Source organism: Novosphingobium kunmingense (assembly GCF_002813245.1).
Lineage (GTDB): Bacteria > Pseudomonadota > Alphaproteobacteria > Sphingomonadales > Sphingomonadaceae > Novosphingobium > Novosphingobium kunmingense.
This window is the reverse complement of sequence record NZ_PHUF01000002.1, coordinates 279,138-504,017: the sequence shown is the minus strand read 5'-3', so window position 1 is coordinate 504,017 and position 224,880 is coordinate 279,138. Positions and strand designations below refer to the sequence as shown.

At 65.4% G+C, this 224,880-nt stretch carries 213 protein-coding genes, 7 tRNA genes, 1 other RNA gene, 1 pseudogene and 1 riboswitch (1 of these 223 cut by a window edge); of the genes and pseudogenes, 93 read left to right on the top strand and 129 right to left on the bottom strand.

Features of this window, described 5'->3' with window-relative positions:
- Nucleotides 1–103, top strand: partial view of a DUF5818 domain-containing protein gene (locus B0I00_RS02485; RefSeq protein ID WP_100865758.1) — the final stretch only. It extends 203 nt beyond the left edge of the window; the window shows 103 of its 306 coding nt (coding positions 204–306); its start codon lies off the left edge, out of view; the stop codon is at nt 101–103.
- On the top strand, nt 103–300 hold the full coding sequence (locus B0I00_RS02480) for a DUF6961 family protein (RefSeq protein ID WP_100865757.1): 198 nt from the start codon (nt 103–105) through the stop codon (nt 298–300). Before B0I00_RS02485 ends, B0I00_RS02480 begins: the two co-directional genes overlap by 1 nt.
- A gap of 40 nt (nt 301–340) precedes the next feature.
- Here the strand turns inward: B0I00_RS02480 and B0I00_RS02475 are convergent, their stop codons facing one another.
- The 4 genes from B0I00_RS02475 to B0I00_RS02460 form a co-directional block, all read right to left on the bottom strand.
- Nucleotides 341–580 (bottom strand): hypothetical protein, encoded by a 240-nt coding sequence (locus B0I00_RS02475; protein ID WP_100865756.1) that lies wholly within the window; start codon nt 578–580, stop codon nt 341–343.
- A 79-nt stretch (nt 581–659) separates the two neighbouring features.
- A complete protein-coding gene (mobF, locus tag B0I00_RS02470) occupies nt 660–3,584 on the bottom strand; it encodes a MobF family relaxase (RefSeq protein ID WP_100865755.1) in 2,925 nt (974 codons plus the stop codon).
- A gap of 37 nt (nt 3,585–3,621) precedes the next feature.
- A complete protein-coding gene (locus B0I00_RS02465) occupies nt 3,622–5,991 on the bottom strand; it encodes a type IV secretion system DNA-binding domain-containing protein (RefSeq protein WP_100865754.1) in 2,370 nt (789 codons plus the stop codon).
- Nucleotides 5,981–6,313 carry a hypothetical protein gene (locus B0I00_RS02460; RefSeq protein WP_100865753.1) on the bottom strand — a complete coding sequence of 111 codons (333 nt, stop codon included), beginning with the start codon at nt 6,311–6,313 and terminating at the stop codon, nt 5,981–5,983. Before B0I00_RS02460 ends, B0I00_RS02465 begins: the two co-directional genes overlap by 11 nt.
- A gap of 439 nt (nt 6,314–6,752) precedes the next feature.
- On the opposite strand from B0I00_RS02460, the gene B0I00_RS02455 reads away from it, so the two are divergent.
- Nucleotides 6,753–6,947, top strand: coding sequence for a hypothetical protein (locus tag B0I00_RS02455; protein WP_100865752.1), 195 nt, complete (start codon nt 6,753–6,755; stop codon nt 6,945–6,947).
- Between the two features lie 81 nt (nt 6,948–7,028).
- On the opposite strand, the gene B0I00_RS02450 is transcribed toward B0I00_RS02455, so the two are convergent.
- Complete coding sequence (locus B0I00_RS02450) at nt 7,029–7,265, bottom strand: hypothetical protein (protein WP_100865751.1); 237 nt, start codon at nt 7,263–7,265, stop codon at nt 7,029–7,031.
- Nucleotides 7,266–7,586: 321 nt separating this feature from the next.
- Here B0I00_RS02450 and B0I00_RS02445 point away from each other — a divergent pair, with 321 nt between their 5' ends.
- Entirely contained in the window at nt 7,587–7,817 is a 231-nt protein-coding gene (locus B0I00_RS02445; protein ID WP_100865750.1) for a DUF6437 family protein, read from the top strand.
- Nucleotides 7,818–7,894: 77 nt separating this feature from the next.
- On the opposite strand, the gene B0I00_RS02440 is transcribed toward B0I00_RS02445, so the two are convergent.
- The 10 genes from B0I00_RS02440 to merC all read right to left on the bottom strand — a co-directional run bounded on the left by B0I00_RS02440 (nt 7,895) and on the right by merC (nt 15,876).
- Entirely contained in the window at nt 7,895–8,287 is a 393-nt protein-coding gene (locus B0I00_RS02440; protein ID WP_100865749.1) for a single-stranded DNA-binding protein, read from the bottom strand.
- A 300-nt stretch (nt 8,288–8,587) separates the two neighbouring features.
- Nucleotides 8,588–9,016, bottom strand: a complete 429-nt coding sequence (locus B0I00_RS02435; protein ID WP_100866452.1) for a DUF6915 family protein — start codon at nt 9,014–9,016, stop codon at nt 8,588–8,590.
- An 11-nt stretch (nt 9,017–9,027) separates the two neighbouring features.
- A complete protein-coding gene (locus B0I00_RS02430) occupies nt 9,028–9,477 on the bottom strand; it encodes a DUF6878 family protein (protein WP_100865748.1) in 450 nt (149 codons plus the stop codon).
- A 124-nt stretch (nt 9,478–9,601) separates the two neighbouring features.
- A complete protein-coding gene (locus tag B0I00_RS02425) occupies nt 9,602–10,555 on the bottom strand; it encodes a DUF2493 domain-containing protein (RefSeq protein WP_100865747.1) in 954 nt (317 codons plus the stop codon).
- A gap of 368 nt (nt 10,556–10,923) precedes the next feature.
- Nucleotides 10,924–12,273 (bottom strand): dihydrolipoyl dehydrogenase family protein, encoded by a 1,350-nt coding sequence (locus B0I00_RS02420; protein WP_100865746.1) that lies wholly within the window; start codon nt 12,271–12,273, stop codon nt 10,924–10,926.
- Nucleotides 12,255–13,037, bottom strand: a complete 783-nt coding sequence (locus tag B0I00_RS02415) for an alkylmercury lyase family protein (RefSeq protein ID WP_198519124.1) — start codon at nt 13,035–13,037, stop codon at nt 12,255–12,257. The genes B0I00_RS02420 and B0I00_RS02415 overlap by 19 nt, the downstream gene beginning before the upstream one ends.
- 36 nt (nt 13,038–13,073) lie before the next feature.
- Complete coding sequence (merA, locus tag B0I00_RS02410) at nt 13,074–14,762, bottom strand: mercury(II) reductase (protein WP_198519123.1); 1,689 nt, start codon at nt 14,760–14,762, stop codon at nt 13,074–13,076.
- A gap of 12 nt (nt 14,763–14,774) precedes the next feature.
- The gene (gene merP / locus B0I00_RS02405) at nt 14,775–15,053 is read right to left on the bottom strand and encodes a mercury resistance system periplasmic binding protein MerP (RefSeq protein ID WP_100865744.1); all 279 of its coding nucleotides are present in this window, start codon (nt 15,051–15,053) and stop codon (nt 14,775–14,777) included.
- Between the two features lie 12 nt (nt 15,054–15,065).
- On the bottom strand, nt 15,066–15,416 hold the full coding sequence (merT, locus tag B0I00_RS02400) for a mercuric ion transporter MerT (protein ID WP_100865743.1): 351 nt from the start codon (nt 15,414–15,416) through the stop codon (nt 15,066–15,068).
- A 34-nt stretch (nt 15,417–15,450) separates the two neighbouring features.
- A complete protein-coding gene (gene merC, locus B0I00_RS02395) occupies nt 15,451–15,876 on the bottom strand; it encodes an organomercurial transporter MerC (protein WP_100865742.1) in 426 nt (141 codons plus the stop codon).
- A gap of 143 nt (nt 15,877–16,019) precedes the next feature.
- Here merC and B0I00_RS02390 point away from each other — a divergent pair, with 143 nt between their 5' ends.
- Nucleotides 16,020–16,433 (top strand): MerR family transcriptional regulator, encoded by a 414-nt coding sequence (locus tag B0I00_RS02390; RefSeq protein WP_100865741.1) that lies wholly within the window; start codon nt 16,020–16,022, stop codon nt 16,431–16,433.
- A gap of 3 nt (nt 16,434–16,436) precedes the next feature.
- On the opposite strand, the gene B0I00_RS02385 is transcribed toward B0I00_RS02390, so the two are convergent.
- From B0I00_RS02385 to B0I00_RS02345, 8 genes and pseudogenes are all read right to left on the bottom strand, one after another.
- Entirely contained in the window at nt 16,437–17,303 is an 867-nt protein-coding gene (locus B0I00_RS02385; protein ID WP_100866450.1) for an ArdC family protein, read from the bottom strand.
- Between the two features lie 1,393 nt (nt 17,304–18,696).
- A pseudogene (locus B0I00_RS02375) lies at nt 18,697–18,909 on the bottom strand (ArdC-like ssDNA-binding domain-containing protein); the annotation flags it as partial.
- A 154-nt stretch (nt 18,910–19,063) separates the two neighbouring features.
- Nucleotides 19,064–21,073, bottom strand: coding sequence for a ParB/RepB/Spo0J family partition protein (locus tag B0I00_RS02370; RefSeq protein ID WP_100866449.1), 2,010 nt, complete (start codon nt 21,071–21,073; stop codon nt 19,064–19,066).
- Nucleotides 21,074–21,235: 162 nt separating this feature from the next.
- Entirely contained in the window at nt 21,236–21,517 is a 282-nt protein-coding gene (locus B0I00_RS02365; protein WP_157812453.1) for a hypothetical protein, read from the bottom strand.
- A 69-nt stretch (nt 21,518–21,586) separates the two neighbouring features.
- On the bottom strand, nt 21,587–22,315 hold the full coding sequence (locus tag B0I00_RS02360) for an RES family NAD+ phosphorylase (protein WP_100865739.1): 729 nt from the start codon (nt 22,313–22,315) through the stop codon (nt 21,587–21,589).
- Entirely contained in the window at nt 22,312–22,725 is a 414-nt protein-coding gene (locus tag B0I00_RS02355) for an MbcA/ParS/Xre antitoxin family protein (RefSeq protein WP_100865738.1), read from the bottom strand. The genes B0I00_RS02360 and B0I00_RS02355 overlap by 4 nt, the downstream gene beginning before the upstream one ends.
- Before the next feature lie 61 nt (nt 22,726–22,786).
- A complete protein-coding gene (locus B0I00_RS02350; protein WP_100865737.1) occupies nt 22,787–27,019 on the bottom strand; it encodes a strawberry notch-like NTP hydrolase domain-containing protein in 4,233 nt (1,410 codons plus the stop codon).
- Between the two features lie 76 nt (nt 27,020–27,095).
- Nucleotides 27,096–27,992 carry a DUF7146 domain-containing protein gene (locus B0I00_RS02345; protein ID WP_100865736.1) on the bottom strand — a complete coding sequence of 299 codons (897 nt, stop codon included), beginning with the start codon at nt 27,990–27,992 and terminating at the stop codon, nt 27,096–27,098.
- Between the two features lie 127 nt (nt 27,993–28,119).
- Between B0I00_RS02345 and B0I00_RS02340 the strand changes: the two genes are divergently transcribed.
- Complete coding sequence (locus B0I00_RS02340) at nt 28,120–28,770, top strand: lytic transglycosylase domain-containing protein (protein ID WP_100865735.1); 651 nt, start codon at nt 28,120–28,122, stop codon at nt 28,768–28,770.
- Nucleotides 28,673–28,993, top strand: coding sequence for a DUF5818 domain-containing protein (locus B0I00_RS17390; protein WP_332870766.1), 321 nt, complete (start codon nt 28,673–28,675; stop codon nt 28,991–28,993). Before B0I00_RS02340 ends, B0I00_RS17390 begins: the two co-directional genes overlap by 98 nt.
- Here B0I00_RS17390 and B0I00_RS02335 read toward each other — a convergent pair.
- Nucleotides 28,981–30,252: a tyrosine-type recombinase/integrase gene (locus tag B0I00_RS02335; RefSeq protein WP_100865734.1), complete on the bottom strand. Its 1,272-nt coding sequence runs from the start codon at nt 30,250–30,252 to the stop codon at nt 28,981–28,983. The two genes, B0I00_RS17390 and B0I00_RS02335, sit on opposite strands and share 13 nt — an antisense overlap.
- A 322-nt stretch (nt 30,253–30,574) precedes the next feature.
- On the opposite strand from B0I00_RS02335, the gene ribB reads away from it, so the two are divergent.
- The 3 genes from ribB (at nt 30,575) to B0I00_RS02320 (ending at nt 33,308) form a co-directional block, all read left to right on the top strand.
- On the top strand, nt 30,575–31,861 hold the full coding sequence (gene ribB, locus B0I00_RS02330; RefSeq protein WP_100865733.1) for a 3,4-dihydroxy-2-butanone-4-phosphate synthase: 1,287 nt from the start codon (nt 30,575–30,577) through the stop codon (nt 31,859–31,861).
- Nucleotides 31,862–31,877: 16 nt separating this feature from the next.
- Nucleotides 31,878–32,294 carry a 6,7-dimethyl-8-ribityllumazine synthase gene (gene ribH, locus B0I00_RS02325; RefSeq protein WP_100865732.1) on the top strand — a complete coding sequence of 139 codons (417 nt, stop codon included), beginning with the start codon at nt 31,878–31,880 and terminating at the stop codon, nt 32,292–32,294.
- 78 nt (nt 32,295–32,372) lie between these two features.
- Complete coding sequence (locus tag B0I00_RS02320; protein ID WP_100865731.1) at nt 32,373–33,308, top strand: acyltransferase family protein; 936 nt, start codon at nt 32,373–32,375, stop codon at nt 33,306–33,308.
- A gap of 14 nt (nt 33,309–33,322) precedes the next feature.
- Here the strand turns inward: B0I00_RS02320 and B0I00_RS02315 are convergent, their stop codons facing one another.
- From B0I00_RS02315 to cysD, 3 genes are read right to left on the bottom strand one after another with little or no spacing between them, the layout of a single operon-like run.
- Nucleotides 33,323–34,060 carry a 3'(2'),5'-bisphosphate nucleotidase CysQ gene (locus tag B0I00_RS02315; RefSeq protein ID WP_100866448.1) on the bottom strand — a complete coding sequence of 246 codons (738 nt, stop codon included), beginning with the start codon at nt 34,058–34,060 and terminating at the stop codon, nt 33,323–33,325.
- A gap of 16 nt (nt 34,061–34,076) precedes the next feature.
- A complete protein-coding gene (gene cysN / locus B0I00_RS02310; RefSeq protein WP_100865730.1) occupies nt 34,077–35,990 on the bottom strand; it encodes a sulfate adenylyltransferase subunit CysN in 1,914 nt (637 codons plus the stop codon).
- Complete coding sequence (gene cysD, locus B0I00_RS02305) at nt 35,990–36,910, bottom strand: sulfate adenylyltransferase subunit CysD (RefSeq protein ID WP_232730084.1); 921 nt, start codon at nt 36,908–36,910, stop codon at nt 35,990–35,992. Before cysD ends, cysN begins: the two co-directional genes overlap by 1 nt.
- 276 nt (nt 36,911–37,186) lie before the next feature.
- On the opposite strand from cysD, the gene B0I00_RS02300 reads away from it, so the two are divergent.
- On the top strand, nt 37,187–39,181 hold the full coding sequence (locus tag B0I00_RS02300; RefSeq protein ID WP_100865728.1) for a hypothetical protein: 1,995 nt from the start codon (nt 37,187–37,189) through the stop codon (nt 39,179–39,181).
- A gap of 6 nt (nt 39,182–39,187) precedes the next feature.
- Here B0I00_RS02300 and B0I00_RS02295 read toward each other — a convergent pair whose 3' ends face one another.
- The 3 genes from B0I00_RS02295 to B0I00_RS02285 are packed head-to-tail and all read right to left on the bottom strand — an operon-like array spanning nt 39,188 to nt 44,051.
- A complete protein-coding gene (locus B0I00_RS02295; protein WP_269800237.1) occupies nt 39,188–41,353 on the bottom strand; it encodes an NAD(P)-binding protein in 2,166 nt (721 codons plus the stop codon).
- Nucleotides 41,354–41,388: 35 nt separating this feature from the next.
- Complete coding sequence (locus B0I00_RS02290; protein WP_100865726.1) at nt 41,389–42,366, bottom strand: acetoacetate decarboxylase family protein; 978 nt, start codon at nt 42,364–42,366, stop codon at nt 41,389–41,391.
- 11 nt (nt 42,367–42,377) lie between these two features.
- Nucleotides 42,378–44,051 carry a hydroxysqualene dehydroxylase gene (locus B0I00_RS02285; RefSeq protein WP_100866447.1) on the bottom strand — a complete coding sequence of 558 codons (1,674 nt, stop codon included), beginning with the start codon at nt 44,049–44,051 and terminating at the stop codon, nt 42,378–42,380.
- Between the two features lie 150 nt (nt 44,052–44,201).
- On the opposite strand from B0I00_RS02285, the gene B0I00_RS02280 reads away from it, so the two are divergent.
- Entirely contained in the window at nt 44,202–47,591 is a 3,390-nt protein-coding gene (locus B0I00_RS02280; protein WP_198519120.1) for a TIR domain-containing protein, read from the top strand.
- On the opposite strand, the gene B0I00_RS02275 is transcribed toward B0I00_RS02280, so the two are convergent.
- From B0I00_RS02275 to B0I00_RS02265, 3 genes are read right to left on the bottom strand one after another with little or no spacing between them, the layout of a single operon-like run.
- Nucleotides 47,585–48,742 (bottom strand): acyl-CoA dehydrogenase family protein, encoded by a 1,158-nt coding sequence (locus B0I00_RS02275; protein WP_100865724.1) that lies wholly within the window; start codon nt 48,740–48,742, stop codon nt 47,585–47,587. The genes B0I00_RS02280 and B0I00_RS02275 overlap by 7 nt on opposite strands.
- 9 nt (nt 48,743–48,751) lie before the next feature.
- On the bottom strand, nt 48,752–49,957 hold the full coding sequence (locus tag B0I00_RS02270; protein ID WP_100865723.1) for an acyl-CoA dehydrogenase family protein: 1,206 nt from the start codon (nt 49,955–49,957) through the stop codon (nt 48,752–48,754).
- Nucleotides 49,954–51,048 (bottom strand): acyl-CoA dehydrogenase family protein, encoded by a 1,095-nt coding sequence (locus tag B0I00_RS02265; protein ID WP_100865722.1) that lies wholly within the window; start codon nt 51,046–51,048, stop codon nt 49,954–49,956. Before B0I00_RS02265 ends, B0I00_RS02270 begins: the two co-directional genes overlap by 4 nt.
- Nucleotides 51,049–51,196: 148 nt before the next feature.
- Between B0I00_RS02265 and B0I00_RS02260 the strand changes: the two genes are divergently transcribed.
- The 5 genes from B0I00_RS02260 to B0I00_RS02240 all read left to right on the top strand — a co-directional run bounded on the left by B0I00_RS02260 (nt 51,197) and on the right by B0I00_RS02240 (nt 56,385).
- Nucleotides 51,197–53,101: a DUF3604 domain-containing protein gene (locus B0I00_RS02260; RefSeq protein ID WP_100865721.1), complete on the top strand. Its 1,905-nt coding sequence runs from the start codon at nt 51,197–51,199 to the stop codon at nt 53,099–53,101.
- Nucleotides 53,098–53,931, top strand: coding sequence for a peptidyl-prolyl cis-trans isomerase (locus B0I00_RS02255; RefSeq protein ID WP_100865720.1), 834 nt, complete (start codon nt 53,098–53,100; stop codon nt 53,929–53,931). The genes B0I00_RS02260 and B0I00_RS02255 overlap by 4 nt, the downstream gene beginning before the upstream one ends.
- A complete protein-coding gene (locus B0I00_RS02250; protein WP_100865719.1) occupies nt 53,928–54,908 on the top strand; it encodes a HupE/UreJ family protein in 981 nt (326 codons plus the stop codon). Before B0I00_RS02255 ends, B0I00_RS02250 begins: the two co-directional genes overlap by 4 nt.
- 137 nt (nt 54,909–55,045) lie before the next feature.
- Nucleotides 55,046–55,465 carry a 6,7-dimethyl-8-ribityllumazine synthase gene (ribH, locus tag B0I00_RS02245; RefSeq protein WP_100865718.1) on the top strand — a complete coding sequence of 140 codons (420 nt, stop codon included), beginning with the start codon at nt 55,046–55,048 and terminating at the stop codon, nt 55,463–55,465.
- Nucleotides 55,462–56,385: an aldo/keto reductase gene (locus tag B0I00_RS02240; RefSeq protein ID WP_100865717.1), complete on the top strand. Its 924-nt coding sequence runs from the start codon at nt 55,462–55,464 to the stop codon at nt 56,383–56,385. The genes ribH (B0I00_RS02245) and B0I00_RS02240 overlap by 4 nt, the downstream gene beginning before the upstream one ends.
- A 7-nt stretch (nt 56,386–56,392) precedes the next feature.
- Here the strand turns inward: B0I00_RS02240 and B0I00_RS02235 are convergent, their stop codons facing one another.
- From B0I00_RS02235 to eno, 4 genes are all read right to left on the bottom strand, one after another.
- The gene (locus tag B0I00_RS02235) at nt 56,393–57,478 is read right to left on the bottom strand and encodes a hypothetical protein (protein ID WP_100865716.1); all 1,086 of its coding nucleotides are present in this window, start codon (nt 57,476–57,478) and stop codon (nt 56,393–56,395) included.
- Between the two features lies 1 nt (nt 57,479).
- A complete protein-coding gene (locus B0I00_RS02230) occupies nt 57,480–58,559 on the bottom strand; it encodes a phosphotransferase (protein WP_100865715.1) in 1,080 nt (359 codons plus the stop codon).
- Between the two features lie 57 nt (nt 58,560–58,616).
- A complete protein-coding gene (locus tag B0I00_RS02225) occupies nt 58,617–60,695 on the bottom strand; it encodes a M13 family metallopeptidase (RefSeq protein WP_100865714.1) in 2,079 nt (692 codons plus the stop codon).
- Between the two features lie 132 nt (nt 60,696–60,827).
- Nucleotides 60,828–62,111: a phosphopyruvate hydratase gene (eno, locus tag B0I00_RS02220; protein WP_100865713.1), complete on the bottom strand. Its 1,284-nt coding sequence runs from the start codon at nt 62,109–62,111 to the stop codon at nt 60,828–60,830.
- A 177-nt stretch (nt 62,112–62,288) separates the two neighbouring features.
- On the opposite strand from eno, the gene B0I00_RS02215 reads away from it, so the two are divergent.
- The 5 genes from B0I00_RS02215 to B0I00_RS02195 all read left to right on the top strand — a co-directional run bounded on the left by B0I00_RS02215 (nt 62,289) and on the right by B0I00_RS02195 (nt 64,523).
- Nucleotides 62,289–62,954: a hypothetical protein gene (locus B0I00_RS02215; protein WP_100865712.1), complete on the top strand. Its 666-nt coding sequence runs from the start codon at nt 62,289–62,291 to the stop codon at nt 62,952–62,954.
- A gap of 32 nt (nt 62,955–62,986) precedes the next feature.
- Nucleotides 62,987–63,376: a phage holin family protein gene (locus tag B0I00_RS02210; RefSeq protein WP_100865711.1), complete on the top strand. Its 390-nt coding sequence runs from the start codon at nt 62,987–62,989 to the stop codon at nt 63,374–63,376.
- Nucleotides 63,373–63,738, top strand: coding sequence for a hypothetical protein (locus B0I00_RS02205; protein WP_100865710.1), 366 nt, complete (start codon nt 63,373–63,375; stop codon nt 63,736–63,738). Before B0I00_RS02210 ends, B0I00_RS02205 begins: the two co-directional genes overlap by 4 nt.
- The gene (locus tag B0I00_RS02200; RefSeq protein ID WP_100865709.1) at nt 63,735–64,223 is read left to right on the top strand and encodes a hypothetical protein; all 489 of its coding nucleotides are present in this window, start codon (nt 63,735–63,737) and stop codon (nt 64,221–64,223) included. The genes B0I00_RS02205 and B0I00_RS02200 overlap by 4 nt, the downstream gene beginning before the upstream one ends.
- Nucleotides 64,224–64,295: 72 nt before the next feature.
- Nucleotides 64,296–64,523 (top strand): DUF4170 domain-containing protein, encoded by a 228-nt coding sequence (locus tag B0I00_RS02195; protein WP_100865708.1) that lies wholly within the window; start codon nt 64,296–64,298, stop codon nt 64,521–64,523.
- A 36-nt stretch (nt 64,524–64,559) separates the two neighbouring features.
- Here the strand turns inward: B0I00_RS02195 and greA are convergent, their stop codons facing one another.
- From greA to carA, 3 genes are all read right to left on the bottom strand, one after another.
- Entirely contained in the window at nt 64,560–65,036 is a 477-nt protein-coding gene (gene greA, locus B0I00_RS02190; RefSeq protein ID WP_100865707.1) for a transcription elongation factor GreA, read from the bottom strand.
- Between the two features lie 111 nt (nt 65,037–65,147).
- Nucleotides 65,148–68,471: a carbamoyl-phosphate synthase large subunit gene (gene carB / locus B0I00_RS02185; protein WP_100865706.1), complete on the bottom strand. Its 3,324-nt coding sequence runs from the start codon at nt 68,469–68,471 to the stop codon at nt 65,148–65,150.
- A complete protein-coding gene (carA, locus tag B0I00_RS02180; protein ID WP_100865705.1) occupies nt 68,471–69,637 on the bottom strand; it encodes a glutamine-hydrolyzing carbamoyl-phosphate synthase small subunit in 1,167 nt (388 codons plus the stop codon). The genes carB and carA overlap by 1 nt, the downstream gene beginning before the upstream one ends.
- Nucleotides 69,638–69,795: 158 nt before the next feature.
- Here carA and B0I00_RS02175 point away from each other — a divergent pair, with 158 nt between their 5' ends.
- Genes B0I00_RS02175 through rpoD form a run of 3 tightly spaced genes read left to right on the top strand, consistent with a single transcriptional unit; the run spans nt 69,796 to nt 74,136 of the window.
- The gene (locus B0I00_RS02175; RefSeq protein WP_100865704.1) at nt 69,796–70,248 is read left to right on the top strand and encodes a GatB/YqeY domain-containing protein; all 453 of its coding nucleotides are present in this window, start codon (nt 69,796–69,798) and stop codon (nt 70,246–70,248) included.
- Nucleotides 70,248–72,101 carry a DNA primase gene (gene dnaG / locus B0I00_RS02170; protein ID WP_100865703.1) on the top strand — a complete coding sequence of 618 codons (1,854 nt, stop codon included), beginning with the start codon at nt 70,248–70,250 and terminating at the stop codon, nt 72,099–72,101. The genes B0I00_RS02175 and dnaG overlap by 1 nt, the downstream gene beginning before the upstream one ends.
- A 16-nt stretch (nt 72,102–72,117) precedes the next feature.
- Nucleotides 72,118–74,136, top strand: coding sequence for an RNA polymerase sigma factor RpoD (rpoD, locus tag B0I00_RS02165; protein ID WP_100865702.1), 2,019 nt, complete (start codon nt 72,118–72,120; stop codon nt 74,134–74,136).
- 59 nt (nt 74,137–74,195) lie between these two features.
- On the opposite strand, the gene B0I00_RS02160 is transcribed toward rpoD, so the two are convergent.
- Nucleotides 74,196–75,779 carry an MFS transporter gene (locus B0I00_RS02160; protein WP_100865701.1) on the bottom strand — a complete coding sequence of 528 codons (1,584 nt, stop codon included), beginning with the start codon at nt 75,777–75,779 and terminating at the stop codon, nt 74,196–74,198.
- 103 nt (nt 75,780–75,882) lie between these two features.
- A riboswitch (ZMP/ZTP riboswitch) is annotated at nt 75,883–75,963 on the top strand.
- Between the two features lie 133 nt (nt 75,964–76,096).
- Between B0I00_RS02160 and rpiB the strand changes: the two genes are divergently transcribed.
- The 7 genes from rpiB to B0I00_RS02125 all read left to right on the top strand — a co-directional run bounded on the left by rpiB (nt 76,097) and on the right by B0I00_RS02125 (nt 80,813).
- Nucleotides 76,097–76,534: a ribose 5-phosphate isomerase B gene (gene rpiB, locus B0I00_RS02155; RefSeq protein ID WP_100865700.1), complete on the top strand. Its 438-nt coding sequence runs from the start codon at nt 76,097–76,099 to the stop codon at nt 76,532–76,534.
- A 21-nt stretch (nt 76,535–76,555) separates the two neighbouring features.
- Nucleotides 76,556–77,860, top strand: a complete 1,305-nt coding sequence (glyA, locus tag B0I00_RS02150) for a serine hydroxymethyltransferase (protein WP_157812479.1) — start codon at nt 76,556–76,558, stop codon at nt 77,858–77,860.
- 5 nt (nt 77,861–77,865) lie between these two features.
- On the top strand, nt 77,866–78,066 hold the full coding sequence (locus B0I00_RS02145; protein ID WP_100865698.1) for a hypothetical protein: 201 nt from the start codon (nt 77,866–77,868) through the stop codon (nt 78,064–78,066).
- A 6-nt stretch (nt 78,067–78,072) separates the two neighbouring features.
- On the top strand, nt 78,073–78,534 hold the full coding sequence (nrdR, locus tag B0I00_RS02140) for a transcriptional regulator NrdR (RefSeq protein ID WP_100865697.1): 462 nt from the start codon (nt 78,073–78,075) through the stop codon (nt 78,532–78,534).
- Nucleotides 78,518–79,252: an RNA methyltransferase gene (locus B0I00_RS02135; protein WP_100865696.1), complete on the top strand. Its 735-nt coding sequence runs from the start codon at nt 78,518–78,520 to the stop codon at nt 79,250–79,252. Before nrdR ends, B0I00_RS02135 begins: the two co-directional genes overlap by 17 nt.
- A gap of 156 nt (nt 79,253–79,408) precedes the next feature.
- Entirely contained in the window at nt 79,409–80,023 is a 615-nt protein-coding gene (rpsD, locus tag B0I00_RS02130) for a 30S ribosomal protein S4 (RefSeq protein WP_100865695.1), read from the top strand.
- 115 nt (nt 80,024–80,138) lie between these two features.
- Nucleotides 80,139–80,813: a nitroreductase gene (locus tag B0I00_RS02125; RefSeq protein WP_100865694.1), complete on the top strand. Its 675-nt coding sequence runs from the start codon at nt 80,139–80,141 to the stop codon at nt 80,811–80,813.
- A 4-nt stretch (nt 80,814–80,817) separates the two neighbouring features.
- Here the strand turns inward: B0I00_RS02125 and B0I00_RS02120 are convergent, their stop codons facing one another.
- Nucleotides 80,818–81,600 (bottom strand): class II aldolase/adducin family protein, encoded by a 783-nt coding sequence (locus B0I00_RS02120; RefSeq protein ID WP_100866446.1) that lies wholly within the window; start codon nt 81,598–81,600, stop codon nt 80,818–80,820.
- Between the two features lie 174 nt (nt 81,601–81,774).
- Here B0I00_RS02120 and B0I00_RS17135 point away from each other — a divergent pair, with 174 nt between their 5' ends.
- Nucleotides 81,775–81,942 (top strand): hypothetical protein, encoded by a 168-nt coding sequence (locus tag B0I00_RS17135; protein ID WP_198519119.1) that lies wholly within the window; start codon nt 81,775–81,777, stop codon nt 81,940–81,942.
- Here the strand turns inward: B0I00_RS17135 and tgt are convergent.
- The 5 genes from tgt to B0I00_RS02095 form a co-directional block, all read right to left on the bottom strand.
- The gene (gene tgt, locus B0I00_RS02115) at nt 81,939–83,069 is read right to left on the bottom strand and encodes a tRNA guanosine(34) transglycosylase Tgt (protein WP_100865693.1); all 1,131 of its coding nucleotides are present in this window, start codon (nt 83,067–83,069) and stop codon (nt 81,939–81,941) included. The two genes, B0I00_RS17135 and tgt, sit on opposite strands and share 4 nt — an antisense overlap.
- A 10-nt stretch (nt 83,070–83,079) precedes the next feature.
- On the bottom strand, nt 83,080–83,502 hold the full coding sequence (locus B0I00_RS02110) for a hypothetical protein (RefSeq protein ID WP_100865692.1): 423 nt from the start codon (nt 83,500–83,502) through the stop codon (nt 83,080–83,082).
- Nucleotides 83,503–83,505: 3 nt separating this feature from the next.
- On the bottom strand, nt 83,506–84,273 hold the full coding sequence (locus B0I00_RS02105; protein WP_100865691.1) for an ABC transporter permease: 768 nt from the start codon (nt 84,271–84,273) through the stop codon (nt 83,506–83,508).
- Complete coding sequence (locus B0I00_RS02100; protein ID WP_100865690.1) at nt 84,270–85,220, bottom strand: ABC transporter ATP-binding protein; 951 nt, start codon at nt 85,218–85,220, stop codon at nt 84,270–84,272. Before B0I00_RS02100 ends, B0I00_RS02105 begins: the two co-directional genes overlap by 4 nt.
- A 64-nt stretch (nt 85,221–85,284) precedes the next feature.
- Complete coding sequence (locus B0I00_RS02095; protein ID WP_100865689.1) at nt 85,285–86,721, bottom strand: 8'-apo-carotenoid 13,14-cleaving dioxygenase; 1,437 nt, start codon at nt 86,719–86,721, stop codon at nt 85,285–85,287.
- A 45-nt stretch (nt 86,722–86,766) separates the two neighbouring features.
- Here B0I00_RS02095 and B0I00_RS02090 point away from each other — a divergent pair, with 45 nt between their 5' ends.
- On the top strand, nt 86,767–87,396 hold the full coding sequence (locus tag B0I00_RS02090) for a TetR/AcrR family transcriptional regulator (protein ID WP_100865688.1): 630 nt from the start codon (nt 86,767–86,769) through the stop codon (nt 87,394–87,396).
- On the opposite strand, the gene queA is transcribed toward B0I00_RS02090, so the two are convergent.
- The 5 genes from queA to B0I00_RS02065 all read right to left on the bottom strand — a co-directional run bounded on the left by queA (nt 87,360) and on the right by B0I00_RS02065 (nt 90,885).
- Nucleotides 87,360–88,397, bottom strand: coding sequence for a tRNA preQ1(34) S-adenosylmethionine ribosyltransferase-isomerase QueA (gene queA / locus B0I00_RS02085; RefSeq protein WP_100865687.1), 1,038 nt, complete (start codon nt 88,395–88,397; stop codon nt 87,360–87,362). The two genes, B0I00_RS02090 and queA, sit on opposite strands and share 37 nt — an antisense overlap.
- A 29-nt stretch (nt 88,398–88,426) precedes the next feature.
- Nucleotides 88,427–89,128, bottom strand: coding sequence for a peptidylprolyl isomerase (locus tag B0I00_RS02080; RefSeq protein WP_100865686.1), 702 nt, complete (start codon nt 89,126–89,128; stop codon nt 88,427–88,429).
- An 88-nt stretch (nt 89,129–89,216) separates the two neighbouring features.
- Nucleotides 89,217–89,729 carry a pantetheine-phosphate adenylyltransferase gene (coaD, locus tag B0I00_RS02075; RefSeq protein ID WP_100865685.1) on the bottom strand — a complete coding sequence of 171 codons (513 nt, stop codon included), beginning with the start codon at nt 89,727–89,729 and terminating at the stop codon, nt 89,217–89,219.
- Nucleotides 89,730–90,623 (bottom strand): polyprenyl synthetase family protein, encoded by an 894-nt coding sequence (locus tag B0I00_RS02070; RefSeq protein WP_100865684.1) that lies wholly within the window; start codon nt 90,621–90,623, stop codon nt 89,730–89,732.
- Between the two features lie 4 nt (nt 90,624–90,627).
- Nucleotides 90,628–90,885, bottom strand: a complete 258-nt coding sequence (locus B0I00_RS02065) for an exodeoxyribonuclease VII small subunit (RefSeq protein ID WP_232730082.1) — start codon at nt 90,883–90,885, stop codon at nt 90,628–90,630.
- Between the two features lie 63 nt (nt 90,886–90,948).
- Here B0I00_RS02065 and B0I00_RS02060 point away from each other — a divergent pair, with 63 nt between their 5' ends.
- The 4 genes from B0I00_RS02060 to B0I00_RS02045 are packed head-to-tail and all read left to right on the top strand — an operon-like array spanning nt 90,949 to nt 94,729.
- Complete coding sequence (locus B0I00_RS02060; protein WP_100865682.1) at nt 90,949–91,350, top strand: DUF2177 family protein; 402 nt, start codon at nt 90,949–90,951, stop codon at nt 91,348–91,350.
- Complete coding sequence (locus tag B0I00_RS02055; protein ID WP_100865681.1) at nt 91,350–91,994, top strand: hypothetical protein; 645 nt, start codon at nt 91,350–91,352, stop codon at nt 91,992–91,994. Before B0I00_RS02060 ends, B0I00_RS02055 begins: the two co-directional genes overlap by 1 nt.
- A 42-nt stretch (nt 91,995–92,036) precedes the next feature.
- A complete protein-coding gene (purL, locus tag B0I00_RS02050) occupies nt 92,037–94,298 on the top strand; it encodes a phosphoribosylformylglycinamidine synthase subunit PurL (protein ID WP_100866445.1) in 2,262 nt (753 codons plus the stop codon).
- Nucleotides 94,298–94,729: a DUF3052 family protein gene (locus B0I00_RS02045; protein ID WP_100865680.1), complete on the top strand. Its 432-nt coding sequence runs from the start codon at nt 94,298–94,300 to the stop codon at nt 94,727–94,729. Before purL ends, B0I00_RS02045 begins: the two co-directional genes overlap by 1 nt.
- On the opposite strand, the gene B0I00_RS02040 is transcribed toward B0I00_RS02045, so the two are convergent.
- Nucleotides 94,713–95,561: a ubiquinone biosynthesis protein COQ4 gene (locus B0I00_RS02040; protein ID WP_232730081.1), complete on the bottom strand. Its 849-nt coding sequence runs from the start codon at nt 95,559–95,561 to the stop codon at nt 94,713–94,715. The genes B0I00_RS02045 and B0I00_RS02040 overlap by 17 nt on opposite strands.
- Nucleotides 95,562–95,679: 118 nt before the next feature.
- On the opposite strand from B0I00_RS02040, the gene B0I00_RS02035 reads away from it, so the two are divergent.
- A complete protein-coding gene (locus tag B0I00_RS02035; protein WP_100865679.1) occupies nt 95,680–96,273 on the top strand; it encodes a cytochrome b family protein in 594 nt (197 codons plus the stop codon).
- On the opposite strand, the gene serB is transcribed toward B0I00_RS02035, so the two are convergent.
- A complete protein-coding gene (gene serB / locus B0I00_RS02030) occupies nt 96,270–97,148 on the bottom strand; it encodes a phosphoserine phosphatase SerB (protein WP_232730080.1) in 879 nt (292 codons plus the stop codon). The two genes, B0I00_RS02035 and serB, sit on opposite strands and share 4 nt — an antisense overlap.
- On the opposite strand from serB, the gene miaA reads away from it, so the two are divergent.
- The 4 genes from miaA (at nt 97,141) to ilvC (ending at nt 101,593) form a co-directional block, all read left to right on the top strand.
- Nucleotides 97,141–98,097: a tRNA (adenosine(37)-N6)-dimethylallyltransferase MiaA gene (gene miaA / locus B0I00_RS02025; RefSeq protein WP_100866443.1), complete on the top strand. Its 957-nt coding sequence runs from the start codon at nt 97,141–97,143 to the stop codon at nt 98,095–98,097. The genes serB and miaA overlap by 8 nt on opposite strands.
- Nucleotides 98,098–98,248: 151 nt before the next feature.
- Entirely contained in the window at nt 98,249–99,991 is a 1,743-nt protein-coding gene (gene ilvB, locus B0I00_RS02020) for a biosynthetic-type acetolactate synthase large subunit (protein ID WP_100865677.1), read from the top strand.
- Nucleotides 99,992–99,995: 4 nt separating this feature from the next.
- The gene (ilvN, locus tag B0I00_RS02015) at nt 99,996–100,511 is read left to right on the top strand and encodes an acetolactate synthase small subunit (RefSeq protein ID WP_100865676.1); all 516 of its coding nucleotides are present in this window, start codon (nt 99,996–99,998) and stop codon (nt 100,509–100,511) included.
- Nucleotides 100,512–100,573: 62 nt separating this feature from the next.
- Nucleotides 100,574–101,593 (top strand): ketol-acid reductoisomerase, encoded by a 1,020-nt coding sequence (gene ilvC, locus B0I00_RS02010; RefSeq protein WP_100865675.1) that lies wholly within the window; start codon nt 100,574–100,576, stop codon nt 101,591–101,593.
- A 343-nt stretch (nt 101,594–101,936) separates the two neighbouring features.
- Here ilvC and B0I00_RS02005 read toward each other — a convergent pair whose 3' ends face one another.
- Nucleotides 101,937–103,325, bottom strand: coding sequence for an amino acid permease (locus B0I00_RS02005; RefSeq protein ID WP_100865674.1), 1,389 nt, complete (start codon nt 103,323–103,325; stop codon nt 101,937–101,939).
- A 79-nt stretch (nt 103,326–103,404) separates the two neighbouring features.
- On the opposite strand from B0I00_RS02005, the gene B0I00_RS02000 reads away from it, so the two are divergent.
- Nucleotides 103,405–104,049 carry a YceI family protein gene (locus B0I00_RS02000; protein ID WP_100865673.1) on the top strand — a complete coding sequence of 215 codons (645 nt, stop codon included), beginning with the start codon at nt 103,405–103,407 and terminating at the stop codon, nt 104,047–104,049.
- 8 nt (nt 104,050–104,057) lie between these two features.
- Here the strand turns inward: B0I00_RS02000 and B0I00_RS01995 are convergent, their stop codons facing one another.
- From B0I00_RS01995 to B0I00_RS01980, 4 genes are all read right to left on the bottom strand, one after another.
- Entirely contained in the window at nt 104,058–105,194 is a 1,137-nt protein-coding gene (locus B0I00_RS01995; protein WP_100865672.1) for an epoxide hydrolase family protein, read from the bottom strand.
- A gap of 5 nt (nt 105,195–105,199) precedes the next feature.
- Nucleotides 105,200–105,793 (bottom strand): HD domain-containing protein, encoded by a 594-nt coding sequence (locus B0I00_RS01990; protein ID WP_232730079.1) that lies wholly within the window; start codon nt 105,791–105,793, stop codon nt 105,200–105,202.
- Nucleotides 105,794–105,860: 67 nt separating this feature from the next.
- Nucleotides 105,861–106,277, bottom strand: a complete 417-nt coding sequence (locus B0I00_RS01985) for a PaaI family thioesterase (protein ID WP_100865671.1) — start codon at nt 106,275–106,277, stop codon at nt 105,861–105,863.
- Complete coding sequence (locus tag B0I00_RS01980; RefSeq protein ID WP_100865670.1) at nt 106,277–107,494, bottom strand: serine hydrolase domain-containing protein; 1,218 nt, start codon at nt 107,492–107,494, stop codon at nt 106,277–106,279. The genes B0I00_RS01985 and B0I00_RS01980 overlap by 1 nt, the downstream gene beginning before the upstream one ends.
- Nucleotides 107,495–107,699: 205 nt before the next feature.
- Here B0I00_RS01980 and B0I00_RS01975 point away from each other — a divergent pair, with 205 nt between their 5' ends.
- Together B0I00_RS01975 and leuA are read left to right on the top strand one after the other, a co-directional pair.
- On the top strand, nt 107,700–107,996 hold the full coding sequence (locus B0I00_RS01975) for a PilZ domain-containing protein (protein ID WP_100865669.1): 297 nt from the start codon (nt 107,700–107,702) through the stop codon (nt 107,994–107,996).
- A gap of 191 nt (nt 107,997–108,187) precedes the next feature.
- Complete coding sequence (gene leuA, locus B0I00_RS01970) at nt 108,188–109,864, top strand: 2-isopropylmalate synthase (protein ID WP_100865668.1); 1,677 nt, start codon at nt 108,188–108,190, stop codon at nt 109,862–109,864.
- A 7-nt stretch (nt 109,865–109,871) separates the two neighbouring features.
- Here leuA and B0I00_RS01965 read toward each other — a convergent pair whose 3' ends face one another.
- Genes B0I00_RS01965 through B0I00_RS01945 form a run of 5 tightly spaced genes read right to left on the bottom strand, consistent with a single transcriptional unit; the run spans nt 109,872 to nt 115,245 of the window.
- On the bottom strand, nt 109,872–110,912 hold the full coding sequence (locus tag B0I00_RS01965) for an alcohol dehydrogenase family protein (protein ID WP_100865667.1): 1,041 nt from the start codon (nt 110,910–110,912) through the stop codon (nt 109,872–109,874).
- Nucleotides 110,913–110,922: 10 nt separating this feature from the next.
- On the bottom strand, nt 110,923–112,470 hold the full coding sequence (locus B0I00_RS01960) for an acyl-CoA synthetase (protein ID WP_100865666.1): 1,548 nt from the start codon (nt 112,468–112,470) through the stop codon (nt 110,923–110,925).
- 12 nt (nt 112,471–112,482) lie between these two features.
- Nucleotides 112,483–113,262: an SDR family NAD(P)-dependent oxidoreductase gene (locus B0I00_RS01955; RefSeq protein WP_100865665.1), complete on the bottom strand. Its 780-nt coding sequence runs from the start codon at nt 113,260–113,262 to the stop codon at nt 112,483–112,485.
- 4 nt (nt 113,263–113,266) lie between these two features.
- The gene (locus tag B0I00_RS01950; protein ID WP_100865664.1) at nt 113,267–114,493 is read right to left on the bottom strand and encodes an acyl-CoA dehydrogenase family protein; all 1,227 of its coding nucleotides are present in this window, start codon (nt 114,491–114,493) and stop codon (nt 113,267–113,269) included.
- Between the two features lie 14 nt (nt 114,494–114,507).
- Nucleotides 114,508–115,245, bottom strand: coding sequence for an SDR family NAD(P)-dependent oxidoreductase (locus B0I00_RS01945; protein ID WP_100866441.1), 738 nt, complete (start codon nt 115,243–115,245; stop codon nt 114,508–114,510).
- 77 nt (nt 115,246–115,322) lie between these two features.
- Between B0I00_RS01945 and B0I00_RS01940 the strand changes: the two genes are divergently transcribed.
- From B0I00_RS01940 to B0I00_RS01930, 3 genes are read left to right on the top strand one after another with little or no spacing between them, the layout of a single operon-like run.
- Entirely contained in the window at nt 115,323–115,964 is a 642-nt protein-coding gene (locus B0I00_RS01940; protein ID WP_100865663.1) for a TetR/AcrR family transcriptional regulator, read from the top strand.
- Nucleotides 115,965–116,010: 46 nt separating this feature from the next.
- Nucleotides 116,011–117,051, top strand: a complete 1,041-nt coding sequence (locus tag B0I00_RS01935; RefSeq protein WP_100865662.1) for an amidohydrolase family protein — start codon at nt 116,011–116,013, stop codon at nt 117,049–117,051.
- 3 nt (nt 117,052–117,054) lie between these two features.
- Nucleotides 117,055–118,212, top strand: a complete 1,158-nt coding sequence (locus B0I00_RS01930; protein ID WP_100865661.1) for an iron-containing alcohol dehydrogenase — start codon at nt 117,055–117,057, stop codon at nt 118,210–118,212.
- Here B0I00_RS01930 and B0I00_RS01925 read toward each other — a convergent pair.
- Entirely contained in the window at nt 118,209–118,958 is a 750-nt protein-coding gene (locus B0I00_RS01925) for a calcium-binding protein (protein ID WP_157812451.1), read from the bottom strand. The genes B0I00_RS01930 and B0I00_RS01925 overlap by 4 nt on opposite strands.
- Before the next feature lie 278 nt (nt 118,959–119,236).
- Between B0I00_RS01925 and B0I00_RS01920 the strand changes: the two genes are divergently transcribed.
- Nucleotides 119,237–119,584, top strand: a complete 348-nt coding sequence (locus B0I00_RS01920) for a UrcA family protein (protein WP_100865659.1) — start codon at nt 119,237–119,239, stop codon at nt 119,582–119,584.
- Nucleotides 119,585–119,608: 24 nt separating this feature from the next.
- Here the strand turns inward: B0I00_RS01920 and B0I00_RS01915 are convergent, their stop codons facing one another.
- Nucleotides 119,609–120,151 carry an MOSC domain-containing protein gene (locus B0I00_RS01915; protein WP_100865658.1) on the bottom strand — a complete coding sequence of 181 codons (543 nt, stop codon included), beginning with the start codon at nt 120,149–120,151 and terminating at the stop codon, nt 119,609–119,611.
- A gap of 166 nt (nt 120,152–120,317) precedes the next feature.
- On the opposite strand from B0I00_RS01915, the gene B0I00_RS01910 reads away from it, so the two are divergent.
- Nucleotides 120,318–121,298: an NAD(P)H-dependent flavin oxidoreductase gene (locus tag B0I00_RS01910; RefSeq protein ID WP_100865657.1), complete on the top strand. Its 981-nt coding sequence runs from the start codon at nt 120,318–120,320 to the stop codon at nt 121,296–121,298.
- On the opposite strand, the gene B0I00_RS01905 is transcribed toward B0I00_RS01910, so the two are convergent.
- The 3 genes from B0I00_RS01905 to B0I00_RS01895 all read right to left on the bottom strand — a co-directional run bounded on the left by B0I00_RS01905 (nt 121,295) and on the right by B0I00_RS01895 (nt 123,219).
- Nucleotides 121,295–121,843 (bottom strand): AHH domain-containing protein, encoded by a 549-nt coding sequence (locus B0I00_RS01905; RefSeq protein WP_408635192.1) that lies wholly within the window; start codon nt 121,841–121,843, stop codon nt 121,295–121,297. The genes B0I00_RS01910 and B0I00_RS01905 overlap by 4 nt on opposite strands.
- A 33-nt stretch (nt 121,844–121,876) precedes the next feature.
- Entirely contained in the window at nt 121,877–122,656 is a 780-nt protein-coding gene (locus B0I00_RS01900; protein WP_100865656.1) for a hypothetical protein, read from the bottom strand.
- Between the two features lie 89 nt (nt 122,657–122,745).
- Complete coding sequence (locus B0I00_RS01895; protein ID WP_198519118.1) at nt 122,746–123,219, bottom strand: flavodoxin family protein; 474 nt, start codon at nt 123,217–123,219, stop codon at nt 122,746–122,748.
- 121 nt (nt 123,220–123,340) lie between these two features.
- Between B0I00_RS01895 and recJ the strand changes: the two genes are divergently transcribed.
- From recJ to B0I00_RS01875, 4 genes are all read left to right on the top strand, one after another.
- A complete protein-coding gene (gene recJ / locus B0I00_RS01890) occupies nt 123,341–125,125 on the top strand; it encodes a single-stranded-DNA-specific exonuclease RecJ (protein WP_100865655.1) in 1,785 nt (594 codons plus the stop codon).
- Nucleotides 125,126–125,203: 78 nt separating this feature from the next.
- A tRNA-Glu gene (locus B0I00_RS01885) sits at nt 125,204–125,278 on the top strand.
- Nucleotides 125,279–125,310: 32 nt separating this feature from the next.
- Nucleotides 125,311–125,385 (top strand) — tRNA-Glu (locus tag B0I00_RS01880).
- Between the two features lie 65 nt (nt 125,386–125,450).
- Entirely contained in the window at nt 125,451–126,641 is a 1,191-nt protein-coding gene (locus B0I00_RS01875) for a sensor histidine kinase (RefSeq protein ID WP_100865654.1), read from the top strand.
- A gap of 6 nt (nt 126,642–126,647) precedes the next feature.
- Here B0I00_RS01875 and B0I00_RS01870 read toward each other — a convergent pair whose 3' ends face one another.
- A complete protein-coding gene (locus tag B0I00_RS01870) occupies nt 126,648–127,316 on the bottom strand; it encodes a DUF2490 domain-containing protein (RefSeq protein ID WP_100865653.1) in 669 nt (222 codons plus the stop codon).
- Between the two features lie 207 nt (nt 127,317–127,523).
- Between B0I00_RS01870 and B0I00_RS01865 the strand changes: the two genes are divergently transcribed.
- Genes B0I00_RS01865 through phoB form a run of 6 tightly spaced genes read left to right on the top strand, consistent with a single transcriptional unit; the run spans nt 127,524 to nt 133,405 of the window.
- Nucleotides 127,524–128,567 (top strand): substrate-binding domain-containing protein, encoded by a 1,044-nt coding sequence (locus tag B0I00_RS01865; RefSeq protein ID WP_100865652.1) that lies wholly within the window; start codon nt 127,524–127,526, stop codon nt 128,565–128,567.
- Between the two features lie 39 nt (nt 128,568–128,606).
- Nucleotides 128,607–129,998, top strand: a complete 1,392-nt coding sequence (pstC, locus tag B0I00_RS01860) for a phosphate ABC transporter permease subunit PstC (RefSeq protein WP_100865651.1) — start codon at nt 128,607–128,609, stop codon at nt 129,996–129,998.
- Nucleotides 129,991–131,241 carry a phosphate ABC transporter permease PstA gene (pstA, locus tag B0I00_RS01855; RefSeq protein ID WP_100865650.1) on the top strand — a complete coding sequence of 417 codons (1,251 nt, stop codon included), beginning with the start codon at nt 129,991–129,993 and terminating at the stop codon, nt 131,239–131,241. Before pstC ends, pstA begins: the two co-directional genes overlap by 8 nt.
- Nucleotides 131,241–132,026, top strand: coding sequence for a phosphate ABC transporter ATP-binding protein PstB (pstB, locus tag B0I00_RS01850; protein ID WP_100865649.1), 786 nt, complete (start codon nt 131,241–131,243; stop codon nt 132,024–132,026). Before pstA ends, pstB begins: the two co-directional genes overlap by 1 nt.
- 1 nt (nt 132,027) lies before the next feature.
- Nucleotides 132,028–132,711, top strand: coding sequence for a phosphate signaling complex protein PhoU (gene phoU / locus B0I00_RS01845; protein WP_100865648.1), 684 nt, complete (start codon nt 132,028–132,030; stop codon nt 132,709–132,711).
- 4 nt (nt 132,712–132,715) lie between these two features.
- Complete coding sequence (phoB, locus tag B0I00_RS01840; protein WP_100865647.1) at nt 132,716–133,405, top strand: phosphate regulon transcriptional regulator PhoB; 690 nt, start codon at nt 132,716–132,718, stop codon at nt 133,403–133,405.
- 3 nt (nt 133,406–133,408) lie between these two features.
- On the opposite strand, the gene B0I00_RS01835 is transcribed toward phoB, so the two are convergent.
- The 5 genes from B0I00_RS01835 to B0I00_RS01815 are packed head-to-tail and all read right to left on the bottom strand — an operon-like array spanning nt 133,409 to nt 141,220.
- Entirely contained in the window at nt 133,409–134,293 is an 885-nt protein-coding gene (locus B0I00_RS01835; RefSeq protein WP_100865646.1) for an alpha/beta hydrolase family protein, read from the bottom strand.
- 56 nt (nt 134,294–134,349) lie between these two features.
- Complete coding sequence (locus B0I00_RS01830) at nt 134,350–135,066, bottom strand: extensin-like domain-containing protein (RefSeq protein WP_232730077.1); 717 nt, start codon at nt 135,064–135,066, stop codon at nt 134,350–134,352.
- Between the two features lie 2 nt (nt 135,067–135,068).
- Nucleotides 135,069–138,524 carry an error-prone DNA polymerase gene (locus tag B0I00_RS01825; RefSeq protein WP_100865645.1) on the bottom strand — a complete coding sequence of 1,152 codons (3,456 nt, stop codon included), beginning with the start codon at nt 138,522–138,524 and terminating at the stop codon, nt 135,069–135,071.
- A gap of 3 nt (nt 138,525–138,527) precedes the next feature.
- Nucleotides 138,528–139,976 (bottom strand): UdgX family uracil-DNA binding protein, encoded by a 1,449-nt coding sequence (locus B0I00_RS01820; protein ID WP_100865644.1) that lies wholly within the window; start codon nt 139,974–139,976, stop codon nt 138,528–138,530.
- Complete coding sequence (locus tag B0I00_RS01815) at nt 139,973–141,220, bottom strand: putative DNA modification/repair radical SAM protein (protein ID WP_100865643.1); 1,248 nt, start codon at nt 141,218–141,220, stop codon at nt 139,973–139,975. The genes B0I00_RS01820 and B0I00_RS01815 overlap by 4 nt, the downstream gene beginning before the upstream one ends.
- A gap of 141 nt (nt 141,221–141,361) precedes the next feature.
- Between B0I00_RS01815 and B0I00_RS01810 the strand changes: the two genes are divergently transcribed.
- Nucleotides 141,362–142,255 carry an alpha/beta fold hydrolase gene (locus tag B0I00_RS01810; protein ID WP_100865642.1) on the top strand — a complete coding sequence of 298 codons (894 nt, stop codon included), beginning with the start codon at nt 141,362–141,364 and terminating at the stop codon, nt 142,253–142,255.
- Between the two features lie 2 nt (nt 142,256–142,257).
- Here B0I00_RS01810 and B0I00_RS01805 read toward each other — a convergent pair whose 3' ends face one another.
- Together B0I00_RS01805 and B0I00_RS01800 are read right to left on the bottom strand one after the other, a co-directional pair.
- Nucleotides 142,258–143,790, bottom strand: a complete 1,533-nt coding sequence (locus B0I00_RS01805; RefSeq protein WP_232730076.1) for a DUF6504 family protein — start codon at nt 143,788–143,790, stop codon at nt 142,258–142,260.
- A gap of 2 nt (nt 143,791–143,792) precedes the next feature.
- The gene (locus B0I00_RS01800) at nt 143,793–144,530 is read right to left on the bottom strand and encodes a hypothetical protein (protein ID WP_232730075.1); all 738 of its coding nucleotides are present in this window, start codon (nt 144,528–144,530) and stop codon (nt 143,793–143,795) included.
- 137 nt (nt 144,531–144,667) lie between these two features.
- Here B0I00_RS01800 and B0I00_RS01795 point away from each other — a divergent pair, with 137 nt between their 5' ends.
- Complete coding sequence (locus B0I00_RS01795; protein ID WP_100865641.1) at nt 144,668–145,144, top strand: pyridoxamine 5'-phosphate oxidase family protein; 477 nt, start codon at nt 144,668–144,670, stop codon at nt 145,142–145,144.
- A 63-nt stretch (nt 145,145–145,207) separates the two neighbouring features.
- On the opposite strand, the gene B0I00_RS01790 is transcribed toward B0I00_RS01795, so the two are convergent.
- On the bottom strand, nt 145,208–146,731 hold the full coding sequence (locus B0I00_RS01790; protein WP_100865640.1) for an amino acid permease: 1,524 nt from the start codon (nt 146,729–146,731) through the stop codon (nt 145,208–145,210).
- Between the two features lie 154 nt (nt 146,732–146,885).
- On the opposite strand from B0I00_RS01790, the gene panB reads away from it, so the two are divergent.
- Entirely contained in the window at nt 146,886–147,755 is an 870-nt protein-coding gene (panB, locus tag B0I00_RS01785; RefSeq protein WP_100865639.1) for a 3-methyl-2-oxobutanoate hydroxymethyltransferase, read from the top strand.
- 50 nt (nt 147,756–147,805) lie between these two features.
- Nucleotides 147,806–148,876 (top strand): DUF475 domain-containing protein, encoded by a 1,071-nt coding sequence (locus B0I00_RS01780; RefSeq protein WP_198519117.1) that lies wholly within the window; start codon nt 147,806–147,808, stop codon nt 148,874–148,876.
- Here B0I00_RS01780 and B0I00_RS01775 read toward each other — a convergent pair.
- The 10 genes from B0I00_RS01775 to efp form a co-directional block, all read right to left on the bottom strand.
- Nucleotides 148,863–149,816: a bile acid:sodium symporter family protein gene (locus B0I00_RS01775; protein ID WP_100865638.1), complete on the bottom strand. Its 954-nt coding sequence runs from the start codon at nt 149,814–149,816 to the stop codon at nt 148,863–148,865. The genes B0I00_RS01780 and B0I00_RS01775 overlap by 14 nt on opposite strands.
- A 44-nt stretch (nt 149,817–149,860) precedes the next feature.
- Nucleotides 149,861–150,919, bottom strand: coding sequence for a CaiB/BaiF CoA transferase family protein (locus B0I00_RS01770; protein WP_100865637.1), 1,059 nt, complete (start codon nt 150,917–150,919; stop codon nt 149,861–149,863).
- Nucleotides 150,920–150,987: 68 nt separating this feature from the next.
- Nucleotides 150,988–152,460, bottom strand: a complete 1,473-nt coding sequence (locus B0I00_RS01765) for a tetratricopeptide repeat protein (protein WP_100865636.1) — start codon at nt 152,458–152,460, stop codon at nt 150,988–150,990.
- Nucleotides 152,461–152,466: 6 nt separating this feature from the next.
- On the bottom strand, nt 152,467–153,831 hold the full coding sequence (gene prsR / locus B0I00_RS01760) for a PEP-CTERM-box response regulator transcription factor (RefSeq protein WP_100865635.1): 1,365 nt from the start codon (nt 153,829–153,831) through the stop codon (nt 152,467–152,469).
- A complete protein-coding gene (gene prsK, locus B0I00_RS01755; RefSeq protein WP_100865634.1) occupies nt 153,831–155,954 on the bottom strand; it encodes an XrtA/PEP-CTERM system histidine kinase PrsK in 2,124 nt (707 codons plus the stop codon). The genes prsR and prsK overlap by 1 nt, the downstream gene beginning before the upstream one ends.
- A complete protein-coding gene (locus tag B0I00_RS01750) occupies nt 155,951–157,336 on the bottom strand; it encodes a TIGR03013 family XrtA/PEP-CTERM system glycosyltransferase (protein WP_100865633.1) in 1,386 nt (461 codons plus the stop codon). Before B0I00_RS01750 ends, prsK begins: the two co-directional genes overlap by 4 nt.
- A gap of 135 nt (nt 157,337–157,471) precedes the next feature.
- Nucleotides 157,472–157,555: transfer RNA gene (locus B0I00_RS01745), tRNA-Leu, on the bottom strand.
- 51 nt (nt 157,556–157,606) lie between these two features.
- On the bottom strand, nt 157,607–157,918 hold the full coding sequence (locus B0I00_RS01740; protein WP_100865632.1) for a hypothetical protein: 312 nt from the start codon (nt 157,916–157,918) through the stop codon (nt 157,607–157,609).
- A gap of 102 nt (nt 157,919–158,020) precedes the next feature.
- Complete coding sequence (locus B0I00_RS01735; protein ID WP_100865631.1) at nt 158,021–158,842, bottom strand: inositol monophosphatase family protein; 822 nt, start codon at nt 158,840–158,842, stop codon at nt 158,021–158,023.
- Between the two features lie 9 nt (nt 158,843–158,851).
- Nucleotides 158,852–159,418 carry an elongation factor P gene (gene efp, locus B0I00_RS01730; protein ID WP_100865630.1) on the bottom strand — a complete coding sequence of 189 codons (567 nt, stop codon included), beginning with the start codon at nt 159,416–159,418 and terminating at the stop codon, nt 158,852–158,854.
- A gap of 152 nt (nt 159,419–159,570) precedes the next feature.
- On the opposite strand from efp, the gene B0I00_RS01725 reads away from it, so the two are divergent.
- Nucleotides 159,571–159,933 carry a hypothetical protein gene (locus B0I00_RS01725; RefSeq protein WP_232730074.1) on the top strand — a complete coding sequence of 121 codons (363 nt, stop codon included), beginning with the start codon at nt 159,571–159,573 and terminating at the stop codon, nt 159,931–159,933.
- On the opposite strand, the gene B0I00_RS01720 is transcribed toward B0I00_RS01725, so the two are convergent.
- A complete protein-coding gene (locus B0I00_RS01720) occupies nt 159,930–161,876 on the bottom strand; it encodes an OPT family oligopeptide transporter (protein WP_100865629.1) in 1,947 nt (648 codons plus the stop codon). The genes B0I00_RS01725 and B0I00_RS01720 overlap by 4 nt on opposite strands.
- Before the next feature lie 260 nt (nt 161,877–162,136).
- Nucleotides 162,137–162,751 (bottom strand): thiamine phosphate synthase, encoded by a 615-nt coding sequence (gene thiE / locus B0I00_RS01715; RefSeq protein ID WP_100865628.1) that lies wholly within the window; start codon nt 162,749–162,751, stop codon nt 162,137–162,139.
- Between the two features lie 78 nt (nt 162,752–162,829).
- Here thiE and B0I00_RS01710 point away from each other — a divergent pair, with 78 nt between their 5' ends.
- A complete protein-coding gene (locus B0I00_RS01710; protein WP_100865627.1) occupies nt 162,830–163,213 on the top strand; it encodes a hypothetical protein in 384 nt (127 codons plus the stop codon).
- Between the two features lie 4 nt (nt 163,214–163,217).
- Here B0I00_RS01710 and B0I00_RS01705 read toward each other — a convergent pair whose 3' ends face one another.
- The 5 genes from B0I00_RS01705 to tkt form a co-directional block, all read right to left on the bottom strand.
- A complete protein-coding gene (locus B0I00_RS01705; RefSeq protein WP_100865626.1) occupies nt 163,218–164,114 on the bottom strand; it encodes a fructose bisphosphate aldolase in 897 nt (298 codons plus the stop codon).
- Between the two features lie 75 nt (nt 164,115–164,189).
- Nucleotides 164,190–165,392, bottom strand: coding sequence for a phosphoglycerate kinase (locus tag B0I00_RS01700; RefSeq protein ID WP_100865625.1), 1,203 nt, complete (start codon nt 165,390–165,392; stop codon nt 164,190–164,192).
- A complete protein-coding gene (locus tag B0I00_RS01695) occupies nt 165,389–165,862 on the bottom strand; it encodes an MOSC domain-containing protein (RefSeq protein WP_232730073.1) in 474 nt (157 codons plus the stop codon). The genes B0I00_RS01700 and B0I00_RS01695 overlap by 4 nt, the downstream gene beginning before the upstream one ends.
- Nucleotides 165,862–166,869: a type I glyceraldehyde-3-phosphate dehydrogenase gene (gene gap, locus B0I00_RS01690; RefSeq protein ID WP_100865624.1), complete on the bottom strand. Its 1,008-nt coding sequence runs from the start codon at nt 166,867–166,869 to the stop codon at nt 165,862–165,864. Before gap ends, B0I00_RS01695 begins: the two co-directional genes overlap by 1 nt.
- A 14-nt stretch (nt 166,870–166,883) precedes the next feature.
- Nucleotides 166,884–168,875: a transketolase gene (gene tkt / locus B0I00_RS01685; RefSeq protein ID WP_100865623.1), complete on the bottom strand. Its 1,992-nt coding sequence runs from the start codon at nt 168,873–168,875 to the stop codon at nt 166,884–166,886.
- 170 nt (nt 168,876–169,045) lie between these two features.
- Between tkt and B0I00_RS01680 the strand changes: the two genes are divergently transcribed.
- From B0I00_RS01680 to B0I00_RS01665, 4 genes are all read left to right on the top strand, one after another.
- Nucleotides 169,046–169,246 (top strand): hypothetical protein, encoded by a 201-nt coding sequence (locus B0I00_RS01680; RefSeq protein ID WP_100865622.1) that lies wholly within the window; start codon nt 169,046–169,048, stop codon nt 169,244–169,246.
- 7 nt (nt 169,247–169,253) lie between these two features.
- Nucleotides 169,254–169,562: a cell division protein ZapA gene (locus B0I00_RS01675; RefSeq protein WP_100865621.1), complete on the top strand. Its 309-nt coding sequence runs from the start codon at nt 169,254–169,256 to the stop codon at nt 169,560–169,562.
- Between the two features lie 225 nt (nt 169,563–169,787).
- On the top strand, nt 169,788–170,360 hold the full coding sequence (locus B0I00_RS01670) for a 5-formyltetrahydrofolate cyclo-ligase (RefSeq protein ID WP_232730071.1): 573 nt from the start codon (nt 169,788–169,790) through the stop codon (nt 170,358–170,360).
- 4 nt (nt 170,361–170,364) lie between these two features.
- Nucleotides 170,365–170,580 carry a DUF2842 domain-containing protein gene (locus B0I00_RS01665; protein ID WP_100865620.1) on the top strand — a complete coding sequence of 72 codons (216 nt, stop codon included), beginning with the start codon at nt 170,365–170,367 and terminating at the stop codon, nt 170,578–170,580.
- Here B0I00_RS01665 and B0I00_RS01660 read toward each other — a convergent pair.
- Nucleotides 170,537–171,025: a hypothetical protein gene (locus B0I00_RS01660; RefSeq protein ID WP_100865619.1), complete on the bottom strand. Its 489-nt coding sequence runs from the start codon at nt 171,023–171,025 to the stop codon at nt 170,537–170,539. The genes B0I00_RS01665 and B0I00_RS01660 overlap by 44 nt on opposite strands.
- A 62-nt stretch (nt 171,026–171,087) precedes the next feature.
- Here B0I00_RS01660 and B0I00_RS01655 point away from each other — a divergent pair, with 62 nt between their 5' ends.
- A complete protein-coding gene (locus B0I00_RS01655) occupies nt 171,088–172,161 on the top strand; it encodes an MBL fold metallo-hydrolase (protein WP_100865618.1) in 1,074 nt (357 codons plus the stop codon).
- Nucleotides 172,162–172,181: 20 nt separating this feature from the next.
- On the opposite strand, the gene B0I00_RS01650 is transcribed toward B0I00_RS01655, so the two are convergent.
- Nucleotides 172,182–172,258, bottom strand: a tRNA-Asp gene (locus tag B0I00_RS01650).
- 218 nt (nt 172,259–172,476) lie between these two features.
- On the opposite strand from B0I00_RS01650, the gene B0I00_RS01645 reads away from it, so the two are divergent.
- A complete protein-coding gene (locus B0I00_RS01645) occupies nt 172,477–172,908 on the top strand; it encodes a hypothetical protein (protein WP_232730070.1) in 432 nt (143 codons plus the stop codon).
- A 1-nt stretch (nt 172,909) separates the two neighbouring features.
- Here the strand turns inward: B0I00_RS01645 and B0I00_RS01640 are convergent, their stop codons facing one another.
- The 6 genes from B0I00_RS01640 to thyA all read right to left on the bottom strand — a co-directional run bounded on the left by B0I00_RS01640 (nt 172,910) and on the right by thyA (nt 178,610).
- Complete coding sequence (locus tag B0I00_RS01640) at nt 172,910–173,488, bottom strand: YdeI/OmpD-associated family protein (RefSeq protein WP_100865617.1); 579 nt, start codon at nt 173,486–173,488, stop codon at nt 172,910–172,912.
- Nucleotides 173,489–173,499: 11 nt separating this feature from the next.
- On the bottom strand, nt 173,500–174,810 hold the full coding sequence (locus B0I00_RS01635) for a dihydrolipoamide acetyltransferase family protein (protein WP_100865616.1): 1,311 nt from the start codon (nt 174,808–174,810) through the stop codon (nt 173,500–173,502).
- A gap of 4 nt (nt 174,811–174,814) precedes the next feature.
- Complete coding sequence (locus tag B0I00_RS01630) at nt 174,815–175,870, bottom strand: alpha-ketoacid dehydrogenase subunit beta (RefSeq protein ID WP_100865615.1); 1,056 nt, start codon at nt 175,868–175,870, stop codon at nt 174,815–174,817.
- Entirely contained in the window at nt 175,870–177,174 is a 1,305-nt protein-coding gene (locus tag B0I00_RS01625) for a 3-methyl-2-oxobutanoate dehydrogenase (2-methylpropanoyl-transferring) subunit alpha (RefSeq protein WP_100865614.1), read from the bottom strand. The genes B0I00_RS01630 and B0I00_RS01625 overlap by 1 nt, the downstream gene beginning before the upstream one ends.
- A 209-nt stretch (nt 177,175–177,383) precedes the next feature.
- Nucleotides 177,384–177,575, bottom strand: coding sequence for a hypothetical protein (locus B0I00_RS01620; RefSeq protein WP_100865613.1), 192 nt, complete (start codon nt 177,573–177,575; stop codon nt 177,384–177,386).
- A 78-nt stretch (nt 177,576–177,653) separates the two neighbouring features.
- Nucleotides 177,654–178,610, bottom strand: a complete 957-nt coding sequence (thyA, locus tag B0I00_RS01615) for a thymidylate synthase (protein WP_100865612.1) — start codon at nt 178,608–178,610, stop codon at nt 177,654–177,656.
- Between the two features lie 105 nt (nt 178,611–178,715).
- On the opposite strand from thyA, the gene B0I00_RS01610 reads away from it, so the two are divergent.
- Nucleotides 178,716–178,792: transfer RNA gene (locus B0I00_RS01610), tRNA-Pro, on the top strand.
- Between the two features lie 12 nt (nt 178,793–178,804).
- Here B0I00_RS01610 and B0I00_RS01605 read toward each other — a convergent pair.
- Both B0I00_RS01605 and recG read right to left on the bottom strand, forming a co-directional pair.
- Entirely contained in the window at nt 178,805–179,620 is an 816-nt protein-coding gene (locus B0I00_RS01605; protein WP_232730069.1) for a Cof-type HAD-IIB family hydrolase, read from the bottom strand.
- A 4-nt stretch (nt 179,621–179,624) separates the two neighbouring features.
- Nucleotides 179,625–181,682 (bottom strand): ATP-dependent DNA helicase RecG, encoded by a 2,058-nt coding sequence (recG, locus tag B0I00_RS01600; protein ID WP_100865611.1) that lies wholly within the window; start codon nt 181,680–181,682, stop codon nt 179,625–179,627.
- 132 nt (nt 181,683–181,814) lie between these two features.
- On the opposite strand from recG, the gene B0I00_RS01595 reads away from it, so the two are divergent.
- From B0I00_RS01595 to mfd, 3 genes are all read left to right on the top strand, one after another.
- Complete coding sequence (locus B0I00_RS01595) at nt 181,815–182,219, top strand: baeRF12 domain-containing protein (protein WP_100865610.1); 405 nt, start codon at nt 181,815–181,817, stop codon at nt 182,217–182,219.
- Nucleotides 182,220–182,277: 58 nt separating this feature from the next.
- Nucleotides 182,278–182,544, top strand: a complete 267-nt coding sequence (locus B0I00_RS01590) for an FAD assembly factor SdhE (RefSeq protein ID WP_100865609.1) — start codon at nt 182,278–182,280, stop codon at nt 182,542–182,544.
- A 91-nt stretch (nt 182,545–182,635) separates the two neighbouring features.
- Nucleotides 182,636–186,112, top strand: coding sequence for a transcription-repair coupling factor (mfd, locus tag B0I00_RS01585; protein ID WP_100865608.1), 3,477 nt, complete (start codon nt 182,636–182,638; stop codon nt 186,110–186,112).
- Nucleotides 186,113–186,118: 6 nt separating this feature from the next.
- On the opposite strand, the gene B0I00_RS01580 is transcribed toward mfd, so the two are convergent.
- On the bottom strand, nt 186,119–187,429 hold the full coding sequence (locus tag B0I00_RS01580; protein WP_100865607.1) for a GGDEF domain-containing phosphodiesterase: 1,311 nt from the start codon (nt 187,427–187,429) through the stop codon (nt 186,119–186,121).
- Nucleotides 187,430–187,494: 65 nt separating this feature from the next.
- Here B0I00_RS01580 and B0I00_RS01575 point away from each other — a divergent pair, with 65 nt between their 5' ends.
- Together B0I00_RS01575 and B0I00_RS01570 are read left to right on the top strand one after the other, a co-directional pair.
- On the top strand, nt 187,495–188,274 hold the full coding sequence (locus B0I00_RS01575) for an NAD kinase (RefSeq protein ID WP_100865606.1): 780 nt from the start codon (nt 187,495–187,497) through the stop codon (nt 188,272–188,274).
- 81 nt (nt 188,275–188,355) lie between these two features.
- Nucleotides 188,356–188,430 (top strand) — tRNA-Asn (locus B0I00_RS01570).
- A gap of 47 nt (nt 188,431–188,477) precedes the next feature.
- Here the strand turns inward: B0I00_RS01570 and B0I00_RS01565 are convergent.
- The 5 genes from B0I00_RS01565 to lon all read right to left on the bottom strand — a co-directional run bounded on the left by B0I00_RS01565 (nt 188,478) and on the right by lon (nt 195,435).
- The gene (locus B0I00_RS01565; RefSeq protein WP_100865605.1) at nt 188,478–189,215 is read right to left on the bottom strand and encodes a sulfite exporter TauE/SafE family protein; all 738 of its coding nucleotides are present in this window, start codon (nt 189,213–189,215) and stop codon (nt 188,478–188,480) included.
- Nucleotides 189,216–189,247: 32 nt separating this feature from the next.
- Nucleotides 189,248–191,986: a preprotein translocase subunit SecA gene (gene secA / locus B0I00_RS01560; protein WP_100865604.1), complete on the bottom strand. Its 2,739-nt coding sequence runs from the start codon at nt 191,984–191,986 to the stop codon at nt 189,248–189,250.
- A 93-nt stretch (nt 191,987–192,079) separates the two neighbouring features.
- Nucleotides 192,080–192,358, bottom strand: coding sequence for a hypothetical protein (locus B0I00_RS01555; protein WP_100865603.1), 279 nt, complete (start codon nt 192,356–192,358; stop codon nt 192,080–192,082).
- Between the two features lie 143 nt (nt 192,359–192,501).
- Nucleotides 192,502–192,816: an HU family DNA-binding protein gene (locus tag B0I00_RS01550; RefSeq protein ID WP_269800236.1), complete on the bottom strand. Its 315-nt coding sequence runs from the start codon at nt 192,814–192,816 to the stop codon at nt 192,502–192,504.
- A gap of 201 nt (nt 192,817–193,017) precedes the next feature.
- Nucleotides 193,018–195,435, bottom strand: coding sequence for an endopeptidase La (lon, locus tag B0I00_RS01545; RefSeq protein ID WP_100865601.1), 2,418 nt, complete (start codon nt 195,433–195,435; stop codon nt 193,018–193,020).
- Nucleotides 195,436–195,615: 180 nt separating this feature from the next.
- Here lon and B0I00_RS01540 point away from each other — a divergent pair, with 180 nt between their 5' ends.
- On the top strand, nt 195,616–196,902 hold the full coding sequence (locus B0I00_RS01540; RefSeq protein WP_100865600.1) for a Xaa-Pro dipeptidase: 1,287 nt from the start codon (nt 195,616–195,618) through the stop codon (nt 196,900–196,902).
- A gap of 18 nt (nt 196,903–196,920) precedes the next feature.
- Here the strand turns inward: B0I00_RS01540 and B0I00_RS01535 are convergent, their stop codons facing one another.
- The 5 genes from B0I00_RS01535 to hrpB all read right to left on the bottom strand — a co-directional run bounded on the left by B0I00_RS01535 (nt 196,921) and on the right by hrpB (nt 202,138).
- The gene (locus B0I00_RS01535) at nt 196,921–197,259 is read right to left on the bottom strand and encodes a YbaB/EbfC family nucleoid-associated protein (RefSeq protein WP_100865599.1); all 339 of its coding nucleotides are present in this window, start codon (nt 197,257–197,259) and stop codon (nt 196,921–196,923) included.
- 1 nt (nt 197,260) lies between these two features.
- The gene (locus B0I00_RS01530) at nt 197,261–199,045 is read right to left on the bottom strand and encodes a DNA polymerase III subunit gamma/tau (RefSeq protein ID WP_100865598.1); all 1,785 of its coding nucleotides are present in this window, start codon (nt 199,043–199,045) and stop codon (nt 197,261–197,263) included.
- Between the two features lie 50 nt (nt 199,046–199,095).
- An RNA gene (ffs, locus tag B0I00_RS01525) (signal recognition particle sRNA small type) lies at nt 199,096–199,190 on the bottom strand.
- 183 nt (nt 199,191–199,373) lie between these two features.
- Nucleotides 199,374–199,652, bottom strand: coding sequence for an ETC complex I subunit (locus B0I00_RS01520; RefSeq protein ID WP_100865597.1), 279 nt, complete (start codon nt 199,650–199,652; stop codon nt 199,374–199,376).
- A gap of 44 nt (nt 199,653–199,696) precedes the next feature.
- Nucleotides 199,697–202,138, bottom strand: a complete 2,442-nt coding sequence (gene hrpB / locus B0I00_RS01515; protein ID WP_100866429.1) for an ATP-dependent helicase HrpB — start codon at nt 202,136–202,138, stop codon at nt 199,697–199,699.
- A gap of 70 nt (nt 202,139–202,208) precedes the next feature.
- Between hrpB and B0I00_RS01510 the strand changes: the two genes are divergently transcribed.
- Complete coding sequence (locus B0I00_RS01510; protein ID WP_157812448.1) at nt 202,209–202,466, top strand: hypothetical protein; 258 nt, start codon at nt 202,209–202,211, stop codon at nt 202,464–202,466.
- A gap of 4 nt (nt 202,467–202,470) precedes the next feature.
- On the opposite strand, the gene B0I00_RS01505 is transcribed toward B0I00_RS01510, so the two are convergent.
- The 3 genes from B0I00_RS01505 to B0I00_RS01495 form a co-directional block, all read right to left on the bottom strand.
- Complete coding sequence (locus tag B0I00_RS01505; RefSeq protein WP_100865595.1) at nt 202,471–203,487, bottom strand: aldo/keto reductase; 1,017 nt, start codon at nt 203,485–203,487, stop codon at nt 202,471–202,473.
- A gap of 196 nt (nt 203,488–203,683) precedes the next feature.
- On the bottom strand, nt 203,684–204,025 hold the full coding sequence (gene sciP, locus B0I00_RS01500) for a CtrA inhibitor SciP (protein ID WP_100865594.1): 342 nt from the start codon (nt 204,023–204,025) through the stop codon (nt 203,684–203,686).
- A gap of 175 nt (nt 204,026–204,200) precedes the next feature.
- Nucleotides 204,201–205,217, bottom strand: coding sequence for a polyprenyl synthetase family protein (locus tag B0I00_RS01495; RefSeq protein WP_100865593.1), 1,017 nt, complete (start codon nt 205,215–205,217; stop codon nt 204,201–204,203).
- A gap of 90 nt (nt 205,218–205,307) precedes the next feature.
- Here B0I00_RS01495 and B0I00_RS01490 point away from each other — a divergent pair, with 90 nt between their 5' ends.
- Nucleotides 205,308–205,613 (top strand): chorismate mutase, encoded by a 306-nt coding sequence (locus tag B0I00_RS01490; protein WP_100865592.1) that lies wholly within the window; start codon nt 205,308–205,310, stop codon nt 205,611–205,613.
- Here the strand turns inward: B0I00_RS01490 and B0I00_RS01485 are convergent.
- The 5 genes from B0I00_RS01485 to B0I00_RS01465 all read right to left on the bottom strand — a co-directional run bounded on the left by B0I00_RS01485 (nt 205,610) and on the right by B0I00_RS01465 (nt 209,764).
- Nucleotides 205,610–206,932: a sensor histidine kinase gene (locus tag B0I00_RS01485; protein WP_100865591.1), complete on the bottom strand. Its 1,323-nt coding sequence runs from the start codon at nt 206,930–206,932 to the stop codon at nt 205,610–205,612. The genes B0I00_RS01490 and B0I00_RS01485 overlap by 4 nt on opposite strands.
- Before the next feature lie 89 nt (nt 206,933–207,021).
- The gene (locus B0I00_RS01480; protein WP_100865590.1) at nt 207,022–207,696 is read right to left on the bottom strand and encodes a response regulator transcription factor; all 675 of its coding nucleotides are present in this window, start codon (nt 207,694–207,696) and stop codon (nt 207,022–207,024) included.
- Nucleotides 207,697–207,762: 66 nt separating this feature from the next.
- Complete coding sequence (locus B0I00_RS01475; RefSeq protein WP_100865589.1) at nt 207,763–208,056, bottom strand: PepSY domain-containing protein; 294 nt, start codon at nt 208,054–208,056, stop codon at nt 207,763–207,765.
- Nucleotides 208,057–208,128: 72 nt separating this feature from the next.
- Entirely contained in the window at nt 208,129–208,851 is a 723-nt protein-coding gene (locus tag B0I00_RS01470; RefSeq protein WP_157812447.1) for an SIMPL domain-containing protein, read from the bottom strand.
- A 70-nt stretch (nt 208,852–208,921) separates the two neighbouring features.
- Nucleotides 208,922–209,764: an aminotransferase class IV gene (locus tag B0I00_RS01465; protein ID WP_100865587.1), complete on the bottom strand. Its 843-nt coding sequence runs from the start codon at nt 209,762–209,764 to the stop codon at nt 208,922–208,924.
- 156 nt (nt 209,765–209,920) lie between these two features.
- On the opposite strand from B0I00_RS01465, the gene B0I00_RS01460 reads away from it, so the two are divergent.
- The 3 genes from B0I00_RS01460 (at nt 209,921) to B0I00_RS01450 (ending at nt 213,534) form a co-directional block, all read left to right on the top strand.
- Nucleotides 209,921–211,711, top strand: a complete 1,791-nt coding sequence (locus tag B0I00_RS01460; protein WP_100865586.1) for an ABC-F family ATP-binding cassette domain-containing protein — start codon at nt 209,921–209,923, stop codon at nt 211,709–211,711.
- A gap of 72 nt (nt 211,712–211,783) precedes the next feature.
- Nucleotides 211,784–212,356, top strand: coding sequence for a helix-turn-helix domain-containing protein (locus B0I00_RS01455; RefSeq protein ID WP_100865585.1), 573 nt, complete (start codon nt 211,784–211,786; stop codon nt 212,354–212,356).
- A complete protein-coding gene (locus B0I00_RS01450) occupies nt 212,353–213,534 on the top strand; it encodes a glycosyltransferase (RefSeq protein ID WP_232730068.1) in 1,182 nt (393 codons plus the stop codon). The genes B0I00_RS01455 and B0I00_RS01450 overlap by 4 nt, the downstream gene beginning before the upstream one ends.
- Here B0I00_RS01450 and secF read toward each other — a convergent pair.
- From secF to yajC, 3 genes are read right to left on the bottom strand one after another with little or no spacing between them, the layout of a single operon-like run.
- On the bottom strand, nt 213,531–214,508 hold the full coding sequence (gene secF, locus B0I00_RS01445; protein ID WP_100865584.1) for a protein translocase subunit SecF: 978 nt from the start codon (nt 214,506–214,508) through the stop codon (nt 213,531–213,533). The genes B0I00_RS01450 and secF overlap by 4 nt on opposite strands.
- Before the next feature lie 12 nt (nt 214,509–214,520).
- Nucleotides 214,521–216,125 carry a protein translocase subunit SecD gene (gene secD / locus B0I00_RS01440; RefSeq protein ID WP_100865583.1) on the bottom strand — a complete coding sequence of 535 codons (1,605 nt, stop codon included), beginning with the start codon at nt 216,123–216,125 and terminating at the stop codon, nt 214,521–214,523.
- A 31-nt stretch (nt 216,126–216,156) separates the two neighbouring features.
- Nucleotides 216,157–216,492: a preprotein translocase subunit YajC gene (gene yajC / locus B0I00_RS01435; protein ID WP_100865582.1), complete on the bottom strand. Its 336-nt coding sequence runs from the start codon at nt 216,490–216,492 to the stop codon at nt 216,157–216,159.
- A gap of 258 nt (nt 216,493–216,750) precedes the next feature.
- On the opposite strand from yajC, the gene B0I00_RS01430 reads away from it, so the two are divergent.
- Nucleotides 216,751–216,827 (top strand) — tRNA-Pro (locus B0I00_RS01430).
- Nucleotides 216,828–216,890: 63 nt separating this feature from the next.
- Here B0I00_RS01430 and purU read toward each other — a convergent pair.
- A complete protein-coding gene (gene purU / locus B0I00_RS01425; RefSeq protein WP_100865581.1) occupies nt 216,891–217,748 on the bottom strand; it encodes a formyltetrahydrofolate deformylase in 858 nt (285 codons plus the stop codon).
- A gap of 213 nt (nt 217,749–217,961) precedes the next feature.
- Here purU and B0I00_RS01420 point away from each other — a divergent pair, with 213 nt between their 5' ends.
- From B0I00_RS01420 to accC, 5 genes are all read left to right on the top strand, one after another.
- Nucleotides 217,962–218,375, top strand: a complete 414-nt coding sequence (locus B0I00_RS01420) for a holin family protein (protein ID WP_100865580.1) — start codon at nt 217,962–217,964, stop codon at nt 218,373–218,375.
- A gap of 85 nt (nt 218,376–218,460) precedes the next feature.
- Nucleotides 218,461–218,781, top strand: coding sequence for a hypothetical protein (locus B0I00_RS01415; RefSeq protein ID WP_100865579.1), 321 nt, complete (start codon nt 218,461–218,463; stop codon nt 218,779–218,781).
- Between the two features lie 72 nt (nt 218,782–218,853).
- Nucleotides 218,854–219,291: a type II 3-dehydroquinate dehydratase gene (locus B0I00_RS01410; protein ID WP_100865578.1), complete on the top strand. Its 438-nt coding sequence runs from the start codon at nt 218,854–218,856 to the stop codon at nt 219,289–219,291.
- A gap of 131 nt (nt 219,292–219,422) precedes the next feature.
- On the top strand, nt 219,423–219,884 hold the full coding sequence (gene accB / locus B0I00_RS01405; protein ID WP_100866427.1) for an acetyl-CoA carboxylase biotin carboxyl carrier protein: 462 nt from the start codon (nt 219,423–219,425) through the stop codon (nt 219,882–219,884).
- Between the two features lie 9 nt (nt 219,885–219,893).
- The gene (gene accC, locus B0I00_RS01400) at nt 219,894–221,243 is read left to right on the top strand and encodes an acetyl-CoA carboxylase biotin carboxylase subunit (protein ID WP_100865577.1); all 1,350 of its coding nucleotides are present in this window, start codon (nt 219,894–219,896) and stop codon (nt 221,241–221,243) included.
- A gap of 82 nt (nt 221,244–221,325) precedes the next feature.
- Here the strand turns inward: accC and B0I00_RS01395 are convergent, their stop codons facing one another.
- A complete protein-coding gene (locus tag B0I00_RS01395; protein WP_100865576.1) occupies nt 221,326–221,790 on the bottom strand; it encodes an Lrp/AsnC family transcriptional regulator in 465 nt (154 codons plus the stop codon).
- Between the two features lie 238 nt (nt 221,791–222,028).
- Between B0I00_RS01395 and B0I00_RS01390 the strand changes: the two genes are divergently transcribed.
- Together B0I00_RS01390 and B0I00_RS01385 are read left to right on the top strand one after the other, a co-directional pair.
- The gene (locus B0I00_RS01390) at nt 222,029–223,819 is read left to right on the top strand and encodes a histidine kinase dimerization/phospho-acceptor domain-containing protein (protein WP_100865575.1); all 1,791 of its coding nucleotides are present in this window, start codon (nt 222,029–222,031) and stop codon (nt 223,817–223,819) included.
- A gap of 19 nt (nt 223,820–223,838) precedes the next feature.
- Nucleotides 223,839–224,843: a polysaccharide deacetylase family protein gene (locus B0I00_RS01385; RefSeq protein WP_100865574.1), complete on the top strand. Its 1,005-nt coding sequence runs from the start codon at nt 223,839–223,841 to the stop codon at nt 224,841–224,843.
- Nucleotides 224,844–224,880: the final 37 nt, after the last annotated feature.

Sequence of the window (224,880 nt, the reverse complement as noted above, 5' to 3'; positions counted from 1 at the left end):
CCCGCGTGCATTCAGGCTGCGGCTCGAACTCCTGATCGCGGCAGCCTTCGTCGCCTATGGCATCTATGCCTCCGTTGCCGGCCTAGTCAGCAGGCTTGGCTGATGCTGAGCGACTGGGAGCTCTGGGCCTGCGCCAACCAGGTGCTCAAGGCACAGGGTGATAAGGCAGCGCTTTATGTTGCCGAACAGATCGGCGCGCTGGCGCTTGCCGGCGACGACGATGGCATCAAGACCTGGCAGGCAATCGCACGTCGGATTACTGAACTCTCGGACGAACATGGGCCAGTCACGAGGCAATGATCGCTCTCGCTGAAGCGCAAGACATCTCAGTCACAGGCATTCAACCGATGGGCGACAAGTCGCCGGGGAACAGGCATGGCTGACCTGTGCCCGACGGGTAGACCTCGCCTTCAATCACGAAGCCGCGCATCCGTTCGACAAGATGACGTGCGAGATCAACGCGAGCACTGCGTTGTGCTCGCGGATCGACCGCATTCAGCCCAGCCAGGGTCGGCTCCGGCGCCACGGCGAGGGCAACCTCGAGATGGGTCAGCAGAATATCGTCAGCGATTCGGTCCATGCCGCCTTGAGAACAAATATAGAACTTTGTGTCAATCGGGGAGCCACCAAACTGCCTGGACCTGAGACGAACATCAGAGTTAAATGCCGATCTCGAATGGCTTGACGAGCGCGCGGTCGAGTTCGGGCGGCTCGCGCGACGGGATGGCTTCCCTGCCCTTTGCCTGCCCCTTCGCGGCTGCGTCCCGTAGCAGATCGACGGTTTCGAGCGCAGACCTCTTCATGCCGGGATTGCGTTCGACCGCCACCCCCAGTTTGGCGGCATTATCGACGTAGAGGGTCAGCCCATCCCGAAGGCGCGTGATCGTCACCAGAAATGTCTGTTGGTTCGACAGGTTGCGCTCACGGCTATCCATGACAGCAATACCGCGGTCTGAGGTGAGGCCCTGGGCCATGTGGGCATTGAGCGCATAAGCCAGATCGAGGCGCTCGAGCATTGGGTCGCCATGCTGGAGCTGATGCTCTGCACCGAGCGACGTCTTCACGGTCACCTGCTTTGCATCGATCGCAACGATACTGGCCTGGTCAGCATTGAGCAGTCCGCGCTTATGGTCTGTCTCGGTCCAGCGAATGCGATCGCCTGCATAGAGGTCGAGCGGCTTCACCTCGAACAACCTTAGGGGATCCATCTCCCCTTGCGGCCGCAGTTGCCCCGGCCGGAACTCGAAGCGGCGCCCCCTTTCGTTTTCGAGGGTCACGCGCTCACGCGCAATGTCGGTTTCCGCGATGCGATATTGCCCCGCAAGCAGTCCCTGCCCGCGCTGGCGACGCTCGACACTCACGACCATCCCCGGCGCATAGGTGCGTGCGTAACGCAACTCCTCGCGCGTCACGTTAACCCGGGAAAGCGTGTTCACGCGCAGCGAGGCAGTGCCCAGTTCGCCATTCGCCTTGAGACCGGTCTGCACCGCTTCGTTGACCTGGCTGCGCAGTTCCCGGCCGGAGGCATAGATCGAGGTCTTCTCGCGCTCGTCCGGCGAACGACCGAGCCAATCGGCAGCGGCCGCGATGGCAGCGCCATTGGCAACCTCGACCACTTGCGGACCGAGGTGGCGCAGTGCTTCCTCGATATGGCCGCCTTGCGCAGCAAATTGTGCGTCGCGCAGTGCCTTGTCCCGCGCACGAACATTCACGTTCATGATCGCGGTTTCAACGCCGGCCTGCTGCATGACATCGAAGGGTTTGCCCGCATCGACTGCGCCAAGCTGCTTCTTGTCGCCGATGCTCGCAAAGCGACCGAGCTCGAGGACATTGGCAAGCCGAACGAGTTTCTCCTTGTCGGCGTTGCCGACCATCGACGCCTCATCGAGCAGCACGACGGTGCCGCGCAATGCCGCCCGTGCCTCGGCTAGTTTGGCCGGTTTTCCGCCTTCGAGCAGTTCGCTGTGCTGACGCAGGAAGCGCGATACAGTCATCGAAGGAATGCCGGTATCGCGTTCCAGCATCTGGACGAGAGTGTTCTGGACAGCGAGGCCGAGCACGGCCCTGCCCTGTTCCGCCAGGATGTCGGCAACCGGCTTCAGAACGGTAGTCTTGCCCGCGCCTGCGACACCCTGGATGGCGACGATGCGGTTGTGCGAACCAAGCAGGAGGCGTCCTGCCGCTTCCTGCCCGGGGTTCAAGGTCATGCCGTATTTGAGCTGGGAGAGCGCCTGGAGCCGGTCTCCGGCAACATCCGCAGGCATGATCGGCGGTGCAGCCCCGCGCCCGCTCTCCACCGCCGTGATGATGCGCTGTTCGAGCCCGATGGCATCGCGGGTGGTCACCAGTGCGCGATCGGCACCCTTGCCTTTGAGCAGTTGCCCCTGTCGCAGCAATTGGTCGACCCGGTGCTCGATCTCGGCGATCGACGTCGGCAGTGCGAACCCGAGCGCCGTGCGATAAATCTCGGTACGCGAAAAGGCGGCTTCACGCTCGCCCAAATGCCGGATGGCCGACGCGACGGCATGGACTGCGGCCACCTGTTCGGCGTCGCGATTGCCCATGTTGGTCGGAACAAGGGGATCGCCCTGGCGCAGTCCCAGACGTTCGGCAAAGGCAGACGCAAGGGCGCGTCCGTGATCGACCAGGTCGCGGACCGCCCCTGAAAATCCCGGTACATTGCCGATGTCCTTCGCGGCGCGCGCGTTGGATCTTTCGATGACTGCCTTCGCGTCGAACCCGAGTTGGGACGCCGTTTCGCCCCATTGCCGGGTCAGGGCGCTGCGATCTTCGATCCTGGCCTTGTCGGCCCGCGTCATGAGCGTTGCAGTGTCGGTAGCATGTGGTCCGCGATGGTCCATTTGCGCGATGGCCGCGAGTATCTCGGCGCGCCGGGTGCTGAACGCCTCGCGGATCGTTTTGGGAACGCCGACCGCCTCGAAATTGCCGTGCTTGCCGTACTCGCCGACCTCGTAGCCGAGCTTCTCGACGGACAGGCGAAAGCGCGCCATCGTTATCGCATTGAGGAGCGTATTATGCTCCCACAGCTTGTCGTTACGCAGCGCGCGCCACTTGCCGTCAGGACCCTCGGTTACATTGGCAACGACGGCGTGGAAGTGCGCATTGGGTTCCTGGTTGCGGTTCGTGTCGTGCTGGAAGAGGCCAATAACGAGGTTTCCGGTGGATACCACGCGCTCCTTGCCCTTCACCTCCATCCGGGTTTCGGCCAGGTTCTTCTCCGCCCAGTTGAGGGTCTCCCTGACCGCAGCGGCATAAGCATCGAGGATTCGCTTGTCTCCGCCCACCAATGCAAGGATCGACCAGCTCTTGGGCATCGAGAATGTGAGATCGGTTCCCGCCCGGTGAACACGGTTATCGCTGCCAACCCGGCTGCCGTCGGGTAAAAACCCCTTCAGCACCGCCTCGAACTCTTTGGCCTCAACCCTTCCGCCAAGCCCCAGCTTCTCAGCGCCCTTGCCCAGCCATTCGCCCGACCGCTCGGCGTCGGCACGCGTGTAATAATTGTCAGCGGCAAAGTAGTTGGCGGCGCCGCCGGCGGTGCGGACATTGGCTACCGAGAGCATGTCTCACCTGATCTGTTGGAGGCGCCGCCAACCATCGTCACATCTCCAGATCGCCAAGATCAGGCCCATCGTGAGGAGGCGTATCCTGCTCGGGCACGCCGTCTTCGAGCATCAGCTTGCGGGCCTCTGCAATGCTTTGACGGGCGACCGATTTGTCGGGCTTCTGCGTCTGGTTCGCCTGATCCCTGGCCGCAGGTGCATCAGGCCGACGCGCTTCCTGTTTGCCCTTCGCGGGATTGCCCTCGGCAGGCTTCTCACCGGTACGCAGGACGGCGTCCTTGGGTAGTGTGACGGCAGCCCGCCCTCGTCCCGACGGCGACTTTGCACCCATCGCTTGCTGATCCGCCGTTCCGATCACCGATGGTTTGTCCGCACCCTCGCGAAGATGCGCGCCAGCCTCCGGTTTCGCCCGCTCGCGCAAGCTGGAATTGTCTTCAGGCCCGCGCGGCGTGAGCGACAGTTCTCCCTGCTTGGGGACGACCGGCTTGCCCGCTCCGTCATCATTGGCCGACGGATGAGGGGCCGTGTCGCTGGCCGCCGATGCCGGTGCCGGGCGTTCGGCGACTACCTGGACCTCAAGCCTCTTCGATGGCCGATCCTTGGCGCGGCTGATGAAGGTTTCCGCGATCTTTGGCCGTGTCACCGGCTTCAACTTGACCGGTGCGGCAGGGAACCCGTCGGGGAATTTGATGTAGCCTGAAAGCCGCGGCAGGTTCATCAACTGGTCGGGCAAGAGCAGTGGTTCTATGTGCTTGCGCGGGGTCAGGCTGACGGCATCGCGGGCATTGTTGTAACCATAGGTATAGCCTTCTTCCATGTCGCGAACCTGGCGATGGCCGATGAAGTCCGAGCACCAGGTTGCCGTCTCGCGATCGGCCGTGCCGAGGATCAGCTTGGTCCGGGCGAGCGATGACAGGGTCATCGCCATGTTCTCGCCGTAGACCTCCTTGAGCTTGGCATAAGCATGAATGCCGGTGACTATCGCACCGCCAAAATTGCGGGCGGTTTGAAGTCCCTTTTCGAGGGCTGGCAATCGGTGCAGCGCGCCTAGTTCGTCGATGAAAAACCAGAACCGCAAGTCCTGGGTTCGGGGCCTCGTCATGAGCGTATTCATCGCTGTATCGAGCCAGAGCGTGAGCAGCTGCGCGCACACGCTCATGTCGACATAGCGCGCCGATATGAACACGGCAGAGCCTTTGCCCTGATCCCGATCGTCGTCGTCTTCGATCCATTGCCGGACCGAGAAAGGCTTGCCCGAGGCTGGCAGGAGCTTCAGGGCTTTTGCGTTCACGTTGAACACGGCGCGGATCGATTCCGCCATGCGGGCGGCTTCTGGCGCGGTCAGCGGGTCCGCGATCGTGCCGCGCATCATGGCATGGACCTGCGACAAATCGGCAGTCATCAACTGCTGGGCGAGCGCTTCGTTTGTCCCGATGCCATCGGCGACGAGCTTGAGGCAGAATTCCACGAAGAGCGCGCGCGCAGCGATTACCCAGAACTGGGCCTCGCCGCCCCCGTCATGGGGCACAAGCGCTTCAGCGGCTGCCCAGAATTCGCCCTCGCTGCGGCATTCGTCGAACAGGCTCCACCGGGGGCAGCGAGCATCAAGCGGATTTAGGATGACGTCGCGGCCGCTGTCGTAGAAGTGCTCGATGAAGGCGCCGGTGAGATCGAAGATGACGATGCGCTGCCGTCTCGCCCGCGCCTCGGCGATCATGTCCGACATGGCGACAGTCTTGCCCATGCCGGTCGTACCGATGAGCATCGCGTGGCTTTGCTCGAGCCGCCAGGGATAGGTCACCGTGGCGAGATGTGAGGGCTTGTAAGGGAACGCGCGGGCCAGTTCGCTTGGGGTACACAGCCGCCATTTCCATCCCAAGGAATCCGACAATTCGCTTGCCCGCTCGCGCCGGTTGTGAGTGCTCAGTTCATCGACCAGTTCGGGAAGCGTGACGAGCATCGCGCCGCGCTCATGCTTGCGCTCCTTCGAGCGGCTGCCGAAGCGCGCCGCGAACCAGTAGAAGAGCGCAAAGGCTGGTACGAGCAACAGCGCCGACCGCATGATCGCATCGCCCAGCAGGCCAAGCATATGGCCCCACGCACGAACAACGGGAGGGAAGCTTTCAAGCAGACGGATGGGGAACTGAACCGTACCGCCGAACGCCGTCTTGAGCGCGACCTGCTTGGCTGGATCGAATTCCATGAAGCCGTAGATCGCTGCGTAAATTCGCATCCAGACGAGATAGACTTCATGGTCGCTGAGGCCGGCCGAGAGCGTCCACCAGGACGTCCACGAAATAACCAGCAGCGCGACGATGAGCGGTCCCTTGAGACCGGCGGCAAACATGAAGCTGAAATGGCCAAGGAGCTGGCTGCCGCGCGTAAAATTGACGAGGTTACGCTTCATTTGAGCCTCCCTCGTCGGTGCCGGGAACCAGTCCAAGCTCCTTGCACTTGCGGGCGTAAGCCTGATGGGCTCGCTCACGCAGGCGATTGTCCGAATGCCCTGCCAGGAGGGCATCGACGCCCACCATCATGAACACCGATTGGCGTGAGATTCGTTCGATCGAAGTGCTCAGCCGGGAGGCGAGGTCTTCCTCTGCGCAGGCATTTGCCAGGAGCGCGCGAACCCATTCGCTCATGCTGATCCGCTTGGCCTTTGCCGCCTTGCGGATGAGCGCCGACAGTTCGCTTGAGATGTAAACCTGAAGACAGATTGGCCGTGTCATGCACGGACTCCTTTTGATCGAGGAGCCCGGAACGCACTGCGAAAGGCAACGACAGGTCTAAGTCAAATACAAGAACATGTCAAGAACAAGGATGATGACGCAAATCCGCGATTTTCCACCTGTGTTTGGTCAAATCCCCGTCATCGGATGGGATCAAGTCAGTTTTGACGGAGAAGCTACCACTGGCCATTTTTGGACCTATCAAATTGTAATATCTCACTATTTCTATGCGACCCGTCGCGTAGGGTGTGCCCCCTGTTCCCCGCTTTTGGAGTAGGACCAGCAAGCTGATCCGACCTATCCCGCATCCCCAAGGAACGATCTTCCGGCGGAATGGAAGCGCCATCCTGCACGTGAAGGATTGGCCTGATCGACCCTGGGCGCGATGCGAAATCCGGGGTATGATCGCGGACAACTTCCACCGTCATGGAGAGCGACAATGGCCAGCGTGACCTTGTCCGCGACACCCAAGGGCAACGGCTTTCAGGCGACCGTCAGCTATGACAGCTGGGTCTCGATCAGCTCCGCCGAAACCTATCCGACGATGGCCGAGGCGATCTCGGCGGCGGCGATCAAGATGCTCGACATGCCCGAGAGACTCGAGGCAATGGACCGCGAGGACCAGACGGTCTGATCATCGCCTGGCGCCGCGATCCGGTCGCCGAGCATAAGAAAAGGAGGAAGCCCGGTGCGGACTTCCTCCTTTCGAATGTGCTCAAGCTTCGTCGCTCAGCTTGCTCGGCACGGTGTCGATAACCCGGTCCAGCATCCCGGCCGGAAGTGCGCCGTAATCGCCCTCGTCGACCGCGATGAAGCCAGCCTCGTCATCGGTGAGGACGTACTGCGTGAAGTAGCTGTGATAGGACCGGGCATGGGCCTGATCCAGTGCGGCAACGAAGGCCGCCTGATCGGCCTGAAAACCACCGTGGGCAATGTTCATCGAAACGTACATGTCTAACCTCCTGATGTTCGATGCGTCGCATCAGGAGCTGCGAGGATGTGGGCGACGGGCCGGGTCAGGGACCGCGCGGCACGCGCGGCCGCGAAGCGGCGATGGGGGTCACGATTTTTTCGGGCTTGCCCGGAAAAATGGTGGGGCCCCGTCGTCCTTGACGCGGCCCCAAAGCCTACATCACGATCGGACTTCTGCGAGAGAGACCTCTCCAACCTCTCCGCCCAGGCGCACGATCAGCGTAAAAACCGATTTCCTACAGCGCGGACGACTGACATTGTCGGCGGCGGAGGGAACCCACGGCCACCGAAAGGAACACTGATGGCCAGGTCCAAACCGAGTGCTCGGGATGCACTCAAGAAACTGCGCGAACAGCGTCTCGAACTCGACGCGCAGGAGGTCAGGCTCCGCGATGAAGCCGCGACCGAACTGGGCAAGCTGCTCGTCGAATGCGGCGCCGAGACGATCGAACCGGCGCAACTCAAGCGGGTCGTTCAGGCGTCGATGGCGCTTGGTATCGACGAAACTCTGAAGCGCCTGGCGGCGAAGTAGTCGGTCACCCGCGGCGGCGCGCACAAAAAAGGCCCCGATGGCGTGTGCCACCGGGGCCTTGTCGTCGGGCATGACGATCAGTCCTCGTCGATGTCGGGCGCGCCTTCATTGCTGCTCGAGCGGCCGCCTTTGGTGAGGAAGTCGACCTTGTCGGCGATGATCTCGCAGCCGTAGCGCTTGGTGCCGCTCTGATCCTCCCACTGCGTGTAGTGGATGCGGCCCTCGATCGTCACCAGCTGGCCCTTGGTGCAGTATTTGGCGACGTTCTGGCCGAGCCCGTTGAAGCAGGTGACGCGGTGGAATTCGCTGTCCTTGACGGTGTAGCCGTTCTCGTCCTTGTAGGTCTTGCCGTCCTTGCGGGCGGGCCGATCGGTCACCACCGAGATCGACGTGATGCTGGTTCCGCCCTGGGTGGTGCGGGCTTCGGGGTCGCGGGCGATGCGGCCGACGAGGATAACGAGATTGGTCATGGGTCTTCTCCTGATCGAGCACTCCGGGTCCATCCCGGCTGCAAACCCGACGAAGAAGCGGCCCACGGCGAAGCGCACCGAAGGGGAACCCGGATCCGGTTCGGGTGGTGCGGGCAGCCGGGCGCAGCCCGGCAACTCGGCCGGACCTGATCCGGGTTGCGCGTCTCGACGGGGCTGCTTCAGGACAGGTTTGCCCCAGAGCCGGATTGGTCCCGGACACCTTGATGGGAACCTGACCCAGCCCTTGTTTAATCCCGCGTGGTCAAAGCCGAAGCGGCCCGTTCCACCCCCAGCGGGAGCTCATATTTCGACGCGGACCGATCGCCTCGTCTTGGTCGGACTGCCTGACGGGACCGCGCCGTCATCGGCAAGATCTTCGCCGATCACCGAATCCGGTTCGTCCAGTCGATGCCCGCGCAGCATCCAACCCTGCGGGGTGATGAGCCGAGCCCAGTCGGCAAAGGAAGGGATCGAGCCCAGATCCTCGCGCACGTGCTGTTCACCGATAAGACGCACCGGAACGACCCGGCCGTCGGTATTGACGATCGTTGCCCCGAAGAGGGTTTCGAGCATGAAGATGCCCTCGGCATGGTGCCGAAGCGCACGGTGCCGGGGATCAGCGAAGATGGCCTTGGACTGATCGAACCACTGGTGAAGCGCGAGGTAGTCTTCGACCGCGCCGCCCCACTTCCGGACTGAGGACAGGGCATGGTAATAGCAATGTGCCATGACGGCCTCCTTCACAGCTCGGTGTAGTGGTCGTCGTACGCCGTGTAGCGCAGCTTGCAGTCGAGCATGAACGTCTCGGCCGTCACGTCGATCTCGAGCGTACCCCCGGCACCGTCGTTGATTTCCCAGCCTGGGTGATGGAGTTCAAGCGCGGCGTAGGCAAGGTCCTCGAGCGCTTGCTTGAGGGTCGTCTGAACCGGCTCGGCCCCGTCTTCCTCGACGCAAACCGAGAACTCTTCGGGTAGGTCGACGGCGATGTCGCTGGCGTCCCGACAAGCGATGTCCTCGATAGCGCCGCTGTCGCCGCATCCGTCGAAAGCGACTTCCACTGAGGCAATGCCATGGTGACGCAGCGGTGCGATCACCGCGCGCTTGAGGCGGTCGATTTCGCTGGTGGCGCGGGCGCGATTGGCGGCCTGCTGCTCGGTAAATTCGGCAAGCGCCATGCTGGGGCTGATCATGAAATCCTCCTGTGCTGTACGGTCGTGCGGCCCTCCGCATGATCCACCAGCACAAGGGCTCACCTCCCCTCTTCAACAGCTACGCCAGCGCCGCCGGGGCGCTGGCGCAAAGGCCAATCGGCCTTCAATTGGGCGAATGGGCTCCCGACTTGGGGCTGGTGCCGAGCGGACCGCGGCGATCGACGACGGTGATGCGGCGCGTCTTGGCTTCGATGACCAGGCGTTCGAGGACGCCATTGCCCGGAAAGGCGACGACGTACCTCGGATCGAGCGAAAGCATGCGCTCATTGCGCTTGAAGCCCGCGCGGGCGCCAAGCCGCATGTCGAGCGAGAAGGTTACCTGCGGGATGTCTCGCCGCTCGGCCCAGCTCGACGCTAGGCGATCGACACCCTTGGTGTCGCCGCCATGGATCAGCACCATGTCGGGAACGCGATCGCGAACCTTGTCGAGGGTCGCCCAGACATTGTTGGCGAAGGTGAGTGCGTCGGCTTCGCTGGGATGACGGGTGCGTCCACCGGCAAACACGACCGGCGTGCCCTCGGGCATCGCCGCGCGGCGCTTGGCCTCGGCCCGGGCGCGCAGGAAGTCACGCCCCTCGACCAGCGCCGAGGTCAGCATCGCGCCGTGGTTGAAGCGCGAACTCGACACTGGCTTCCAGGACGAGCCGAACTCGTTGAGATAAAGGCTTGCTGCGATCTCTCGCATCTCTTCGAGCGCCAGCATGGCGGCTTCGGCGCATTGCGCACGCTCGACCTGGGTTTCGAGTTCGTGGGTGTGGATTTCGGAGCCATCGGCGGTTGCGACAAGCGCCCGAACTTCGTCGGTGGCGCGGTCGAGCGCGGTCGATTTGCGCTCGGCGGAGCGGTGGAACAAGTTGACGAAGGCCCAGCCAAGATCCTCGGCGTCGGCCTCGAGCGCGGTCCCGGAAACGAGCGCGAAGAGATCGGACCAGACCGCTTCAAGCGTCTGAACGATGGCTTCGCGAACCGGAAAATCGTTGCTCGAAACCGGAGCGGGACCGATCGAAAATCCGGCGAGATCGAGACCGGCGAGCTGGTCGGCAAAACTGGCATGCATGGGCGTGTCCTCCTGACTGGCGTGAGGCTGACGCAGGCCGCTCTTGGCTGCGCCAGCGAGAGCCCGTTAGGGCCAGCTTTGGGCGGACACGCGCACCGAAGGGAAACCCGCTTGGACAGGCTGGCGCGGGCAGGCCGTGTCCCGCAGGGACCGGTCAACACGGGCCTGGCCAAGCCGGGTTGCGCGGGCGCCGCCGGCTGGCCCAGGGCCTCTCTCGCATGGTGCGAGCCATGAGCTGCGCTGTCCCGCCAGGATCGGAAGGCGCAGCGCAAACGCTGGTGCGACCGGCTCGGTCTCAGGCGGCACGCTTGCGGTATCGGCCTCGCGCCCGTCGCGGTGCTTGCGGTAACCGCGGATGGCTTTGTGCGTTAAGCGAGCATGTAGCCGACGTCGGAGGCGCTGGTTGGATAGGCGAACATGGTGGAGCGAAGGTCGGCCGCGGTGAGGCCGTGGCGGACCGCCAAGCCGAAGAGGTTGATCACCTCGTCGGCGTTCGGTCCGACGAGATGGGCGCCGAGGATAAGGTCCGTGTCCTCGTCGATCAGTACCTTATGGCCGTAGATCGGCTCGGCAAGGCGGCGGGCGGTGAACCAGTCCGGCGTCGAGGCGGCGTTGATGCGGAACTTACGGCCCTGGCGGCGGGCCTGCTCCTCGGAGAGCCCGACGGTGGCGATCGGTGGCACGGTGAAGACCACGCTCGGCACGCCGCGATAGTCCGGCCGGTGCGAAGCGCCATCCAGCAGATTGGCGGCCACCACCTTGGCGTCGTGGCTGGAGACTGGCGTCAGGGGCGGCCCGACCCCTGCAGCGTCACCGGCGGCATAGACGCGTGGATTGGAGAGACTCCGCAGGTGGTCGTCGAGCTGTAGGCGTCCGTCCCGCACCGCCACCTCACCGGCGGCTAGGTCCAGGGCCTCGAGGTCGGGACCACGCCCGGCAGCATGCACCACGAGATCAGCCGCGACGCTGAACTCCGGCGCGCCCTGGCGGGTAGCATGAACCACCAGGCCGTCTTCGGTCCGCTCGACCCGGGAGACCGTGGCGCTGGTCTCGATAGCAATGCCGAGCTCACGGAAGCGCGGCGTGAGCCAGCCGACTAGGTCCGGATCGAATTGCGGTAAGAGTTGCGCGGCCCGCTGCAGGATGGTGACCTCAGCGCCGGCACGCGCCGCCAGGTGAGAGAACTCCGCGGCGACGTAGCCGCCGCCGATCAGCACGATGCGGCGTGGGAGGTTCTCAAGCTCCAGGAAGTCCTCGCTCGTGACGACCAATTCCTCGCCCGGGATGCCGAGTGCGATCGGCCGCGCCCCGGTGGCGATCAGGACATGGCGGGCTTGCAAGGTGCGGCCGTCCACCTCGATCGTGTCCGGGCCCAGGAAGCGGGCGAGCCCGTGGAAGGCGTCGACGCCGAGATCGGCATAGCGGCGCTCCTGCTTGGCCGGGATCGGATCGGTGAAGGTCCGCTTGAACGCCATCAGAGCCGGCCAATCGATCGCCAGGGCGCCTTCGACGCCATGCCCGGCCATGCGCCTGGCCGCGTCGATGGCTTCCTCGCCGCTGACCAGCATCTTCTTGGGATCGCAGCCCCGGAGCGCGCAGGTCCCGCCAAATGGCCGGTGATCGATCACGGCGACAGACCAGCCGGCGGCGTGGACCTTCGCAACGGCAACCTGGGCCGCCGTGCCGCTTCCGATGACGATCAGGTCGTATGAAGCCATGGCAGCATCTCCATCCGCATTGGCGCGAAGATCGCCCGGCCGACCTCCAGCGCTTCGGCAAGGCTCAGGCGCACCCCGTCCTGGCTGGCGGCCGGGCTGTTCGCGCGCCAGGTCGCCAGGTGAGCGTCATAGCAGAAGAAGGCCTGCAAGGTGCAGAGCGAAGACGCCGCACAGCCGGCGGCGTAGCGATGGCCGGACCAGACGACAATCCCCGACGGCTCGACCCGATCCAATTCGTGGCCGCGGCTCCGCGTGTGGATGACGAGCGGACGCGCGCACTGTCGGCACGCCGAGCGGACGGTGATATCGCGCTCCAGCATCGCCCCAACACCAAGCGCATCGATGGCGCACATGGTGCCCACGGCAAACCCGCCGGCCTCCACGTGATGCTCGGTCGGACCATCGGTGAACGGATAAGCCCCGCTTATCCGGCCGGCAGCGTCGAGAATGAGCAGATCGCGCCCGGCCAGGCGCCGCAGCACGCTGTTGGCCTCATCGATGGCGAGCCCGGCCGCTGCGGCGACATCCATGGTCTCTGGAGCGTGCCCACTCAAGGCGTAGCCGCTCAGGACGATGCCATGGATCCGGCTCTCGGTCTCATCTAGCCCATCCCATTTGGGGCCGATGAAGGCCTCGACGACGGCGCGCAGGGCGTTTTGGGCCTGTGGCGTCGTGACCGCCCCCCAGTCTGGGATGATCACGCTGCCGGGAAACTCGACGGCGGGCCATTCGGCGGTTTCAGCGTGTGAAGTAGAAGTCACCATCAGGCGCGTGTTCCGTTCGCCGTCCAAAGTGGACCTTCAACCGGCGCAGCAGGAGAGCTGCGTCACATCCTTGGAGAAGGTCTGGGCTGCGAGCTTCAGGCCTTCCACCATCGTCAGGTAGGGAAACAACTGGTCGCCCAGCTCGACGACGGTCATGCGCGCCCGGATGGCGAGCACCGCCGTCTGGATGATCTCGCCCGCCTCCGGCGTCACCGCCTGGACGCCGATGAGCCGGCCGCTACCGGCTTCCGCGACCAGCTTGATGAAGCCGCGGGTGTCGAAGTTGGCGAGTGCGCGCGGGACGTTGTCCAAGGTCAGGAGCCGGCTGTCGGTCTCGATCCCGGCGCGGTGGGCCTCCGCCTCGCTGAGCCCGACCGTGGCGACCTGCGGATCGCTGAACACGACCGCCGGCATCGTGGCCAGGTCCAAGGCGGCCTCGCCGCCCGTCATGTTGATAGCCGCCCGGGTTCCCGCCGCCGCCGCGACATAGACGAACTGCGGCTGGTCGGTGCAGTCGCCGGCGGCGTAGATGTGCGGCGTGCTGGTGCGCATCGCCGCGTCGATCACGACGCCGCCCTGCGTGTTGACGGCGACGCCGGCCGCTTCCAGGGCGAGCGCTCGGGTGTTGGGCGCCCGGCCCGTCGCGACGAGCAGCTTGTCCACGCGCAGTTCGCCCTGGCCGGTGGCGAGCACGAATTCGCCGTCAGCGTAGGCGACCTTGCTCGCCTGGGTGTGCTCCAACACCTGGATGCCCTCGGCGCGGAAGGCGGCCGTGACCGCCTCGCCGATGGCCGGGTCCTCACGGAAGAACAGGGTGCTGCGCGCCAGGATCGTCACCTTGCTGCCGAGCCGGGCGAAGGCCTGGGCGAGTTCGACGGCGACGACCGATGAGCCAATCACCGCCAGGCGCGGCGGGAGGGTCTCGCTCTCAAGGGCCTCCGTCGAGGTCCAATACGGCGTATCCGACAACCCCGGAATGGGCGGCTCGGCCGGACTGGCGCCGGTAGCGATCAGGCAGCGGTCGAAGGTCACATGCTGCTCGACCCCGTCGGCCTGGCGCACGAGCAGGCTGTGGGCATCCCGGAAGCGGGCCTCGCCGCGCAACACCGTGATGGACGGTTTGTCGGCCAGGATGGTCTCGTATTTCGCCTGCCGCAGCTCATCGACGCGCGCCTGCTGCTGGGCCAGCAGCCGCTCGCGCAGGATCGCGGGCGTGCAGGCCCCGATCCCGTCATCGAACGGGCTTTTGCGGCGCAGATGGGCGATATGCGCCGCACGGATCATGATCTTGGACGGCACGCAGCCGACGTTGACGCAGGTTCCGCCGATGACGCCGCGCTCGACAAGGGTGACCTTAGCGCCCTGCTCGACGGCCTTCAGCGCCGCCGCCATCGCCGCGCCGCCGCTGCCGATGACGGCGATGTGCAGCTGAAGGCCGCCGGCGTCGCGTTGCGCGCCGCTCGCCAGGAAGCCCAGCGTCTTGTCGAGGACACCCACGGGCGGTGAACCCGCGTCGGCGACCGAAGCGCGATAGCCGAGCTTCGCGACGGTGGTCGCCAGCGCTTCGAAGCTCACCCCAGCATCGGCCGCGACCTCCGCTCGGGCTTTCGGATAGGAGACGGCGGCCGAGCGCACGCCTGGGACGCGCTCCAGCGCCTCCCTCACGTGCGTGGCGCATGAATCGCAGGTCATTCCGTCAATGCGCAGGGCGATCGCAGCGGTCACGGGACGGACTCCTCAGCGCTTCACGGTGGACGGGTAGCCCGCGTCCGCCGTCGCCCTGGTCATGGCGGCGACCGTGGTCTTGGCGTCATCGTAGGTGACGACGGCCTCGCGTTTTTCGAAGCTGACGTCGGTTCTCTCGACGCCGGCGACCTTGGCGAGCGCCGTCTTGACGGTGATCGGGCAGGCCGCGCAGGTCATGCCGGGCACCGCCAGCGTGACCGTCTTTGTCGCGGCCCACGCGGGCGAGCTGAGCGCGCCCATCAGGGCGATCAGGGAAACGAGCTTCTTCATGGGGACTTCCTCTCAGTAAAACACGGGCAGGACATAGGGGAACGCCAGCGCGACAAGGACGAGCGCCGCCACAGCCCAGAAGATGACCCTGCAGGTGGTCCCGACCTTGGGCACGGCGCAGATGTCGCCAGGCTCGCAGGCGCGGGTCGGGCGGAAGATGCGGCGGTAGGCGAAGACCATGGCGACCAGCGCCGCGCCGATGAACAGCGGACGATACGGTTCAAGGATGGTCAGGTTGCCGATCCAGGCGCCGCTGAATCCGAGGGCGACCAGGATGAGAGGCCCGAGGCAACAGGTCGAGGCTAGGATGGCAGCCAAGCCTCCGAGCGCCAACACGCCGCGGCCGTCTTTGGATTCCGACAAGAGGATTCTCCTTCCGATAAACTCCGCCATGACGCTAAGGAGCAGCCCCTTCGCGGGGGATAGCGGGCGCATTGCAAGGCGGCGCAATAAGATCCCAGATCGCGACGACCACCATCAAGGTTAGTCCGGGATAGAGGAGCCACTCCGTCGGCCAGCCGCGGGTGGCCATGAGCACAGCCGCCGCAAGCACCAATATCGGCCCGACGATGCTCAGCGCCATTCGCGCCCACCGGCGATGACGAAGCCCGCCGACCGTGTTGGCGATGAGGGCGATCACGGCAAACAGCGGTAGCAGGTAACGTATGAAGACGCCTTCGTACTGGCTCAGAAAACCGAGACCCAGCGCGGCGCCAAGACTCGCAAGCGCCGGGAAGCACGCCACACATCCCATCGCGGTGACAATCGAGCCGATGACGCCCACCTTGTCGGCCGCGCGTGTGAGGGGATTCTGGATGGGCATAGGAACGGCCTCGGCTGCTTCGGTGGGCCCGTCAGAGCGACGCTGCAATCATGACCGCAGCTTGCCAATTAGGGCTGAGAATCGCTATATACGATCTGTAGCGACTACAGACTCAAGCCCAAAATTGAGAGGCGCAGAGCAGCATGGCGGATTCCGCGATCCAAATTGGCGAACTGTCCCGGCGCACGGGCTGCAACATCGAGACGATCCGCTACTACGAGCGGATCGGCCTGATGCCGGCGCCGCCTCGGCGAGGCCGCTACCGGAGCTATGGCGCGGACGATGTGGGCCGCCTCGGGTTCGTGCGCCGGGCTCGCGAGCTGGGCTTCACGCTGGACGAGGTGCGCGCCCTGCTTGGCCTCGCGGTCGGCGGGAACGCGTCCTGCGCCGAGGTGCGTAACCTCGCCGCATCGCATCTGAAAGACGTGCGAGCGCGCATCGCCGACCTCAAGCGGATGGAGCGGGTGCTGGCAGACTCGGTGCGAGACTGCGATGCCGGTCAGGATCCGGGTTGTCCGCTGCTCGACGCGCTTGGTGCCGCGGCGCGGGTCGCGTGAGCATCACGGTTGCTGGGCGTGCATCCAGTCTGCCGCCGCCTGGGCCTTGCTGGACGCGGTGAAGACCGCCCGAGGCTCGTCCTTGAGGAGTTGCAGCCACGAGGCGATGTAGGCCGCGTGGTCGGGTCGCGGTTCATGCGCGATCCCGAGATCGGCGAGCAGGAACGACGCGGTCAGCTCGGCGGTCGCTTCCTCCATCGCGAGCGCGTGCTTGGTCCAGCGTTCGCTGAAATCCCGGTCGAGCCGATGCGCCGCGCCGCTGGCATGGGCCGCCTCGTGAATATGGGTGGCGTAGAACCCATGCGCATCGCGAAAGGCTGCAAAATCCGGCATGTGGATGCGGTCTTCGCCGATATGGTAATAGGCGCTGGTCGATCCGTAGACCGCATCGACGCCGAGCGCGGCAATGAACTGTTCGGCGGTCGCGAGGCGTTCGCTCTCGGGTAGGAACGGGCCGGGCTCGGGCGCATAGCCCTCGACCTGATCAGCGTTGAACAGGCTGAATGCCCGAGCGAAAAGCCGCCGCCGATCGTCCCCGTCGTCGTGATCCTGCTCGTCGCGCCGGCTGACCTCCTTCCAGAGGACGCCGAGACTGGCATGCTCGCCCTTGCGAACCTGGGCGCCGCGCTCCTGCCACTGGCGATAGGTGCCCCAGACCCCGCTCGCATAGCCGCTGTTATAGGCCGCCGCCCAGAGCGACACGGTGTTTATGCCTCGGTACGGCTTGCCGCTGGCGATGTTGGTGGGGCGGGTGACATCGGCGCCGCTATGGTGCCAGGGCATGCGCCAGGTGCCCGCGCCGGCCTCGATCGCGGCGATGATCGCCTCGGTGACCCGAGCGTAGACATCGGCATGTGCAGGTGATGACATGATCTGAACTCCGCTTGCCCGCTGGGGACCATCCCCGGCGGCGGAGTTCGACCAGCGCCGGGCACAGGCGCGGTTGCGCACCCGGAGGGCCGCAGCGGAGCGGAGGACGGCAACGCCGTTGCGCCAGCGCGTCGACCGGCGCAGAGCCTCCGCCGTCAGCCGGAGGTAGTTCCCGGCCGCGCGGGGTCGATGGCGTCGATCAATGTAGTGAGCCGATTGAGCTCGGAGGTGAGTGCGATGCGCTGAAGATCCGAAAGGTGCCGCTCTCTCAGCAGGATCCTGGCATCGTCGGCCGCCCGCCTCCACGCCGGCCTGTGGCGGTCGGTCATGCAGGCGTTGGGGCAGCGGGTTGGCTCGCACAGGTCGTTGAGCGACTGTCTGGGATGGGGGCGTTACGAGCTTGAGGCAGAGCGCGGTGGCCGGATCGAAGAAGCAATGGGCGAGCGAACGGACATGAAGGCTACGCGCGACGCTGGTGAGCATGACACGCAGCCGGGCCCGATCGGCGATCATGGCTGGCCAAGGCCCGAGGTGAACGGCCGCATCGTCGAGCGTCGGTGCGATGCGCGGTCCCGCCGGACCCGCAAGCGAGGCGCCGCCCTGCCGTCGGTCGAAATAGTCCAGCAGAGGTTCGAGCTGGCCGATCCGGCGCTGCGCCTCGACCTCCGCGCGGAACCCCGATGCGCTGGTGCCGGCATAGCCTTCGAATGCGGCGACCGAGGCATGCTTGTACCGGATCATGCCGGCGATGGTGCCGAACGGGCGGTTGGCGGTATGCCACGCGATGGTGCGGCGGAACTGCCGCGCCGTGATGCGCCAGGGTTTGCCGTCGGGTCCGGGCGGAATGACCGGCGTATCGGGGCTGACGAAGGCGGCGCCCAGATGATCGCGGAAGGCGTTGAGCTGGCGCACCACCTCGCTCGACAGATGCGTCTTGCTGACAGCGCTGCGCCGTAGCAGCGGCCAGAGCGTATCGCTTCCGGTCTTCCGCGCTGCGCGTTCCGACAGGCGCCCGAGCACCGTGATCGCCTCGGCCACCGGCTCGATCGTCACCCAACTCACCCCCTCACCCGTGGTAGACCGGCCCTTGTAAAGGGTGGAACGAACAGGATGCCGCTCCACAAGGCCATCCTCGCTGCGCACGTCCGACAGGCAGCTCCGCCGCATCGCCTGCACCTCGCAGTCGCGCATGCCGGTCAAATAGGCGCACACGATATAGGCGGCCGCCTGCAGCATGCTCTACTCTTGGGCGAGCGTCTTGACGTCGAAGCGGAACCGCCAGAATCGACCGCTCTCGGGATCGATCGAAATCGGCGTGTCCATGCCGCCCACCTCAACGCCCAGATCGGTCGCGGCGGCTTCGATTAGGGCAGACGCGCCCTTGGCAAGCCTGAGATGCATAGCCGCATATGTCGACGACCATCCACAGCCAGAATACGTTCATGCCGCGATAGGGAATGCCGCAAACGCGCAAGAGCCGCGAGACGGGCAGGCCGCGCCAGAGCTGCACCCACGGCTTTGTCCCCGCCTCGAGCCGGGCAATGATTTCGTGAGTGATGCGGGTAGCGGGCGACAGCGCGCTGCCAGAAGCCTTGCGATAGGCCATGTCGGGTCTCCTGATCCGGCCTTCCGGCACGTTCGCCAGTCAGGTCCAATCGCTTCGCAGCTTGCTCCGCTCTCTTCCCAAAGAGGAAGCGGCCCCTCGGGCAGAGCCAAGGGACCGCTTCAGGGGGACGAGTGGTCTGCCTGTCAGGAGGAGGTCAGGCAGCCAGCTCGCGGGGGGTCTGATTGTCGTCGTTGGCGCCTTCGGCGCTCGCGACGGCTTCGCCGGTCGGCTCGGGGATCTGCTCATCGTCCGCTTCGACCTCGATGGTCGCGACGCCCGCAAAGCGCATAACCTCCGGCACCCAGGCGAGCGCGCGTTCGCGCACCTCGACTTCGGTGATGTAGGTCCCGGCGAAGACGCGCTCGGCGCTCATCGCGAGATCACCCTTCTTGACCGAGGCGAACCGGCCCGACAGGTCCGGACCACCTACCGCAGCCAGCGCGTCGAGGATCACCGCCTTCGACACCCGGTCGAAGTAGTTCGCCGCGGTCGGGCGCCACCAGGCGGCCATGTCGATGCCGATGAGGGTGGCCAGATGATCGTGGAAGTCGATCCTGCGCTCGCCTGCCATGTTGAGACTTGCTTCCAGGGTGCGGCCGACGACGTGACCGAGCCAGGCGGCACGGGCTTCATCGGAAAGCGCCCGGAACCGGTCGAACCGCTCCGACACGTTCGCGCCGCCACGCCAGTTCTCGTCGAGGCCTGACTTGAACTCGGCGAGCGAGGCGCTTGCCGCGGCATCCTTTGCCTCAAACCCGATGATCGGGCCGGCAGGTGTGCCGCCCCGCAGTGTCGTTGCCGAACGCGCCCGGTAGTCGAGCGTGTCGGCGTCGGCGAGCGTGAAGACCATCAGGTCGAGCGCGAGACCGGGATCGGACGCGACATGGAGCGCAAGGACGTCTCGGCGCTGCATCGCGAGTTCATCGACAAGGCGCTTCGACAGCGCCGCGCGGCGTCTGCCCTCGCCGGCTTCGCCCGACACGATCTCGACCGCGTCATCGTTTCCGCCGTCGACCTCCCGTTCGCCGTAGAACACCGGCTGGAGCACCGGCGTGCCATCGCGCGACAGTACGAGGATCATCCCTGCCTCGGACTTGAGTTCGGGCGCGATCACCGGCGGACGAGCCCGGATATCCTGACACTCGCGTTCGATCTCCTCGATCGCCGCTTCGGCCGCGGCCACGGCTTCCTCGGCACTGTCCTCATCTTCGAGGATCGCGGCATGTTCGTCATAGGAGTTGTCGAGTTCATCGAGCCGAGCGAGTTCGGCTTCGGTGAGTGGCGCAGGTTCGGCGGGGAGCCGGACCAAGCCCTCGATGAGGTCATGACTGGCGTAGGGATCGAGCGTCGGCTTGATCCACGCGAGGCCCTGTTCTTCGGCGAGGACCTTGGCCTGTTCCTCCATCTTCGCCGCGGCGAGGGTCTCCAGCAACGCAACATCGGCCCAGGCTTCGCTGTCCTCGTCATCGAACAGCTCGCGCTCGATCAGGCCACCGGCGGCGATGTAGGCATCGCGCCCAACGAGCCGAGCACGGGGATCGCTGCCACGGACCGTGCCCGAGAGCACCATGCGGCGGATCGAGTCCGGGTTCGGGGCATAGTAGCCGGTCGAGACCTGTTCGAAGACCCGGGCCTGGATCGCCTGGTCCGAAGTGGCGCCGTATGCCTTGGCGAGGTCGAGCGTGATTTCGCCCGAAGCCAGCGCCTCGAACACGACCGGCGCGAGCTTGGCAAGTCGCAGGCGACCTTCGACGAAACGGACTGTCAGGCCGAAGCGGCGCGCCACATCCTCGATCGAGGCGCCCGCCTCGATCAGCGATGCGAAGGCCTGGGCCTCGTCGGCCGGATTCATCGCCAGGCGATGGAAGTTCTCCGCGAGGCTGGTCTCGATGGCGCCTTCGGCGGTGTCTTCGAGCACGAGGCAGGTCACTTCGTGGTCCTTGGGCAGGACCTTGGCGTCCGCCAGCGCCAGCATCGCCTTACGGCGGCGCTCGCCGGCCTCGACCTCGAACTTGCCCTTGGCGCCCGGGCGCACGATGAGATTCTGCAGCAGCCCGCGGGCAGCAATGCTGGCCTTAAGCTCGGCGTCGGCCGCCGGGTCGTTATGGCGGCGGACATTGCGCGGCGAGGGAACCAGCTTGTTCAGCGGGATTGTCTTGATCATGGCACATACTCCTGATTGCGAGCCCAGCGCATCGACCATCGACGCCCAACTGACTCAATCAGGGCAAAGCCTCCTCCCCTCTGCTCAATTTAGCTGAAGGGCTCATTCTCGTCGCGACGGGTTCACGCTTGAGGACACCAAGCCAGGCCGCGCAGCAGTACGCTACATCCGCTCGCGGACGTCCAGAAAGACATCAAACTCGCCGGGTTCGGCATCAGGCTCCATGCACGGTGTCAGAACGGCATCCGCATCAAAGACGATGCGGTGCTCGACGGGCGATGTGACTGGCCAAACGGCGACCACGGCCGAACGAATGCGGCCGTTCGAGTTCTCAAAGATGTCTTTGAAGTAGCTGGTCGCAGCATCTTGAGGCGAAGCGCAGCGGGAAACATGGGAGGGATCGGCCCCAACATTCTCGTCGAAAATGTTGGCGAAGAAGTCCACATGCGTTCCCACTATCGCGAGATTCCGCTTTCCCATCCGTCGCAACTCCATGCTGCGATCATCGGACCGCTACTCATCCGCCGGTAGATCGATCACACGAAAGACCGCGCCCGTCCCCGCGTCACGCACCAGATCGACGCGCGTCCCATCCCAATGATAGTCGAGATGGCGCCCCTGAACGGGTTCTGATGCGCAGTCAGGGTAGAACAGTCCGACACATTCCCCTCCGGGATGCCGGATGCTCGGATAGACCATGCCATCGGCCCCACCCGCTTTAAGGGCTGCTGCAAGCCTCTGGGACGCCACATAGCTGTCGGGATCAAGGGCTGGATTGGCGGGCTCAGTTCCCCTCAGGTCGTGCAGATCGGCACTGACCGAAAGAACGATCTCCCGGAATTGAGAGGTCCAACCGGGCTCTTCGGTGGTGCGGGCCATGAACCGGGCATGGTGATGGATGGTTTCGAAGAGAGCGGTTTCGAAGGCATTTCCGACATAGAGAACGCCATAGCTGCCATCGGTGAAGCGGCTTGGCCGATCCGTGCTGACATGGGTGAACGGCGCCATCAGATAAGACGCACCGTTTCCGCCTACCCGCCGGTCCGCTGGCACAAGGTCCAGATTGCCGATGGTCGCCATGATCCGGGGATTGGTCTTTTGCTCTGCCGAGATCAGCAGCGGCCAGTCGGCGGGGTCGGCGATGTCCTCGAACAGGTCGATCGGCGGAAAGGCGCTGCGGAGGATCCGGACAGCGCCTTTCCACTCAACATGGGAAACAGGGCCTTGCTCTTGATCCGTCACCAGCCACCGCGCTCGGCGTCGAGGTAGCGGCGCACGCGCATGATGTCGGTGAGTTCACCGCCGAGCATGACATCAAGTGCGCTCGATCCGGCGAAGGCGCTATTTCCTGCCTTGATCCAGGCATAACCGCGCTGGGCGTCCGAAAAGACAATCCGTAGCGCCTTGTGAATGCCCATCAGGTTGGAAAGGCGAGCCGCGCCATCACGCGAGACCCGGCCGGGCCCTTCAGCCTTCCAGCGCCGATAGGAGCGCACTGGCATATCAAGCAGCGTCGCCGCCTGTTCGTCGGTAAGTTCCCACTTGCCAAAGAGGTTGAGAACCGCCCTGAACATAGCGGCAGCTTCGTCCTGGGTAATCGGATCCGGACGAAACGCCGGAGCAGTAGTATCAACGGGTTGCAAAGCCAGCATGGCAAGTCTCCATATGGCACTATATATTCCATTGGTTGCCATTTGGCAATATGTTTCGCAGCTACTGGCCAAGCCGCGCGAGGATACCCGCAGCGCCTGTCGTCGGCACGAACAACCGCGTCTGATAGCGGATGATCTCGGTAAAACAGCCTTGCGCCTTGTACCAGTCAAGCCGCGCCGCCGACCAGCCGGCAAGCTCGAGCCGCTGAGTCCCGTTGACCAGGCTGCGCTTGAGGGTGAGCGCCTCGCGGCCCTTGACCTGCATCGGCCGGCCACCGGTGAGCACAGCGTCGACGATCTGCTCGGCCGAGAACGCATGTTCGTCCTCCAGACCCAGGGCCTGGCAGATTTCGGGAACGCAGTGGGGTGGCACTTCGCGACCCAGTAGCGAGCGCCCGTCGCGAGCGGAGATCCGACTGACCCGAACATAGTCGGAAGGGAGCTTGTCCCAGACCGGAAGCAGCAGCCCAGTCGCGAGATGCAGTCGTTCGCGCTTGTGGCTCGCAGCGGCTTCACCGACCTCAGCTTGCCAGAGGCGGCGAAACTCGGCGAAATCGACTGGCTCCCAGTTGCTTTCCTCAAGCTGCTCGGCGGTTAGGTGGCCGTGCTTCAAGGGCCGGACCAGTTCGAAACGGGCAACCCGCGTGCCGTCGTCGGCAAGCAGGCTGCGTGCCGGAACCAACAGCCCGATCCGGCCCGAACGGGCATTGCGCAGCAACTGCTGGCGCTCGCCCGAGAGACCATAGAGCTCCTCAAGCCGTGCGAGGCCCAAGGGCTTCAGCGCGCGGGCGATCTCGAGTTCGAGGAGGTGCGTGGTCGCACCCGAGAGCGCATCGGTGCGCAGCAGGGTGTCGGAGAGCACCTCGAAATGCTCGACCGCGATGGTCTCGACCCCGAGTTCGAGCGTGCCCGCCTGCCGCGCGGCATCGATCCGCGCTTCGACCAACCCGAGGAACTCGTCGAAGATGCCGTTCTGCAGAGCGATCGGCAGCGCGAGTATGCGGTTGAGCCAGCGCTGGATCGTCGGCAGGTCGTCGACCATCGATCCGTCGGGGCCTTCGATCCTGAGTCCGGTCAGTTCCTCAAACCGCGCGAGGCTCACGGCGTCGAGCTTTCCGATGAACAGCAAGCCGAACCAGCGGTGAAGCGCCTCCTTGGCATAGGAGCTTTCAAGATTGTCGGCGGGATCGAACAGGTTCTGCCCGCCGGTCTGGCGCTGACCGCGGGTTAGCGCGCCGAGACTGTCGAGCCGTCGCGCTATGGTCGAGATAAACCGCCGCTCGCCGCGCACATCGGTGGTGACAGGACGGAACAGCGGGGCCGAGGCCTGGTTGGTGCGGTTGGTCCGCCCGAGTCCCTGGATGGCGGCATCGGCGCGCCAGCCCGGTTCAAGCAGGAAATGGACGCGGCGCGCCTGGTTCTTTGCCGCAAGGTCGGCATGATAGCTGCGGCCCGTACCGCCGGCGTCAGAGAAGACCAGAACCTTCTTCGAGCCGTCCATGAACGCCTGTGTCTCGGCAACATTGGCACGGGGGCTACGGGATTGAAGCTGTTGGCGCCCATCGCGTCCGACGATCAGCCGACGGGTTCGCCCGGTGACCTCGGCTACCTGGTCGGTCCCGAACCGCTCGATGATCGCATCGAGCGCGGTGGCGATCGGCGGCAACGCGCAGAGTTGCTCGATCATTCCGTCGCGCGCGTCGAGCGCCGAGCGGCACAGCACCGGGGCGCCAGCATCGTCGACCATCGGCTCGGAGCGCGGATTGCCGTTCTCGTCCTTGAATACCGCCATCAACCGCACCGGAAAGCTCTTGGTGAGGTAGTCGATCACGTATTCGCGGGGAGAAAGGTCGATCTCAAGCGCTTCACGTTCGGCATCGGTAAGGTCGGCGAGGCGGCGATCAAGCATGGCCTCCGCAGTCGAGACGAGCTGCACCACCACGGCATTGCCTTCGGCAAGTGTCGTATCGATTGCCGGCAGCAGGCTCGGCAATTTCATCGAGAGCAGCAATTGCGCAAAGAACCGCTGCTTGGTGCCCTCGAAGATCGACAGCGCCGCCGCCTTGGCCCCGGAGTTCAGGGTATCTCCGCTGTCGGCATCGATAATCCGGGTCGCCTCCAGAGCATCGCGCAGGTTGCCATGGATGATCGCCCAGGCTTCGGCATAGGCGTCGTAGACCGCGATCTGGTCGACGGAGAGGCAATGTTCGAGGATCTCGTATTCGACCCCGGCGAATGACAGCGCTCGCGCGGTGTAGAGCCCTAACGATTTGAGATCGCGGGCGACCAGTTCCATTGCGGCAATACCGCCATCGCGGATGTCGGCGACGAAGGCCTCGCGGTTGGCGAAGGCGGTTTCCGGTCCCCAGAGGCCAAGCCGGGTCGCATAGGCGAGATTGTTGACGTCTGACGCCCCGGTTGCCGAGGCATAGAGCACGCGGGCGCGCGGCAGCAGGTTCTGCAGCCGCACCCCGGCAACGCCTTGCTCCGATCCCTTGACCTTACCGCGTGAGCCTTCACCGCCCGCAGCGTTGGCCATGGCGTGGGCCTCGTCGAAGACGATCACCCCATCGAAGTCGTCACCCGCCCATTTGAGGATCTGCTCGAGCCGGGTCGCATCGCTGCGGCCTGAGCGAAGGGTCGGATAGGTGACGAAGAGGATACCCTCGCGCATTCCGACCGGGATCCCGAGCTTCCATTGCCCGAGCGGCTGAACGTCGATCGGCAGGCCCCCAAGTGCGCTCCAGTCGCGGCGCGCGTCTTCGAGCAGCGCTTCGTTCTTTGAAATCCAGATATGGCGGCGCTCGCCCCTCACCCAGCGATCGAGGATGACCGAGGCGACCTGCCGGCCCTTGCCCGCCCCGGTCCCGTCGCCAAGGAAGTAGCCCATCCGGTAGGTCCGGCCCTCGGCGCTCGCCTTCAGCACGCAGCCCTTGTCGTCGGGCTCGAACCTGCCCGAAAGATCGCGGGCATGGGCGTTTGCGGCATAGATCAGGGTCTCGGTCTGCGCGGCGGAGAGAACGCCTTTGGCGATAAGATCGGAAGGCAGCTGCGGCACCGCTTCGGGCACCGGCGCGGTGATCGAGCCCATCGCGACCGATTCCACCAGTGGCGTCGGATGTTCGACTGCGCCCGTAATCGCGATGCGGCTCGGCCGGTAGGGCAGATAATGCCCGACCTGCTCGGCGATCGGTGCGGGCGCATCGAGCGGTTGGTAAGCCAGCGGCTGGATCGACGGCGCGGCCGCGATGGGCCGAACCGCGAGCGGGACCGGTTTGCTCGGCTGTGCGACGAGCCGCAGCGGGAGCGCCGGTCTTTGGGCGATGATCGGCTCAGCGACCTGCCCCGTGCGATGTGGCAAAAGGTCGACCAGGAAGCAGAGCTCGGCAAAGTTCACGGGCTTGGCGATGGCCGGACTATCGCCGCCATCGACCTTGTCGAGCACCAAGAGCCGGGTGGTGATCGAGGTTCCCTGCTTGACGAAACCGCGCTCAATCGCGGCGTTGAGCCGCAGCGCCACCGGGCCGGTGATCCCGGCAAGGAAGCGAGGCAGGTCGAACCATTCGGGCATCACCGCGACGAGGCGACCGCCGGGGAGCAGCCGCTTCCAGGCCGAACGCAGGTGCCGCGCACCGGTGCGTCCATCGTGGCCGCGCTCAATCCCGTGCGAATAGGGAGGGTTCATCAACACCACGCTCGGCGCGATATTGGGCGAGAGCAGCTCGTCGATCAGCTCGCCATCGTATCCCGTCACCGTGGCTTCGGGGAACAGTGCTCCAAGGCATTCACGACGGAGCGGTGAGATCTCGTTGAGCGCGAGGCGCGCGCCTGCCTTCGCCGCCCAAATGCCCAGCATCCCAGTCCCGGCCGAGGGTTCGAGCACCAGTTCGCCCGCAAAGATCGCGCAGGCCCGGGCAGAGAGCCAGGCGATGCGGGGCGGCGTTGCGAACTGCTGCCATTCGATCTGCTCGTCGCTGCGAGTGGTCTGGCTCGGCACCAGCGCTTCCAAGCGAGAAAAGGTCCGATCGGCCAATTCAGGCGACACAGCGGTGACGAGCTCGGACTCGTCAGCCAAGAATAGCACCTGGGCCAATTCGAGCGCGGCATGGGCATCTCGCACCGACCAGCGGCCTTCGGCATCGCTGCCGCCGAAATGCTCGCGCATTGTGGCGTTCAGCACGGCGCGGGAGATAGCCTGATCGGCACCGATCCGGGCCACAAGCGACCTTGCCGCGGCCAGAACCTGCGGTTCGGCGGGGATGGTAAAGGCGAGAGCGGGAGAAGCATGGGACATTGGAAACCTCCTGACGAGGCCCAAGTCCGTCTGGGGGCCTCAAAAGGCCCCAAGCCCCCTCTCCTCTCTGCTTGGCTCAAGCCGCCGCGCGAATCCGGCGCATCAGCACGTCGTTCCAGTCGTCGCCGGGTCGCTCGGGCCGCCGGGTGACGATCCGGCGCCCCTTGCAGGCATAGGCTTCACGCGCGCGCTCCTCGGCGAGGAGACCACCGGCGTCGTTGTCAACGAAGAGATGCAGCTCGCGCACCGATTCCGGGATCGTGACCAGGCCGAACCGCTCGTTGCCCAGCGTCGCCCAGCAGGAAATGTCGAACATCTGCATCGCCGAAAGCGCAGACTCGTTGCCCTCGGCGAGTCCGAGCCTGCCATCGCGCGGATATGCCAGACGTACGGCTCCCGAGCCCGGACTGCCGAGTGAGCGCTTGGGCTGCTCAAATGAGGCGAGGCGGTCACTGTCGGGATCGAGGAACGTCCGGTTCAGCGCCAGGATACCGGCGTCGTTGCGTACCGCTGCCACCAAGGCCGGTAGGAACCGCACCGCGCCCTTCGGCCCCAGCGGCATGTGCGGATGAAAGCGCAGGTCGGACGATGAGATCGTAATGCCTCGCGCGGCAAGGTAGCGCTCGGCCGGGCTGCCTGCGAGTAGCGAGGCCTCGCGCCACAGTCTCAGCGCGTTGCGGTCAGCGATTTCGTGACGCGGCGCGGATGCGACCGGGCCGCCCGTCCCGTCGAACAGGCCCGAGATTCGCACCCCAAGCTTGGCCATGCCCTGCATGACTGCCTCGTTGGTGCAGCCGGCGAAGCAATGGACCAGGATCGCGCGCTTGCCGAGCGTGATGCTGAGCGAGGGGGTGCGGTCAGCGTGGGCCGGGCAGCAACACATACCGCGCGAGCGCGACCAGGTCCCGCTCAGCGCCTCGACGATCTTACGAGCGCGGGCTTCGAGCGTTTCGCGACCTTGAATCTGGGACATGGGGCATCTCCATCATGACATGCCTCCACCCGCGCAGCCTCCGCTCTGCGCTGCTGCCAATGCGTTTTCCTACATGAGATGTTCTATATATGTTCTCACTCGATTCGGCCATAGAAGGAATCGAGATATGAGACTGAGATGGGCAACGATCACAGCCGCGCTGGCGGGATTGGCGTTCGTCGTCCCGGCTCAGGCGCAGGAGGAAATGGCTGCTGCTGCACCTGAGCTGCGACCTGACGGCTTCCGAATTGCCGAGGGGGCGAACGGTTTCCAGCTGGTGGAGCATGGGATTTGGCGCCAGCCCCTAGCCGCTTCGTCAGGGGCTCCGGTTCTCGAAGAAGGCCGGACCTACCTTCCCTATCGTTATGCAAAGCCCGAAGCTGGCGGACCCTCAGGCTTTCGACGGGCAAGCTACCTTCCCCATGTTTATGCTGCCGAGGCTCAATATTCGCTGCCGAGTGGTCTTCTCGACGCGCTGCTATGGACGGAATCGCGGTATAATCCTCTGTCGATCAGCAAGGCTGGCGCCGCCGGCCTGGGTCAGCTGATGCCGGGGACCGCCCGCGACCTTGGCGTTTCAAATCGCTTCGATCCAATGGCCAACATCTTCGGTGCGGCGCGGTATCTCCGCCAGATGCTCGACAAGTTCGGGGTAGTGCATCTGGCCCTCGCTGCCTACAATGCAGGCCCTGGCGCCGTCGAGCGAGCCGGCGGTATCCCACGCAATGGCGAGACACCGGCCTATGTGCGCGATGTGCTGCGTCATTGGCGCTTTTGAGCAGGGGGTAGTTGTGAGTTCCGGTCGAATACGCGTGTCGGGAATGCTGAGCCGCGGACGACGCGGAATGATCCTGACCACGAAATCGGACGAGGTTTGGATCGTCGAAAGCGAGGAAGTTACCGACGATCTCATCGGTTCCAACGTGACTGTTGAAGGCGTCGTTGCAGGCATGGATCGCCTACGCGCCGACTGGATTGGTGCGGACAGTCATCCTTCCTGATTCTGCGGCGGATATTTCGCGACGAGTTGGAGAAGCTCCCTGCCCCACAGTGCGAGAGCTTCGCGCTTCTCATTGGTGTACTGATGCCGATGATAAACTCCGGCGACACCGGCCATTGCCGAGCCCGACTGATGATTGAGAACAGCTTCAGAAACGACCAGCGGTATTCCAAGCCTCTGCAGCCCGGTTGCCACTGTCCGGCGAATGTCATGCATGGTGAAATGACCGGCGTCATAGCCAAGCTTCTCGTCCACGCTTGCCCTAATCCGCTTCCAGGCCTTTGACAGCCCACTGACACTGTTTGTGTTGGTGACCTTGGATGCCAATAGAATTTGGGACTGCTTGTGGGCGTCGTCAGGAGCGATCCCCGCGGCCGCGAAGATGTCGGTGACGACTGTGAGTGCCTGGGCGGACAGCGGCACGACATTCGCCTTGCCGTTTTTCGCTCTGTCTCCTGGGACGGTCCAAACCTTCGCCTTGAAATCGAACTCGTCGCAAGTGGCGTCGAGCACCTCTCCCCGGCGCTGGGCTGTGAGAACAAGCATTTGCACGAGATGACCGAACGGATAGCCATCCTCGACAGCGGCTTGCCACAATGCGGCGAGCTCTCGATCGCTGAGTACGCGGTCGCGAGGCTCACTTCGCTTCGGACGCCATGCATCCCGGCAAGGATTGGCTGGCAAATGCTCGAGCCTGGTGAGGGCCCAAGTGTAGAAAGTTGAAAGATGGCGATACACGATGCGCGCCATCGTCAGGGTTTCCTTGCCCCGCTCGAAGGCGATCTTCTCGACAAAGCGGCTCACGTCGCTTCGAGTGATGGAATCCGCGAGACGGTCACCCAGCTCGGGTTCGATGTACTTCCGGAAAACCCGGTCGAACTCCTTCGCGCTCCGTTTTTTGCCCTCGATCTGCTGAGACAAATAAATCTCGTAGAGCTCAGCGACCGTCCCGACGCCCTTCGATCCCTTCCTTTTCGCGCCTGGCTTTCTGGCGATGTTCTTGCCCTGCTCAACATCGACCAGAAGGTCTCGCGCCTTCCGCCGAGCATTGGCAAGAGTGAAGCTCGGGCCATGTCGGCCGATCGTGACATTCAACCATTTGCCTTGAACGCGCTTGCGCAAGATGTACGTCTTGATGCCGCTTGCACCCATCCGAAGCCGGAGCCCGGTCACGATGCCATCAGCAAGCTCAATTTGCCCGGTGGCAGGAGCCTTCAAGCCTGCGATCCGAGCATCCGTCAAACCAACTTTGTTCGCCATATGTACCTGCTACCTTAGGTAGCTTTTGGTACTGGATACTGGCGAACATTTCAAGAACAATACGGACTATGAATCGCAGATTTCCGCCATTTTTGGACCCATGCGGATGCGCTAGGACCCTCTGATTGCAGCTCTTAATCAGCGGGTCCTAGGTTCGAGCCCTAGTGCGTCCACCAAACCCTCCAAAATCATTCGATAGCTGTGGCATCGCCCGTCGGCCTTGGCGTTTGGCATGCGCCCCGAGAGTCAGGTCATATGGGTAATCTCACATCGCAATGTGATTGCGCCTTGCCCTTAACATTGCAATGTGGCACGGCGGGATATGGCAAACGAACTCATCGATCGAATCGCGCTCCTCATCGAAGACGGCAAAATGACTCGCTCCGGCCTGGCGCGGGCCGCAGGGCTTCACGCCAACACGCTGCGCGATTGCGGGCAGCCGCACTGGAACCCGACCGCCGAGACGCTTGGCAAGCTGGAACGCTTCATGCTGGCGAACGACGATCGGCCGATGCTGGCGCCGATCGAGGAAATCATCGACGAGGCCCGCAACGGACGCATGTTCATCCTTGTCGATGACGAGGACCGTGAAAACGAGGGCGATCTGATCATCCCGGCGCAGATGGCGACGCCCGATGCGGTGAACTTCATGGCGATGAACGGGCGCGGCCTGATCTGCCTGTGCCTGACCCGCGAACGCTGCGAGCAGCTGGATCTGCCCCCGATGGCACCGCGCAACGAAACGCCGTTGGGAACGGCCTTTACCGTTTCCATCGAAGCCCGTGAGGGCATCACCACCGGCATTTCCGCCGCGGACCGCGCCCGGACGATCTCGGTCGCGATCGACGGCACCAAGGGCAAGGCCGATATCGCCTCTCCCGGGCACGTCTTCCCGCTCCAAGCCAGGGATGGCGGCGTGCTGGTACGCACCGGTCATACCGAGGCCGGAGTCGACATTTCGCGGCTTGCCGGGCTCAACCCGTCGGCGGTGATCTGCGAGATCATGCGGGACGACGGCGAGATGGCCCGTCTTGACGACCTTGTCCAGTTCGCCCGGCTTCACGATCTCAAGGTCGGCACCATTCGCGACCTCATCGCCTATCGTCGCAAGCACGACCGCATGGTCGAGCGGCGCGCGGAATTCGATTTCAGCAGCCGCTGGGGCGGCCAGTGGAAGGCGATCACCTTCTACAACAAGGCGACCGGCGACGAGACCATGGCCCTGGTCAAGGGTCACGTCGATCCCGACAAGCCGACCCTGGTGCGGATGCACGCGCTGTCGCTGTTCGCCGACGTGTTCGGCGAGGAAGGCGAGCGCGCCTCGCTGCTCAACCGGTCGATGGAGATGATCGCGGAGGAAGGCAGCGGGGTGATCGTCGTGATCAACCGCCCGATGCAGCGGCTTATGTCGCGCACGATCGAAATCAAGAAGAGCCTGCGCGATGGCGGCGAGGCGCCGGTCGAGGAACTGCGCGACTACGGCGTGGGCGCACAGATCCTTGCTGAACTCGGCATTCACGACATGGTCCTTTTGACCAACACGCATCATTCGCTGGTGGCGCTGGAAGGCTATGGCCTGAACATCGTTGGCGAGCGCGCGATCGTCTGAGGCGGAGAGACCGACCATGGCGCGTTTTCTGATCGTCGAGGCACGGTTCTACGACCATCTCAACGACATGCTCGTGGCGGGCGCAAAAGCCGCGCTGAAGGCGGCCGGGCATGATGTCGATGTCGTCACGGTGCCCGGCGCGCTCGAAATTCCCGGAGCGATTGCGGTTCTGGACGAGACCGGCCGCTACGATGGTTATGTCGCAATCGGCGTCGTCATCCGAGGCGAAACCCACCACTTCGAGATCGTGGCCGGAGAGAGCGCGCGCGGCATCATGGCCCTGACGATGGACGGCCTGGCGATCGGCAACGGCATCCTCACCGTCGAGAACGAGGAACAGGCTTTGGTCCGCGCGGATCCCGGCCAGAAGAACAAGGGCGGAGAAGCCGCAAAGGCGGCCATGGCGCTGCTTGGCCTGCGCGAAGGCGGGTAAAGGCCTTCCCGCGCCTCCACCACTTTTCAACCATTCTGCGACTAGCCTGACAGGATCCTATCCTGGCGAGGGCAACGCATGCAGAATGCCGCAAAACGGTTGCCCGGACTGGATGCGCTGCGCGGCTTGGCGGCGCTGCTGGTCGTCGTCGGTCACTGCTTCCTCGCCCGCGATGGGGCCGAGCAGGGCCGGCCGTGGATTGCCGTCGACGTCTTCTTCGCGCTGTCGGGCTACGTCATGGCGCGGACCTACGAGGGCCGCCTTGCCGAAGGGATGTCGGGCCTTGCATTCCTGCGGGCACGGATCCGGCGGCTCTGGCCGGTCCTCGCCATCGGTGCGACGCTGGGCTATCTGCTGCTGGCCCCGACAACCGGTCTGTCCCGCTATTTCATGATGCTGTTGTGGTTGCCGGTGCCGGTACTGGCGCTGGCGCCCTTTCCTCTCAACGGTCCGCAATGGTCGGTCGTGATAGAGCTTGCCGTCAACGCGCTGCACGTCATCGTCCGCCGCCTTGGCGTTATTGGACTGCTGGCACTCTCGTTCGCCGCCTATGTCGCGATGCTGGCATGGGCGCCGCACTGGCATAGCGGCACGCTGACCGGTGACTTCCTCTGGGCCGTCCCGCGGGCGCTGTGCACCTATTGCCTTGGCATCGTCCTTTATCGCCACTTTCGCGACGCTCCGGCCCTGCCGTTCTGGCCCGTCCTTCTGCTGCCGGCGCTCCTTCTCGTTTCGCCGCCCGACTGGCTGATCGCCCCCCTTGCTATGACGATCCTGGTCTGCGCGCTGAGCAATCCGCCCGCGATGCTGCTGCGTCCGCTGGTCTGGCTTGGCGACCTATCTTTTCCGCTCTACGCGATCCACTCCCCGATCGTCCTCGCCATCCACAAGGCTGCCTTGCCCGTCTGGCTCGCGATCCCGGTCAGCGTGGCGGCGGCCCATCTGATGGTCGCCTTTGGCGGCTCGCGGCTGACCATCCGTAACCTGAGGCCCCTCTTCCCCAAGACCGTCTGATCGCCAGTCCGCGCTCAACCTCGAGACAGCCGGGCAATCTCCACCAGCACCCGGTCGGCGTGTTCCTTCCGGCAGATGAGGAGATCGGGCATGAAGGTGTCGGCCTGGTTGTAGGCAAGCGCGCTGCCGTCGATCCGGCTGCAATGGAGGCCGTGGGCGCGGGCGACGGCCACCGGCGCGCAATTGTCCCATTCGTACTGCCCGCCGGAATGAAGGTAGATGTCCGCCTCGCCGCGGATCACTGCCATCGCCTTGGCACCGGCGCTGCCCATCGGCACAAGCTCGGCGCAGAGGGCTTCGGCGAGCCCCACGGCCTGTTCGGCAGGGCGGGTGCGGCTGATCACGATGCGCAATTGCCTTGGTGCGGGCGGGACGTCGACGGGACGATCGCTGCGCAGCACCACGCCGGCGTCTGGCAGAGCGACGGCACCGGCTGCGGCTTCACCGTTGATCGCCAAGCCGACATGGACTGCCCAGTCGGGCCGCGCCTCGCCGTATTCACGGGTGCCATCGACCGGATCGACAATCCACACCCGCGAGGCGGACAGGCGGGACAGGTCGTCATTTTCCTCTTCGGAGAGCACGGCATCTTCGGGGCGCTGCTGGCGCAGCGCATGGCAGAGGAACTGGTTGGCGGTGGCATCGCCCGCTATGCCGAGCGCCTTGCCGCTGATAACTCCGCTCTCGCGCACGGTCAGCAGCAGCTTTCCTGCGACGGTCGCCAGATGCGCGGCCAGTTCGGCGTCGGTCATGCCCATTGCGCCGCCCTTACTTCAACGGCATGAGCTGGCGGATGATGTGCTCGGCCGCTTCGTCGACCGTCATGTCCGCGGTGTTGACCCGGATTTCTGGCGCTTCTGGCGCCTCGTAGGGGCTGTCGATCCCGGTGAAGTTCTTGAGCTCGCCCGATCGCGCCTTCTTGTAGAGGCCCTTCACGTCGCGCGCCTCGGCCACTTCGAGCGGCGTATCGACGAAGATCTCGACGAATTCGCCCTCGGGCAGCATGTTGCGGACCATTTCGCGCTCGGCCCGGAACGGGCTGATGAAGGCGGTCAGCACGATCAGCCCGGCATCGGCCATCAACCGCGCCACCTCGCCGACCCGGCGGATGTTCTCGATGCGGTCGGCCTCGGTGAAGCCGAGATCCTTGTTGAGGCCGTGCCGGACATTGTCGCCATCGAGCAGGAAGGTGTGGCGGTTCATCAGGTTGAGCCGCATTTCGACCGCGTTGGCGATGGTCGACTTGCCGGCCCCCGACAGCCCGGTGAACCACAGCACGCGGGGCGCCTGGTTCTTCATCCGGGCGTGGTCTTCGCGGGTCAGGTCGGTCGGCTGCCAGTGGACGTTCTGCGCACGGCGCAGGCTGAAATGGATCATGCCCGCCGCGACCGTCGCATTGGTCAGCTTGTCGATCAGGATGAACCCGCCCAAGGCCCGATTGTCGGCATAGGGTTCGAACACGATCGGCTTGTCGGTGAAGATCTCGGCCACGCCGATAGCGTTGAGTTCGAGCGTCTTGACCGCAACGTGTTCCATCGTGTTGACGTTGATCGCGTACTTGGGCTGCTGGACCGTGACCGAAACCGTCTGGGTCCCCAGTTTGAGCCAGTAGGCGCGCCCGACGTGCATCGCATCGTCGTTCATCCACACCAGCGTCGCCTCGAACTGATCGGCCGCCTGCGGCGGCGCATCGGCCAAGGCGATGACATTCCCGCGCGAGCAGTCGATCTCGTCCGCAAAACACAGCGTGACCGACTGGCCCGCGCTGGCCTGATCGAGGTCGCCGTCCAAAGTGACGATGCGCGAGACCGTGCTGGTCTTTCCCGAAGGCAGCACCCGCACTTCATCGCCCGGCTTGACCGTGCCCGTCGAGATCAGGCCGGAAAAGCCCCGAAAATCAAGGTTCGGGCGGTTGACCCACTGCACCGGCAGGCGGAATGGCTTGTCGGCATCGACCGACGACAGCACTTCAACCGTCTCGAGATGGTCGATCAGTGTCGCCCCCCGATACCACGGCGTGTTGGCCGAGCGGGAGGTGATGTTGTCGCCTCTGAAGCCCGAAATCGGCATCGCAGTAAAGCTGTCTATGCCGATCGACTTCGCAAACCCGGCATAGTCGGCGACGATGGCATCGTAGGTCGCCTGGTCGTAATCGACCAGGTCCATCTTGTTCACCGCGAGCACGATGTTGCGGATGCCGATCAGGTGGCAGAGGTAGCTGTGCCGCCGGGTCTGGACCAGCACGCCCTTGCGCGCGTCGACCAGGATGACAGCCAAATCGGCAGTCGAGGCGCCGGTCACCATGTTGCGGGTATATTGCTCGTGCCCCGGGCAATCGGCGACGATGAACTTGCGCTTTTCGGTGTTGAAGAATCGGTAGGCGACGTCGATCGTGATGCCCTGTTCGCGCTCGGCAGCAAGCCCGTCGACCAGCAGCGCGAAGTCGATCTCCTGTCCCTGCGTGCCAACCTTGCGGCTGTCGCTTTCCAGCGCGGCCAGCTGGTCCTCGAAGATCATCTTCGAATCGTAGAGCAGCCGCCCGATCAGCGTCGATTTGCCGTCATCCACCGATCCGCAGGTGATGAAGCGCAGCATGGTCTTGTGCTGGTGCGCATCGAGATAGGCGTCGATATCCTCGGCGATGAGGGCATCGGTCCGGTAGATCGCGTCGGCATCCGCCATCAGAAGTACCCCTGCTGCTTCTTGACTTCCATGCCGGCACCACCCGCGTCCTTGTCGATGGCGCGGCCCTGGCGCTCGCTGGTGGTCGTCAGAAGCGTTTCCTGGATCACTTCGGACAGGGTCGCAGCCTCGCTCTCGACCGCGCCGGTCAGGGGATAGCAACCCAGGGTGCGGAAGCGGATCGAGCGATCGACGGGAACCTCGCCGGGCTTCAGCGGAAAGCGCTCGTCATCGACCATCAGCAGCATGCCGTCGCGCTCCACAGTCGGGCGCTTGGCCGCGAAATAGAGCGGGACGATCGGCACATCGTTGAGCTGGATATACTGCCACACGTCAAGCTCGGTCCAGTTGCTGATCGGGAACACGCGGATCGATTCGCCCTTGTGCTTGCGCGCGTTGTAGAGGTTCCACAGCTCGGGCCGCTGGTTCTTCGGGTCCCATCCGTGGCTGGCTGTGCGGAACGAGAAGATTCGCTCCTTGGCGCGGCTCTTTTCCTCGTCGCGGCGCGCGCCGCCGAAGGCTGCGTCGAAGCCGTAACGGTCGAGCGCCTGCTTCAGCCCTTCGGTTTTCCACATGTCGGTGTGCAGCGCGCCGTGATCGAACGGGTTGATGCCGCGTTCCTTGGCTTCGGGGTTCTGGTAGACCAGCAGCTCCATCCCGCTGTCGCGCGCCATCCTGTCGCGCAGGTCGTACATGGCCTTGAACTTCCAGGTGGTGTCGACGTGCAGCAGCGGGAACGGCGGCGGACTGGGATAGAACGCCTTGCGCGCCAGGTGCAGCATGACCGCGCTATCCTTGCCCACCGAATAGAGCATCACCGGCCTTTCGGCCTCCGCCACCACCTCGCGCATGATGTGGATCGCTTCGGATTCCAGACGCTGAAGATGCGTCAGGGTCATCGTGTCGGCACGTGGTGGCATTGTACTCCTTTACCCACCGGACTTGAACGGCGGATCGGCGAATCGCAAGCTTGCCGATAGCCGCGACGCATTCCGCTTGCGCCGTTCGATTTCTTTTCCTGCCAGCAGCGCCGGTTTAGTAGGCGAATGGCTCGGCATGCAATCGCCAGCGCTCGCGCTGCTGCCACTTGCTGGTCCAAGCCGCAGCGACAGGGGCAAACGGAAACCGATGTTTCCGGTTATGGCGCGAATCTCAACGGTTGCGGGCGCCTGTGAACTCCTGCACACTCGGCCCGCATGCGTGATACCGACGTGACCGTACCGCCGCCGCCACGGGTGCGGCTTGCGCTGGGGGCGACAGGCCACCGTGCAGGCCACCGAAGCTTTGCGGCGAACGAACCGGCGATTGCCGCGACCATGCGCGAGATTCTCGACATCATCGAAGCGGCGGCGGTTTCGGCGCCCAGTCACGCGGCGGTCGGCCCATTCGCTCCGACGCGCCTCCATACGTTGCTGGCCGACGGGACCGACCGCATGGCGACCCGCTTCGGGCTGGAGCGCGGCTACGAGATCGTCGCCCCCCTGCCCTTCGGACGACGGCTCAATCGCGCGATCAATTCGCTGACCACCGATCCTGCCGAAGCCCGGCGACTGCTTGCCGGCGACGATGCCCTTGATCCGCTGACCCAGTCGCACGCCGCCGAGATCCGCGACCTGTCCGACAAGGCCCATGTCTTTTCGCTGGCCGATGCCGACGAGGAGATCGCCCGCTTGTTCCTCGCCAAGCTCGACAAGCCCGAAGACGCGACGCTGGCCTCGCTGTTTGCGGCGGAAACGTCTCGCAGGGTCGCGCTGGCCGGACGGATCCTGATCGAACAGTCGGACCTTGTCATCGGCGTATGGGATGGTGCCACGACTGCCCACGTCGGCGGCACCGGGCACACCATCGCTGTCGCGCTCGAACTGGGTTCGCCGGTCATCTGGATAGACCCGTCGCGTCCCGATCGGTGGCGCATCCTGCTGGCGCCAGAAGCGCTCACCACGGTAGCCATCGATCCCCCGACGGACGATCGCGTTGCCGTCCTCACCGGACTGGTCCATGCCGCGCTCGATCCCGGGTCCGATGAAGCCCAGCCCGGGTTTACCGCCCTGCTGCGCGAACGCTGGCATGGCACCAGCAATCCGCTCGCCCACGGCTACAGGCGGGTCGAAGCGCTGTTCGGCGGCGATACCATGCGTCAGCGGCTGCGGTCGCTGCGCCAGCGATACGAACGGCCGGAGCAGATCCAGACCGGCAGCGGCAGCGCCTTTCTGTGCGAAGCAGCAGCGCTGCCCGGCGCCGACACGGGCCTGGTCGAACGGATCGGCGCCGAGGTGATGCGGCGCGCGGCGTGGAGCGACGGGATCTCGGCGCACCTGTCCGACGCCTACCGCGGCGGCATGACCTTCAACTTCGTCCTGTCGAGCCTGTCGATCGTCGCGGGCATCATGTACCTTCCCTTCGTCGGCGTGGAAGACAAATGGATGTTCGCGCTGGCCGAACTCGTCCTGCTGAGCGGCATCCTCATCATCACCATCGTCGGACAGCGCCGGCGATACCACACGCGCTGGTTCGAAACGCGCCGCGTTGCCGAATATTTCCGCCACGCACCCTTGATGATGATCCTGGGCGTCTCGCGGCCGCCGGGGCGCTGGCCACACGGCGCCGACGCCAGCTGGCCCGAATTCTACGTGCGCCAGGTGCTGCGCGAGGTCGGCCTGCCGCGCATGGCGATGAGCGCACAATATGTCCGCGATGTCCTGCTCGGCCCCCTGGCGAGCCATGTCCGCGGCCAGCGCGACTACCATTTCGGCAAGGCCAAGCGCCTCGCGACTGTGCACCACCGGCTCGACGTGCTGTCCGAAGGGCTGTTCCAGCTCGCCGTCGGCGCGGTCACGCTCTACCTCGTGTTGCGCAGCTTTGAATCGGCCGGCGCGATTTCACCCTATGTCTTCGAGAAGTTGTCGAAAGTCTTCACTGTCCTTGGCGTCGCCTTCCCGACCTTTGGCGCGGGCGTCGCCGGGGTGCGCTATTTCGGTGATTTCGAACGGTTCGGCGAGATTTCGGAAGTCACAGCCGAAAAGCTCGATGGCATTTCCAAGCGCATCGACATCCTCGCCAGTGCGCCGCCCTCGGCGGTGGGCTATGGCGAGGTCACCGAACTGGCGCACGCGGCCGACGATATCGTCGTGGCCGAACTCGAAAGCTGGCAGGCGGTCTTCGGCGGCAAGCAGATCGCCGTGCCGGTCTGAGCAGGGTTACGGCAGCGGGTAATTTTCGCCAAAGATGATCTTGGGCGCGCCGCAGATCGCGCGCGATGCTTCCATGCCCGACATGACCGCCGCCTCGACGCAGCCGTAATTGAGGCCGGTACGCGTCCAGTCGCCGGCGAACACAAGGTTGATATAGCCCGTATCCCCCGAATGGAGCCTGTATTGCGTGGTCTTGCGGCAGGACAGGACATAGAGCTCCGACGGATCGACGTTGGCACGCCAGAACTGGTCGTCGAAATTGCCGCTGGCAGGGATCTGCTGCCAGTTGCGGCTGTAGAGCATGCTGAAATCGAGCGTAACGGGAAAGCTCGCCGGATAGCCGGGGAACATCGACCCCGGAAGCAGGAACTGCAGGTTGCTACGCATCCATTCCGCCGCGCGAACCCCGGCGGCGCTGCCCTGGTCCTGCGGATAGGACGTGTCGGATCGGGGCGGAAGCTCGGGCTTCAGCGCCAGGGGGCCGCAGAAATAGTAGATCGCCCCGGGAGGATCGTCGCTCGGCCAGTTCTCCCGCTCGAGCAGGTGCGACATGTCGGCCACGGTGTTGTGCGGCTGGGCAAAGCCGCCGTAGATCGGCTGCACGCCGGTCTTCTCGACTTCTTCGCCGTTGTGGGCGCGGCGCAGTGCCGCATCGTCGGGCCGGGTCCACATCTGGAAGGCCTGGGTACCGATCGCCTCGACCTGATCGACCATGGCCCTGATCGGCGGCTTCTGATCCATCAGCGCCTTGCCGAAGGTCGGGATCGGACCGATCGAAGTGCCGAGGATCACCGTGTCGAAGTGCTCGCCGCAGAGCAGCCGGTCGGTCCGCCGGTCGGGCCACTGGCACCAATGCGATTCCAGGCCGGGCTTGAGCTTGGCGATCTCGTCGCCCTGTTCGAGCTTGTCGAAGAAGGGTGCGCTGGGCCAGCAGCGCAGGCCTTTCACCTCGTAAAGCGGATCGTAGGCCTCACCCTTCTTGACCAGCGCCTGGCGGCCGATCACCAGCTGCTCGATACGGGTGCCGTCGGCTGAAGGCACTATTTCGCGCAAGGCGCTGAAAAACTGGAAGTCCACTCCGCGGGCCGCAAGAACGTCGTAAAACGGGCCGAAGATCGTGTCGCCCATGCCGGCCTGCATCTTGTAGGCAAAGGCCTCCTTGTAGGTCCCGCTAAGACGCAGCAACCCGCGCAGTCCCGTGCCGGCAGCCAGGTCGGGCAGCTGGTAAGAGCCGCGGCTGAAGGCAAAGATGCTTTCGTAGGCAACGCGCAGCGCATCGGAATCGAGCGCCGCCGACCCGGCGCCGTGGCTGCTCAGCCATTCGCGCAGGTCCATGCCGTCGAGCTGGTCGAACCCCTTGCGAGCCACATCGTCGACGACGATGCCCTTGAACATGTAGAAGCCGAGTTCGAGCAGCGATAGCGCGCGTCGAAGGATCGGGATCGCCTCGACGTCGCGTTCGATCATCGCGGCAAAGCGGGCGTGTACCGTCTCGGCAATCCGCGCAACGAAATGTTCGAGCGCGGCCACCGCGTCGTGCAGCAGCGCATGCGCGCCATCGTCTTGCGGGTTGGCGGCGACGCGCTGCACCGCCTCTCGCGCGGCGCGGAAGTCGATCGCCTCGACGCCGCGGACCAGCTCGACCCCCAGCTTTTCCAGCGCCCAGATCGCCCAGGCCTTGAGCCCGTGATGTTCGTGAAGGGCGTCGTGCATGTCTCCGGGCATGGTGGTCTGGACATGGATGTGCAGCAGTTCGAGCAGGCGATCGACCGCGTGCCAGAATGGCGGGACCTCTCCGTCCCCCGGGACTCCGGGCATCTGCGGGGGCGAGAGGTGCCATTCGGACCACTTCGCCTCGTAGAACTGCATCAGGATGAACAGGCTGTGCGGCTTGAACGCGTCCCGCCAGGTGGCCAGCGGCGCACCCGCATGCCGGTCGAGCGCGGCATAGACGCGCTGGATCAGGTTGAAGGCGTTCTCGTAGTAACCGAACCAGAAGTGCAGGCCGTGCTCTTCGATGCGGTCGTTGCGCGCCTGGTTTCGCCCGCTGGCCCCCTTGCCGCCGAGGCGCCAGCCAAGCTGGTAGACGGTGATCTCGTACCGCTGCTGCCAACCGGGCTGTTCGGTCAGCTCGAAAACGGCAGTCATTGCGCCCACACCGCCGCCAATCACGGCGATCTTCTTCCGGCGCTGTGGCGATGCCTCGGTCACTGCCCCGCTGTCCACAGTTCGCTGCCCTGCCCGATGGTGAAGTCCATATTGACCCAGAAGGGAAACTCCAGCCGCTGCGCACCGGGCGCGAGGCCGAGGTCGCGTGCGATGGGATGGCTGTCGAAATCGGCGATGGTGGCCTCGAAAGTGCCGGTCAGCAGCCCCCCGCCATTGAACCGGTCGACGAAAGAGCCGGCCGCGACGATGGCCTGGTAGCAGGCCCTGCTTCCGTCCGCGACGTCGCGGAACTGCTTGAGGAACACACCCGGCACCTCTTCCTCGCGTGCCAGGCGCGCCAGGTCGTGCGCAAAGTTGAGACCGGGCAGCGTCAGGTGCGCACCCGATCCGGTCAGGAGGTGGGCGATGGCTCCGACCGCGTCCTCGATGTCCTGCCAGACTGCCCCGGCGGCAGTGCCTGCTTCGGTCTGCGTCACCTCGATCACGGGACGAACCTGACCCTCGCTATCGGGGCCATAGCGCTCCATCACCAGGGTCGAGGCGGCAAAGCGCAGGCCGTGCTGGCCCTGCAAAGGAAGTTCGACGGGGCCGTAGCCTTTGGGAAAGCCATAGATCTCGCGCCCCGCAGCGACCGACCAGCTGTTGTCGACCGTGATATAGGCGGGATAGAAATAGAGGCTCTGGGCGACTTCAATTCCCAGTTCGCGTTTGACCGTGACAACCGGCACCCACAGCGTCCACGATCCTTCGGGGACCCAACCGAACCGGCTGTCGGGGGCGAGCGTCGAAGTGCAGCGGTTGGCCATGGCGAAACTCAACAGGACAAGGTCCGAGATGGCCCGGAACGTGATGCCCCCGTCGGTCGGCGTGTTGAGCACGGGGTCGACCAGCCGCTGCTGGATCGCCGCCTTGTCGCCGCGCAGGTAGAAACCGTACATCTGGGTGTTGGCGCACTGGAACGGCTGCAGGTGGACCGCCTCGCCGGGGCGGGTCACGTAAGATGGAAGATCGCTCATCGCAGGGCCTTTCACAGGATGTGCCCATCCCAGGGCAGGCCCTGGTCGAAGCGGCGCTGGTCATGCCAGCGAAATGGCGCCAGCAGCGCCGGTTCGTGAAGCGGCCACAGCTCGCAAGGATCGGCGGTCGAACCGAACAGCGCCAGAACGCCGTTGACCGCCCGGCGGGCGGCTTCGTTGGCCGCCTCCATGCAGGCGACATCGGTATAGGTCTGCACATAGTCCGACGCCAGCATCAGGTTGCGTGTCGGAAGTACGGCAGGGGGCCGCTGCGCCCAGCTGCCGATGAAATTGACGAACAGCGGCTCGGCATCGGTCAGGCTGACCTCGGCATCGGGATGGCTGGCAAGGTCGGGATCGAGGAAGTGGCTGTGGACGTTGGAGTCTTCCAGCAATACCTTGCCGCCGACGTTGATCGCGGCCTTGGCCTGGGCCCAGACTTCTTCGGCGATCTGCTGGCGGGTGCAATGCTTCGCCGGCTTGCCATAGAGCGGACCCGGCGCGTCCCAGTCCGAAATGCACAATGAAAGGATGCCGCCAACCGTGCCATCGCCGCAGGCCGGCAGGTGCTCGTCCGACCAGAACTGCGCCTCGGAGATGCCGGTCAGCGCCCACGGCGTGTCGGCGAACAGCAGGTGGCCGTGCGTGATCGGCACGTCGCGATACAGGAAGAACTGGATACCGTTCATCCAGCGCACGTTGCCGCACACCTCCATTACGCCGTTGAGAATGGCGTCGGCCTTGAGCGGCGCATCGGGGCGCGCTTCGCTTTGCTTGAGGACTTTTGCCATCCGTTCGACCGGCAGGGCGAAGACATAGGCATCGGCCACAACCGTCTGGTGGGTGACGCCCTCTATGACCTCCACCCCGGTGCAGGCGCCGTTCTCGATCCCGAACGACAGCGCGGCGGTATCGAGATGGAACTGGACGCCCAGCCCTTCCAGATGCCGGCGCCACGGCTCGATCCACACCTTGCTTGTCGGGCCGTTGAGCAGCCGGTCGGTGGGCCGCGCGGGTGAAACCATGCCGAGGATCAGCTGGATGTTGGTATCGCCGACGGTGCGCACGCTGGCGTACATGGGATCGTTGGCCAGCAAGGACCGCGACAAGCCGCTGACCAGCAGGTTCTGGTACGCTTTCGACCGTTGCCCGGCGCCAAGGAAATCCCACCACGTGATCTTCTCGTATTCGGCGAGGCGCCGGTCCTGACACGATGTAAGGACCTGCCAAAGCCGTTCGGCGAAGAACCGCGCCTCGCCAAGGTGCAGGCCCGAGTCGGCGAACAGGGCCTCGAAATCGATGCGAAGGTCGTCGAGTGAATGGGGAAACCTCGCCGAAATCACGATCGGTTCGGCACCGGTCCGAGCGATTTCCATCCGATCGGCCACGACGAGACAGTCTGACACCGTGGTTCCCTCGCTCGGGATGCGGGTCATGGTGTCGGGCAGGTGGCGGTAGAAGCCCGGAAAGAAGCGAAAGCCGTGTTCGCCCGGCAGTGGATCGCGTCCATCCCGGGCTGAGTGGGGTACCGCAATCGAGCGAGCCTTGCCGCCCAGTTGATGTGACCGCTTTTCATAGACATGGATGGAAAAATCGACGCCATGCCCGCTGCGTTCGGCCAATTCGTGCGCGGCGCTCAGTCCCGCAACGCCGCCGCCGAAGATCGCAATGGTCCTGGTCGCCACGCCCTGCCCCCCGCTCCGCCCCGGCCAGATCCCGCTGCATGGGTTTCCTGTCGGCGGTACTGTGCGACCCGATCCGCAAAATCCCGGAACAAAGGTTTGCGCAGATTGCGCGGCAATGCAAGTATCGGGCGAATAGGGAGATCGCGGGGCGTGCCGGAAGTCTTCATTTCCTACAACCGCCAGGACCAGGCGCACGCCCGCCTGTTTGCGGAAGGGTTGGCGTCCGAAGGCTTCGACGTCTGGTGGGACGCCACGCTGCGCACCGGCGACAACTGGGACGCGATCACCGAGCAATCGCTGAACGAGGCCGAGGCCGTGGTGGTGCTGTGGTCGCCGCGCTCGGTCAGTTCACGGTGGGTCCGCTCGGAAGCGGCGGTCGCCCTGCGCAACGGCACGCTCATCCCCCTGATGATCGAGGACTGTCTGCGCCCGGTCATGTTCGAACTGACGCAAAGCGCCAATCTGATCGGCTGGCGGGGTGACCGCCGCGACCGTGTCTGGCGCGATCTGGTGGAAGACATTCGCCGTCACCTGACGCAGCGGCGCGGCACGCCGGCTTCTGCGGCTCCGGTAGCGATAGCGCCCCTGCGCAGTGCGTCGGAACGTCGACAGGTGACCGTCCTTAACGCGGCACTCGCCCTCGAGGGGGATGTCTATGACCTCGATCCCGAGGATTGGGACAAGGCAGTGCGCGACCTTCAAGCCAAGGCGTCGTCATTGGCCGCGCCCTATGAACCGCACGTCATTTCCGGCAGCAGTGGGGCCACGCTGCTGTTCGGGCTCGATCAGCAGAACGAGCGCGACGCGCTGCACGCGGTGCAGACCGCCCTGGCATTGATCGAACAGTCCGGTGAGGTCGACTTGCCGCAGGGCCTGTCTGCCAGGGTCCGCTGCGGGCTCGACAGCGGGCCGGTGATTGCAAGTGCCGGTGCGTCGGCCCCGGCGGGCCTGGCGCTCGACAGCGCGGCGCAACTGCAGATGCTGGCAGCGCCCGGATCGGTCGTGATCGGAAGCGCCGTGGCCAAGGTGGCGGGCGGCTATCTCCGGCTCGAACAGATCAGCCCCCGCGCTTTTCGAGTGGCGGGCGAGGCCGAAACCCACACCCGCTTCGAACTCTCGCGCGCGCGGGGTCTTACACGCTTCGTCGGACGCGGCGAGGAATTCGAACTGCTGATGCAGGGCCTCGAAATGTCGGCCGGGGGCACCGGGCAGGTCATCGGCATCATGGCCGAAGCGGGTACCGGCAAGAGCCGCCTGTGTTTCGAATTCGCTGAACTTTGTCGCAGCCACGCCATTCCCGTCTACACCGGCAGTGCCGATCAGTCGGGCCAGCAGGCCCCGCTGCTGGCGATCATGGACCTGGCGCGCAGTTTCTTCGGCATCGTCGCCAAGGATGAGCCGGCCAACGCCCGCGCCAAGATCGAACGACGCCTGGTGGCGATCGATACCGGCCTCACGCAATCGGCCGCGCTGATCAGCGACCTCATCGGCTATCCGGTCCCGAACGCGCCGCCTGTCAGCCTCGACCCCGAGGCACGGCAACGCCAGCTCGTCGGCATGCTGCGCCACCTTATCCGGCTCGACAGCCTGGACCGCCCGACGGTGATCATCGTCGAGGACCTGCACTGGATCGACGAAGCCAGCGCCAGCGTGCTCGAGCAACTGGTCGAGGCGCGTGACGGCGTCCAGAACCTGATGCTGCTGAATTACCGGCCAGAGTTCCGGGTCGACTGGATGCAGAACAGCAATTGCCGGCAGGTGTCCCTCGCCCCGCTTGGCGATGCGGAAATCGGCGGGCTGCTCGACGATCTTCTGGGCGACGATCCCAGCCTCGGTGTTCTCGCCGCGCCCATCGCCGACTTGTCGAAGGGCAACCCCTATTTCGTCGAAGAGATCGTCCACACCCTTGTCGAAACCGGCAAGATCGAAGGTGAGCGCGGCAAGCACCGTCTTTCCGCAAGCTATACCGGGCTTGAGGTTCCACCGACGGTCAAGGCTGTCATCGCCGCCCGCATCGACCGGCTGCCACCGGCGGTGCGGCGTGTGCTGCAGATCGCAGCGACGATCGGCATGGCCTTTCCCGAGCCGCTGGTCGCTGAAGTGGCTGCACTTACCGGTGCCGAAATGGCCGATGTGCTGGGCCAGCTTCGCCGCAACGCCTTCATTGTCGAACAGGCAGCCTTTCCCGCCGCAATCTATGCCTTCAAGCATCCGCTGACCCGTGAAATGGCGCACGAAAGCCTGGTTAAGGACGATCGTCGCGACATGCACGCCCGTGTTGCCCAAGCGCTGGAGCGGCAGGAGCCGCACCTGATCGAGGAAAACGCCGCCACCCTTGCCATGCACTGGGAGGAGGCCGGCGAAGCGATGAACGCCGCGCGCCGCCATCGAGATGCCGCGCTGCGCGTGGTGCGCACCGACTTCCAGGCTTCGCTACGCCACTGGGAGAAGGTGCGCGAGCTTTCTCGCGGCAGGCTCGAGACGCCCGAAGACTTCGCCATGGCGTTCGATGCCTACATCAACCTGCTCAATTTCAACTACCGCGCCGGCAAGCCCGACATTGCCAAGGCCGATGCGGTGCTGGCCGAAGGCGATGCCTTGGCAGCCGCAATCGGCCAGGACCAGATGCGGCTGGTGCTGGCACTGTGCCACTCGCGCAATCTCTGCGCGGCGGGCGATGCCACCGGCTATGCGGCGCTGGCCGAACGCAACCTTGAGGCGGCATTCCGTCCGGGAATGGAAGATTTGCGCGCGTTGGCCATGGTGCTGTTCCTCGATTCCCTGAGCCACACCGGACAGGACGAACGCGGCCTTGCCGAATGCAGGCGGGCACTTGAATTGTGGCCTGATCCCCTGCCCCGCGAATACTGGCAAAGTGGAATCGATCCCCACGCCTTCTTCCTCTTCATGAGCGGGATATTCCTGAGCTGGGCGGGAATGCTCGAGGAATCGATGACGAAATTCCAGTCCGCCATCGACCTTGCGGAACAGGAAGGCACGCCCGAACTGACCGGGTGGGCACTGTACGGCATGACCCAGTGTGCCGAATGGCGCGGCGACGGGGCGGCGGCGCGCGACTATGCCCGGCGGCTGCGTGAAATCGCCGAAACGCTGGGGTCGCAGCTTCTGGTACTCTATGACAGTTTCTCGCACGCAATTGCGCACCGGATGGCCGGCGACGGAGAGGCCGCTGTCCGCGCAGCACAGCAGGCCGTTGCCATGACCCAGCGGACCGAAATGCAGTGGACCGGCGCGGCTCAGGCGCAGCTTGCCTGGTGCCTAGTGGTGGCGCGGCGGCTCGACGAGGCCGAAGCCCTGGCCCGGCAGGCTATTGCGAGCTGCTCGGTCTCGGGCACCAACCAGTTCAAGGCCGGAGCTCATGCCGCACTCGCTGTCATTCTCGACGAGCGTCACGGCGCTCCGGCCCGTGAACGGGTTGCGGCCGAACTGGACGCGGTGGACGCGCTGATGGACGGCGGATCTGCGATGATCCTGCGTCAATACATGCCGGGCTGGCGAGCGCGGCTGATCGATCAGTAGCTGCGCGGCAGGCCCAGCACGTGCTCGGCCAGATAGGACAGGATCAGGTTCGTGCTGATTGGCGCCACGGTATAGAGCCGCGCCTCGCGGAACTTCCTTTCCACGTCGTATTCCTCGGCAAAGCCGAAGCCGCCGTGGGTCTGGACGCACATGTCGGCCGCGGCCCAGCTGGCCTCGCTGGCCAAGAGCTTGGCCATGTTGGCCTCTTCGCCCGGGTTGCCGCCCTGGTCGTAAACCTGTGCGGCATGGTGGACCATCAGTTCGGCCGCGCACATCTGGGCATAGCAGCGCGCGATCGGGAACTGCACGCCCTGGTTCTGGCCGATCGGCCGCGCGAAAACCGACCGGTCCTTGGCATAATCGGTCGCCTTCCGGATGAACCACTTGGCATCGCCGACGCACTCGGCCGCGATCAAAATGCGCTCCGCGTTCATGCCCGACAGGATGTAGCGAAAGCCCTTGCCTTCCTCGCCGATCAGGCTGGAAGCGGGAATGCGCATGTCGTCGAAGAACACCTCGGTGGTCGAGTGGTTCATCATCGTGCGGATCGGCTTGATCGTCAGCCCGCTCCCAACGACCTCTCGCATGTCGACCAGGAAGATCGACAGGCCCTCGGTCTTGGACTTCACCTGATCGCGCGGCGTGGTCCGCGCCAGAAGCAGCATGAGGTCGGAATATTCCGCGCGGCTGGTCCAGATCTTCTGGCCGTTCACCACGTAATGATCGCCGTCACGCACCGCCACGGTGCGCAAGGACAGCGTGTCGGTCCCGCTGGTCGGCTCGGACACGCCGAAGGCCTGCAGGCGCAGCGATCCGTCGGCAATGCCCGGAAGGTAGGCCGCCTTCTGCTCCTCGCTGCCATACCGCAGCAGCGTGTTCATGATGTACATCTGCGCGTGCGCGCTCGCCCCGTTGCAGCCGGCGGCCTGGATTTCCTCCATGATGACCGCCGCTGCATCGAGCTTCAGGCCCGATCCGCCGTATGCTTCCGGAATCAGCGCGGCGAGAAAGCCGGCGCGGGTCAGCGCATCGACGAACTCACCCGGATAGGCTCGCTCGCGGTCCTTCTCGCGCCAGTAATCGCCTGGAAACTCCGCGCAGAGCGCCTGCACTGCGCGGCGGATTTCCGCAATATCTTCGCTTTCGGTCATCCGGTCGGCTCAGGCCGGGATCTGATTGAAAGGAACACCCTTGTCCGGACGGTGATCCTGCGGCAGGCCGAGGATCTTCTCGGCGATAGTGTTGAGCAACACTTCGTCCGAACCGCCGGCGATGCGTCCGGTCGGCGCGTTGAGCCAGCTCGCCCCCCAGTCGGTCTTGACGTAGGCGTGGGGATCGAAGGCGAAGCTCTCGTTGCCCTTGAGGTCCATCGCCATTTCCGACAGCTTCTGCCGGCTCCGCACCGCGACCAGCTTTTGCAGGCTGCCTTCGGGTCCCGGCTGCATGCCCGCCTGCATCATCAGGAAGGCGCGCTTGGTGATCGAATCGAGCCCGGCGCGCATGGCGTGGTTGCGGGCGATCGCCGACCGCACCCGGCCGTCCTCGATCGCCGGCTTGCCGTTGATCTCGGTTCCTTGGGCCAGCTTGACGAACTCGTCGAGGTGCGGGCCGAATCCGGCGCTGTCGGTTGCGATGTAGCGTTCGATCATCAACGTGTGGAGCGCGACGCCAAAGCCCCCGCCAACCGGACCGAGGCGCTGTTCGTCCTCAAGCCGGACGTCATCGAAGAACACCTCGTTCACATGGCTGTCGCCGCCGGCCAGCTTGATCGGCCGCACGTCGACGCCCGGTGCCTTCATGTCGAGCCAGAAGTAGGTCAGCCCCTTGTGCTTCTCGACGGTCGGATCGCTGCGCGTGACGATCACGCCGTAGTCGCAATATTGCGCCCAGCTGGTCCAGATCTTCTGGCCGTTCATCCGCCAGCCGTTGCCGTCCGGTTCGACCCGCGTACGAAGCGCGGCAAGGTCCGAGCCGCCCGACGGTTCGGAGAAAAGCTGACACCAGATCTCCTCGCCGCGCAGCGCCTTGAGGACCCGTTCCTTCACGAAGGCCTTGTCCTGGCAATAGGCCATCAGGATCGGCACCGGCATGCCCAGCGAAATGCCGAAGAACTGCACCGGCATGCCGTACTGCATTTCTTCGGCGTCGTAGGCGATCTTGTGCATGTTCGAGAGACCCTGCCCGCCGACATCGGGCGACCAGTTGATGCCGCCGAAGCCAGCGTCATAGCGCGCGGCCATGTATTCACGGCCCAGCGCCAGGTCCTGCTCCATCGTATTGCCCTCGCGCGCGGCGCGGCCGTACTTCGGCGCCATCGTCTCGAGGAAGGCACGCGCCTTCTGGCGGAAGTCTTCGATCTCGATCATGCCGCTTCTCCGGTCAGTTGGTTCACAAGGACGTCTTCCCAGAACAGGAGGTTGCCCTGTTCCGCCGCCAGGCTGCGCGCGCGGCGCATGTGAAGGTGGAGGCCGAGCTCCCACGTAACCCCGATCCCACCGTGAATCTGCATGCAGTCGCGGGCGTTGGTGTCATAGGCCTCGGTTGCCGAAATCCGCGCATCGGCGGCGGCGATCAGGAAATTGGACTGCCCTTCGCTGGCAGCCGCATGGATGCAATTGGCCCGGGCGATCTCCACCAGGCCGTACATTTCGGAAATCCGGTGCTTGATCGACTGGAAGGCGCCGATGAGCTGGCCGAAGGCCTTGCGCGTCACGGCATAGTCGCGCGCGATGGTCAGCAGTGCCTCGGCGCCGCCAACCTGTTCGTGCGCGGTGACGACCGCCATGCGCGCCAGCGCGTCGAGCGCCAGGGCCTGCGCCGCAGCGCCTTCCGCCACCAGCGTCGCCGGCGTTCCCGAAAAGGCCAGATCGGCATGGAGGCGCGTGTTGTCGTAGCTGCTGAGCGGGTTGCGCGCGGCCCCGGCCAATTCCGCCACGGCCAGCACCGGACCGTTCGGACCCTTTGCCCAAACCAGCGCAACGTCGGCCTTGGCGCCGCCGACCACGGCGGGCTTGGTGCCGGTGAGCTTGCCGTCGACGTAGGTAACCGACGGGCTTGCCGGCAGGATCGCGTTGCCTTCGGCAAAAGCGATCGCGGCCGTGACCTCGCCAGCGGCAAGGCGCGGCAGCCAGGCGGACTTTAGGTCATCCGATCCGCCCTGGAGCAGAGCCGAGGACAGGCCATAACCCGCGGTCAGGAATGGCGCGCCCGAGGTGGCGGCACCGGCAGCCTGAGCAACCAGGCCCAGTTCAACCAGACCAAGCCCAAGGCCGCCGAACTCTTCGGGGATTGCCAGCGCGGTCCATCCCTGTTCCACCGCAGTGTCCCAGAACGGTTGGTCGTGGCTGCCCGTTTCCTCGAGCAGCTTGAGCAGGCGGGCCTTGTCCATCCGCGCGTCGAGGACGCGGCGGGATTCGGTGGCTATGGCCTGCTGGCCTTCGTCGTACAATATCGACATGGGTGATTCTCTCCCGGTTATGCCGTAGGTTTAACCGACCGGTTAAGATTGGCAATCGTGCATCTTAGTTCAGGCGGTTGATCTTCGCTGCGGGCATGGCAAGATCGCATTGCCAATCGCAACCGATCGGCGCGGGAGGGGACGAGGCATGAAGGCACCTTTGCTGGGCGCAGCGGCGGCGCTGCTGGCGGGATTTTCGCTGGCCGGATGCGAAAAGGTCAGCCAGGCGATGACCGGCACGGCGCCGGCAGCGCAGATCCCCGAAACTGCCTATCCCGAGCGGGTGCTGTGGGGGGACTTGCATCTCCACACCGCCAATTCGGTCGACGCCTTCGGGTTCGGCAACCGGCTCGGCCCGGAAGAAGCTCTGCGCTTTGCCAGGGGCGAAGAGGTCACCAGTTCCACCGGAATCAAGGCCAGGCTGGCGCGGCCGCTCGACTTCGTGGTGATCACCGACCATGCCGAGGGCATGGGATCGACCATGGCGCTCTACAACGCGCCGCGCATCATGATCCGCGACCCACAGGTGCTGCGGTGGTACGACATGATGCACGAAGGGCCACGGCAATCGGTCGCCGCCATGGCCGAGATCCTGGCCGCGCGAGCGAACAACACCCTTCCCCCGATGTTCCGCGATCCCAAGGCTTCGGCCGAGCGCACGCACAACGTCTGGAATACTCACCTGGGCGTGGTCGAACGTTACAACGAACCGGGCAAATTCACGGCGATGATGGGCTTCGAATACACCCTCATGCAGGGCGGCAACAATCTGCACCGCAACGTCATTTTCCGCGATGGCAAGGATCTGGTCAGCCAGGTCGATCCGCTCGACCCCACAAACGAGGCGACCCCAGACAAGCTGTGGGACTACATGGACGCCTATCAGGCGAAGACCGGCGGCAAGGTGCTGGCGATCCCGCACAATTCCAACGTGTCCAACGGCCTGATGTTCATGATGACCGACGGCGCGGGCCAACCCATGACCGCTGCCTGGGCCCGGCGCCGGGCCGAGAAGGAGCCGGTGGTCGAGATCACGCAGATCAAGGGCGACAGCGAGGCCCATCCCTTCCTGTCCCCCAACGACGAATTCGCCGGCTATGGCACCGCAGGATGGGACATCGGCAACCTTATGCTGAACGAAGCCAAGAAGCCCGAAATGTTCGCCGCCGAATATGTCCGCGAAGCGCTGAAACGCGGTCTGGCCCTGGAAGCAAAGCTGGGCGCCAACCCCTACAAGTTCGGCCTGATCGGATCGACCGACAGCCACACCTCGCTCTCAACCGGGGACGAGAACAACTTTTTCGGCAAGCACAGCGGCAACGAACCCGGCCCCACCCGCGCCATGGGATCGCAGAGCCTCGGCACACGGCTCGGCCGTTTCGGCTGGCAGTATCTCGCCGGCGGCTATGCCGGGGTCTGGGCCAAGGCGAATACGCGCGCGGCGATCTGGGACGCGCTTGCCCGGCGCGAAGTCTATGCCACCACCGGTCCGCGCATGACGGTGCGGTTCTTCGGCGGCGCTGGCTTTACCGCTGCGGACCTCAAGAGCGATTGGGTCAAGGCCGGCTATGCCCGCGGGGTGCCGATGGGCGGGTCGCTGGCGCTAGGTGCCGGGGGCAGGCCCAGCTTCATCGTGTCCGCGCTGAAGGACCCGGACGGCGCCAATCTCGACCGCGTGCAGGTGGTCAAGGGTTGGGTCGACGCTGCGGGCAAGCTTCACGAAAAGATCTTCGACGTGGTGTGGAGCGATATGGAAAGGCGCCAGGCCAGCGGCGGGAAGGTCCCTGCCGTGGGCGACACTGTCGACCTGGCGCGGGCCAGCTATACCAATTCCATCGGCGCGCCGGCGCTGTCTACGGTATGGGCCGATCCCGAGTTCGACCCGCGCTTCCGCGCGTTCTATTACCTGCGCGTGCTGGAGATCCCGACGCCGACCTGGCCGGCCTACGATGCGCTTCGCTTCAAGCTCAAGCTGGGGCCAGAGGTGATCCAGAAGGCCCAGGAACGCGCCTACAGCTCGCCGATCTGGTATTCGCCGGCCGGCCCGGCATGAAAATATGGAGCCGCGCGGGCCAAGTGCTGCGCGAACCGTTAGTCCACTTCCTCGTGGCGGGGGCCATTCTCTATGTCTTGCTGGCGGGCCGCCCGCCCGATGCCGGCGATCGGCGCATCGTCGTAGATGAGGCCGCTGTCGGCCAGCTTGCCGCGCGTTTCGCGCAGTCGTTCCGCCGGCCTCCAAGTCCAAGCGAACTGGACGGCATGATCGCCGATCACGTCCGCGACCAGGCCTACTACCGCGAAGCGCTGCGCCTCGGGCTCGACAAGGACGACGAAGTCGTGGTCCGGCGGATGCGCAACAAGATGCTCGCCCTTGCCGCCAGCGAGGCGCAAGTCGCAACGCCGACCGACGCCCAGCTGCAGGCGCTGATCGACGAGAGCCCGGCCCGCTTCGCTCCCGGAGCGAGCTACACCCTCGACCAGGCCTATCTGGGCGCAGACGACGCAGCAGGCCGAAAACGTGCCGTGCAGGCGCTGGCACAATTGAGGGCGGGTGCCGAGCCGACCGACGTTGCCCTGCCGGCGCCCCTCCCCGCGCATTTCACCGACCAGCCGGCCAGCGTGCTGGCATCCACCCTTGGCGACGGGTTCGTCGCCGCGCTCGAAACCGCGTCCCTGCAGCAATGGTCGGGACCGATCGCATCCGGGGTGGGATTGCACGCGGTCAGGGTGATGCGGCGCACGAGTCCGGGCGCGCCGCGCCTTGCCGATGTGCGCCAGGCGGCGGAAAACGCCTGGCGGGCCCGCGCCGCACAGCAGGCGCAGGACGCCGCCTACAAGCGCATCGTCGCTGGCTACGATGTCGTGATCGAGATGCCCGAATGAGGTCTCTTGCGGTATTCGTAGTCCTGATCGTGTTCCTGGGGTGTGCGAAGCCGACGCGCGCGGACGAGTTGCGCCCCGGCTATCTGGAACTGACACAGGTCGATGGGCACACCTGGACCGTGCTGTGGAAGGCGCCTGTCCTGGGGGGCCTTGCGACGCGCACGCGACCCGCGCTGCCGAGCTTCTGCACCCTCGGACCGGCCCAGTCCCGGCTCGACGGCGGCGCGGTTGTGGCGGCCATGACAGCGACCTGCACGCGTGATCTTGCGGGAGAGCGGGTCGGTCTTGCCGGGATGGACTCCGCCTATACCGACGCGCTGCTGCGCATCGCGCCGCTGGGGCGGCCGGTGCAGGCCGAACGGCTCACCCCGGTGCGCGCCATGGTGACGGTTGCGACGGTGCCGGATCGCTGGCAGGTGGCGCGCACCTATCTGGCGCTCGGCATCGACCACATCCTGGCGGGCTACGACCATCTGCTGTTCGTCATCGCTCTGGTCCTGCTGCTGCGCCGGCCCTGGACCATCGCGGGCGCGGCCACCGCGTTCACCGCCGCGCATTCGCTGACCCTGGCCGGAACGACCCTCGGTTTCATCGGCCTCGCCCAGGCCCCGGTCGAGGCGTTGATCGCCGTGTCGATCGTCTTTCTCGCGGTCGAAATCGTCAAGCAGGAGCCGGACGCACCGCGTTTTGCCGAACGCGCGCCCTGGCTCGTCGCTTTCGCTTTCGGCTTGATACACGGTTTCGGCTTTGCCGGCGCGCTGCGCGAGATCGGCCTGCCCGAGGGCGAAGTGCCTATGGCGCTCGTCGCCTTCAACCTTGGTGTCGAGGCGGGTCAGCTGGTCATCGTCGCTGCCGTTCTTGCCGTCCTAGCCATCCTGCGGCGTGCGGCACCCTTCGCCACCCGGCCCGCCGTACTGGCGGCGACCTACGTGATTGGCACGACGGCCAGCTTCTGGCTAATCGAACGCCTGCTCTGAAATGCGCGTGCTTGGCTATGGCCTTGGCGGGCCGATGCTGGCAGACAGGGCCCAGCGGCTCGGTCCACGGCGACCGTTTCATAAAGGCCACGGCCTCAACATCCCGGGCGAATGCCCCCATTACGGAGGCTTGATCGATGGCCGATTTCCTGATTGTCGAAGCGCGTTTCTACGATCACCTCAACGACATGCTCGTTGAAGGCGCGCGCGCCGCGCTGAAGGCCGCGGGCCACAAGGTCGACGTGCTTACCGTGCCCGGCGCACTCGAGATCCCCGGCGCGATCGCCCTTGCCGACGAAGCCCAGCGCTATGACGGCTATGTCGCGATCGGCGTCGTCATCCGGGGCGAAACCTACCACTTCGAGATCGTCGCCGGCGAAAGCGCGCGCGGCATCATGGCGCTGACCATGGACGGCATGGCCATCGGCAACGGCATCCTGACCGTCGAGAACGAGGAACAGGCCCTCGTCCGCGCCGATCCGAAGCAGAAGGACAAGGGCGGCGAGGCGGCCAAGGCAGCCATGGCCCTCCTCAAGCTGCGGGAGAAGTTCGCATGAGCACGAATCCGGCCATCGCTGGCATCCCGCTGGTCCTCGGCGGCAACGTCTTCGGCTTCACCGCCGATGAGGACGCAAGCTTTGCCGTTCTCGACGCGTTTCACGCCGCCGGCGGGCGGATGATCGACACGGCGGACGTCTATTCGGCCTGGGTACCGGGTCACAAGGGCGGCGAAAGCGAAACGGTTCTCGGCAAGTGGTTTGCGCAAGGCGGCAAGCGCGCCGACATGCGGCTTCACACCAAGACCGGTATGCTCGGTGGGCAGGAATTGTACGAGCCGGCGCGCGTGGTGGCCTCGCTCGCCGCCTCGCTCGACCGGCTGCAGACCGACTACGTCGATCTCTACTACGCCCACCGCGATTACGAGGAACTGCCCATCGGGGATATCGTCGCGGCGTTCGACCGCGCGGTACGAACGGGCCAGGTGCGGGCGCTCGGAGCCTCGAATTTCACCGCCGCGCGGCTCGGCGCCGCGCTCCAGGCGGCTTCCGATCAGGGCGCGACGCCGTTCAGCGTGCTCCAGAACGAATACAACCTCGTCTCGCGCGAGGCCTATGGTGCCGACCTGCAGGCGCTGTGCACCACGCGCGGCATTCCGATGCTGCCGTTCTTCGGGCTCGCCTCGGGCTTTCTCACCGGCAAGTACCGGACCGAGGCCGATCTCGGCAAGTCGGTGCGCGGGCAGCGGATGGGCAAGCTGATCGAAAGCGGCAAGCCGATGCTCGCCGCCATGGACGATATCGTGCGCGAAACCGGGGCGACCCACGCGCAGGTTGCCCTTGCCTGGCTACGGATGCAGCCCGGGATCGGCGCGCCGATTGCCAGCGCCACCTCGGTCGAACAGGTCCGCGACCTGTGCGAGGCAGCAACGCTGGAGCTTTCGGCCGACCAGCTTGCCCGGCTGACCGCAGCTCTCTGACAGTCGGTCAGGCCATGTCCATGAAGCCCGTCAGCCCCATCGGCTGATAGGGGCCGAGGATGAGCTGTTCGAACACGCCGAAGCCTTCTCCGTGGCGGTCGCTGACGACCTTGCTGAACAGCTGGACGTGGAAATTGTCCATGGCCTGGGGATCGCACTGGGCAAGTCCGAAATCCTCGCGTTCCACCGCCAGCGCGCCGTGATAGAGGCCATGATTCCACTTGGGCGAGGTATAGCCGATGCCGCGCATCTGGAACCGGCCGATCGGCGTGAAGGTCAGCGTTTCCGGCCCGTCCGGCCCTTCGATGACCAGCGTGCCATCCTTGGGCCAGCGCGTGCCGGCGTCGAGGCCCGCCGTCATTTCGCCTTCGGTCTCGACCAGGTCCCCGGCCTTACCCCCGTCGGGGGCGATGACCGCCCGGGTGTTCCACTTGTGCCCGCCGGCGTCGGCATTGACGTGGAAGAACACGCTGCGATCGGCGAAGTTTAGCGGGGTCCATTGCCAGAAGAAGCCCGGCACGACGCCGTGGCCGTGGGGCTGTTCGTCACGCGCGCCGACGGGCCGGACGCCCCAGCTGCGGTCGCGGGTCCCAGCGGTGCCGGGCGCGACGTCCTGGCGTTCGCCGTCAACCTCGATCCACCCGGTGTAGTGGCCGTTCTGGGTCAGGCGCGTGTAGTCCATGAAGGTGCGCGGGCCGATGCGGTGGACGAAGCGCGGCTCCTCGATCGGGAAGGCGCGGCCGGTGAACGTAAGGTCCGCCTTCAGCCCCTCGCCATCAACGACCACGCGCAGCTTGTGCAGCGGCTCGAGAATTTCGATGCGGATCGGCCCGACTTCGATGTCGAACCGCTCCATGCCCAGTTCGCGGCTGGCGTGGAGGCAGTGCTGCACGCCGTCGCGAATGGTCGAGAAATGCGCATCGGCGACGTTGAGGTGCGGGTAGATGCCGAGCGCCACGGCGAAGAATCCCGAACCGTCAGGGGCGTAGCCGTTGAAGAAATAGCGGTCGTAGAAATTGCGATCCGTGCCGGCGTAGGCAATCGGCTCGGGCGTCTGGTGGAGCGGATAGTCGTCACCCTTGGTCAGTACCATGTCAGCAAGCCTTTCGCAGCGCGCCGAGCGAATCGTGCTCCAGCGCAAGATCACAGGCCCCGCGGGCCATCGACAGGAAGTTCTCGTCGCCGCGCGGCGTGCGCTCGACGTAGGCGGCGCTGAACACGGCGGTCGAAATGCCGTGCAGCGCGCCAAGGCGGTAATCGTCCCACACGCCGTCACGCGTCATGGCAACGCCGCGGGCCGTCATTTCGCCGCAGTACAGGTCGAGCAGTTCGGCCTCATGCGCGCGGCGCAGCTCGGCGCCGATCCCGCAGCCGAGGAAGTAGCCGATGTCGGTCAGGCCGTTGCCGAGCGCCACCGTCTGCCAGTCGAGAATGGCGATCGGCTCCGCCCCGCCCTTGATGTCGAACAGCATGTTGTCGAGCCGGAAATCGCCGTGGATCAAGCATTTGGGCTCAGCGGTCCGGATGAAATACGAACCGGCCAGGTCGTTCAGCTCTTCGCAGATCGCCATGTATTCCGGTTCGAGTTGGTCGGCATAGCGTTCACGCCAGATTGCCTGCGCGTTGGGATAGAGCGCCCTCACCTGTTCGGCCTGGCCTGGAGCCGATTGGAGCCACGGCGTGCCCAGGATCGCCGCATTGCCCCATGACGGCGCGTGAAGCGAAGCGGCCTGGACGACTGCGGCGCGGGCATCCTCCAGCGAGCAACTCGCAAGCTGGTTGCCGCCTCGCGCTGGCCCGAGGTCTTCGAAGATCAGGACGAAGTCGACGCCGTCCTCGGCGATCTGTGCGATGTGCGGCACGGCGACGCGGACGCCAACCTGCTGGCGCAGCTCCCGATAGAAGCCCACTTCCTTCGCATAGAGGCCGAATGCTGCCGCCGTTCCGCGACTGACCTGATCGGCTGCGGGAAACTTGCCCGCGACGGTTGCCGGACCAGCGGCCTCCTGATCGTAAGCCAGGGTGAAGCGTGCGCTGTCTCCGACCTGGCCGGTGCCGATGGCCTCCCAGTCGACCGAGCGGATCCGCGCCGGACCGATTGCTCCGCTCGTTCGCAACCCGGCCTCCAGCCATTCGGCCGTCACCGCTTCGGGCTGCGTCGGAAAGTCCGCCATGCCTTGTCCATCCTCTCGTTTAAGCGAACGGTTAAACGAGAGGATGGACGATGGCAACTACCAGACTTTGACGCGCTTTTCGGGCAGCAGGTATAGCTTGTCGCCTGCCTTGACGTCGAAGGCCTTGTACCAGGCGTCGAGGTTGCGCACGGTCAACGCGCGATACATCCCCGGGGCGTGCCCGTCGGTCGCAATCCGGCCGCGCAGCGCCTCGTCGCGCATCTTGGTCGCCCAGGTCTGGGCAAAGGCGATGAAGAAACGCTGGTCGCCGGTAAAACCGTCGATCACCGGCGCTTCCTTGCCGCCAAGCGAGGCGTGATAGGCGTCATAGGATGCGGCAAGGCCCGCCACGTCGGCGATGTTCTCGCCCAGCGTCAGCTTGCCGTTGACCTTGACGCCGGGGAACGGCTCGTAGGTGTCGTATTGCGCGGCAAGGGCACTGCCCGCCTTGTCGAACTGCGTCATGTCCGCCGCCGTCCACCAGTTGCGCATCCGGCCCGTGCTGTCGAAGGCGGCGCCATTGTTGTCGAAGCTGTGGCTGATCTCGTGCCCGATGACCGCCCCGATCGCGCCATAGTTGTAGGCGGGATCGGCCTTGGGATCGAAGAACGGACGCTGCAGGATCGCCGCCGGAAAGTTGAGCGCGTTCTGCACCGGCAGGTTGACCGCGTTGACCAGCTGGGCATTCATCCACCACTCGCGCTTGTCGAGCGGCTTGCCGATCTTGGCAAGCTGCTGCTGGTAGGCGACCTTCGACGCCGCCTGGACATCGGCGAAGGCGCTGCCTTTGGCCAGGGCCAGCGCACCATAGTCCTTCCAGGTTTCGGGATAGCCGACAGCGACCTCGATGGTGCGGACCTTCTCCAGCGCTTCCTTGCGCGTGGCGGGCGCCATCCAGTCGAGCGCTTCGACCCGCTTGGCAAAGGCGTTCTTGATGTTGGTCACCATGCCCTCGACCTCGGTCTTGGCCGATGCCGGGAAGTACTTTTCAACGTAAAGCTTGCCCAGTGCATCGCCGAGATAGAGATTGACGAGGGCCAGCGCGCGCTTTTCGCGCGGACGCTGTTCTGTAACGCCCTGCAAGGCCTGCCCATAGAAGGCGAAGCGCACAGCATCGAGCTTCTGGGGCAGGACTTCGGTGTTCTGGTTGATGCGGTGGAACGCCAGCCAGTCCTTCCATGCTTCCAGCGGCTGGCTGGCAACAAGTGCCGACAGGCGCGGAATCGCCTGGGCGTGATAGGCGGAGAACTTCTGCTGGCTGCCCAGTTGCGCCGCAGCGAACAGCGCTTCCCAGTCGATGCCCGGTGCCTTGGCGGCGAAGTCTGCGCGGGTCCATTCGGTCGCGCTCTTCTGGAAGTTCTCGCTCTCTTCGCGGCTGGCGTGAGCCTGGGCGATCTTCATTTCAAGGTCGTAGATGCGCTTCGCCCTGGCGGCAGCATCGGACATTCCGGCTTGGGTCAGAAGCTGGGCGATATAGGCCTGATACTTGGTCCGCAGATCGATCATCTTGGCGTCGTTCGACAGATAGTATTCGCGCTCGGGCATGCCGAGCCCGCCCTGCATCAGGTAGGGCAGCACCTCGCCCCCGGCGAGCGCCTGGGTCACGAACACGCCGAACAGGTTTTCGGTCTGGAAGTCCGTCGCGTTGAGCGGATCGACATCGGCGCGGACCGTCTCACCGATGGCAGCGGACAGCGCCTTGACGTCGCCGATCGCGGCAATGCGGTCGAGTTCGGGCTGGATAGGCGCCATGCCGGCGGCATCGATTGCCGCCGTGTCCATGACCGCGTTGTAGAAATCGCGGATCCGGCCTTCATCGGTGTTGGCCGCGGCATCCGACTTGCTGATCGCCTGGATCAGTTCGCCCAGCTGCTTGTCGGTCGTCTCGCTGGCGATGTAGAAACCACCGACGCTCGACCGGTCGGCCGGGATCTCGGTCGTCTTCTGCCAGTTGCCGTTGGCGTAAGCGTAGAAATCGTCGCCCGGCTTGACCGCCTTGTCCATCATTGCCGGGTCGATTCCCAGGCTGGTTCCGGCCGCGGTCTGGGTGGTTTCGGGCATCTTGCAGGCCGCAAGGCCAAGCGATGCCGTGGCGACGCCCAGAAACAGGGCGACGGTCAGTTTGGTGGTGCGCATGCGTTCAGGATTCCTTCCGGGCTTCCGCCGCACGAAAGCGGCAGGCCTCCCCCGCGATGGGCGGGGTTTAAGCCCGGAACGTCGTCTTTGGCAATTGCGCCCGTCGATCCGCCTCGACGGTTGACCGAGCCGTCAGCCGAGACGCCCGAAAGCCCCGGCCCCGGCGTAGACCGCCGCGTCGCCCAGTTCTTCCTCGATCCGGATGAGCTGGTTGTACTTGGCAAGCCGGTCGGACCGCGCGAGCGAACCGGTCTTGATCTGGCCGCAATTGGTCGCGACGGCGAGGTCGGCAATGGTCGCGTCCTCGGTCTCGCCCGAGCGGTGCGACATGACGGCGGTGTAGCCGTTGCGGTTGGCGATGCTGACCGCGTCCAGGGTTTCCGAAAGCGAGCCGATCTGGTTGACCTTGACCAGCAGCGAGTTGGCCAGGCCCTGCTCGATGCCCATGGTCAGGCGCTTGGGATTGGTCACGAAGAGGTCGTCGCCGACAAGCTGAACCGACTTGCCAACCAGGTCGGTGATCGCCTTCCAGCCTTCGAAATCGTCTTCGCCCATGCCGTCCTCGATCGAAATGATCGGATAGGCGCGCGTCAGGTCGGCGAGGTATTCGGCCATCTGCACCGGGCTGAGCGACAGCCCTTCGCCGCTGATCTCGTAATTGCCGTTCTTGAAGAACTCGGTCGCAGCGCAGTCGAGCGCGAGCTTGATGTCGGTGCCAGCCTTGAAGCCCGCCTTGTCGATCGATTCCATGATGAAATCGAGCGCGGCGCGCGTGCTCGACAGGTTGGGCGCAAATCCACCCTCGTCGCCGACCGCGGTGGCAAGGCCTTTGTCGTGGAGACCCTTCTTCAGCGTGTGGAAGATCTCGGCGCCCCAACGCACCGCCTCGGCCAGGCTGTCCGCGCCGACCGGCATGATCATGAATTCCTGGAAGTCGATCGGGTTGTCGGCGTGCTCGCCGCCGTTGATGATGTTCATCATCGGCACCGGCAGGACATGGGCCGATACACCGCCGACATAGGAATAGAGCGGCAGGCCGCGCGCGTTGGCGGCAGCCTTGGCCACGGCGAGCGAGGTGCCGAGGATCGCGTTGGCGCCAAGGCGGCTCTTGTTGTCGGTCCCGTCGAGATCGATCATCACCGCATCGACATCGCGCTGGTCTTCGGCATCGAGGCCGATCAGTTCCTCGCGAATCTCTTCGTTGACGGCGTTGACGGCCTTCAGCACGCCCTTGCCCAGATAGCGCCCCTTGTCGCCGTCGCGCAGTTCGACCGCTTCGTGCGCGCCGGTCGAGGCGCCCGAGGGTACCGCGGCACGGCCGAAGCTGCCGTCATCGAGCAACACGTCGACTTCGACGGTCGGATTTCCGCGGCTGTCGAGAATCTCGCGGGCGTGAATGTCGATGATCGCGGTCATGGCTCAAATCCTCGCTGCTGATGGCCTTTGCGGCCGTTGCGATGCCGCTTAGCAGGCAATTGTTGGCAGGCAAGTTGCAATGCAGCATTATGTGGGAACTTGTAGACGCAGGCACGCGTTACCATTTCCATTATCCGCCCGGATCTTCCGGGCCCGCTGCACAGAAAGGTCCCGTCGATGGCTAGCAACCCTCCCGCCGATTCCACCGCCCAGCCTGCCGAGAGCAAGCCTGCCGCCGCGAAGCCCGCAGCCAAGAAGGCGACCCCGAAGAAGGCCGCGACCAAGTCCACCGCGCGCAAGGCTGCGACGCCGAAGCCGGCAACCGCGCGCAAGTCCGCCGCGCGCAAGAGCGCAAACGCCAACACCAGTGACGCCAAGGCCAAGTTTGCCCGGGCGATCGAGGAAGCCCGCGCCGGTGCTCAGGCCCTCGGCAAGGAAGCGCAGGCCAAGGCCGGCGTCTACCGCGACCAGTTTTCCAACCGCAGCAGCGACTGGGTCGATGAAGCCAAGGACATGGCCGGCCAGGCCAAGGTCCGTGCCGGCGAGCTGGCCAACGAAGGCAAGGCCAAGACCAGCGATGCGATCGCCAGCCTCGGCAAGATCGTGGCCGACAACGCCAAGGTGATCGATGAGAAGCTGGGCGCGCGCTACGGTGACTATGCCCGCACCGCGGCCCGCACCATGCAGGAAACCGCCGCCAAGATCGAGGCCAAGGAGCTCAACGAGCTGGCCGACGATACCAAGGAGTTCGTCCGCAAGAGCCCGGGCCTAGCCCTCGGCATCGCCGCGGTTGCCGGGTTCATGCTGTCGCGCGTTTTCAAGGGTAGCTCCGCCAGCGATTGACCTGACGCGCCGGACAGGCTTTGGCAGGGCCGATGGCCGACGAAACGAACCGAGAATCGCTTCCCTCCACCAGCGACGCCGCCGAGCGTTCGCTGGTGGATGACGTTCGGGCACTGGTCGAAGACGGCAAGACGCTCGTCGAAGCCGAACTGGCCTACCAGAAGAGCCGGGCCGCCGTCGCCGGTGCGGGGGCAAAAGGAGTGGCAAGCTGGGGCGCGCTGGCGCTCGCCCTGGTCTTTTTTGCGCTGATGGCGGTGGTCATAGGCACGTTGCTCGGTCTCAGCACCGTGATCGGCCCATGGGCGGCGACCGCTGCGGTGACGGCCGCGCTGGCCCTTGCCGCAGCGTTTTGCGCGATGATCGCTGCGCGTCGCTGGAAGCACACGGCGCGGCTGCTGTCCGATGCGGAGGACGCCGCGTGACCGAAGCCGAACGTCGCCTTGCCGAGGACCGCGCCACGCGCCAGGCCGCCAAGGCGAACTACGACGCAGGCGTCAACCAGGTGAAGCGCGATCTGTCAGCCCGCAGCGTGCCCGGCCGCGTCGTCGACACGATCAAGACCGAAACGACCGAAGCGATCGCGACGGGCCTCGATGTCGCGGCCGACAACAAGCGCATCGTCGCTGCCGTCGCCGGCGGGATCGGGCTTTGGCTGTTTCGCGGCAGGATTGCGCGCCTTTTCGGTATGGGCCGGCAAGACAGCGTTAACGCAGACGGGTGCATGTTCGCTGCCGATGACGCGGACGAAGACTGCGCCGCCGAACTGGAGCAAGACCCGTCGTGACCGAAATCGACGCCAGGCGCGAACGCATCAGGCAAAAGGTTGCCGCCTCGCAGGAGCGACTCAAGCGGGATGGCGACACAGCCCCTGCGGCGCAGCGCATGCCCAACCTGCCCGATGCCTATCCACCCGAAAACTACCGGACCCTGGCCAGCGAATACCCGCTCCTGACGGTCGGACTGGGGCTAGGCCTTGGCCTGTTGGCCGGAGCGCTGCTGCCCAAGCGAAAGCCCGGACTGCTGGGCAAGCGCGCAATCGCTTTGGCGACCGCCGCGACCGAGCTCGCGCTGGCTCTGGGGAAGCAGGCGCGCGATGAGGTGATCGAGGCTGAGCGGGATGCCCCGACCAGACTGATCGATGCTGCCGAACCTGCCCGGCGGCAGGCGACACGGCTTGTGCGGAGCGCGCGAAATCATGCGGTTGACGTAGCGTCAGGCGCTCTTCGCGAGGGGGCGCGCTTGGTCGCGCAGGTCCGCAGCCGGAATTAGATCGCCCGACCCTTGCGCCAAGCGCACGAATCGCTAAAGGGCCGCTGTCCCCCTCCCTCCCCAAGGTCAGCAATGAGCGATCAGAAACTTCATCTCGTCATGGGCGGCCGCATTCGCGATCCGCAGCATCTTGAATTCGTCGACCTGAATGCGCTCGATATCGTCGGCGTGTTTCCGGACTATGCCAGCGCTGAAGACGCCTGGCGATCGGCTGCGCAGCGCACGGTCGACGATGCCGAGATGAAATATGTGGTGGTGCATCTCCACCGCCTGCTCGAACCCGACATGCTCAAGCGCTGAGACAAGAAGGCCCCGGATTTCCGGGGCCTTCTCGTTTCATACGAATTCGATCTTGTCGACGACGTAGAACCGGTCGCCGGCCGGAACCGAGACTTCGATCTCGTCTTCCACGCGGCGGCCGATCAGGGCCTTGCCAAGCGGCGAATTATAGCTGATCCGCCCAACCTTGGCATCCGCCTCGTACGGGCCGACGATCTGGTACCGTACCGGTTTGTCGTCATCGTCAAGCAAGGTGACGGTCGCCCCGAAAATGATCTTGTCGCCGGACAGCGCTCTCGGATCGACGATCTGGGCGCGGCTGACCTTGTCCTCGAGGTCCGCGATCGACATCTCGACCTGGCCTTGGCGCTCCTTGGCAGCGTGGTATTCGGCGTTTTCTGACAGGTCGCCATGGGCGCGCGCTTCCTCGATCGCGTCGACGATCTTCGGCCGTTCCTCGCGCAACGCCTTCAATTCGGCGATCAGCCGTTCATAGCCTTCGGCCAGCATGGGCAGCTTTTCAACGCTTGCCATGTCCCTGTTTGTCCTCCTGTGCCGCTATCGGCAGAGTGACTAAGCCGCTGTCCCGTGCCGCCTGTGGCACGGGGGATGGCCTGTCGCTGCTGTCGGAAAGCGCGTCTCGTTTCAGCTATAATAGGCTTGCAGTGATTTTACTTCAAGGTTTGCGCCGGAAACGGCGGCAATTGCCTCAACCGCAGCCAGCGACGCCGCCGCCGTGGTGAAGTAGGGCACCTTGCCGGTCAGCGCCGAAGCGCGGATGGATTGCGAATCCTTGAGGCTCTGCCAGCCTTCGGTCGTGTTGATGATCAGCGCCACTTCACCGTCGATGATCCGATCGACGATGTGCGGGCGACCCTCGGCGACCTTGTTGACCCGTTCCACCGGCACTCCGGCATCGGCGAGGTACCGCGCCGTGCCGCCGGTCGCTATCAGGCTGAATCCCTGCTCGACCAGGCTGCGCGCCGCCGGCAGGATCACCGGCTTGTCGCTTTCCTTGACCGAGACGAAGACGACCCCCCCGGTCGGCAGACGCATCCCGGCGCCAAGCTGGGCCTTGGCAAAGGCCTGGGCAAAGGTCGCGTCGATTCCCATCACCTCGCCAGTCGACTTCATTTCCGGCGACAGCACCGGATCGACGCCGGGGAAGCGTGCGAAGGGGAAGACCGCTTCCTTGACCGCCATGTAGGGCAGGTCGCGCTTGAACGGCGGAAAATCGGCCAGCTTTTCGCCCGCCATGACGCGGCTAGCGATCTTGGCCACCGGCTGACCGATCGCCTTGGCGACGAAGGGCACGGTGCGGCTTGCGCGCGGATTGACCTCGATCAGGTAGACCGTCTCGTTCTTGACCGCGAACTGCACGTTCATCAGGCCCTTGACGCCGAGGCCCTTGGCCAGAAGCTCGGCCTGGCGCTCCATCTCGGCGATGACCGCAGGCGAAAGGCTGTAGGGCGGCAGGGTGCAGGCGCTGTCGCCCGAATGGATCCCGGCCTCCTCGATGTGCTGCATGACGCCGGCGACCACGACCTGTTCGCCGTCGCACAGGGCGTCGACATCGCATTCCACCGCGTCGCGCAGGTATTGGTCGATCAGAACCGGGCTGTCGCCGCTGACCTGGACGGCAGTGGCGATATAGTCATCGAGCTGGGCTTCGCTGTCGACGATTTCCATTGCGCGACCGCCAAGGACATAGCTGGGCCGCATCAGCACCGGATAGCCGATGCGGTTGGCCACCGCGATCGCTTCGTCGCGGCTGCGGGCGATGCCGTTTTCGGGCTGGCGCAGGCCCAGGTCATTGACCAGCTTGGCAAAGCGTTCGCGGTCTTCGGCCAGGTCGATCGCGTCGGGGCTGGTGCCGAGGATCGGGATGCCCGCATCCTCCAGCGCCTGCGCCAGTTTCAAGGGGGTCTGCCCGCCAAACTGGACGATCACGCCGACCAGCTCGCCCTTCGACTGTTCGACGCGCAGGATTTCGAGCACGTCCTCCGCGGTCAGCGGCTCGAAATAAAGGCGGTCCGAGGTGTCGTAGTCGGTCGAAACCGTTTCCGGGTTGCAGTTGACCATGATCGTTTCATAGCCCGCCTCGGCCAGCGCGAAGCAGGCGTGGACGCAGCAGTAGTCGAACTCGATCCCCTGCCCGATCCGGTTCGGCCCGCCGCCCAGGATCACGATCTTGCGCCGGTCGGACGGCATCGCCTCGTTCTCGGGCTCGCCAAAGCTGGGCGCTTCGTAGGTCGAATACATGTAGGGCGTGATCGCCTCGAACTCGGCGGCACAGCTGTCGATGCGCTTGAACACGGGGTGGACACCCAGCTTGTGGCGCAGCTGGCACACTTCCTTCTCGCTCGTCGCGCCTGCCATGGCCTTCAGCGCATCGTGGAGCAGACCCGAACGCTTGGCCCGCGTTTCGGCGAGACCGCCGGCGACCCCGATGCCGCGCACCGCCAGCGTCGCCAGCCGCTTGTCGGAAAAGCCCATGGCTTTGAGCCGCCGCAAGCCCGCCGCGTCGTTGGGCAGGCCGACTTCCATGATCGCGGTTTCTTCCGCGATGATTTCGTCGATGTGGCGCAGGAACCACTTGTCGTAATGAGTGATCGCGTGGACCTCGTCGACGGTGAAGCCTTCGCGGAAAGCCTGCCCGACGTGAAGCAGGCGGTCGGGCGTCTGCTGCGACAGCGCGGCGGTGATCGCATCGCGCCCCGCCCCTTCGAGATGCAGCACGCGGTTGAACCCGTCGAGCCCGGTTTCCAGGCCGCGCAGCGCCTTCTGCAGCGATTCCTTGAAATTGCGGCCGATCGCCATGACCTCGCCGACCGACTTCATCGCGGTCGACAGCAGCGGCTCGGCGCCCTTGAACTTTTCGAAGGCGAAGCGCGGGATCTTGGTGACGACGTAGTCGATGCTGGGCTCGAAGCTCGCCGGGGTCGCGCCGGTGATCTCGTTGGTCAGCTCGTCCAGCGTGTAGCCGACCGCAAGCTTCGCCGCGACGCGTGCGATGGGAAAGCCGGTGGCCTTGGATGCCAGCGCCGAGGAGCGCGACACGCGCGGGTTCATCTCGATCACGATCAGGCGCCCGTCATCCGGGTTGACCGCAAACTGCACGTTCGATCCGCCGGTTTCCACGCCGATTTCGCGCAGCACCGCGATGCTGGCCGAGCGCATGATCTGGTATTCCTTGTCGGTCAGCGTCAGCGCCGGGGCGACGGTGATCGAATCGCCGGTGTGGACGCCCATCGGATCGACGTTTTCGATCGAGCAGATGATGATGGCGTTGTCGTTGCGGTCACGCACGACTTCCATCTCGTACTCTTTCCAACCGAGCAGCGATTCCTCGATCAGGACTTCGGTGGTCGGGCTGGCATCGAGGCCGGAGCGCACGATCGCTTCGAACTCCGCCTTGTTATAGGCCACACCGCCGCCGGTGCCGCCAAGGGTAAAGCTCGGCCGGATGATCGAGGGCAGGCCGGTGCGTTCCAGCACGGCAAACGCCTCGTCCACCGTATGCGCCACGCCGCTGCGCGCGGATTCCAGGCCAATCTTGTCCATCGCCTCGCGGAAGCGCTGGCGATCCTCGGCCTTGTCGATCGCGTCGGCATCGGCGCCGATCATCTGCACGCCGAACTTCTCCAGCGTGCCGTCGTTGAACAGCGCCAGCGCGGTGTTCAGCGCGGTCTGCCCGCCCATCGTCGGCAGCAGCGCGTCGGGACGCTCCTTCTCGATGATCTTGGCGACGACGTCGGGGGTGATCGGCTCGATATAGGTCGCGTCGGCGAACTCGGGATCGGTCATGATCGTCGCCGGGTTGGAGTTGACGAGGACCACGCGGTAGCCCTCCTCCTTCAGCGCCTTGATCGCTTGCGTGCCCGAATAGTCGAACTCGCACGCCTGGCCGATAATGATCGGCCCGGCGCCGATGACGAGGATCGAGGAGATGTCAGTGCGTTTGGGCATTAGCCGAGCGATCCAATGAACTTTTCGAAGAGGTAGAAACTGTCCTGCGGCCCGGGGCTTGCCTCGGGATGGTACTGCACCCCGAAGGCATTCTTGCCGGTGATGGCGATGCCGCAGTTGCTGCCGTCGAACAGGCTGACGTGGGTCTCCTCGACCCCGGCGGGCAGTGCGGCGTTATCGACCGCGAAGCCGTGGTTCATCGAGGTGATTTCGACCACCCCGTCTTCCAGCCGCTTGACCGGATGGTTGGCGCCGCGGTGGCCCTGGTGCATCTTGGTCGTCGTGGCCCCGGCGGCGAGGCCGAGCATCTGGTGGCCAAGGCAGATGCCGAACAGCGGAATGTCGCGTTCGAGCAGCCCCTGGATCACCGGCACGGCGTATTCGCCGGTCGCCGCCGGATCGCCCGGGCCGTTGGAGAGGAACACCCCGTCAGGCTTCAGCGCGAGCACCGCGTCAAGCGGCGTCTGCGCGGGTACCACGGTGACCTGCGCCCCGGCCTTCACCAGGCTTCTAAAGATATTGTCCTTCGCGCCGTAATCGATCGCGACGACGTGGGGGCGTGCGGCGCCGGTCTCGGCGGCGTAGCCCTTGCCCAGAGTCCAGACGCCGCCTTCCCAGTCCTCGCTGGCGGTGCGGCTGACCACGCGGGCAAGGTCCATGCCTTCCAGTCCCGGCCAGTCGGCGGCGCGCTTGACCAGCGCGGGAATGTCGAACGCTCCGTCCTCGCTGTGCGCGATCACCGCGTTGGGCGCGCCCGACAGGCGGATGCGGCGGGTCAGCGCGCGGGTGTCCACCCCCGACAGGCCGATCTTGCCCTTGGCCGCCAGCCAGTCCCCGAACGAGCCTTCGGAGCGGAAGTTGCTGGGCGCAGTCACGTCTTCGCGCACCACGCAGCCCACGGCGCCATCGACATGGGCCTCAAGGTCTTCCTCGTTCACCCCGACGTTGCCGATGTGCGGGAAAGTGAAGGTCACGATCTGGGCGGCGTAGGAGGGATCGGTCATCACCTCCTGGTATCCGGTCATGGCGGTGTTGAAGCACACTTCGCCCACCGCGCTGCCTTCGGCGCCGAAGCCACGGCCCCACAGGACCGTCCCGTCGGCGAGCACAAGGACTCCCGTCGCACCCTGCGGTTGGGGTGCGTGCGAAGAGGCGGCGTCGGCCATTGTGGGGCGCTCCGTTGGCTTGGTTTTGGCGATGTTGCTAAGGCTCGGCGGCTAGACGCCTTGGGGGGCAGGGTCAACCTAGGAAAACCAGAATCTTTGGGCTAGTGTCCGCCTTTCCCCATTCTCGCATACGCATTCACGCAGGAAACCACACAGACATGCTTCGCGACTCGATCAAGGCCGCGCAGGTCGCCGCCATGAAGGCCGGCGACAAGCCCCGCCTCAACGCCGTTCGCCTGATCCTGGCCAAGCTCAAGGACAAGGACATCGAACTGCGCACCGCCACGACCACGCCCGATGACGATGCCCTGGTGGTCGACGTCCTGCAGAAAATGGCCAAGCAGCGCCGCGAATCGATCACGCTCTACGAACAGGGTGGCCGCCAGGAACTCGCCGATGCCGAAAAGGTCGAACTGACGGTTATCGAGGAGTTCCTTCCCCAGCAGATGGGCGAGGACGAAGTAAACGCCGCCATCGCCGCGATCATCGTCGATACCGGCGCGGCGGGCATGAAGGACATGGGCAAGGTGATTGCCGAACTGAAGGCCCGCCACGGCACCCAGATCGACATGGGCAAGGCGAGCGGCCTGGTCAAAGCCGCCCTGGCCTGATGGCGCTGTCGCCCCAATGGCTTGACGAACTGCGCGCCCGGATCACGCTTTCGGCGGTGATCGGGCGGACCACGCGGCTGATCAAGGCGGGGCACGAGTTCAAGGCCTGCTGCCCGTTCCACAACGAGAAATCGCCCAGCTTCTACGTCAACGACGCAAAGGGATTTTACCACTGCTTCGGTTGCGGGGCGCATGGCGACGCGATCCGCTGGCTGACCGACCAGCGCGGCATGGCCTTCATGGATGCAGTCAAGGACCTGGCCGCCGAGGCTGGGCTCGAGGTCCCCGCCCCCGATCCGCGCGCGGCGCAGCGGGCCGAGCAGGCCGCCGGGCTACACGATGTGCTCAGCGCGGCGCAGGACTGGTATCGCGCCCAGCTCGACACACCTGAAGGCGCCAAGGCGCGCCAGTATCTGGCCTCGCGCCGGTTCGATGCGCACACGATGGAGCGGTTCGGCTTCGGCTTCGCGCCTTCGGGGCGGCAGGCGCTGAAGACCGCGCTGGCCAGGTTTCCGGAAGCGATGCTGATAGAGGCCGGCCTGCGCATTGCGGTGGACGACAAGGAACCCTACGACCGGTTCCGCGACCGGCTGACCATGCCGATCCACGACGCACGCGGGCGGGTTATCGGCTTTGCCGCGCGCATTCTGGACGCCGACAAGAAGGACGCGCCCAAGTATATCAATTCGCCAGACACCCCGCTGTTCGACAAGGGGCGCACCCTGTTCAACATGCACCGCGCCGGTCCCGCCTCGCGCAGCGCCGGGCGGATCGTGGTGGTCGAAGGGCAGATGGACGTGATCGCGCTGGCCGCCGCCGGCATTGCCGAGGCGGTAGCGCCAATGGGCACCGCGCTGACCGAACGGCAACTGGAAATGCTGTGGCGCCTGGTCGCAACCCCCATCCTCTGTTTCGACGGCGACGCCGCCGGCCAGCGCGCGGCGATGCGCGCCGCCACCCGCGCGCTGCCGATGCTGCGCCCCGCCCATTCGCTGCGCATCGTGCGCCTGCCAGCGGGCATGGACCCCGACGACCTGATCAAGCGCGACGGGGTGGCGTCGCTCGAGGCACTGCTGGCCAAGCCCATCGGCCTCATCGACCTCATTTGGGAGCACGAGCGCGACGCGCACACCCTCGCCACGCCCGAAGACAAGGCCGGCCTCAAGGCACGGCTGATGGCCCATGTCGACACCATTGCCGACCGCGACATCCAGGCACTGTATCGCCGCGAATTGACCGAGCGGTTCTCCGCCTTTGCCTTCCCCCGGCGCGAGCAGCGCGAATGGCAGCCCGGCCGGCGGTCGGGGGCGCCGGTTCCGCAGCGCGACGCCGGACAGACGCGCCGGCTGCGCGCCGCAGTGGGCGGCGGCGCGCGCGACGCGCTAGCGCTTGCGATCATAGCCGGGTTGCTGCGCTTTCCGGGCGAGCTTTCTCGCCACGCCGATACGCTTTCGCAGTCGGGACTGACCGATCCACGCCTTGCCGTGCTGCTCGATGCGGTGGACAGCGGCGAAGCGCTTGAAACCGCGCACCTTGTTACCATATTGGCAAGCCGGGGCATGGCACCCCCGACCCCTGAGGATTACGGCGCACTCCGATTCGGTTTTCTGCTCGATGGCCAGTCACCCGACCAGGCACGCGGCGAACTGGCACAGGCAATCGGCCTGCTGGTCGAACGCCCGGCCCTTGACGCAGCCCTTGCGGACGCGACGGCACGGCTGGAACGCGACTTTTCCGAAGGGGCCTATGCCGAACAGCAGAGGCTGTTGAAGAGAAAGCTGGCTTTCGATGCCCGTCTGCGGCAAATGGCCAGCGCGCGCGCCGCCGCTTCGGATGAAGCGGCCCCGAAATGATTAGTATGGCGGACTGATGGACGAAGATTTCACCGGCAACGAAAAGGACGGCGGCGACGCTCCCCTGATCGACCTCAACGAAGCATCGATCAAGAAGCTGATCGCCCGCGCCAAGCGCCGCGGCGTGATCACGGTCGACGAGCTGAACGAGGCCCTGCCGCAAGACCAGATGACCAGCGAACAGATCGAGGACATCATGTCCGCGATCAGCGAAATGGGCGTAAACATCGTCGAAAGCGACGAGGACGCGGTCGATCCGGAAGAGAAGGACGTCGACGAGATCGACGAGCAGCCCGACGGCATGGCCGAGCGGCCGGACATCGTCAAAAAGAAGGAAACGGTCGAGCGCACCGACGATCCGGTGCGCATGTACCTGCGCGAAATGGGCGCGGTCGAACTGCTCAGCCGCGAGGGCGAAATCGCCATCGCCAAGCGGATCGAGGCCGGTCGCGACACGATGATCCTGGGCCTGTGCGAAAGCCCGATCACCTTCCACGCCATCATCCAGTGGTCCGAAGCCCTCAACAACGAGGAAATGCAGCTTCGCGAGATTCTCGATCTCGACGCCATGCTGTCGAAGGAGCCGCAGCCCGAGAACCTGACCGAGGACGGTGAGGAAGAAGGCGACGGCGAAATCAGCGAAGCGACCGCCGGCCCCTCCTACAAGGAGGAAGAGGACGTCGAGGAAGAGGCTTCGGACGAGGACGAGGACGAGGACGGCATCGAACGCCGCGCCCGCCGTCCGGCCGAGGACGACGAGGAAGACAACACGCTCAGCCTGGCGCAGATGGAAGCCCAGCTGAAGCCGGAGGCGCTGGAAAAGTTCGCGCTGATCACCTCGCTGTTCCGCAAGTTCGAGAAGATCCAGAACGAGCGGCTCGAGGCGATGAGCCTGGGCAGCGATTTCTCGGCCGCCAAGGAACGCTCGTACCAGCAGCTGCGCGAAGACCTGACCGCGCAGGTCGAAAGCGTGCAGTTCCACGCGACCAAGATCGAATACCTGGTCGACAACCTCTACGCCTTCAATCGCCGCCTGACCGCGCTCGGCGGCCAGATGCTGCGCTTGGCCGAACGCCACAAGGTCAGCCGCAAGGACTTTCTCGACAGCTATGTCGGGCACGAACTCGACGACGGCTGGCTGCAGAACCAGGCCGGCAAGGACAAGAAGTGGGCGGCTTTCGCCGCCAACGAGGCGGATGCCGTCGAGCGTATCCGCGCCGAGATCGCCGATATTGCTGCTGCGACCGGCATGGCGCTGGGCGAGTTCCGCCGCATCGTCAACATGGTCCAGAAGGGCGAACGCGAAGCGCGCATCGCCAAGAAGGAAATGGTCGAGGCGAACCTGCGGCTGGTGATCTCGATCGCCAAGAAGTACACGAACCGCGGCCTGCAGTTCCTCGATCTCATTCAGGAAGGCAACATCGGCCTGATGAAGGCCGTCGACAAGTTCGAGTATCGCCGCGGCTACAAGTTCAGCACCTATGCGACGTGGTGGATCCGCCAGGCGATCACCCGCTCGATCGCCGACCAGGCGCGCACCATCCGCATCCCGGTCCACATGATCGAGACGATCAACAAGCTGGTGCGCACCAGCCGTCAGTTCCTCCACGAGACCGGCCGCGAGCCGACCCCTGAGGAAATGGCCGAGCGGCTGTCGATGCCGCTCGAAAAGGTTCGCAAGGTGATGAAGATCGCCAAGGAACCGATCAGCCTCGAGACGCCGATCGGCGACGAGGAAGACAGCCACCTGGGCGATTTCATCCAGGATCCCAACGCGGTCATCCCGGTCGATGCGGCGATCCAGTCGAACCTCAAGGAAACGGTCACCCGCGTCCTTGCCAGCCTCACCCCGCGCGAGGAACGCGTGCTGCGCATGCGCTTCGGCATCGGGATGAATACCGATCACACGCTGGAAGAGGTCGGGCAGCAGTTCTCGGTCACACGTGAACGCATCCGCCAGATCGAGGCCAAGGCGCTGCGCAAGCTCAAGCACCCGAGCCGCAGCCGCAAGATGCGCTCGTTCCTCGACCAGTAAGCGGTCGGAACCGGAGAACACGAAGGACGGCGGGACTGCGGTTCCGCCGTCTTTCGTTACTAGCCGCCGGCCGCGCGGTCGACGTCGCGCAGGTCGATGCCCTTGGTTTCGCGGCAATAGCGCCAGGTGAGGACGATCGCGGCCAGGACCGGCAGTCCGACGACGATCGCCGCCATGCCCAGTTCGGGCACCAGCGCTGTGATCCCCAGCGCCTGCGCGATCAGGCCGCCGGCCTTGGTGCAGGCCGCAACCCAGCCGGTCGCGCGGCCTCGGATGCTCAGGGGATAGTTCTCGGCTGCATAGGGCAGGACAATCGCCAGCATCCCGTTGGTCCCGACGATCAGCAGGGTCACGAACAGCAACGGCGGCAGCGCCGCGTCGGCCTTCAGGGCGACGATCCCGGCAAGTCCCAGTGCGGTGATCGCGGTCATCGCGATCAGTGAGTACTTCGTGCTCCACCGGCTGTAGAGTACCGCTACGACCAGCACGGTGGGGACCGAGATCAGCGCCGACTTGGCGATCAGCCCCGCTGCGACCGCCTTGGGCACGCCACTTTCGACCAAGTCCGATGGCAGCCACAGCAGGATGCCGAAGTTGATGAAGCCCCAGCTCAACGCGAGCATGGTCAACGCCAGCGAGGTTCCCGCCATGTCTCGCGACCAGATGCCGGCCACCGGCGCATTTTCGGCGGCGTGGACCGGAGCGAAGTCGACGTCCTCCTCTTCCTTGCCGTGGGTGTGGCTGACCGTGCCGAATCGCGCCATCACCGCCTGGGCTTCGGCCCGGCGGCCGCGGGCCAGCAGGAACTTGGCCGATTCGGGGATGAACACGCCCAGCCCCAGCAACAGAAGCCCGGTCGGCAGGTTGAGCAGCCACAGGATGCGCCAGGAATAGATCGGCTCGAGCCAGGCAGAAAAGCCGCTCGCCGCGAAATAGCCCCCGGCCGCTCCCATTCCGCCGACCAGCACCAGGGACCAACCACGGTGGCGGCTGGGCATGGCTTCGGCCAGCAGGGCGTAGGTCACCGGCAACATTCCGCCCGCCGCCGCCCCCATCAGGAAGCACATGGCGATGTTCCACTCGAGGCTGGGCATGGCGCCGCAAATCGAGGTGCCGACGAACATGATCGCCGACAGGAGGATCGTTGCCTTGCGCCCGTAGAGGTCGGCGGCGATGCCCCACAGGACCGATCCGATCACCGTCCCGGTCAACGCGGCGAAGGGCACCAGTGCGCCTTCGGAGCGCGGAATGCCATATTCCTCGCTCAACCCCGGCATGACGAAGCCCAGCGAGGCGGGCTTCATCACGTCGATCACAAGGGCGACGACCAGGACCACCATCAGGCGGAAATGCGCAGGCGATAGCGGCGCATCTTCGGGCGCTGCGACGCTGATGTGGCGGGAGGCGTGGATCTGCTCGCCGACGTTACGGGGCAAGAGGCCATAGGCGGCCATGGCAATGCCCAGCACGATCAGCCCCATGCCGACGATCATGCCCTGGTCCATCGGCATCCCGACCAGGCGGAAGCCATCCATCCGGCCCATCCAGAACATCGGCAGGTGGAGAATGACGCCGACGGTAACGGCCAGCGCGCCAGCAAGGAAAACCAGAGTGCTCGATCTGTCGCGTAGCGTCATCGTCATGGCGGCATGGGCTAGCACGGCCGGACAAATGTGCAATCGGCCCGATGGGGCGGTCCACAGCGCGGTGGGCGGCTTTACATCCCGCCCGCGCGCCCTTATTGAGCGCGCGTCACGTGACTGACGAGGCAGGCGGAGCACCGCCGTGGAGCGTGACCCTCGAAAGCCGCTCGTCTGGGCACTCCCGATCGAACCATTCGAGGTGCGCCGTGCCCTGCGTCCGCTGCAATCATCCTGCTGCCTTTCCTCTCGTGGCTGGCCTTGGCGCGCCCATGCGCCTAATGGCAGGCCCGACTCTCCATTCAGCAGGATCCTGATCCATGCGCATCGCTATCGCTTCCGATCACGCCGCCGTCGACCTCAAGGCCGCCCTGCGCGAATACCTGATCGAACAGGGGCACGAGGTCGCCGACCTTGGCCCGGACACGGCTGACCGGGTCGACTATCCGGATTTCGGATACAAGCTGGCCTCGGTCGTGGCCGAGGGTATCGCCGAATTCGGCGTGGCGCTGTGCGGATCGGGCATCGGCATTTCGATTGCCGTCAACCGCAACCCCGCTTGCCGCTGCGCGCTGGTCTGCGAACCCTATTCCGCCACGCTGGCGCGCGAACACAACGATGCCAACGTCATCGCCATGGGCGCGCGCCTGACCGGTGAAGACATGGCCAAGGCCTGTCTCGACGCCTTTCTTGCCGGCCAGTTCGCCGGGGGTCGCCATGGCCCCCGCGTCGACAAGCTGTCCCACCCGTCCTGCTGAGGAGTTTCACCCGTGAGTGCCATCCTTGACGCCAAGCCCGCGATCCGCAGCGCCGGCTTCTTCACCGCCCCGCTGCGCGAGGCAGACCCCGAAGTCTTCGCCGCAATCCAGGGCGAACTGGGCCGCCAGCAGCACAAGATCGAACTGATCGCGAGCGAGAACATTGCCAGCCTCGCGACGCTCCAGGCGACCGGCTCGGTCTTCACCAACAAGTACGCCGAAGGCTATCCCGGCAAGCGCTACTATGGCGGCTGCGAATACGCCGACGTGGTCGAAACCCTGGCGATCGAGCGCGCCAAAGCCTTGTTCGGCTGCCAGTTCGCCAACGTCCAGCCCAATTCGGGCAGCCAGATGAACCAGGCGGTGTTCTTCGCCCTGCTCCAACCCGGCGATACCTTCATGGGCCTCGACCTCAATTCGGGCGGGCATCTGACCCACGGCAGCCCCGTCAACATGAGCGGCAAATGGTTCAATCCGGTCGCCTACGGGGTGCGCAAGGATGACGAACAGCTCGACATGGAGCAGGTCGAGCGGCTCGCCCGGGAGCACAAGCCCAAGATCATCATCGCCGGCGGCACCGCCTATTCCCGCGTATGGGATTTCAAGCGCTTCCGTGAGATCGCCGACGAGGTCGGCGCCTGGCTCATGGTCGACATGAGCCACTTCTCCGGCCTCGTCGCCGGCGGCGCGCACCCCTCGCCCTTTCCCCACGCCCACGTCGTCACCACGACCACCCACAAGAGCCTGCGCGGCCCGCGCTCGGGCGTGATCCTGACCAATGACGAGGATCTGGCCAAGAAGTTCAACTCGGCCGTCTTCCCGGGGCTTCAGGGTGGACCGCTGGTCCACGTCATCGCCGCCAAGGCGGTCGCCTTCGGTGAAGCCCTCCAGCCCGAATTCAAGGCCTATGCCGCGCAGATCGTCGCCAACGCCCGCGCGCTCGCCAAAAGCCTCGGCGACAACGGGCTGCGCATCGTCTCGGGCGGGACCGACAACCACCTTATGCTGGTCGACCTTACGGCCAAGAACGTGACCGGCAAGGCCGCCGAAAAGGGCCTCGATCGCGCCTGGCTGACCTGCAACAAGAACGGCATTCCCTTCGACACCCGTTCGCCCTTCGTTACTTCCGGCGTCCGCCTTGGCACGCCGGCCGGCACGACCCGCGGCTTCGCCGAGGCCGAGTTCACCGAAATCGGACAGCTGATCGCGCAAGTGGTGGACGGCATGGCCCGAAACGGCGATGATGGCGACGGTCAGGTCGAGCAGCGTGTGCGCGGCCAGGTGGAAGCGCTTTGCGCGCGTTTCCCTATCTATCCGGAGGTTTGAGGAACATGAGCGACAACCTGCTCCAGGACGCCAAGGAAGAAGTCACCGGCATGGCCAAGCAGGGCATGCATCATCCGTCGACCAAGCCGGTGCTGACCGGCGCCGCAGTCGGTGCGGTGGCCGGCGCGGTCCTTCCCGTCGTCAGCTGGCCGATCGGTCTGCTCGCCGGTGCGGGCTTTATGCTTTACAAGAGGCTTCGCCCCTAAACCCTTATGCGTTGCCCTTTTTGTGCCCATGACGACAGCCAGGTGAAGGATTCGCGTCCCACCGAGGACAACACCGCGATTCGGCGCCGCCGCCAGTGCGAAAGCTGCGGCGCGCGCTTCACCACGTTCGAGCGCGTCCAGTTGCGCGACATCACCGTGGTGAAAAGCAACGACGCGCGCGAACCCTTCGACCGGGCCAAGATCGAACAGTCGGTCACACTCGCCTGCCGCAAGCGCGGGGTGACCCCCGAACAGATCGGGCAGCTCGTGTCCGGCGTCCAGCGCCAGGTCGAGACGTCCGGCGAAGGCGAGATCGCCAGCCGGGCGATCGGCGAAATGGTGATGGACGGCCTGCGCCAGCTGGACGCGGTGGCCTATATCCGCTTCGCCAGCGTCTACCGCGATTTCACCGAGGCCAGGGACTTCGAGGAATTCGCCAGTTCGGTGCGCGATGCCGTCAAGCACTGATCGCCAGCCCGTCATCGTGCTGGTACGCCCGCAACTGGGCGAGAACATCGGCAAAGCGGCGCGGGCCATGCTCAATTTCGGGTTGACCGAAATGCGCCTTGTCGCGCCGAGAGATGGCTGGCCCAACCCCTCGGCCGGACCTGCCGCGGCAGGTGCGGACCAGGTTCTGGCCGGCGCTACCGTTTTCGGAACACTGGCCGAAGCTGTGGCCGATTGCGCCAATGTCTATGCCACCACCGTCCGCAAGCGGGGGGTGACGAAACCCGTCCTCACGCCCGAAGAAGCCGCGCGCGAAGTCCACACGGCACCGGGCCGTTCGGCCTTCGTGTTCGGGCCGGAGCGCTCGGGCCTGGAAACCGACGACGTGGCGCTGGCCCGCGCGATCATCACTGTGCCGATCAATCCCGAGTTCGGTTCGCTGAACCTCGCCCAGGCGGTCATACTCTGCGCGTATGAATGGTCGAAGGGCGCGGATCTCCAGCAGCCGACGCAAGAGGAACTGCTGCCCCCTGCCCCGCAGGACGAACTGGAAGGACTGATCGGGCACTTCGAGGCGCTGCTCGAACCCAAGGACTATTTCTTTCCCGCGGCCCGCGCCGAGGCGACGCGGCGGACACTGCGGAACCTGCTGACCAAGCCGGGCTGGAACCACCTTGAGGTGCGCACCCTGCGCGGCGTTCTCTCCGCGCTCGAGCGGACGGGGTCGCGCCGGGGTTGACCTTTGGGGCACGCGCCGCTAAGCGCGCGCCTTCGCAATTGAGCGGGCACTCCGGTGAAGCCTGGCTCGCATCCCGCAACTGGCGGGATGGTGCGGTTCCGGACTAGAAGCTGGGCACAGTGCCCGGCACATGCAAATTGAAGGACACGACGCGCCATGTCGAAGCGCAATTCGTCGAAGTACAAAATCGATCGCCGTATGGGCGAAAACATCTGGGGCCGTCCCAAGAGCTCGGTCAACCGTCGCTCCTATGGCCCCGGCCAGCACGGCCAGCGCCGCAAGGGCAAGCTGTCGGACTTCGGTATCCAGCTGCGCGCCAAGCAGAAGCTCAAGGGCTACTACGGCGACGTCACCGAGAAGCAGTTCAAGCGCACCTATCAGGAAGCGTCGAAGATGAAGGGCGATACCGGTCAGAACCTGATCGGCCTGCTCGAACAGCGCCTCGACATGGTCGTGTACCGCTCCAAGTTCGCCCCGACGATCTTCTCGGCCCGTCAGGTCGTTTCGCACGGTCACATCTACGTGAACGGCGTGAAGTGCAACATCGCCAGCCGCCGCGTGCGTCCGGGCGACGTGATCAGCCTGGGCAAGAAGGCCAAGGAAATGGCTCTCATCGCCGAAGCGCAGAGCCTGCCCGAGCGTGAGATCCCCGACTACGTGTCGCAGGACGGCACCGACAAGGCGACCTTCGTCCGCGTCCCCACGCTCGACGAAGTGCCCTACCCGGTAAAGATGGAACCGAATCTGGTCGTCGAGTTCTACTCGCGCTGATCCGGTCCTCCGATCGAATTACGAAAGGGCGGTCCTGCGGGGCCGCCCTTTTTGTTTGCGCCTTTTAATCGCGCGGTTAACATTACGCACAAACGAGACGCGAAGGGAGAGCGCAATGCAATTCGACGACGTGATCATGGGCCGCAAATCGACCCGCGGTTATCTGGACAAACCTGTGCCGCGCGAACTGATCGAGGAGGTTCTGAAGCTGGCCATGCGCGCTCCCTCGTCGATGAACACCCAGCCCTGGCACTTCCACGTCATTACCGGCGAACCGCTGGACCGCATCCGCGCCGGCAACACCGAACGCAACCTGGCCGGCGTGCCGCACAGCCGCGAGTTTCGCACCGGCCGCCCCTTCGAAGGCGTGCACCGCGAACGCCAGGTCGGGGTCGCCAAGCAGCTGTTCGCCGCACAGGGCATCGCCCGCGACGACAAGGACGCGCGGCTCGACTGGGTAATGCGCGGGTTTCGCCAGTTCGATGCCCCCGTCTGCGTGATCATCACCTATGACAAGGAACTGGCCGACAGCGACGATACAGCCTTCGATTGCGGCGCGGTCACCACCATGCTGGTCAACGCCGCCTGGTCGCGGGGCCTGGGCTGCGTGATCAACAGCCAGGGCATCATGCAGAGCCCCGTCGTGCGCGAACACGCCGGCATTCCCGACGATCAGGTCATCATGAAGGCGGTCGCGCTCGGCTGGCCCGATGACACCTTCCCCGCCAACGCGGTGGTATCGGAGCGCAAGGACGTGGGCGAAGCCGCGCGGTTCGTCGGCTTCGACTAGGCCCTCAATCGCGGAACGAGGAATCGATCCGGTCGAGCTTGCGCAACAGCGCCGGCCAGGCCAACGACCGTGCCACCATCGCCATGCCGCCTGCCGGTGTCTGCGTCTCGACCTTTTCGGGCGTGCCTTGCGGCGGGTTGTAGAGATGGTCGTACCCGGCGCTCAGCATCTTCACCTGGGCGTCGCATGCCCGCTCGAGGAAATAGAGCCGCAGGAAGCAGTCGCCCACGCTTTCGCCCACGGCGAGAGTGCCATGGTTGCGCAGGATCATCGCGTGCTTTTCGCCGAGGTCCTCGACCAGACGCTCACGCTCCTCGAGGTCGGTCGCGATGCCTTCGTAGTCGTGATAGGCGACGTTGTGCTGAGCGATCATCGCGGTCTGGGTATGCGGCAGAAGGCCGAACTCCATGGCGCTGACGGCCTGCCCAGAAGGCGTATGCAGGTGCATCACCGCATGGGCGTCTTCGCGTGCCATGTGGATCGCCGAATGGATGGTGAAGCCCGCCGGGTTGACCGGGTGGCTGGTCGGCACGACCGGATTGCCCTCGACATCGATTTTGACCAGCGAGGAAGCAGTGATCTCTTCGAACATCATGTCGTAGGGGTTGATCAGGAAGTGGTGTTCCGGCCCGGGCACGCGCGCCGAAAGGTGAGTGAAGATGAGATCGTCCCAGCCATAAAGCGCGACGAGGCGATAGGCGGCGGCCAGATCGACGCGGATCGCCCATTCCTCGTCGCTGACAGCGCCGCGGATGTGTTCGTCGTTCGCGGCGGTTGCCGTGCTCATCGTCGCCATTGCCCGTGCTCCTTCGTCCCGATTGTCCGTTGCTTTGTGCAACTTTGCGCGCGAAGCCTCGCGCGGTCAACCGTCAGCAGGGACGCGCGCAACATGTCTGAACGGGCAAGAAAAAAGCGTCTGCGGCCTTGCAACCAGGCGACCTCTGCCGTGTTCTGCACAGCGATGACAAAGTTTCGCTTCGTGACCCCTCACCGCATCGGCAAATGGTATACCGATCTCGCCCTGGCGCACCGCCAGGCTATGCAGATCGGCGCGGGATTTCTCGACCATCGAACCGGCCAGTTCGTGGCCTATTGCACGACCCGGATGGAAACCCGGCAGGAAGCCTAATTCCTGACGTAGTCGCGGCGAAAGGCAGTGGCAAAGTCGGCAAAGGTTCCGGCGGCAATCGCGGTTCGCATCGCCCCCATCAACTGCTGGTAGAACGTCAGGTTGTGCTCGGTCAGCAGCATGGCGCCGAGGATCTCCCCGCTCTTGTGGAGGTGGTGGAGGTAGGCACGGCTGTACTTGGTGCAGCAATCGCCGGGGCAGGTCTCGTCGAGCGGCGCTGCATCTTCTGCATGGCGCGCGTTGCGCAGGTTGACGGGCCCGTTCCAGGTAAACCCCTGACCGTTGCGGCCCGATCGGCTCGGCAGGACGCAGTCGAACATATCTACCCCCCGTTCTACCGCGCCGACGAGGTCGTCGGGCTTGCCCACCCCCATCAAGTAGCGCGGCCGGTCGGCGGGAAGCATGTCGGGCGCGAAATCGAGCGTGGCGAACATCGCCTCCTGCCCTTCACCGACGGCCAGCCCGCCAATGGCATAGCCGTCGAAGCCTATCGCCTGCAGCGCCTCGGCGCTTTCACGGCGCAGCCCCTCGTCGAGCGCGCCCTGCTGGATTCCGAACAGGGCCGAACGGCCAGCGTGCTCGTCCCCGCTGTTGAAGCCGGCGCGGCTGCGCGCGGCCCAGCGCATCGACATCTGCATCGACTTCTCGATTACGTCGCGCGGGGCGTCGGCGCGGGGGCATTCGTCGAAGGCCATGACGATGTCGCTGCCGAGCAGGCGCTGGATCTCCATCGAGCGTTCGGGCGTGAGCAGGTGCTTGCTGCCGTCAAGGTGGCTCTTGAAGGTCACCCCTTCCTCGGTGATCTTGCGCAGGTCGGACAGGCTCATCACCTGGTAGCCGCCGCTGTCGGTCAGGATCGGGCGATCCCAGTTCATGAACCGGTGCAACCCGCCAAGCCGCGCGACGCGCTCCGCCCCGGGACGGAGCATCAGGTGATAGGTGTTACCCAGCAAGATGTCGGCGCCGGTTGCACGCACCGTCTCGGGCTTCATCGCCTTGACCGTGGCGGCGGTTCCGACCGGCATGAAGGCGGGTGTGCGGATATTGCCGCGCCGCATGCGGATCGTGCCGGTCCGGGCCTTGCCGCAGGTTGAGTGAACGTCGAAGGCGAAGCGCGGGGCAGTCATGCCCGCTGCGCTAGACGAACCGGTTGCGCTCGACCAGCCCCACCAGGGCTTCCCTTACTTCGGCCCAGGCCGCTGCCTCGGCGGCGCCTTCGGCCGGAACCGCCGCCTCGATCTCGTCCAGGGTGACTTCGATGAACGCGCGGTACCAGTCGGGCGGCACGTCCAGCGCGACGCGGTGCTGCGGCACCGAGGTATCGAAATAGATCCGCGCTTCGACCGGGCTGTCGAACCAGGTCATCACGTAATAGAGCGTGTTGCCGACCATCTCGGTCTCGAGCTTTTCGGGATTGCCTGGCGAATGGCGGGCAAAGTTGGCGCGCGCCTCGGGGTAGCGGGCGAAAAACCGGTCGAGCACGGCTGCCGCGGGATCGCCCCGCTCCGCCACATAGCGTTCGAGCCGGGCTTGGATCAGGGCGCTACGCGGGTCGGCCATGGATCAGCTCCTCAAACGCCATCCGGTCTTGAACATCCATGCAATCACCCCGGCGCACAAGCCGAGGAATGCGAGAGTGAGGCCTAGGCTGATCCAGATGTTGACGTCGCTCTTGCCGGTGAACGTCCAGCGCAGGCCGTTGACAAGGTAAACGATCGGATTGACCAGCGCGATCTGCCGCCACGGTTCGGGCAGCATGGTGATCGAATAGAACGTGCCGCCAAGGAACGTCAGCGGCTGCAGGATCAGCATCGGCACGATGCCCAGTTTCTCGAACCCGTCGGCCCAGACGCCCAGGGCAAAGCCGAACAGCGCGAAGGCGGCCGCGACGAGCACGATGTAGAGCAGCGCCAGCACCGGATGGGCGATGTGATAATCGACGAAGAAGCTCGCGGTGACGAGAATGATCGCGGCAAGGATCAGCGACTTGGCCGCCGCCGCCCCGACAAACCCGATCAGCGTTTCCGCCACGCCCACGGGTGCCGAGAGCAGTTCGTAGATCGTTCCGGTGAAGCGCGGCATGTAAATGCCGAAGCTCGCGTTGCTGGTCGTCTCGCCCAGCAGGGTCAGCAGCAGCAGCCCCGGAATGATGTAGGCGCCATAGGACACCCCGTCGATCTCGGTCATTCGCCCGCCGATCGCCGCGCCGAAGACGATGAAATAGAGCGATGTCGTCAGCACCGGGGCGAAGATCGACTGAAAGAAAGTGCGGAAGGCCCGCATCAGTTCGAAGGTGAAGATAGCGAAGGCGCCGCGCGCGTTGAAGGTCATGCCCGGGCTCCCTTCTGCGCAGAGTGCTCCACCAGATCGACGAAGATGTCTTCGAGGCTCGACTGGTGCGTGTCGATTGCGGTGAAGCCGATGCCTGCGCGGACCAGCGCTTCGACGAGATGGGCAACCTCGGCGCGCGCTTCGTCGGCGCCGCCATGACCGCGGTAGGTCAGGGTCGCGCCATCTTCAGACAGGCTTAGCGGAAAGTCCGCGAGAGCCGCCGGCACGCGCGGTTGCGGGACAGCCAGCGTGAAGCTTGCCTCAATGCTGCCCATTCGCGCCATCAACGCGCGTTTTTCCTCTACCAGCAGGAGATTTCCCTTGTCGATGATGCCGACCCGGTCGGCCATCTCCTCGGCTTCTTCGATGTAGTGCGTCGTCAGCACGATGGTAGTGCCGTTCGCGCGCATCGCGCCGATCTGGCGCCACATGTCGCGGCGCAGTTCGACGTCGACGCCGGCGGTCGGCTCGTCGAGGAAAAGCAGTTCGGGGTCGTGCGCCAGCGCCTTGGCGATCAGCACCCGGCGCTTCATCCCGCCCGACAGGTGGCGGATCTGGTTGTCGCGTTTGTCCCACAGGGTGAGCGACGTGAGTATTTCCTCGATCCGCGCCGGATCGCGCTTCAGCCCGAACAGTCCGCGTGAATAGGTCACCGCATCGACCACCTTGGTGAACATGTCGGTCGCCATTTCCTGCGGCACCAGGCCGATGCGCGCGCGGGCCGAGCGCCAGTCCTTCGCCAGGTCCATGCCAAAGGCGCGGATTGTCCCGCCGCTTGGCCGCACCAGCCCGCAAACCGCGCCGATCAGCGTGGTCTTGCCGGCGCCATTGGGGCCCAGCAGGGCGAAGATCTCGCCCTTGTTGATGGTCAGATCGACGGTGTCGAGCGCGGTCGGGCCGTCGGCGTAACGCTTGGACAGGCCCACAATTTCCAGAATCGGCTGCATGGTCGGCGCGACTGTTGAGCCACGCCGATCGATTTGCCAAGCAATTTAAGTTGCCGTTCGAAACCTAGCCCGCATCGGGCAACCAGTTGCCGTGGAAACCCGGCGGAATCCGGTGCGGAATATGAACGCGGGCAAGCGGCTCCCGCGTGATGTCGGCAGCGTCAAGGATGACGAGATCGGTCGTATCGCTCACCGTGTCGATCACATAGCCCATGATCCACCCGTCGCCTTCGGGCGCATCGGCGCTGCGTGGGACGAAGACGAATTCGCCCGCGACCTTGCCGGGACCGAAATCGTGGACCTGCCGTTCGCCGGTCTGCATGTCGTAGCGATAGATCGGCGCTTCGCCCAGGAACCCGTTGCTGTCCTGTGGCAGGCCCAGCGACCAGGCGTAACGGTAGGGCTGGCCGAAATAGCGCTCGTCCGGGCGATGGAATTCCTGCGGTGCGGCATCGACCGTGGTGCGCTCGACCTTGCGCGTGCGCGGATCGATGAGCCAGCGCTCCATGCCGAGCGGCGTGCCGTTCGGGCCATCGGCGCCGCCGGCGAACATCGTTTCGTGAACCGACATGTCGCAGACCACAACGCCGTCCTCGCGCTCGAAGCTGTTGGAGACGTGAAAGACGTAACACGGATCGACATCGCACCAGACGATCTCGTCGGCGCGCCCGGTGCGCGGGAGCAGACCGACGCGCGCCTGATGACGCGGGTTCCAGGCAAAGGGGAACTGCTGCCCCGCGACCAGCGCCCCCATCGAGAAGGTAACCGGCAGATCGAAGACCAGGACGTAGCTCTGCGTGATCGAGCATTCGTGGATCGATGGGCCGTCCTGAACCGGGATCGGTTCCTGCCGGGTCACCTTGCCCTCGGGCGAGACAACCACGTGCCAGACGGTGTCCTGCGTCATTCCGTCATAGACGATGGCGTTGAGTTCTCCGGTGTTCGGGTCCTCATGCGGATGAGCGCTGAACGGCACGGTCAGCGTGCCGCCGAAATCGGTGTAGGCCAGGGTTTCGAGATTGCCGTCGAGCCGCGCGGGGAACGACCCGGCCTCGACGATGGCAAGGATCTCGCCGTTGTGCTGGATGACGTTGGTGTTGACCAGGTCGCGCCGGCCGCGGCGCGGACCGGGCGCGGCCTTGGGCCCGCCCCTGTGCTCAAGGTCGAGCGAGCGGATGTAGCGGTTGCGATACCACAGTGCCTTGCCGTCCTTGATCCGCACGCCGTGGACCATGCCGTCGCCGATGAACCAGTGGTGGCCGCGCGGATCGGGGTTGAACGGGTTCGGCCCGTTGCGGACGTAGCGACCGTCGAGTTCCGGCGGGATCGTGCCGGTGACGGCGAGGTTCTCGATCGTCCGCTCGTCGTGGAGCGGCGCGTGGATGCCGGTCAGGAAGGGATGCTCGCGCCCCTTGTCCTGTCGCGCACGGTTGATGCCGGCAACGGCAGTGACGCCCTTGGTGACGACGGACCGGATTGCGGTTTCGACCATGCTTGCCATGACGCGACTCTCCACCTAAATGTTGATGCCGTAAACATAGAGGCAATGCTAACAGTGTCAACATCGAAGGTGGCCGCCAACGACGTCCAGCGCGCCTATCACCACGGCGATCTGCGGTCGGCCCTGCTCGACGCCGGGCTAAAGGCGCTGGAAACAACTGACATTGCAGACATTTCATTGCGACAGCTGGCCCGCGATGTTGGCGTATCGGCCACCGCGGTCTACCGGCACTTTCCTGACAAGCAGGCGCTGATGCAGGCGCTGGCACAGGCGGGCATCGACCAGCTTGGCGCTTATCAGCAGCGAGCCGCTACTAAGGCGCATGGCAGCGCGGAGGCCTTTGCCGCGACGGGCCGCGCCTATGTCCGGTTCGCACTGGCCAACCCGTCGCTGTTTCGCCTGACCTTCGGCCAGTGCGACCGGGCCGGGCATTCCCTGTTCGGCGAAAACCTTGCCGCCAAGATGCTGCGCGAACGGGCGGCACGGGCATCGCGCGGCGATGCCGAGGCCGAACAGACCCTGATGATCCAGGCCTGGGCCGTGGTTCACGGCCTCGCCATGCTGATGCTCGACCGCCAGCTTCCCGCGGACGATGCGTTGATCGACAGGGTGATCGATGCGCGAACCCTGTTCGGCGGTTATGCGCTCGGCAGCAACAGCGACGAATCGCCATAGGAATAGAAGCGGTACCCGCCTGCAATGGCGTGAGCATAGATTTCGTGCATGCGCTCCAGCCCCATCAGCGCCGATACCAGCATGAACAGCGTCGACTTGGGCAGGTGGAAATTGGTCATCAATCCGTCGATCGCCCTGAAGCGATAGCCCGGGGTGATGAAGATCGCGGTGTCACCGCTGAACGAACGGATCAGGCCGTCCTCGCCGGTCGCGCTTTCGAGCAGGCGCAGGCTGGTCGTGCCGACCGCGATCACCCTGCCCCCGGCGGCGCGCGCGGCGTTGAGGCGCTCGGCGGTGGCCGCGTCGATCGTGCCCCATTCGGCATGCATCCGATGGTCGGTGGTGTCATCGACCTTGACCGGCAGGAAGGTTCCGGCCCCGACGTGCAGCGTCAGGGTTTCGCGCGCCACGCCGGCCACGTCCAGCGCGGCGATCAGGTCCGGTGTGAAGTGAAGCGCTGCCGTCGGTGCGGCGACAGCGCCATCCTGCGCTGCAAACATGGTCTGGTAATCGGCGCGGTCCTGTTCGTCGGTGGCGCGCTTGCCGGCGATATAGGGGGGCAAGGGCATCTGCCCGGCGCGCTCGAGCAGCACTTCGACCGGTTCGTCACCCAGGAAATGCAGCGTCCAGCTGCCATCGTCGCCGCGTTCTTCGGCGACAGCCCCGACCCCGGCGGGAAAGGCGATCACATCGCCGTCGCGCAGTCGCTTGGCGTTGCGCACGAAGGCCTGCCAGCGCCGCAGGTCGATCCGCTTGTGCAGCGTCGCGCCGATCCGCGCCTCGCCGCGCAGGCCCTCGAGTTGGGCGGGGATGACGCGGGTGTCGTTGAAGACCAGCACGTCTCCCTTGCGCAGCAGGCCGGGAAGATCGCGCACGACGTGGTCTTCCAGCGGCGCGGATCGTCCCTTGGCCAGCAACAGGCGCGCCGCATCGCGCGGCCGCGCCGGACGCAGGGCTATGCTTTCGGGCGGAAGGTCGAAGTCGAACAGGTCAACGCGCATGGCGCGCCGTCCCTAGACGATAACCGGGCTCAGTTCGAATTAGAGTTGTTGAGCATCTCGGCCGAGATCGCCGGGGTGGCAACGGGTGCCGCGAGGACCGGTGGAGCCTTGCCTTCGCTGAGCAGCGAGGCCTGGACGATCCGGGTCGGGTTCGCCGGCGGTTCGCCGCGTTCGATGGCATCGACCTGGGCCATACCGGCAATGACGCGGCCGAAATTGGTGTAGCGGTGATCGAGCGCGAAACGCGGATAGAACACGATGAAGAACTGGCTGTTGGCCGAATCGGGCTCATTGGTGCGGGCCATCGAAACCGTGCCGCGCACGTGCGGCATGTAATTGAACTCGGCCTTGAGGTCGGGAAGCTTCGAACCGCCCTGCCCGGTACCGGTCGGATCGCCGGTCTGGGCCATGAAGCCGTCGATCACGCGGTGAAAGACGACGCCGTTGTAGAACCCTTCACGGGTCAGCGTCTTGACGCGGTCGACATGGCCGGGCGCCCAGCTTGGCATCAGCCGGATGAGGACCCGCCCGCCGTTCGACAGGTCGAGCGCCAGGACGTTATCGGGATCGACTGCCGGGTCCATGTTGACCACCGCGCTCATCGCAGGAGCAGGAGCAGGCGCTGCCGTCGCTGGAGCGGCGGCTTCGGCAGGCTTTGCGTCCTGCGCCAGGACGGGTGCGGACAGCAGGGCCAGGCCGAATGCCAGGACAGTAACGGAACGACGGATCATATGAGATTGTCTCGACAAACAGGGGGCAATTGGATGGCCAGATAGCCGTGCCGGGCTGTCGTGGCAATGAACGGAAAAGGCGCCTTCGCTAAGAACTGCCGGCGCCGCGGTGCGCCGCGATCCGCGACTCCACGTCGGTCCTTACCGCCGGACTGACGAACTTGTGGATCGAGCCGCCATAGACCGCGATTTCCTTTACCAGGCGCGAAGCGATCGGCTGCAGCGAGACATCGGCCATCAGGAACACCGTTTCGACATGGTCGTTCAATTGCCGGTTCATGCCGGTAAGCTGGTACTCGTATTCGAAGTCGGTAACCCCGCGAATGCCGCGGATCACGACCGAGGCGTTCATGGCGTCGGCAAAGTCCATCAGCAGCGAATTGAATCCGACCACGCGGATCGAACAGTCGCCGATTGTGGCCACTTCGCGCTCGACCATGGCGATGCGCTCGTCGTCATTGAACATCGGCGACTTCGCGATGTTGGTGGTCACCCCGATGATCAGCTCGTCGACCAGGCGCGCGCCGCGCTTGATGATGTCCATGTGGCCCAGCGTGATGGGATCGAAGGTCCCCGGATAGACGCCAATCCGCTTAGCCATTCAGCGATCCCTTTCGACGATGTAGCGCGCAATGCTGCGCAGCAGGTCGGCCTCCTGGCCGTAAGAGGTGAGGTGCGCGAGGGCCTGGTCGACCAGCATGCGCGCTTGCCCGCGTGCGCGCTCCTCTCCCAGAAGCGCAACGAAGGTCTGCTTTCCGGCCCCGGCGTCCTTGCGCAGCGCCTTGCCCGCCTTGGCCTCGTCGCCCGCATGATCGAGAAGATCGTCGGCGATCTGGAACGCAAGGCCGATATCGCGGGCGTAGCCCTTGAGATGCGTGCGTCCCTCGGGTGGCAAGCGGCCGAGCACCGCCCCCATCTCGACCGAGGCCGACAACAGTGCGCCGGTCTTCTGCTGCTGCATTCGGGTGATCGCGGGCAGATCGAGCGCCTGCCCTTCCCCTTCGATATCGAGCACCTGGCCGCCGACCATGCCCGCCGGACCCGATGCGGTAGCCAGGATCTGGACCAGTTCGGACCGGACGAAGGGATCGCCGCTGGTGGCCGGATCGGCCAGCACTTCGAATGCGAACGCGTGAAGGGCATCGCCCACCAGCACGGCCATGGCCTCGCCGAAGGCCTTGTGGGTCGACGGCTTGCCGTGGCGCATGGCGTCATCGTCCATGCAGGGCAGGTCGTCATGAACCAGCGAATAGGCATGGATCGATTCGAGCGCGATCGCCGCGCGCAGCGCCTGGGTGCGGTCGGCGCCGTGCAGCGCGGCCGTGGCGGTGAGGAGCAGCGGACGCAGGCGCTTGCCCCCGCCGATCGTGGCGTAGCGCATCGCCTCGGCAAGGCGCCCCTCACCGGGGAGCAGGGCGTCGAACATGCTGTCGACGTCCCGCGCAATCGCGGGCAGCGCCCTGGCCAGCAGCGAATCGCCGGTCAGCGTGACCATGGCCCTACCGTCCGGTTTCAGGATCGAACGGTTGAAGAGCGGCGGGCTGACCGTCAGGTCCCGCGACGATCTTTTCGATCCGCGCCTGGGCTGCGTCGAGCCGCGCCTGGCAATGCTTGCGCAGCGCTTCACCACGTTCGTACAGCGTAATCGTGGCGTCGAGCGGCACCTCTCCGCTTTCCAGCTTGCGCACGACATCTTCCAGCGCGCGCAGGGCATCCTCGAAGCTGAGGGAGGCGATATCGGCAGCGGTGTCTTCCATCGCTGCCAGCATTGACCTTGCAGCAAGCCATGGTCAAGCTGCCTTCCCGAGGGAGACGCGGCGATGAAGTGGATAGTTGCCTATGTTGCGGCCGCCGTGTCGTTCGGTGCGCTTGACGCGATGTGGCTGCGCTGGGCCGGGCCGAACCTGTACCGGCCTGCTTTGGGCGAGCTTCTCGCCCCGGCCTTCCGGCCCGCACCGGCGCTGGTCTTCTATGCGTTATACATTGCAGGCATGGTCTGGTTCGCGGTTCGTCCGGGCATCGACGAGGGCGTTCCTCAGGCCGTGCTCAACGGCGCCCTTTTGGGCGCGCTGTGCTATGCCACCTACGATCTGACCAATCAGGCGACGATGAAGGTCTGGCCGGCCTCGATCACCGGCATCGACATTGCCTGGGGCGCGGCGGCAACGGCGCTGGCCAGCGGGATCGCCGCCCTTGCCGTGCGCAAACTGGGCCTTGCCTGATGTTCATCGGACACTGGGCCCCCGCCCTCGCCGTTGCGGCCAAGCGTCCGGCACCGACACTCGGCGTGCTGATGATTGCAGGCCAGTTGATCGACTGGGCGTTCTTCTCGTTTCACCTCGCCGGGATCGAACACATGCGCTTCACCCCAGGGATCAGCGCGATGAACCCGATGGACCTCTACCACATGCCCTACAGCCACAGCCTGGCCGGCGCGGCCGGGTTCGGGCTGGCGCTGGCAGCCTGTGTCTGGCTGGCCATTCGCGACCGCACCGCCGCGCTTCTGGCGGCAGCGGTCGTCGTATCGCACTGGTTCATCGATCTCCTGGTCCACGTGCCCGACCTGACCCTTGCCGGAAGCCCGCCCAAGCTGGGCCTTGGGCTGTGGAACCATCCGGCGATCGAAATGCCGCTGGAATTGGGGATCACCTTCGGTGCGCTGTGGCTTTATGCCCGCCATCGCAGGCCCATGCCCGTACGGCTGTGGACCTTTGCCGCGCTTCTGCTCGCGCTTCAGGCCTTCAACTGGTTCGTCCCGCCCCCGCCCGAAGCGACGCCGTCGAACAGCGTCATGGCTATCGCCGCCTATGGCCTTGTCACGCTGGTCGCGGTGTGGATGGGGAAAAGCGCGCGCGCGCCGGCCTGATTGCTCTAGCCTCGCCCGCCCGCGGACGCTATGCGCCCGCGCATGTCCGAGATCACCGCAGACGTCGTCGCCCAGCACGGGCTGTCCGAGGATGAATACCAGCGCGTGCTGCACGCCCTGGGCCGCGAACCCAACCTGGTCGAGCTGGGCATTTTCTCGGTCATGTGGTCCGAGCATTGTTCGTACAAGAGCTCGCGCCTGCACCTCAAGAAGCTGCCGACCGAAGCGCCGTGGGTGATCTGCGGCCCCGGCGAAAATGCCGGCGTGATCGACATCGGCGACGGACAGGCCGCCATCTTCAAGATGGAGAGCCACAATCACCCGAGCTACATCGAACCCTACCAGGGCGCGGCGACGGGCGTTGGCGGCATCCTGCGCGACGTGTTCACCATGGGCGCGCGTCCCGTCGCGAACATGAATGCGCTGCGCTTCGGGCGGCCCGACCATCCCAAGATGAAGTCGCTGGTCAAGGGCGTGGTCGCCGGCATCGGCGGTTACGGCAACTGCGTGGGCGTGCCGACCGTGGGCGGCGAAACCAACTTTCACGCCGCCTATGACGGCAACATCCTGGTCAACGCGATGACCGTTGGCGTCGCCGATGCCGACAAGATCTTCTATTCGGCCGCCACCGGGCTCGGCAATCCGATCGTCTATGTCGGCTCGAAGACCGGGCGCGACGGCATCCACGGGGCGACGATGGCCAGCGCCGATTTCGGCGAGGATTCGGAAGAAAAGCGCCCCACCGTCCAGGTCGGTGATCCCTTTACCGAAAAGCTGCTGATCGAGGCCTGCCTCGAACTGATGGCAACCGATGCGATCGTCGCGATTCAGGACATGGGCGCCGCCGGCCTGACCAGCTCGAGCGTCGAGATGGCGACCAACGGCAAGGCCGGCATCGTGCTCGACATGGACAAGGTGCCCTGCCGCGAAGAAGGCATGACCCCTTACGAAATGATGCTGAGCGAAAGCCAGGAGCGCATGCTCATGGTGCTGAAGCCCGGCAAGGAAGCCATGGCCGAGGCGATCTTCAGGAAGTGGGAGCTCGATTTCTCGGTCATCGGCGAAGTGACCGATACCGGACACATGGTCCTGACCTGGAAGGGCGAGACCGTCTGCGACATTCCATTGGGCCCGCTGGCCGAAGACGCGCCGCTCTATGATCGCCCGCACCTCAGCCTTGAGGATTACAAGGCCTGGGCCAAGGTCAAGCCGCTCGGCCACGTGCCGGCCAGCGCCGACCCCGGCGCGGACCTTGTCAGGCTGATGGGCTGCGCGGACCTCGCCAACCGCCGCTGGATCTTCGAGCAGTACGATAGCCAGGTAGGCGCCGACACCCTGCAGAAAAGCGGCGGCGATGCAGCCGTGGTGCGGATCCACGGCACCCGCAAGGCGCTGGCGATCAGCACCGATTGCACCCCGCGCTATTGCTATGCCGATCCCTACGAAGGCGGCAAGCAGGCGGTCGCCGAAACCTGGCGCAACATCTCTGCGGTTGGCGCGAAGCCGCTTGCCATTACCAACTGCCTCAACTTCGCCAATCCCCAGCGGCCCGAGATCATGGCCCAGATCGTCGAGGCGCTGCGCGGCATGGGCGATGCCTGCCGCGCGCTCGACTATCCGATCGTGTCGGGCAACGTCAGCCTCTACAACGAAAGCAAGGCCACCGGCGGCGGCTCGGCAATCCTGCCGACGCCGGCGATCGGCGGCGTCGGTCTGATGCAGGACTACGCCGCTATGGCGACGATCCGTTTCAAGAATGGCGCGCAAAGGATCCTGCTGGTCGGCGCCGATCCCAAGGCGGCGCCCGAACTCGGCCAGTCGCTTTGGCTGCGCGAAGTGCATGGCCGGGAAGACGGCGCGCCGCCGCGCGTCGACCTGGCGCGCGAACGCGCCAACGGCGATTTCGTCCGTCAGCTTATCGCCGACGGCCGCGTGACCGCCGTCCACGACGTGTCCGATGGCGGCATCCTTGTCGCGGTGGCGGAAATGGCGCTTGCTTCGGGAATCGGCGCGCGGCTGGACATGGCGGCCTTCGAAAACCAGGTCGACCGCGAGAAGGTCAACCACGCCTGGTCGCTGTTCGGAGAGAATCAGGGGCGCTACCTCGTCACCGAGCCATTCGACAGCCACGTCGTCGAGACGCTCGCCAGGCAAGCCGGCATCGGCTGCTGCTTCGTCGGCTGGACTGGCGGCGAGACCATCGCTCTGGTGCGCGGCAGCGAAGAGGCCATCTATCCCGAAGTGCCGCTGGACGCGCTGCGCGAAGCGAACGACGCCTTCTTCCGCGACTGGATGGAGGCCTGATGGCCACCGGCTATTCCGGCACGCCGCTGGCCAAGAAGCTCAGCTTGCGGGACGGAATGCGGGTCTGGTTCGATGCCATGCCCGAGCATGTGTTCGAGGAAATCGCCGAATATGCGCTCGACCTGACGATCGTTGCCCTGCCCGGGCACGGGATCGATGGCGCGCACATCTTCGTGACCGAGCGCGATGTGCTGGCTACGCGGCTTCAAACCCTGCGCAGCCAGATCGCGCCCGACGGTCAGGTCTGGGTAAGCTGGCCGAAGAAGGCCGCCAACGTGCCGACCGACATCATCGAGGATACGATTCGTGAACTTGCGCTGCCGCTGGGCTTTGTCGACACCAAGGTCTGCGCGATCGACGAGACCTGGTCCGGCCTCAAGCTGGTGATCCGCAAGGACCTGCGTCAGGCGGCGATCACGCCGCCTGCTTGACGGGTGCCATGAGATCGTAGGGATCGACCCCGGCCGCGCGCCAAGTGGCGTGCGCCGCCCAGTAATTGCGCGGACGATCGATGTTGAGCTTGCGGCGCACTTCATCCAGTGACAGCGGCAGCAGGTCGGTAATCGCCATTTCGACCAGGCGCGGGCACGCCTTGCCCATCTTCTGCGCTTCCCGGACCGAGCGGAACACCGGCACCTTGACCGGGTGCTTGCGGATCTCGAGGCCGCCGGCATAGCCGAGGAACAGATGGGCCAGGCTCGGCTGCTGGCTGTAGGTGAAGGCCAGCACGCACTGCTCGCCCAGCGCATCGCGGCCGAACCCGGTGATGATGTGCATAAGGTCGTGCGTGTCGCGCATCCGGTTGAAGTACCAGCTGACCTGGTCGTCCCAGTACATGTCGAGCGGCCGGTTCTTGTCGAGTTCGTCGACCAGCCCTTCGGCCGAGAGTCCTTCGCGCTCCATGAAATCGCAATAGGCATGGGCAAGGCTGCCCTCGGGCATTTTGCGCAGCGCTTCGTGATCGTCGAGGATCCGCATCAGCGAGGGCTCCTTGCGGCGGATTTCCTGCCCGCGCTCGGTTGCCAGGAAGCCAAGCGCCGCGTCGTAGATCCCGCGCCAGGGCAAGGCTTCGAAGATCGGTGCAACCTGCGAGGTGTCTTCCTTGTCCTTGACCAGTTCCTTGAAGTGCCGCCACGCCTTGGGCAGGTCATAGCGCATCTTCGGACGACCGGGCAGCATCATCGGCAGGTCGGGGGATGCGAAATCGACGTGAGCCTGGCGCTGCGACGGCCGGACTTCGGGAGGCGCTGACATCATGTTCATGGCGGGGCCTGCTAGATCAATTTACTTACAAAACTGTCAATACATCACCCCCACCACCAAGACAAGTTGCAAATCGCCTACCTATCGTGGCATCTTCGCCTTACGGGAAGGACGAACGATGACGGCACGGCAATGGCCCCTGGGACTGGGCCTCGCGCTTGGACTGGCGGCACTCGCATCGGGACTGTTCAGCGGAGACGATACCATCGAGCAATGGCGGCTTGCCGCCCGGTGGACGGCACGCGTCGGCTTCCCGCTCTTCATTGTCGCCTACAGCGCCAGCGCCGTGGGCCGGCTGTGGCGCAACGACGTCACCCGGGCCGTGTGGCGCGACCGGCGCTGGTGGGGCCTTGGTTTTGCTGCGGCCCATACGGTGCATCTCGGCGCGCTGGTCACGTTCCTGCAGGTCAGCGGCGAGACCCGCCCGCCGCTGGTCTGGTTCGTTGCCGGCACCGGCTATGCGCTGATGTTCGTCATGGTGGCGACCAGCAATGACGCCGCGATGCGCGCACTGGGCACCAATTGGCGGCGCCTGCACGCTCTGGGCATCCACTGGCTGTGGTTCGTGTTCCTGGCGAGCTATGCGGGCCGCATCATGCAACCCGGAACGATGTCGATCGGCCTGTCCGGAACGATTACGGCGCTCGCCGCGCTGACCTTGCGCATCGCCGTCCGGTTCCAGGGGCGAACCCGGCGGCCCGCCGCCGCCTAGGCGCCTGCCCAGTCGGTCTGCGGAATGCCCAGCAGCTTGAGGACGCTGGTCAGGTCGCCGCGATCGATCGCACCGTTGGCCGCCGCGCGCGCCTTGGGCTTGGCGTGATAGGCAAAGCCATAGTCGGCTGCGACCAGCATCGGAATATCGTTGGCTCCGTCCCCGGTGGCGAGACTGGCCGCGGCGTCGTGGCGGATCACAGCCTCGCGCAGCACGCGTTCCTTGACCGAGCTGTCGACTATGTCGCCGACCAGGCCGCCGGTCAGATGTCCCTGCCCCGTCGCCAGGCGGTTTCCGACGACATCCTCGAATCCGAGCCACTCGGCCACCGGATCGGCAAACTGGTGAAAGCCGCCGGTAACCAGCACCGTCGCGCAGCCGTGCGCTTTCAGCGTCTCGACCAGCACCCGTGCGCCGGGCATCGGCCGGATGCGTTCGGCAAGACACTGCTCGATTGCATCCACGGATAGTCCGTCGAGCAGTCGCACGCGCTCGCTCAGCGCCTCGGCAAAGTCGAGCTCGCCCTGCATGGCCCGCTCGGTAATCGCGGCGATACGGTCCTTGAGGCCGGCAAAGTCGGCCAGCTCGTCGATGCATTCCTGCCCGATCATTGTCGAATCCATGTCCGATACGAAGACGCCGGGCACGACCGGCGCACCACGGCTGAGCAGGAGGTCAGAAGGGTGCAGCGCACTATCGATCGCGGCACGGGCAGCGGCGGCCTCGCCCTCGATCGCCAGTTCGACCACGTCGTCGAACCCGGCAAGAGCATCCATGGTGCGCACGATCAGGCCCGCCGCCTCGAGCGCCTGCACAGCCTTGTCGCCAGAGGCAGACAGCGCCGAAGGTTCTGCTATCACGCGGGCAATGAGCACGTCCGGATCTCCTGAATCGGCCCCAAAGCCGCCGCTGGCGCTCATTGCAGGGCCGACCGCCAGCGGCAAGAGCGATCTGGCGGTCCGGCTGGCGGAGGCGCTGGAGGCGCGTGGGCGTGGCGCCGTGGTGGTCAACGCCGACAGTGCGCAGGTCTATGCCGACCTTGCCGTGCTCAGCGCCCGTCCGACGGCCGAGGACATGCGCGGCATCGAGCACCGCCTTTTCGGCACCTGGGATGGAGCGACCGCCTGCTCTGCCGCCGACTGGGCCGCTGCGGCCCGCGCAGAGATCGCAAGTATCCACGAGGCAGGCGGCGTGCCGATCCTGGTCGGCGGGACGGGCCTGTACATCCGCACGCTGCTCGACGGGATCGCGCCGGTACCGCCGATCGATCCTGCGATCCGCAGCGCGGTCCGCGCGCTTCCCGTGGCCGACGCCTATTGCGCGTTGCAGGCAGAAGATCCCGAGCGGGCGGCAAGCCTTGCCCCGGCCGACACCACCCGCATCGCTCGCGCGCTCGAGATCGTCCGCTCGACCGGAAGACCCATGGCCTCCTGGCAAGACGAGTTGGTCGGCGGCATCGGCGGCAAGGTCACCCTTCACCCCGCCCTGCTGCTGCCCCCGCGCGACTGGCTTTACGAGCGCTGCGACCGGCGCTTCACCGAGATGCTCGACGGCGGCGGCCTGGCAGAGGTGCAGACCTTGCTCGCCCGTCAGATCGATCCCGCAATGCCGGTGATGCGCGCGATCGGCGTATCGGAGATGGCGGCACTGCTGTCCGGAGAAATAGACCGTATCGCTTGCCTGAAGCGCGGGGCGCAAGCGACCCGCAACTATGCCAAAAGACAATATACGTGGTTCCGCCAGCAGCCACCCGGCGATTGGCCGCGCCTCGACGATATTAATTACGATATCAGCGCCTCATTCGCACAATTATTGCGCACTTAGCGCTTGACATGATACAAACTGTCTCATAGGGCACCCGACAAGCCGGTTTTCCGGCACGTTCCAGAGTTGGAGAGGTGGCCCGGCGCAGCAACCCTGCGCCGGGTCGGTCTTTTAGTGGGAACGCAGGTCGCAAGGTGAAAGGTCTGAAGACGTGAGTGAAGAGCGCAGCGGCGCGTCGATCCTGGTCGAAAGCCTGGCCCGCCAGGGCGTCGAATTCGTGTTCGGCTACCCCGGCGGCGCGGTGCTGCCGATCTATGATGCGTTGTTCGATGATGCCCGGATCCGGCATATCCTGGTCCGCCACGAAGCCGGCGCGGCCCATGCCGCCGAAGGCTATGCCCGGTCCACCGGAAAACCCGGCGTCGTGCTCGTTACCTCGGGCCCCGGCGCGACCAATGCCGTTACCGGCATTGCCGATGCCTTCATGGATTCGATTCCGCTGGTCGTCATAACCGGACAGGTCTCGTCGGCGCTGATCGGATCGGACGCGTTCCAGGAAGCCGACACCATCGGCATCACCCGCCACTGCACCAAGCACAACTACCTGGTTAAGGACCCTTCCGAACTCGCCGCGATAATCGACGAGGCATTCGAGATCGCCACCACCGGTCGCCCCGGCCCGGTGGTTATCGACATTCCCAAGGACGTGCAGGTCGCGTCGGCCACGTGGAGCGATGCGCCGCCGCAGCGTCCGAAGCGTTACAACCCGCCGTCGACCGGTGGGGAGCGGGACATTGCCCGCGCGATCGAATTGCTCGCCAATGCCAAGGCGCCGGTCTTCTATACCGGCGGTGGGGTGATCAATTCGGGACCCAACGCGACCGAGCGGCTGCGCGAGTTGCAGCGCCTCACTGGCGCGCCGGTCACCTCGACGCTGATGGGGCTCGGCGCTTTCCCGGCCGATCATCCCGAATGGCTAGGCATGCTGGGGATGCACGGCACCTTCGAAGCCAACATGGCGATGAACCGGGCCGACCTGATCGTCTGCATCGGCGCGCGCTTCGATGACCGGGTTACCGGACGGCTCGACGCATTCTCACCCAATTCGACCAAGATCCACATCGATATCGACCGTGCCTCGATCAACAAGACGGTTCAGGTCGACCTGCCGATCCTGGGCGACTGCGGCAAGGTGCTTGACCAGCTGATCACCGCCTGGGGCAGCCGCAAGCCCCAAGACCTTGCGCCGTGGAAGGCCCAGATCGATGGCTGGCGCTCGCGCGACAGTCTCGCCTATCCGGCCGACGCAAAGGCAATCATGCCGCAGCTTGCGGTCGAACGCCTGTTCGCGCTGACCCGCGACAAAGACCCGATCATCGCCACCGAAGTCGGTCAGCACCAGATGTGGGCGGCGCAGTACTTCCACTTCTTCTCGCCCAACAAGTGGCTGACCTCGGGTGGCCTCGGCACCATGGGATATGGCCTGCCCGCCGCGATCGGCGCGCAGCTCGGCAACCCCGACAGCCTGGTCATCGACATCGCGGGCGACGCCTCGATCCAGATGAATATCCAGGAACTGGGCACGGCCACGCAGTTCCGCCTGCCGGTCAAGATCTTCGTGCTCAACAACGAATGGATGGGCATGGTCCGCCAATGGCAGGAACTGACCTACGAAAGCCGCTATTCGAACTCCTATTCGGACAGCCTGCCCGATTTCGTGAAGCTAGCCGAGGCCTATGGCTGGAAGGGCATCCGCATCGAGAACGAGAGCCAGCTCGACGCCGGCATCCAGGCCATGATCGACCATGACGGGCCGGTGATCGTCGATTGCCTGGTGGCCAAGGAAGCCAACTGCTTCCCGATGATCCCGTCGGGCGCGGCCCATACCGAGATGATCCTCTATGGCGACAAGGTTGCCGGATCGATGGACGACGAAGCCAAGGCGCTGGTGTAACCCCATGAAAATCAAGCATGAGGCGTCGGAACGCCACGTCCTGACCATCACGGTCGACAACGAAGCCGGGATCCTTGCCAAGATCGCCGGCCTGTTCACTGCGCGCGGCTACAACATCGACAGCCTCACCGTGGCCGACATCACCGAAAACCATGCGGTCAGCCGGATCACGATCGTCACCCACGGACCTCCTGCGGTGATCGACCAGATCCATGCGCAGCTGGACCGGCTGGTGCCGGTCCACAAGGTCGTCGACCTCACCGAAATGGGTGACCACGTCGAACGCGAGCTGGCACTGGTAAAGGTTGCCGGCACGGGCGAGCATCGGGTCGAGGCGCTGCGCCTGGCTGACGTGTTTCGCGCCAAGGTGATCGACACCACGACCAGCAGCTTCATCTTCGAACTGACCGGATCGCCCGACAAGATCGACCGCTTCGTCGCCCTGATGCGCGAGCTCGGCCTGGTCGAGGTCGGACGCACCGGCGTCGTAGGCATGATGCGCGGGGCCGAAGCGGTCTGAACCAGTTTCAATACCACCTATCCGTCATCGCGCGATGACGACTGCAAAAGAACGGGAAAGTCATGAAGGTTTATTACGACTCCGACGCCGACCTGAACCTGGTCACGGGCAAGAAGATCGCAATCCTTGGTTACGGATCGCAGGGCCACGCCCACGCTCAAAACCTGCGCGACAGCGGGGTCAAGGACGTGGCCATCGCGCTGCGCCCGGGATCGGCCAGCGCCAGGAAGGCGGAAGCAGCCGGCTTCAAGGTGCTGTCGAACAGCGACGCGGCCAGCTGGGCCGACATCCTGATGATCCTCGCGCCCGACGAGCACCAGGCCGCGATCTGGGAAAACGACCTCAAGGGCAACATGAAGCCGGGCGCTGCGCTGGCCTTCGCCCACGGCCTCAACATCCACTTCGGGCTGATCGAGGTTCCCGCCGACATCGACGTCATCATGATTGCGCCCAAGGGTCCCGGCCACACCGTGCGCAGCGAATACCAGCGTGGCGGTGGCGTGCCCTGCCTGATCGCGATCCATCAGGACGCGACCGGCAATGCCCATGACGTGGCGCTGGCCTATGCTTCGGGCGTCGGCGGCGGCCGCTCGGGCATCATCGAGACCAACTTCAAGGAAGAGTGCGAGACCGACCTGTTCGGTGAACAGGCCGTGCTTTGCGGCGGGATCACGCACCTGATCCAGGCCGGGTTCGAAACGCTGGTCGAGGCCGGCTACGCCCCCGAAATGGCCTATTTCGAGTGCCTCCACGAAACCAAGCTGATCGTCGACCTGCTCTACGAGGGTGGTATCGCCAACATGCGCTATTCCATCAGCAACACCGCCGAGTACGGCGACATCACCACTGGCCCGCGGATCATCACCGACGAGACCAAGGCCGAGATGAAGCGCGTGCTGGCCGACATCCAGTCGGGCCGCTTCGTCAAGAACTTCGTCCTCGACAACCGCGCCGGCCAGCCCGAACTGAAGGCAGCCCGCAAGGCCGCCGAAGCCCACCCGATCGAACAGACCGGATCTCAGCTCCGCGCGATGATGCCGTGGATCGGCAAGAACAAGCTGGTCGATCAGGAAAAGAACTGATCCAGCAAAGGCAGGTGCCGAGGCGGGCGCGATAGTCCGCCCCGGCACTTTCTATTCGATGCGATAGGCCCTGCTCATCGTCAGTTTGCCTCGACTTAACCCCCTCCCCCCGGGACGTTAGACGAGCTTACGGAACACCCCTTCATTGGCCATACAAGCCACCTACAGCGTCTTCGCGAGGCAGGCGCCAATTGGCGTTTTCGCGATGTGGTCAATTCGTGGCAGGCCGTATTCGGATTTGTTGACCGGGTAATGCGGAGCGCAATTCGGCTGATCGAGCAGCAGTTTCGCAGGATCGAAAGTGCAGCGCACAAGGCGACGCTCAAGGCTTCTGGCAACGGCGTCAGCGCCGACTGAGGCTCATCGCGGCAAAGCCCAGCAGGAACAGCGCCGCGACCGCCAGACTCGCCCAGAACTGGCTGGCCAGCGCGGGATCGATCGCCATGAACAGCACCACCGCCAGCATCGCCGCGATCGCGAACAAGGTGGCGAAGGGGTGGAACCACATCTTCAGCTCAAGCGATGCCGGATCCTGCTGCTCGACGCGGGTGCGTGTGCGCAATTGAGCAACGGCAACCATCAGGTAGAGCAGCAGCATCGTCACGCCCGACGAGTTGAGCAGGAAGCTGAACACGGTGTCCGGGCTGATCCGCTCCATCGCCAGCGCGCCATAGGAAAACAGGCTGGCGACAAGGATCGAGCGCGCCGGCACCTTGCGCTTGTTGACCGCGACCAGCCACTGCGGCGCATCGCCGTGGCTGGCAAGGCCGAACAGCGTGCGCGAGGTGACATAGAGCCCGGAATTGAGGCACGACAGCACCGCCACCAGCACGACCAGGTTCATGATCGTCTCGCCTCCGCTCATGTTCATCGCCGCCAGAGTGGAGGCGAAAGGCGAATAGCCCGGCACGATCTGCGTCCACGGCACCACCGCGACGATCATCAGGATTGCAAGGATGTAGAACACCACGATGCGGACGGTCACGGTAAGCGACAGGCGGGCGACCGCCTTGGCCGGCTCGGCGCTTTCGGCAGCGGCAATGGTTGAAATCTCGGCGCCGCAGAGCGCAAAGATCGTCGATGTCACGGCGGCCAACACCACGCCCCAGCCATTGGGCGCAAATCCGCCGTGGGCGCTCAGGTTGGCGAAAGTCGATCCCGAGGGGCTGCTGATCCCGAAGGCCCAGGCGCCGGCCACAAAGATGAAGGCAACGATCGCGACCACCTTCATCAACGAAAACCAGAACTCGAACTCGCCATAGGAGCGCGTGGACAACAGGTTTACCCCGGTGAGCAGCGCCATCAGCATTACGCCGATCTGCCAGGTCGGGAATTGCGGGAACCAATCTGCCAGGATCTTGGCCCCGGCAATCGCCTCGATGGCGACGACCACGACCCAGAAATACCAATAGAGCCAGCCGGACAGGAACCCGGCCCAATGGCCGATCCCGGCGCGCGCAAAATCGGGGAAGGCCTGAACCCCGCGCATCGCCATGGCCATTTCCGAGATCATCCGCATGACCAGCATGATGATGAGACCGGCCAGGGCATAGGTAACGACGGCCGCGGGGCCGACCTGCGAGATGGTAGTGGACGAACCGACGAACAATCCCGCACCGATGATTCCGCCGATGGCGATCATAGAGATATGGCGGTTCTGCAAGCTCTGGCTGAGACCGGGCGCGCCATAGGCCCCAGCGGCAACATCCTCGGCAGGCACGGCATTCGGCATGGCGCAACCCCCTGTTCGGCCTTGTCAGGCAAACGATGTCCTCTAGACAGGTGGGCCTGTCCAGACCGGAGCTAAAACCATGCACAAGCGATTGCTGTCCGTCGTTTTTCTGACTGCCGCCCTCATCGCTCCGCTGGGTGCTCAGCCGGCACTGCAAAAGCCGGGAAGCAAGTCCGTCACCGGGATCACCGGCGGGACTTACAGCGTCGACCCGGCCCACACGCTTGTCAGTTGGACCGTCGACCACTTCGGTTTTTCACCCTACACCGGCATATTCGGCAACGTGACCGGAACCCTGGTCCTCGACCCGAAGAACCCGGCTGCAGCCAGGGTCGACGTCAGCATCCCGGTGGCGGAGGTAACAACGGCCAACAAGGACCTGACCGGACACCTGTTGCGCGCTGCCAAGGAAGCCGGTGCCAAGCCTGATTTCTTCGGCCCCAACCCGGCCCCGGCCAGGTTCGTGTCGACCGGCGTCAAGGTGCTGGGTAATCAGCGCGCCATGATCAGCGGCAACCTGATGCTCAACGGCGTCACCAAACCGGTCGTGCTTGCGGCCAGTTTCTATGGTGCGGGTAAAGCGCCGGCGATGATGGGCGGGGCGGAAAACGTCGGCTTTACCGCGCGCGCCACGATCAAGCGCAGCGATTTCGGCCTGACGTTCATCATCCCGCTGGTGTCCGACGAGGTCACGCTCGACATCGCGGCAGCCTTCAAGAAATAGCGGCCACGTCAGCGCATCAGCGCAAAAGCCGTGCGCAATTCGCCGACAAAGGCCTCCGGCTGCTCCCAGGCGGCGAAATGACCGCCCTTCTCCAACGTGCCCCAGTGGACGAGACGCTTGTAGTTGCGCTCCGCCCACTTGCGCGGGGTCGGCAGGATTTCCTTGGGAAAGGCGCTGACGCCGACCGGAACCGCGATCTCCTGGGGAACGAAACTGCCGAAGCTTTCCCAATAGAGCCGCGCCGAAGACGCGCCTGTCGCCGGCAGCCAGTAGAGCATGATGTTGTCGAGGATCTGATCGCGGCTGAGCGCGTCGTACGGCGAACCCTCGTTGTCGGTCCAGGCCCACATCTTCTCGAATATCCAGGCGGCAAGACCGGCCGGCGAATCGACCAATCCATAACCTACGGTCTGCGGCCGGGTGCGCTGCTGGGTCGAATAGCCCGAATCCCAGTCCTGATAATGCTTGAGCGCGGTCAGTGCCTTCAGTTCGGCAGGCGTCGGATTGGCAAGGTCCGCTTCGGTCGGGCGGCCGATCGGCATGTTGATGTGGATGCCGATGCACCCGGCGACATTCTGCACCCCGATCGCAGTCGTAACCGCGCTGCCCCAGTCGCCGCCCTGCGCGACCCACCGGGTGTAGCCGAGCCGTGCCATGAGCTGGCCCCAGGCGCGGCCGATCTGTTCGACGCCCCAGCCCTTGGTGGCCGGCTTGCCCGAAAAGCCGAAACCGGGGAGCGACGGCGCAACGACGTGAAACGCGTCTTCGGCCCGGCCGCCGAAACGGACCGGGTCGGCCAGCTGTTCGATCACGCCCATGAACTCGATCACCGATCCGGGCCAGCCATGGGTAATGACCAGCGGCATGGCTTCGGGATAGGGCGACCGGACATGGAGGAAGTGGATGTCGAGCCCGTCGATCTCGGTGACGAACTGTCCCAGCGCATTGAGCCGCGCCTCGCACCGTCGCCAGTCATAGTCGCGCCGCCAATAGCCGACGAGGTCCTTGACCGCCTCGAGCGGCGCGCCCTGCGACCAGTCGTCGACGGTCTCCCTTTCGGGCCACCGGGTCTGCGCAAGCCGGGCCTTGAGGTCGTCGAGATGCGGCTGGGCTACGTCCAGCGTGAAGGGCCGGATCGCGGTCACGCGTCCTATTCCATCGATCGCTTGTAGACGCTGGTCAGGGGCCGCTCGAACAGCTTCATCACCATCGGCTCGAAGAACGACAGCGGCGCTGTGTCGTAGTCCGGATCGAAGGCCGGGCAATCGTATTTCTCGATGAATTCGGCGGTCGCCTGATAGTGTTCGTGGCCGCGGAACTGGTCGCGCATGTTGCGATCGAGCCCGATGTAGTGGAAGAAGTTGTAGCCCTGGAAGATGCCGTGGTGCTGGGTGATCCAGTGCAGTTCGTCCGAGACGAAGGGCTTGACGATCGCGGCGGCGATATCGGGGTGGTTGAACGCCCCCAGCGTGTCGCCGATATCGTGCAGCAGCGCCATGACCACGTAGTCCTCGCTCCGCCCGTCGCGGTGCGCGCGAGTGGCGGTCTGCAGGCAGTGGGTCAGCCGGTCTACCGCGAAGCCACCGCAATCGCCGTCGAGCAGCTTGAGATGATCGAGCACCCGTGCCCCGCCGTTCTGGGCGAAGGGCTTCATGTGGGTCATGATGATGTCCCAGTCTTCCTGGGTGCCTTCGGCCATCGTGTGAAACTGCGCGGTGGCGTCCATCAGGTCGTGATCGGCCATTGCCATCTCCCTCGTCCGTTTGGCGGCAGACTATGCCTAATCGGGCGATTAAACCAACCGAAAATCGTCAGGACGGCGCCTGTGCGGCGCGCGATGCCGCCTCGATCCGGGCGCGGTCGGCAAGGAGGATCGTCGATGTTCCCTTGGCCAGCACCGTCCCCGCGCTGTCCTTGAGGCAGCCTTCATAGAAACAGGTGCGTCGGCCGTGCCGTTCGACCCAGCCTTCGGCGATGACCGGTCCTGGCCGTGCGGGCGCGAAAAAGCTGACTTTCAGTTCAAGCGTCATCGGCGTGACGCTGTCGCCGTTTTTCGCGATGGCCGCGTGGGCCATGGCCGCGTCGATCCATCCGGTAACGAATCCGCCCTGCACCACCCCGCCCGAATGGCACATGCCCGGCCGCGCCTCATAGACCAGCACGGCGCGCCCGGCCGGATCCATCTCGCGGACCTCGACCAGGCCCATGGTCGTGTAGAGATCGTCCATCAGGCCAGCGCCGAATAGATCAGCGTGCGCAACTCGCGCCGGACCGGCCACGTCGAACTGGGGGCAAGCTGGGTCATGAAAACCATGGTCATCCGCTCGGCCGGATCGACGAAGAAAGCGGTCGAATAGAGCCCGCCCCAGTAGTATTCGCCGACACTCCCGGGGATCATCAGCTTCGCCACGTTCTGCGTGACAGCGAATCCAAGACCGAAACCAACGCCCGCGTTCGAGGCTTCGCTGAACATCGATTTGGACCACGACGCCAGATCCCCACCATCGGGCAGGTGGTTCTGGGTCATCAGGTCGATCGTCTTGCGCCCGACGATCCGCGCGCCGTCGTACGAGCCGCCGTTAAGAAGCATCTGGCAGAAGCGGTTGTAGTCGAGTGCGGTGGAGACCAGCCCGCCGCCACCCGATACGAGCCGCGGCGGCCGGCTCCATGCGCTGTCGGCACCGCGATCGGTCAACACGCGGCCCTTGCCCGGCACCATCGAATAGCAGTCGGTCAATCGGTCGATCTTGTCCGCCGGAACGGTGAAGAACGTATCGTCCATCTTGAGTGGCGCGAAGATCCGCGTCGCCAGGAATTCGTCCAGCGGCACGCCCGACAGCCGCTGCACGACGGCGCCGAGCACGTCGGTCGACACCGAATAGTTCCAGCTCTCCCCGGGCGAGAACTCAAGCGGGATCTTGCCGAGCGCGGCGACGAATTCATCAAGCGTCAGATTGTCGTGCCAGTTCTCGATCTTGCCGTCGCGGTAGGCGGCATCGACGTTACCCCGGTTCTGGAAGCCGTAGGTGAACCCGGATGTGTGGCGCAGCAGATCGACCATCAGCAGCGGCCGGGCCAGCGGCTTCGTCTGGAAGGCGACGCCGCCTCCGCCGCCGTTGTAGACTGCAAGGCCGGCCAGTTCGGGCAGGACCTTCGCCACCGGCGTATCAAGGGCGACCTTGCCCTCCTCCACCAGCATCATGAAGGCGATCGAGGTGACCGGCTTGGTCATCGACGCGATGCGGAACAAGGCATCGTCGCGCAGAGCTGCGCCGCCCTCGCGGGCCGGCCCCTGCGACGAAAAGTGGGCGATGGCGCCTTCGCGGGAAATCAGCAACTGCGCGTTGGCAAGGCGACCGGTGTCGAGATACCGTTCCTTCAGGAAAGCGTCGATCAGGGCCAGGCGATCCGTGTCAAACCCCGTCGTATTGATCGAAATCGCCATTCCCGCTCCCATCTTTGTTCCTGCAGTTTCCTTTGTATTGCCCCTGCGCGTCGCCGCCGCAAGCGCGTTTCGCCGACGTCGAAACATCCCTTCACGATCGCTAACCACACCTGTTTGCCGCGCATTGCCCAGACCTCGAAGGCAATTGCCAAGGCCGTTCTGCAATAGGGAATCCATCACGAACCCCGGCTCAGAGGCACGACCCATGGAAACCGAAGAGACCATTGCCGTCCGCCCGTCGATCCGCGCCAAATGCCGCATGAAATCGGGCATGGTGGCGGAAGTCGACGTTCTCGATCTGTCGATCGCGGGCTGCATGGTGGAACGCAAGGCCATCTCGTTCGAGGAGGGCGCGCGGGTGCTGGTCCGCCTGCCAGGGCTCGAGTTCATGCCATCGAAGGTGCTGTGGATCGAGAACGGCCTCGTCGGGATTGAATTCGAACGCGATCTCCACGACGCCGTGTTCGAAAACCTGATCGGGCAACTGCGCCCACGGCGCTAAGCAGGCTTTCGCCCTTTACATCACGATCTGCCGAAGCCATAGGCTGCGGCCATGACTCTCGCTCTTGGTCTTACCCTGCGACTTATCCGCCCTTGGGCGTAGGCTGGCGTGCGACCTGAACGGCACGCAGCGCCGCTCAAGGGATATCTAACCGCACCCGATAGTCGCATTTAGCCGAGCCGAGGCCCGACATGACCATGCTGAAGACCCCCGGGGACAAGTACCGTCCCTTCCCGCTCATCAACCTGCCCGACCGGCAGTGGCCGAGCCGCGCGATCACGCAGGCGCCGCGCTGGCTGTCGACAGACCTTCGCGACGGCAACCAGGCGCTGATCGATCCGATGGGCGCGGAGAAGAAAAGTCGTTTCTTCGACCTGCTACTCAAGGTCGGTGTCAAGGAGATCGAGGTCGGGTTCCCGGCTTCGGGCGCCACCGACTTCGATTTCATCTCGGGCCTCGTTCGTTCGGGCCGCATTCCCGACGACGTCACCGTCCAGATCCTGACGCAGTCCAGACGCGACCTGATCGAGACCAGCTTTGCCAGCCTCGAGGGCGCGAAGACGGCGATCGTCCACTTCTACAACGCGGTGTCGCCGGTCTGGCGCAAGGTCGTGTTCGGCATGGACATGGCCGAGATCAAGCAGATCGCGGTCGATGGAGCCAAGGTCGTCCGCGACCAGGCGGCGCGCTATTCCGGCACCGACTGGCGCTTCGAATACAGCCCCGAGACCTTTTCGACGGCCGAAGTCGAGTATTCGGTCGAGGTCTGCGCCGCAGTGATGGACGTGTTGCAGCCGACACCCGACAAGCCGATCATTTTCAACCTGCCGGCAACGGTCGAATGCGCCACCCCCAATATCTATGCCGACCAGATCGAACTGTTCGGACGCCTGATCCCCAACCGTGACAGCGTGGTGATCAGCCTGCACACCCATAACGATCGCGGCACGGGTATCGCGGCCGCCGAACTGGGCCTGATGGCCGGCGCGGACCGGGTTGAAGGCTGCCTGTTCGGCAATGGCGAGCGCACCGGCAACTGCGACATCGTTACCGTCGCGCTCAACATGTATACGCAGGGCGTCGATCCCGAACTCGACTTCTCGGACATCGACGCGATCGCCAAGACGGTCGAATACTGCAATCAGCTGCCGATCCACCCACGCCATCCCTATGTCGGCGAACTGGTCTACACCTCGTTCTCGGGGAGCCACCAGGACGCGATCAAGAAGGGCTTCACCGCAATGGAGGCGAAGAACGATCCGGTCTGGGAAATGCCCTATCTCCCGATCGATCCGGCAGACCTCGGGCGCAGCTACGAAGCGGTGATCCGGGTCAATTCGCAGTCCGGCAAGGGCGGGTTTGCCTGGGTTCTCGAACAGGACCAGGGCCTGAAGCTACCCAAGAAGATGCAGGCGCACTTTTCCAACCGCGTGCAGAGCCTGGCTGACGATCTGGGCCGTGAGCTGTTCGCAGAGGATATCTGGGCGGTGTTCCAGAAGACCTACAAGCTCAACACCCCGCAGCATTTCCAGCTGGTCGACTACGAGGAATCCAAGGCCACTGACGGTACCCGGCTGTTCGCCGGCAAGATCGAGCTCGACGGCAGGGAACGCTCGGTCTCGGGCCGCGGCAACGGACTGATCAGTTCGGTGGTCGGCACGCTCAACGACGCCTTCGGCGTATCGCTCGAGGTAAAGGACTATTCCGAACACGCGATGACCGCAGGGTCGGATGCGCGCGCGGCGGCCTATGTCGAATGCGTAACGCCGCAGGGCAAGACGATCTGGGGTGTCGGGATCGACGAGGACGTGGCCACGGCCAGCGTCCGCGCCGTGCTTAGCGCCGCGAACGCCGCGACCGAGGGGTAAGCGCCGGTCAGTCCGGCGTCAGCACCATCTTGAGCGCGCCGGCCTCGCGCGCCTCGAACAACCGATAGGCTTCCGCTCCGTCGCTCAGCGGCATGCGGTGGCTGATGTAGCGCTCGGGGCGCAGACGGCCCGACTGGACCAGCGGGAACAGCGCGGGGAGTTCCTCCGGCACCGAACAGGTCCCGGCGCGGAAGGTCAGCCCTCCGGCGAAGGCACGTTCGAGCGGGAACGGGAAGCGTCGCGATTGCTGCACGCCGATCACCGAAACGGTGCCGCGCTTGCGCACCAGACGCAGCGCGAAATCGACCGTGGCGTCGCTGCCGACGACTTCGACCGCGCAGTCGAGCTTCATGCCCTTGGTATCGTCCTTGATCCGCTCCATCGCCTCATCGGGATGGAGCGCGATTGCGCCCGATTCCTCGGCCAGCTTGCGCCGTTCGGCGATCGGGTCAATTGCGTAGACCACGTGCGCGCCCATCACGAAGGCGCTGTCGACCGCCATGAGGCCAATCGGACCGAGCCCGACGATCGCCACGCTCGACCCCGGCTTGATATCGGCATTGCGAGCACCGAACCAGGCGGTGGCGAGCGCGTCGGTCATCATCAGGGCCTGTTCGGTGCTGACCCCGTCGGGGATCGGCACCGCGTTCATGTCGGCGGCGGGCACGCGCACCGCGTCGGCCTGCGAGCCTTGCAGCTTCGCCGAGAGGCCATAGCAGGACCCGGCACTGAACTCGCAGGTGTTGACCACACCGGCAAGGCACGACCGGCATTGGCCGCAACCCACCGCTGCGGGAAGCATGACCTTCTGGCCAACCTTGAGCCGGTGAACGCCGCTGCCCACTTCCATGACCTCGCCCACGGCCTCATGGCCGACACAGAAGCCCACATCCTCGGAAAAGCCGTGGCCGTGGTAGATGTGCAGGTCCGACCCGCAGATCGAGCAGGCGTCGACCTTGACCACGGCATCACGCACCGATTGAGGATCGGGATCGTCCATCGTCTCGTAGCGGACGTCGCGTTCGCCGTAGTATCGCAGAGCTTTCATTATCGTCCTCTCAGATGCGCCGCTCGCGCCCTTCCCAGAAGGGTTCGCGCAACTTGCGCTTGAAGATCTTGCCCGAATCCTCGCGCGGCAGGGCATCGGCAAACTCGATCCGCCGCGGCACCTTGTAGCTGGTCAGCACCTTGCGCAGATCGGCGCGCAGGTCATCGGCGTGCAGCGTGACGCCCGGCATCGGCTGCACTACGGCCATTACCTCTTCGCCGAACTCTTCGTTGGGAATGCCGAACACCGCGCAGTCGGCAACGCCGGGCAACTTGTGCAGCTCGGCCTCGATCTCGGCGGGGTAGATGTTGGCCCCGCCCGAGATGATCATGTCGTTGATCCGGTCGCACAGATAGAGGAACCCGTCGGCGTCAAAGTAGCCCATGTCGCCCGGGGTCACGAGGCCATAACGTTCCATCTGGCGGCGCTTTTCTGGCGCGTTCTGGTAGGTGAAATCGATGCCGTAACTGTTGCGGCCCATGACCTCGCCGATCTCGCCGGGGGCGACATCGTTGCCCGCTTCGTCCACGACCCGCACGGTGGCGCCCGGCATGACCTTGCCGACCGATCCCGGATGGGCCAGCCACTCCTCAGACGACAAGCCGGTGACGTTGCCCATCTCTGTCGAGCCGTAATATTCCCAGATCACCGGCCCCCACCATTCGATCATCGCGCGCTTGACCGGCGGCGGGCACGGCGCGGCGGCGTGGGTGACGTATTCGAGGCTGGACAGATCGTACTTGCCTTTCACCTCCTCTGGCAGGCGCAGCAGGCGGTTGAACATGATCGGCACCATGTTGAGGTGCGTGATCCGCTCCTTCTCGATGAGGGCGAGCAGTCCCTCAGCATCGAAGCGCGGACAGATCACCACGTTGGTGCCCGCGCGGATCGAGAAACCCGAATGGGCGTTGGGCGCCGCGTGATAGACCGGGCCGATCACCGCCGTGGTGATGGTCGCCGGATCGCGGGTGCCGGCCAGAACATCGCCATAGCCGTAGGACCAGGCAAGCATGGCGCTGACCGCCGCGTTCTGCTCCTCGCTGAAAGCGGGGCGCTTCACGCCCTTGGGACGTCCGGTCGTGCCGCCGGTGTAGATAATCGACCCGGGCGCAATTCCGGCCTCGCCCTGCCACGGCTCGGCGGCTGCAACCAGATCGTTCCACAGCGGCAAGCCCAGCGGATTTGGCACCTCGCCAAGATTGTAGGCGGTGCGGATTTCCGGCGGGGTTTCGACGATCACCACCGGCAGGCCGTCCGGGATGGCATGGCTGACGGGACCGTAAAGATCGGCGTGGATGACCAGCAGCTTCACCGCGCTGTCGTTCAACAGGTAGTTCGCCTCGTCCGGCGTGTAGTGCCAGTTGACCGGCACCGGATAGACGCCGAGCAGCCCCGCCCCGAACACCGCTTCGAAATAGGCCAGATCGTTGCGCAGGTAGAGCGCTACGCCGTCTCCCGCCGCGACGCCCAAGGCCGCCATTGCACTGGCGGCGCGGCGAGCGCGGTCATCGAACTGCTCCGCCGTCAGTGTCTGGTCGCCGCTCTTGATCCAGCCCATGCGCGCGCTCCGTCAGTAGATGGTGTAGCCGCCGTCGATGACGATCGTATCGCCGGTATGGTTGCGGGATCCGCGGCTGGCGAAGTAGACCGCGATAGCTGCGAAGTCCGACCCGTCGAGCCAGTCGCCGCGCGGCACCCGGCCGATCACGGCTTCGGTGAACTTGTCCCAGCCTTGCAGGCCCTCGGTCATCCCGGAACGGGTCCAGCCCGGCAGGATCGAGTTGGCGGTGATGCCGTAGCGGGCCAGTTCGACCGCCATCGCCCGGATCATCGTCACCACCGCGCCCTTGGTGGCCGCGTAATGTTCGTTTCGCGCCGCGCCGTGGATCGCGGAGGTCGAGGAGATGCCGATCAGCGAACCGCCGCTGTCGCCGGTCTCGTGCCGCGCGATCATGTGCTTCGCCGCTTCGCGCAGCGTGAACAGCACGCCGTGGACATTCACCGCCTCGATCCGGCGGAAGTCGTCCTCGGTGATCTCGAAAACGCTCTTGCGCGAGATCGAGATAGCGGCGTTGGCGATTGCCTGGTCGATCCGCCCGAACTCGTCGACGATGGCCTGAACGCCGGACGCCACCGCCGCTTCGTCTGACACATCTACCTGCGCGTGCCGCACTTCTCCGCCATGCTTGCGCAGAGTCTCGGCCGCGGCGGCGTTGCGTTCGGCGTTGGTGCCCCAGATCACGACGGTGGCGCCGTGCTGGGCAAGGCCTTCCGCCATGCCCAGCCCGATGCCGTTGTTGCCGCCGGTAACCAGAGCCACCTTGCCGGTCAGATCGAACAGCGAGGCCATGGCCTTACCGCTCGTTCATCGAGACGTATTCCTTGATCTTCGACTTCCCGAGCTGGCTCATGTGCACTTCGTCCGGGCCGTCGGCGATGCGCACGAAGCGGTTCAGCGTGAAGAACCGGGCGACCGGCGTGTCGTCGGAAACACCCATGCCGCCATGGGCCTGGATCGCGCGGTCGCAGACGGTCTGCGCCATCTGCGGGGCGACGACCTTGATCGCGGCGATCAGGTCCTTCGCCACCTTGTTGCCATAGCGATCCATCGCATCGGCCGCCTTCAGCGTCAGCAGGCGCGACATCTCGATTTCGCAAAAGCTCTTGGCCACTTCCTGGCGGATGCTCGACTGGTCGGCCAGCTTCTTGCCGAAGGCGACGCGGCTGTCGACCCGTCGGGCCATGATCTCGAGCGCACGCTGGGCCTGCCCGATCGAGCGCATGCAGTGGTGGATGCGGCCCGGGCCAAGGCGCCCTTGCGCGATCTCGAAGCCGCGTCCCTCGCCAAGGATCAGGTTTTCCTTGGGCACGCGCACGTTGTCGAAGCGCAGTTCGCATTCGCCGCCGGGCGAATTGTGCGATCCGAACACGGTCAGGTGGCGCACGATGGTAATGCCGGGAGTGTCCGGTTCGACCAGGATCTGCGAATGCTGCGCGTGGCGCGGGGCGTTGAAATCGGTTTTGCCCATCACGATCCAGATGTCGCACCGCGGATGCATCGCGTTCGAGATCCACCACTTGCGCCCGTTGAGGACATAGTCATCGCCGTCGGGCGTGATCGACAGTTCAAGATTGGTCGCGTCGGACGAGGCGACCTGCGGTTCGGTCATCACATAGGCCGAACGGATCGTTCCATCGAGCAACGGCCTCAGCCACTTTTCCTGCTGCTGGGGGCTGCCGTACTTGGCCAGCACTTCCATGTTGCCGGTATCAGGGGCCGAGCAGTTGAGGACCTGACTCGACCACGGCACGCGGCCAAGCAGTTCGGCAATCGGCGCGTATTCCAGGTTGGTCAGCCCCGGCGAGAACGCGCCGTACTCATGCGGAAGGAACAGGTTCCACAGCCCCTGCGCCTTGGCCTTGGCCTTGAGGTCTTCCATCCCCGGCCATTCCTTCCAGATGTTGGCCGGATCGGTGACGAAATCGTGGTAGGACTGCTCGTTGGGATAGATATGCTCGTCCATGAAGGCGCTGACCTTGGCCAGCAGGTCCTTCACCTTGTCGCTGTGTTCGAAATCCATGGAAAATGCCTTTCTTAAAGGGACAGGCCGCCATCCACGATCACCGTGTGGCCGGTGACATAGGAGGCGAGCGGGGAAGCGAGGAAGATGGCCGTACCGGCCATGTCGGCCGGCGTGCCCATGCGGCCCTGCGGGATATGGGCCAGTGCGCCGGCGAGGCGATCGGGATGCTGGGTGGTCACCTTGGTGAGCTTGGTATCGACCAGGCCGGGGGCCAAGCCGTTGACGCGGATGCCCAGCGGCGCCCAGGCCTGGCCCAGTGTCTTGGTCAGGCTGATCGCGCCGGCCTTCGACGCGGCATAGGCGGGGTTGCCGATGTTGGCCTTGAGCCCCGAAATCGAGCTGACGATAATCATGCTGCCCCTGGCCTCGGCCAGGTCGTCGCGAAACTTCATCCCGCAGTGCATCAGGCTGTCGAGGTTGACGCCGATGACCCGGTCCCAGCCCTCGCGCTGGAACTCGCCGCGCTTGTAGACCACCGTGCCCTGGCACAGCACCAGCACGTCCAGCCCGTCAAAGGGCAAGGGCGCTGCCGCAATCGCGTCGGGATCACCGACATCGACGCAGGCGTAGCCCAGCCCCGTCAGGTCCGATCCGTCCGCCGCGTCGTATTCGTCCGCCGAACCGCGGGTGCCCCACACGTGGACATCGGCGCCGCGCATCCGAAAGCCATGGGCAATGCCGTTGCCGATCCCGCTCGATCCGCCGACGACAAGCACGCGCTTGCCGGTGAAGTCAGTGTCGCTTTGCACTCCTCTCTCCATTCGATCGTTTATCCATTTGGATAATGCAATTGACGTAACCGGGAGTCAAACTACAATTTGTCCCCATGGCAACCGTGCCTTCATCGCCTCGCCCCGAAGCGGCCGAACACCTGAAGTCGGTCGCCCTGCGGCTGTTCGCCCAGCGCGGGGTCGACGGGGTGACCGTGCGTCAGATCGCCGAGGCCGCCGGACAGAAGAACCACGCGGCGGTCGGCTATTATTTCGGATCGAAGGAGGAACTGGTCCGCGCAATCATCGTCGACGGCGCGCGCCGGATCGACGACCAACGCAACGCCTGGCTCGATTCGGTCGAGGCGCGCGGCGGCCCCCGGACCGTGCGCGAAGTGGTCGAGGGTCTGGTCCGCACGTCGATCGACCACGACCCGCCCGAAGGCGGCGAATGCTACAACCGCTTTGTCGTCGGATTGGCGCTGGCCCATCGCCAGACCTTCATGGACGCGCTCGAGGGACGCTGGAACTCGGGCTACCTGCGTTGCTTCGCGCACGTCCGCCGTCTGATGCCGCAGATTCCGGCCAAGGAAATAAACCAGCGGCTGCTGTTCATGGGCTCCGCGCTGGGATCGATCCTGGCGGCGCGCGAAGGCGAGCTGGCCGACCGTTCGCGCCCCCACCCGACCTGGAGCGCCGATGCCACCTTGGGCAGGATCGCCCGCTCGTTGACTGCGATGATTGAACTCGACGACTGAAGACCGCACACTGCCCAGAACGAAAGAACGACGAGAGAGGACGCCCATGACCGAAGCGATTCTGGAACCTGACCTGCCGATCATCGATCCGCATCACCACCTGTGGGACCTGCGACCGGTGCTGGGCGCCTTTCCCGAACCGCTGCACAGCTTTCTCGCCTCGATCGCGCTGACGCCCTACTACACCTTCAACGAACTGCTTGCCGATGCGACCAGCGGACACAACGTGATCGGCACGGTGTTCATGGAATGCGGCGCCTTTTACCGCGCCGGGGCCGGCGACGCCGAAAAGGTCATCGGCGAGATCGAATACGTGAACGGCGTCGCCGCGCAGAGCGCCAGCGGCCTTTATGGCTCGATCCGCCTGTGCGATGCGATCATCGGTCATGCCGACCTAAGCCTGGGCGACGATGCCCGCCGCGTGCTGGAAATGCTGATGGACGCAACCCCGCGCTTCAAGGGCATTCGCCACGCTGCCGCCTGGGATGCTGATCCCGACGTCCTGGGTCCGCCGTTCCACCATCCCGCAGGCCTGTACCGCGATGCCACCTTTCGCGAAGGGTTCCGGCATCTCGGCGCGCTGGACCTTACTTTCGATGCCTGGCTGCTCGAACCTCAGCTCGACGATCTGCTCGATCTGGCGCGCGCCTTCCCCGATCAGCCGATCTGCCTCGACCATTGCGGCACGCCGGTCGGATCGGCCAGTTATCGCGGCAAGCTGCCTGAGCGGTTCGACACCTGGGCGACGAAGATGCGCGAAATCGGCAAGTGCGAGAACGTCTCGGTTAAGCTGGGCGGCCTTGCCATGTCGTTCCCCGGAATGCCCGAACAGGGCCCCGCCGCCGGGCTAGGCTCGGAAGAACTGGCTGCGATGTGGAAGCCCTATATCGAAACCTGCATCGAAGCCTTCGGTCCGCGCCGCGCGATGTTCGAAAGCAACTACCCGGTCGACAAGTGGGGGGCGAGCTACCCGGTGCTGTGGAACGCCTTCAAACGGCTGACCGCCGGCGCCTCGGCCGATGAGAAGCGCGAACTCTATGCCGGATCCGCCGCGCGGTTCTATGGCATGGAACACCTGCTGGCCTGATCGATGGCGGCGATCCACCTGCCCCGCGCCATGCGCATCGGCGGCGGAACGCTGGCCGAACTGCCCGAGGTACTCGCGCAGTTCGGCCTATCGCGTCCCTTGGTCCTGACCGATGGCTGGCTTGCCGGCTCGGGCGTGCTCGAGCGGGTGGAAAACCTATTGGAAACGGCCGGGTTCGCGGTCCGCAGCTTCAGCGGTGTGGTCACCGATCCCACCGTCGCATCTGTCGAGGCGGCACTGGCCTTCCTGCGCGAAGCGACGCACGATTGCGTGATAGGCCTTGGTGGAGGCAGCCCGATCGACACGGCCAAGATCGTCGCGGTCAAGGCCTTGCGCGATGCTCCGGTCAGCGCGTTCAAGGCCCCGCACCAGCAGGACGAGCCCGGACTGCCAATCATTGCCGTGCCGACCACGGCCGGAACGGGATCGGAAGCGACCCGCTTCACCGTCATCACCGACGAGGCCAGCGACGAGAAGATGCTCTGTGCGGGGCTGGCCTATCTCCCCACGGTGGCGATAGTCGATTACGAACTGACCCTGACAAAGCCCGCGCGGCTGACGGCAGACACCGGCATCGACAGCCTGGTCCACGCGATCGAGGCTTACGTATCGAAGCGCGCCAATCCGTTTTCCGATGCCGCCGCGCTGACCGCCATGCGGCTGATCTGGCCGAACCTGCCGCTGGCCTGCGCCGATCCGGGCAATCGCACCGCGCGCGAAGCACTGATGATGGGCGCGCTTCAGGGCGGAATCGCGTTTTCCAACAGCTCGGTCGCACTGGTCCACGGGATGAGCCGTCCGATCGGGGCGCACTTCCATGTGAGCCACGGCCTGTCGAACGCCATGCTGATGCCGGTCGTCACCCAGTGGAGCGCGCCGTCGGCCCTCTGCCGCTACGCCGACTGCGCCCGCGCGATGGGCCTGTCCGACGATGGAGTGAGCGACCAGGGCGCGGTCGGCCGTCTGGTCGAAGCGCTGCAGCAGGTCAATGCCGACCTCAAGGTGCCGACGCCTGCCGCCTATGGCATAGACAAGGAACGCTGGGATGCCCTTCTCCCGCTGATGGCCGAGCAGGCCCTCGCCAGCGGGTCGCCGGGCAACAACCCGCGCGTTCCCGAAGCCGGGGAAATCATCGAGCTGTACCGCCGGGCCTGGGCCTAGAGGATGAAGTCGCTTGCCGTCAGTTGAACACTTTGGGCGTTGAAACTTACGTAGATCGTCAGATCGGCCGCGCCGTCGCCGTCGACGTCGCCTTCGACCACCGAACGACCCGAAAGGGGGTCAGCGCTGAAGCGAAGCTCTCCGGACTGACCCGTGAACGCGGCTTGTCCAATCCAGGAGAAAGCGTTGAGGCTCCCCGCGCCATCGGCATCGATCAACGAAAGGTCGATCCGGTCGAGGCCTTGTTGGAAGTCCTGGATAAGGTCGACCCCATAGGGATTGAGCGGGTCAGTCGACGTCGCCAGCGAGGATGAACTGACCGTGCCGATGTCAAAGATGTCTGCTCCGGCGCCACCATTGAGAGTATCTTCCCCCGTGAAACCCCGCAGCCAGTCCGCTCCGTCACCGCCTGCCAGGAAATCATTGCCCATGTCGCCCCAAAGCTTGTCATTGCCGGTTCCGCCGAACAGTTGATCATCGCCGAAGCCGCCGCCGAGATCATCGTTGCCGGCTCCGCCATCGAGATGGTCGCCAAGTGATTCCGCGATTGCCGTATCGCCATGATCGCCTCTCAGGATGTCGTTCCCATCTCCGCCAGACAGATAGTCGGCGCCGCCACCACCAAATATCAGATCATCACCGCCCAAGCCGTAGATCCAGTCATCGCCGCCGTAGCCGTAAATTGTATCCTTCCTGCTGGTACCGTTGATGAAGTCCGATCCCGCCTTCCCCTCGATCAACGCCATGTCTGCCTCCCATTGGCTTGCGCGCTGGCCGAGATTTCCGCCGAAAAAATCGCAGAGCGACTCGTCCGTGATGTGTGTGTTTACCACGAAATCGCGCGGATGGGCGGGGTCGTTGCCGCCATGACGCTACGGCATAGCCGGGTTTGGCGGTTGCTGTGCCCGATCCCCGATTGACCTGGATCAAGGCGTACCGGACGAACTGCGGCTATCACGGCGATCATGGCCGACGTGCGGTCGCCAAAGTGGCGCCGGCCGTCGGACAAGGGAGAGGATCGACCATGGCCCAGCTTCGCCACCTTGCCTTCATTCTGGCAGGCCTTGCCGCCCCACTGCCGCTCGCGGCCCAGGCGCCCTTGCCGGACATAATCGTCACGGCCCCGCGCAAGCTGCCGCAGGGAATGGAGCCGGTGCGCACGACTGTGGCAATCAGCGACCTCAACCTCAAGACCGTCGCCGGTGTCGACACGATGGAGCGCCGGGTGACCGCCGCCATCAAGACGATGTGCGCACCGCCGGCGCGCGCGGCGCACTGGCAGGTCAAGGACAGCAAGGCCTGCACCAGCCACGCCTGGGAAAATGCACGCCCGCAGATGGACGGTGCCATAGGCAGGGCCAACAGCAACTGATCGGACCGCCCTTTCGCCAGACCGTCAGACCACGTCGAGCGGTTGGTGTTCCAGCGGCAAAGAGGCGAGGCTAACCCGGTCACCCGTGTGAACGTCGCCGGCCGCGATGACGATGGCCATGACCCCGCACTTGCGGATCGGCCGTCCATCGTCGGCCCTGTCCACCACGGCAGCCATCAGCCCCTTCGCCAGGCCGTCGATCTGCCGGCACGGATTGCGCAGGCCCGTAACCTCGATCAGCGCGTCCTGCCCAAGGCGCAAGCGCGCCCCGCGCGGCAGGCCGAGCAGGTCGATCCCCCGGGTCGTCACGTTTTCGCCCAATTGCCCAGGCGCGATTGCGAAGCCCTTTTCCGCCAGTTCGTCGAACAATTCGGCATGGATCAGGTGCACTTGACGGAGGTTCGGGACGGTCGGGTCCTTCGCAATCCGCGACAGGTGCTGGACCGTCCGACCCACATGGGCGTCACCCTCGACGCCCAGCCCGGCCAGCAGCGTCAGCGTCTCGCACGGCTGCTTCGAAAAGCGGTGCACCCTGTCGCGGGCAAGTCCGATGACGGTTGGAAGCATGGCCTTCAGGCTAGGCCCCCAACCCTCCACGGACAAGACTTGCGAGCTATCGCGCAGATGTCCTCCCAATCATCAGGTGCTTTCGGGACCGCGCTTCCACCACTCGACAGGGGCAATTAAGTCTCATAGGAAAACCCAAACTCACGAGAACAGGAACCCCAGAGAGATGCCGCTACCCGCTCCGTTCGATCGCCTCCGCCTGCCCGTCATCGGTTCGCCGCTGTTCATCATTTCCGGGCCCGAACTGGTGATCGCCCAGTGCAAGGCGGGAATCGTCGGCAGCTTTCCGGCGCTCAACGCGCGGCCGTCGGGCGTGCTCGACGAATGGCTGCACCGCATCACCGAGGAGCTTTCCGCGCACAACCGCGACAATCCCGATCGCCCTGCCGCGCCCTATGCGGTGAACCAGATCGTCCACAAATCGAACAACCGCCTGGAAGAGGACATGGAGGTCTGCGCCAAGTGGCAGGTGCCGATGACGATCACCTCGCTGGGCGCGCGCGAGGACATCAACCAGGCGGTCCACGCGTGGGGCGGGATCGTGCTGCACGACGTGATCAACGACCGCTTCGCCCGCAAGGCGATCGAAAAGGGCGCCGACGGGCTGATCCCGGTCGCGGCCGGCGCCGGCGGCCATGCCGGCGTCCTCTCGCCCTTCGCCCTGATGCAGGAAATCCGCCAGTGGTTCGGCGGCCTCGTCGCTTTGTCGGGTTCGATCGCCTGCGGCCGTTCGATCCTGGCCGCGCAGGCCATGGGCGCCGACTTTGCCTATATCGGCACGCCATGGATCGCGACGAAGGAAGCCAACGCGATCGAAGGCTACAAGACCGCCATCGTCGAAGGGCGCGCAGACGACATCGTCTATTCGAACCTTTTTACCGGCGTCCACGGCAACTACCTGCGCCCCTCGATCGTCGCGGCCGGGCTCGATCCCGACAACCTGCCCGAAAGCGATCCTAGCAAGATGAATTTCGGATCGGGCGGCAATACCGAAGCCAAGGCCTGGAAGGACATCTGGGGTTCGGGCCAGGGCATCGGTGCGGTCGACGCCGTGGACAGCGTGGCCGACCGGGTCGAGCGGCTGTCGCGCGAATACGACGAGGCGCGCAGCGAACTCGCGGCCAAGGCGCGCATGGCGCTGGCCTAATCCTCTGGCGGGGCGGTGGCGGGCCACAGCACGTCCGCCATCGCGTCAAGCTCTGCAAAGTCGATTCCTGCGCCAAGCGGATCGCGGCGATTGAGCACAATCCGCTTGCGCTGGTCGAGCAGCCGCCGGCGCAGCGCACGCTGCAACAGGGCGAGCCGCTCGTAAGCATCGCGCAAGGCACCATCCGGATAGCGCGAGATACTGGACGCCCACGTTCGTTCGATCTGGCCGACCCGTTCGATGACCATTGCGTTGTAGTTGCGATGCGGCCCGCGGTGCAGCGGCAGTCCATGCCGGATCGCGGCATCGTCGTTGGCGGGAAGCAACACGCCGTTGGCGCGGAAATCGTCGAAGCACAGCCGGTCGGGGCCCAGGGCTGCAAACAGCGGACGAAAGCTGGGCATGCGCAGGACCTGCAAGGGCAGGATATGGTGCCGGTGCAGACTTGGATCGAAACCGGGGGTTGTGCGGCAATTGACCGTTCGGAAGGCTATACGCTTCCGAGCTTTCGGATGGCCGGAACCGCGGTCGCCGGGTTCAGGCAACCAGCGTCCTCGGCCGAGCGGCGGCGGCGGCGATCACCGGCTGACCATGACCCGAAGTTGCCGCCCGCCCCTCACCGGCACGGCAACCAATACCTCGCCGTCCGGACCCGCGAACTCCTGCGCTGATACGAGCGGTCCATTAACGACCAGCTCGTTGATCAACCGCACCGAGATCCGCGCCACCGCGCTCGCCGAGAGGGTGCGATCCGGCTCGAAACGCAGTTCCTGCCCGATCAGCAGATCGAGACCGAGCGAAACCATCGCCCCGTTGCTTTCGCGCCGCAGCGAGGTGAGCCCAAGCGCGGGGAAGGCTCCACCGCCCAACCAGTCATCCACCACGCGGCAGAAATATCCAGCTTCCATCCAGCTCCCCGCAGGCAGCCAGCATACGGCGCTGAGGTGCGGCAGGTCGGCGAGACGCCGCCCAACTCCGGCAAGAACCCGGACCACGGGAAGGAGGCCGCGTCCCTGCGCGATGTGCGGACCCGGCGCCAGTGTGACCACTTCTCCCTCGGGAATACTGTCGAGGCCAAGAAGCGCTCCAGCAGGCGGCGTCGGGATCGGTTCGGCGGGCGCAAGCCCGCGGCAATCGAAAGTCAGGCCACTGGCCAGCAGCTCCAGCCAGCCGTCCTCGGCCGGTGGGCGATGGCTGACCGAGAACGCGCCAGCCCTGCCCTGCGGCGCGCCGACCCCGGCCACGCCTTCGGCGTCCGGTCGCGCTCCCTTGGCGAAAAGCAGCGAAAGGACTGCCTCGGCTGCAAGGTCGCCAGTGTCGCCCAGGTCAGTAATGTTCGCCCCCCAGTCACGCGCCATCAAGGGCCCTTCTCTGGCATTATTACAGAAGCTTAGTCGAGTCCTGTTGGGCCGAGCTGATCCGATTTGGTGACAATTGTGTCAGTTGCTCAGAAGAGCCCCATATCGAGCCCTTCGGCCATCGCTGCGCCCAGTTCAAAGCAGGGCTGCAGCATGGCTTCGGTCAAAAACTTGTCGGCCAGGATCGCCTCGGGCGTCTGCGCCCCGAGATTGACAATTATGGGATCGGCCACCCGCCGCAGCCGCCAGCCCGTAACGATCCGGTCGATCTGGGTCTGGGCCCCGCGCCCGTCGGACCCGGCTGCGATGGCCGTAGCATAGGCGCGCCCCTCGATCTGACCGAGCAGCGGGTAATAGGAGCGGTCGAACATCTCCTTCATCATGCCTGTCATGCTGCCGAGGTTTTCCGGGCAGACGAACAGGTAGCCCCCGCTGTCGAGAAGGTCTTCCGGCCGTACATCCCCTGCGTAAAGCAGGCGGCCCCTTGCGCCCGCCCCGCGGGCCGCGCTTTGCGCCATGGCGCGAGCAGCGCCGGTTCGGCTGTGCCAGACGATGGTCAGCATCGCTCCCTCCTTGGCGGCATCGACCTTTCTGCGATGAACCGCCGTCCCCGCGCCCGTCAACTGTCGATGGGCGAACGCGGCCCTCTTTGCCTTGGCCGCGCAATCGGATAGCGCAAGGATCATGTCCGCGCAGCACAACTCCGTCCTAGGCATTGACCGATCCCTGTCCGGTCGGCTGTGGCGCTGGCGTGGCGGAAACATGGACCTGGGCGGGACCGCAACGCTGGACCATGACCTGGTGACCCAGTTGTTGCTGTCGCGCGGGGTCGCCCCCGACGATGTCGAACGGCACCGCAACCCTTCGCTGCGCGCCTTTCTGCCCGACCCTTCCCATTTCCGAGACATGGACCAGGCGGCCGAACGTCTGGCCCAGGCCGTGCTGACCCACGAGCGGGTGACGGTCTACGGCGACTACGACGTCGATGGTGCGACCAGTGCGGCCTTGTTGATCCGGTTGCTGCGCGAACTGGGTCTGGAGGCTGGTTACTACATCCCCGATCGCCTCCTTGAAGGCTATGGCCCCTCGGGCAAGGCGCTGGTTCGCCTGGCAGAGGAAGGGTCGAGCCTGATCGTCACGGTCGATTGCGGCGCCATGGCACACGAGGCGCTGGCCATGGCGCACGAGGCCGGGGTCGACGTAATCGTGGTCGATCATCACAAGTGTTCGGCCGAATTGCCCCGTGCCGCCGCGCTGGTGAACCCGAACCGGCTGGACGAGAGCGAGATCGGGGCGGCCCACGGGCACCTCGCGGCGGTCGGCGTCGCCTTCCTTCTCGGCATCGCACTGGTCCGCGCGCTCCGCCAGCGCGGGTACTTCGAAAGTCGAACCGAACCCGATCTCTTTGCCCTGCTCGATATCGTGGCGCTGGGCACCGTCGCCGATGTCGCTGCTTTGCACGGCATCAATCGTGCGCTGGTCGCCCAGGGACTCAAGGTCATGGCCCGGCGCGACAACGTCGGCATGGCCGCACTGATCGACGCCAGCCGCCTGAATCGCGCGCCAACCTGCAGCGACCTGGGCTTTGCCCTGGGACCAAGGATCAACGCCGGTGGACGCGTGGGCGAATCGACGCTCGGCGTGCGCCTGCTGACCACACAGGACCCAGAGGAGGCCCGGGCAATCGCCGCGCAACTGTCGGTGCTCAACGAGGAGCGCCGCGCGATCGAGGCCGAGGTCCAGCAAGCGGCGGAGGCGCAGATAGATGCCCAGCACAACCGGGCCGTCCTGACCCTGGCCGGGCGCGGCTGGCACCCGGGGGTAATCGGTATCGTCGCGGGCCGGATCAAGGAAAAGACAGGCAAGCCGACGCTGGTTGTCGCGCTCGACGCCGACGAACACGGCAATGGCAAGGGCTCTGGCCGTTCGATCGCCGGAGTGGATCTCGGCGCCGCCATCATTGCGGCGCGAGAGCACGGGCTGCTCGTGGCTGGAGGCGGACACGCTATGGCAGCGGGGCTGACCGTGGCCGAAGGCCGGATCGACGCGCTGGGCGAGTGGCTCGACCGGCAACTGGGGCACGCCGTATCGGCGGCCATGGCCAATCAGGCCTTGCTGCTCGACATGGCGGTGGCACCGGGCGGCCTTGTGCCATCGCTGGTCGAGGCGATGGAAAGCGCCGGGCCCTATGGCGTGGGCTGGCCCGGTCCGCGCGTGGCGGTCGGGCCGGTGCGGCTGGTCAAGGCGGACGTGGTCGGCGCCGAACATCTGCGCCTGATAGTGCGCGGCGACGACGGCGCCAGTTTCAAGGCCATCGCCTTCCGCGCGGCAGGCAGCGAAATGGGCCAGGTCCTGCTTCACGCCACGCACCAGCGCCGGCTCTGGCTCGCCGGTCGCGCCAAGATCGACGACTGGGGCAGCCGTCCCGCCGCCGAACTGCATCTTGAAGACGCCGCTTTTGCCGACTGAAACATTATTGCTCGCGGGGGCTTGACCGTTTTTGCACGCGACCCTAAAGGCGCGGCCTGCCCACGGCACACCCGGTGAGGCCCCTTCGTCTAGCGGTTAGGACGCGGCCCTTTCACGGCTGAAACACGGGTTCGATTCCCGTAGGGGTCACCAACCGGACGCAGCCGTGGGCATTTTGATTCGACGGCCCCTTCGTCTAGCGGTCAGGACGCGGCCCTCTCACGGCTGAAACACGGGTTCGATTCCCGTAGGGGTCACCAAATCGCAGCAAAGCCCATCTAATTGCCTCTGGCACGATGGACCTGCCCTTTCTAAAGCACCCGAGATGAGCGTCGCCCGCACTTTCTCCTGGCCCAGCGCCGCAATCGCCGTGGTCGCCTCGATCGCCGTGGTCTTTGCCGGTGCCAGCCCCTGGATCGCGCTGGTTGTGGCGCTCCTGTGGCTCGGCTCGCTGTGGCTGGCCGCACCCGAGCCCGAAATCGCAACGGCACGAATCGACGCGGGCGAGGTGTCGCGCGACGCAGCGCGCGAAACGATCGAACCGCTGGGCCAGCCCCTGCTGATCCTAGATGGGCGGCGCATCCTCGTAGCCAACGCAGCCGCTCGCGCCGCGCTGGGCGCCCATATCGTCGGCCAGGACGCGCGCATCGCGCTGCGCCATCCCGAAGCGATGCGCCTTCTCGATATGGAAAACGGCGCCAGCGTCAGCATAGCCGGGTTCACCGGCGGACGCAGCCTGTGGCAATTGACCCGCCGCCGGGTCGATCGCGATCGCTGGATGATCGAGATGATTGACCGCACCGCCGAAGCGGACGTCAGCCGCGCTCATACCGACTTCGTCGCAAACGCCAGCCACGAGCTGCGCACCCCGCTTGCCGCGATCATCGGCTATGTCGAGACGCTGGCCGACGGCGGCCCCGCCGTGGACGAGGCTGCGACCAAGCGCTTCCTCAGCGTGACCGAGCGCGAGGCCAAGCGCATGCTGACCCTGGTCGAGGACCTGATGACGCTGAGCCATGTCGAGGCTGAAAAGCATGATCGTCCTGCCGAACTGGTCGATCTGTCGAGCCTGGTGCGGCGCGTTGCGTCGGAAGTGAACGCACTGACCGGCAAGGAACGCGTGGTCCTGGCCGACGTAAGGTCCGGCGCAATGATCGCCGGCGATTCGGGACAGCTCGAGCAGGTTCTGCGCAACCTCATCGACAACGCGATGAAATATGGTGCACCGGACGAGCCGGTCACGGTGTCCCTGGTCGAGCACGACGACGCGCGGTTGGTGGTCACCGTCGCCGATCGCGGGCCCGGCATCGCGCCCGAGCACCTCCCCCACCTGACACGGCGCTTCTACCGCACCGATCCCGGCCGCAGCCGGGCATCCGGCGGGACCGGCCTTGGCCTTGCGATCGTCAAGCACATCGTCGAACGCCACGATGGCCAACTGGAAATAGCCAGCCGCCTTGGCGAAGGCACGCGGGTCAGCGTCAGCCTGCCCGCGATCGCGCAGGCCGACGCCTGAACCGGATCAGAAGTTGGCGCTGATCGCCACCGTCGCGGCATGGTCCATGTTGTCCGGCCCGCGGCGAACAACGCCAAGCTGGTTGAGATAGCCGACCTCGATGCCGATTTGCTTGTTGAGCGGCACGGCAATGCTGACCGCGTTGCGCATACGATCGTAGCCCTCGACGCGCTGGAACGCAGTCGTGTTGAGGTTGACGAAGCTTTCGTGGCTGACGTTGAGCGTCGACTTGCCGACGAAGGGTGCGCTGGCCTTCACATAGGGACGGAGGCGCCAGCCTGTCCCGACCGCGTTGTCGCGCCAACGCTGTTCCATGCGCAGCCTCGCGCTCAACTTCACTGGACCAAGCTTGGCAATATTGTCGAACGTGACCTGTTCGCGGGCGCGGTGTTCCATCGCGGAGAAATCGCCGTGCGAGTAGGTCGGATTGTGGACATAGCCGGCAGCCAGGGTGACCTGCTTGGACACCTTGTAGTTGAGCATGGTCGAGTTCTCGAGCTCGTAGAATCCGCGTGCATCGCTAACCCGTGCAACAAGTTCGTTTGTCAGTTTCAGATCTGGCGTGAGGCCGACGCCGACGCTTAGAGTCTGCCAGAATTGTTCGTCCTCTGCCGCCTGGGCACTCGAAGCGACGAACACGGCTGAAGCGGCTGCGGCGACTAGTATCTTGCGCATCAAATTGGTTTCCCGGAGGTTGGTCTTGCGGCGGCCATTAAGTCTTTTTTGTGACACTTACGTGACGCTATACCTCAGATTTTCGACACGATTGCGACAGAGCCCCTGTCATGTCACCACACTGTCAGCTAGCTGACAGTCATTGTCACGAAGTTGTCACGAAAGCGCACCAGAGGGGCGGCAATACCCGCGAACGAGAGAATCGCCATGACCAACAAACTGCTGACCTTCGCTACCGTCATTTCCGCCTCCGCCTTGCTGGCCGCCTGCGGCGGCGCGCAAAACTCATCGCGCGACCAGATCCGCGCGGTCGGTTCGTCCACTGTCTACCCCTTTGCCAAGGCTGTCGCCGATTCGCTTGCGAAGTCGAACACCGCGATCAAGTCGCCGATCATCGAATCGACTGGCACCGGCGCCGGCATGAAGCTGTTCTGCAGCGGCGTCGGCGTCGCGTTCCCCGACATCGAAAACGCCTCGCGCCGCATGAAGAAGTCGGAATACGAGGACTGCGCCAAGAACGGCGTGGACAAGATTGCCGAGATCCAGATCGGCCTCGATGGCGTGGCCTTCGCCGAAGCCAAGGGCGGTCTCGGCATCAAGCTGACCCCGGAAGACGTCTACAAGGCGCTGGCCGCCAACCCCTATGGCAAGCCCAACACGGCCAAGACCTGGAAGGATGTCAACGCTGCCCTCCCGGCCGAACCTATCCTCGTCTATGGCCCGCCCAGCACTTCGGGCACCCGCGACGCGCTCAAGGAACTGATCCTCACAGTCGGCTGCAACGCCAACGCCGAGACCAAAGCGCTGAAGGACAGCGACAAGGACAAGTACGAGAAGATCTGCACCGAAGTGCGCAGCGATGGCGCCTATGTCGATGCCGGCGAAAACGACAATCTGATCGTGCAGAAGCTTGAAGCCAACCCCAAGGCCATCGGCATCTTCGGCTTCTCCTATCTCGAAGAAAACGCCGACAAGCTGATGGGCCTGACCATGGGCGGCATCGAGCCGACCTATGCGACGATCTCGGACTTCAGCTATCCTGGCGCCCGCCCGCTCTACATCTACGTCAAGGTCGCACACCTCGACGCAATCAAGGGCCTGCGCGAATACGTCGCCGAATGGGCCAAGAGCTGGAGCAAGGACGGCCTGCTCGCCAAGCAGGGCATGGTCGTGGCTCCCGATGCGGTGCTTGCCAACAGCGGTCGCATTGCCAGCGAGTTCACGCTGCTGGATCCGGCCGAACTGAAGTAAGAAGCCGGCGAATCACCGCCTAAAGGGTCAATGCCAACGATGTCGCCTGCCATTCCGATTCTGCTTGCCCTTGCCTTGGGGCTCATCGGGTGGCTGGCGGCACGTTCGCGTGCCTGGGCGATGCGCAAGGCCGTTCGGGCCGAAGGCGGCGAGCTTCATTCGCTTCCCAATTACCATGGCTGGTACGTCGGACTTTGGGCGGTAGTTCCCGCCCTGGCCTTCGCAGCGGTTTGGAGCTCGCTGAGCCCCAACCTGGTGCTCCAGCAAGTCCTTTCGGACCCGGCCGCGCAGGGCCTGCCCGCTTTCGGCATCCAGCGCGACGCGATCCTGGCCGAGGCCCAGGCCCTTGCCGGAGGCGGCGGGGCGACCGGCTTCCAGAAGGGCAGCGCCGCGCTCGTCGAACCGTTCCGCGCTGCGATGCACACCTATGCCGTCATCGGCCTGATCGTCACGCTGGTGCTGGGCTTTGCCGGCGGTGCCTTTGCCTATCTGCGGCTCCGCCCGCACTTCACCGCGCGCACGCGCGTCGAGCGCGCAGTAATGGTCGGCCTTCTGGCTGCCTCGCTTGTAGCGATCCTGACGACCTTCGGGATCCTCGCCTCTTTGCTGTTCGAGACGGCACGTTTCTTCAGCGTGGTCAGCCCCGTCGACTTCCTGTTCGGCACCCACTGGGGTCCCGATCCGATGTCGGAGCCATCCTCCGTCAGTGGCGACCGATATGGCGCGGTTCCACTGTTCTGGGGCACGATCTTCATCGGCGCGATAATCGCCATGGCAGTGGCGATTCCGCTGGGCCTGATGAGCGCGATCTTCCTCACACAGTACGCCACACCGCTGTTGCGCAAGTGGATGAAGCCGCTGCTCGAGATTCTCGCCGGGGTGCCGACCGTCGTCTACGGCTATTTCGCGGCCTTGACGGTGGCGCCGCTGGTCCGCGATTTCGGCCACATGATCGGCGTGGCGAGCGCGTCAAGCGAGAGCGCGCTTGCAGCAGGTCTCGTCATGGGCATCATGATCATACCCTTCGTCTCCTCGATGGCCGACGATTCGATCGCCGCCGTTCCCCAGGCGATGCGCGACGGCAGCCTGGCCATGGGTGCAACCAAGTCGGAAACGATCAAGAAGGTGCTGATCCCGGCCGCGCTTCCCGGCATCGTCGCCGGGGTTATGCTGGCGGTCAGCCGCGCGATCGGCGAAACGATGATCGTCGTGATGGCCGCTGGGGCCACCGCGCGCCTCACCGCCAACCCGTTCGAATCGATGACCACCGTTACCTTCCAAATCGTCGCCATGCTGACCGGCGAAGGCAGCTTCGATCATCCTGCCACGCTCTCGGCCTTTGCGCTGGGCATGGTCCTGTTCCTTGTCACCCTCGCGCTGAACTTCATTGCGCTGCGCGTCGTAAAGCACTTCCGCGAAGCCTATGAGTGATCCTGCCACCCTCTCGCGCGATGCGCGCATCGCCGCGCGCCTGAACCGGCGCTATGCCGCCGAGCGCCGGTTCAAGGCGCTGGGCTTCGTCGCCGTGCTGTTCTCGGCGCTTGTCCTCGCCTTCCTGCTGGTCACCATGACGGCCAATGCGCTGGGCGGTTTCCAGCGTGCCGAGCTGCGCTTCCCGATCGATTTCGCCAGCGGCGCGATGACCGTCGATCCGGCCCAGCTCGAGGGGGCGAACGCGATGCAGGTGCTCGAAGGTGCCGGTCTCAAGGACGTGGTCGCCTTTGCCGCATCCCAGTCACTGGGCGATGCCGGAGCGGCTGAGCTGCCCGACGGCGCCTGGCGCGAAGTCGGCGAGGCGCTGATCGACGATCCAAGCCGCCTCGGCGGGACCTTCCAGGCCGCCCTTCCCGCCAGCGACGACCTTGCCGCGGCGCTTCGCAAGGACGGGCAACCGCAGCTGCGCGGCCTCGCCGATCAGCTGGCCGCGCAGGGCAAACTCGTGACCGCCTTCGACTGGGGATTCCTCAGCCGGGGCGATGCCACCGGTCCGCAGGACGTCGGCATCTGGGGGGCGCTCAAGGGTTCGATGCTGACCATGCTCGTCACGCTCCTCCTGGCTTTTCCGATCGGTGTTCTGGCGGCTGTCTATCTCGAGGAATATGCACCCAAGAACCGCTGGACCGACATCATCGAGGTGTCGATCAACAACCTGGCGGCCGTTCCCTCGATCATCTTCGGCCTTCTCGGTCTTGCCGTGTTCCTCGCGATCTTCCCCAACTACCGTTCGGCGCCGCTGATCGGCGGCATGACGCTGGCGCTGATGACAATGCCGGTCATCGTGATTTCTGGGCGCAACGCGATCAAGGCGGTCCCGCCCTCGATCCGCGACGCCGCGCTGGCCGTGGGAGCGAGCCGGGTTCAGACTGTGTTCCACCACGTGTTGCCGCTCGCCCTGCCCGGCATCCTCACCGGCACCATCATCGGGATGGCCCGCGCGCTGGGCGAAACCGCACCCCTGCTGATGATCGGCATGCGCGCCTTCGTTGCAAGTCCGCCCGACGGCTTCACCTCGCCGGCCACCGTCCTGCCGGTGCAGATCTTCCTCTGGTCGGACGAAATCGACCGCGGCTTCGTCGAACGCACCTCGGCGGCGATCATCGTCCTTCTTCTCTTCCTGCTGGTGATGAATGGCCTCGCCATCTACCTTCGCAACCGCTTCGAGAAACGCTGGTAATGAACACCCTTCACACCCTTGATTCGATCGATCCCAAGATCACCGCGCGCAACGTTTCCGTCTATTACGGCGAAAAGCGTGCCATCGACGACGTATCGATCGACATCAGCCCCAAGTACGTCACTGCCTTCATCGGCCCGTCGGGTTGTGGCAAATCGACGTTCCTGCGCACGCTCAACCGGATGAACGACACCATCGCCGGGGCCCGTGTCGAAGGCGACATCGCGCTCGACGGCGTCGACATCTACAAGTCCGGCATGGACGTGGTGCAGTTGCGCGCCCGCGTCGGCATGGTCTTCCAGAAGCCCAACCCGTTTCCCAAGTCGATCTTCGAGAACATCGCCTACGGCCCGCGCATCCACGGACTCGCCGCCAGCAAGACCGAGCTCGAAGAAATCGTCGAACGCTCGCTCAAGCGAGCCGGCTTGTGGGACGAAGTCAAGGATCGCCTGACCGACAGCGGAACGGCATTGTCGGGCGGCCAGCAGCAGCGCCTCTGCATCGCCCGTGCGATCGCGGTCGAGCCCGAGGTGATCCTTATGGACGAACCCTGCTCGGCGCTCGACCCCATCGCCACGGCCCGCATCGAGGAACTGATCGACGAACTGCGCGGCAACTATGCCATCGTCATCGTCACCCACTCGATGCAGCAGGCCGCCCGCGTGTCGCAGCGCACCGCATTCTTCCACCTCGGCAAGATGGTCGAATACGGCAAGACATCCGACATCTTCACCAATCCGCGCGAAGAACGGACCAAGGACTACATCACCGGAAGGTACGGTTGAGATGGCACAGGAACACACCGTCAAGGCCTTCGACGAGGACATTACCCGCCTGCGCGGCCTGATCGCCGAAATGGGTGGCCTCGCCGAAGTCTCGATCGGCGAAGCGATGGAAGCTCTCACCAAGGGCAACCAGGACCTGGCGAACGGGGTCATCGCCCGCGACAAGCGGATCGACGCGCTGGAAGCCGAAATCGATCGCCTGGCGATCCGCATCATCGCCCTGCGCGCGCCGATGGCAGACGACCTGCGCGAGGTGATCGCGGCGCTCAAGATCGCGGGTGTCGTCGAACGCATCGGCGACTATGCCAAGAACATCGCCAAGACATCGGGCAAGATCGAGGGCCGCCGCCAGTTCGAGCCACTGACCCTGATCCCGGCCATGGCCGAGATAGCCACCTCGATGGTCCATGACGTGCTGACCGCCTATGCCGCGCGCGACGCGAAGATGGCGGCAGAGATCGTGGCCCGCGACGACAAGGTCGATGCTTTCTACGAAAGCATATTCCGTAATTTTGTCAGTCACATGATGGAAAATCCTGCGACCATTTCAAGCGGCGCGCAGCTTCTTTTTGTGGCCCGCAACATCGAACGTATCGGCGATCACGCCACCAACGTTGCCGAAATGGTCTACTATGCTGCCACCGGCGGCTATTTGACCGACAAGGAAGACAGGGCGGGAGCTTGACGTTATGAGCGCACCGCGCCTGCTGCTGGTCGAGGACGATCCCGCGCTCGCCGAACTGCTGGAATTCCGCTTCAGCGCGGAAGGCTATGCTGTCACTGCCACTCCCGATGGGGACGAGGCGCTGCTGCTGGCGGTCGAGGAAAGCCCCGATCTCGTCGTACTCGACTGGATGATCGAAGGCACAAGCGGGATCGAGGTCTGCCGCCGACTGCGCCGCGAAAAGGCCACGGCACACGTGCCGATCGTCATGCTGACCGCTCGCGGGGCCGAGGACGACAAGATCCGCGGACTCGACACCGGTGCCGACGATTACGTCACCAAGCCGTTTTCTCCGCGCGAACTGATCGCCCGGGTCAACGCCATCATGCGCCGCATCCGTCCGGCCCTGGCCGGCGAGACGCTGTCGGTCGGCGATCTGTCGCTCGACGCAACCGCGCACAAGGTAACCCGCAAGGGCCAGGTCGTCGCCCTCGGCCCGACCGAGTTCCGGCTCCTGAAGTTCTTCATGGAGCATCCCGGCCGGGTCTTCAGCCGCGGGCAACTCCTGGACGCGGTCTGGGGCACCGACAGCGACATCGAATTGCGCACGGTCGACGTCCACATCCGGCGCCTGCGCAAGGGCATCGAACTGGCCGGCAGCGCCGATCCGGTCCGCACCGTCCGCTCTGCCGGCTACGCGCTGGAAGCGGTCTGACGGCTACTTCACCGGTGGGCTGAGTGTCTTCAGCCAGTGGATCACGCGCGCCTGGAGCTCGATCCGCCGGTCCGACCAGCTGTGATCGGTCGCCGCGTGGTAGGCGGTGATCCTCCTGCCGCCCGCGGCACGGACCGCCTGCACAAGCCCGTCGGTCTGCGGGCGAAGGCCGTCGTCGCTGCTCAGCACCAGTAGGGACTTCGCGGTCAGGCCCGGTGCGGCCTTCAGAAAGTCGAACGCCGCCGCGTTGGCCTGAAGCTCGTCGGCCATCCGCTCGGGCGAGGTATCGGCCAGCGTTTCCGCATTGCCCGCCGCCATCTTGACGATCCCTTCACGGTCCATGCCGCGCACGAAGCCCATGTTGGCCGCCGAGATCAGGCCGGCACCGAGCAGGCCGGCGTCCTGCCCGGCAACCATGGCCGCGACCCATCCACCCATCGAATGGCCCACGATCGCAAGGCGCCTCGGATCGACGCGGAGCCGCCGCGCAGTGACGGGATCGCGCAGGAAAGCCAGAACGGCGCGGGCATCCTCCGGGTTCTGGGCGAAACGGAAACTGCCCGGGCTGCCCCATGACCCCCGGTAGTTGAAGGTGACCGCATTCCATCCCGCGCGGCGCACGGCCTGGGCCAGGTCGAGGTTCTTCTCGTTGCCCGGCCAACCGTGGCAGATGATCACGGTCGGATGCGGGCCCTTCCCTGCGGCGAGATAGGCCACGCCGTTGATCTCTACCCCGCCGCTCGGCACGTGCAACACCTCCATCCGCGCCGGGAAATCCTTGTCCGGCGCGGGATCGGTGAAGACAGCGGCGGGAATGCGAGGTTCGGGCCTTGCCGCACTGGCTGCGGGAACAGCCAGAGCAAGCGCGATGAGAATGGAACGAAACATCGTCGAATCCCCCTTCGAAATGCGAACTTAACGCCAGTCGCCGCCGCGACAACGGTTCACCGGCAGAATGTGCCCCAACCGCGCAAAGCCTGGTCGAGATGGAAGTGGTCGCGGTGCGCCGTGTTGTATTCGGGGCCGAGCACGGTTCCGAAATCGCGGCACGCCGCCGCGTGCGCCGCCCGCAAAAATGCGCGGCGCTCACGATCCTGGCCCGACCAGTCGTCCAGCACGCTGATCCGCCGCCCGTCGGCCAGACGGAAAGCAGCGATATCGATGGCGTTGCCCATGGCATGCTCGCTCCACGTTCCCGTCTCGCCGCCGCCGATCCGCCGGCACGAGCCCGTCCCCAGATGCTCGAGCGAGGTAACGCGGCTCCCGAGTATCCGGATGGCCACCGGCTGGACCCGCTGCTGAAGCCAGCGGACGGTGCCTGCCTTCACCGCGCAGGTCGCGTCCGCACCGCGGGGGCGCAGCGGCAGGCCGTCGTCCAGGGTCATCCGGTCGGCCCGCCGGCACGTGCCTTCGCCGATCGGATTCAGTTTCGTGAACGAAACGCCGCTGCGGACCAGGACGGCGCGGCAAACCGCCGGATCGCTGCGCAGCGCCGTCAGTTTGCGGTCGGTCGCCCAGCCGTCGCGTTGGGTCAGCGTGAATGGGGCTGCCGGATCGTGTTCGGGATGATCGGCCAGCCAGGCCTTGCCGAACGCCCACAGCGCCCCAGCAGTGATCAGCAGCAGGGCAATCAGGCTGAAATTGCGGGCGAGCGAAGACACGGTCAGTGAAAATCGCGAGACGGCGGAATGATCCGCGTATCGCGCGGATGCCCGCCGTGCCACCCGCAATCGCGGTTGCCCGGCCCCGGTTTCTCGAAATCCGGAGCCTGGAAGCGCGATGGCAACGGGTTGTTGACGTGATCGGCGCGGGCCACGGGTGCGCTCAGGAGGTCGTCCGACAGCGCGTGGAGCCTGGTCGTCGCATCGGTCAGGTGCTGGGCAATGACGTGGATCACCTCGTCGTCATATTCCACGCGCCCGCGCACTTCCATCAGCCGCGCGCCCATGATCACCTTGCGCTGCTTTTCCATGAGGTCGGGCCAGATCACCAGATTGACCACCCCCGTCTCGTCCTCGAGCGTGATGAAGCACACCCCCTTGGCGCTGCCGGGGCGCTGGCGGATCAACACGACACCGGCGACATGGACCAGGCTACGGTATTTCCTGTCACGCAGATCGCCGGCCTTCACGAAGCCGCGTTCGGCCAGGCTGGCGCGCAGGAAGGCCACGGGATGGGCCTTCAGGCTGAGGCGCTGGGTCTGGTAATCGGCGACGACCTCTTCGCTCAGCGGCATTTGCGGCAGGCGCGTGACAGCCCGTTCGGCGCCTTCGTCGCGCGTGGCAGCAGCGGCGAACAGCGGAAGGTCGGGCGCGGCAATCAGGCTGCGCGCGTCCCACAGCGCCTGGCGGCGGCTGAGACCAAGCGAACCGAGACAGTCGGCACTGGCGAGCCGTTCGATCAGAGCGGGCGACTGCGCCGCCCGTTCCTTGAGATCGCGCACGTCGCGAAACCCGCCTCCCTCCGCGCGCGCGGCGACGACGCGCGCGGCGGCGGCCTCGGGAAAGCCGTCGACCTGGCGCAGCCCGAGCCTGAGGGCAATGCGCTCGCCCGCGCCTTCCAGCGTGTTGTCCCAGTCGCTGTGGTTGACGTCGACCGGCAGCACCATGACGCCATGCTCGCGCGCGTCGCGCACGATCTGCGCCGGGGCGTAGAAGCCCATCGGCTGCGAATTGAGCAGGGCGGCGGCGAAGGCGGCCGGAAAATGGCACTTCAGCCACGACGAGACATAGACCAGCAGGGCAAAGCTGGCGGCATGGCTTTCGGGAAAGCCGTATTCGCCGAAGCCCTTGATCTGGTTGAAGCAGCGTTCGGCAAAGACGGGATCGTAGCCGCGCGCGATCATTCGACCGACCATCATGTCCTGCAATTCGTCGACCATGCCGCGGCTGCGGAAGGTGGCCATGGCCTTGCGCAGGCGGTTGGCCTCGGCGCTGGAAAACCGCGCTGCATCCAGCGCGATCTTCATCGCCTGCTCCTGGAAGATCGGCACGCCCAGCGTCCGCCCGAGAATCGAGGTCAGTTCGTCCGGCGGGCCGTGTTCGGAGCCGGGCGCCGGGATTTCAACAGCTTCCGCCCCGCGCCGCCGCTTGAGATAGGGGTGGACCATGTCGCCCTGGATCGGCCCGGGGCGAACGATCGCCACTTCGATCACCAGGTCGTAGAACTCGCGCGGGCGCAGGCGCGGCAGCATGTTCATCTGCGCCCGGCTCTCGACCTGGAACACGCCGAGCGAATCGCCCCGGCACAACATGTCGTAGACCGCCGGGTCCTCTCGCGGGATCGTGGCCAGCGTCAGGTCCTGCGCGTGATGTGCCCCCAGCAGGTCGAGGCACTTGCGGATGCAGGTCAGCATGCCGAGCGCCAGGACATCGACCTTGAGGATGCCCAGCGCGTCGATATCGTCCTTGTCCCATTCGATGAAGGTACGATCGGGCATCGCCCCGTTGCCGATCGGAACCGTCTCGGTCAGCAGACCCTGGGTGAGGATGAACCCGCCGACGTGCTGGGACAAATGACGCGGCATGCCAATCATTTGTTCGGTAAGTGTGAGAACCCGCTTGAGGTGTGGGTCGGACAGGTCCATGCCCGCTTCCTGCTCGACATGGGCCTCCTTGATCGAGCGGCCGTGCCCGCCCCAGACCGTGCGGGCCAGCGAGGCCGTGACGTCCTCCGACAGGCCCATGGCCTTGCCCACCTCGCGGATCGCCATGCGCGGGCGGTAGTGGATCACTGTCGCGCAGAGTCCCGCGCGATGCCGGCCATAGCGGTGGTAGATGTACTGGATCACCTCCTCGCGCCGCTCGTGCTCGAAATCGACGTCGATATCCGGCGGCTCGCGGCGCTCCTCGGATATGAAGCGATCGAACAACAAGGCGTGGCGGGCCGGATCGACCGCGGTGATCTCGAGGCAATAACAGACCGCCGAATTGGCCGCCGACCCACGTCCTTGGCAGAGGATGGGTGGATTCTGTTTTCTCGCAAAATCAATGATATCCTTGATCGTCAGAAAGTAACGTGCGAGGTCGAGCTTGCCGATCAGATCGAGTTCGCGGCGCAGCGTATCGGCGACACTGGCCGGCACGCCCGAGGGATAGCGCCGTGCCGCCCCTTCCCATGTCAGGTTGGCCAGGTGCTGCTGCGGTTCGAGCCCGTCGGGGCAGCTTTCCTCCGGATATTCGTAGCGCAGTTCCTCCAGACTGAACGCGCAGGCATCGGTCAGGTCGCGCGCGGACTGCAGAGCGTGGGGCCAGCGCGCGAACAGGCGGGCCATTTCCTCCGGCCCCTTGAGGTGCCGCTCGGCATTGGCTTCGAGAAGGTGTCCGGCAGCGACAACGGTGGTCTTGTGGCGGATCGCGGTCATCACGTCGTGCAGGGGGCGGCGATGGGCCTGCGCATAGAGCACCCGGTTGGTGGCGAGTATCGCCATGCCATTGCCCCGCGCCAGGGCATCTAGCCGGGCGATGCGGGCAAGGTCGTCGCCCGTGTAGAGGTGCGCGGCAGCCAGATGGCGCAAGGTCGGCAACCGGGCCGCAAGGTGGGGCACAAGATCCGGGAACGGCACCCTGAGCACCGCCGTTGCGCCCTGCCCCTCACCTCCGCGCAAGATGATCACGTTGCTTTGGACCTCGATCGCCAGCTCGGCATCCAGGTCGTCGGGCGGCAGCAGGACGAGATGCACGCCTTCCGAATGATCGGCGAGCATGGCCAGCGTGATGTCGCAGGCGCCCTTGTCCTGCCATTGTCCATCGGGCGTGGCCATGCGGCCCGCAGAAATCAGGCGGCAGAGACGGCCGTAGGCCTGCCGGTCGGCCGGATAGGCAAGGAACGCCAGCCCCTCCACGGTCTCGATCTGGCAACCGATGACCGGGCGCAGGCCCAGCGCGAGCGCCTCGCTATGGAGGCGCACGACGCCGGCCATTGTGTTGGCATCGGCGATCCCGATGGCGTCGTAGCCCAGCGCGCGCGCCGTGGTCGCAAGGTCGACCGCGTCGGACGCCCCGCGCAGGAACGAAAAACAGCTGGCCAGCCCCAGTTCGACGAAGGGCGCGCGCGCCTCGGGCGGCGGCAGGCTCTGCTCGACCCGGCGGCGTTCAGGGGTGAGAGCGGGTTCCGGCATCGATCATGCCAGGTCGCGCAGCCGCGCGCCGGCGGCCGCGAGATCGGCGGCAAAGCGCGCTTCCTCGCCCGCGCGGGCGCCCTCATCAAGGCGCAACAGGTAGGACGGATGGGTGGTAATCCACAGCTCTGCCCCGTCATCCAGCCGCTGCGGAAGCCCTCGCACCTTCTGCACGCTCACGGTCTTGCCCAGCACCGATCGCGCCGCGCTGGCGCCCAAGGCCAGGACCATCTTCGGGCGCACCAGCAGGCGTTCGCTTTCCACCCACCAGCGACAGGTGTCGATCTCCCTGGCCGAAGGGTTCTGGTGCAGCCGCCGCTTGGAGGGTGCACGCAGCACGAACTTGAAGTGCTTGACCGCGTTGGTCAGCCAGGCTTGCCCCGGATCGATCCCGGCCCCGGCCAGGTGGCTGCGCAGGACCTGACCCGCCGGGCCAACGAAGGGGCGGCCCTGTTGCTCCTCGCTGTCGCCGGGTTGTTCGCCGACGATCATCAGCGCGGCGTCGGCGCGGCCCTCGCCCGCCACCGCTCGGGTACCGTTGCAGCCGATCGGGCAGCGCGTGCAGGCGGAAATGCCCGCGGCGATGGCCTCCAGACTGTCGGGCCGGCTTTCGGTGAACAGCGCGGCCCCGGTTTCCACCATCCGCGCCTCGCGGGCCTGGGCGCCAGCGACCAGTTCGGGGATCAGCGCCGCCTCGGGCATGTTCTTCCAGTAGCGCCTGGGCATTTCCTTGAGCATCGCCCCGATCTTCAGCCGTGCCGGATTGAAGATCGAGCCGTAGTAGGTCTTCCACAGGTCCTCGGCCGCGTCCTGCGCCGGGGCATCGCCGCGCGCGGCGGGCGGGCCTTCGCGCAGCGTCTGGCCATCCCAGTCGAGCGAGCCCTGCGGGGTCAGGATCGTCCACTTCATCTGGGTGAAGCGGTTGACGAAAAAGGCGGCGTTGGCGCGCAGGATGTGATGCTCCGGCTCGAACCAGGCGACGTAGCGTTCGCCGTCTTCGTCCTCGATCACGCGGAAACGCACGAAGGCGCGCATCTTGTGGATGTCGCGGCGCACGGTACGGGCCAGCATGGCAAGGCGGCGCACGTCATCGTCGGCGCCGTCCTCCATCAGGCCGGGCCGGGTCTGCAGGCGCCACAACAGGCGGTAGAGCAGGCTGAAGCGTTGCGGATCGGAATGGAGCGCGGCCTTTCCGGCAAGGTCGAGAAAGGCGCGCGGCACCCGCGGCTGCGGCGCGTCGTCGCGCGGCGCGGGCAGGCGCATGGCCTTGCCCGCCCCGGCAAAGAGGTCCTCGCCGCCCTCGCCCGGGACCTGCCAGGCCACGCGATCGGGCGGCACGTCGGCGCTGACCAGCCGCCGCGCCTGTTCGCGCCAGCCGGCAAAATCGTCGGGCGCGGCAAGCGGAGCGGCAAAGGCCTCTCCGCTGCGCGCATCGCGAAACAGCTGGGTCATGCCGCGAACAGTTCGAGCTGCTCGGTTCTCTTCGGAGCGACCAGAGCTTTGAGATCGGCCCGGTCGGTCAGGAGGATCGGGCGCCAGTCGGCCGCAACGATGAACGGCCGGATCTTCGCAACCGAGACGGTCAGTTTGGCCACGTCTTCGAGCCGCAGGCGCCGCTGCCGCCGCGCCGCGAGGATCGCGCCGACCGCCCGGGTGCCCAGTCCCGGCACCCGCAGCAACGCTTCCTTCGGGGCGCGGTTGACGTCGACCGGGAAACGGTCGCGGAACTTGAGCGCCCAGGCCAGCTTGGGATCGATGTCGAGCGGCAGCATCCCGGCATCGTCGGCTGCCTGCTGCACTTCGCCCGGCGCAAAGCCGTAGAACCGCATCAGCCAGTCGGACTGGTAGAGCCGGTGTTCGCGGATCAGGGGCGGGCGCTGCAGCGGCAGGACGGCGCTGGCATCGGGGATCGGGCTGAAGGCCGAATAATAGACGCGGCGCAGGCGGAACCGATCGTAAAGCGCGCTGGCCTTGCCGACGATCGTGGCATCGCTGGCATCGTCGGCGCCGACGATCATCTGGGTCGATTGCCCGGCCGGGGCAAAGCGCGGCGCGGACTTGAAGCGCTTCCTCGCGTCCTTCGCCTCGATAATCGCGCTTTTGAGATCGCCCATCGCGCCTTCGATCACACCGACGTCCTTGTCAGGCGCAAGGCGGGTCAGGCCGGCGACAGTCGGCAGTTCGACATTGATCGAGACGCGATCGGCATAGAGTCCGGCGCGCCGGACCATTTCGGCCTCCGCTTCGGGAATGGTCTTCAAATGGATATAGCCGCGGAAATCGTGCTCCTCGCGCAGGATCCGCGCGGTTTCGATCAGCTGCTCCATCGTGTGGCTGGAATTCTTGACGATGCCCGAGGAGAGGAACAGACCCTCGACGTAGTTGCGCTTGTAAAAGGCGATCGTCAGGTCGGCGACTTCCTGGGGCGTGAACTTTGCCCGCCGCACGTTCGAGCTCTTGCGGTTGATGCAATAGTGGCAATCGAACACGCAGTGGTTGGTCAGCAGGATCTTGAGCAGCGAAATGCAGCGCCCATCCGGCGCATAGGCGTGGCAGATGCCCATGCCCTCGGTCGAGCCGATCCCCTTGCCGCCCTTGCTGGTGCGCTTGGCCGTGCCCGACGAGGCGCAGGAGGCGTCGTACTTGGCGGCATCGGCCAGAATGGCGAGACGGTCCATAAGGCTGGGTTGCGACATTTGTTCCTTATATGTTCTCCCATCGCCCTTGGCGAGTCCCATTCAAGCCTCTGGCTGCACTTTTCGTCGCAAAGTGTCGCAAATACGGAACTTTCCCAAGCGGCGGCGCATTTGAACAGACCAGACAAGGAACTCCCCACAATGCACATTATCGAGACCGCTGACGGCACCCACCTCTACTCCAAGGTCTGGGGCGAAGGCCGCCCGGTGATCTTGATCCACGGCTGGCCGCTGTCGGGCGACAGCTGGGATCCGATCAGCCACGCCCTGGCCGACGCCGGCTTAAAGGCCATCGCCTATGACCGGCGCGGCTTCGGCCGTTCGAGCCAGCCCTCGGGAGGCTACGACTACGACACCTTCGCCGACGATCTGGCCGCCGTGATGAAGCATTACGGCGTGACCGAGAACGCCGCGCTGGTCGGCTTCTCCATGGGCGGCGGCGAGATCGCGCGCTACATGTCGCGGCACGGCGGCAAGGGCGTAAGCCAGGCGGTGCTGATATCGTCGGTGGTGCCCTACATGCTGAAAGAGGACAACAATCCCGATGGCGTGCCGCAGGCGACCTTCGACCAGATGACGCAGGGTATGCTGGAAGACCGGGCGAAGTTCTTTACCGGCTTCTTCAAGGACTTCTTCGGGATGGGGATGCTGGCGCACCCGGTCAGCGACGAGGTTCTCCACCTGGCCTGGGCGACCGCGATGCAGGCAGGGCTGCGCCCGACGCTTGGCGCGGCAAAGGCTTTTGCTACCACCGACTTCCGTCCCGATCTGCCGCACTTCAGGGTGCCTACGCTGGTCATCCACGGCACGGCGGACAAAACGGTGCCGATCGCCGCAACGGGCCACGAAGTGGCGCGGCGGGTCGATAGTGCGCGGCTGATCGAATATGATGGCGAACCGCACGGCCTGTTTGCCACGCAGACCGAGCGGCTGAAGAGCGACCTGCTGGCCTTCCTGCTGGGCGAGGAAGCCCCCCGCAGCCAGGAAGCGCTGGACGAAATGACGCGCGAGGCATTGGTCCTGCCGCAGCTGTAAGGTCAGCCGAACAGCCCCTGCAGATACCAGTCCGGAGTACCGCCGCGGCCGTCGCCCGACAGGCCGTGGCGGTAGATCCAGTATCGCCTCCCCTCCCCGTCCTCGACCCGGTAGTAATCGCGCAGCCGGACGGTCGAGCGTTCGCGCCACCATTCGGGCGCGATCCGTTCCGGGCCTTCGGCGCGCATCACCTCGTGCACGTCGCCGCGCCAGCGAAACCGTCGTGGCAGTCCATCGGGGCTGGCATAGAGCACGGCGATCGGCTCAGCCCGGTCGAGCAGTTTGAGCGGCCTGGCGTGAAAGGCGAGACTTTCCTGCCGCACAGCCGCCGGATCGAGCGGCGCAACCCAGCGCTGGGCGCGTTCGGGAACGTGGCTGGCGTGGAGCACCGGGCGGCGGATCGCCCCTTCGCCCAGACGCACGCTGAGACGGTCGATGCAGGCGGCAAGGCTGGTGCCCTGCCGCTCGGCGCTGGCCTCGAAATCCTTCTGCGCCAGTGGCAGCGGTTCGATCCAGGCGGCGCGCAAGCGGGCCAGCTCGATCCCGAAGCCGGCGTCGACATCGTCCAGCTTGCGGGCGAACAGGCCGGCCAGGTGCGCAGCATCGCGGCTGGCGGCAGAGACCTCCAGCCGGCGGGCGACAACTTCGCCGTCCACTTTCCACAGCGCCAGTTCGAGCCGCCGCGCGCCCAGCGCCCGCCCTTCGAGTATGCGCGCCATGTCGGCGCACAGATCCTCGAGGACCTTGTCGAGCAGAACGCGGTGGCGGATCGGCTCCATCAGCCGGCGCTGCACCAGCGGCGATTCGAGGGAGACCACCGGCAGCAGCGGCTCGGGCACGCGGCCGGCCAGCTGGTCCATGCGGATCAGCGGATTGGCCGCCGGAGCGTGAGCGCTGCGGAACCGCCGCGCCAGGGCATCGCGCGCCACGCCGGTCAGATCGCCGATCCGCTTGAGCCCGAGACGGCGCAGCACGGTGAGCACCGCGGGATCGAGCCGCAGCGCCGCCACCGGCAAGGGGTCGAGACTGTCGCCCGGCTGCACGGTGGCGCCGTCCGCTCCGTAATGGGCCAGCGCCCATGCCGCGCCGGCGGTGGGGGCGATGGCCAGGCGCGTGGACAGCCCCCGCGCGGCCAGTCGTCGCCGCGCATCGGCCAGCAGCGCGTCCTCTCCGCCGAACAGATGTGCGGCGCCGCTGACGTCGACCACCAGCCCGTCGGGCGGATCGAGCGCCGACCACGGCCCCCAGCGCTGTGCCCACAGGGCGAGCTGTTCGAGCAGCCCCAGATCGCCCGACGGATCGGCCGGGGCGACGGCGATCTGCGGGCACAGCGCGCGGACATCGGCCAGCATCATGCCCGGCCGCGCGCCCGCTTCCAGCCCGGCCCGGGTCGCGGCCGTCACTCGCGGGCCATGGGCGGTATCGCTGATCAGGACCAGCGGGGAACCATCACCGGATTGATCATCGCCCTGGCCCAGCAGCCAGCGCTCGATCGCCAGGCGCGGCAACCAGATCGCCAGAATGCGGCGCGCCACGGTCAGGACAACGTCTGAAGGGCCGGTTCCGGCGCATCGCGGTGGGCAAGGCGCCCGTCCGCGGCGTGGTGCAGCAGCCATTCGCCGGGCGGATGATTGCGCGCGCGAAACAGTTCGGCCTGCCAGGCAGGAGCGCCCGGGGCCTGTGCGTTCCAGCGCGGCGGCAGGCTGGGCACGGCCCGGGCCTGCCAGCGCTGGCGGGCCGCGGACAGGTCGGGCCGGGCGTCGAGCCGCACCAGCCACAGGGGAACCCCATGGCGCTGCGCGGCAAGACTCAATCGGCGCGAGGCGGTGAAATCAAGCGCGCGGGGATTGCCCGCCACTTCGCCGATGACAAAGGCCAGATCGCGGCAGCGCAGCCCCTCTTCCAGCGCGAACAGCGCCTCTTCCGGGGTTTTCGCGGCAACATGGACCAGGCGGTGGCGCAAGGCCGGCGGCAGGCCCGGACGGTAGGGGCGCCCCGTCAGCCGCAGCGCCTGCGCATCCTGGACCCATAGCCAGGCACGCTGATCAGGCACGTCGACCACCGGATCGGGCGCAAGGGCGGCCATGCGGTCAAGCACCAACGCCAGCGCCAGCGCGGCCCCGCCCCCTTCGCTGGAGGCGGCGAACACTTCCCCGTGCAGGGTGCCGTCGTCCTGGCCGGGTTGCCAGCCCGCGGCCTGCGCACCGGCAAGGCCGCGCGCGGGCAGCAAGGGACGCCGCGCAAAGGCGGAAAGAGGGGTCGGGGTCGGTACCATGCGAATCTATGTTCTTATTATGTTCTTATGCACGGTGATTCGCAAGGGCGCCGCGAACGCTCTGCCGCATGGCCCAAGGGGCAGTGGAACCCTGCCCGTGCCCCACGGTTATCGAGATACCCAAGCAGGAGACAGCCATGAAGTACGACCAGGGCAACCCCACCGAGCTCAAGGACAAGTTCTGGAAGGAACTGGCCAATTCGCCTTACGTGATGCTGCAGCTCGATGCCGATCCCGACAGCGCTGCGCCCATGACCGCGCAGCTCGACAAGGACGCGCACCACATGATCTGGTTCTTTACCTCGCCCGACAACCGCTTTGCCGCGATGGGTCCGGCGACCGCGACCTACACCAGCAAGGGCCACGACCTTCACGCCCGTTTTGCCGGCACCCTGACCGAGGAAACCAGCCAGGAGCGCAAGGACGCGCTGTGGAACAACTTCGTCGAAGCCTGGTTTCCCGAAGGCAAGGCGAGCGCGCTGCTGCTTCGCATGGACTTGGGCGATGCTTCGATCTGGTCGGGTGAAACGGGCATACTCAACACAGCCAAGATGGCGCTGGGCATGAACGTGCGCGACGACATCAAGGGCGGCTACGCCGAGGTCGCGCTGTAGACCCAAAAAAGGGGCCGCTTCCACCAGGGAAGCGGCCCTTCAAGGGGTGAACTCTTGCGTGCCTCAGTCCTCGATCGGCGGGACCGGCTGCGGAGGGGCGTCGGCATCGCGCTCGTGCACCTCGACCAGACCGCGGCCGACATGGCTGCGGCTGCGGCTGTAGCCGAAGTACACCAGCAGGCCGACGACAGCCCAGATCACGAACAGCATCTGGCTCTTCGGATCGAGCTTGTAAAACAGATAGAGGCAGCCCAGCAACGCCAGTGGCGAGGTGATCCAGATCGCAGGAGTGCGAAACGGACGGTGGCGGCCCGGATCGGTCCGACGAATAACCAGCACAGCGATCGAAACCGCGGCGAAGGCGAACAACGTGCCCGAGTTGGAAATGTTGGCCAGAAGACCGACCGGGAAGAAGGCGGCGAACAGCGCCACAGCGGCCCCGGTGATGATCGTGATCGTCGAAGGGGTGTTGTACTTGGGGTGGATCTTCGAGAACGTCGCCGGAAGCAGGCCATCGCGGCTCATCACGAAGAAGATGCGGGTCTGGCCGAACATCATCATCAGGATGACCGAGGGCAGCGCCAGACCTGCGGCAAGCCCGATCAGGTTGCCGATCTGTGGCCAGCCGATTTCGCGCAGCGTCCAGGCCAGTGCCTCCTTCGAGCAGACGACTGCCTGATCGGCAATCGCGCTGCACTGCGCGGCCAGTTCGCGGCTACCGGGTTCCAGCACTTCGCCGCCCGCGCCCATCACGGGCTGCGCGCCGACCGATCCGATCACGCCGGCGGCGACCAGCAGGTAGAAGACGGTGCAGATGCCGAGGCTGCCGATCAGGCCAATCGGCATGTTGCGCTGCGGGTTCTTGGTCTCCTCGGCCGCTGTAGAGACCGCGTCGAAGCCGACATAGGCGAAGAAGATCGAAGCCGCAGCAGCCCCTATGCCGCCAAAACCGAGCGGAGAGAACGGCTCGAAATTGGCCATGTTCATCACCGGCACGGCCAGGATGACGAAAATCGTCAGCGCCGACACCTTGATAGCCACCAGGACCGCATTGACCGTCGCGCTTTCCTTGGTGCCGATCACCAGCAGCCAGGTGACGAGACCCGCGATCAGCATGGCCGGGAGATTGACCATGCCGCCGTCATAGGGCCCGCGCACCAGCGTGTCGGGAATATCGATCGATAGCGCGTTCTCTATGAGGCCGACCACATAGCCAGACCAGCCCACGCTGACCGCACCCGCCGCAACCGCATATTCGAGGATCAGCGCCCACCCGACCATCCAGGCGATCAGTTCCCCCATGACGGCGTAGCTGTAGGTGTAGGCCGATCCCGAAACCGGAACCATGGCCGCCATTTCGGCGTAGCACAGCGCCGCCACGGCACAGACGAAGCCGGCAATCATGAAGCTGACCATCATGCCCGGACCGGCCTTCTGGGCTGCTTCGGCGGTCAGCACGAAGATACCCGTACCGATGACCGCGCCGATCCCCAACATGGTCAACTGGAACGCGCCAAGCGATCGGTGAAGTGATTTCTTTTCGGCGGTCGCCAAGATGGCGTCCAGCGGTTTGACGCGCCCGAACATGCATGTCCCCTAGACTGGCGGCGGTCTGCGCAACATTCCAAGCACAGCGCCGCATGTTATTTCCTGCGCGGGAAGCTAACGGCAAAGGGGCCAATGGCAAGCGCTAAACAGCAAGCCTTCCCCAGCTTTACCGGCTCGGCTATGGGGCTCCCCCATGTCCACGACCTATCAACTCGATACGGCGACCAGCCGCGCGCATCCGACACCCGCCCCGCTACGCCGACTGTCCATCCCGGCGATCCGCCAGCGCAAGGAAGATGGCGCGACGGCCGAACCGGTCGTGATGCTGACGGCTTATACCGCGCGCCAGGCTCAGCTGCTCGACGCGCACTGCGACCTCCTGCTGTGCGGCGATTCGCTGGGCCAGGTCATCTACGGCCTCCCCAGCAGCCTGCAGGTGACGCTGGACATGATGATCGCGCACGGCGCGGCGGTCGTGCGCGGATCCTATCATGCGGCGGTGGTGGTCGACCTGCCGTTCGGCACCTACGAGCGGTCGCCCGACCAAGCGTTGGAAAGCGCGGCCCGGATCCTGGCCGAAACCGGCTGCTCGGCAGTCAAGCTCGAGGGCGGCGCGGTCATGGCCGATACGGTGGCCTTTCTCTCGCAGCGCGGCGTGCCGGTGATGGGCCATGTCGGCTTGACGCCGCAGGCGGTCAACACGCTCGGCGGCTACAACGCGCGCGGCCGTAGCGCCGCCGAGGCCGCAAAGATCGTCTCCGACGCGGTTGCGCTCGATCAGGCCGGGGCCTTTGCCATCGTCATCGAGGGCGTGGTCGAACCGATCGCGATCGAGGCGACCAAGGCGACCGGATGCCCGATCATCGGCATCGGGGCGTCGAACCAGTGCGACGGGCAGGTCTTGGTCACCGAAGACATGCTGGGCATGTTCGAACGCGTGCCCCGGTTCGTGAAGCGTTACGAGAACATCGCCGACACCATTTCCGCCGCCGCCGAGCGCTATGCATCCGAAGTGCGCACTCGCGCTTTTCCGGGCGTCGAGCAGACCTACCAACCCAAGTGATTGCGCTCTTCACGGTCGCAAAATAATCAATTGATAAACAGGGCATTTCCATGTTGATGCGTTTCTACAAGGGCTCAATCTTCTTCACGATCGCCTGCTTTCTGCTCGGCGCGTGGTACGGCTGGTCGCAAAGCGGCAGCATGGCCGCGACGGCATCGATGTTGTGGATCATCTTCGTTCTGGCGATCCTCGAAGTATCGCTGTCGTTCGACAACGCGGTGGTCAACGCCGCGGTTCTGAAAGACATGGACGAAGTCTGGCAGAAACGCTTCCTGACCTGGGGCATGGTTATCGCGGTGTTCGGCATGCGCATCGTCTTCCCGCTGGCCATCGTCGCGATCGCGGCGGGCCTTGGCCCCGTCGATGCGCTGCGCCTGTCGCTGAACAACCCGGACGAATACGAACAGATCGTCAGCAGCGCCCACGTCGGCATAGCCGGGTTCGGCGGTGCGTTCCTCGCCATGGTCGGCCTGTCGTTCTTTTTCGACGGCGAGAAGGAAATCCACTGGCTTCGCTGGATCGAACAGAAACTGGCGCTGGTCTCGAACATCAAGGCCGCAGAGATCGCTTTGCTCCTCGTCGTGCTCTACCTCATCTCGCGAATGCTGCCGCCGGACGAGGCACTGACCTTCATGGTCGCGGGCACACTCGGCCTGGTCAGTTTCATCGCGGTGGAAGCGATCAGCACGATCCTCGAGATGCGCGACCAGGCCATGACCGTGAACGGCCAGATCGTCCGCTCGGGGCTCGGCGGGTTCCTCTACCTCAACGTCCTCGACGCCTCGTTCAGCTTTGACGGCGTGATCGGCGCCTTCGCCTTGTCGAACAACATGGTCGTCATCGCGCTGGGCCTGTCGATCGGCGCCATGTTCGTGCGTTCGATGACCATCCACCTGGTCAAGCAGGGTACGCTGGCCGAATACCGCTATCTCGAACATGGGGCCTTCTGGGCGATCATCGTGCTCGGCGCGATCATGCTGCTGTCGGCGCGTTTCCACATTCCCGAAACGATCACCGGCCTGATCGGCGCGGTGCTGATCGGTCTGTCGCTGTGGTGGTCGGTGCGGCACAAGCGCCGCCACCCCGAAGCCGAGCTTGAAGCCGCGGTCAGGGCCGACTGAGCCGCGCGGCGAGCGGCGCTGCCAGCACCAGCTGCGCCAGATGATAGAGCAGGATCGGCATCAGGATGGCCCCGGCCGCTGCCGGCGCAAACAGCACAGTCGCCAGCGGCGCGCCCATCGCGATGCTCTTTTGCGCGCCGGCGAAAAGCATGGTGCGGCGGTTGGCCGGATCGAGGCCGACCGCCCCGCCCAGCAGCCAGGCCCCCCCGTGACCGATCGCCAGCATCAGCGCGGTGCCGCCTGCCAGCCATAGCCAGCCCGAAGCATCGATCTGGGTCCAGAACCGGGTCGCCACCGCGCCCGAGAAAGCGACATAGACAGCGATCGCGATCGAGCCCCGGTCCATGGCGGACACCAGAGGGCGGTTATCCCTGACCAAGTTGCCGAGGCGCCCCTGCAGCGCCTGGCCGAGAACGAACGGGACGAGTAGGATGACCACGACCTTGACCAGCCCGTCGGCGTGAAAGCCGACGCCCGCGTTGCCCGCCAATAACGAGAACAGCGGCGCGGTGACGAAAACGCCGAGGATGTTGAGCAGCGCCGCGGCGACGACCGAGCTCGCAACATTGCCGCCTGCAAGCGACGAATAGGCCGTCGCGGACTGGACCGTTGACGGCAGGCAGCCGAGATAGAGGAACCCCAGCGCGATAAGCGGCGGCATCCATCCCTGCCCCGCCTGCCAGACCAAGCAGCCTGCAAGGGCCATCGCGCCGAAGACCCAGGCGACGAGGGGCCAGAGCAGCCGGTGGTTGCCAAGGCCCTCCCAGACCTCGTGCCGCGGCAGCCGCAGGCCGTTAAGGAAGAACAGCAGGAACACCGCGGCGTTGGCGACGAACTGCGCAGCCTCGCGCGCCGCACCGTGAACCGGCAGGACGAACGCCAGGGCGATGGCCACGACCAGCAGCCGAACCATCGGATCGATACGGGACAGAACGCTCATCGTAGCGCTCTATTCCTGCGTCCCGTCATCAACGCAACCGGACCCTAGCGCCCCTTCAGGCTGGGAGCCGGTGCAGGCGTTGCCGAAAAGCGCGGCGCCGGGGCCGGCTGGACCATGCCGCCATCCTCGACGAATGTGCGCCGCGCCACGTTGTGCGGATGCTTCGGCGCTTCGCGCAGGCTCAGTACCGGGGCGAAACAGATGTCGGTGCCGTCCATGATCTCGCACCATTCATCGCGCGTCCTGGTCAGGATCAGGTCTGTCATGCGCTGCTTGAGGTCGTCCCACTTGGCCGGGTTCATCTGCTGGGCAAAATCGGCATCGCCGGCAAGGCCGGTCTTTTCCATCAGCAGGGCATAGAACTGAGGCTCGATCGAGCCGAGCGAGATGTATTTCCCGTCGCTCGTCTCGTAGGTGTCATAGAAGTGCGTGCCGCTGTCGAGCATGTTGACGCCGCGCTCGTCCTGCCATTGGCCGTTGCCGAGGAAGGTGTAGGTCATGGCCGACAGAATAGCCGCACCGTCGACCATCGCGCAGTCCACGACCTGACCGGTCCCGCCGCTGCGAACGTGAAGCAGCGCGGCCACCACCCCGAAGGCCAGCATCATGCCGCCGCCGCCGAAATCGCCGACAGCATTGACCGGGAAGGTCGGCTTCTGGCCCTTGCGGCCATAGGTGTGCAGAGCGCCCGACAGCGCGATATAATTGATGTCGTGACCGGCCAGCGGGGCCATCGGTCCGTCCTGGCCCCATCCGGTCATGCGTCCGATCACCAGGTTGGGATTGATGCCCAGCAGCACGTCGGGGCCGATGCCCATGCGCTCGATCACGCCGGGACGATAACCCTCGATCAGCGCGTCGGCGGTCTTCACCATGTCTTTCAATTTTGCGATCGCGGCTGGATCCTTGAGGTCGAGTTCGACCCGTTCGCGGTTGCGGTTGAGGATGTCGCGGTTGCCGCCGTCACCGAACCGGCCGCTGGTTCCCGGCCGTTCGACCCGGATCACCCGCGCGCCATGATCGGCCAGCATCATGCCGGCAAAGGGGCCGGGTCCGATCCCGGCCAGTTCGATAACGGTTACCCCAGAAAGTACGCCTGCCATCCTCATCCTCGAAATTTAATCGATCGATGAAATTGGCTTTAGGCGAAGTTTCCCGCTTGTCGAGGGGGCTAATTGCCGACCCGGTCCAAGGCCTCGGCAAGACGCGGGCTGTCACCCTCGATGCACCGAACCTTCCGCAGCAACTGGCGGGCAAGATCGGGCTGCTCGCCGAGTTCGCTGAGAGCCAGCCCCCAGGCCAAGGCGGGGAATCCGCTGTTGGGCAAAAGCTGCGCCGCGCGCTCCGCCGAGACCAGCGCCGCCCCTGCGTCCCCAGTCTGGAGTTGCGCCAAGGCCAGGTCCGCCATCACGCGACCATCGCGGGTTCCGGTTCGCGCGACCAGATCTTCCAGATCGGACCGGCTGCGCGCCCAGTCCCCGGACAGGGCAGCATGGCCGGCAGCAAGCCGGCTGGCCAGCAGGCTGCCGGGAAAGGCTGCATGATATCCGGTGACCAGCGCCGGCGTGCTTCGCCCCTGCCCCGTTTGCTCCAGCGCCTCGGTGGTGCGCAGTAGCAGGCGCTCGGGAAACCGCACCAGCATGGCCTTGCGGAACCGGTCGAGCGCGATCGGTGCCTTGCCATTTGCCAAGGCTGCATCACCGGCCAGGGCTTGGGCTTCAAACATGCCGGGACGCCGCTCGGCAAGAGTTGCAGCCTGTGTATCGGCACCCGTGAGATCGCCGGCCAGCAAGCGCGCGCGCACTGCTCCGGCGGCATCGTTCGCTGGCTGGTAGAGCATCGGCATGACCGGCAGCGGCTTTGCCGCCGCAAGCCGGTCGAGATAGGGCGCCGCCGCCGCGCGGTCGCCCGCCTCCTCGAGCGCGCGTCCCATCACGGCAAGCAGATAGGGCGATGCATCGGGGCGTTGCGCCGCGCCGGTGAACCGCCCGATCAGCCCGCGCAGGTCGCCGGCTTCGTAGAGCGCGCGCGCCAGCAGCAATTGCGCTGTCGTGTTCGCAGGTTGCCTTTGGACCAGCGGGTCGAGGATAGTCGCCGCGACATTGGCATTTCCTGCCTCCAGTTCCAGCGCGCCGCGCAGCAATGATGCCGCCGGCATGGCGTCCAGTCGTCGTCCCGTCCGCGCAATCAGGTTGCGGGCAAGGCTGGTCTTGCCCGCCCTTGCCGCCAGCACGGCCTGAAAGAACCAGGATCGCGGATCCTTCGCGTCGATCTCGATCATGCGACGGGTCACGGTCAGCATGTCGCGCACGCGCCCGGCCTCCCCCAGCGTCCCGGCGTATCCGGCCAGCAGATCGAGATCCCGGGGGTCACCGAGCAAGGCACGTTCGTATAGCGGGAGCGCCGCCACCCAGCCCGCCTGCTCGCGCAGCATCTGGGCGCGCAGTTCGAGCGCGCGGACGTTGTCGGGATCGATCAGCAGCGCCCGGTTCGCCGCGTCGATCGCGGCAAGCTGGTCCCCTTGGGAATAGAGCCGTCGCCCATTCTCGACCCAGGCCAGCGGATCGTTCGCCGCAGGTGCGGCGGCCCTGCCCGGCGCGGTCAGCACCACAAGTGCCGCGGCAAGGCACAGGGCGGGCTTCACCGCCGCTCAGACCTGCATGTCATACTGCTTGAGCAGGTCGTAGAGCGTCGGCCGGCTGATCCCGAGCATCTTGGCCGTACTCGAGATGTTGCCTTCGCTGCGCGCCAGAGCGTGGCGGATCACCCGCCGGTCCGCCGCCTCGCGCGCCACCTTGATGTTGAGCAAATGGCTGTCGTCAGCCTCGTCCGCGGCGAGATCAAGATCATGGGCGTGGACCAGCCTGGCATCGGACATGATCACGGCGCGTTTCACCCGGTTTTCCAGCTCGCGCACGTTGCCCGGCCAGTGCCAGGCGTCGATCGCGGCCAGCGCATCGGCGGAGAAACCCTTGACCTGCGGGTTCATCTCGCGCGCGAAGCGGGCGAGGAAGGCCTTGGCAAGAAGTCCCGCGTCGCCCGGCCGCTCGGCCAGGCTGGGGATCTTCACGACGATTTCGGCAAGCCGGTAGAACAGGTCCTCGCGAAACCGGCCGTCGCCGATCATCGCCTCGAGGTCCTGGTGCGTCGCGCAGACGATGCGGGTATCGACCGCGATCGACTTGCGCGAGCCGATCCGTTCGATCACCCGTTCCTGAAGGAAGCGGAGAAGCTTGACCTGCAGCGGAAGCGGAATGTCGCCGACTTCGTCGAGGAACAGCGTGCCGCCATGGGCCTGCTCGATCTTGCCCTCGGTTGTCTTTACTGCGCCGGTGAAAGCGCCCTTCTCGTGTCCGAACAGCTCGCTTTCGAGGAGATTTTCGGGGATCGCCGCGCAGTTGATCGCGACGAAGGCACCATCGGCGCGGTCGCTCGCCTCGTGCAGCCCGCGCGCCAGCAGTTCCTTGCCGGTGCCGCTGGCCCCCAGCAGCATGACCGAAACGTTGGTGTTGGCGACTCGCTCGATCGTGCGCGCGACCTTGACCATTTCCGGCGCCCCGGTGATCATCCGCCCGAGCACGCGGTTGTCGTCGTCCGAGCGCACGGCAAGGCGTCGGTTCTCGCCCTCGATATGGTGAAGCTGCAGCGCGCGGCGCACGATCAGGCCCAGGGCCTCGATATCGACCGGCTTCTGATAGAAATCGTAGGCCCCCTTGGCGATCGCCTGGAGCGCGCTTTCGCGCGCGCCATGACCCGAGGCGACGATGACCTTGGTGTCGGGCTTCAGCGCGATGATCTCGTCGAGGACGGCAAAGCCTTCGCTGGTCCCGTCGGGATCGGGCGGCAGGCCGAGGTCGAGCGTGACCACGGCCGGCTCCTCGGCGCGAAGGGCGGTGATCGCGGCGGCGCGATCGCCGGCGATGATCACGTCGAAGTCGGGATAGGCCCACTTGAGCTGCGCCTGCAGCCCGGGATCATCCTCGACGATGAGCAGCTTGGGTTTGGTCTGGGACATCAGGCGACTTTCTTGCCGGCGTGTTCAAGGGACTTGCGAAGCGCCGCCGAACTGGCGAGCGGCAGATGAATGGCAAAGCGCGAGCCGAGGCCCTCGCGGCTCTCGACCTCGAGGCGGCCGCCCATGGCGCGAACCAGCTCGCGCGCCTCGTAGGCGCCGATGCCGAAGCCGCCGGACTTGGTCGAATCGAACGGCTTAAACAGGCGGTTGCGGATGAACTCGGCGCTCATTCCGTAGCCGGAATCGACGATCTCGATCCCGCCATTGAGGTTGTCGCAGGTTACCCGCAGCATGACCTCGCTGTCCGCAGCACTGGCATCGACCGCGTTCTGGACAAGGTGGAGGATCACCTGTTCGAGCGATTCCGGTTCGCCGGATACCTCGCAGCCCTCGCTCTCGATCAGAAGGACCGGGTGGATCCCCGCGAATTGCTGGACCACACGGGCGGCAATCTCATCGACGCGGACAGGCGCAAGGCTCTGTACCGACATCGAACCATAGCGTGACAGCCGCGCCAGCAGCGCGTTGAGCTTGTCCGCCGAATTGCGCAGCGTCAGCAGCATGTCGGCACGGAAATCGGGATTCTCGGAATGCAGTTCGGCGTTGCGGGCAAGCAGGCTGAGCTGGCTCGCCAGGTTCTTGATATCGTGCATGACGAAGGCGATGCGGCGGTGGAAGTCGTCGAACCGACTGGCTTCGGCCAGCGCCTCCTGCCCCTTGCTCTCGGCGAGGTAGGAGGCAAGCTGGCGCCCGGCGACGCGCAGCAGGTCGAAGTCTTCCCAGTCGAGCGCGCGGGTATAGGCAGGCCGCGCCAGGACGACGAGGCCGACCAGGCGATCGAAATGGAGCAGCGGCACAGCACTCCACGCGCGCGGTTCCGCCATCAGCCAATCGGGCAGCGGCGGGCAGCGCTCGGGCATCGATCCGCCGTTCCGCAGCGCGTCGATATCGGCGACGAAGGCGGTCTGCTCGAAAGCGCCGACCGTCTCGGCGTCGAGCGCGACGCTCGGCACGTCGGCAGTCGGCCATTGCCAGCGCGCGGCCAGTTCGAACAGGCCGTCCTCACCGCGGGTGAGAAGCAGTCCAGCGGGGCTTTCGGTAATATCGGCCAGCGCACGGATCGCACGCTCTTCCAGCGATGCGGCATCGCCGCCGGCCTGTCCGATCGTGCGGGTGAAGCGCAACCATTCGGCGCGATAGTCGAAGCGGTGCGCGAACAGGTGCTTGGTCAGCGAGACGCGAAGCCACCCGCGCAGCCGCCTGGAAGGCAAGACGGCCAGCCCGGCCAGCATGACCACGGCGACGAAGCCGATCTGCATCTGCGCCGAAAAGTCGGTCCCCGAGAAGGCCAGCCACTGCGCGATGGCGACGAGGACGACCAGATATCCGCCTATCAGGAGCAGCGACAGGCTCTGGAACGTGGCGGCGTGCGAGGGACGGAACCGGATCTGCACGCTGTCGTCGCGCGCGCCCAGCACGACCAGGCCGGCAAAGACCAGGCCCATCGCGCCGCGCAGCCCGTCGAGCACGACCGGGCTCGAACCGGAAAGATAGGCGATGACGTAATAGGTCAGGTCGAACCCCCACAACAGCGCCAGCGCCAGCGCCGGCCAGCGCAGCAGGAGACGGGCCTGGGCCGAAGCGCCGCCGTAGAGGTTGTGGGCCAGCACGAGCCCGCCGATCGACACGAGCAGGCCGAGCGAGACGAAGGTGTGGAAGCCGACCGGCTCGACTGCACCGGGAGCGGTGCGCAGGAGGGCCATGACGCCGCCGATCTTGAGCACTTCGACGAAGGCGACCGCAAGAAGGATCGGCCGGATCGGGGCCATCGAAGTGTGACGCCCGTCGATCGAGAACAGACGGTAGAGCGCGAACAGCCAGGCCAGGTTGCGCACGCAGTCGAGCATCGTCGTGGCCGGATCGTGCAGCCCGTTGAACGCGCCCGACAGCGCCCAGACCGCGGTCAGCGCCAGCGCGATGCCGAGCGGCCGGCTGGCCGGTCCGTAGCGCCGTGGCATGGCGAGAAGCCAGCCGCCCGCGATCACGCAGGCCAGCGCCCCTGCTTCCCACGCCAGGGTTGCGACATTGGGCCACAGGCCGTCGCTGCCGAAGGCCGCGCTCATCGCGCGCCCTCGCGCCACAGGACCACGCGCAGGGTCTGCAGCAGGATCAGCAGGTCGAGAAACGGGGTGTAGTTCTTGGCATAGTACAAATCGTATTCGAGCTTGTGCCGCGAATCCGCGATGGACGCGCCATAGGGAAAGTTGATCTGCGCCCAGCCGGTAATACCCGGCTTAACCATGTGGCGTTCGGCGTAATAGGGCAGCTGCTGTTCCAGTTCGCCGACGAATTCGGGCCGTTCGGGGCGCGGACCGACGAAGCTCATCTTGCCGTTGAGAACCGTCCAGGTCTGCGGCAATTCGTCTATGCGGGTCTTGCGAATGAACTGGCCCAGCCGGGTCACGCGCGGATCGTTGGCCTGGGCCCACTGCGCGCCGTTTGCTTCGGCGTCGGTGTGCATAGAGCGCAGCTTGATGACGTCGAATCCTTCGCCATAAAGCCCGACTCGGCGCTGGCGGAAGAATGCCGGGCCTCGGCTGTCGAGCTTCACCAGCGCGGCGAACACCGCAATGAGTGGCGCGCTGAGCACCAGCAGCAGCGAGCTTGCGGCAATGTCGAACATGCGCTTGAGTGCGCCCGACACGGCTCGTCCGGACGAAAAGCCGTCCGAGAAGATCAGCCAGCTCGGGTTTACCGAATCGAGATCGACCCGGCCGGTCTCGCGCTCCATGAAGCTGGCGAACTCGTTGACGTGGACCCCGGTTGTCTTGATCCGCAGCAGGTCCGTCAGGGGCAGCGCGTTGCGCCGCTCCTCGAGCGCAAGAACGACCTCGGCCGCGGCAAGGGTCTGTACGTGCTTCGTCAGATTGGCAATCGCGCCGCGGCTGATTGCGCTTTCCACGACCGGCGGCGCATCCGTCATGGCGATAAACCCGACGATGACAAAACCGCTGCCTGGCCTTTCGGACAGCCTGCGCAGACGCTCGGCCCGCTTGCCGGCGCCGAGTACCAGCACCCGCCGACGAAAGGCCTCGGCTCCTAGCACGCGATCAGCGAACATCCGGTTGATCATGGTGAAGGTGATCGACAGGGCCATCGAATAGGCAAGGGTCGAGCGCCAGAAAGCCTGTGCGCCGAAAACGAAGTTCAGGAACGCGAGGCCGATGATGCCGAGCGCGACAGCCACCAGCAGCCGCGCGACCGCCTGGCGCATCGAACGCAGCGCCAGCGGCCCATAGACGCCAACCGCGATCATCGCGGTCTGGAGAGTGAGCGCGAAGCCGAGCGAGGGCCAGAAGCGGTCCGAGAAGCCGCCCACACTGACGCCGATCTGCATGGCACGCACCTGCCAGGCGAAGTCCGATGCCAGGAACAGCAACGCGAAATCGACCAGGCCGAGCAGCAGCACGGCGTGCGGAACATAGTGTTTGAACAGCCGGATCATCGAACCCTGGCAGCCTTCCTTTGCAAGTCAGGCCCGGGACTAACGTCCGAAAGTGAAATGTCGGTAAACTTTACAGCTTTTGGTTAAAGCCGCGAAAGCACGATGACGGCGCAAAGGTCGTCGGCGGCCAAGTCGTGGTGCCCCTGGCCCGACTCGAACGGGCACGCCTTGCGACAAACGATTTTGAGTCGTTCGCGTCTACCATTCCGCCACAGGGGCACGACAGACCGCGCGCTTAGCCGCCCCTGTCCAAGGGTTCAAGCGATCGAATCAAAATTGCCAGTCGAGCGATACATGCGCCAGGTCGGGGCCGCGCACGCGCTTTCCGCCAAGCGTGCCGATCTCCAGGACCGGGCCGCTCGCCTGATCGCCCCATGACTTGGCCGGCGGCTCCCAACGGTCGCCGCTGGGAAAGCCGCGCAAGGCGACCGAACCGATCCGTTCGTCACGGGTGCGTGCGCGCTGTGACATCGGCGCGGCTTGCCGCGGCTCGCTGACGGCGACAGTGTGCGTCGTCGCGACCGGCCCGCCGGCTGCCGCCAGAGCAAGCCCCAGGCTCTCGAAAACAAGAAGTCCCGTCATACTGCCACCCCATCCGCAAGTGTCCCTATGGGGCGAGTATTGGCAAGCGTGCCTAAGAAGGGATTAAAACCTCCCTTCACCGGCGCGTTAAGGACAAATAGTTCAGGCCTTGATGGCGGCAGCCAGGGCCTTGTGAAGGCGCGAGTGGAGCGCGTCGTTGCCCGCGAGAATCTGACGGTCGCAGATCGGCTGCGAAATACCGCGCCAATCGGTCACGAAACCGCCGGCCTCGCGCACCAGAAGGCAACCCGCCGCGCTGTCCCAAGGCGACAGTCCGCTTTCCCAGAACCCTTCGTAGCGACCCGCGGCAACCCAGGCGAGATCCAGCGCGGCCGAACCGAAGCGGCGAATGCCCGCCACCTGCGGCGCGATCGCGTTGAAGATCTTGGTCCATTCGGTGGCATCGCCGCGACCGGCAAAGGGCGTTCCCGTGGCGATCAGGCTTTCGTCCATGTGCCGGCGGGCCGAGACTCGCAGGCGTCGGTCGTGGAGCCAGGCACCGCGCGCCTTTTCCGCCCAGAAGCTTTCATCGGTGATCGGCTGATAGACCAGAGCCGCCGTTATTTCACCCCAGCCCGACCCGTCGAGCTTGGGTTCCTGCACCGCGATCGACACCGAAAAGTGCGGAATGCCGTGGAGGAAGTTGCTCGTCCCGTCGAGTGGGTCGATGATGAAGCGCGGCTTGCCGTCGGCGCCGTGGATCTCGCCGCCTTCTTCCATCAGGAAGCCCCAGTCCGGGCGGGCGGCGAGCAGCTCGTCATAGATGATGCGTTCGGCGCGCTGGTCGGCCTTGGAGACGAAATCCGCCGGACCCTTGCGGCTGACCTGCAGGTGTTCGACCTCGCCGAAGTCGCGGCGCAGGCGGCCACCCGCCTTGCGGGCGGCCTTTTCCATGACGCGGATGATGCCGGAAATGACGGCCATGACCTGTCCTTAGTCCGCCTTGCCGACGTAGGTGCGCTCGTAAACGTCGACGACGATGCGCGTACCGCTCGAAATGTGCGGCGGCACCATCACGCGCACGCCGTTGTCGAGGATCGCGGGCTTGTAGCTCGACGAGGCCGTCTGTCCCTTCACCACGGCGTCGGCTTCGACGATGGTGGCTTCGATCTGCGCGGGCAATTCGACGCTGACCGGGCGTTCTTCCCACAGTTCGAGCACGACATCCATGCCGTCCTGCAGGAAATCGGCCGCATCGCCAAGGAGGTCGCGCGGCAGGGTGATCTGTTCGAAGTTGTCCTTGTCCATGAAGACCAGGTCATCGCCTTCGGCGTAGAGGTACTGGAAATCCTTGGTGTCGAGGCGGACCTTCTCGACCGTGTCTGCGCTGCGAAAGCGGACGTTGGTCTTGCGGCCGTCGATCAGGTTCTTCATTTCGACCTGCATGAAGGCGCCGCCCTTGCCCGGCTGGGTGTGCTGGGTCTTGGCGACCTTCCAGATGCCCTTTTCATATTCAAGGATATTGCCGGGACGAATGTCCACGCCGCTGATCTTCGCCATGGGATGCCTTCAGAAGTTGAGAAAGACGCCCCGGTCTGCACCGGGAAAGGCGCGCCCTTAGCGCGAGGCGCGCCATCCGGCAAGGTGGCATACGTCAAGGTGGCGGCGTCGTTCATCGCCTGCTAAGCGGCGCTCGTCCAACGGAGCGCGCCATGATCCGCACCCTCGCCATCGCCGCCATCGTGTTCGCCGCAGCGCCCGCCTCTGCCGTTCCGGGAGGAAAGCTGGGCACTCTCGAGGCGGGAAGCTATGCCTGCGAACTGCCCGGCGACGCCGCTGGTCCGGCCGGCATCCGCCAGCCCGACGAAGCTTTCGAGATCGTCAACGCCAACACCTATCGCACCGCGGCCGGGCGCGGCACCTACCTTCTCACCGGCGAAACCGTGACGATGACCAGCGGCCCCAAGAAGGGCACCCGCTATCACCGAATTTCCGGCCGGTTCCTGCGGATGATCGGACCCGACGGCAAGGACAGCGCGCTGCGCTGCGTGCGCCGCGTCGTCAACAACGGCTAGTCTGCGGCCTGGGCCCGGGTCTCGGTGCGGCGATAGGTCAGAACCAGCAACGCGACGATCACGACAACTGCGACCCATTCCGATGCGGGGGCAAAGCTGTCGCCCACGATCGCCAGCTTCGCCGGATCGCCGGTCGCGCCCACGGCCCCTGCAAAGGCGAGGCCGAACAGGCTGTCACCGACGATCAGGCCGGTCGCCAGCAACACGCCGAGCCGTTCGGTGAACTCGGGCCGCGACGTGCGCGCCGCCATCACGTTCCAGAAATGCCCGATCACGGCGCCGATAACCGCCGGAAAGACCAGCGTCGCGGGAAGGTAGATGCCCATGGCGACGGCGAGGGGAGGCAGTTTGCCCTTGCCCGCCTTGCGCAGCCCTTCGTCGATCGCGATCAGCACCGCGCCGATACCGACGCCTAGCCAGATCAGGTCCCAGCGCAGCGAGCCGCCCAGCACGCCCTGTGCAATCGCGGCAAAAAGCGACGCCTGCGGCGCGGCCAGTGCGTTCTCTCCCGCCCCCGGCGCGCCCGCGAATCCGAAGCTGGTGGCCAGTAGTTGCAGCACCGGCGGCAGGATCAGCGATCCCGCGACCACGCCGATGATCAGCGCGACCTGCTGCTTCCACGGAGTCGATCCGACCAGTTGCCCTGTTTTCAGGTCCTGGAGATTGTCGTTGGCGACGATCGCGATGCCGAAAACGAACGCCACCAGGAACAGCGCGAAGGCAATCAGCGGAGCACGCTCGCCCTCGCCCACTCCGCCGCCGAAGATCGCCGCCACCACCACGGCGGCGATCAGGATCGACAGGATGCCGACGCCCGAGACCGGGCTGTTCGACGTGCCGACCAGACCTGCCATGTAGCCGGTAACGACCGCAGTAAAGACGCCGATGACGGCAACGAAAAGCAGGGTCAACAGCAGCACGGCGGGGATCGATCCGGCCAGCGGTCCGCCCTGGACGAATTGCCAGACAAGCACGAAGATCGGCACGAACATCGCGGCAGACAGCCCGACGACCCACCCGGCGGACAGGTCTCGTTCGGTGAGGTCGATCGCAGCCCCGGCCTTGCGCGCGCGGGACGTCGCGGCGATGCCGGCCAACCCGCGCACGATCGCCCCGGTGATGCGCAGCAGGGCCCACAGCGCGGCCACGGCCATGGCGCCTGCGCCAACCATCCGCACCTGCTGGCCGAAGACCGTGCCGACGACCTCCTCGGCAGGGCCCGGCATTCCCGCGCTTAGCCAGGGCAGGAGGATCAGCTTGCCGATGACGAGGCCGGCCAGCATGGAAAGCCCGGTCGCCAGCCCGATCAGGTGTCCGACCGCGACGAGGCCCAACGACATCGTCGATCCGATGGTCGCATAGCCGGCGCCGATCTTGAACACCTTCGCAACTTCGCCCGCGGCCAGCCGCAGCATGGTCAGCACGCCGAACCCGGCCCCGGCCAGCGCGCCAAGCAGGATCGTTGCCAGGCCGACGCGGTTTTCGCTTTGCCCTTCGGCATCGCCCATGCCGACCCTCAGGATTTCGGCCCCGGCAACGCCTTCGGGATAGGGCAGATCGCTGTCGACAACGAGCGCGCGGCGCATCGGCACCGAGAGCATGACCCCCAGGATCCCGCCCGTCGCACAGACCAGCATTGTTTCCCAGTACGGAATCGCCTGCCACCATCCGACGATAACCAGCGCGGGCAGGATGAACACCATCGTCGCCACGGCGCCCGCCGCGCTGCCGATGGTCTGGACGATGTTGTTCTCCACAATCGTCGCCCCGCCCATGGTCCTCAGCACCGCCATCGAAATGACGGCGGCGGGAATGGCGGTCGAGAAGGTCAGGCCGACCCGCAATCCGAAATAGACGTTGGCGGCCGTGAACAGGAAGGTCAGCGCCCCGCCCAGAATGATCGACCGAAGGGTAAGTTCGCGCGGCGTCGGCTCGGCAGTCATTCAGCCCCCTCAATCATTCTAGCAGCCATCAATCTGAAATGGTTCACACACTTCGAACCGATTGGCGAGAGAAATAGAAGTCCGCCGTGCGCTCACCGAGCCGCCAGGCCCTATGTTGCAGGATTCGGCGCAGCAGGAAATGATCGCGGTCGGATCGCCGGGCCACGGCCGGATCGGCGGTCGGCTAGACCTCGGCAGCTTTACCGAAACACGCTTGAACAGGATCGCGACGCAGCCAGCGCAATTTCCGATCTGACGCCCTATCCCTTGAGGATCGCCGCAAAGGCCTTGACGGCAGCGGCCTCGTCACCGCCCCAGACGGCATGGCTGACGGCCAGGAAGTCCGCGCCGGCCTCAACCAGAGGCGCGGCGTTTTCGGGGGTGATCCCCCCGATCGCGACGCAGGGAATCTCGAACAGTTCCTGCCACCAGGTCAGCAGATCTGGCGTCGCGACGTGTTCGGTCTGCTTGGTCGTGGTGGGATAGAAGACCCCGAAAGCGACGTAGTCGGCCCCCGCCTCGCCCGCTTCCATGGCAAGATGGCGGCTGTCGTGGCACGTGACGCCGATCTGCGCGTCGCGACCGAGACGCTGGCGCGCTTCGCCAACGTCGCCATCGCCCTGCCCCAGGTGCACGCCATCGGCGCCAAGGCGCTTCGCGAGCGAAATCGAATCGTTCACGATAAAGGCCACATCGCGATCGGCGCAGATCCGTTGGAGCGGATCGGCAAGGCGCGCGGCCTCGTGCTCGTCGAAGCCCTTCACGCGGAACTGGAAGGCCGCCACCGGCCCTGCATCAAGTGCGCGGGTCAGCCGGTCGGGATAGGCACCCGCCACGTCGAGCGGCGAGATCAGGTAAAGCTGGCAATCGGACATGGCCCCTGCCCTAGACGCGCCACGGCCCTTCGCCAAGCGTTCCGGAACCGTTCAGGCGTGCCTTGCGTTATGCGCACTATGAGACACGCCATCGCGATTCCGCTCGCCGTCGCCCTCGTCCTGCCGGGGTGCATCACCTATCGCAACAGCAGCGACGGCATCACCCGGTTGCGCATCGGGGAAACGGGCGTGGTCGGCGGGCCATCCGTCACGCCGCTGACCGTGCTGGAGGACAGCCGCTGCGCGCGGGACGTCCAGTGCGTCTGGGCCGGCCGGGTCAAGGTTACCGTCCGGATCGACCTTGGCACCGGATCGCAAAGCCGCGACTTGGTTCTGGGCGAACCGCAGCAGGTCGCCGACGGTTCGCTGACGCTGGTCGAAGTGCTCCCGGAAAAGCGCGCCGACCAGACGATCTACCCCGACGAATACCGTTTCGGCTTCAAGTTCGCCGGGGGGCTTTGATCGCTCAGGCGGTCTTGACGGTCGATCCGGTGTAGATCTCGTCGATCGCACTGCCCAGCGCGGCGTCGAATTCGGAATCGCTCATCTGGAAGCGCAGGTCTTCGAGCAGAGCGCGGCTGAAGCTGGCGATGATGCCGCGGTTCTTGGCTAGCTCGACGCAGGCTTGGGGCCGTGCATAGCCACCCGACAACGCCACGACGCGTAGCACCTTCGGATGGTCGACCAAGGCATCGAACGTGCCGGGGACGACCGGCAGCGACAGCTTGAGCATGACCTGCTGGCCCTCGGCAAGCGCATCCAGCTGCTTCAGGATTTCGTCCTTCAGGATGGTGTCGCATTCCGCGCGGGTCGCGCTCTTGATGTTCACTTCTGGCTCGATGATCGGCATCATGCCGTGCGAGAGAACCTGGTTGCCGACCTCGAACTGCTGCTTGACGACAGCGGCGATGCCTGCCGCGTTTGCCGAATTGATGACCGAGCGTTCCTTGGTCCCGAACACGCCCAGCGCCTTGCTCTTGGTCAGCAGTGCGTCGAGTTCGGGCATAGGCTTCATCAGCTGCACGCCCTCGGCCTCGTCTTCGAGCCCCTTGTCGATCTTGATGAAGGGAACGATCCCCTTCGCGATCAGCGCAGAGGGGACAGACTGACCATCCACCGAACCGTCCATCGTGCGCTCGAACAGGATCGCGCCGATCACCTTGCTGCCGTCGAAAGCGCTGGAACGGATGATACGGCTGCGCATGTCATGGATCAGGCCGAACATTTCCTCGTCGTTCGACCAGGCGCCTTCTTCCACGCCATAGCCCTTGAGCGCCTTCGGGGTTGACCCGCCCGACTGGTCCAGCGCGGCGATAAAGCCGTTCCCGGCGGCCATCTTGGCAGTCATCTCGGCAGTGTTCATGCGATTTCAGCCCCTGTTGCATACGTATGTGAACGCGGCCCATAACGAGCCGCCGGCCAAGCTGCAAGAGCGCCTTCAGGCGTTTTCGAGCGCAACCACCCCCGGCAGTTCCTTGCCTTCCATCCATTCGAGGAAGGCGCCGCCGGCGGTGGAGATGTAGGAGAAATCCTCGGCCACGCCGGCGTGATTCAAGGCGGCAACGGTGTCCCCGCCGCCGGCGACCGATACGAGCGCGCCTTCGGCGGTCAACGCCGCCGCGCTGCGCGCCAAGGCCACTGTCGCGGCATCGAACGGCGGCATTTCAAACGCGCCCATCGGACCGTTCCAGACCAGCGTTCGGCAGGTCTTGAGCACATCGGCCAGCGCCTCGACCGCCTGGGGGCCGACATCGAGGATCATTTCGTCGGCGGCCACTTCGTGGACGTTGCAGGTGCGCAAGCTCGCCGGGTTTGCGGCAAACTCCTTCGACACGACCACGTCATAGGGCAGATGGACGGTGCAGCCCGCCGCGTCAGCCGCATCGAGGATCGCTTCGGCCGTACCGGTCAGGTCATGTTCGCACAGCGACTTGCCGACATTGACCCCGCGCGCGGCAAGGAAGGTGTTGGCCATGCCGCCGCCGATGATCAGGTGATCGACCTGGGTGACGAGGTGCTTGAGCACATCGAGCTTGGAGGAAACCTTGGCCCCGCCAACGACGGCGGCGACCGGCTTGACCGGATTGCCCAATGCAGCGTCGAGCGCTTTCAGTTCGGCTTCCATCGATCGCCCGGCATAGGCCGGTAGCAGGCGGGCCAGCCCTTCGGTGCTGGCGTGGGCGCGATGCGCGGCGGAGAAGGCGTCGTTGACGTAGATATCGCCATTGGCGGCAATTGCTGCGGCAAAATCCGGATCGTTGGCTTCCTCGCCCTTCCAGAAACGCGTGTTCTCCAGCATCGCGATATCGCCTGGCTGAAGAATGCCGACTGCCTGTTCGACCACCGGGCCGGTGATTTCGGGAATGAACATCACTTCTTCGCCGAGGACGGCCTGCACCGCGTCGAGGGTCATCGACACCGACATGGTCGAAACGCGCTCGCCCTTGGGGCGGCCGAAGTGGGCGAGCAGCAGGACCTTGGCGCCCTTGCCCGCCAGTTCCAGGATCGTGGGGGCCGAGGCGCGCACCCGGGTGTCATCGGTAACGGCGCCGTCATGCATCGGCAGGTTGAGATCGACCCGCACCAGTGCGACCTTGCCGGCAATGTCGCCGAGATCGTCAAGCGTCTTGAACCGCGTCATTCGATTATCCTTATCTCGTCGCCCAGGGCGATTTCGCCGTCGGCGATGACCCGGCCAAGCGCGCCACCGCGCCAATCGGGCAAGAGTACGGCCTTGAGGCCGGGCGCGATCTCTTCCATGCGGCTGCACGGATCGCATTCGGTGGTGACTTCGATGCGCAGGCTGTCGCCGATTGCGATGATCGCTCCGGCCTGGCGCGGCAGGCGAATTCCCTGCGTCAGCAGATTGGCCCGACGTTTCCACCACTGAAGGTCGTCGTCACCGGCGCGGCCCAGATCGGCCAGCGCGGCCTCCCAGCTTTCCGCTTCGATCAACGAAATCTGGCGGCGTGGCTTGCGCCCCGGCCGCACGGCACCGCGAAAATCGCCCTGCACGCCGCCTGCTGCGGAAACCGATACATGGTCGAGCACCTCCATCGGTCCACGCGGGCGATCGTGCCGCGCGATGCCGAGGAGGCGCCCGGCAGCCATCAGATGAGTTTGCCCATCGTGCCGGCCGTGTCGACCATACGGTTGGAGAAGCCCCATTCGTTGTCGTACCAGCTCAGCACACGAACCAGCTTGCCGTCGATCACCGCCGTTTCGAGGCTGTCGATGGTGCTGGAATTGGCGCAGCCATTGTAGTCGATCGAGACCAGCGGTTCGTCGGAGAAGCCCAGTACGCCCTTCAAAGCGCCATTGGCGGCATCCTTGAGCAGCTGGTTGACTTCATCCTTTGTCGTGTCGCGCTTGGGCTGGAAGGTCAGGTCGACGACCGAAACGTTGGGGGTCGGCACGCGGATGGCCGAACCGTCGAGCTTGCCCTTCAGTTCAGGCAGGACTTCGCCCACGGCACGGGCAGCGCCGGTGGTGGTCGGGATCATCGACATGCCGGCAGCGCGGGCGCGGCGCGGATCTTCGTGGATCTGGTCGAGGATCTTCTGGTCGTTGGTATAGGCGTGGACCGTGGTCATCAGCCCGCGTTCGATGCCGATGGCGTCGTTCAGGACCTTGGCGAAGGGCGCGAGGCAGTTGGTGGTGCACGATGCGTTCGAGACGATGGTGTGCGCGGCTTCCAGCTTGTCATGGTTGACACCGAACACGACCGTCAGGTCGACATTCTTGCCGGGGGCCGAGATCAGGACCTTCTTCGCGCCGGCAGCCAGATGCTTTTCGCAAGAGGCGCGGTCGGTGAAGAAACCGGTGCATTCCAGCGCGATGTCGACGCCGTTGGCCTTGTGCGGCAGGTTCGCCGGATCGCGTTCGGCGGTAACCTGGATGCGCTTGCCGTTGATGATCAGATCGTTGCCATCGACTTCGACCGTGCCCGAAAAGGCGCCGTGGACGCTGTCGCGCTGGAACAGCATGGCGTTGGCCTTGGCCGAGGCGAGATCGTTGATCGAAACCAGTTCGAGATCGTGGTCGTCCCGCTCCAGGATCGCGCGCGCGACATTGCGCCCGATGCGCCCGAAACCGTTGATCGCAACCTTGATTGCCATGAACTCAACTCCTCTTAAAGGCCAAGCTTGGCCTTGATCTGCGGAACAATCGCCTCTGCGGTGAGGCCGAAATAGGGGAACAGCGCTTCGGCCGGGGCCGAGGCACCAAAGCGGTCGATGCCGATGGCCAGACCGTCGCGGCCGGTCCACTTGTGCCAGCCGAAGGTTGTGCCGGCTTCGATCGACACGGCCAGCGCGCCTTCGGGGATCAAGCTGTCCTGGTACGACTTGTCCTGTGCCTCGAACAACTCCCAGCACGGCATGGAAACGACATCGGCGCCAATGCCGGCTTCCTCGAGCGCCTTGGCCGCTTCTACCGCGATCTGCACTTCCGAGCCCGTCGCGAGCAGCACGACCCGGCGTGCCGCCTTGGCCGCGACCAGACGATAGGCACCCTTGGCACTGCGGTTCTCGTCGGCATCGTCGCGCAGCGCGGGCAGGTTCTGGCGGGTCAGCGCCAGCGCGCTCGGACCGTCCTTGCGTCGAAGCGCCAGTTCCCAGCACTCGGCGGTCTCCATCGCGTCGGCCGGGCGCATCACCCACAGATCGGGGATCGCGCGCAGCGAAGCGACGTGCTCGATCGGCTGGTGGGTCGGACCATCTTCGCCCAGACCGATCGAATCGTGGGTCAGCACGAAGATCGAGCGAGTCTGCTGCAGCGCCGCCAGACGGATCGCGTTGCGGCAATAGTCGGAGAACACCAGGAAGGTGCCGCCGTAGGGCACGATGCCGCCATGCAGCGCCATGCCGTTCATCGCCGCCGCCATGCCGAACTCGCGGATGCCGTAATAGAGATAGCGGCCCGAGTAATCATCAGCCGTGAACGGGCCGGTCGACTTGGTCTTGGTGTTGTTGGAACCGGTGAGGTCGGCCGATCCGCCGATCATCGCGGGAACGGCGGCGGTGAGGACCGTCAGCGCGTCCTCGCTCGACTTGCGGGTTGCCAGCTTGGGCTTATCGGCGGCCAGTTTGGCGCGGTACTCGTGCCAACCGTTCAGCGTCGGCAATTCGCCCGCCATGCGGGCGGAAAACTCGCCGCCGCGCGCCTCGGCGTTCAGGCGCTTCTCCCATTCGGCGCGGGTTTCGGCACCCCTGGCGCCCAGGCTGCGCCAATCGGCCATCACATCATCGGGCACGACGAAAGGCTCGGCTGTCCAGCCCAGCACCGCGCGGGTCGCGGCGATCTCTTCGGCGCCAAGCGGACTGCCATGAACGTTGTGGGTGCCCTGCTTGTTGGGCGCGCCCTTGCCGATGACGGTATGACAGGCGACCAGCGACGGGCGCGGGTCGGCCTCCGCCTCGGCCAGGGCACGGGCAATATCGGCGAAGTCATGGCCGTCGCATTCGGCGGTATGCCAGCCGGTCGCGCGGTAGCGTGCAAGGATATCCTCGCAGGTCGACAGCGAGGTGTCACCGTCGATGGTGATGTGATTCGAATCCCACAGCACGTTGAGCTGGCCAAGCTGGAGATTGCCGGCAAGGCCGATCGCCTCGTGGTTGATGCCTTCCATCAGGCAGCCGTCGCCGGCGATCACCCAGGTCTTGTGATCGACCAGATCGCTGCCGAACTCGGTGTTGAGGTGGCGTTCGGCAATCGCCATGCCCACGGCCATGGCCAGACCCTGGCCCAAGGGGCCGGTGGTGCATTCGATCGCTTCCAGCTCGATATTCTCCGGGTGGCCGGCACATGGGCTGTGCAGCTGGCGAAACTTGCGGATGTCATCGATGGTCGGCGCGTCATAGCCGGTCAGGTAGAGCAGCGAATAGATCAGCATCGAACCGTGGCCGGCCGAAAGTACGAAACGGTCGCGGTCGGGCCACTTGGGCGCTGCGGGATCGAACTTGAGGAACTGGCTGAACAGCACCGTGGCGACATCGGCCATGCCCATCGGCATGCCGGGATGGCCCGAGTTCGCCGCCTGAACGGCGTCCATCGAAAGGGCACGAATGGCGTTTGCCATGGGGGCAAGGCGGGAAGGAGCCAGGTTCGCGGCAGAGGGGCTCATTCGACAAGGCTCCCGGAAAGATCGCTGAAACTGCGCCGAGTCGGCGCGGGGCCTCCTTTAGGGTGGCTCCGCCCCCCGTCAACCCGGCCCTTCCCGGCCGCTTTGTCAAAGCGTGGGAAAAGCAGGGCCCATCCCTTTGCAGCGTGACGCTTTTGGGTTAGCCAGCTGTCATGGATGGGGATCGCACCGCCCGCGCCAAGGCGCGCATCGACGCGGCGCTCGCCCGGATCGAGGCGGGGGTACGCGCCAGCAAGGGTCCGGCAGATGGCGCCGACCTGGCCAACCTGCAGAGGCGGCACGATCGCCTGTGCACCGTGGTCCAGCAATCACTCGACCAGCTCGACCTGCTGATCGACAACGCGGAAAGGTAGCCTTGCTATGAGCAACGTAACCTTGCAGATCGGCGGACGGTCTTACACGGTAGCCTGCGCCGACGGCGAAGAAGAGCACATCGCGGCGCTGGGCCGCAAGATCGGCGAAAAGGTCGAACAGCTCGGCCCCGGGCACAGCGAAGTACGCCAACTGCTGTTCGCCGCGCTGCTGCTGTCCGACGAACTGCACGAAGCGCGTGGACGCCCGGATGGAACGAGTGGCCCGGTTCCCGCGACGGGCACCGACGATTCCGCCGATCTGCTCGAATCGATTGCCGACCGGCTGGAAAAAGTCGCGCTTTCACTTGAGGCTTAGGGCGCTCGGCCCTACATGGGGCGCGACGGGTACTGCCCGGTGCGAACCGACAGAATATCCCTGAGGCTATAAGCAATCCATGGGGGCTGTCCCTGGTCGGGCCGCTGTTTCGCGCAGAGGTCCGGCACACATGGTCCCCACCTGACGTTTGAGGCGTCAGAGGATTTCCCCGGCAACGGCCCATGGCGGTCCCGTCACCCGATCTTTTGAGCAAGGCCGCCCCTCGTGATCGACAAGCAAGCGCTGCGAACCCGGATGCGCGCAGCGCGACGCGAACACGAGGCCGCAATTCCCGCTGCCATGCGCGCATTGCTGTTCCTGCGCCCGCCTGCTCCGCTGCTCGGCCTGATTGCACCGGGCGCGACGATCGGCCTCTATCACCCCGTCGGAAGCGAGGCTTCGCCCCTCGGCTACGCCCGCTGGTTCTATGAAGCCGGGCATCCGGTCGCCCTGCCCTGGTTTGCGGACCGCTCCAGCCCGATGCGGTTCCGCCTGTGGAGCAACCCCTTCGTCGAGGACGAGCTTGAGCCAAGCCCCTGGGACGGCATGCAGCCTGACGGTTCGGCCGATCCGGTCGATCCCGACGTGCTTGTCGTCCCCCTGCTTGCCTTTACCGACCTGGGCCTTCGACTCGGCCAGGGCGGCGGGCACTACGACCGCTACCTGGCGGACAACCAGGACGCTCTGACCATCGGCCTTGCCTGGGATTGCCAGCGCGTTGACAGCCTGCCACTGGAGCCGCACGACATGCCGCTGCGCGCGGTGGTGACGCCCACACGCTTTTACGGACCGTTCTGAACCGATGCGCGAACAACCGACCTTGCGCATACCCTTTGGCGTCCTGGCGCTGCTGGTGGCCTTGCTGATCTATGGCGTACTCGTCGCGCGTTACGTAGCACCGGTGATGGAAGGCTGGCACGCCCTCCTGCAGACCCCGGTTTATATCCTGCTCGGCGTCATCTGGCTGCTGCCGCTCAAGCGCTTCCTGATCTGGATGGAAACGGGTCGCTGGGGTTGAGCAGCGCGGCGCGGGCAATATCCTTGTCCCGCCCGAAGCGCAGCAGCATTGCGTGAAGGTCCGCTCGCGACGGCACCCAGATAATGCTGTCGCCGACCGAGATCGGTTCTCGGCTGGTTGGGATCACGCCGCGCCAAGTGGCGCCGTCAAAAACGTCGAAGCCCGCAAACAGTTCGATGGGCAGTGCGGCGCTCGTCCAGGTAACGAACAGGTCCGAGCGGAATCGGCCATCGCTCCGTCCGACAGCCGGCTTCAGCCCAAGCGGGTCGAGCACGGCAGCGGCATCGCGCGGATCAATCAGCACGTCCACATCGCGCACGTCGCCTACTTCTACGCCGTGGAGGGCGAGGGCCGCGCTGGCCACGATCCACCAATCGTGCCGCGCAGGCGCCATCACATCGGCCACGGCAAGCAGGGTGGAACGGAGCGGTGCGGCAAGGGTCATGCGACGCCCCTTGCTCGTTTCGTGCACACACGGCAACCTTCGGCCAAAGAGGGGATTGCGGCATGAAACGCAGGTTCGGTCTGGCGCTGGGCGGCCTGGTCCTGGGTCTCGGACTCAGCCTGTTCCTCGCCCGCATCTGGGTTGCAGAGCGGCTTTTCCATGCGGCGATCGACCGGACGGTCGGGATCGACCAGTCGGGCGCCCTGCCCGACGGTCTACATGCCTATGTCTGCGGCAGCGGCTCGCCCATGCCGGATGCCGCCCGAGCAGGTCCGTGCATCGCCATCCTGGCGGGACAACAGGCGTTCGTCTTCGATTCCGGAGCTGGCTCGATCCGCAAGCTTGGCCGGATGGGCTTTCCGATGGAAAAGCTGCAGGGCGCGTTCCTGACCCACCTGCATTCCGATCACATCGACGGCCTTGGCGAATTGATGCTGCAGGCCTGGATCGCTGGCCGCCGTTCGGCGCCGCTGCCGGTCCATGGCCCCGAAGGAACCGGCGCGGTAGTGGCCGGCTTCACGCAGGCTTACCGGCCGGACAGGGGTTTTCGCATCGCCCACCACGGACCACTTATCGCCAGGCCGGACGGGTTCGGTGCCGTGCCGGTTGAGATTACGATACCGCCGGGTGCTTCGAAGGTTCCGGTCTATGCCAAGGACGGCGTGCAGATCACCGCGATAAGGGTCAACCACAGCCCGATCTCACCGGCCTTCGGATACCGAATCGATTACCGGGAGCGCTCGATCGTGATCAGCGGCGACACGGTTAACGATACCAATCTGGTTGCGGCGTCGAAAGGCACCGATCTTCTGTTCCACGAGGCGCTGAACCGTTCGATGGTCGAAGCGCTTGGCGCAAAGCTGAAGGAGCGCGGCCACGCCGATACCGCGCAGATCATGTCCGATATCAGGGACTATCACGCCACCCCAGAGGACGCCGCCCGCGCTGCCAAGCAGGCCGGCGCGAAGGCTCTGGTTCTCTACCACCTCGTCCCGGCGCCTCCGTCCCGGTTGATCGAGCCACTGTTCCTTGGCAACGCCCCGGAAATCTATCCGGACGTGAAGCTGGCGCACGACGGCATGATCGTCACCCTGCCGGCGGGCAGCAAGGATGTTCGCTTCGGCGAAGGGTTCTGATTTGTAAGGAAAGTCCCAAGTGGCGCGAGTGACGGGGCTCGAACCCGCGACCTTCGGCGTGACAGGCCGACACTCTAACCAACTGAGCTACACCCGCGCAGCCACTTGGGAGCCGCGCCACTAGGCCAGCAGCACAGGCCTGTCAACAGCTTCGCGCGACGATTTTTTCATCCGTGCGACAGGCCGCGCCGCCACGGCAAACGCCCTGTTAACCATATCTTTGCCCTTGCCGGCGACAACGGCACCACAGGCCCGGAAACGGGTGCATTCGGGGGCAAATCGTTCGTGCCAAAGTTCCGCATCAGCGCCGCGCGCATGGTACATCTCCTGCTCGCCACTATGGCAGTCGCCTTGCCCAATTTCGCCCAGGCGCGCGTGTCCGTGGCACTCGACAGCGCGGTCTTCGTCGAACGCGGCGGACGGGCGAACGGGCGCATGCTCGAACCTGCCCGGCGGCTCAGCCGCGGCGACCGCGTCGTCTATATCGTGACCTGGACGCGCCAGGCCGGAGATGGCGGCTTCGTGGTCACCAATCCCCTCCCGCGCACGGTCTATTACCAGGCCAGCGCCGACGACAGCGAACAGGTTTCCATCGACGGAGGCCGAACCTGGGGCCGCCTCGACGACCTGCGCATCGGCACTCGGCTTGCCACGCCCGAAGATGTCACTCACGTGCGCTGGCGCATTCCGGCCCCTGTCGCCGCGCGCGGATCGGGACAGATTGCCTACAGCGCGATCGTGCGCTGAATCAGCACCCTTCGTACTTCCAGTTGCGTTTCTTTCCCTCGGCCAACCACTCCACGGCCTGGGCGATCCGCTTGTCGCGGGTTTCGGGCCGCTTGGCCTCGCTGATCCATTCGACGTACTCGCGTCGATGTGACGGAGCGAACTGCTCGAGCACGGCCTTGGCCGCCGGGTTGCCATCCAGCGCCGCCTGAAACTCTGCCGGGACTGGCAGATCGGGCTTGGCCCGGCGCGGCGCAGTTTCCTTCTTCGTTCCGCTTTCGATATCCGCTCTTGCTGCGCGCAATTTCCGGGCGAGCGCGGCATCGGCGGGCAAGTCCGACAGGCTGGCGATCTTGCCGTATTGCCCCATGGCATCGCCCTGACGCCCCTGTCCGTGGATCACGAACGCGCAGTGCGCCTTGAACGCGGCCATGCCGGCCAGGTTCTTTCCGCCCACCATGAAGTGCGGCATGCCCCACTTGATGGTTTCCTCCACATCCGGAAACGTCGCGTGGACGAGGGCGCGCAGATGCGTCAGTACCGGCTGGGCGAAGGGTGCGGCATCTGCGATCTTGGCATCGATCCGCGGGTCCTTCGCCATGCCGTTCTCCGTCAGTTCGCCAGCAGCAGCGCCGGATTTTCGATCAGGCGCCTTACCGACTGAATGAAGCTGGCAGCATCCCAGCCGTCAACCACCCGGTGATCGCAGCTGATCGAAACGTTCATCAGCTTGCGCTTGGCGATCCGTTCTCCGCCCATGCCGTCAGGCACGAACATCGGCCGTTCGACAATACGGTTGGGGCCGATGATCGCCACTTCGGGCCGGTTGATCACCGGCGTCGTCGCGACCCCGCCGAGCGGACCGAGGGACGTTATCGTGATCGTCGAACCCGACAGTTCCTCGCTCTTGGCGCTGCCGTTGCGGGCGGCATCGGCCAGGCGGCGGATCTCGTTGGCCAGCTGCCAGAGGTTCTTGTCCTGCGCATCGCGGATGACCGGGACCATCAGGCCCGCGTCGGTCTGGGTCGCCATGCCGAGATGAACCGCACCGTGGCGCGTCACCACGCCGGCTTCGTCGTCATAGCGCGCGTTGAGCATCGGGAAATCCGGCAGCGTCTTGCAGATCGCGGCGATCAGAAGCGGCAGCATGGTCAGTTTCGGCCGGTCTGCCCCGAACCCTGTGTTCAGCTGCGCGCGCAGGTCCTCAAGCGCGGTGACGTCGCATTCCTCGACATAGGAGAAGTGCGGGATGTTGCGCTTTGACGCCGCCATGTTCTCGGCGATGCGGCGGCGCATTCCGATGACCCTGACCTGCTGGTCTGGCACCGTGCCGCCGGCGCCGCGGTAGGCGCCGTTATAGGCGAGGAACGCGTCGAGGTCGGCGTGGCGCAGGCGCCCGTCCTCGGCCGGACGGACCTGGGCAAGATCGATGCCCAGTTCCTTCGCGCGCGAGCGGACCGCAGGGCTTGCCAGCACCTTGGCACCGGCGCTGGCAGCAGACTGGGGCACCGATGCTGGTTCCGGCGCCGGTGCCGGAGCAGGCTTTGGCGCGGGCGGCGGCGGGGGTGCGGCAGGTTCGTCCGCCACCGCCGCTTCGACGCGCGCAACGTCGCCCGCATCCGGCGTTTCAGCGTCGATGCGCTCGGCAACAGCGGCTTCCTCGCCTTCGCTCGCGTCATCACCCTCGGTCTGGATGATCACCAGCGGCGATCCGATGGCGATCATGTCGCCTTCTGCGCCGGCCACTTCCAGCACGACGCCCGCCACCGGGCTCTCCATCTCGACCGTGGCCTTGTCGGTCATCACGTCGGCCAGTTTGCCGTCTTCCTCAACCCGGTCACCCGGTTTGACATGCCAGGCGACGATCTCGGCCTCGGCGATGCCTTCGCCGATGTCGGGGAGCTTGAAGGTGAACTTGCCCATTGTCTTATGCCTTCAAAAGCCGGTCGACGGCCTCGCCGATGCGGACCGGTCCGGGGAAATAGGCCCATTCGAGGCTATGCGGATAGGGGGTGTCGAACCCTGTCACGCGCTCGATTGGCGCTTCGAGGTGGTAGAAGCAGCGCTCCTGCACCAGCGCGGACAGTTCCGCGCCATAGCCGCAGGTCCGGGTCGCCTCGTGAACGATCAGGCATTTGCCGGTTTTTTCCACCGATTTTTGCACAGTGTCGATGTCGATCGGAACCAGCGTGCGCAGGTCGATGATTTCGGCATCGACGCCTTTTTCGGCCAGGACCGCCTCGGCCACATGGATCATCGTGCCATAGGCCAGCACGGTCATCGCCTCGCCCTCGCGCACCACGCGGGCCTTGCCCAGCGGAATGCGGTAATAGCCTTCGGGCACCTCGCTATCCTTGTGCCGCGCCCAGGGCTCGACCGGCTTGTCGTAATAGCCGTTGAAGGGCCCGTTATAGATGCGCTTGGGCTCGAAGAAGATCACCGGATCGTTGTCTTCGATCGCCGCGATCAACAGGCCCTTGGCATCGTGCGGGGTCGAAGGGATCACGGTCTTGATCCCGGCCACGTGCGTGAACAGCGCCTCGGGGCTCTGGCTGTGGGTCTGGCCGCCGAAGATGCCCCCGCCAAAGGGACTGCGCACGGTGATCGGCGAGGTGAACTCTCCCGCCGAACGGTAACGCAGCCGCGCCGCTTCGGAGATCAGTTGGTCGAGGCCCGGATAGATGTAATCGGCGAACTGGATTTCCGGCACGGGGCGCAGGCCATAGGCCCCCATTCCGACGGCCGCGCCGATAATACCGCATTCGTTGATCGGGGTGTCGAACACGCGGGTCTTGCCGTATTTCTTTTGCAGGCCGGCCGTGGCGCGGAACACCCCCCCGAAATAGCCGACGTCCTCACCGAACACGACAACATTGGGATCGCGCTCCATCATGATGTCGAGCGCATCGTTGATCGCCTCGATCATGTTGAGCCGCTTGGTCGGCGCGTTGGCCAGCGACAGTGGAGCTTCCTCAAGGCCCATCATTCGTACTCCTTCCAGGTGGGCCACTTGATCCGGCGCTCGCGGATGGCCTGCTCGGCCTGTTCCTTGAGGTGCCACGGCAGGTCCTCGAACACGTCCTCGAACATGGTGTGGAACGGGTGATGCAGCCCATGGCCGAGGATACCGTTCTTCTCGGCCTCCTTGGTGGCCGCCTTGACCTGGTCGACGTGCTCCTTGTCCATCGCCTCGTGCTGATCTTCGCTCCATTCGCCCAGGGCTATGAGGTGCTGCTTCAGCCGCGTGATCGGATCGCCCAGCGGCCACTCGCCGCGCTCCTGCGCGGAACGATAGGCGCTCGGATCGTCGGACGTCGAATGGCCTTCGGCGCGGTAGGTGAAGTGTTCGATCAGGGTCGGGCCCTTGTTCGCCCGCGCACGATTCGCCGCCCATCGCATCGCGGCATAGACCGCCAGCGCGTCGTTACCATCGACGCGGAGGCCGGCGATGCCATAGCCCACGGCCTTGGCTGCAAAGGTGGCGCGCTCTCCGCCGGCGAAGCCCGAGAAGCTCGAGATCGCCCACTGGTTGTTGACCACGTTGAACACCACCGGCGCGTTGAACACCGTCGCGAAGGTGAAGGCGGCGTGCGCATCGCCCTCGGCGCTCGATCCCTCGCCGATCCAGGTTGCGGCAATGCGGCTGTCGCCCTTGATCGCGCTGGCCATGGCCCAGCCCGCGGCCTGCGGATACTGCGTCGCCAGGTTGCCGCTGATCGTGAAGAAGCTGTGCTCGCGGCTGGAATACATGATCGGCAGCTGGCGGCCCTTCAGCTTGTCCGCGCGGTTCGAGTAGATCTGGTTGATCATCTCGGTCAACGGATAGCCGCGCGCGATCAGGATGCCCTGCTGGCGATAGCTGGGGAACACCATGTCGTCGTCAGCCAGGGCGAATGCCGAAGCGACACTCGTCGCCTCTTCCCCGGTGCACTTCATGTAGAAGCTGGTCTTGCCCTGCCGCTGGCCGCGATACATCCGGTCGTCGAAGGCGCGGGTCAGTGCCATGGTGCGCAGCATCCGGCGCAGGGTTTCGGGATCGAGCTTGGGGTCCCAGGGTCCGACCGCGCGGCCGTCATCGTCCAGAACGCGAATCAGGTCGTGGCACAGCGGATGGGTTTCGGCCGCCTCGCAGGCTTCATCCGGGCGCGGCTGGGCACCCGCTGCAGGGATGTCCAGGAAGGAATAATCGACCGGATCGCCAGGGCGAAACGGCGGCTCGGGAACATGGAGCGACAGGGGCGGCAGGTTGCCGCGGTTGTGATCTTTGAAGGGCGGCCGGCTGGCCATATCGCGCTCTCCCGCTCCACCGGACGCAAAACGCGTCAGTGGAAGCATATTTTATACAGGCGATATAATATTTCAAAGCTATTTCGCCGTCAACACGTCCCGAGGACCGAACGAACGAGCCATTTCGTGGATTGACGTACCTCCCGGAAACGCAAACGGGGCAGACCTTTCGGTCCGCCCCGTCCGAAAACGGCATTGCTGCCGAAATCTTACATTGCAGCTTCGGTAGCCGCTTCCGTGGCGCCGGCAGCGTCGGTGGCAGCATCGGTGGCAGCGTCGGCCGCCGGAGCTTCCACAGCGGCTTCGGTGGTGGCTTCGGCAACCGGAGCTTCGGCTTCACCGCAAGCGGCAACAGCGAGCGAGGCGGCAACGAGAACAGCAGCGGTAGTGAACTTGCGCATTGATAAACCCTCCAGAGTAGGAGGCGCAAATATGGCGAAGGATCGCGGGAAAGCAATAGTGTGCAGATTTTGTCGTTATCAGACGGCCACAGGAGCTTTGAGCGCGCCCTGCGGCACATAGCCACTCACCTCGAAATCCTCGATCGCGTAGTCGAAGATGCTGGCAGGCCGGCGTGCGATCTCGAGCCGCGGAGTGCCCGATGGATGACGCGACAGCTGCGTTTCGACCAGGTCGGCGTGGTTGAGGTAGAGGTGGGTATCTCCGCCCATCCACACCAGTTCGCCGGGCTCGAATCCGGCCTGCTGGGCCACCATGCGGGTGAACAGCGCCCCGCCCCACAAGTTGAACGGAAGGCCAAGGGCCAGGTCGCAACTGCGCTGGTACAGCAGGCAGTTGAGCTTGTTGCCGGCGACATGGAACTGGTACGTCTTGTGGCACGGAGGCAAAGCCATTCGGTCGAGTTCGGCGACATTCCAGCCTTCGACGATGTGGCGACGGCTACCCGGATTGGCGCGCAGGCTTTCAACCACCTGCTCGACCTGGTTGACGCCTGGCCCCTTCGCGAACAGGCCATCGCCCGTTGGAACGTAGGTTGCCCAGTCGACCCATTGCTTGCCGTAGACCGGCCCGAGATCGCCCCAGGCCTCGGCAAACGCAGCATCGGCGACGATGCGCTGCGAAAACCCTTCGCGGCTGATGTCGTCACCGGTTTCGCGGCGATAGCGATCGAGCGGCCAGTCGGTCCAGATCTCGACCCCCTGGGCACACAGGGCGCGGATGTTCGTATCGCCGGACAGGAACCACAGGAACTCGCGCGTTGCGGTTTTCCAATAGACCCGCTTGGTAGTCACCAGCGGCATGACTCCGCCGCCCAGGTCGCAACGAATCTGCGTGCCGAAGATCGACCGGGTGCCGATCCCGGTGCGATCAACCCGCTCGTCACCGTGATCCCAGATGCGGCGCATCAGGTCGAGATACTGCCATTCCCAGTGGTCGGATGCTTGGGAATCGTCGGGAATCGCTGCGCTGGCCATGAAATGACCCTAGCCGCGACATTGCCCGCTTGCCACCGTCCAAATGCCTGACTATAGGCGCGCTCCTGCCTCGCCCTCGCGGCTTCGGGGGGGTGAACGATCGGTCGGGGAATAGCTCAGCCTGGTAGAGCACTGTCTTCGGGAGGCAGGGGCCGGAGGTTCGAATCCTCTTTCCCCGACCACATCGTTTCCAACTATCGCAGCGTCGGAAGAATGAAGCGCGCGATGGCGTCGGCCACGCCCGCGTCCTCGTTGCTGGCCGCCACCCGATGCGCCGCATCCCTGACCACAGGCCGCGCCTGGCCGACCGCGATCGCCAGCCCGGCCTTCCTGAACATGGCGATATCGTTGGCCTGATCTCCGATGACGGCTACTGCGCCCAGATCGACCCCGAAGTGTCCGGCTAGCGCGGTGACGCCCGCTCCCTTGTTCGCGCCCGGCGCCGTCGCATCGAGATAATAATCCTGCGAGCGGACAAGGGTGATCGTCTGGCCGGCAATTTCGCGCGCAGCCTGTTCGATCCGGTCCATCTGCGCATCCTCATCGCAAACCGCCACGACCTTGTGTGCCGCCTCGATAAGCGCATCGGCGGCATCCCACGGTTCGGGCTGAAGGCCCGATGACTGGATTTCCCGTCCGGTATGCGGATTGTCCAGGTCGGTCGTCAGCCAGCGGTCGGCGGTGAAGAGCCAGCAGGTGATTCCCTCGGCGGCATAAAGGTCGAGCAAGCGCATCGTAGTCGGAGAGGGAAGGACGCAATCGGACAGTACCGTGCCGTCCCGTTCGAACACTGTCCCGCCGTTGAAGGCACCAAACGGGCCTTCCAGGCCAAGCGCCGCCGCGATCGGCAGGATACCCGCCGCAGGGCGCGCCGAAATCAGTGTGACCGGAACTCCCCGCGCCACCAGATCGCGAACGGCGACAATGTTCGCCTCGGGCAGCGACTTGTCATGGCGCACCATGGTCCCGTCGATGTCGCTGACCAGCAGGCGAATCGGAGTTGTGATCAAACCGCTAGCCTCCACGCAGCAACTGGACGCCCCAGTCGCGCTCGAACAGATAGAGCAGAAGTCGCGCCGCCTCGCCGCGTTCTCCGGTCAGGCCGCCGTCGCGTTCGATCAGCAGGCGGGCATCGTCATGCGCGAGTGGCAGCAGCTTCTGGATCTGCTCCAGGCTGGCGACGCGAAAGGCGGTCTCCCCAGATTGCCGCGTGCCGAGCAGTTCGCCGCCGCCGCGCAGTTCGAGGTCCTCCTCGGCGATGCGGAAACCGTCCTGCGTCTCGCGCATCAGGGCGAGGCGCCGCTTGGCCGTTTCCGACAATGCGTTCGAGCGCAGCAGCAAGCACGTGCTGGCGGCAGAGCCCCGCCCCACCCGGCCGCGCAACTGGTGCAACTGCGCAAGACCGAAGCGTTCGGCCTGTTCGATCACCATCAGCGTAGCATTGGGCACATCGACCCCGACCTCGATCACGGTGGTCGCGACGAGGAGCTTCGCCCCGCCCGCCGCGAAGCGTTCCATGGCCGCGTCCTTGATCTCGGGCCGAAGCTGGCCATGGACCAGCACGACATCCTGGCCGAAATGCTCCTTCAGTTCCGCAAACCGCGCCTCGGCGGCGGCAAGATCCTCGCTTTCGAGTTCGCGGACCATCGGGCAGACCCAGTAGGCCTGCTGTCCGGTGCCGAGATGGCGCGACAGGCTGGCAATGACGTCCGCCATGCGCTCGATCGCGACAACCCGCGTGTCGATCGGCTGGCGACCCGGCGGCATCTCGTCGAGCTTGGAGACGTCCATCTCGCCATACTGCGCCAGCGTCAGGGTGCGCGGAATCGGCGTCGCGGTCATGGCCAGACAGTGCGGCGTGCGCTTGCCCTTCTGCGCCAGCATCAGCCTCTGGCCGACGCCAAAGCGGTGCTGTTCGTCAATCACGACCAGGGCGAGGTTGCGGTATTGCACCGCATCCTGGAATATTGCGTGGGTGCCGACCACGATCGGGATCGAGCCGTCGTGAAGTCCCATCAAGGTCGCCTCGCGTGCGCGGCCCTTGTCGCGGCCGGTCAACAAGGCGATCTCGATGCCGGTGCCCTGCGCCATGCGGGTCAGTGTTTCGAAGTGCTGGCGCGCAAGGATCTCGGTTGGGGCAAGCAAGGCGGCCTGGGCCCCGGCCTCGACCGCGATTAGCATCGATTCGAGCGCGACCACAGTCTTTCCCGATCCGACATCGCCTTGCAGCAGGCGCAGCATCGGCGCCTCCTGCGCAATGTCGGCCTCGATCTCGGCGATCGAGCGCCGCTGCGCGCCAGTCAGGGCAAACGGCAGGTTCACCCGCGCCCGAAGCCGTCCGTCCCCGGCCAGCGGCGTCCCGCGCCGGGCCCGGTTGGCGGTCTTGACCAGGAGCAGCGCCAGGCTGTTGGCCAGCAACTCGTCATAGGCCAGCCGATCGCGCGCCTCGCGGTGTTCGCCCTTGTGCACCAAGTCCAGCGCATCGCGCCAAGAGGGCCATTTCATCCGGTCGAACAGCCCGGGCTCGATCCATTCGGGAAGATCGTCGATGCCGACCAAGGCTTGCTGGATCAGCGCGGTCAGCCTGCCCTGGGTCAGGCCCTCGCACAAGGCATAGACTGGCTCGACCAACTGGCCGAGCGCCACTGCGCTTTCCTCGCTGACATGATCGGGATGGACGACCTGCAGCATCTGCCCGAACTGGTCGAGCCGCCCGGCGATCCACCGCGTTTCGCCGAGCGGGAGCGATTTCTTCGCCCAGCCCGCGTTGCGCCCGAAATAGGTGATCGCGCAGACATTGCCCGGCGCATCGGTCGCCAGCACACGGAACGGGCCGCGCCCCGCCGAACTGCGGTATTCGATCGGGGTCAGCGCCACGACGATATTTTCCCCGACGCTCGCCTGGTCGAGATCGGTTACTGCGCGCCGCTCGACGAAGCGGTCCGGCAGGTGGTAAAGAAAGTCGCGCACCCGGGTCAGGCCCAGCCGTTCAAGCGGACGGGCCAGCCCTGGTCCCACCCCCTTCAGGCTGTCGGCCGAAACGAACAGGGGATTGAGCCGGTCGGGACGCATTCTCCTCCCATAGCCGGCTGCGCGTCGCAGAGCAGCGGATTTTTGCCGCAATTTGATGCAGCGCATGGATGGGTGTAGACCTGCGCGCGTAGCCGGACTCCAGACTGACGCGAAATTGCAGAGGAGACGTCTATGCTTTTGCCCCACGGAGCCGTAATTGCGTTGATCGACGGCGCGCGGTTCGAACTCTATCGCAATGCCGGAACCGAAGCGGCACCCGAACTGGCCGCCTTGGACGCGCCCCGGCTCGATAGCCGCAATCACTCCGGCGGAAGCCACCGATCGAGCACCGGCAATCACGCAGACTCGCTGGTCCGCGAAGATGCGCACGCGCTCGCCGCGGCGGACTGGCTTAACAGCAAAGTGCTCGATCACACGATCAAGGACCTCGTCCTGATCGCCCCGCCCCGCACGCTCGGCGAACTGCGCAAGCATGTCCACAAGCTGACTGCCCAGGTGATCGGCAAGGAGATCGCCAAGGATCTGGTCGGGCGCCCGGTCGCCGAGGTCGTGGCCGCCCTGCGCGAGGTCCACTGACCTGCCGGAAGCGGGCAACCGGGTTGCGCCGCTGCGTGGCGCAACCTAATCGCGCGCAATGATCGACGAAACCCGAATCAAGCGGCTCAAGTTCCGTGCCTGGCACCGCGGCACGCGCGAAGCCGACTATATGATCGGCTGCTTCTTCGATCGCTACGGAGCGGAATGGGGCGAAGCCGAAGTTACCTGGTTCGAACGTCTGCTCGACGAAGAGGACGTCGACATCATCGGCTGGGCGCTGGGCAGCCTTGCGGTGCCCCCGGAATACCAGGGCGCACAGATGGACGCACTGCGCAAACTCGATTTCGTCGACATACCCCGCTGACAACTTGGAACCGGGGCGCTAGGGCCTCGTTCTCCTGATACCCCGCTTGCCGCAAAACGGCCCGCGGGGCGATTGCTGTTGCACCAGAGCCATGCCTGACCTGTCCCGATTGCTATCCGCCACCACACCGCTGACCCTCGCCGCCCTGCCCCGCGGCGCGCAGCCGCTGGTCCTCGCCGACCTCGCCCGCGCCGCGAAAGGCCGTGCCGTCTTCGTCGCCCCGGACGAAGCGGCGATGCAGGCGATTGCCGACAGCTCCGCGTTCTTCGCTCCCGAACTAGAAGTGCTGACCTTTCCGGCCTGGGACTGCCTGCCTTACGACCGCGCCAGTCCGGCCCTGTCGATCAGCGCGCGGCGTCTGGCAACGCTGCACCGGCTGCAGGGCAAGGCCGATGGCCCGCAATTGCTGGTCACGACGATCAACGCCCTGCTGCAACGCGTCCTCAGCCCCTTCCGCGTGCGCGAGAACGTGCGCCTGCTCAAGCCTGGCACGGAGATCGGGCGCGAAAGCCTGATCGGCCTGTTGCAGCGCCAGGGCTATTCGCGGACCGACACCGTGGTCGATGCGGGCGAATATGCGGTTCGCGGATCGCTGTTCGATATCTCTCCCTCGGGTCTGGAAAGCGGGCTCCGGCTCGACTTCTTCGGGGACGAGCTGGAAACGCTGCGGCTGTTCGATCCGGCCACCCAGCGCTCGACCGGGCCGGTCGACAAGCATCTGTTGCTCCCCGCGAGCGAGACCCTGCTCGACGACGAATCGGTCAAGCGTTTCCGCACCCGCTACCGCGAACTGTTCGGCGCCAACGCCACCGGCGATCCGCTCTACCAGGCGGTCAGCGACGGGCGGCGGCTCGCCGGCATGGAACACTGGCTGCCCCTGTTCGAGGACAGGCTCGTTACCTTGTTCGACCATCTCGATGCCAGCGACCTCGTCCTGATCGACAACGCAGCGTTTGGCGCGGCGGACGAGCGGCTCGACGATATCGCGGACTATTTCAAGGCCCGGACCGACACCGCCGGCAAGGCGGCGGGCAACTATCGTCCCTTGCAGCCCGATGCGCTCTACCTGACCAAAGAAGAACTTGGCGCCGCGTCGGTGGGACGCCCCCTCCATCGCACCGATATCTTTGCTCAGCCGGAGGGAAGCAGCGTTATCGACTGCGGCTTTTCCGGAAGTCGCGATTTTGCCCCCGAACGCGCACGCGGCGACAATGTCTATGAAGCGGCCGCGACTTATCTGACCGGACAAGCGAAACGCGGCAAAAAGGCGCTGATCGCTGCCTATTCGACCGGCAGTCGCTCCCGGATAGCAGCGATCCTCGGCGAGGCGGTCAAGCCCGAGCCGGTGATGGCCGACACTTGGCAGGAAGCGCTGGGCCTTGCCGCCAAGGGCGTACCGGTCGCCATGGTCCTGCCGCTCGAGACCGGTTTCGCCAACGACCAGATCGAACTGGTCACCGAACAGGACATCCTTGGCGACCGGCTGGTTCGCCGAAAGAAGAAGCGCAAGGGCGCCGACGCCTTCATGGCCGAGCTGGCCGCACTGACGCCGGGTGACCTGGTGGTCCACATGGATCACGGCATCGGCCGCTACGGCGGTCTGCAATCGATCCCCGTCGGCGACAGCCCGCACGATTGCGTGATGCTGGAGTATCACGGGGGTGACAAACTCTACGTCCCGGTCGAGAACATCGACGTACTCAGCCGCTATGGTTCGGACACCGAGTTCGTCGCGCTCGACCGGCTCGGCGGAGAAGCCTGGCAGAAGCGCAAGAGCCGCCTCAAGGAGCGCATCCGCGCGATCGCTCACGAATTGCTGAGGACCGCTGCCCAGCGCGCGCTAAAGCAGGCGCCGGTGGTCGTGCCCGACCAGGGCGGTTACGACAAGTTCGTCGAAGGCTTCCCGTGGCAGGAAACCGAGGACCAGGAAGCCGCCATCGACGACGTGCTGGGCGACCTGTCCGAAGGCATGCCGATGGACCGGCTGGTCTGCGGCGACGTCGGCTTCGGCAAGACCGAGGTCGCCCTGCGCGCCGCATTCGTTGCAGCCATGGGCGGCCAGCAGGTAGCGGTGATCGCGCCCACCACGCTGCTCGCCCGCCAGCACTTCGCCAATTTCACCGAACGATTCGCAGGTTTCCCGCTGAACGTTGGGCGCCTGTCGCGACTGGTCGGCGAAAGGGAAGCTCGCGCCACCAAGTCGGGGCTCGAGGATGGCACGATCGACATCGTCATCGGCACCCATGCGCTGCTCGCCAAGAGCCTGAAGTTCAAGCGCCTTGGCCTCGTCATCGTCGACGAGGAACAGCGTTTTGGCGTGAATCACAAGGAAGCGCTCAAGCAGCTGCGCAACAATGTTCATGTGCTGACGCTGACCGCCACCCCGATCCCGCGCACGCTGCAGATGGCGATGAGCGGGCTTCGCGACCTGTCCACGATCCAGACCCCGCCGGTCGACCGCCTGGCGGTGCGCACCTACGTCATGGAATGGGACGACATGGTGATGCGCGAGGCCTTGCTGCGCGAGCATCACCGCGGCGGGCAGAGCTTCATAGTCGTGCCGCGCATCTCCGACATGGAGGGCGTGGAAAGGTGGCTGCGCGAAACCGTGCCGGAAATACGCGCCGTCACCGCCCACGGTCAGATGGCGGCGAGCGAAGTCGAGGAACGGATGAGCGCGTTCTACGAGAAGAAGTACGAGGTGCTTCTGTCGACCACCATCGTTGAATCCGGCCTCGACATACCCAGCGCCAACACGATCATCATCCACCGCGCCGATCGCTTCGGCCTTGCCCAGCTGTACCAGCTGCGCGGCCGGGTTGGACGCTCGAAGTTGCGCGCCTATGCCTATCTCACCACGCCGGTCGACACACAGTTGTCCGAAGTGGCCGAAAAGCGCCTCAAGGTGCTGGGCGATCTCGACAGCCTTGGCGCGGGTTTCCAGCTTGCCAGCCACGACCTCGATATTCGCGGCGCGGGCAACCTCCTGGGCGACGAGCAGTCGGGCCACATCCGCGAGGTCGGCTTCGAACTCTACCAGTCGATGCTGGAGGACGCGATCCTGGCGGCCAAGGCCGGCGACCTGGGCCTCGCCAGGGAGCGCAGCGCGCTCAGCCCGCAGATCACGGTCGACGCGCCGATCATGATTCCCGAAGACTACGTTCCCGATCTTGCGGTGCGCATGGCACTCTATCGCCGCCTCAACGATGCCGACGACCAAGCAGAGATCGAGGCCATGTCGGCCGAGATGATCGACCGCTTCGGCCCGCTCCCCGCGCCGACCGCGAACCTGATCAAGCTGATCCAGATCAAGCGCCAGGCGATCGAGGCGAATGTCGCCAAGATCGACGTCGGTCCCAAGGGCACGCTCGTCGCCTTCCACAACGACGAATTTCCCGATCCGGCAGGTCTTCTCGCCTATGCCCAGCGGCTCGAAGGCACGATCAAGTTGCGCCCTGACAGCAAGATCGTCGTGCAACGCGCCTGGGGCGATCCCCTGGCGCGTCTCAACGGGCTGTTCCAGCTCACCAAGGGTCTCAGCGCCATCGCACGCAAGGCGGTCAAATAGACGGGTTCATGCCCCCGTCGCGAGGGCAAGGAACGCATCGCCCGACAGCGGCGGCGCGCGCAGGAAGCCCTGGTAGGCACTGCACCCCTCGGCCGCGACCATGACTCGCTGGGCCTCGCTCTCGATTCCCTCGGCGATCACCTCGAGATCGAGTGCCCGTGCCATGGCGACAATGCCGCGCAGCACCGCAAGATCGCGCGGATCGGTCACGATGCCATCGACCATGCTGCGATCGAGCTTGAGCTTGTGCAGCGGCAAAAGCTTCAGATAACGGAAGTTGCAGAATCCCGCGCCGAAATCGTCGAGCGCAATCCGCGCGCCGCGTGCCGACAACGCCGCGAGAGAGCGGGCGGCATGGCCGATGTCGGCGACCAGCACCTGCTCGGTCACCTCCAGCGTCAGGCGCCACAGCGGAAAGCTGCATTCGCCGGCCAGTGCGGCAAAGCGGTCGGCAAAGTCGGCCGCCGCGAGATCGTTCGGCGTCACGTTTAGCGACAGGCGCAGATCCATCGGCCAGGCCCGCGCCTGCTGCATCGCAAGCCGCGCGATATGGCGCGACAGAGGCGCAACATGATCGGCCCGTTCGGCGATGGCGAACAGCGCACCAGCACCGATCCGCCCCACCTTCGAGTGGTTCCACCGGGCAAGCGCCTCAGCTCCGAGAAGGCGATCGTCGGCGCAGGCGAACTGCGGCTGGAAGACCAGCTCGATCGAGTTATCGTCGATTGCGCGAAGTAGGTCGGCCTCGAACTGCGCGGCGCTGTGTCCCGCAGCCGATCCCTCGCCATCGCCCCAGCCCAGCAGCAGCCCCCCGGGCCGGTCCATCACGCGTGACAGGGCCTGGGCCAGCCGATCGAGCATCGAATCGGCATCTTCACCGACTAGCCCCCTCAGCAAGGCCGCGCGCGGCGACAGCCGCAGGGTGGTCGCCTGCACCGCGAAAGAACGTCCCAACGTGCCAAGCAACTGCTCTGCAGCAACTTGCCAGCTTTCGCGGCTGCACGGTTCCGCCGAGGCGATCAGGAACTGGCCCCCGCCGGTTCTTGCCACCAGCCACAGACCGTCCATCTCGCTTGCGGCGAAGGACTTTAGGCGCTGCGCCACCTCGGCAAGCGCGGCGTCACCGACACCCTTGCCATAGGCCAGATTGATCGCATCGAATCGTCTTAGGCCGATGAGCATCGCCTGCACCGGCCGGCCATCGTCCAGCCACCTGGTCAACCGGACGCGGGCCGCGTCGCGGGTTGCCAGGCCCGTCACGACGTCATGCGGGCTGTCCTCCGCTATGGCCAGGCTGCCTTTCATCGCCGCAGCCATAGGCCCAAACCCTTTGCCAAATTGTTGCGTTGCCAAGCGCAGCGGCGGGCCATATCACCCGCCCCATGCCACCGAGCCACCGCCTGGCCATCATGCCGTCCGACACCGATCGCGCTCGAGAGGCTGCGGAAATCCTGCGCCAGTCGACCGATTTCGTGCCTTTGGCCGAGGCCGACGCTCTGGTCGTGCTGGGCGGCGACGGCCATATGCTGCACTGCCTTCACCACATGCTCGATCAAGGCCGGGTCATCCCCGCTTATGGCCTGAATTACGGTACGGTCGGGTTCATGATGAACAAGCCCAAGTCGAGCCGCCCGCTTGAAGAACGGATATCGCGGGCCAAGCCGCTGGCCGTGACGCCGCTCGAAATGGTGGCGACCACCGGAAGCGGAGTGGAAGAACGTTTCTGCGCAATCAACGAGGTGTCGCTGCTGCGCGAAACGCGCCAGACCGCGAAGCTCGAAATTTCGGTCAATGGCAAGGTGCGTTTGCCCGAGCTGTTCTGCGACGGCATCCTGGTGGCGACGCCAGCCGGCTCAACCGCCTACAACCTGTCGGCCAACGGCCCGATCCTGCCGATGGGTTCGAACATGCTGGCCCTTACCCCGATCAGCCCGTTTCGCCCCCGTCGCTGGCGCGGGGCGATCATTCCCGACCATTACGAGATGCAGTTCAGGGTTATCGAACCGGTCAAGCGCCCGGTCGCGGTGGTTGCCGACCAGAAGGAGCTGCGCGACGTCCACGCTGTCCAGGTGCGGGTCGCCCACGAGATGAAGCTGCAATTGCTGTTCGATCCGGGGCTAACGCTCGAGGAGCGCATCTTTGCCGAGCAGTTCCATTTCTGACGAAATTTTCCATCGGTCCCGCTTGCCAAAGATCGAAGCGCTGCTATAGGCGCACCCCTGTCTTGAAGGCGGGCCGAGCATTCCCCGATAGCTCAGCGGTAGAGTAGGTGACTGTTAATCACTTGGTCGTAGGTTCGAATCCTACTCGGGGAGCCACCTTCCGACTGCAAAGCAGCCCTGCCAAACGGCGGGGCTTTTTCGTTTCAACCCAGCAGCAGCCGGCTTCCGGCCCAGATCGTCAAGGCTGCGGTCAGCCAGCGGATGACGCGTTCAGGCAGGAAGCGCAGCGCAAGCAGGCTGCCAAGCTGGCCCCCGATCACCACCGCAATGAGCAGCGGTAGTACGCCGCCCATGGCTTCGGCGAGGCGCTCGGGTCCGTTCTTGGCGAGTTGCCCGACAATCCCCGCGGCCGAGTTGATCAGGATGAACAGACTGGTCGTCGCTGCGATTTCGCGCGCCTTGGCCCAGCGCGTAAGGTGCAGCAGCGGGGCAAGAAAGATCCCGCCTCCGATGCCCACGAGACCAGCAAGGTAGCCGAGCGGCGCGGCGGCGAAGGCCATGTAGCGGGCGGCAGGGTGAGGTTGCGCCTCGGCCTCAGGCGCGCGGGGCAAAAGCAGCGCCAGCCCCGCCGCGACGAGGCTGAGACCAAGAATGAACAAGAACGTCGCCTGCTTGATCGGCGTCAGACCGCCAAGGAAGGCGAGCGGCGCCGCCACCAGCGACACGATCAGCGCACGCCGCCACGGGATCACCCCACTGCGCGCGAACCGCACCGTGCTGCCCGTCACGACCACGATGTTGCAGGCCAGGCTGACCAACGGCAGCAGCCGGTAGTCGAATCCGACCAAGGCCAGCAGCGCACTGTAGGTCGAGCCGCCGCCAAACCCGACCGAGGCATATGAAAGTGCGGTCAGGAAGAAGCCGAGCGGAAGCCAGATCATCGCCGACCCACTCGGGCCCTAGGACATGACGCTCAGGCAGCCGCGCCGTGGCAGTGCTTGTACTTCTCGCCCGATCCGCACGGACAGGGCGCGTTGCGCGACAGACCCATGCCGGCATAGGGATCGCCTTCGCCCGGACGCGGCGGCACGGCGCTCGCGGCCGAAGCCTCCGCCGCTCCCAGCGCGCTCATCATCGTCGCCGCACCAGGGGTCGGTCGCGCAGCGTCGTTCTCGCCGGTGAATGGATCGATGTGGCTGGTCAGGAAGTCCGGCAGGTCGGGCAGTTCGACCGGCTCGGGCATGCGCAGTTCACTGTTCATCAGGATGCGCGTCACGTCCTCGCGGATCGCTTCTAGCATGCGTTCGAACAGGCCGAAGGCTTCCTGCTTGTACTCGTTGATCGGCGTCTTCTGCGCATAGGCGCGCAGGAATACTACCTGACGCAGCGCGTCGAGCGTGGCGAGATGCTCCTTCCAGTAGAAATCGAGGCGTTCGAGCAGGACCTGCTTTTCGACCTGGCGCCACATCGCCCCGTCTTCACCGACCTTGGCCTCCATCTTGGCATCGGCGGCTTCGCGCACGCGGTTCTCGATGTCTTCGGGCTCGAGGCCGTCTTCGTTCATCCACTGATCGATCGGCACGTCGAGGCCGAGTGTTTCCGCCACGCGCTGCTTGAGGCCGTCGATGTTCCACTGTTCCGGGTAGGATCCTGGCGGGCAGGCATCGCCGACCAGCGCGTTGATGGTATCGTGGCGCATGTCGACGACGACATCGTCGACGGTCTCGGAATCCATGATATCCGAGCGCTGTTCGTAGATGACCTTGCGCTGGTCGTTCATCACGTCGTCGTATTCGACGACCTGCTTGCGGATGTCGTAGTTGCGCGCCTCGACCTTCTTCTGGGCGGTCTCGATCGCCTTCGACAGCCAACGCGAACCGATTGCCTCGCCATCGGCCAGGTTGGAGTTCATCATCTTGGAAAACAGTGTGTCCGGGCCGAAGATGCGAAGCAGATCGTCCTCGAGACACAGGTAGAACTTCGACAGGCCCGGATCGCCCTGACGTCCCGAACGGCCGCGCAGCTGGTTGTCGATGCGGCGGCTTTCGTGGCGTTCGGTGCCGATCACGCAGAGGCCGCCGGCGGCAAGAACCTGGGCCTTTTCCGCCGCAATTTCGGCCTCGATCGCGGCGATAGCGGCCTCACGCTCCGGCCCTTCGGGCATTTCGGCCAGTTCGTCCTCGACGCGGAACTCGGCATTGCCGCCCAGCTTGATGTCGGTGCCGCGGCCGGCCATGTTGGTGGCGATGGTCACCGCGCCAAGACGGCCCGCCTGGGCGACGATGTGCGCTTCCATCTCATGAAAGCGGGCATTGAGCACGTTGTGCTTCACGCCCAGCGCCTTGAGGTATTCGGACAGCATTTCGGACTTTTCGATCGACACCGTTCCGACCAGGACCGGCTGGCCCGCTACCGACTTTTCCTCGATCAGCTTGGCGATCGCCTGGAACTTGTCGGTCGTGTTCTTGTAGAACTCGTCCTCTTCGTCGACGCGCTGGACGGGAACGTTGGTCGGGATGGTGACGACGTTCATCTTGTAGATGTCGTAGAATTCGGCCGCTTCGGTCGCCGCTGTGCCGGTCATGCCGCCGATTTTGGGATACATGCGGAAATAGTTCTGGAAAGTGATCGAGGCCATCGTCTGGTTCTCGGGCTCGATGTTCACGCCTTCCTTGGCTTCGACCGCCTGGTGCAGACCATTGGACCAGCGACGGCCGTCCATCATGCGGCCCGTGAACTCGTCGATGATGACGATCTTGTCGTCCTTGACGATGTAATCGATGTCACGCTTGAACATGACGTTGGCCTTGAGGCTCTGGTCGAGGTGGTGGACCACCTGCGTGTTCTCGACGTCATATAGGTTAGAGCCGACAAGCAGACCGGCCGCTTCGAGCTGGCGTTCCGCCCACTCGACCCCGTCCTCGGTCAGGCTGATGTTCTTGGTCTTCTCGTCCTTCTCGTACAGGTCCTCCGGCAGCTGCTTCACGATGGCATCGACCGCGACGTAGAGGTCGGTCTTGTCCTCGGTCGGACCGGAAATGATAAGCGGGGTGCGCGCTTCGTCGATCAGCACGGAGTCCACTTCATCGACAACAGCGAAGTTGAAGGGACGGTGCACCATCTGGCTGCGCTCGTGCTTCATGTTGTCGCGCAGGTAGTCGAAGCCAAGCTCGTTGTTGGTGGCGTAGGTGATGTCCGAATTGTAGGCTTCGCGGCGTTCGAACTCGTTGAGGTTGGGCACGATCACACCGACCGTCAGACCGAGGAACGTGTAGATCTGCCCCATCCATTCGGCGTCGCGGCGAGCAAGGTAGTCGTTGACCGTCACGACATGGACGCCCTTGCCTTCGAGCGCGTTGAGGTAGACCGCCAGCGTCGCGACCAGGGTCTTGCCCTCACCGGTGCGCATTTCGGCGATTTCACCGCGATGGAGAACGATGCCGCCGACCATCTGGACGTCGAAGTGACGCATCCCGAGCACGCGGCGTGCGGCTTCGCGAACCGTGGCGAAGGCTTCCGGAAGGATATCGTCGAGCGTGCGACCATCGGCCAGCTGGCCGCGGAACTTGTCGGTCTGGGCCTTCAGTTCCTCATCCGAAAGCGCCTCGAGAACGGGTTCGAATGCGGCGATCTGGCGGACAATCTTGTCCAGCGATTTGACGTAGCGGTCGTTGGACGAGCCGAACACGGCCTTGGCGAGCGAGCCGAACATGGCGCAATTCCTGTATTGTCTGTTGGATAGCGGTGCGCCCCGCGCCGGCAAGCGAAGCCAGCGCGAGGATAGGTATGGGGGTTCGGACCGGCGCTATTCTAAAGCGCGGTCAGGTCCAAAAAGTACTGAAGGAATGTAGACGCGCGTGCGCACGCCGCGCGGCTTGCTGACCGTCCGCTCGCGCCGCGATACCCGGCATCCTCCCTGATCGGCAACCGAAGGCGAGGCCGCACAAGGGCGAGCCGCGCTTTCTATCCGTTCGAGAGCATTGATTTCCGTGTTGCCATTGCCGCTCATCCGCGCCTGGGTCGGCGCGGCTTGCGCGACGATCCCGGCGAAGAGGGCAAGCAGGGCAAGAACAATGCGGTTCATCGCCGAGCGGTATAGGACATGGAGGTTAACGCGTCCAGTACGGCGACAGGGACCGGGCTCCGGAATCAAGCACCGCGCCTGCCCAGGGGCAGGCGCGGCGAAAGATTGTGCGGGACGGCGAGGCGGTGCGTCCCGCCGCCGTCTTAGTTGACGGCGTCCTTCAGGCCCTTGCCAGCCTTGAACTTGGGCTGGGTCGAGGCCTTGATCTTCATGGGTTCGCCGGTGCGCGGGTTGCGACCGGTCGACGCCTTGCGCTTGGCGACCGAGAAGGTGCCGAAGCCGACCAGGCGGACTTCATCACCGGACTTCAGCGCGCCCGAGATGGCATCGAATACGCCTTCGACGGCCTTGGTGGCATCACCCTTAGACAGGCCGCTCGAATCCGCGACGGCGCTGATGAGATCATTCTTGTTCATTCGTGAACCCCCTAATGGTCTGGGATAGCGGTGTTTGTTGATTCGCCTCGAAAGGTGGCCGGACTTGAACCGCTTTTCACAAAGCTGTCAAAGCCAATCCTGCGTTTTAACGCCCCGGTAGGCACGTTTTTCCGCCATTTTCGACGAAACGAGTGCCCGCGCCGCCGCTTCGCGGCGATGGTGCGACGCAGCGAATCGGGACGACCCGGGAATGCCGCAATGCAGCATGACCGGGCCGCCGAATCAGTGGGCGGTCGGGGCGGGCCCGGAAGTGTCCGTCGCGCCGTTTACGGGCTGGCTCGACAGGTCGTCCGCATCGCTCCATTCAATCGCTTCGAGCGGTTCGATCAGTGCGCGTTCGAGTACTTCATCGACGTGGCTGACAGGGATGATTTCCAGCCCCTCGATGACGTTGGCCGGGATCTCGGCAAGGTCCTTGTGGTTCTCCTTGGGGATCAGTACGGTCTTGATTCCTCCTCGCCGCGCCGCGAGCAGCTTTTCCTTCAAGCCGCCGATCGCCAGGACACGCCCGCGCAGCGTGACCTCGCCCGTCATGGCGATATCCTTGCGCACGGGAACGCCCGACAGCGTCGAAACGATCGAGGTTACCATCCCGATGCCGGCCGAGGGACCATCCTTGGGCACCGCGCCTTCGGGCAGGTGGATGTGGATGTCCTTGCGCGCGATCAGGCTGGGCTTGATCCCGTAGGCCGGACTGCGCGCCCTGACGAAGCTGAAGGCCGCCTGGACGCTCTCGTTCATCACCTCGCCAAGCTTCCCGGTGGTCTTGACCGTGCCCTTGCCCGGCGTGGTGACGCTTTCGATGGTCAGCAATTCGCCGCCAACCTCGGTCCAGGCCAGGCCCGTAACGGCGCCAACCTGGTGGTCCTCCTCGGCGACGCCATAGCGGTACTTGCGCACCCCGGCGAAGTCACCGAGGTTTTCCGGCGTGACCGTGACTGCCGCGTCCTTGCCTTCGAGGATCCGGCGCAGCGACTTGCGCGCCAGCCGCGCGATCTCGCGTTCCAGCGTACGGACGCCGGCTTCGCGGGTGTAATAGCGGATCAGATCGCGTAGCGCCTCGGTGGTCAGGGTGAACTCACCATCCTTGAGCCCATGCGCCTCGACCTGCTTGGCGATCAGGTGCCGTTCGGCGATCTCGACCTTCTCGTCCTCGGTATAGCCCTCGAGCCGGATGATCTCCATGCGGTCGAGCAGCGGCTGTGGCAGGTTGAGGCTGTTGGCCGTGCAGACGAACATCACGTCGGACAGGTCGTAGTCGAGCTCCAGATAGTGATCCTGGAACTTGGCGTTCTGTTCCGGATCGAGCACCTCGAGCAGGGCCGAGGCCGGATCGCCGCGGAAGTCCTGGCCAAGCTTGTCGATCTCGTCGAGCAGGAAAAGCGGATTGCTGGTCCCTGCCTTCTTGAGGTTTGTCACGATCTTGCCCGGCAGCGAGCCGATATAGGTGCGCCGGTGGCCGCGGATTTCGGCCTCGTCGCGCACACCGCCCAGCGACTGGCGGATGAACTCGCGCCCCGTCGCCTTGGCGATCGACTTGCCGAGCGACGTCTTGCCCACGCCCGGAGGGCCGACGAGGCACAGGATCGGCCCCTTCAGCTTGTTGGTGCGGGCCTGGACCGCGAGGTATTCGACGATCCGGTCCTTGACCTTGTCGAGCGCATAATGATCGGCATCGAGGATCGCCTGCGCGGCCCCGATGTCCTTCTTGAGCTTCGAACGCTTGCCCCAGGGCAAGCCAAGGAGCACGTCGAGGTAATTGCGGATCACGGTCGCCTCGGCGCTCATCGGCTGCATGCCCTTGAGCTTCTTCAGTTCGGCATTGGCCTTGGTGCGCGCTTCCTTGGACAGCTTGAGCTTGTCGATCTTGGTCTGGAGTTCGGCAATTTCGTCGGCTTCGCCCTCATCGCCGCCGCCCAGTTCCGACTGGATCGCCTTCAACTGCTCGTTGAGGTAGTATTCGCGCTGGGTCTTCTCCATCTGGCGCTTCACACGCCCGCGGATCCGGCGTTCCACCTGGAGCACGCCCAGTTCGCCTTCCATGAAGGCATAGGCCATTTCGAGCCGCTTCAGGGGATCGGCCTCGCTCAGCATAGCCTGCTTGTCCGAAACCTTGGCCTGGATATGGCTGGCGACCGTATCGGCAAGCGCCGACGCGTCGACGATTTCGCCGAGGTTCTCGCCCGCCTCGCTCGGCAGCTTCTTGTTGAGCTTGGCGTATTCGCCGAAGGCCTCGACCACCGAGCGCATCATGCCCGCGACTTCGTTGCCCGAAACCGACACCGGATCGACCAGGTCGATGCTCGACGCGACATATTCGCCATTGGCTCCCGCGGCGATGGAAAGACCGCTGAGCGTTGCGCGCTGCTTGGCTTCGACCAGCACGCGCACCGTACCGTCAGGCAATTTGAGTAGTTGCAGGACCGTGGCGATCACGCCGACGTCGTAAAGATCTTCATCGTCCGGATCGTCGCAACCCGGGTCGAGCTGGGCGAGCAGGAAGATGTCCTTGTCCTCGGCCGAGGCCATGGCGGTTTCCAGTGCCGCGACCGATTTGTCGCGGCCCACGAACAGCGGGACGACCATGCCGGGAAAGACGACGATGTCGCGCAGGGGCAGCAGGGGCAGTGTCTTGGTCATAGCTTATCCAATCCGGCGCCGAACCGCGCCGCGCGGGTGAATCCCGCCTTTGTCCCGAGATATGGGGTCGGCTGCGGCACGGCGCAATGCCGGCAGGCGATCAGGCTGTGGATGCCGGCCGCTTGCCAATTGCCGGCCATGGGTTAGGCATGCGGCAACAATGCAACTTCGGGGAGCCCCATGCGCCGCCTTCTCACCTCCGCACTTTCGCTCGTCGTCGCCACTCCGGCACTGGCCGGCCCGACCGTGATCACGGCCGATCGCTTCCTTGACGTCGCCAAGGGCACCTATGTCGAGCATCCGGCGATCTTCGTGGGCGACGACGGGCGCATCACCTCGATCGCCGATGCCAGGACAGTGCGTTGGGGATCGGACGTCACCCATATCGACCTCGGCGGAAAAACCCTGGTGCCGGGGCTGATCGACATGCACGTGCATCTCGACAGTCCGGCCGACATCGGCGGCCATCGCGGGCTGGAGTTCACCGACAGCTTCTTTGCCATGACCGCGGTTGCGAACGGCCGGGCGATGCTGGATGCCGGCTTCACCACGGTGCGCAATGTCGGATCGGGCAACTGGAACGACGTCGGCCTGCAGGAAGCGGTCGACGGCGGCTATGTAATCGGGCCGCGCGTGATCGGCGCCGGTCACGCCCTGAGTGCGACCGGCGGGCACTGCGACCGGACCGGAATGCCGCCCAGCATGGACCCGGGAAAGAAGCTCGAAGGCGTTGGCGATAGCCCCGAGGAGTTGCGCTACCAGGTTCGCCGCCAGCGCAAGTACGGCGCCCAGGTGATCAAGGTCTGTGCCACCGGCGGGGTCTTTTCCCACAACACAGAACCCGGCCAGCAGCAGCTAAGCGAAGGCGAGCTGCGCGCGATCGCCGACGAGGCGCACCAATGGGGCCTGCGCGTCGCTGCCCACGCCCATGGGGCCGAAGGCATCAAGGCTGCGATCCGCGCCGGTATCGACACGATCGAACACGCCAGCCTGGTCGATGACGAGGGCATTCGCCTTGCCGCCGCGCGCAAGCAGCCGGTGTGGTTCTCGATGGATATCTACAACACCGACTACACCCAGGCCGAGGGTCGCAAGAACGGCGTTCTCGAAGACAACCTCCGCAAGGACCGCGAAATCGGCCAGATCCAGCGCGACAACTTCCGCAAGGCGTTCAAAGCTGGGGTGAAGATGGTCTTCGGCAGCGATGCCGGCGTCATGCCGCACGGGCTTGCCGGGCGCCAGCTCAACACCATGGTGACCTATGGCATGACCCCGCTCGACGCGATCCGCGCGGCGACGATCAACTCCGCGCAGGCGCTGGGCCGCGAAGGCGACGTCGGACAGATCGCCACCGGCCGTTATGCCGACATGGTCGCGGTCGACGGCGATCCCCTGCGGGACGTGCGCGTGCTCGAAAAAGTCGCCGGTGTGGTCAAGGGCGGGAAACGCATCGAGCCGGCACGCTAGGCCAGGCTCGCACGCCAGTTACATCCCGGGCAGCTTGAATCCCGGAGGCAGGCCCATGCCTTGCTGCATCGAGGCCATCTCGCGCGCCGCGACCTCGTCCGCCTTGTTCCGCGCATCGTTGAACGCGGCGGCGATAAGGTCTTCCAGGATGCCCTTTTCGCTGGGCTGAAGCAGGCTGTCGTCGATCGAGACGCCGATGATCCGGCCCTTGGCCGTGGCGCGCACCGATACGAGGCCGCCTCCCGCCTTGCCTTCGACCTCGATCCCGTCGAGCTTGACCTGGCTTTCTTCCATCTGCTTGCTGATGGTCTCGGCCGCTTGCTGGGCCGCCTTGATCATCTCTTCCATCGACTTCACGTCACCTGCTCCATCTGTTGCCGCCCTGCGCAACGCGCGCATCGGGGCTTTCTTCAATCAACTGGGCATCCGGGAACGCGGCAAAGGCCGCCTCAACCAGCGGATGGCGCATCATGGCCTCGTGCTCGGCCAGCTTGATCGCCTCGGCCTGCTCACGCAGGGTCGGCGCCCCTTCGCCCTCGCCGCGGGAAACCTGCCAGCGCTCGCCAGTGGCCCGCAGCAGCGCATCGCGCAGCTCGGCGTTTGGATCGCCCGCATAGCCCGGTGCAAGCGCGTAGAGAAGTTCGAGCGGCTTCAATTCGATCACCCGAACCCAGTCGCGCATCACCTGGGCTAGCCGCAGCTGGCCCGACTGGTCGACCGTTTCGACCAGCGCGCGCCATTCGGCATCGCCGCTTGCCACGGGCTCGGCCTGGGCCGGTGCAGAGTCCGGCGCCGAGGCCGGCGCGCTGAAACCGCTCGCGGCCATGATTTCCAGCCGTTTCACCAAGGCGCCGGGATCAGGCATGTCGCTGGCATGGAGAATGCGCAGCAGCGCCATCTTTGCCGCCACCAGCGGATCGGGCGCGGTGCGCACCTCGTCATGCCCCTTCAGCAGAAGCTGCCACAGGCGGTGCACTTGCCCCGGGGTCAGGCGCTGCGCCCAGGTTTCAAGGTCCTGCCGCTCCTCGGCCGAGATCGCATCGTCCGCGCCCTTGCCAAGCTGTACTACCGCAACGCGGTGTGCCAGCTCCATTGCCGAACGCACAAGGGCGAGCGGTTCGATCCCCAGCGCGAACTGGTGGTCGATCAGGTCCAGCAGGGCCGCGCCGTCAGCCGTCAGCAGGGCCGCGAACAGGCGGCGCTGCGCGCTCTTGTCGGCTAGGCCCAGCATGTCCTGGACCTGTCCGACGGTAACCGTGCCCTCGCCGCCGAGATCGGCATGGGCAATCGCCTGGTCGAGGATCGAGAGGCCGTCACGGACCGACCCCTCGGCCGCAGCGGCGACCATGGCCAGGGCCTCGGTCTCGGCCGCGACGCCTTCCTTGGCGCAGATCGCCGCGAAATGCTCGGCCAGCATGGGCGTCGGGATGCGGCGCAGGTCGAAGCGCTGGCACCGGCTGAGCACGGTGACCGGCAGCTTGTCGACCTCCGTCGTCGCAAACAGGAATTTCACATGCGCCGGCGGCTCTTCGAGAGTCTTGAGCAGCGCGTTGAAGGCGTTGCGGCTGAGCATGTGGACTTCGTCGATTATGTAGATCTTGTAGCGCGCCGAGACAGCGGCATAGCGCACCGCCTCGATGATCTCGCGCACGTCGTCGACGCCGGTGTGGCTGGCGGCGTCCATCTCGATCACGTCGATATGCCGCCCTTCGGCAATCGCCACGCAAGGTTCGCACTGGCCGCAGGGGTCGATCGTCGGGCCGCCCTGCCCGTCGGGTCCAATGCAATTGAGCGCCTTGGCGATCAGGCGCGCGGTGCTGGTCTTGCCGACCCCGCGCACCCCGGTCATCAGAAAGGCATGGGCCAGCCGGTCGCGCCTGATCGCGTTGCCGAGCGTCTGCACCATCGCGTCCTGACCGATAAGCGCGCTGAAAGTCTGGGGACGATATTTGCGCGCAAGTACCCGATAGGGCTGCGCCGCTTCCTGCCTGGCGGGAACGGGCTCGGCGGGCGGAGGAGCGGCCGGCGCAGGGTCCGGGCCGCCGAACATCGAGGCCTGGCCAGCCTCTTCCAGTTCGGCCGCAGACGGTGTGTCGTCGTCCTCGTGCGGCGCGTCGCCAAAGATGTCGGGGGAATCACCCATGGTAGCGCGAGACTAGGCGGAGGCGCCCCAATTGTCGAAAAGATAAGGGTGGAAAAGGAGCCGGCCGACCCGCCGCAATCCGTTGTGGCTGCTTCCTTCCGGACCTGACCAGGTTGGCGAACGCAAACGTCCGACCGACTCCCGGCGGCGCATATGGCGGCGGTGTCGCGTTTAAGCAAGCCTGCAAAACCGCCGAGGCGTAGTATCGCTGCGCGACTCGGCCCACGGGGCTGGTCGCATGGCCGTGCCGTTCAGGCTCGGCCGCGAGGCGGACCTGGTCGCTGCTTACCTGCGCGACCCAGGCATCGATCGGGTCCGCTTCCCCGGATCAGCGGAAATTGTCGGCGTAGGCCTGGAGCTTCAGGCGGCGCGGTGGCACGGCATGCACCGCAGCATCGATGCCGTAGCGTTCGGCATAGGCCCTGGCTTCGTCGACCGAGGCAAAAGTCAGTTGCACCTGCGCCTGCGTATCGCCTGACCCCGCCCAGCCCATCAACGGATCGGCCTTCCGCGCCTCCGCGGGCGCAAAGTCGAGGATCCATTCGCCAAGCCGGGCCTTGCCGGACTGCATGGCGTTTTTCGGGCGTTGATAGATGCGAGCGGCCATGGCCTGCGCCCTGCGACGAAACGCGCGGCAAATCAAGATCCCAGTCACATGCTGCGGTTGAACGCGTTCTTGGTCTTGAGGCTGGGCGACTCGGTCCAGGGCTGGTCCGGCCAGCGGTGCTTGGGATAGCGGCCCTTCATATCGCGCTGCACATCCTTCCACGATCCTCGCCAGAAGCCGGGCAGATCGCGTGTGGTCTGGAGCGGCTTGCCGCCTGGATCGGTAAGCTTGAGGAGCAGCGCCTGCGGCGGCTGGCCGAAGGTCGGATGCCGATCCAGCCCGAACAGCGCCTGGACGCGCAGTTCCACGCTGGGGCCGCCCGGATCGTCATAGTCGATCGGATGCGAGGTGCCGGCGGGGCTGACGAACTGTGCAGGCGCCAGACGGTCCAGCGCCTGCTGGCCCGCATAATCGAGCCGGGCACGCAGCGCGTCGTGAATTTTTGCCGGATCGGTCTGATCGAGCCTACGGCCAAGCAGCGGACCAAGCCAATCCGCCGCCCGATCGCGCAGCGCCAGGTCGCCCAACGCTTCGATCCCGGCAAACCGCGCCCGCCGAAGCAGAGCCTCGCTGGCTTTCGACAGCGGCAACAAGGAAAGGCCTTCGCTCGCGATCTTGCCGATAAGGAAAGCGCGGATAGTCCCGGGATCGGGAGCGGGGTCCGATCCGCGCGAAAGGGTGATGGCACCAAGCCCGGCCTCGACCAGGGCCTCGACCCGGGCTTCGTCGGCGACCCAGCGCAGCCTGCTGCGCTTTTCTATCCGGTGTGCCAGCCAGCGCAGCACATCCGCTTCGTCGAGGGCGATCGCGCTGGTTATCCGCGCGCCCTTTGCCTCGCCTTGCGCATCGCCAACCGCCAGCCACTCGGCCCGCGCAAGAGGTGAGGCCGGATCGAGCCGGAGGCCTCGTCCGCCAGCCGCCAACCAATGTTCCCCGCTCGCGTCGCGGCGCCGGGCAATGTTGTCGGGAAACGCTTCGGCAAGGAGGATACCCAGAGGCGGATCGTCAGCCCCCTCGGCCTCGCTCATCGCCCTTGCAAGGCGCGCCCATCGCGCGGCCAGATCGCGCGAGGCCTGCGCGCGGCCGGATCGTTCGGCATCCCAGCGTTGCAGGCGCGCGGCCAGGTCATCGCTGCGCCCGCCAAGACCCCGCTCCTGCAACAGCAGCGCGAGCCTGGCCGCAGCATTCTCGGCGCCATGTTGCGCCGCATAGAGCAGCATGTGCGCCAGCGCCGGCGCCATCGGCAGGCGCGCCATGTTGCGACCATGCTGCGTGATCATCGCGCTGCCGTCGAGCGCGCCCAGCGCCTGAAGGCTGCGGGTTGCCGCGGCCAATGCCGCGGCAGGCGGCACGTCGATCCATGGCAATGCTGCAGGATCTGCTGCGCCCCACTGGGCGAGAGTCAGCCGCAGCGGCGCCAGGTCTGCGGTCTGCATTTCCGGCGGGTCGAAGGCCGGCCGCCCGGCGTGTGCGGCCTCCTCCCAGAGGCGGTAGGCGATGCCAGGGCCCTGCCGTGCTGCACGACCTGCGCGCTGGGCGGCTGCGGCCTGGCTTGCGCGGTGGGTAACCAGCCGGGTAACGCCCGCCGCCTTGTCGAACTCCGCCCGGCGCGATAGTCCCGCGTCGATCACGACCGACACGCCATCCAGCGTCAAAGACGTCTCTGCGATCGCGGTCGCCAGGACGATGCGGCGGCGTCCATCGGGATCGCGGCGGATCGCCGCACGTTGGGCGGCGGGCTCGCACTGCCCGTGCAACGGCAGGACCAGCGCTCCGGGCAATCGGTCGGCCAGGCTTTCGCGAACCCTTTCGATCTCGCCCACGCCGGGCAGGAAGCAAAGCAGGTCGCCGTGCTCCTCGCGCCAGGCGGTGACGACCGCAGACACCGTCGCGTCCTCAACCCTCGTCTCGGCGCGCGCGCCCAGCCATCTAATGGCGAGCGGCCAGCTCTTGCCCTCGCTTTCGATCACAGGTGCATCGCCGAGCAGGTCGGCAAATCGCGCGCCGTCGATCGTCGCGCTCATCACCAGAAGACGCAGGTCGGGGCGCAGTACTGCCTGGCTCTCGAGGGCCAGGGCGAGCCCCAGATCGGAGTCGAGATGACGCTCGTGCGCCTCGTCGAACAGCACCGCCGACACGTTCGCCAGTTCGGGATCGGCAAGGATGGTCGTGACGAAGATCGCCTCGGTCATGACCAAAATGCGCGTTGCGCTGGAACGCTTGCTGTCCAGGCGCGTTGCATAGCCAATCGTATCACCCGGCTTCTCGCCCAGCAGCTCGGCCATTCGCTCGGCCGCAGCGCGCGCGGCAACGCGCCTTGGTGAAAGGAGCAGCACAGTGCGGTCGCACCAGGTTTCAGCAAGCAAGGCCGGCGCCACGGCGGTCGTCTTACCCGCGCCGGGCGGGGCGATCAGCACCGCGCTCTCGCGCACGCGCAAGGCTGCGAGAAGCTCTGGCAGGACACTGTGGATCGGGAGGTCGTTCACACCGCTGGGCATAGGGAATCCCGGCGTTCCATCAACTTTTTCGTAAGCAAATGGTGCCATTCCCATGGACATGACAACGCTCTTCGCCACTCTCGTCGACCTGCTGCTCAAGTCAGCCATCGTCGCCTTCGTCGCGAACGAAATCCGCGGTATCGTGCTGGCGGGGCCGGTACTTTACGGCATGTATCAGGCCGGTGGGACGCTGATGGCGATCTGGCTGGGTGTCTGCTCGCTCGGCGGCATCGCGCTGTCGGTGATCGTGCCCTTGTTCATCGACAAGAAGTTCAAGATCCGCGAACGCCTGAAAGCGAAGATCCAGCCAGCCTGAATCTTCAGCCCATCGGGTACATGATGTCCTTCGACACCTTGTCGATTGCCTTCATCGTGTCGGCGCTCAGCACCAGGTCCTTCGCCGCGAGGATTTCCGCCAACTGATCGAACTTGCTGACGCCGACGATCGTCGAGGCGACAAAGTCGTGCTGCTTGGACCAGGCCACGGCAAGGGTGACAGGGCTGATCCCCGCTTCTTTGGCGATGTCTGCAAACCGGGCGGTCGAGGCGAGCGACTTTTCGTTGACGAAGCGCCGGCCCATAGCGGCCTGCCGCCCCTCCATCCCCAGATAGCGCGTGAACCGTGCGCCTTCCGGGCGGGCGTCGTTCTGGTACTTTCCAGACAGCACCCCACCAGCGATCGGTGAATAGGGTATGAGGCTTACGCCTTCCTGCCGACAGACCTGGGCCAGTTCGTCCTCGAAGCGCCGGTTGTTCAGGCTGAAGTTGTTCTGGATCGTGTGGTAGCGGGCGCCACCCATACGCTCGGACGCCGCGATGCTCTTCATCAGGCCCCAGCTGGTTTCGTTCGAGCAGCCGAGTACCCGCACCTTGCCCGCGCGGACCAGTTCGTCGAGCACCTCCATCGTCTCGTCATAGGGCAGATCGTGGTCGGGCCAGTGCGTCTGATAAAGGTCGATGTAGTCGGTCTGGAGCTTCTTGAGGCTTGCTTCCACCGCCGTGACGATGTTGCGCCGGTCGAGCGAAGTCATGCCGCTGCGCAGGGGCGAGCGGAACCAGACGTGGCTGGGGCCAGAGACCTTGGTGGCCAGGATAATCGCCTCGCGCGGCTTGGTCTTGAGCCAGCGGCCAACAATCTCCTCGGTGCGGCCGACCCACTTCGCGTCGGGCGGCACCGGATAGCCTTCGGCGGTGTCGTAGAAATCGATTCCGGCATCGAAACAGGCATCCAGGATCCGGATCGCTTCGGCCTCGTCGGTCTGGCTCCCGAATGTCATCGTGCCCATGCAGATATCGGACACGACGATCGAGCTTTTCCCCAGGCGGCGGCGTTCCATGCGATCAGTCTCCGGTGCGATTGGTAGTGTTTCGCAACGGGTCGTGGCCGGTCAGGCCGACAAGGTCAAGCCCGTGCGCCGAGGGTCCTGCTTGGAGACCAGGGGGTAAGGACCCTCGGCGGCTGCTTGAAAAAGGTTCCGCTCGGGGAAGCGGCAACGCGATGGGCAGGCGATTGCTGGTGGGGCGCTTGCGCGCTCAGACCGCGACAAGATGCCGGCGCTCGGCAACGGCGATCGGAAGCTGCGGCCGGTCGCGACGCCGGGCGGCGCGATCGGCGGACGACCAGGCAACCCTGAGCCCCGACACACCGGCACGGTCCATCGCCCGTTGCCAGGCATAGAACTCCTCAAGACTGAGGTTGTACCGCGCCATGACCTCCTCCAGGGTCAGCAGACCGCCCTGGACGGCGGCTACGACCTGGGCCTTGCGGCTTGCAACCCAACGGGTGGTGTTGGGCGGCGGAAGACTGTCCCGGTCAAGGACTTCGCGGTGCGGCCCGATAATGCGGGCAGCGCGGGAGTTATGGTATTCGATCATCGTTCGGACCCTCGATTTCTGGTCAAATCGTTGGCCCCCAAGCACGGTGAATTTGGCGTTCCGGTGGTTAAATCCGGGTAAATGCGCTGCTGCATCCTATCGCTGCGAGGCCACGGCTCACGGCAGGGCGAGCGGCAGCGACGATGAACTGCAACTAACGCGAATCGCAGTCGAATCAGGTGCGGCGGGTTACCGCGAACTGGGCCGCCTCGACCATTGCCGCGTGGGCCTCGCTGGGCGGAAAGCCGGCGATCGCATCGATCGCGCGCTGGGCATAGTGGCGCGCCCTTTCGCGGGTCGCGCTGACCGCATCGTGCTGCGCGATCAGGCTCACCGCATGAGCGAGGTCCTCGTCCGAGGTGCGGTGGCCGACGATCGCCTGACGCCAGAAGGCACGTTCGGCCTCGTCGCCGCGGGCATAGGCCAGGATCACCGGAAGGGTCATCTTGCCTTCGCGGAAGTCGTCGCCCTTGCCCTTGCCCATTTCGCCTGCATCGGAATCGTAGTCCATCGCGTCGTCGACCAGCTGGAACGCAACGCCAAGGTTGCGACCGTAGGAATCGAGCGCCCGCTCCTCCGCATCGCCCTTCTCGGCGACCACCGCGGCAATGCGGGTCGCGGCGGCGAAAAGGGCGGCCGTCTTGGCGCCGATGATCTTGAGGTAGTGTTCTTCGCTCGTCTCGATCTGGCGGGCGGCGGTGAGCTGATCGACTTCACCCTCCGAGATGATCGAGCTGGCGTTCGACAGGATCTTGAGCACGCGCAGCGATCCGTCCTCGACCATCAGTTCGAAACTGCGCGTGAACAGGAAATCGCCGACCAGGACGGTGGCGGGATTGCCGAAGATCAGGTTGGCTGCCGCCTTGCCCCGACGCAGCTCCGATCCGTCGACCACGTCGTCGTGCAGCAACGTCGCGGTGTGGATGAACTCCACCGCGGCGGCCAGCTTGTGGTGGCGGGTGCCGTGATAATCGCACAGCGCCGCTCCCGCGAGCGTCAGCATCGGCCGCATACGCTTGCCGCCACCGGCAATCAGGTGTCCGGCCAGCGCCGGAATCAACGGGATCTCGCTTTGCATCCGTTCGAGGATGACCGAATTGACCGCGTTCATGCCGGACGCGGTCAGGGCCATCATCGGGGCCAGCGAAGGCGCGCTGTCACGCGGGCGCAGGGGAACAATTTCGGCGCTCATTGCGGCCAGCGCCTTGCCTGTCCGGTTGCGGCAAGGCAAGTGCAAAGCGGGCAATGGTCTTGCGCAAAAAGTCATGCTAGCGCACCGATCATGTCCGACGCTGCGCTGTCCTCCACCGCCGACGCCACCCTGGCCGGTTATCGTTCGAGCATCGACAATATCGATGCCGCGTTGATCCACATCCTCGCTGAGCGGTTCCGCATCACCAAGGCTGTGGGCCAGTACAAGGCAGCCAATGCCCTTCCCGCCTCCGACCCCGGCCGCGAGGAGCGCCAGATCGCGCGGCTGCGCAAGCTGGCCGAAGACGCGCAACTCGATCCTGAATTTTCCGAGAAATTCCTGCGTTTCATCATCCAGGAAGTAATCCGCCACCACGAGCAGGCGGCTGGCAACTAGGCTAGGTTAGCCGCACGCGGCAGGCGCAGGCGGACGAGCAGGCCGCCAAGGTCCTCGCTTTCTTCAAGCGTGACCGATCCGCCATAGATTTCCGCCACGTCGCGCACGATCGCCAACCCAAGTCCGGTCCCGGGCTTGCCGGTATCGAGCCGCGCGCCGCGGTCGAAGATGCGAATGCGTTCCTCTTCCGGGATGCCCATGCCATCGTCCTCGACCCAGATCTCGCAGAACTGCGGATCATTCTCGGGATCGATCGTCACGAAGACGCTGCCGCCGCCGTACTTGGCCGCGTTTTCGATCAGGTTGCCGAGAATCTCGTCGAGATCCTGGCGCTCTATCGCGACCGTGGCCCCGCGGTCGCCGTCGAGGTCGAAGCGGGCCTGGTCGTAGAGCACCGTCACCGCGCGCAACACGGCTTCCACGCTCTCGCCGACATTGGCGCGGGCCTGGCCGACGGCGCGGCGCCCCACTGCGCGAGCGCGGGCCAGATGATGATCGACCTGGCGGCGCATGACGGCCGCCTCGCGGATCACGGTGTCCGACAGGTCTGGCGCCTTGGCAGTCGCGGCGTTCATCACCACGGTCAGCGGGGTCTTCAGCGCGTGAGCAAGGTTACCGGCATGGGTCCGCGCTTCCTCGGCCTGCTTCACCGAGTGGGCGAGAAGCCCGTTCAGTTCCTCGACCAGGGGCTGCACTTCAAGCGGCAGCGGCTCGTTCACGCGGTTTTCGCCAGTCGTGCGCATCCTCTGGATCGCAAGCCGCACGCGGCGCAGCGGGCCAAGGCCGTACCAGGTCTGCAGCGCGGCCATCAGCATCAGGCCAAGGCCAAGGACCACGAAGCTGTAGACCAGGATCGATCGGGTCTGGCGGATCTGGTCGTCCAGTTCCTTGCGGCTTTCGGCAACCACGAATGTCCAGCGCGTGTCGCTGCCGGGCAGGATCACCGTGCGCTCCATGATGCGCAGCGGCTCCCCCTTGAACGGATCGGCGTTGAAGGTGTGGGGCTGGCTGTCGAAATGGTCGGTGCTGACCTGCAGCGTCCGGTCCCACAGCGAACGCGAAGGGTAATCCTCGTGGCCTTTGCCGCTGATCTGGTAATAAAGCCCGCTGTTGGGTTCGAGGAAGCGCTGGTCGCCGAGCGGACGATTAAAATAGACTTCCCCGTCCGAGCTGATCTCGGCCGAGGCGACCATCGCGGTCAGCATGTAGCCCAGCTGGTTGTCGAAGTTTCGGGTGACCAGACTGGTAATCGTCCGGTCGAGCAGGATGCCGCCGCCCAGCAACAGAACCGCGATCCAGCCTGCCGCGATCAGCATCATGCGCCGTGAAAGCGAGCCGGTGTGGGCGACCCTTGTGCCCGAACCCCCGCCCGGCCGAGCGGGGCGATCCTGCTCGCCCACCGGTCAGGTCATCCGCGCGGCAGCGCCGGATCGTCCAGGCTGTAACCCAGCCCGCGGATCGTGGTGATCACATCGGCGCCCAGCTTCTTGCGGATGCGCGTCACGAAGACTTCGATCGTGTTCGAATCGCGGTCGAAATCCTGGTCGTAGATGTGTTCGATCAGCTCGGTCCGGCTGACGACCTTGCCCTTGTGGTGCAGCAGATACGACAGCAGCTTGTATTCCTGCGCGGTCAGCTTGACCGGTTCTCCGCTCAGCGTGACGCGGCCCGAGCGCGTGTCGAGCCGCACGTCGCCGGCAATCAGTTCGCTGCTCGTGTTGCCCGAGGCGCGGCGGATAAGAGCGCGCAGGCGGGCTATCAATTCTTCGGTCTGGAAGGGTTTGGCCAGGTAATCGTCCGCTCCGGCGTCGAGACCGGCAACCTTGTCGGACCAGCTGTCGCGCGCCGTCAGGACCAGCACCGGGAACTTGCGGCCCTCCTTGCGCCACATGCCGAGAACGGTCAGGCCGTCGATCTCCGGCAGACCCAGGTCCAGCACGACCGCATCGTATTCTTCGGTCGAGCCGAGGAAATGTCCGTCCTCGCCATCAGTCGACAGATCGACCGCATAACCCGTCGCTTCGAGCGTTGCCTTGAGCTGCTTGCCGAGGGTCGGTTCGTCCTCGACGATAAGGATGCGCATCGCAAAATGTCCCCTAGATTGTGCGCATCAGATGGGGACATTCCCCACAGGCGTCAAGCAAACGCCCTAGCGCGACTGGCGCATGACCTGGCCGGTCCGCGCGTCGATGTCGACGAAGATGACCCGGCCGTCGCGAATGAACTTCAGGCGATAGGCCATGGCCGCCGGATCGTATTCCGGGCCAAGATACTGCGACCCGCCCATCGTCGGCAGCACCCGCTGCTCGATCTCGCGCAGCGATCGCACGTTGCCCGCGCGAAGTTCCTTGCGCGCCTGCCCCTGCTCCCCGCCGGGACCGGCGATAACAGGCAGCGGCGTTGCAAGAACGGCCAGCGCAACAAGAAGGGAGGTCGTCTTCATGGTTCCGCGCTCTACCCAGAAGGCATTGAACGCGCCATGAATAGTTGCACCGTCCCACGTTCAGGCAGCTGACTACTTCGTCATCTCGTACTTGACGTTCAGTTGCGCCGCAGTTCCGACCAGACCCGGCTGGATCGGGGTCGTCTTGTCCATGGCCTGGGCGCTGACGGCAATAGCCTCGCCCCGGGCATAGACCGGGCTGACCGTCTGGTAGGTTTCAGACAGTTCCAGCAACTTCACGCTCTTGAACCCGGCATAGCCGGCCAGTTCGCGCGCGCGCGCCTCGGCACTGGCAAAGGCGTTGCGTCGCGCCTCGCTGCGGGCGGCCGCATCGTTCTCGAGGACGAAGTTCGGCCCGTTGAAATTGTTCGCGCCCGCCGCCACCAGCGCGTCGAGCGTCGGGCCGATCTTGCGAATATCGCGCAGCTTGACCATCACCTGGTTGTTGACGTCGTAGCCGACGAACGTCGGCTGACGGCCATCGTTGTTGTAGGTGTACTGCGCGTTCAGCGAGAAGTTGCTGGTCTGGATATCATCGGCCGGGACGCCGAGCTGCTTCAGCTTGGCGATAATTTGGTCCATTCGCACGGCATTGAGCCGCGCGGCCTCATTGGCACTGGCTGCGCGGGTGGTGACACCGGCCGAGACCATGGCCGCATCGGGCTTGGCGTTGACCGTATCGCTCACCGTCAATTCGATCACCGGTCCAGCCGAGGCGATCTGGATTTCGGCCGCGATTGCCGGCGCGGTCATGGCGGCGAGCCCGGCGGAGGCACCAAGGGCGAAACGGATCATCTGGCAGGTTCTCCCACTTTTGCGGTAACTTGTGAGCATTGGAACGCCGCGCGGGCGCAGCGGTTCCGTCTCATCCTTGCCGCAGCAAGGCGATGTAGCGTTCGCGGATCTCGGCAGTAACCGCGCCGGGCCCGCCGTTGCCGATCGGCTTTCCATCCACCTCGACCACCGGCAGGACAAGCGTTCCCGCTCCGCTGCTGAAGGCCTCGCGAGCGGACAGCAGCTCATCGGGGGTGAAGGGTCGTTCCTCGACCATGAGACCCATGGCCCGCGCAATGGCGACTACGTTGATGCGTGTTACGCCGGGCAGCACGCCAAAATCGACCGGGTGCGACACCAGCACGCCGCGCGCATCGATGATGTGCGCATTCGAACTCGTCGCCTCGGTCACCACGCCATTCTCGACCAACCACACGTCGTCGACGCCGACGTCCTTCGCCTCGGCCTTCATCAGCACCGCATAGAGCAGCTGCGTGGTCTTGGCCGAGCGCACCTGCCAGCGCAGATCCGGGCGGAGCACGATCCTCTGTCCGCGTTCGGCCACGGGGTTCGCGATCAGCGCGTCCGCCTGGGTGAAGGCAAACCGCGTTGCCGTTGTCCCCGGCTCGGGCAAGGGAAACGCGCGGTCGGCGGTCGCGCCTGCCGTCACCTGCAAGTAGATCCGCCCTTCTTTCAGCCCGTTGCGCGCGATCAGTTCGGCCAGGATCGGCGGCCAGTCGGTCGCATCGTCGATGCGCGCCGTAGCGAGCGAACGGTCCAGCCGGGCCTGGTGGTGCGGCCAGTTGCAGTAATGCCCCTCGATCACCGGGGTGACCTCGTAGACCGATTGCCCGAAATTGAGCCCACGATCGAAGATCGAAACGGCAGCTTCGGTTTCGGGGACGAAATCGCCGTTCAGCCAGACTGTACGCATCGGAAGCTCATGATCCTTGCAGGGTTAGTGATCGAAACGCGCCTTGCCGGGCACTGCGGCAACCATGGCAGATAGGCACGATGGATGAAACCCGCGGCGCTGTGGACGACACCCGCTCTTGTCAAGGAAAGGCACTGCCCCTAGGTCGCGCGCACCATGGCCGCCGCACCGATCCTGTCCTGGGAGAACCTCAGCCTGCACCAGGGATCGGGCTGGCTGTTCCGCGATCTCGACCTCGCCATCGCCCCGCGCGACCGGCTCGCACTGATCGGCCGCAACGGCGCGGGAAAGACCACCATGCTCAAGCTGATCGCAGGCGAGATCGAAGCCGACAAGGGCACCCGCTCGATCCAGCCGGGCACCCGGATCGTCATGCTGGAGCAGGATCCCTTCTTCACAGGTTACGACACGCTGATGGACTTTGCCCTGGCCGGCAAGGACGCCCCACCCAGGCACGAGGTCGAGGCAATCGCCGGCCAGCTTGGCATCGACCTTGGCCGCAGCGCAGCGAGCGCCAGCGGGGGCGAACGCCGCCGTGCGTCCCTCGCCCGCGCGCTTGCCAGCGATCCCGACCTGCTCTTGCTGGACGAGCCGACCAACCACCTTGATCTGGCCGCGATCGACTGGCTGGAAGGGTGGCTGCAACGCTACACCGGTGCCTTCGTGACGATCAGCCACGACCGCACTTTTCTCGAGCGCCTGACCAAGGCGACGATCTGGCTCGACCGGGGGGCGCTGCGCCGCAAGGACGTGGGCTTCGGCGGTTACGAGGCGTGGATGGAACAGGTCTACGCCGAGGAGGCGCGCGCGGCCGACAAGCTCGACGCCAAGCTCAAGATCGAGGCGCACTGGCTGGAACGCGGCGTCACCGCGCGGCGCAAGCGCAACCAGGGCCGGCTCGAAAAGCTGTGGGAAATGCGCGCCCAGCGTGCCGCCATGTTGAACCCGCAGGGCGCGGCCAAGATGAAACTGGCGGTCGACGACGTGAAGACCAAGTCGGTGATCACCGCCGACAAGGTCACCAAGAGGTTTGGCGACCGCACGATCATCAAGGATTTTTCGCTGCGCATCCAGCGCGGCGACCGGATCGGGCTTGTCGGCGCCAACGGTTCGGGCAAGACCACGCTGCTCAAGCTGCTGACCGGCGAACTGCAACCAGACAGCGGGACCGTGACGCTCGCCAAGACGCTGCACGGCGTGATGATCGACCAGCAACGCAGCCTTCTCAGCCCAGAAAAGCGCGTGCGCGACGTGCTTGCCGAAGGAGGCGACTGGATCGACGTGCGCGGCGTACGCAAGCACATCCAGGGCTATCTCAAGGACTTCCTGTTCGACCCGGGCCTCGTCGATGCGCGGGTCGGCACGCTGTCGGGCGGCGAACAGTCACGCCTTCTGCTGGCCCGCGAGTTTGCCCGCAAATCGAACCTCCTGGTGCTCGACGAGCCGACCAACGACCTCGACCTCGAAACGCTCGACCTGCTGCAGGAAGTGATCGCCGATTACGACGGAACCGTGCTGATCGTCAGCCACGATCGCGATTTCCTCGACCGCACGGTGACAGTTACTCTGGGTCTGGACGGCAGCGGCAAGGTCGATGTCATTGCCGGCGGCTATGCCGACTGGGAGGCCAAGCGGACCCAGCGAACCGGTGCCGTGAAAACTGCGGCCAAGCCTGCCGCAGAGGCCCCAGTCGCCGCCGCCGCGTCGACGCCGCGCAAAGGCAAGCTCAGTTACAAGGACCAGCGCGACTACGAGCTGCTGCCGGCGCGGATCGAGGAACTCCTCGCCCAGATCGCGCGCGACGAGAAAGAAATGGCCGACCCCGCGCTCTACACTCGCGACCCTGCCCGCTTCGCTTCACTCACCCGGGCGATCGAGACCGCCCGCGGCGAAAAGGACGCGGCCGAGGAACGCTGGCTGAACCTTGCCGAGCTTGTCGAAGGCTGATCCGCGAAAGCGCTTGCCGACAGGAGTGTTTCGGGCAATATCTTGAACCAATATGGTTCAAGCGAGGCATGAATGATCAACCGGATCCGTCATATCCGCCGGGAAAAGGGCCTGACCCTTGCCGATGTGGCGGCGCGCTGCTCGCCGCCGACCACGGCGCAGACGATCGGCCGGCTCGAGACCGGAACGCGCCAGCTATCCCTGACCTGGATGAACCGCATCGCCGCAGCGCTCGACGTCGAATCCGAGCTGCTCGTGCGCGGCGAGGTGGCCGCGATGCCAAGCTATGTCGCCCGGCTGACGGACGACGGCGCTGAGGCACTGACAGCGCCGCGCGACGCGATCCTGCCCTCGGTCCTGGCCGGCAGCGAAGGCGTAATGGCTCTGGCCGTCGAGGTGCCGGTCGGCCAGTACCGCGCCGGCGACCAGGTCTGGCTGCGGCGGATCGAGGCGGCCGACTTTGCCCGCGTCCTCAACCGCGACGTGCTGGCCCCCCGCCCTGGCGGTCGTTTCGCCTTCGGCCGAATGATCGACCGCGACGAAAGCCGCATTGCCATCCTGCCACCCGATGCCGGTCACCGCCAGATCGTGGTCGAGCGACCGGCCTGGATCGCGGTAGCGGAAATGCTGGTGCGCAAACTGTGACGGCCCTTCGGGTCCTGTCGCTATCGACCCTCTACCCCAACGAGCAGACCCCCAACTTCGGCGTGTTCGTCGAGCGCCAGATGCAGGCCGTGATGCGCCGCAAGGACGTCGACCTGGTCATGGTCAACCCGCTGGGCATTCCGCCTTTCCCCCTCTCGCTTCACACCCGTTACGCAGCCCTTTCCCGGCTTCCGGGGCGCGAGGAGCGCGGCGGCGTCACCGTGCTGCGCCCGCATTTCCGCCTGGTTCCCAGCATCGGCGCCCATCGCAACGCGCGGGCCGAGGTGCGAGGAGTCCTGCCCCTTGCACGCCAGCTTCACGCCGAGGCGCCGTTCGATGTCATCGACGCGCAGTTCTTCTATCCCGACGGACCGGCCGCCATCGCCATTGGCGAAGCGCTGGGACTGCCGGTTTCGATAAAGGCGCGCGGCTCCGACATCCACCACTGGGGCACCGCCCCCGCCACGCGCGAGCAGATCCTGGCAGCGGGCCGTGCTGCAGACGGAATGCTCGCTGTGTCGCAGGGCCTGGTCGAGGACATGGTTGCTCTCGGCATGCCGCGCGACAGGATCGCCGTCCACCGCACCGGCATCAACGCCGACCTGTTCCGGCCCTATGACCGGCGGCTGTGCCGCGACCAGCTTGGCCTGCCGCGCGATTTCCCCATCCTTGCCTGCGTCGGTGCGCTGATCGAACGCAAGGGCCAGCGCTTCGCGTTAGAGGCGCTGAGGGGGCTTCCCGATGCAATCCTGTTGATTGCCGGGACCGGCCCGGACGAAAACGCGCTGAAGAACCTGGTCGACCGGCTCGGCATCAGGCGGCGGGTGCATTTCCTCGGTCCGGTGCCGCATGGCGATATGCCGATCATCCTCAACGCGGCCGATGTCTTCGTCCTGCCTACGGCGAGCGAGGGACTGGCCAACGCCTGGGTCGAGGCGCTGGCCTGCGGAACGCCCGTCGTGACGACCCCGATTCCGGGCGCACGGGAACTTCTGAGCGATCCGGCCTGTGGGCGGATGGTCGCGCGCGACGGCGCCGCGATAGCGGCGGCGGTGCGCGCGATTTTGACGGACAAGCCGGCGCCCGAAGCAGTCAGCGCAGCCGTTTCAGCGTGGAGCTGGGAGGCCAATGCCGAGGCGCTGGTAGCCCATTGGACGCGGCTGGCGCGGCGGGATTAGCCCCGCTCGCGCGCCAGGCGTTCCTGTTTGTCGACCGCGCTCTCGGTCGGCACGAAGCTCGACGGGTTGACCTTGAGCCAGATCAGGATCGGCGCCGACATGTAGATCGAGCTGTAGGTGCCGACGAAGATGCCCAATGTGATCGCCGCGGTGAAGCCGAAGATCACGTTCGGGCCAAGCAGCAGCAGGGCAAGCAGCGTAATCAGCACCGACGAAGAGGTGACGATGGTCCGGCTCAGCGTCTCGTTGACCGAGAGATCGAGCAGTTCGGGCAGCGGCATCCGGCGATACTTGCGCAGGTTTTCGCGGATGCGGTCATAGACCACGATGGTATCGTTGAGCGAGTATCCGATCAGCGTCAGGACCGCCGCGACGATGTTGAGATCGAATTCCAGCTGGGTCAGCGCGAACATTCCGAGCGTCAGGGTCACGTCGTGGGTCAGGGCGAACAGCGCGCCGATACCGAACTGCCATTCGAAGCGTATCCAGATGTAGATCGAGATCGCGACCATCGCCGCGATCAAGGCCTGCATGCCGGTCTTGAACAGTTCGCCCGAAACCTTGCCCGACACCGAATCCACGCCGTCGAGGCGCGCATCCGGGTGCTTCGACTTGATGTCGGCGACAATCCGTTTGGACATGGCATCGGCCAGCGACGCGTCCTTTTCCCCGCCTTCGGGCAGATGCATGCGGATCGAGATTTCGTTGGGCTTGCCGAATTGCTGGATCGTCGGCTCGCCATAGCCAAGCCGGCCGACCTCTTCGCGCAGCTGGGCGACCGGCGCTTCGGCGCTGTTGACGAAGGTGACGCGGATCATCTGGCCGCCGACGAAATCGACCCCCAGGTTGAGGCCGCGGGTTGCCACCAGCGTGATCGATGCCACCATCAGCAACAGGCTGATCACGTAGAACGGGAGGCGCCAGCGCAGAAAGCGGATGTTGGTGTTGTCGGGGACGAGCTTGAGAAGTTTCATCTGTGTCGGTCCTTACAGCACCAGCTCGGTCGGGCGCGCCCTGCGCAGCCAGCCGGCAACCCACATGCGGGTCAGGGTCACCGCGGTGAAGACCGAGGTGGCGATGCCGATCATCAGCACGACGGCAAAGCCCTTGACCGGGCCGGAGCCGATCAGGAACATCAGCGTCGCGGCGATGACGTTGGTGATGTTGCCGTCGAAGATGGCGCTGCGGGCTTCGGAGTAACCGAATTCCACGGCCTGGACGACCTTGCGGCCGCGCGCGCGTTCTTCGCGGATGCGTTCGTTGATCAGCACGTTGGCGTCGACCGCCGCACCGATGGTGAGCACGAACCCGGCGATGCCCGGCAAGGTAAGCGTGGTTCCGATCACCGCCATGATGCCGAGGATCATGAGCGTGTTGAGGATCAGCGCGGTGCAGGTGTAAACACCGAAGCGGCCGTAGGTAAACAGCATGAAGGCCATCAGCACGAGCGTGCCCACGCCGAAGGCGATCATGCCCTTCTCGATCGAATCCGCACCAAGGTCGGGACCGACCGTGCGCTCCTCGACCACCTTGAGGTCGACCGGCAGCGCGCCCGAGCGCAGTGCGATGGCCAGCTGGTTGGCAGTTTCCGCCGTGAAGCTGCCCGAAATCTGCGCGGTTCCGCCGATGATCGGTTCGTTGATGTTCGGCGCCGACAGCACCTTGCCGTCAAGGATGATGGCAAAGGGTCGGTTGACGTTCTCGGTCGTCAGCTTGGCGAACTTGGCCCCGCCCTGCTGGTCGAAGGTGATGTTGACCACCGGCTGGTTGTTCTGCTGGTTGTTGCCGGCCTGCGCATTGGAAAGCTGATCGCCCTTGATCCCGCCGAGGCGGCGCACCGCGATCGGCTGCGCACCATCCTTGGCCGGATCTGCATAATAGACGATCTCGGCGCCCGGCGGGGCGATCCCCTGCGCCAGTTCGGCGGGATTGGCGGTCGTATCGACCAGCTTGAATTCAAGCTTGGCGGTCTGGCCGAGCAGATCCTTGAGCGCCGCCGGGTCCTTGAGGCCCGGCACCTGCACCACGATCCGGTCGTCGCCCTGGCGGATGATCGTCGGTTCGCGCGTGCCCAGCGCGTCGATGCGCTTGCGCACCACTTCGGTGGCGGTTTCCATCGCCTGGGTGACCGCAAGCTTGAGCCCGGCTTCGGTCGGGGTCAGGACGATGCGGTTGCCGTCGAGCACCTGGAGATCCCAGTCACGCTGGCCGGTCATCCCGGCGCCCTGGGTCAGGGTCTGCAACTGTTCGCGCGCTGCGTCGATCTGCGCCGGGTCCTGGAGCATGAAGCTGACCGACCCGTCGCGCGTCGAAATGTCGCCGATCTGGATCTGCGGCTCGGCCTGGCGCAGGCGGTTGCGCACTTCCTCTTCCATCGAATCGAGCCGCTGGCGGCGCACCTGGTCGGTGCTCGCCTCGAGCAGCAGATGGCTGCCGCCAGCAAGGTCGAGGCCGAGGTTGATCTTGGGATTGGGCAGCGCGGACGGCCAGGGCAGGCCCGCGACCGAAAAGATCGAAGGCAGTGCCGCGAGGGCGCAGGCCAGGGTGATGAACCAGAGCCAGGCCTGTTTCCAGCGGGGAAAATCGAGCATCGGGAATCGCTTTCGCTACGGACCGGAAAGGTCAGTCGTTCGCCGGGCTGGTGCCGGTGGGCGGAACGACATCCGCAATTGTCGAGCGCAGCGCCTTGACCTTGATGTTCGGGCCAAGTTCGAGATCGACGTAGTTTTCATCGACCCTGACGATCTTGCCGAGCAGTCCGCCGGCGGTCAGCACCTGGTCGCCCTTTTTCAGCCCGCCGATCTTCGCTTGCAGATCCTTCTGGCGCTTCATCTGCGGGCGCAGGATCAGGAACCAGAAGATCAGGAACATGCCGACCAGCGGCAGGAAGCTGACCCAGCCGGGAGGCGATCCGGCCGCAGCGGCCGAGGCGAACAGGGAAAGGGAGGAAGCGGTCATGACGGTTGCGACTGTAGCCTTGTAAAGCGGTTGGTCCGGGCCGCCCCGGACGCGATTGCGCGCGCCTAGCAGCAATGGTGGGTGATAGCAACGCGCCGCCCCGGCCACCCGTGCCGCCCGGCACGGTGCAGATGGCGACGCAGCACCCAGGTTCAAGTGTGCCCTTTTTGCCGCGCGCGGCGGCTTGCCAAGCCCTCACCCGGTGCCTATAGGCGCGGCTCCTCGGTCCTGCTGCCCAGCGGGATCAACGGAACCGGTCGGGACGTAGCGCAGCCTGGTAGCGCATCACACTGGGGGTGTGGGGGTCGGAGGTTCGAATCCTCTCGTCCCGACCAATTTCCTGAAAACTTGGCGACGTCAGGCGAGGGCACGAGCCCGCGCCTGCTCCATGCCTCGCCTCAGCCCTTGAACACCACCGTGCGGTTGCCGTTGACGAAGACGCGATCCTCGAGGTGCAGGCGCACTGCCTCGGCCAGGACGCGCCGTTCGATGTCGCGGCCCTTGCGCACCAGTTCGTCGGGCGTGTCGGAATGGCTGATCGCCTCGACGTCCTGATGGATGATTGGCCCCTCGTCCAGATCGGCGGTGACGTAGTGCGCCGTCGCGCCGATCATCTTGACCCCGCGCTCGAAGGCCTGGTGATAAGGCTTGGCGCCCTTGAATCCGGGCAGGAAGCTGTGGTGGATGTTGATGCACCGGCCCGACAGGAATGCGGCCATGTCGTCGGACAGGATCTGCATGTAGCGCGCCAGCACGATCAGTTCGGCGCCGCTGCTTTCGACCAGCGCCTTTATCCGGGCCTCCTGCTGCGGTTTGGTGTCAGGCGAAACCGGCAGATGGTGATAGGGCGCTACGCCATTGAGCGGCGTGTGCAGAGCGTCCTGCGGATGGTTGGAGGCGATGCCGACAACGTCCATCGACAGTTCGCCGATGCGCTGGCGGTAGAGCAGGTCGCCGAGGCAATGGTCCCACTTGGAAACCATCAACAGGACCTTCTTGGGCACCGCCTGGTCATGCAGCGTCCAGTCCATGCCAAGGTCCGCGGCAATCGGCGCGAAAGCGGCCTGCAGCGCGGCAAAGCCCTGCCCGGCACCCGGCTCGAAGGCGACTCGCATGAAGAAGCGCGTCGCTTCGCGGTCGTCGAACTGTTCGGAGTTGACGATGTTGCAGCCCCGGTCCGCCAGGAAGGTCGCGACGCGGGCGACCAGGCCAGGCCTGTCGTCGCACTGGGCCCGCAATGTGTAGACTTCGCTCACGCGATCTCCTCTCAAGACGTGCCCGGATGGGCGCGCGTGCAGCCGTTGAACGGGTCGGCGGATTTTTCAAGCCTGAGGTGGGAATTTGCCAGCTCTGGCCCGTTCGGATCGCCAGTGCCGATTTCCGCCCCGGGCACGTCGGTACACTCACCATTTTCCTACACAGCACGTTTTGGTTATCTGGATCGCTCCTTGAAAATTGGAGCACTCATTATGGCGATTCTCGAAGCGCTCATCGGCCCGATCAGCGCGATCATCGACAAGGTCATTCCCGACAAGACGGCCCGCGACAAGGCCAAGCTCGAACTGCTCGCGCTGCAGGGCACGCAGGACCTTGCCCAAATCAACGCCCGCCTGTCCGCGATCGTCGCTGAAGCCGGTTCGCACGATCCCTGGACCAGCCGTGCCCGACCGAGCTTCCTCTACGTGATCTACGTCCTGCTGCTCTGGGCCCTGCCGATGGGCGTCCTCGCCGCCTTTGCCCCCGACCGCGCGATGGCCATCGCCAGGGGCATGAACGCGTACCTCACCGGCCTGCCCGAACCGCTCTATGCCTTGTTCGGCACCGGTTACCTCGGCTACACGGCGGCGCGCCAGTGGGGCAAGATTGCCGGCGTCGACAAGTAACCATGTTCCCCCCGGTTGCGAAGGGGTAACCATTTTCGGCTAGGACCGGCGCGATCCTGAAAACGCTTCATCGGAGCTTCGAGACGTGAACCGCAATCGCCTTGCCCCCGCCCTCGCTCTCGCCCTTGGCACCATTGCCCTGTCGGCCTGCAGCGGCTCCGCCGACGAAGCGCCGGCTGCCGAGGCCAGCGCCACCGAAACCGATGTCGCGGTTGCCGGACCCGACATGGTCGTTGCGACCGAAAGCGCGCAGGACCGCGCCGATCGCCTCAACGCCCAGCAGGACGCGCCCGAACCGGAACTCGACGAGAACGGCAATCCCATCCCCGCCGGCCCCAACCAGCCGACGATGGAAGAGATGGAACGCGCCGTTGCCCAGGCCGAGGCGGCCAAGGCGCAGCAGTAATCCGCGGCTTGCCAGCCCGCGCAGCCCGGCTATGGAGCAGACCGGTTCCACAGCCGGACGGTACGCTTCATCATGGCCGACAAGATCATCTACGTTCTCAACGGACCCAATCTCAACATGCTGGGCACCCGCCAGCCCGAGATCTACGGTCGCGATACGCTTGACGATATCGCCGCGCGCCTGGTCGCCCAGGGCGAAGCGCTTGGCCTTACCATCGACATGCGCCAGTCGAACCACGAAGGCCACCTGGTCGACTGGCTGCATGAGGCCCATTTCGAGAAGGTCCACGCCGTGCTGCTCAACGCCGGGGCCTATACTCACACCTCGATCGCGCTGCACGACGCGATCAAGTCGATCACGGTGCCGGTAATCGAGGTCCACCTGTCCGATCCCGAAACGCGCGAGCCGTTCCGACACATCTCCTACGTCGGCATGGCGGCCATCGACTGCGTCAAGGGCCTGGGGGCCGACAGCTACCGCGTGGCGCTCGAAAAGGCGGCCGCGCTCTAGCCTTTTGCCGTGTGGACAGGGCGGCAAAGCCACTTGTCAGCGCCGCTCCCCCCGCGCATAGGCGATCGCACGACAGCAATCACGAGGATCGCATGAGCGACGCAAAGAGCGCCCCCCGTGCCGCAGGCGGCATGAACATCGACAGCAACCTGGTTCGCGAGCTGGCCGAACTCCTGGCCGAAACCGGCCTGACCGAGATCGAGGTCGAGGATGGCGATCGCAAGATCAAGGTGGCCCGCCAGATCACTGCCGCGCCTGTCCAGCACTACGCCGCCGCTGCCGCCCCGGCAGCACCACTGATTGCCGCGCCGGCTGCCGCTTCGTCCGCCGCGCCCGCGGCAGCCCCACCGGCCGAGGATCCCAACGCAGTGAAATCGCCGATGGTCGGGACCTGCTACCTTTCGGCCGAACCGGGCGCCGCGCCGTTCGTAGCGGTTGGCCAGTCGGTCAAGCAGGGCGACACCCTGGTGATCATCGAGGCGATGAAGGTGATGAACCCGATCGCCGCGCCCAAGGCCGGCACGGTCACCGCCATTCTCGTCGATAACGCGCAGCCGGTCGAATACGACCAGCCGCTGGTCGTCATCGGCTAAGGCAAGCCCATGGCAATTTCCAGGATCCTGATCGCCAACCGCGGCGAGATCGCGCTGCGCATCCACCGCGCGGCCCACGAAATGGGCATCGAGACGATTGCGGTACACTCCACCGCCGATGCCGATGCCATGCACGTGCGGCTGGCCGACCATGCGGTCTGCATCGGCCCGCCGGCGGCCAGGGACAGCTATCTCAACACCGCGGCCATCATTTCGGCGGCGGAAATCGCCCACGCCGACGCGATCCACCCGGGCTACGGCTTCCTGTCCGAAAATGCCCAGTTCGCCGAGATCGTCGAGGCCCACGGCATCACCTGGATCGGGCCCAAGCCCGAGCATATCCGCACCATGGGCGACAAGATCGAGGCCAAGCGCACCGCCGGCGCGCTGGGCCTGCCGCTGGTCCCCGGATCGGACGGCGCGGTCAGCGACATCGCCGAGGCGCGCGCCATTGCCGAAGCTGCCGGCTATCCGGTGATCATCAAGGCCGCGAGCGGAGGCGGCGGGCGCGGCATGAAGGTGTGCAACGGCCCGGACGAGCTGGAAACGCTGATCGCCCAGGCCGGGAGCGAGGCCAAGGCCGCCTTCGGCGACGCCACCGTCTATATCGAGAAGTACCTCGGCAACCCGCGCCACATCGAATTCCAGGTGTTCGGTGACGGCAACGGCGAGGCGATCCACCTCGGCGAGCGCGACTGCTCGCTCCAGCGCCGCCACCAGAAGGTGCTGGAAGAAGCCCCCTCGCCCGTCATCAGCCCCGAAGAACGCGACCGCATGGGCGGCATCGTCGCCAAGGCCATGGCCGACATGGGCTATCGCGGCGCCGGCACGATCGAGTTCCTGTGGGAAAACGGCGAGTTCTACTTCATCGAAATGAACACCCGCCTGCAGGTCGAACACCCGGTGACCGAAGCGATCACCGGCATGGACCTGGTGCGCGAACAGATCCGCATCGCCGATGGCAAGCCGCTGTCGGTCCGCCAGGAAGACATCGAGTTCAACGGCCACGCGATCGAATGCCGCATCAATGCGGAAGATCCTTGGACCTTCGCCCCCTCGCCGGGCCTTGTCAGCAGCTATCACGCCGCCGGCGGGATGAACGTGCGCGTCGATTCAGGGCTCTACGCCGGGTACAAGATCCCGCCTTATTACGATTCCATGATCGCCAAGCTGATCGTCAAGGGCCGCACCCGCGAAGGTTGCATCATGCGCCTGAAGCGCGCGCTGGAGGAAATGGTGATCGGCGGCGTCAAGACCAGCATCCCGCTGCATCAGGCCCTGATGAGCGAACCCGACTTCATCCACGGCGACTACACGATCAAGTGGCTGGAGGAGTGGCTGGCCAAGCGGGCTGTGTAAGCCGGCTGAACCTCTCGGTCATTGCGCTGCACAAACGGGAACGTGGTAGCCGCCCAGCGGCTGACGGAAAGGCTTGTACCCCTTACTCCAGCGGCACGCCCGGCATCTGCTTCGCCGTACGGATCGTAAGCGACGTCTTCACGCTCGCCACGTTGGGTGCAGGCGTCAGCTTGCTGGTCAGGAACTCCTGGAAGCTCTGCAGGTCCTTGCTGACGATCTTCAGGATGAAGTCGATCTCGCCGTTGAGCATGTGGCATTCGCGCACTTCGGGCAGGTCGCGCATCGCATCCTCGAACTGCCGCAGCGAATCCTCGGCCTGGCTCTTGAGGCTAACCATCGCGAAGACGGTTATGGCAAAACCCAGCTTCGAAGCGTCGAGATCGGCGTGGTAGCCACGGATCACGCCCGATTCCTCGAGCGCGCGGACACGGCGCAGGCATGGCGGCGCGGTCAGCCCGACGCGGTTGGCAAGTTCCACGTTGGTGACCCGGCCTTCGTCCTGCAATTCGGCAAGGAGGCGCCGGTCGATACTGTCGAGATTTGCCACGCAACCCCCCGTTTGGGCGGCCCTGGCACGCCTTTGATCGCGCCGCGGTCCGCCGTTAACCAATCGCAACAATCGCAGGTCAGCACCGACGATCTGCTAATATTATTATTTCATATCGCAATTGTCCCGCTTTGCAACGCCGCTTTTGCTACCGGAGCGTGTTGTTGACAAGTTTGTTATGGACCCTGCGAGCCGCGGCTTTTGAGGTATAGCAGCGGCCGCCCGCACAGGAGTGACGATGCATTTCGACGACCGCCTTGGAACCGTTCTGCGCCTTCGGGCGGACGGCCCGGCGGTGCGCCGAATCCAGTTCCGGCAATTGCTCGACCTGCTCGGCACCATGCCCAGCGAAGCGCGCGGCGAACAGGTCGACAGCGCCTTCGACCGACTTGTTCAGCTCGCCGCGACGATCCCCGTGACCGATCGCGTCGCGATGATCCGCGACCAGGGGCTGCGAATGCGCTCGCCGCGGCTGGTGGCCGCGCTGGCGGCAGACGATTCGATTATCGCGGTTGCCGCGCTCGACCGCGCCGAACTGACCGAGGACGAATGGCTTGACCTGATTCCCGCGCTGCCGCTTGCGGCGCGCGGCTATGTGCGGCGGCGGCGCGACCTCAGCTTCGCGGTCGAGGCGCAGCTCGCCCGTCTTGGCATCCGCGAGCGCGGCTTGCCGCCGGCCGGCGCCGGCGAAGCTGCCGCCGCTCTCGAGCTCGATCAAAGCGCCGCCCTCGAACCCGACGACGGCTACGAAGCCGAAATCGCCAGCAACGTAACCCCGCTGATCCGTCCCCCGCGCCCCGCACCGGTTCCGGCCGAAGGCAACGCGGATGAGGGTATCGGCGCGATCGTCCGCAAGATCGAAGCCTATCGCAAGTCGCGCCAGGCCGGCGAACCGTCCGGCGCCAGCGATGCGCCGCGCCTGCCGCTGGGCGAAGACCCGGTGCTGCACGCACCGTCGCGGCTGCGCGCGTTCGACTTTGCGACCGACGCGGCGGGGCGGATCATCTGGTCCGATCCTGGAACGGCGCCGATGATGATCGGCCAGTCGCTGTCGGCGCTTCGCGCGGAGCCACGCGGCGCGCTGCGCGACGCTTTGCGCGCCCGTCAGCCCCTGCGCGCGATTCCGGTGGCGCTCGAAGGCGCACCGGCGATCGCCGGAAACTGGCAGATCGATGCCGCGCCTTGGTTCGATACGCTGACCGGGCGGCACCTCGGCTGGCGCGGGCGCATGCGCCGGCCGGCAGAGACCCCGCCCGCCGCTGCCGCGCCCGCAGTCAAGCCTGACAGCCAATCCGATCGCATTCGCCAGATGCTGCACGAACTGCGCACGCCGGTTAACGCGATCCAGGGCTTTGCAGAAGTGATCCAGCAGCAATTGTTTGGACCGACCCCGCACGAGTACCGCGCGCTGGCCGCGACGATCGCCGGCGACGCGGCGCGCATGCTGGCCGCCTTCGAGGAGCTCGAACGCCTCGCCAAGCTCGACAGCGGCGCGCTCGAACTCGACGAAGGTGAGACCGACCTTGCCGACGTCGTCGAGGCCACGGTCGCGCAGCTTGCCGCCCACACCCGCCACCGCAGCAGCGGCTTCGCGGTCAAAGTTCCCCCGCGCCCGCTGCCCGTCGGCCTCGCCCGGATCGAGGTCGAGCGGCTGGTCTGGCGACTGCTCGCGACGCTGGCCGGCGTGGCTGGCCCCGGCGAAGTGCTGAAGCTCAAGCTCCAATCGCGCGAGAGCGGCATCCGGCTCGACGTCGCACTCCCGGCCGCTCTCGCATCGCGCGATGAGCAGGCTTTGTTCGAGACTGCAGCCGGTTCCGTCCCGCAGGTCATCGCCGCGGGCGTGTTCGGTATCGGCTTCGCTCTTCGCCTGGTGGCAGCCGAAGCCAGGGCCGCGGGCGGGCGACTGATCCACAAGGGTGACCGGCTGCGCCTTGTCCTGCCGGGGTTGACCCTATCTCCGCCGCACCATAGCGATGGCCGGGCCGTGACCGTGGTCAGGGACGAGGCTGACAGCAATACGGGGACCTAGGACAGGGGATCGACGCAAGGTGGCCGGCATCCACATCACCGATCCGCCGGCTCCAGGCAGCGCGGTGCGCTTTGCACCCGGGTTCGGCCAGCGCTTCGTGCTCACCGTCGATACCGAGGAAGAGTTCGACTGGGGCAAGCCGATCGAACGGTCGGGTCACACGGTGCACACCATCGCCCGCCTCGCCCGCTTCCAGGAATTCTGCGAAGGGGTCGGCATCTGCCCGATCTACCTGATCGACTACCCCGTCGCCAGCTCACCCGCGGCAATCGAGATCCTGCGCCCGGCCGTTGCCGCGGGCCGGGCCGAGATCGGCGTGCAGTTGCATCCCTGGGTGAGCCCGCCTCACACCGAAACGGTGACCGAACACAACACCTTTGCCGGCAACCTGCCCGCCGAACTGGAACGCGAGAAGTTCGACCGCCTGCGCGAAACGATCACCGACGCAATCGGCACTCCGCCACTGATTTACCGCGCGGGACGCTATGGCGTCGGGCCCAACACTGCGCAGATCCTGGCCGATGGTGGCATTGCCATCGACAGCTCGATCCGCCCGCATTTCACCTACAGCTTTGCCGGCGGGCCGGATTTCCTCAATCTCCCGCTTCACCCCTGGTGGGTCGATGCCGACCGGCGCCTGATGGAGTTGCCGCTGACTGCCGTTTATTCGGGCCTGCTGCGCGAAATGGGCGACTGGCTCTACCCCCGCCTGTGGCGGATGCCGCCGCTGCGCGGCGTGCTGGCACGCCTGCACCTGCTCGAGCGCATTCCGCTGACGCCGGAAGGGGTGACGCTGGACGAGGCGTTGCGCGGCATCGACATCGCGCTCGACATGGCGCTGCCGGTCCTGGTCTTCTCGTTCCACAGCCCGTCGTTGGCCCCGGGCTACACGCCCTATGTTCGCGACGAAGACGATCTCGACCGGCTTTACGATTGGTGGCGCGGGGTATTCGCGCATCTCCAACGACGGCAGATCCGCCCGACCAGCGTCGCGGAAATCATGGCGTCGGTGGCGCTTGCCTAAACGCCGAACAGCGGCTAACCCGCGCGGCGTCCACCCG

Coding starts and splice junctions, on each gene's coding strand:
- B0I00_RS02480 (WP_100865757.1), top strand. CDS start 103: ATGCTGAGCGACTGGGAGCTCTGGGCCTGCGCCAACCAGGTGCTCAAG.
- B0I00_RS02475 (WP_100865756.1), bottom strand. CDS start 580: ATGGACCGAATCGCTGACGATATTCTGCTGACCCATCTCGAGGTTGCC.
- mobF (WP_100865755.1), bottom strand. CDS start 3,584: ATGCTCTCGGTAGCCAATGTCCGCACCGCCGGCGGCGCCGCCAACTAC.
- B0I00_RS02465 (WP_100865754.1), bottom strand. CDS start 5,991: ATGAAGCGTAACCTCGTCAATTTTACGCGCGGCAGCCAGCTCCTTGGC.
- B0I00_RS02460 (WP_100865753.1), bottom strand. CDS start 6,313: ATGACACGGCCAATCTGTCTTCAGGTTTACATCTCAAGCGAACTGTCG.
- B0I00_RS02455 (WP_100865752.1), top strand. CDS start 6,753: ATGGCCAGCGTGACCTTGTCCGCGACACCCAAGGGCAACGGCTTTCAG.
- B0I00_RS02450 (WP_100865751.1), bottom strand. CDS start 7,265: ATGTACGTTTCGATGAACATTGCCCACGGTGGTTTTCAGGCCGATCAG.
- B0I00_RS02445 (WP_100865750.1), top strand. CDS start 7,587: ATGGCCAGGTCCAAACCGAGTGCTCGGGATGCACTCAAGAAACTGCGC.
- B0I00_RS02440 (WP_100865749.1), bottom strand. CDS start 8,287: ATGACCAATCTCGTTATCCTCGTCGGCCGCATCGCCCGCGACCCCGAA.
- B0I00_RS02435 (WP_100866452.1), bottom strand. CDS start 9,016: ATGGCACATTGCTATTACCATGCCCTGTCCTCAGTCCGGAAGTGGGGC.
- B0I00_RS02430 (WP_100865748.1), bottom strand. CDS start 9,477: ATGATCAGCCCCAGCATGGCGCTTGCCGAATTTACCGAGCAGCAGGCC.
- B0I00_RS02425 (WP_100865747.1), bottom strand. CDS start 10,555: ATGCATGCCAGTTTTGCCGACCAGCTCGCCGGTCTCGATCTCGCCGGA.
- B0I00_RS02420 (WP_100865746.1), bottom strand. CDS start 12,273: ATGGCTTCATACGACCTGATCGTCATCGGAAGCGGCACGGCGGCCCAG.
- B0I00_RS02415 (WP_198519124.1), bottom strand. CDS start 13,037: ATGGTGACTTCTACTTCACACGCTGAAACCGCCGAATGGCCCGCCGTC.
- merP (WP_100865744.1), bottom strand. CDS start 15,053: ATGAAGAAGCTCGTTTCCCTGATCGCCCTGATGGGCGCGCTCAGCTCG.
- merC (WP_100865742.1), bottom strand. CDS start 15,876: ATGCCCATCCAGAATCCCCTCACACGCGCGGCCGACAAGGTGGGCGTC.
- B0I00_RS02390 (WP_100865741.1), top strand. CDS start 16,020: ATGGCGGATTCCGCGATCCAAATTGGCGAACTGTCCCGGCGCACGGGC.
- B0I00_RS02385 (WP_100866450.1), bottom strand. CDS start 17,303: ATGTCATCACCTGCACATGCCGATGTCTACGCTCGGGTCACCGAGGCG.
- B0I00_RS02370 (WP_100866449.1), bottom strand. CDS start 21,073: ATGATCAAGACAATCCCGCTGAACAAGCTGGTTCCCTCGCCGCGCAAT.
- B0I00_RS02355 (WP_100865738.1), bottom strand. CDS start 22,725: ATGCTGGCTTTGCAACCCGTTGATACTACTGCTCCGGCGTTTCGTCCG.
- B0I00_RS02350 (WP_100865737.1), bottom strand. CDS start 27,019: ATGTCCCATGCTTCTCCCGCTCTCGCCTTTACCATCCCCGCCGAACCG.
- B0I00_RS02345 (WP_100865736.1), bottom strand. CDS start 27,992: ATGTCCCAGATTCAAGGTCGCGAAACGCTCGAAGCCCGCGCTCGTAAG.
- B0I00_RS02340 (WP_100865735.1), top strand. CDS start 28,120: ATGAGACTGAGATGGGCAACGATCACAGCCGCGCTGGCGGGATTGGCG.
- B0I00_RS17390 (WP_332870766.1), top strand. CDS start 28,673: ATGCAGGCCCTGGCGCCGTCGAGCGAGCCGGCGGTATCCCACGCAATG.
- B0I00_RS02335 (WP_100865734.1), bottom strand. CDS start 30,252: ATGGCGAACAAAGTTGGTTTGACGGATGCTCGGATCGCAGGCTTGAAG.
- ribB (WP_100865733.1), top strand. CDS start 30,575: ATGGCAAACGAACTCATCGATCGAATCGCGCTCCTCATCGAAGACGGC.
- ribH (WP_100865732.1), top strand. CDS start 31,878: ATGGCGCGTTTTCTGATCGTCGAGGCACGGTTCTACGACCATCTCAAC.
- B0I00_RS02320 (WP_100865731.1), top strand. CDS start 32,373: ATGCAGAATGCCGCAAAACGGTTGCCCGGACTGGATGCGCTGCGCGGC.
- B0I00_RS02315 (WP_100866448.1), bottom strand. CDS start 34,060: ATGACCGACGCCGAACTGGCCGCGCATCTGGCGACCGTCGCAGGAAAG.
- cysN (WP_100865730.1), bottom strand. CDS start 35,990: ATGGCGGATGCCGACGCGATCTACCGGACCGATGCCCTCATCGCCGAG.
- cysD (WP_232730084.1), bottom strand. CDS start 36,910: ATGCCACCACGTGCCGACACGATGACCCTGACGCATCTTCAGCGTCTG.
- B0I00_RS02300 (WP_100865728.1), top strand. CDS start 37,187: ATGCGTGATACCGACGTGACCGTACCGCCGCCGCCACGGGTGCGGCTT.
- B0I00_RS02290 (WP_100865726.1), bottom strand. CDS start 42,366: ATGAGCGATCTTCCATCTTACGTGACCCGCCCCGGCGAGGCGGTCCAC.
- B0I00_RS02275 (WP_100865724.1), bottom strand. CDS start 48,742: ATGACCGAAAGCGAAGATATTGCGGAAATCCGCCGCGCAGTGCAGGCG.
- B0I00_RS02270 (WP_100865723.1), bottom strand. CDS start 49,957: ATGATCGAGATCGAAGACTTCCGCCAGAAGGCGCGTGCCTTCCTCGAG.
- B0I00_RS02265 (WP_100865722.1), bottom strand. CDS start 51,048: ATGTCGATATTGTACGACGAAGGCCAGCAGGCCATAGCCACCGAATCC.
- B0I00_RS02260 (WP_100865721.1), top strand. CDS start 51,197: ATGAAGGCACCTTTGCTGGGCGCAGCGGCGGCGCTGCTGGCGGGATTT.
- B0I00_RS02255 (WP_100865720.1), top strand. CDS start 53,098: ATGAAAATATGGAGCCGCGCGGGCCAAGTGCTGCGCGAACCGTTAGTC.
- B0I00_RS02250 (WP_100865719.1), top strand. CDS start 53,928: ATGAGGTCTCTTGCGGTATTCGTAGTCCTGATCGTGTTCCTGGGGTGT.
- ribH (WP_100865718.1), top strand. CDS start 55,046: ATGGCCGATTTCCTGATTGTCGAAGCGCGTTTCTACGATCACCTCAAC.
- B0I00_RS02240 (WP_100865717.1), top strand. CDS start 55,462: ATGAGCACGAATCCGGCCATCGCTGGCATCCCGCTGGTCCTCGGCGGC.
- B0I00_RS02235 (WP_100865716.1), bottom strand. CDS start 57,478: ATGGTACTGACCAAGGGTGACGACTATCCGCTCCACCAGACGCCCGAG.
- B0I00_RS02230 (WP_100865715.1), bottom strand. CDS start 58,559: ATGGCGGACTTTCCGACGCAGCCCGAAGCGGTGACGGCCGAATGGCTG.
- B0I00_RS02225 (WP_100865714.1), bottom strand. CDS start 60,695: ATGCGCACCACCAAACTGACCGTCGCCCTGTTTCTGGGCGTCGCCACG.
- eno (WP_100865713.1), bottom strand. CDS start 62,111: ATGACCGCGATCATCGACATTCACGCCCGCGAGATTCTCGACAGCCGC.
- B0I00_RS02215 (WP_100865712.1), top strand. CDS start 62,289: ATGGCTAGCAACCCTCCCGCCGATTCCACCGCCCAGCCTGCCGAGAGC.
- B0I00_RS02210 (WP_100865711.1), top strand. CDS start 62,987: ATGGCCGACGAAACGAACCGAGAATCGCTTCCCTCCACCAGCGACGCC.
- B0I00_RS02195 (WP_100865708.1), top strand. CDS start 64,296: ATGAGCGATCAGAAACTTCATCTCGTCATGGGCGGCCGCATTCGCGAT.
- greA (WP_100865707.1), bottom strand. CDS start 65,036: ATGGCAAGCGTTGAAAAGCTGCCCATGCTGGCCGAAGGCTATGAACGG.
- carB (WP_100865706.1), bottom strand. CDS start 68,471: ATGCCCAAACGCACTGACATCTCCTCGATCCTCGTCATCGGCGCCGGG.
- carA (WP_100865705.1), bottom strand. CDS start 69,637: ATGGCCGACGCCGCCTCTTCGCACGCACCCCAACCGCAGGGTGCGACG.
- B0I00_RS02175 (WP_100865704.1), top strand. CDS start 69,796: ATGCTTCGCGACTCGATCAAGGCCGCGCAGGTCGCCGCCATGAAGGCC.
- dnaG (WP_100865703.1), top strand. CDS start 70,248: ATGGCGCTGTCGCCCCAATGGCTTGACGAACTGCGCGCCCGGATCACG.
- rpoD (WP_100865702.1), top strand. CDS start 72,118: ATGGACGAAGATTTCACCGGCAACGAAAAGGACGGCGGCGACGCTCCC.
- B0I00_RS02160 (WP_100865701.1), bottom strand. CDS start 75,779: ATGACGATGACGCTACGCGACAGATCGAGCACTCTGGTTTTCCTTGCT.
- rpiB (WP_100865700.1), top strand. CDS start 76,097: ATGCGCATCGCTATCGCTTCCGATCACGCCGCCGTCGACCTCAAGGCC.
- B0I00_RS02145 (WP_100865698.1), top strand. CDS start 77,866: ATGAGCGACAACCTGCTCCAGGACGCCAAGGAAGAAGTCACCGGCATG.
- nrdR (WP_100865697.1), top strand. CDS start 78,073: ATGCGTTGCCCTTTTTGTGCCCATGACGACAGCCAGGTGAAGGATTCG.
- B0I00_RS02135 (WP_100865696.1), top strand. CDS start 78,518: ATGCCGTCAAGCACTGATCGCCAGCCCGTCATCGTGCTGGTACGCCCG.
- rpsD (WP_100865695.1), top strand. CDS start 79,409: ATGTCGAAGCGCAATTCGTCGAAGTACAAAATCGATCGCCGTATGGGC.
- B0I00_RS02125 (WP_100865694.1), top strand. CDS start 80,139: ATGCAATTCGACGACGTGATCATGGGCCGCAAATCGACCCGCGGTTAT.
- B0I00_RS02120 (WP_100866446.1), bottom strand. CDS start 81,600: ATGAGCACGGCAACCGCCGCGAACGACGAACACATCCGCGGCGCTGTC.
- B0I00_RS17135 (WP_198519119.1), top strand. CDS start 81,775: ATGACAAAGTTTCGCTTCGTGACCCCTCACCGCATCGGCAAATGGTAT.
- tgt (WP_100865693.1), bottom strand. CDS start 83,069: ATGACTGCCCCGCGCTTCGCCTTCGACGTTCACTCAACCTGCGGCAAG.
- B0I00_RS02110 (WP_100865692.1), bottom strand. CDS start 83,502: ATGGCCGACCCGCGTAGCGCCCTGATCCAAGCCCGGCTCGAACGCTAT.
- B0I00_RS02105 (WP_100865691.1), bottom strand. CDS start 84,273: ATGACCTTCAACGCGCGCGGCGCCTTCGCTATCTTCACCTTCGAACTG.
- B0I00_RS02100 (WP_100865690.1), bottom strand. CDS start 85,220: ATGCAGCCGATTCTGGAAATTGTGGGCCTGTCCAAGCGTTACGCCGAC.
- B0I00_RS02095 (WP_100865689.1), bottom strand. CDS start 86,721: ATGGCAAGCATGGTCGAAACCGCAATCCGGTCCGTCGTCACCAAGGGC.
- B0I00_RS02090 (WP_100865688.1), top strand. CDS start 86,767: ATGCTAACAGTGTCAACATCGAAGGTGGCCGCCAACGACGTCCAGCGC.
- queA (WP_100865687.1), bottom strand. CDS start 88,397: ATGCGCGTTGACCTGTTCGACTTCGACCTTCCGCCCGAAAGCATAGCC.
- B0I00_RS02080 (WP_100865686.1), bottom strand. CDS start 89,128: ATGATCCGTCGTTCCGTTACTGTCCTGGCATTCGGCCTGGCCCTGCTG.
- coaD (WP_100865685.1), bottom strand. CDS start 89,729: ATGGCTAAGCGGATTGGCGTCTATCCGGGGACCTTCGATCCCATCACG.
- B0I00_RS02070 (WP_100865684.1), bottom strand. CDS start 90,623: ATGGTCACGCTGACCGGCGATTCGCTGCTGGCCAGGGCGCTGCCCGCG.
- B0I00_RS02065 (WP_232730082.1), bottom strand. CDS start 90,885: ATGGAAGACACCGCTGCCGATATCGCCTCCCTCAGCTTCGAGGATGCC.
- B0I00_RS02060 (WP_100865682.1), top strand. CDS start 90,949: ATGAAGTGGATAGTTGCCTATGTTGCGGCCGCCGTGTCGTTCGGTGCG.
- B0I00_RS02055 (WP_100865681.1), top strand. CDS start 91,350: ATGTTCATCGGACACTGGGCCCCCGCCCTCGCCGTTGCGGCCAAGCGT.
- purL (WP_100866445.1), top strand. CDS start 92,037: ATGTCCGAGATCACCGCAGACGTCGTCGCCCAGCACGGGCTGTCCGAG.
- B0I00_RS02045 (WP_100865680.1), top strand. CDS start 94,298: ATGGCCACCGGCTATTCCGGCACGCCGCTGGCCAAGAAGCTCAGCTTG.
- B0I00_RS02040 (WP_232730081.1), bottom strand. CDS start 95,561: ATGAACATGATGTCAGCGCCTCCCGAAGTCCGGCCGTCGCAGCGCCAG.
- B0I00_RS02035 (WP_100865679.1), top strand. CDS start 95,680: ATGACGGCACGGCAATGGCCCCTGGGACTGGGCCTCGCGCTTGGACTG.
- miaA (WP_100866443.1), top strand. CDS start 97,141: ATGAGCACGTCCGGATCTCCTGAATCGGCCCCAAAGCCGCCGCTGGCG.
- ilvN (WP_100865676.1), top strand. CDS start 99,996: ATGAAAATCAAGCATGAGGCGTCGGAACGCCACGTCCTGACCATCACG.
- ilvC (WP_100865675.1), top strand. CDS start 100,574: ATGAAGGTTTATTACGACTCCGACGCCGACCTGAACCTGGTCACGGGC.
- B0I00_RS02005 (WP_100865674.1), bottom strand. CDS start 103,325: ATGCCGAATGCCGTGCCTGCCGAGGATGTTGCCGCTGGGGCCTATGGC.
- B0I00_RS02000 (WP_100865673.1), top strand. CDS start 103,405: ATGCACAAGCGATTGCTGTCCGTCGTTTTTCTGACTGCCGCCCTCATC.
- B0I00_RS01990 (WP_232730079.1), bottom strand. CDS start 105,793: ATGGCCGATCACGACCTGATGGACGCCACCGCGCAGTTTCACACGATG.
- B0I00_RS01985 (WP_100865671.1), bottom strand. CDS start 106,277: ATGGACGATCTCTACACGACCATGGGCCTGGTCGAGGTCCGCGAGATG.
- B0I00_RS01980 (WP_100865670.1), bottom strand. CDS start 107,494: ATGGCGATTTCGATCAATACGACGGGGTTTGACACGGATCGCCTGGCC.
- B0I00_RS01975 (WP_100865669.1), top strand. CDS start 107,700: ATGGAAACCGAAGAGACCATTGCCGTCCGCCCGTCGATCCGCGCCAAA.
- leuA (WP_100865668.1), top strand. CDS start 108,188: ATGACCATGCTGAAGACCCCCGGGGACAAGTACCGTCCCTTCCCGCTC.
- B0I00_RS01965 (WP_100865667.1), bottom strand. CDS start 110,912: ATGAAAGCTCTGCGATACTACGGCGAACGCGACGTCCGCTACGAGACG.
- B0I00_RS01960 (WP_100865666.1), bottom strand. CDS start 112,470: ATGGGCTGGATCAAGAGCGGCGACCAGACACTGACGGCGGAGCAGTTC.
- B0I00_RS01955 (WP_100865665.1), bottom strand. CDS start 113,262: ATGGCCTCGCTGTTCGATCTGACCGGCAAGGTGGCTCTGGTTACCGGC.
- B0I00_RS01950 (WP_100865664.1), bottom strand. CDS start 114,493: ATGGATTTCGAACACAGCGACAAGGTGAAGGACCTGCTGGCCAAGGTC.
- B0I00_RS01940 (WP_100865663.1), top strand. CDS start 115,323: ATGGCAACCGTGCCTTCATCGCCTCGCCCCGAAGCGGCCGAACACCTG.
- B0I00_RS01935 (WP_100865662.1), top strand. CDS start 116,011: ATGACCGAAGCGATTCTGGAACCTGACCTGCCGATCATCGATCCGCAT.
- B0I00_RS01930 (WP_100865661.1), top strand. CDS start 117,055: ATGGCGGCGATCCACCTGCCCCGCGCCATGCGCATCGGCGGCGGAACG.
- B0I00_RS01925 (WP_157812451.1), bottom strand. CDS start 118,958: ATGGCGTTGATCGAGGGGAAGGCGGGATCGGACTTCATCAACGGTACC.
- B0I00_RS01920 (WP_100865659.1), top strand. CDS start 119,237: ATGGCCCAGCTTCGCCACCTTGCCTTCATTCTGGCAGGCCTTGCCGCC.
- B0I00_RS01915 (WP_100865658.1), bottom strand. CDS start 120,151: ATGCTTCCAACCGTCATCGGACTTGCCCGCGACAGGGTGCACCGCTTT.
- B0I00_RS01910 (WP_100865657.1), top strand. CDS start 120,318: ATGCCGCTACCCGCTCCGTTCGATCGCCTCCGCCTGCCCGTCATCGGT.
- B0I00_RS01900 (WP_100865656.1), bottom strand. CDS start 122,656: ATGGCGCGTGACTGGGGGGCGAACATTACTGACCTGGGCGACACTGGC.
- B0I00_RS01895 (WP_198519118.1), bottom strand. CDS start 123,219: ATGCTGACCATCGTCTGGCACAGCCGAACCGGCGCTGCTCGCGCCATG.
- recJ (WP_100865655.1), top strand. CDS start 123,341: ATGTCCGCGCAGCACAACTCCGTCCTAGGCATTGACCGATCCCTGTCC.
- B0I00_RS01875 (WP_100865654.1), top strand. CDS start 125,451: ATGAGCGTCGCCCGCACTTTCTCCTGGCCCAGCGCCGCAATCGCCGTG.
- B0I00_RS01870 (WP_100865653.1), bottom strand. CDS start 127,316: ATGCGCAAGATACTAGTCGCCGCAGCCGCTTCAGCCGTGTTCGTCGCT.
- B0I00_RS01865 (WP_100865652.1), top strand. CDS start 127,524: ATGACCAACAAACTGCTGACCTTCGCTACCGTCATTTCCGCCTCCGCC.
- pstC (WP_100865651.1), top strand. CDS start 128,607: ATGTCGCCTGCCATTCCGATTCTGCTTGCCCTTGCCTTGGGGCTCATC.
- pstA (WP_100865650.1), top strand. CDS start 129,991: ATGAGTGATCCTGCCACCCTCTCGCGCGATGCGCGCATCGCCGCGCGC.
- pstB (WP_100865649.1), top strand. CDS start 131,241: ATGAACACCCTTCACACCCTTGATTCGATCGATCCCAAGATCACCGCG.
- phoU (WP_100865648.1), top strand. CDS start 132,028: ATGGCACAGGAACACACCGTCAAGGCCTTCGACGAGGACATTACCCGC.
- phoB (WP_100865647.1), top strand. CDS start 132,716: ATGAGCGCACCGCGCCTGCTGCTGGTCGAGGACGATCCCGCGCTCGCC.
- B0I00_RS01835 (WP_100865646.1), bottom strand. CDS start 134,293: ATGTTTCGTTCCATTCTCATCGCGCTTGCTCTGGCTGTTCCCGCAGCC.
- B0I00_RS01825 (WP_100865645.1), bottom strand. CDS start 138,524: ATGCCGGAACCCGCTCTCACCCCTGAACGCCGCCGGGTCGAGCAGAGC.
- B0I00_RS01820 (WP_100865644.1), bottom strand. CDS start 139,976: ATGACCCAGCTGTTTCGCGATGCGCGCAGCGGAGAGGCCTTTGCCGCT.
- B0I00_RS01815 (WP_100865643.1), bottom strand. CDS start 141,220: ATGTCGCAACCCAGCCTTATGGACCGTCTCGCCATTCTGGCCGATGCC.
- B0I00_RS01810 (WP_100865642.1), top strand. CDS start 141,362: ATGCACATTATCGAGACCGCTGACGGCACCCACCTCTACTCCAAGGTC.
- B0I00_RS01800 (WP_232730075.1), bottom strand. CDS start 144,530: ATGGTACCGACCCCGACCCCTCTTTCCGCCTTTGCGCGGCGTCCCTTG.
- B0I00_RS01795 (WP_100865641.1), top strand. CDS start 144,668: ATGAAGTACGACCAGGGCAACCCCACCGAGCTCAAGGACAAGTTCTGG.
- B0I00_RS01790 (WP_100865640.1), bottom strand. CDS start 146,731: ATGTTCGGGCGCGTCAAACCGCTGGACGCCATCTTGGCGACCGCCGAA.
- panB (WP_100865639.1), top strand. CDS start 146,886: ATGTCCACGACCTATCAACTCGATACGGCGACCAGCCGCGCGCATCCG.
- B0I00_RS01780 (WP_198519117.1), top strand. CDS start 147,806: ATGTTGATGCGTTTCTACAAGGGCTCAATCTTCTTCACGATCGCCTGC.
- B0I00_RS01775 (WP_100865638.1), bottom strand. CDS start 149,816: ATGAGCGTTCTGTCCCGTATCGATCCGATGGTTCGGCTGCTGGTCGTG.
- B0I00_RS01770 (WP_100865637.1), bottom strand. CDS start 150,919: ATGGCAGGCGTACTTTCTGGGGTAACCGTTATCGAACTGGCCGGGATC.
- prsR (WP_100865635.1), bottom strand. CDS start 153,831: ATGTCCCAGACCAAACCCAAGCTGCTCATCGTCGAGGATGATCCCGGG.
- prsK (WP_100865634.1), bottom strand. CDS start 155,954: ATGAGCGCGGCCTTCGGCAGCGACGGCCTGTGGCCCAATGTCGCAACC.
- B0I00_RS01750 (WP_100865633.1), bottom strand. CDS start 157,336: ATGATCCGGCTGTTCAAACACTATGTTCCGCACGCCGTGCTGCTGCTC.
- B0I00_RS01740 (WP_100865632.1), bottom strand. CDS start 157,918: ATGACGGGACTTCTTGTTTTCGAGAGCCTGGGGCTTGCTCTGGCGGCA.
- B0I00_RS01735 (WP_100865631.1), bottom strand. CDS start 158,842: ATGGCCGTCATTTCCGGCATCATCCGCGTCATGGAAAAGGCCGCCCGC.
- efp (WP_100865630.1), bottom strand. CDS start 159,418: ATGGCGAAGATCAGCGGCGTGGACATTCGTCCCGGCAATATCCTTGAA.
- B0I00_RS01725 (WP_232730074.1), top strand. CDS start 159,571: ATGATCCGCACCCTCGCCATCGCCGCCATCGTGTTCGCCGCAGCGCCC.
- B0I00_RS01720 (WP_100865629.1), bottom strand. CDS start 161,876: ATGACTGCCGAGCCGACGCCGCGCGAACTTACCCTTCGGTCGATCATT.
- thiE (WP_100865628.1), bottom strand. CDS start 162,751: ATGTCCGATTGCCAGCTTTACCTGATCTCGCCGCTCGACGTGGCGGGT.
- B0I00_RS01710 (WP_100865627.1), top strand. CDS start 162,830: ATGAGACACGCCATCGCGATTCCGCTCGCCGTCGCCCTCGTCCTGCCG.
- B0I00_RS01705 (WP_100865626.1), bottom strand. CDS start 164,114: ATGAACACTGCCGAGATGACTGCCAAGATGGCCGCCGGGAACGGCTTT.
- B0I00_RS01700 (WP_100865625.1), bottom strand. CDS start 165,392: ATGACGCGGTTCAAGACGCTTGACGATCTCGGCGACATTGCCGGCAAG.
- B0I00_RS01695 (WP_232730073.1), bottom strand. CDS start 165,862: ATGGCTGCCGGGCGCCTCCTCGGCATCGCGCGGCACGATCGCCCGCGT.
- gap (WP_100865624.1), bottom strand. CDS start 166,869: ATGGCAATCAAGGTTGCGATCAACGGTTTCGGGCGCATCGGGCGCAAT.
- tkt (WP_100865623.1), bottom strand. CDS start 168,875: ATGAGCCCCTCTGCCGCGAACCTGGCTCCTTCCCGCCTTGCCCCCATG.
- B0I00_RS01680 (WP_100865622.1), top strand. CDS start 169,046: ATGGATGGGGATCGCACCGCCCGCGCCAAGGCGCGCATCGACGCGGCG.
- B0I00_RS01675 (WP_100865621.1), top strand. CDS start 169,254: ATGAGCAACGTAACCTTGCAGATCGGCGGACGGTCTTACACGGTAGCC.
- B0I00_RS01665 (WP_100865620.1), top strand. CDS start 170,365: ATGCGCGAACAACCGACCTTGCGCATACCCTTTGGCGTCCTGGCGCTG.
- B0I00_RS01660 (WP_100865619.1), bottom strand. CDS start 171,025: ATGACCCTTGCCGCACCGCTCCGTTCCACCCTGCTTGCCGTGGCCGAT.
- B0I00_RS01655 (WP_100865618.1), top strand. CDS start 171,088: ATGAAACGCAGGTTCGGTCTGGCGCTGGGCGGCCTGGTCCTGGGTCTC.
- B0I00_RS01645 (WP_232730070.1), top strand. CDS start 172,477: ATGGTACATCTCCTGCTCGCCACTATGGCAGTCGCCTTGCCCAATTTC.
- B0I00_RS01640 (WP_100865617.1), bottom strand. CDS start 173,488: ATGGCGAAGGACCCGCGGATCGATGCCAAGATCGCAGATGCCGCACCC.
- B0I00_RS01635 (WP_100865616.1), bottom strand. CDS start 174,810: ATGGGCAAGTTCACCTTCAAGCTCCCCGACATCGGCGAAGGCATCGCC.
- B0I00_RS01630 (WP_100865615.1), bottom strand. CDS start 175,870: ATGGGCCTTGAGGAAGCTCCACTGTCGCTGGCCAACGCGCCGACCAAG.
- B0I00_RS01625 (WP_100865614.1), bottom strand. CDS start 177,174: ATGGCCAGCCGGCCGCCCTTCAAAGATCACAACCGCGGCAACCTGCCG.
- B0I00_RS01620 (WP_100865613.1), bottom strand. CDS start 177,575: ATGCGCAAGTTCACTACCGCTGCTGTTCTCGTTGCCGCCTCGCTCGCT.
- thyA (WP_100865612.1), bottom strand. CDS start 178,610: ATGGCCAGCGCAGCGATTCCCGACGATTCCCAAGCATCCGACCACTGG.
- recG (WP_100865611.1), bottom strand. CDS start 181,682: ATGCGTCCCGACCGGCTCAATCCCCTGTTCGTTTCGGCCGACAGCCTG.
- B0I00_RS01595 (WP_100865610.1), top strand. CDS start 181,815: ATGCTTTTGCCCCACGGAGCCGTAATTGCGTTGATCGACGGCGCGCGG.
- B0I00_RS01590 (WP_100865609.1), top strand. CDS start 182,278: ATGATCGACGAAACCCGAATCAAGCGGCTCAAGTTCCGTGCCTGGCAC.
- mfd (WP_100865608.1), top strand. CDS start 182,636: ATGCCTGACCTGTCCCGATTGCTATCCGCCACCACACCGCTGACCCTC.
- B0I00_RS01580 (WP_100865607.1), bottom strand. CDS start 187,429: ATGGCTGCGGCGATGAAAGGCAGCCTGGCCATAGCGGAGGACAGCCCG.
- B0I00_RS01575 (WP_100865606.1), top strand. CDS start 187,495: ATGCCACCGAGCCACCGCCTGGCCATCATGCCGTCCGACACCGATCGC.
- B0I00_RS01565 (WP_100865605.1), bottom strand. CDS start 189,215: ATGATCTGGCTTCCGCTCGGCTTCTTCCTGACCGCACTTTCATATGCC.
- secA (WP_100865604.1), bottom strand. CDS start 191,986: ATGTTCGGCTCGCTCGCCAAGGCCGTGTTCGGCTCGTCCAACGACCGC.
- B0I00_RS01555 (WP_100865603.1), bottom strand. CDS start 192,358: ATGAACCGCATTGTTCTTGCCCTGCTTGCCCTCTTCGCCGGGATCGTC.
- lon (WP_100865601.1), bottom strand. CDS start 195,435: ATGACCAAGACACTGCCCCTGCTGCCCCTGCGCGACATCGTCGTCTTT.
- B0I00_RS01540 (WP_100865600.1), top strand. CDS start 195,616: ATGCGCCGCCTTCTCACCTCCGCACTTTCGCTCGTCGTCGCCACTCCG.
- B0I00_RS01530 (WP_100865598.1), bottom strand. CDS start 199,045: ATGGGTGATTCCCCCGACATCTTTGGCGACGCGCCGCACGAGGACGAC.
- B0I00_RS01520 (WP_100865597.1), bottom strand. CDS start 199,652: ATGGCCGCTCGCATCTATCAACGCCCGAAAAACGCCATGCAGTCCGGC.
- B0I00_RS01510 (WP_157812448.1), top strand. CDS start 202,209: ATGACAACGCTCTTCGCCACTCTCGTCGACCTGCTGCTCAAGTCAGCC.
- B0I00_RS01505 (WP_100865595.1), bottom strand. CDS start 203,487: ATGGAACGCCGCCGCCTGGGGAAAAGCTCGATCGTCGTGTCCGATATC.
- sciP (WP_100865594.1), bottom strand. CDS start 204,025: ATGATCGAATACCATAACTCCCGCGCTGCCCGCATTATCGGGCCGCAC.
- B0I00_RS01495 (WP_100865593.1), bottom strand. CDS start 205,217: ATGAGCGCCGAAATTGTTCCCCTGCGCCCGCGTGACAGCGCGCCTTCG.
- B0I00_RS01490 (WP_100865592.1), top strand. CDS start 205,308: ATGTCCGACGCTGCGCTGTCCTCCACCGCCGACGCCACCCTGGCCGGT.
- B0I00_RS01485 (WP_100865591.1), bottom strand. CDS start 206,932: ATGATGCTGATCGCGGCAGGCTGGATCGCGGTTCTGTTGCTGGGCGGC.
- B0I00_RS01480 (WP_100865590.1), bottom strand. CDS start 207,696: ATGCGCATCCTTATCGTCGAGGACGAACCGACCCTCGGCAAGCAGCTC.
- B0I00_RS01475 (WP_100865589.1), bottom strand. CDS start 208,056: ATGAAGACGACCTCCCTTCTTGTTGCGCTGGCCGTTCTTGCAACGCCG.
- B0I00_RS01470 (WP_157812447.1), bottom strand. CDS start 208,851: ATGATCCGTTTCGCCCTTGGTGCCTCCGCCGGGCTCGCCGCCATGACC.
- B0I00_RS01465 (WP_100865587.1), bottom strand. CDS start 209,764: ATGCGTACAGTCTGGCTGAACGGCGATTTCGTCCCCGAAACCGAAGCT.
- B0I00_RS01460 (WP_100865586.1), top strand. CDS start 209,921: ATGGCCGCCGCACCGATCCTGTCCTGGGAGAACCTCAGCCTGCACCAG.
- B0I00_RS01455 (WP_100865585.1), top strand. CDS start 211,784: ATGATCAACCGGATCCGTCATATCCGCCGGGAAAAGGGCCTGACCCTT.
- secF (WP_100865584.1), bottom strand. CDS start 214,508: ATGAAACTTCTCAAGCTCGTCCCCGACAACACCAACATCCGCTTTCTG.
- secD (WP_100865583.1), bottom strand. CDS start 216,125: ATGCTCGATTTTCCCCGCTGGAAACAGGCCTGGCTCTGGTTCATCACC.
- yajC (WP_100865582.1), bottom strand. CDS start 216,492: ATGACCGCTTCCTCCCTTTCCCTGTTCGCCTCGGCCGCTGCGGCCGGA.
- B0I00_RS01420 (WP_100865580.1), top strand. CDS start 217,962: ATGGCGATTCTCGAAGCGCTCATCGGCCCGATCAGCGCGATCATCGAC.
- B0I00_RS01410 (WP_100865578.1), top strand. CDS start 218,854: ATGGCCGACAAGATCATCTACGTTCTCAACGGACCCAATCTCAACATG.
- accB (WP_100866427.1), top strand. CDS start 219,423: ATGAACATCGACAGCAACCTGGTTCGCGAGCTGGCCGAACTCCTGGCC.
- accC (WP_100865577.1), top strand. CDS start 219,894: ATGGCAATTTCCAGGATCCTGATCGCCAACCGCGGCGAGATCGCGCTG.
- B0I00_RS01390 (WP_100865575.1), top strand. CDS start 222,029: ATGCATTTCGACGACCGCCTTGGAACCGTTCTGCGCCTTCGGGCGGAC.